Origin of the sequence: Angustibacter sp. McL0619 (assembly GCF_049994355.1) — a bacterium.
Classification (GTDB): Bacteria; Actinomycetota; Actinomycetes; order Actinomycetales; family Angustibacteraceae; genus Angustibacter.
In genome coordinates, this window is the sequence record NZ_CP188257.1 from 57,672 (window position 1) to 278,632 (window position 220,961).

The window sequence follows — 220,961 nt, forward strand, 5'->3', positions numbered from 1 at the left end:
CGTCGTCGGTGACCGTGAGCCGCACGAAGTCCGGCTCCCCCGCCACCCGTACGACGATGCCGGACGGGTGCTGGGCGTGCCGGACCGCGTTGGTCAGCGACTCCTGCGCGATCCGGTAGATGGCCGCCCCGACCGAGGGGCCGAGCTCGTCCAGGTCGCCGGTGAGCTGGACGTCGACCGGGGGCCCGTCGCCGCGCACGAGCTGTGCGATGTCGGCCACCCCGCGGGCCGGTGCCAGCTCTGCCTCGTCGCGCTCGCGGAGCGCACGAACCATGACGCGCATCTCGGCCAGCGTGCGCGAGCCCTCGGCCTCGATGACCTCGAGTGCCTCGAGCGCGGCGTCCGGGCTGCTCGCGCCGACCACCTGGCCCGCCTGCGCGCGCACCACCATCGCCGAGACGTGGTGCGCCACCGTGTCGTGCAGCTCTCGGGCCAACTGCTCGCGCTCGCGCAGCCGGACCTGGTCCAGCTCGCGCTCCCTCGCGGACCTCACCAGCCGTATCGAGCTGCCCAGCACGGCCGGGAAGGTCACGACCACCGATGCACCGACGAGGTCGCCCAGCCCCGTGTAGTCCCGGCTGATCCCGACGACGCAGGCGACGAGCACGATGGCGGACCCGAGGACGATCTGCCGCCCCGAGCCCCAGCGGTAGAGCGCATAGATGAGCACCAGCACGAACGCCGTGGTGCCGAGCCCCACCGAGCCGCTCAGCCCGGCGACGATCGAGGCGAGATCCAGCGCGATGGCCACGCCGAACGCGATCGCGACCATGGCCAGCGGCTGGGTTCGCCTCCACGGCAAGGTGAACGCCAACCCGATCGTCGCCGCAGTCGCCAGCGGACGCCACGGCAGCTCGGTCCGAATGAGCCCCTCGAGAACCGCGGCAACCACGACGAACCCGACGAGCACCCAGTCCCGCCAGACCCGGGCCGGTACCTGCGGCACGCAGGGCTCCGCCCACAGCCGCCGGATCGCATCTGCACGCACGGCCTCAGCGTAGGGACAACGCCCGCATCGCGGGTCGGCCGAAAGGACGAGAGGCCGGCCGTCCGATTGGTGGGTGCTCTGCGGGCTGCACGGCCGATGTGAGGCGGTGCTCGCGCTCGCCACGCTGGGTCGGACGTCGGTGCCGGGCCGACGCAGCCCATCAGGAGGACCGATGCTCTCGCATGCCTTGTACCGACTCGGCCGGGCCACTGCGCGCCGACCGTTGCTGGTCATCGGGTCCTGGCTGCTGCTGGCGGTCGTCGTGGTCGGCGGAGCGAGCACCTTCGGCCAGAAGCTCGAGGACTCCTTCCGGGTGCCCGGTCTGGACTCGCAGCAGGCCAACGACCTGCTGGCGGCCACCGGGTCCGGCCAGGCCGGGCTGACCGCGCAGGTCGTGGCGACGCCACGCACGGCCGACGCGACGTTCACCGGCTCGGCCACGGCGCGGACGGCGCTCGCCGACCTGCAGTCGGCGGCCGCGGCGTTGCCGCACGTGCTGAGTACGAGCCAGGAGGTCTCGCCCGACGGACGGGTCGCCCTGCTGCGGCTGCAGTACCCGCTGCTCGACCAGCTCAGCGTGCAGGACCTGGACAACCTGAAAGCCATGGGCGCCAACGTCTCCGCTGACTCTGCGCTGCGAGTCGAGATGGGCGGCGACCTCTTCTTCGCCTTCGAGTCGGCGACCCCGGGGATCGCCAAGCTGGTCGGGATCGTGCTCGCCTTCGTGATCCTGTTCCTGGCGTTCGGCTCATTCGTGGCGGCCGCGCTCCCGATCGGCACGGCAGTCCTCGGCCTGGCGGTCGGCACCGGCGCGATCCCGTTGCTGGCCAACGCCTTCGACGTGCCGAGCTACGCCCCGGTGCTCGGCGCGATGGTCGGCCTGGGGGTGGGGATCGACTATGCGTTGTTCGTGGTGACCAGGCATCGCGAGTACCTGTCCAACGGTGCGGACGTCGATGAGTCCGTCGGGCGGGCACTGGCCAGAGCCGGTCAGCCGGTGGTCTTCGCCGGTGGCATCGTGGTCGTCTCGATGCTGGGCCTCGCAGTGGCCCGAGTGCCCTTCATGACCGCCGGCGGGATCGCCATCTCGTTGGTCGTGCTGGTGATGGTGGCGGCCTCCGTCACCTTGCTGCCGGCCTTCCTGGGTCTGGCCGGGCACCGCGTGCACGCCCTCGGCGAGCGCCGCACCGGGCGGATCACGGCTCCGACCGGCCCTGGCTGGGAGCGCTGGGTCCGGCACGTCTGCCGCCACCCGTGGATCTACCTGGTCGGGGTCAGCACCCTGCTGATGGCGTTGGCCGCGCCGGTGCTGGCGCTGCGAGTGGGCATCCCGGACGACGGTGCGCTGCCGCCCACCTACACCCAGCGCCAGGCGTTCGACCTGGTTGCCTCCGGCTTCGGGCCCGGACGCAACGGTCCGGTCGTGGTGGCTGTCGACCTGCACGGGGACGACGCGGTCGTCGGGCGGCTGGCGGCGGCCATCGAGGCCGACCCGGGCATCGCCGGGGTCGGTGCGCCGTCCGTCAACGACGTCAAGGGGATCGCCACCGTGGTCGCCTTTCCGACGTCCGGGCCCCAGCAGCGGGCGACGTACGACACCGTGGAACGTCTGCGCAGCGTGGTGTTTCCCGCGGTACTGGCGGGCAGCCCGGCACGCGCTCACATCGGTGGGCAGACGGCGAACTTCGCCGACGTCGGCGCTCGGGTCAACAGCCGGCTCCCGGTGCTGATCGCGGCGGTGCTCGGCATGTCGTTCCTGCTGCTGATGCTCGTCTTCCGATCGGTGCTGGTGCCGCTGAAGGCGGTGCTGCTGAACCTGCTGAGCATCGGGGCGTCGTACGGCGTGATGGTGATGGTGTTCCAGTGGGGCTGGGCCGGCGGCCTGATCGGGCTGGAGTCCACGGTGCCGATCGTGTCCTTCATCCCGATGTTCATGTTCGCGATCCTGTTCGGGCTCTCGATGGACTACGAGGTGTTCCTGCTGTCCCGGGTGCGCGAGGAGTACGTAGCGTCCGGCGACAACGAGGAGTCCGTCGTCCGGGGCATCGCCGGAACCGGTCGGGTGATCACCTCGGCTGCGCTGATCATGGTCTGCGTGTTCATGGCGTTCGTGCTCGGCAAGGACTCCGCCACCAAGATGTTCGGTCTGGGCCTGGCCACCGCGATCGCGGTGGACGCCACCCTGGTGCGGATGGTGCTGGTGCCTGCGGCGATGAAGCTCCTGGGTGACGCCAACTGGTGGTTCCCGCAGCGGTTCCGCCCCGCCGCCCGCGAGGTCGCCGCGGCTTCGGCGGACCCGGGGTTCCGGGACCTCTTGACTGGACCCGTTGGGAATGCTTGAGTTCGCCGGGCGCACCGCGTGGTGAAGCTCCCCACGCGGTCCGCCGGAAGGACACCATGCACATCAAGCAGCACGCGCGCCTCACCAAGGCCGTTGCCCCCGCCCTCGAGCCGGGCGAGCTGGCACAGCTGACCGGGCGGGCCCGGGTCACGACGGTCCCAACCGGCACGCTGGGCAAGGCGGCGGCGGTCGCGCGGGAGAACTCCCGGTCCGCCAACCGCGCGGAGGCCTTCCTGGTGCTGACGGACCGCAGGCTGCTGGTGCTGGAGACGAGCATGATGTCGCGCCCGACGTCGAAGGTGCGACGGGCCATCCCGCGGGATGCACTGAGCCTGCTGCGGTTCAAGCGCGGCGTCGTGTCGACGATCGACCTCGCACTCGAGAACGACGAGGACGGTGTACGGCTGCGGTTCCCACGGCCGGACCGCCAGGTCGCGGACGAGCTCGCTGCGTTGTTCGACGTCGAGCCCGTCTAGCGCGCCCACCCGGCGCTGGACCTGCAAGCGGCGTGACCGTGTCGTCGTGCCAGCATGTGCACGTGGCACAGGAGCGCGAGTGAACGGGACGCTGACCCTCGTCCTCGCGTTCGGCTGTCTGCTGTATGCCATGTGGGTCGCACTCCTGATGATGCGCGACCGCTCGGTCGGCCGCGTGACGCTTGCCCTGGCGGTCGCGCTCGAGCTCGGGTTCGTCGTCCAGGCGGTGCTCGGCATCGTGCTGCTGGCGACCACGGACCGCGACGTCCCCGGCGTGCTGTTCGTCGCCTACCTGCTCGGTACGGTGCTCGTCCTGCCGGCCGCGATCTGGTGGGCCCGCGACGAGAAGAGCAAGTGGGGCACCGGCGTCCTGGTTGTCGCCGCACTGGTGGACGCCGTTCTGCTGGCCCGGCTGACCGACATCTGGAACGGGCACGGATGAGCGACGAGCGACCGGCGACCCGCCGTGGCGCGGGTCGGGTGCTGATCGCGGTCTACGCGCTGTTCGCGGTGGCCGCCACGTCACGTGCGCTCTACCAGCTGGCGACCCGGTTCCACGAGGCGCCGCTGGCCTACCTGCTCTCGGCGTTCGCGGCGGTGGTCTACATCGTGGCGACCGTCGCGCTGGCCCGAGGCGGTCCGACGTGGACCAAGGTCGCGATGGTGTCCTGCACCATCGAGCTGGTCGGCGTGCTGGTCGTCGGGACGCTCAGTGTCGTCCGGCCGGACGACTTCCCGGACGCGACGGTCTGGTCTGACTTCGGTGCCGGCTACGGGTTCGTGCCGGTCGTGCTGCCGGTCCTCGGCCTGTGGTTCCTGCGCTCGACCCGCCGCGCTCAGCGCGGGGTCAGGTAGAGGCACCCGTTGGCCCTGCCCAGGTAGCGCAGCCCGGTCCGGTCACCGGCACCGTAGACGGCCCGCTTACGGGTCATCGTCGGGTACATGATCTGGCTGCGGTCGCTGGTGTGGTCCAGACCGACGGCGTGCCCGAGCTCATGCATGATCAGCTGGCCACGCGTGCCCTGCCAGCCATAGCGCGGGCCGGCGCCGAAGCCGTGGGCGAAGTGGTAGGTGCCGTTCAGCACGACGTAGCCGCGCACGAAGCGCCCCCACTTGCGGTCCTTCGCGTCGTAGCCCGTTGACCACGACCCGCCGCCGTAGCCGGCGACGGCGTACTGGCCCTGGCGCGCCCTGGGCAGGTAGCGGGTCACGCCCGGCTTCGACCAGGCGATGACGATCTGGGTGTCGTTGGGGTAGGCCGCCGTGCCCTTGCCGGGCACCACCCTGGTGGTGCCCCGGTAGACCAGCGGAAGCCCGGTCGAGGCGCGCAGCCGCGCTGCCGCGACCTTCACCTCGGCCGTCGCGCCGGAGCCGCCGCCGGTCGGGTTGACCCGGTAGCCGATCGAGGTGCACGGGTTCCACCGCGCGACCGGAGCCCTCGAGTTGCCCTGCCGGGACAGGAACCCGTAGTGCCGTGACGCGGACGACGTCGAGCTGGCCGCGCCGGCCTCGCCCACGATGTCGTCGCCGATGTCGTCGTCGTCCACCAGGTCCGCGAGCGTGTCTGCGATGCCTGTCTCCTGCAGCACCTCACCGGTCAGCGGCAGCTGCGTCAGGTCGCTCGCGACCGCCTGAGGGGCGGGTCGGGCAGCCTGGGTCAGCGAGCTGGCGCCGAGCGGCTGGCACACCGCTGCGAGCATCGCTCCCGTGACGACAAGTGCTGCGACAGAGGGCTTCACAGACACCTCATCGACCGCCGAAGGCAACGGCTGTCGAGCGTCTGAGCCAGTCCACCCCCTTGGCGCAACGCTTTCAGCAGCATGATGCAGCGATGCCCGCGCAACTCACCCGTTCGGCTGCGGCCGACCGGGTGAGGCGTCGGGCAGGCTCGGCCGCGACCCTGCGGCTCGAGCCCGGTGGTCATCCAGCGAGTCGTTCGTCGCCCGCCAACATTAGGCTGCCGACCATGGCTAGCACCCCGGACACGACGTACCGCCCGCTCGGCCGCTCCGGCCTCATGGTCAGCACGGTGGGGGTGGGTTGCAACGCCTTCGGCGCGCGGATCGACGAGGAGCAGACCCAGGCGGTGGTGGACGCCGCGATCGAGGTCGGCATCACGCTGTTCGACACCGCGGACATCTACGGCCGCGGAGCCAGCGAGGAGCTGCTCGGACGAGCGCTCGGCTCGCGCCGCGACGAGGTCGTGGTGGCCACCAAGTTCGGCATGGACATGCAGGGCGCCAACGGTCCCGACTGGGGTGCGCGTGGATCGCGTCGCTATATCCGGACGGCGGTCGAGGCCAGCCTGCGCCGGCTCGGCACCGACTGGATCGACCTCTATCAGATCCACGAGCCGGACCCGGTGACGCCGATCGACGAGACGCTCTCGGCGCTGGACGAGCTTGTGGCCGAGGGCAAGGTGCGCAACATCGGCTGCTCGAACTTCACCGCCTGGCAGGTGGTGGACGCCGAGTGGACCGCCCGTACCAGCCACCGCGAGCGATTCGTCAGCGCCCAGAACAAGTACTCGCTGCTGGACCGCGATGTCGAGGACGAGCTGGTGCCGGCGTGCGAACGGTTCGGTCTCGGAATCCTGCCGTTCTTCCCGCTGGAGTACGGCCTGCTCACCGGCAAGTACCGCCGCGGCGAGGCAGCGCCCGAGGGCAGCCGGCTGCAGCAGCAGTCGGCCCGGCTGGACGGTGCCGACTGGAACGCCATCGAGGCGGTCGAGGGCTTCGCCGCCGAGCGTGGGCTGAGCATGCTGCAGGTCGCCATCGGTGGCCTCGCCGCGCAGCCCGCAGTGGCCAGTGTGATCGCCGGGGCCACTCGCCCCGAGCAGGTGTACGCCAACGCAGCGGCCGGCGGTTGGGAGCCGACCATCGCCGACCTGGCCGCGCTGGACCAGATCACTGCCCGCTGACCGGCGCCCGCAGGCCGGTGCCGCCGGCAGATGTCACCATAGGTGCGGCGGGGGCGCCCTGGCTCCCACGCGATACGGAGGCCTCGGTGACGGACACGGTGCCGCGCGACGTCGCGACCACCGCGCCGTCCGCGCTGCCGGAGTCGGCTGCACCGCCGGCATTGCCCCCCGAGCCACCGCGCCGTCCGGCTCCTGACCTTCCGACCTGGGCTCGCGAACTGGCCGCGACCGGTTGGCGACGCGTCCTCGGTTGGCCGGGCTGGGTCCAGGTGCTCGTCGCCTACGGCGCGTCCCGGGTGCTGTGCGGGGTGGTCATCGAGCTGGCCGCGCGCTGGGGCCAGAACCCCGCAGGCGTGGGCGTGCTCAACCCGCACTACCTCGACATGGTGCAGATCTGGGACGGCGAGTGGTTCAAGAAGATCGCACTTCACGGCTACCCGTCCACGTTGCCGCACGGTGCGATCGGCACCGTCGACTACAACAGCTGGGCATTCTTCCCCGGCTTCCCGATGCTGGTCCGACTGGTGATGGTCACCGGCCTGTCGTTCTCGGTGGCCGCCTCGGTGGTGAACCTGCTGACCGGTGCCGGTGCTGCCCTGGTGATCTGGCGACTGTTCTCGGTGCGGCCGGGGCACGAGCGGCTTGCGGTGCTCGCGGTGGCGTTCTGGTGCCTGCTGCCGTCGGCGCCGGTGCTCCAGGTCGCGTACGCCGAGGCGCTCGCGGCGCTGCTGCTGGCCGGCACCTTGTTGCTGCTGATCCGCCGGCACTACCTGTGGGCCGCCCCGGTGGTGCTCGCGCTCGGCCTGACCCGGGGTATCGCTGCGCCGCTGGTCGTGGTGGTGCTCTGGCACGGCTGGTTGCGTTGGCGGGCGCGGCTGGACGACCCCTGGCCGGGGCGGCAGCAGGCGTCCTGGGCGGTGCTCCTGCTGGCCACCGGCGTGTCGGTGCTGCTCTGGCCGGCCGTCGTCGGAATCGTGACCGGCGTGCCGGACGCGTTCCTGCAGACCCAGGCAGCTTGGGGCCAGAAGCCGGCCGACGGGCCGTTCCTGCCCTGGCTGACCTGGGCCTGGGCCGGCCTCGGCCTGGTCGGGGTCGTGCTGCTGCTCGGGGTGGTCTTCGCGGGGGCCCGGCTGCTGACCAGCCGGCACACGGCGTGGCTGGCCAGCGAGCTGCGGGTGTTCGGAGTGGCCTACCCGGTGTACCTGCTGGCGGTCGTGCGCCCGATCACCAGCATGTGGCGGTTCCTGCTGCTGGACCTGCCGATCGCGGCCGCACTGGCGAGCGTCGCCGCGCGCGGGGCCCGCGAGCACGTGAGCCGCGACTGGTACTGGCGGGTGGCGGCCGCCGCGGCGGTGGCGCTGACCGCGATGTGCTGGTGGACCGCCGTCTACCTGACCCGCATCCCCTGGGGCGACTCGCCGCCCTGACCGGGCTCAGCCCGCGGCGCCGGGCTCAACCAGGGTGCGCACCAGCCACGACCACGCGTCCGCCAGCGATCCGAGTGCTGACCCGACGTCCAGTGCGGGCCAGCCCAGCGTGAGGAACCCGAACCCGAAGCCCGGACTGGCGCTCGCGCCGCGCGCACCGGTGGCGAGCTGCCGCACCGCAGTGCTGGGCGCCGGCTTGGCGGCCGGCTTGGGCTTGGCCACGGGCTTCTTCACGGGCTTCGCCGGGGTGCTGGCGTGGCTCGGCCTGGCGGCGGACGACGCGTGGCTGGGTGTAATGGCCGGCCTGGGCTTAGGCCTGGTGGTCGGTTTGGTGGTCGGTTTGGTGGTCGGCTTGGTGGTCGGCCTGGGAGTGGGCTTGGTGGTCGGCTTGGTGGTCGGTTTGGTGGTCGGCTTCGGGGTGGACGCGCCGAACGGCGTCGAGAACACCTCGACCACCCACAGTCGGCCGCCGCCGGTGGCGACCCCGACGCCGACCTGCGTGTAGTGGCTGCTCAGGATGTTGGCCCGGTGCGGCGCCGAGTTCATGAACGCCCGGTGCAGCGAGGGCACGTCGGCACCCACACCGACGTTCTCCCCGATGTACTTCCAGTCGCTGACCTGCGAGGTCAGCCGCGGGTTGTGCGCGAGGTTGCCGGACGACGCCATCGTCCGCGCCCAGGAGGCCGCCACCGAGGCCAGCGTCGAGCTGGTGCTGAGCGCCGGCAGGCCGGCGCTGCGGCGCGCCGCGTTGATGCTGGAGACGAAGCTCCCGGCGTCTGAGGCCTGTGCCGTGGGCGCGATGGCCAGCGAGCCGGCCCCGCTGACCAGGAGCGCCAGGAGGAGCGTGAGCAGAGCCGAACGGGGGATGCGGGCCAGCATGGTCGTCCTCCAGATGGGTGGAAGGTCGTCACTACCTGTTGTCCTCGGCCCGACTCCCGCCCCGTCGAATAGGCCGATCGGGTGAATCTGCGCGGGCGCGCGGGGTGTCGTCCTGATGGCAGACTTCGCATGTGCCAGAGCTGCCGGAGGTCGAGGGACTCGCGGCGTTCCTGCGCGATCACGCCGTGGGGCGCGTGGTCGCGCGGATCGACGTCGCCGCCTTCAACGTGCTGAAGACGTTCGACCCGCCGACGACGGCACTGCACGGACTCGAGGTGACCGGCGCCGACCGGCACGGCAAGTGGCTCGACCTGGACGTCGACGGGCTGCACCTGGTCTTCCACCTGTCCAAGGCGGGCTGGCTGCGCTGGTCGGACCGGCTGAACCCGACTCCGCTGCGGCCGGGCAAGGGGCCGATCGCCCTGCGGGTCGTGCTGGACGACGGCTCCGGCTTCGACCTGACCGAGGCCGGCACGCGAAAGCGGCTGGCCGTGCACGTGGTGCGGGACCCGACGTCCGTCCCGCAGATCGCCTCGCTCGGACCGGACCCGCTGGACGACGGGTTCGACCGCGCCGCCTTCGGCGCGCTCCTCGCGGGCAAGCGCACCCAGATCAAGGGGCTGCTGCGCGACCAGTCGGTGCTGGCCGGGGTGGGCAACGCCTACTCCGACGAGGTGCTGCACGCGGCGAAGCTCTCGCCGTACGCGTTGGCCGGGTCGTTGAGCGAGCAGCAGGTGGACGAGCTGTACTCGGCGCTCGAGGCGATCCTGCGGGACGCGGTGGCCCAGGCGGCCGGTCGTCCCGCGGCCGAGCTGAAGGACGCCAAGCGGTCCGGCATGCGGGTGCACGGGCGCGCCGGCCAACTCTGCCCGGTCTGCGGTGACACGGTGCGCGAGGTCAGCTTCGCGGACTCGGCACTGCAGTACTGCCCCACCTGCCAGACCGGCGGCAAGCCGCTGGCCGACCGCCGGATGTCCCGGCTGCTCAAGTAGTGGTCGTGCCGGGCGTGGCCGCGCGCGGCCGTGGCAGGATCGACCACATGAATGGCGTCCCCGAGATCTCCGTCCTGGACCTGCCCGCCGATGCCGTCCTGATCGACGTCCGCGAGGACGACGAGTGGGCGGCCGGCCACATCGAGGGCGCTCTGCACCTGCCGATGAGCGAGGTCCCAGCCCGGCTGGCCGACCTGCCCGAGGCGGACCCGCTGTACATCGTCTGCCGCTCCGGCAACCGGTCGGGCCGCGCCGCGGCCTGGCTGAACGGCCAGGGGATCGACTCGGTGAACGTGGCCGGCGGCATGCAGGCCTGGGCAGCGGCCGGCAAGCCGATGGCCGCGGACTCGGGCAGCCCCACCGTCATCTGAACCGTCATCTGAACCGTCATCTGACACGCCGATCGCACTGTCTGCGGATGTATCGGGTGGGCGCTAGAGAAGCCGATAGTGTCCGATCGTGGACCCGATCCGGAACCCGTACGCTCCGGGCGCAGGGCAGCGCCCACCTGAGCTGGCCGGCCGCGACGGCGAGCTGACCGCCTTCGACGTCGTGCTCGAGCGGGTCGCTCGTGGCCGGCCGGAGCGTTCCCTGGTGCTCACGGGGTTGCGTGGCGTGGGCAAGACCGTGCTGCTGGGTGCGCTGCGGTCATCGGCCGTTCGGGCCGGCTGGGGCACCGGCAAGCTCGAGGCCCGGCCGGACACCTCGCTGCGCCGCCAGCTCGCCGCCGCGATCCACCTGGCGATCCGTGAGCTCGGCCCGGCCGACGACGCCCACGAGGGCACTCGACAGGTCCTGGGCGTGCTGAAGAGCTTCGCGCTGCGCGAGGCCGGGCCGTCCAGCAAGCTGCGCGACCGTTGGCAGCCTGGCATCGACGTCCCGGCCGTGCCCGGTCGCGCCGACTCCGGCGACGTCGAGATCGACCTCGTGGAGCTGCTCGGCGACGTGGCCGGACTGGCTGCCGACCGCGGTCGCGGGGTCGCCGTCTTCATCGACGAGATGCAGGACGTCGGACCGGAGGACGTCTCCGCGCTGTGCGCGGCCTGTCCGAATCTCTCAGCAGGGCATGCCGTTGATCGTGGTCGGCGCCGGCCTGCCGCACCTGCCCGCGGTGCTGAGCGCCAGCAAGTCCTACAGCGAGAGGCTGTTCCGGTACGTGCGGATCGACCGGCTGGACCCGTCGGCCGCCCGGCTCGCGCTGCGCTCGCCCGCCCGCGAGGAGGGCGCGGACTGGACGGACGACGCCCTCGACGCGATGTACGAGACGACGGCGGGCTACCCGTACTTCGTGCAGGCCTACGGCAAGGCGGTCTGGGACGTCGCGCCGCGCTCCCCCATCACGGCGGAGGACGTCCGGGTCGGCGCTCCCGAGGCCGAGGCCGAGCTGACCGTTGGCTTCTTCGGCTCGCGCTACGAGCGGGCGACGCCGGGCGAGCGCGAGTACCTGCGCGCGATGGCCGACATCGAGGCCCCGGACGTTGAGCCTGGCCACAGCGGGGTGGCGACCTCGTCGGTGGCCGAGCACCTGTCCCGCAAGCCGCAGTCCCTGTCGCCGGCCCGGGACGCGCTGCTGAAGAAGGGGCTCGTCTACAGCGCGGAGCGCGGGCGGATCGCGTTCACCGTGCCGCACTTTGGTCGCTACCTGCGCTCGCACGGGTAGCCGGGCAATGACATGTGAAAACGATCGGACTCAGGGCCTCGTGATCGTGTAGAGAAAGTAGTAGCGGCCGAGATTCGACTCGAGCTCGAAGGGTTTCTCTTCCAACGACCAGCCGGGCAGGCACTCCGCCGCGATCCGCCTGTAGTCCCACGAGTAGGAATACGGCGTCGTGTTGATCATCTTGCCGGTCTTGCGGCTCAGATTCTTCGTGACCTTGCCCTCCTGGCCTAGCCACGGCTCCAGCAGCAGGATCGCCCGCTTGCTGACGCGGGCGAGTTGACGCACGATCGCCTCTGGCGTTGCGACGTGGTCGATCACCGACACGGTGTAGGCGACGTCGAAGGCCTGATCCGGCATGATCGGGAGGCTGTGCTCGTCGCCGGCCGCCAGGTTGAGCCCGTTCTCACGACCGAAGGCCGTCGCAGCGGCGTTGACGTCGATCCCGGCGGTGAAGGTCGCGGGCGCACGCTCTTTGAGGACGAGGAGGTTCTTGCCCACATTGCACCCGAATTCGAGCACTGATTTCGGCTCGAACTTCATGACTTCGTCGACGATGAAGTCCGACCAGGGCTGCTTGACCTTGTAGGACTCGAAGGTCAAGGAACCCCAATAGACCTTCGCGTCCTCCTGCTCCTTGGCCTGAGCGGCGACGTTCTCGATCTCGAATGCCATCGATGCCTCTCGGCTGCGTGGAAGGGCGGGCTGTGTCCTTCGACCGCTTCGTCGTAAGTGCCGAAGAGATCGGGCCTGGATTTAGGACAGCATAGCCGTCCGTTTTATGGCATTCGAGATCGGTTCTGCCGCGATGGCGCTGCACGCTCGCTGCGTTGGTCGACGCCATACAGTTCCGCGACATAGTTCGGCAGCAGTCGCCGCCGGAAGTCGTCGCGATCCCAGTCGGTCGGCTCGACCAGGCCGGGCTCGAGCCAGACGTACGAGTCCACCGAAACGCCGTCCAGCCGGCCGACCTGGGTGCGCTCGTACTGGGGGCCTTCGTACTCGTCCAGGACCTGCCACTCGTCAGCGGTCAGGTCGGTGAGCACCGCGCCAGCCGCCCGCCTGGCCAGTTCGGCGACCAGGCCCGGGTATGGCCGGTCGCACAGGGACGCCACCCGCCAACCGTCGAGCGACCACGGAGTCTGCGCCGGCACCCGGCCGAGCAGCTGGGTGAGCACCTCGTCGAAGCAGAGGCTGCCGTAGACGAAGAGACCACGGGCCGCGGTCACCGGCGCACCTCGTAGTCCAAGACAGTGACGGTGGAGTAGACGGTGGACATATGGGCAGCCTGGCAGCGGGGACCGACATCGCGTGCCAAGATCGAACGCGTGAACGGCAGCCCCGAGGTGGTGGCGCACCGCGGATCGAGCGCGGAGAAACCCGAGCACACGCTGTCCGCCTATCTTCGGGCGATCGAACAGGGTGCTGACGCACTGGAGTGCGACGTACGCCTGACCGCGGATCACCACCTGGTCTGCGTGCACGACCGCAAGGTCGACCGGACGTCGAACGGTCGCGGAGCCGTCTCGACCCTGGAGCTCGCGCACCTGGAGGACCTCGACTGGGGCTCCTGGATGCACGACTGGGACGACCAGGGCTCGGTCGAGACCCCGGACCGCGACGCCGGGCGGCTACTGACCCTGCGCAAGCTGCTGGACGCCGTCCGGGACTGCGGTCGGCCGGTGCAGGTCGCGATCGAGACCAAGCACCCGACCCGGTACGCCGGTCTCGTCGAGCGCACCCTGGCCCGGGTGCTCGCGGAGTACGGCTGGGACGGGCAGCATCCGGAGTTCCCCTCGCCGGTCCGGGTCATGTCGTTCTCGTACCTGGCGCTGCAGCGGACGCGTCAGCTGGTGCCCGGGGTCCCGCGCGTGCTGCTGGTGGAGGACCGGATCCCGGTGCGGATGCGCGACGGCACCCTGCCCAGAGGGATCGGCACCGTCGGCATCGACGTCCGGCTGCTGCGTCGGTACCCCGGCTACGCCGCGAAGGTCCAGCGGCAGGGCGGTGCCGTGCACGTCTGGACCGTGGACCACACCGTCGACGTCGAGCTGTGCCTCGAGCTCGGCGTGGACGCGGTGATCACCAACCGCCCGCGGCACGTCCTGCAGCTTCTGCAGCGGACTCCGCCGTCGCCAGTAGCCGACTGAACCCAAGAAGGTGTGCACCACGGCGCCGCGCAGGTTACTGTAATCGTGGTAGCAACGCGTAACGCGCCGTGACTCACGGCGATCCAATACCGGACTTGTCCTGATTTGGGCGGCACCCGGGGACCAGCAGAGGAGGTTTCGTGACACAGGTCGCGACACGCATCCCGACTCGCACTCGCACCCTCCGCGTGCCGCACGCCTACTCATCGGTGCCACGAACCCGCCGGACCATCGGCGAGGACCTGCGTGGCCGTGACGTCCCCGCCACCGTCGTCGACGAGGCCGAGCTGGTGGTCTCCGAGCTGCTCGGCAACGCCGTACGGCACGCCAGCGCCCTGCCCGACGGCACCGTTCGGGTGCACTGGCAGGTCAAGGGCGGCGTCGTCGAGCTCGACGTCACCGACGGGGGCGGTCGCACCGTCCCCATGCCGGCCCAACCCACCCTCTACGCCACCCGCGGTCGCGGCCTGCGCATCGTGCGCTCGCTGGCCCACGAGTGGGGAGTGCTCGACGAGGACCGCGGACGCACCGTCTGGGTCTGCCTGGGTGGGCCGTCCCGCCGCCGCCGTCCCTGACCTAGAGTCTTCGGCCATGGGCAAGTCATCTCGCCGACCGGCCGCCTCCCGTCCGAGCACCGCTGACGCCGAGGTCCCTGTCGTGGGCCAGCGCGAGCCGTGCCCGTGTGGCTCGGGCAAGAAGTACAAGGCCTGCCACGGGCGGGCTCGGGCCAGCGTCGAGACCCCGGTCGGGCGTGCGTTCGAGGGACTGCACGGCGAGCCGGACTGGGTCGCGCTTCGCGAGATCGTGCCCGCGGCCACCGCGACCCTCGAGCTGGCACCTGCGTTGCGGCGCAAGGCGTCCGGCGACCAACCGGCGGTGGACCAGCTGACCGTGGCCACGGTCCTGCCGCTGGCCTGGCCGGCCATGCGACGCTCCGACGGCCAGGTGCTGGTCGGGCTGCAGACGGGTGGCGGGTCCGGGGACCCCAGCCGCGACGTCGGGACGGCGGCCGCAGCTGCCGTCGCCGCCGAGCCGGGCACCCCGATCACGCTCACCGACCTGCCGGCCCAGGGGCCGCGCCTGCAGGACGTCCTCGCGCCCGACGCGACGCTGACCGTCACTGTGCACGACGGCTTCGAGTTCTGGGTCGAGGGTGCGCAGGACCTGGACCCGCAGGTGCGCGAGAGCCTCGAGCGAGCCAACTCCGCCGTGATCCCCACCGTGCGGCTGACCGGGGTCGAGGCTGCCTACTGGTGCCAGATCGGCGACCGCACGCACCTGCGCTGGGTGCTGCCGCAGGACGAGGACTCGCTGCTCGATGCGCTCGCCCGGCTGCACGCGGGCGGCCGCAGCGGGCTCGGCGAGGGAACCCGGTACGTCGGGGCGTTCCGCGCGCACGGCCTGCTGGTGCCGGTCTGGGACCTGCCCGAGGGCTCGTCGGCCGAGGACGTCGAGGAGCCGGCTGCCGAGTTCGCCCAGCGGCTCGACGAGGCGCTCGCGGTGACCGAGCCGCTGACCTACGACGAGCGTCGGGCCCGGGCCGGCGTGGTCAGCCGCCAGCTCACCCTGCGCTGAGCCCCAGGTCGCGCACCAGCGCGACGGAGCGGGCCAGCAGGCCTTGCGGTGAGACCAGGTCACGGGTGATGTCGAGGCACTCCTGCCGCTCGGCGGCCGGAAGCTGGACGTCGAGCGCGCGGCGGGCCCAGTCGGTCATGTCCTCAAGGGCTCGGGTGCAGGCGTAGAACGCGACCAGCTCGCGGTGAATCGGGGTGGGGCCGTAGCCGTCGAGGAACGCCTCGCGCTGCTCGTCCTCGACCGGCCCGAAGAACGGCACGCCTACCAGCGCGAACATCAGGTCGCGCTCGGGCGGTGCCAGGGCCACGTCGTCCCAGTCGATCAGCCACATCCGGTCCGGGCCGTCGACGAGCAGGTTGCCCAGGTGCGGGTCGGTGTGCGAGATGTGCGGGAGAAGGGACGACGGGTCGGGCTCCAGCGACGCGACGGCGTCAACCACGGCCGACAGCGCCGTTGTTGCGGCGCGCCAGACCTCGGTGGTGTGCTCGGCGATCTCGTCCGGTGCGGGTTCGCAGCAGCGCACGTCCAGGGCGAGCTTGGCGGCGACCAGCGCACTGGTCAGCGATGTGGCCGCTGGCAGGACGTCGGCCACGGCGGGTGGCACGGGTGCGTCGTGCACCTGGCGCAGCAGCCGGCCCAGCGACCGCCAGTGCGCCGGCTCGAGCTCGACCTCCGCCGCCCGCGGGCCCTCGACCCAGGCGGCGACCGACAGCCGTCGTCGGTCCCGCTCGCTCCAGATCCGTCCGTCGAGCGCCACGACCAGCGCAGGGATGCCCTGGATTCCCTGCGCCACCAGGGCGTGCGGCACCAACAGCCCGGCCGCCGACCCTGCGCCGGTCAGCTTCACGGCGAACCACCGCCCGTCGCTGGCGCCGGCCCGCCACACCTGCGCCGACTGGTCGGCGCCGTGCGGCACCACGGACAGGTCGCGTAGCACGAGGTCGAAGTCCTCGCGCACCCAGCGCGCGACGTCCTCGCTGGCCACCGGCACGCTGCCACTCTCGCACCTCGGCGTGTCGCGGGCGACGGAAGCGGAGTCGGCTGCGATGTGCTGATCTGGCACATCTGTGCCGATCCGGCACGGGCGGCTCCGGTCGTGCGACTTTCCTGAGGTCACCTAGAGTGATGATCGGGCCCACTCGTGAGGAGGCTTCATGGAGTACCGACGACTCGGCCGGCTCGGCCACCAGAGCTCGGTGATCATCTACGGTGCAGCCGCACTGGCGGACGTCGACCAGGAGGTCGCCGACCGATCTGTGCAGCAGGCGCTGGACGCAGGTGTGAACCACCTCGACGTCGCCGCCGGCTACGGCGACGCGGAGCTGCGACTCGGGCCGTGGATCCCGCAGATCCGCGACCGGGTGTTCCTAGCGACCAAGACCCAGCTGCGGGACCGCGAACCGGCCTGGCAGCAGATCAACGACTCGCTCGAGCGGCTGCAGACCGATCGCGTCGACCTGCTGCAGCTGCACGCTGTCGGCGACCTCGACGAGCTCGACCGGTGCACTGCCGCGGACGGCTCGCTGCAGGCCGCGCTGCGCGCTCGCGACGAGGGCATGGTCGCCGCCATCGGCATCACAGGGCACGGACCGCAGGCACCGGCCACTCACCTGGAGGCGTTGCGGCGATTCGACTTTGCGACCGTGCTGACGCCGCTGAACCACCGGCTGGCCGGCGACCTGGCGTACCGCTCCGACTACGAGGCGCTGGTCGAGGAGGTCCGCCGGCAGGACGTCGGCCTGATGATCATCAAGGCGATCGCGCGGCGCAACTGGCCCGGGGTGGCAGCCGGCCAGGACCGAGGTGAGCAGCGGTACGCGACCTGGTACGAGCCGCTGGACGAGGCGGACAAGATCCGCGCGGCCGTGTCGTGGGTGCTGGCGCGCAACGAGATCACTGGACTGGCCAGCGCCGGCGACGTGCGGTTGCTTGCCGACACCCTGGCCGCCGAGGCGGACCGGATGCCGGTCCAGGACGCGGAGGTCCTGCTGCAGGGCCTGGACGACTACAGCTCGCCGTTCGAGCGGATGCCCGCCTGAGGGGTCTGCTAGCGCGGACGGAGACTGCTAGCGCGGACGGAGACCTGCTAGCGCGGACGGAGACCTGCTAGCGCGGACGGGGCGGCCGGATCCCGGCCGCAAGGCGCTCCCACTCGGCTGCATGTGCCTGACGAGACTCGCTGGTGAACTCCAGCACGTCGAGGATCACGTCGGTCCGGTGGGCCAGCCACGGCTCCTGGTTCAGGGTGGCGGTTCCTGACGGCGCGGACCAGCCACAGCCGCAGCCTGCCGTGCGTGAGTCGAACCCATGACCGCTCAGCACCTGCGCCAGCCACTCGCGCAGGGCCTTGTCCTCGTCGTCTGCCCCGCCAGCCATCTCGTCACCTCCGATCGGCCACCATTCCCGAGGATGATCGTACGGCCAGGACTCACCCCGTCGGGTCGCGGTCGATCGGGCAGGACATGCAGCGCGGCCCGCCGCGTCCGCTGCCCAGCTCGCTGCCGGCGATCGCGACCACCTCGATCCCGGCGTCCCGCAACCGGGCGTTCGTCTCGGTGTTTCGCTCGTAGGCCACGGCCACCCGCGGCGAGAGTGCGAGCGTGTTGTTGCCGTCGTCCCACTGCTCGCGCTCGGCGGTGACCGGGTCCAGCCCGGTGTCGATGACGTGCAGCCGCTCGATGCCCATCGCGTCGGCTGCCGCGTCCAGGAACGGCCGGGCCGGGTCGACCCGCAGCACGTCGTCACCGTTCAGCGTGATGGCCAGGGCAGTCAGTGTGTGCGCGACGTTGGGGTACATCACGATCGAGTCGACGTCGACCATGGTGCAGACCGTGTCCAGGTGCATGGTCGCGCGCTCCTGGGCGATCGGCACGGCCAGCACGGTGTGCGCCAGCCCGCTGCGCAGCAGCCGTCCGGCCAGCCGCTCCACCCCGGCCGGCGTTGTCCGCTCGCCGGTGCCGACCGCGACCACTCCGGCGGACAGCAGCAGGATGTCGCCGCCCTCCACGTGCTCCAGGTTCGGTTCGTAGGCCAGCGCCGTGCCGGCGAAGCGCGGATGGTGCCGGTAGATCGCCTGGGTCAGCGACGTCTCCCGGCGTCGAGCCGGCATCGCCAGGCTGGTCACCGCGACCTGCGGGCCCACCCAGGCGCTGGAGTCGCGGGTGAACAGGAGGTTGGGCAACGGGTCGATCACGAAGTCCTCGGGCGAGGCCAACGACGAGACGACCCCGGGTCGCTGCATGGGACGTCGCGCGGACAGCTCGTCGTGCCGCAACCCGGCGATCAGCACCTCGGCGAGCTCGGCCTCGGTCAGGTCACCCAGCAGCAGCCGCGCGCGGCTGGCCAGCCGGTCGCCGACGTGCGGCTGGGCCAGCGCGGACTCGACCGTCTCGTGCCGAGCCTGCGGCACGTTCAGCGACTCCCGCAGCAGGTCGGCCAGGTAGAGCACCTCGACGCCCCGGTCGGTCAGCGCGGCCGCGAACGCGTCGTGCTCGTCCTGGGCGCGGTCCACCCACGGGATGCCGTCGAACAGCAGACGGTCGTTGTTGCGTGGGGTCAGCCGGCGCAGCTCAGCGCCTGGGCGGTGCAGCATGACGGTGCGCAGCCGTCCTACTTCGGTGTCCGCTCCGGGCATGCGCCAGACCCTACCTTTCCGCACTAGGCTCCGTCGGGTGACTTCGCAGCCCCCGCCCGTCGCCGTCGTCATCCCGGCCAAGGACGAGGCGCAGCGCATCGACGCGACGATCCGCGCGGCGTCCGCGATCGCGAACGTCGACCTGGTCGTCGTGGTGGACGACGGCAGCAGTGACGAGACCTCGCTGGTGGCCCGCGACGCGGGCGCCGACGTCGTCCGGCACGACCGCAACCAGGGCAAGGGCAAGGCCATGCAGACCGGCGCTGCCTACGTGGCCCGGCACGAGCAGGCCACCCACGCTCTGCTGTTCATCGACGCCGACCTCGAGGAGTCGGCGACCCAGACCGGCGCGCTGGTCGAGCCGGTGGTCAGTGGTCGCGCTGACATGACCATCGCGGTGCTGCCCACCCAGAAGAGCGCCGGCGGCGGTCGGGGCTTCGTGGTCGGGCTGGCCCGACGCGGCATCGAGCGGCTCACCGGGTGGACGCCGACCCAGCCGCTGTCCGGCATGCGCTGCCTGACCCGCGACGCCTTCGAGGCCGCGCAGCCGCTGGCGCACGGTTGGGGCGTCGAGGTCGGGCTCACGGTGGACGTGCTGCGCCGTGGCCTGACCATCGAGGAGGTGCCCTGCGAGCTGCACCACCGGGTCACCGGCACCGGGTTCGGCGACCAGCTGCACCGGCTGCACCAGTACCGCGACGTGTGGCGTGCGCTGGCCGTGCGGCGGACCCGCGTGGCACTGCGCCGACGATGACGGCCGACGCCCGGGCGGCTGGCCGGACGCTGACCCCGTGGGCCTTGGGGGCCGTCGCCGTCTCCAGCCTGACGATGGTCCTCACGGCCGCGTTCGGACCGTCCGCCGCATCGCCGGACCTCGGCTCCGCGACCGGTTGGCAGGCCGCGCTGCCCCCGTGGTCCATCGGGTTCCACGCGTCGTCCGCACTCGTCACCGGGCTCGTCGACGGCGCCTACCTGCTCGGTGCGATCGGTGTGGCACTAGGACTGTGGGCCGCCTACCGCGGTGAGCGACTGCCACCCGCCGCGCTCGTCGCTGCCGGCGGGGTCGCCGTGCTCGCGGTGCTGGTGGCCCCGCTCGGGTCGGCAGACCACGTCAGCTACGCCGCGTACGGCCGGATCGCCGCTGGCGGCGGTGATCCTTACGCGGTACCCCCGCAGACCTGGCACGGCGGCCACGACCCGGTGACCGGTGCCGTCGAGCCCCCCTGGACGACGACCCCGAGCATCTACGGGCCGGTGGCCACTGCGGTGCAGGCGCTGTGCAGCCTGGTCGGCGGGGACAGCCTCCGGCTGACCGTCTGGTGCTGGCAGCTGGTCTGCCTGGCCGCGTGGCTCGCCGCGGGCTGGTTGGTCCTGTTGCTGTGCCGCAACGCTTTCGGTGGGCCCGACGGGCCGCAGGTGCAGCGCGCCGCGTGGGTGTGGCTGCTGAACCCGGTGCTGTTCGGGGTGCTGCTGGTCGGGGCGCACGTCGACCTGCTCGGCGCGGCGCTGGCCATCGGCGCCCTCGCGGTGGCCGGCCGACGCCGAGTGCTGGGCGGGCCCGGGTGGACCGGTCCGCTGCTGGCCGGGGTGCTGCTCGGGGCGTCGGTCGGGGTGAAGGTGACCTTCGCACTGTTCGGGCCCGCGCTGCTGTTCGCGTTGTGGCGCAGGGACCGGGGACAGTTCTGGCGACCCTCGCTGGCCGGCGTCCTGGGCGCGGCGTTGGTGCTGGTGCCCGCCCAGCTGTGGGCCGGCGCGCACACCTTCGACCAGCTCAGCCGGGCGCGGCGCTTCGTGTCGCTGGCCACCCCGTGGCGCCCGTTCGTCGAGTGGGTCACCGGTCCGGTGTCGAACGCCGTGGTCCGCGACGCCGTGGTCTGGCTGACCCCGCTCGTCGTGCTCGGGCTCGCCGTGCTGCTCTGGCTGCTGGTCCGGCCCGGTGAGCGCGTGGTCGCCGAGCCGGCGCAGGTCAGCGTCGACGCAGCCGGGGTCGCCGTAGTGCTCGGTGCCGCGTACGTCCTCGGTGCGCCGTACTCGTTGCCCTGGTACGACGCCGTCGTGTGGGCGCCGCTCGCGCTGGTCGCCGTGCCGGCGCTGGATGCGTTGCTGCTGGCCCGGTTGGTGGCCTATGCCGTCGCGTACGTGCCGGGTCGGGTGATCGGGTCGAGCCAGCGCGTGCAGGACCTCACGCTGGGCTATCGCCGAGGGTGGGCTCCGTGGATCGGGCTGGCGCTGTGGCTGGCGCTAGCTCTGCTGGCGCTGCGCGTTCCTCGTCCTCGAGGGCCCGCACGCTCGCCGCGATGATCAGCGGGATGGCCAGGGTGAAGCCTACGGCCGGGATCGCCGTCCCGGAGTCGTTCACCGCGAAGCCGATGCCCAGCAGCAGCAGCAGGCAGTAGAGCCCCTGGCGCAGCGTGGGGCTGCGGTCGTAGGCCCGTTGCAGCGCACCCGCTCCGACCGACGAGGGCCGCATCAGCACCAGTACCACGAACAGAGCCGCGACCGGCACCAGGATCGACAGCACGCTGCCGAACAGGATCGACAGGTTCTGCTCACCCTTGCGCGAGATCACCTGCCACGCCCCGCCGTCGATCACGGTCTGCACGAACCGGCCGAGGTGGGTCTGCTGGTCCGCCGGGCGCAGCCAGTCCACCACCGAGACCGCAGCGAGCAGCAGGACGGTGCCCGCAGCGATCAGCGCGATCTTGCGCCAGGACAACCGAACGCCCAGCACCAGCAGCGTCAGGATGGCGAAGGACGGCACCAATCCCATCGGACCACCGAAGTCGCTGCCCCAGGACGGGCTCACGTCCAGAGCGGTCGCCACCATCCCGACCACGGCCACGCAGACAGCAGCCGTCCGCCGCCGCTCCTGCTGGACGAAGTGGTCGGCCACCGCGATAGCGAACAGCATCGCCCCGGTGGCGAACAGCGCGAACGCCACGTTCGAGAACCCGTAGAACCGCCCTGCCACAACGGGTTGCAGTCCCATCAGGCTCGAGGTCTGCAACCGCGAACCGGTCACGATGTCGGCCGCCAGCACCACCGAGGTCAGCCCGGCGACTGCCCCGAACGGCCCGAGCAGCCGGTGCCGCCACGGTCCGAGCTGGGCGACCAGTGACAGGGCGAGCACGTAGCAGGCCACCGCCAGCACCACCATCAGGAGCGCGTGTTGGTACCGCCACCACGGCACGGTGTTGGCCAGGTACGTCGAGACCGGCACGCAGGCGAAGACCAACGCGGTACGGCGCACCAGCGACAACAGCCGCCGGCGTCGCGAGCCAGCTGTCCAGCTGTGCCGCAGCACGATCGCCACGCCGCCGTAGAGCAGAAGCTGGGCGAGCACGAGCCCGTCGAAGAACGGCGCGACCAGCTTCTGCACCCGTTGGGCGGCGTTCTCGAGGTCTTCGACCTTCTGCAGCCGGGCATCGGCGCTGGCGGGCGCCTGGCCGGCGGCCACCGAGCGGTTGGTGATCGGCGAACCGACCAGGGTGTTCGGCTCGGGCACGCCCAGCAGGCTCAGCAGGGTCGGCGTGACGTCGGTGGCCTGCACCAGCGCGACCTGTCGGGTGGACGACGTCCACAGCCAGCCCGGCCCGTAGCCCGGGCCGGTGGCCGCACCGAGCTGCAGGTGCGGGGTCGCACCCGAGTCGGCCAGCGAGAGGACGAAGACGCGCGCGCCGTCCGGCACCGCGTCCAGCGCGCGGCCGACCGCCTCGTCGACCGCTCGGACCTGGGCCGCTCGGTCGCCGGAGGTGATGGCCACGCCCGTCTCCGGCGGGCCGGGCAGCGGGTTGGCCGGGTCACGCACGGCACCGACGTCCAGCACGGTGAGCGGGCAGTCGGACGACGACAGCACCTGGCCGAGGTCCGCCGGGTTCGACGAGTCGTTGGGCGTGTAGCGGCCGACGGTGCCGTCGTGGCGGGCCAGCGCGACGGCGCCGCCGGAGCCGACCGCGTTCGCGCAGACTCCGGCCTTGGCGAGCGCGTCGCCGAGCAGGCCCGGCGTCGCGTCGAACTTCTCCGCCTTGGCGGCGGCGAGGTAGCGCGGCCAGGTGGTCACCGTCGCGGAGCCGCCGGGGGCGATCCCGGCATTCACCTCAGGCGCGCGGCAGACTTGCGCGGCGGGGTCCTTGGCCTTCGGGTCGCGAACGTCGCCGGCGCGACGTCCGGCCGAGACCGCGAGCCAGCCGTCCACCGGGCACGCCGCGGGTTTGACGCTGCGCACCGTGACGTCGCCGATCGCGCCGACCTGGACGAGGCGAGCCAGGTTCGGCGTCGCCTCGGGCGAGACGTCGCTCCACTGCACGCCGCCAGTACCGATCAGGACGACGGGGGCCGGCGTGGGTGCGGCGCTGGCCGCAGCGACCGGGAGCAGCAGCAGCCCCGCGAGCAGCGGCAGGGCGGTCAGCAGCGGCAGCCAGCGGGTCGCGTGGGGTCGGGTCGGCACCTGCACAGGGTAGGGGCCTGGTTCGTGCGGGGGTCAGACAGACTGTCCCGGTGACCCGACTGCAGCGCCCTGCGATCCAGCTGCTCCTGGTGGTCGCCGTCCTGGTCCTGGCCGAGCTGCCGATCGCCTGGCACTACCTGGTCAGCTGGCCCGGCGACCAGTGGCAGGTCGACATCGAGGTCTACCGCGAGGCGGCCCGGTCGCTGGTCTACGGTCGCCCGATCTACGAGCAGCTCACCGAGTCGCCGCAGCTGCTGCCGTTCACCTACCCGCCGTTCGCTGCCATCGTCGCGCTGCCGATGGCGCTGCTGCCGTTCGGCGCGCTCGGCTGGGTCTGGACGGCGCTGCAGGTCGCCGCGACGTACGCGACGGTGCTGATCGCGTTCCGCCGCCTGCTCGACCGGGTCGCGCCGTGGGGCTGGCTCGCCGCTGCGCTGTTGACCGTCCCGATGCTCTACCTGCTGCCGGTCTCGGACGGCGTGCGCTTCGGACAGGTCAACGCGTTCCTGGTGCTGGCCTGCCTGGCCGACCTGGCGCTGCCGACCGGGCGCTGGCACCGCTGGTGCGGGGCCTGGATCGGCCTGGCCACGGCGATCAAGCTCACCCCGGGTGTGTTCTTCGTGCACTTCGCCGTGTGCCGCCGCTGGCGCGAGCTCGCCGCGGGCCTGGCGGCCGCGGCCGCGGCCACGATCGCGGCAGCGCTGGTGCTGCCGGAGGCGTCCGTCGCGTTCTGGGGCGGCGCGCTCAGCGACCCGAACCGGTTGGGCCCCAACCGCGGGACGTCGAACCAGTCACTGCGCGGGGCGATCCTGCGGCTCGGCCCGGACGGCACCGCCGGCACCGCACTCTGGCTGTTCGCCGCGCTGGTGGTGGCGGTGATCGGCTTCGCGCTGGCGCGTCGCGCCTACCGGGCCGGGGACCCGGTCGCGGAGGTCGCCGCCGTCGGCCTGATGGCCGTGCTGTTGTCGCCGGTGGCCTGGGTGCACCACTTCGCGTGGATGGTGGTGGTCATCGCGGCCCTGCTCGGCGACGGTCGCGAGCGCCGCCGCGTGGTGTTCGCCGGGGTGGTGACCGTGTGGTTCCTGTGCCGGCTGCCGTGGTGGGGCATCAGCTGGGTCGCGAACGACTGGCCGGTGCTGTGGTTCGGCAAGCTGCTGCAGAACTCTTTCACCCTGGGTGCGCTGGTCGCGCTCGCGCTGCTGTGGAAGGTGGTTCAGCCGCCGAAGTCCTGCGTCCAGTAGGTGCCGTAGGAGCCGCCGGACGCGACGCCGACGCCGATCTGCTTGAACGCGCAGTTCAGGATGTTGGCGCGGTGCCCGGAGCTGCCCATCCAGGACGCCATCACGGCGCTGGCGGTGCGTTGACCGGCCGCGATGTTCTCGCCGAGCGTGTGGCCGGAGTACCCGGCCGCGCGGATCCGGACATCGAAGGTGCGGCCGTCCTGGGACACGTGCGAGAAGTAGTCGTGGGTGGCCATGTCCTTGCTGTGGCCGTATGCCGCGGCGTCGAGCTGCGAGCTCTCGCGAAGCGCACCGCAACCGGCCCTGCCCCGCTCGGAATTCACCAGCGCGATGACCTGGGACACCATGGACCCGGACGGCTTGCTGACCGGCTTGCTGGTGGTCGGCGCGGTCGTCTTCTTCGGCTGTGCCTTGGGCGGAGCCGCGGTGGTGATCCTCGGAGCCGTCGTTCGGGCCTGGGCTTTCGAGCTGGCTTTCGGGCTGAGCTGCGGGCTGGCCTTCGGGCGGGGCTTCGGGCTGGGCTTGGACGAGGGCGCGACGCTCCGGCTGCTGCGGCTCGCCTTGTCGGCGTCGGCGCTGCGCGCGGCGGTGGTCAGGTCCAGACCGGACATCGCGGCCGCATCCTCGGCGGCCGCTGACGCCGAATCCTGGGTGGAGGCCCGGGTGGACTCATGGCCGGCCGGTCCGATGCCCAGAAGGGTGGCCGCGCCGAGGACCGTCAGCGCGGCAGCTGTGGCGGCCAGCAGCCGCCCCCGTGCCGAGGTGGGGAGGGCTCGTCTGCGGTCGCCGGGTTCGGGATGTCGGACCATTTTGGACGATCTTGCACGACTCGGGTGCATCCAGCAACCTAACGCAGTGCTCCGGTGACCCTGTGCAACCGATCCGAGTCAGCCCTGCGCCCGGGCGAGGGCCTGCTGCTCCTCGCGATCGGCGGCCTCGTTCCAGGTCGACTTCGACGACTGCCAGCCGTCCTCGTTGAGGCCGAGCCGCCAGTAGCCGGAGATCGACTGCCGCCCGCGCGGCAGCTCCCGCTCGACGCGCAGGTGCGTGCGAAGCTCCTTCACAAAGGTGGCCTCGCCGTGCACGAACACCTGAGGGTGGCCGGGCCGGAACGCGGCCGCGCGCACCTGGTCCACGAGCAGCTCGCCGACCCGTCGGTCCTCGCGGTGCAGCCACACCACGTCCACCCCGGCAGGTGCGGTCAGCGGTAGGACGTCGGCCTGGTCCGGCACCTCGATGAACGCAGTGCCGACAGCGCGGTCGTCCAGCTCCTCCAAGGCGGCCGCGATGGCGGGCAGCGCGCTCTCGTCACCGGCCAGCAGGTGCCAGTCGGCGTCCGGGTCGGGCGTGTAGCCGCCACCCGGACCGCTGAACCACAGGCGGTCCCCGCGCTGTGCGTTGGCCGCCCACGGTCCGGCCAGACCCTCGTCGCCGTGCACCACGAAGTCGAGGGTGAGCTCCAGGCTCGCCCTGTCCCAGGCCCGCACGGTGTAGGTGCGGGTGACCGGCCAGTGCTCGCGCGGCAGCCGCTCGCGCAGCGCTGCGACATCGGACAGGTCGACGTCCGGTGCGCTCGGGTTGGCGAACAGCAGCTTCACGTAGTGGTCGGTGTAGCCGCCGGTGTCGAAGGCGACAAGGCCGGAGCCACCGAGGACGACGCGCACCAGGTGCGGGCTGAGCCGCTCGGTGCGCAGCACGTCGCCGTGGTGGGTCGTGCGCGGACGCCGGGGGGTCTCGGTCATGAGGACAAGCCTTTCATGCTCGGCGGCCCGCTCGGGCCGGCCGCTCAGATGGGCAGGTCGACGCCGGCGGCCTGGAGCGCGCAGACCAACGCAAGCAGCAGGCAGACGCCGCCGCCGATGCGCTGCACCGTGGCGAGCCGGACCCGCTTTAGCAGCGCCCGACCAGCGACGGCGCCGAGCGCCGAGACCAGCAGCAGGCCGACCCAGGCGCCGACGAACACCGACAGCGGGTCCTTGGTGCGTACGACAAGCCCGGCGGTGAGCAGCTGGGACAGGTCGCCCCACTCGGCCACGAACAGCACGGTAAAGCTCGCCAGCACGGCCCGCCAGCCGGTGGCCGGCCCGGTGACCTTGGCGCCGAACTCGGCCTCGGTCTCGGCCTCCTCCTCGTCCGCCTTCTTCGCACCGCGCAGCAGGACGATGCCGCCGATCAGGAACATCACGGCGGCGAAGGCGACGACCGGACCGTGCGGCAGCCGCGAGATCAGCCCGCCGGCCGTGACCGCCACCAGGGTCTGCACGAAGAACGCGAGCCCGACGCCGATCCAGACCAGCAGCGGCCGGTAGCGGGTCGCCAGCACGAGGGTGGCGACGAAGGTCTTATCGGGCAGTTCCACCGGGACGATGAGCACGAGCGCGGTCAGCGCGACGGTCCAGTCCACGACGTCAGCCTGTCACGAGTCGCACGGTCGCCCCAGCTGGGCCGAGGCCGCAGCGGCGGCGCGGGCCAGCACCGACTTCAGCGGCGCAGCGGTCAGCCGGGCCACGGCGAGGACGTCGTCGTGCTCGGGCTGCGCGTTGACCACCCGGCCGTCCAGCGCGGCCAGCTTGACCCTGACCGGATGCCCGTCGACGTCCACCGTCGTCTCGCTGCGCGAGAGCGCCGTCTTGGCTACTGGAACGGTCCGGAGGCCGATGGCGCTGGTCTCGGTGAACACCACCCTGGCCAGCCGCTCGCGCGCGGCCGGGTCGTCGGGGCACAGCACGTGCAGGGTGTGGGCCGGGCGGCCCTTCTTCATCAGGATCGGGGTGAGCCAGGCATCAGACGCGCCCTCGTCGAGCAGCCGGGTCAGCACGTTCGGCCAGACCCGCGGGTCGAGGTCGTCGACGTTGGTCTCCAGCACCACGGCCGTGGTCGATGGGGTGTCGCTGGCTGTGCCACGGACCAGCCGCAAGGCGCCGAGGCGGCCGGGCAGCACCCGGGACCCGGCGCCGGCCCCGACCTGGTCGACGGTCATCGCCGGCATCGCGCCGTACGAGTCGGCCAGCGTCGTGAGCAGGGCGGCGCCAGTCGGGGTGCACAGCTCCATCTCCACCGGGCCGCCGTGGGCCGGCGCCCCCGCGGCGGTCAGCAGGTGCAGCACGGCCGGCACCGGCACCGGGATTTCACCGTGCGCGCTGCGGGCAGTCCCGGACCCGAGGGCGATCGGCCCGACGCAGACCTGGTCGCCGAGCCAGGCGAACCCGGCGCACACACCGACCACGTCACCGATCGCGTCGTGCGCCCCGACCTCGTGGAAGTGCACGTCGTCCGCGCTGGTGCCGTGCACCCGGCCCTCGGCCTCGGCGAGCCGGGCGAACGCCTGGTGCGCCATGTCGCGCACCGGCTCGGGCAGCTCGGCGATGTCGAGCAGCTCGCGGACGTCCGCCCAGGTGCGGTGCGGGATGTCGGTCTCGAGGCCGCGTACGTGCGCCCGGCCGACGGCGAAACCGTGCCGCACCTCGCGCTCGAAAGTGACCTCGACCGGTGCCACCGCGGCGGCGGCGCCAGCCATCACCTCGGCCGGCACGCCCAGGTCGTGCAGGGCGGCCAGCAGCATGTCGCCGCTCGCTCCGCTGGAGGCGTCGACCCAGATCACGCGTCGACCCAGATCACGCGTCGTCCCGGGGTCGCGCGCGGCGGGCGATCCGGGCGGCGTGCACGCCGGCGCCGTAGCCGTTGTCCACGTTCACCACCGCGATGCCGGGCGCGCAGGAGTTCAGCATCGCCAGCAGCGCCGCCAGCCCGCCGGCGCCGGTGCCGTAGCCGATGGAGGTGGGCACGGCGACCAGCGGTACGCCGGTCAGGCCACCGACCACGCTGGGCAGTGCGCCCTCCATGCCCGCCACCACGACCAGTGCGTCGGCCTGGTCGAGGCGGTCGCGGACGGCGAGCAGCCGGTGCAGTCCGGCGACGCCGACGTCGTCCACCCGCTCGGCATGCGCGCCGTGCACCCGCGCGGTGATCATCGCCTCGGCGGCGACCGGGGCGTCCGAGGTGCCGGCCGCGACGACCAGGACGGTGCCCCGGGCGACGGGCAGCGGGCCGAGCACCGCGGTGCGCGAGACGTCGTCCACGTCGGCCGCGGGCAGCGACTCGCGGACGGCGGCGCGGGCCTCGGCGTCCAGCCGGGTGGCCAAGATCGCCCGGTCGTGGTGCGTGGCAGCCAGCCGGCTCAGCGTGGTGACCACCTGCTCCGGGGTCTTGCCCTGACCGAACACGACCTCGGGGTCGCCGGTGCGCCGGGCGCGGTCGACGTCCAGGCGGGCGAAGCCGACGTCCAGGTAGCCGGGGTCGGGCTGTCCGCTCTCGGTGGGGGGCTCGTGCTCGGGCACAGCCAGAGGGTACGTGGCCCGAGCCTGACGCGTAGGCTCCGGGGCGTGCACGCCCTGCCCGTTGCCGCTGCGCAACCGCTTCTCGAGCCCGCCCCCACCGCCATCGTCGCCGTGGTCGGCGCGTGCATCGCGGTGCTCGCACTGGTCATCGCGGTGGGCGCTCAGCTGCGGATGCGCCGGATCCGGCGGGGCCTGCGGGTCCTGCGCGGCCACTCCGGCGAAGGTGACGTGCTCGAGGTCGCCACCCGGCACGCCGCGGAGGTGAGCCTGTTGCGCGAGCAGGTGGAGAGGCAGCAGGCCCAGCTGGACCGCGTGAGCTCGGACGTCGCAGCCAGCCTGCGGCACGTGGCGGTCGTCCGGTTCGACGCGTTCGGCGACATGGGTGGGAGGCTGTCGTTCTCCGCAGCGGTCCTGGACGACGCGGGTGACGGCCTGGTGCTGACCTCGATCCACGGGCGCGGCGAGACGCGCTCGTACGCCAAGGGTCTGCTCGCGGGCAAGGCCGAGCACGCGCTGAGCCCGGAGGAGGCCGAGGCCGTGTCCGCTGCCACCGCCGAGCTGGGAGCGAAGCGGTGAGCGAAGCGTTGGGCGAGTACGGCTACCTCGGTCCATCCGGCACGTTCACCGAGGCGGCACTGCGGCAGGTCCTCCCGGCCGGCGCGGTGGCCCGGCCGATGGCCAGCGTGGACGCTGCGCTGGCGGCGGTGCGCTCGGGTGTGCTGGCCGCGGCCGTCGTGCCGATCGAGAACTCGGTCGAGGGTGGGGTCAGCGCCACGTTGGACGCACTGGCCAACGGCTCGGCGCTGCGGGTGACCCGCGAGATGCTCGTGCCGATCACGTTCGTGCTGGCCGCCCGCCCGGGGACGGCGCTGGCCGACATCCGACGGGTTGCGTCCCACCCGCACGGCTGGGCCCAGTGCCGCGGTTGGGTCGGTGCGCACCTGCCCGGGGCGGTGTACGTGCCGGCGCTGTCGACTGCGGGAGCGGCGGAGGGGCTCGACCCGGCGGCGGCCGAGGCGCCGCCGTACGACGCCGCGCTGTGCGCTCCGCTTGCGGCGCAGCGGTTCGGGCTCGAGGTGTTGGCAACGGACGTGGGTGACAACGCCGCTGCAGTGACGAGGTTCGTCCTGGTGCAGCGGCCCGGACCGGTCGCGCCGCCGACGGGTGCGGACAAGACGTCGCTCGTCGTGTTCCAGGCCGACGACCATCCCGGCGGACTGCTGGAGATGCTGGAGCAGTTCGCCACCCGCGGGATCAACCTGTCGCGGATCGAGTCCCGCCCGACCGGGGAGTCGTTGGGGCAGTACTGCTTCTCGATCGACTGTGAGGGCCACATCGGAGAGGCCCGGGTGGGCGAGGCGCTGATGGGGCTGCACCGGACCTGCCGTGAGGTGCGCTGGTTGGGCTCGTACCCGCGCGCCGACGCGCAGTCCGTCAGCGTGACCGCGTCGACAACGGACCAAGCTTTCGGCGATGCCGGCGACTGGCTGGGCGCGCTGCGTTCCGGCGATGCCTGAGCCGGGCTCAGTCGCGTTTGAAGCCTCCGCCCACGGTGTGCCCCGAGCTTCGATCGAGGACCGTGATCAACGCACGGTAGAGAGTGCCCAGGCGCACCGAAGCAGCCCTGCGGGCACCACCAGGTTTCGTCGAAAGGGTTGCGGGTCAGCGTCTCAGCGGCGTCTGTGGTTGGGCGCGAGGGGTCGTTCAGCGCCTGAGTCGGGTGAGGTAACGGCGAATGAGGTGGTCGAGGGCGCGTTGAGCTCGGGTGAGGTTGGCGGCGCTGGGGTGGTGTTGACCGACGTGTTGGCCGTTGGCGGGTGATGCGGTGTCCCAGTGGACGTGGCCTTGTTCGAGCCGGCCGATCGTGCCGGCGGCGTGCACGTGTCGGTGGTGGCGCCCGCAGAGCAGGGTTCCGTTGGATACCGCGGTTCGTCCGCCTTGGGAGAACGGGGTCAGGTGGTGGATGTCGCAGTGCGTGGGTGGGGCGGTGCAGCCGGGGTAGGTGCAGTGCTGGTCGCGGAGGGCTATGGCGGTGCGCTGTTTGGTCGGGAAGGCGTACTGGGTGTCTCCGACGTCTAGGGGGTTGCCGACGTCGTCGACCAGCACGGGTACCAGGTCGGCGTCGCAGCCGATGACCTGCAAGGCGGTGGATGACAGTTGCGTGCCGTCGGGCAGGGTGGCTGGCGCCAGCCCGGTCAGCCCGGTGGGTTCTGCGTTGGTCAGGGCGGCGGCGAAGGTGGTGTGCGGGACGGTGAGCAGGATCCGGTAGGGGCTGCCGTGGCTGGAGGGGAGCAGGTCCGGGGTGGCGATCGCGGTCTGGGCGAGGCGGTGCAGGCCGTCGTGGCGGCGTTGGGTGGGGCTGCGGGGGTCGGGGGTGCCGTCGCTGGCGGGTTGGGGGGCGGACCAGGCGTCGATCGCGGTGGTCAGGGCGGCCCCGCAGGCCGGGGTCAGGGTGCCTTGCAGGTGCACCATGCCGGACTCGGTGGCGGCCAGGGTCAGGGTGCGGGCCCGGTCGCGGGCGGCTTCGTCGCGGGCCAGCCGGGTGTCGGTGTCGGGGTCCAGGCGGTCACGCAGGTAGCCGGCCAGGCGGCGCAGCTTGCCGGCCTCGAACACGCCGGCCTGCTCGAGCAGGAAGGCTTGCGCCTCGTCCACGGTGTCGGCGTCGATCATCTGGGCCGGCACGGTGGGGGGCTGCAGCGCGGTGATCGTGGCGGTGATGATGTCGGCCTGGTCCAACCCGACCGCACCGGCCAGCACCGCGGCCCGGGTCGGGCCCAGGTCGACCGCGGCCGCGCCGGTGAACAGCTCCCCAGCGCGCCGTCCCAGCGCGGCGGCCTGGCGCCCGCTCATCGTCGGCACCACCTGGGCGACCCAGCCCGCGGCCCGGGCGTGCCCGCCCTGGCCGGGCAGCCCGCGGGCCTCGGCCTCGGCGACCACCCGGACCGCCTGAGCCCCGACCCGGCGGGCCAGCCGGTCCAACCCGGCCAGCGCCTCACCCAGCTCGGCCTCGGCCAGCCGCCACCCCTCGACAGCAGCGAACCGATCCAACGCCGCCAACGCGTCCGCCAACGCCGCAGAGGCGGCGCCGGACTCGTCGGTGGGGGCTGAAGTCATGCCTCGACCGTACGGACCCCCCGGCCGGATCGAGTGTCCCGCACCACATCTGTGCACAGTGGGACTGACCAGCACACCTGTGGACGCAGCCGCCTGTGGACGGCCGAGATCAGGCGCGCTGCAGTGCCCGGCGAGCGATCAGCATGCAGATCAACCCGTTGAGCATCCCGAACACCACATCTGAGGGATGGTGCATCCCGCGGTAGAGCCGCGCCGTCGCCACCGCGAACGGGATCAGCGCGAACCCCACCCCCAGGAGCACCCGCAGCCACCGGCGCTCGAAGAAGGTCGCGCAGATGATCGCCAGCCCGAAGTACAGGGCGGCCGACGCCCCCGTGTGCCCGGACGGGAACGACGACGTCGGCGGCGACGTGTCCAGCTTCGGGACGTCCGGCCGCTGGCGGTCGATCAGCAACGTGGTCAGCAGGAAAACCAGCGCCTGGCTGGCCACCCCGACGATCAGCGCGACCGGCTCGCGCAGTCGATGGCTCAGCCGCCAGATGATGAACGCGGACACCAGCATGCCGATGATGATCGTGCTGGTGTTCCCGAGGTGCGAGACCACCAACGTGATGTCGTTCCAGGTCGGCGTGCGGTGCGCGGCGAACCACCGGTTGACGCCGTCCTCCCCGGACACCGCGTCCTTGAGCTGGTGACCGAGCAGGTATCCGACGCCGCACAGCACCACGAACCAGGCGGCGACCGGGAGCAGCACCTGCCCCGCCAACACCTTGGCCAGTCGTCCTGCGGGGGGCAGCGACCCGTCGGGTGGTTTCAGCCGTGGGTTCACCCCGGCCTTCGTCGATCCGGGGTCGACCAGTCCGGTCACGGGTTCCTCCGCCTCGTCGGTTCGTCGGCTGGCTCGTCGGCCTGCTCGTCGACGGCGCGTTCGGCGCCGCGCAGTGCACGCTGCCGCAGAACTGGCCCGAACGCGACCCAGGACGCTGCGACGACCAGCCCACCGACCAGCCAGCCGGCGACCACGTCGCTCGGGAAGTGCACGCCCAGCACGAGTCGGTCGAGTCCGGTGAGTAGGGTCAGCACCACCGCGACCGCGACCAGCACCACCCGGTGCCGACGTCGACCCGCCGGCCGCCACAGCAGAACCACCAGCAGTGAACAGCCCAGTGCCGCGTTCAGCGCGTGCCCCGACGGGAACGAGAACCCGCTGGCAAACGAGACCGGCTGGTCCAGCACCGGACGTGCGCGCGAGACCGCGGCCTTGAGCGCCACCCCGAGCAGCGTCCCCACCAGCATGGTGCTGGCCACCCACAGGGCTGCGGTCCGAGCACCGTTGCGCCACAGCAGGATCGCTGCGACCAGCACCGCGAACCGGAACACGAAGGGATGCAGGACGTAGCCGCCGACCTCGGCGATATCGGCCAGCACCTCATGCCGGATCGCCCAGCCGGTCGTCGACTGCACGACCCGTTGGTCGAAGCGCACCACAGCACCGGACTGGTCGCGGATCAGCAGAGCCAGGACGGCGACCGGCACCGCGCAGACCACGGCTGCGACGGCCCCAGCGACCAGACGAGGCCGGGCCTGTTGGGCGGTGGTCGGGCTCATCAGCCGCGGCCTCGGTTGGCGGGCAACCGGATCAGCAGCGCACCCGGATCGACCCGCGCTCGCAGTGCGCGCACCTGGCCCACCACGTCGCCGTCCAGCTGGGCCTCGGTGGGCCGGTCGACCCGCACCTCCAGGGTGCGGCAGCGAATCCGCTCCACCCGGTGGTGACCGCGCCGGGTCAGCACCCGGGCGGCGACGCTAGCCCAGCTCACGACCCCCTTGGGGGACAACGTGACCACGTCGAGCCAGCCGTCGTCCACCTCGGCGTCCGGGATCAACCGGATGCCGCCGGTCAGCGTCCCGCAGTTGCCGACCAGCACCGTGCGTACCCGGCGGGTGAACTCGGACTGGTCGTCCGCGACGATGCGCGCCTTGGCCCGGGGGCCGGTGATGTGGCGGGCGCCGGAGACCGCGTAGGCGAGCCAGCCGAACCGGGCCTTGAGCTTCTCCGGTGTGCCGGCCATCATCTGCGCGTCGAAACCCAGGCCGGCCATCACCAGGAAGACCCTGCTGTCCGGGCCCTCGTCCTCGCCCGAGGAGTCGAACTCCACGATGCCCACGTCGATGGCCTGGTCGACCCCGCGAAGCGCGACCGTCAGCGCGTCGTCCACGCTGTCCAGCGGCAGTTCGAGGTTGCGAGCCAGCAGGTTCCCGGTGCCGCCGGGCAGCAGCCCGAGCGGCACACCGGTGTGCACCATCGCCGAGGCGACCTCGCGCACCGTGCCGTCGCCGCCGAGCGGGCAGACCAGGTCGACGCCCTCGTCCAAAGCCTGCTTCGCCTGGCCAGCGCCGTGGTCGTCCTCGGTGGTCTCCAGGAACAGCGGCTCCGCCCAGCCCTGGGCCCGGCACACCTTGGTCACCTGTTCGCGCACGGCGTCCAGGTCGTCGAACTTGGTGGGGTTGATGATGACGGCCGCCCGCCGGGTCCGGTCGTCCTGCACCGGCTCCGGGTCGAGCTCGGCCAACCGGCGGCGGTACCGGACCACCAGCACCCCGAGGACCGCGAACGCTGCCACGACCACGACGGCCGCGATCAGCAGCGAGATCGGTTGCACGGTCATGGTCGCCCAACCTATCTGCCACGGGCCAAACCGGCTGGACGACGGAGGATAGGCTCGATGTCGTGATCGATCTGAAGATCCTGCGGGACGACCCGGACGCCGCACGCGCCAGTCAGCGGGCGCGCGGGGAGGACGCCGACCTGGTCGACGCGGCGCTGGCCGCCGACGAGGGGCGGCGCAGCTCGCTGGCCGAGTTCGAGCGCGCCCGGGCCGAGCAGAAGACCTACGGCAAGACGGTCTCGGCCGCCGCCAAGGAGGACAAGCCGGCGCTGATCGCGCACGCCAAGACGCTCAGCGAGCGGGTCAAGGACCTCGAGCAGCAGGCGGGCGTGGCCGACGAGCACCTGCAGGTGCTGGTCCGCCGGATCGGCAACCTGATCCAGCCGGGTGTCCCTTCCGGCGGCGAGGACGACTTCACCCTGCTGCACGAGGTGGGCACGCCGCGGGACTTCGCGGCCGAGGGCTTCGAGCCGCGTGACCACGTCGAGCTCGGCGAGCTGCTGGGCGCCATCGACATCCCCCGCGGCGCCAAGGTCGGCGGCTCACGCTTCTACTTCCTGACCGGGCAGGGCGCCCGCCTCGAGCTCGGCCTGCTGAACCTCGCGATGAGCCGGGCCATCGAGGCCGGGTTCAGCCCGATGGTCGTACCCACGCTGGTCAAGCCGGACGTGATGGCCGGCGCCGGGTTCCTGGACGCGCACTCCAGCGAGGTCTACCGCCTGGCGGACGACGACCTGTACCTGACCGGGACGTCGGAGGTCGCGCTGGCCGGCTACCACGCCGACGAGATCCTCGACCTGGCGAACGGTCCGATCCGGTACGCCGGCTGGTCGACCTGCTTCCGCCGCGAGGCCGGCTCGCACGGCAAGGACACCCGCGGCATCATCCGGGTGCACCAGTTCCAGAAGATCGAGCTGTTCAGCTACTGCCCCGTCGAGGAAGCGGTCGCCGAGCACCAGCGGCTGCTGGACTTCGAGCGCGGCCTGCTGGACGCCGTCGAGCTGCCCTACCGGGTGATCGACGTGGCGGCCGGTGACCTCGGCGGCCCGGCGTCGCGCAAGTACGACTGCGAGGCGTGGGTGCCGACCCAGGGCCGATACCGCGAGCTCACCTCGACGTCCAACTGCACGACGTACCAGGCCCGCCGGCTGGGCATCCGCGAGCGCGACCCGGCCAAGGACGGCGCCACCCGGTACGTCGCGACGCTGAACGGCACCGCGGCCACCACCCGCTGGCTGGTCGCGATCCTGGAGAACCACCAGCAGGCCGACGGGTCGGTCGTGGTCCCGCAGGCGTTGCGGCCGTTCGTCGGGCTGGACGTGCTCGAGCCGGTTGGGCGCTCGTGAGCGATCCGGCCCGGCCGGCGGCGCAGCCCTGGCCGATCGTCGCGCTCGACGTCGACGGCACCATCCTGGACCACGACGGCGGGCTCACCGACCGAGTCCGCGACGCGGTGCGCGCGGTCGCCGACTCCGGCCGCGAGGTGGTGCTGTCCACCGGGCGCTCGTTGATCGCCACCACGCCGGTGCTGGATCGGCTCGACCTGACCCACGGCTACGCGGTCACCAGCAACGGTGCGGTCACGTTGCGGCTGGACCCGAGCATCGACGCTGGCTACGAGATCGCGGACCTGGTGACCTTCGACCCGCGCGCGGCCCTGACCCTGCTGCGCGAGCACCTGCCGCAGGCCGTCTACGCGGTCGAGGAGCTGGGCACCGGCTTCCGGCTCACTGCCCCGTTCCCGAAGGACGAGCTGATCGGCAAGATGACCATCGTGCCGTTCGAGGAGCTGTTCGAGCAGCCGGCCACGCGCGTCGTCGTCCGCAGCCCCGAGCACACGCCCGAGGACTTCCTGCAGCTGGTGGAGCGCCTCGGCCTGCACGGCGGCAGCTACACGGTCGGCTGGACCGCGTGGCTGGACATCGCACCCGAAGGGGTCAGCAAGGCGCACGGCCTGGCCTTCGTCGCCGACTCCCTCGGGGTGCCCGCGAGCGACGTGCTCGCGGTCGGTGACGGGCGCAACGACCTGGAGATGTTCGCCTGGGCCGGGCGCTCGGTCGCCATGGGCCAGGCCCCGCCGGAGGTCCGCGAGGCAGCCGACCAGACCTGCGCCGACGTGTACGCGGACGGGCTGGCCGACGTCCTGGAAAACCTTGTCGGAGAAGGGAACCGACCCGGATGAGCGACCCTGGAGACCTGGAGACCTGGGCGCAGCGCGCCTGGGCCTCGCTGGAGCTGCTGCACGTACCCGGCTACTTCTCCGTCGAGTGCCGCGAGCAGTACAAGGCGCTGGGGCTGCATCCCGGGCTCGCCTACTTCCCGGTCCGGTCTGCGGCCCTGGGTGCCGTGCCGGCCGAGGTGGTCGAGGCGATGTTCTTCGTCTTCGCGCCGCGCCGGGTACGCAAGGTGCTGCCGGACTGCTGGTCGGTGGCATCACCCGAGCGGGTCCTGGCCGCTCGGCACGAGGGGGTGCGCCAGACGCTGCACCGGATCCTGGACGACACCCTCGCGCAAGGCCCGGACGGCGCACTGGACGAGGCCGTGCAGCTGGCTCGCCAGGCCTGTGAGGGGCTGACCGCCCCCGGCCGCGCGCTGTACGCCGGCCACGCGGCGCTGCCCTGGCCGGACGAGCCACTCATGCAGCTGTGGCACGCCGCGACCCTGGTCCGCGAGCACCGCGGGGACGGCCACGTCGCCGCCCTGCTCACCGCCGGGCTCAGCCCGGTCGAGGCGATGTGGACCTACGGGCTGGTGGACGCTCCCGGCGTCAAGCTCGGCTTCCTGCAGTCCAGCCGTGGCTGGACCGAGGCGGAGTGGCAGGAGGCCGCGGACCGGTTGATGGAGCAAGACCTGGTGGAGGCCGCCGACGACGGTGGCGTGCACGGCAGCGGGCTGCGCCTGACCGACTCTGGCCGCACCCTGCGTGAGGAGCTGGAGGAGACCACCAAGCTGTCCGCGCTGGATGGCTGGGCGCATCTCGGGCTGGACGGCACCCGGCGGCTGGCCGAGTTGCTGAACCCGTTGCGGCGCAGCGTGATCGCGTCCGGCATCATGGCGCCGACCCAGGTCTGACCAGCCGGCCGCTACCGCGCGGTCAGTCGGACGGCGTCCGCGACGACGTCGCGCAGGTTGCCCGACCGCCGGTGTATCGCACGCTGCCGCAGGGCGCCTGGACCGCGGTCCAGCAGGTCCTCCAGCCCCTTCTCGACGAAGGCCAGGTCACCCGCGTCGTCGAGGGCTTCGCGCACGTGGTCCAGCAAGGCCGCGACCACCGCGCTGGCCCGTTCCGGGCGGCCCGAGCACGGGTCGAGCAGGACGTCGTCCAAGCCCGAGCGGGACGCGCGCCAGTGGGCCAGCCGCAGCAGGGACGTCGGGACGAGGGCGGCCGGCAGGCCGGCACGCCAGTGGCGGACGGCGGTGTCCACCAGGGCACGCGCGAGCGCCGCGACCAGCACGGTGTCGCGCGCCAGCAGGCACACGTCGGCGACCCGGATCTCGACCGTCGGGTACTGGGCGGACAGCCGGGCGTCGAAGTAGAGCATCCCGGCGTCCATCGGCACCTCGCTGGCCAGCAGCACGCGGACCCGTTCGCGGTACGCCTCGCCCGACCCGAGCACCGGCAACGGTCCCGCCGAAGGCCACCGGCTCCACACCTGGGAACGGTAGCTGCCGTAGCCGCTGTCCACGCCCTGCCAGAACGGCGAGTTGGCGCTGATCGCCAGCAGTACGGGCAGCCAGACCCGGATGCGGTCCAGCGCCGCGACGCCCTCTTCGTCCCCGTCGACCGACACGTGCACGTGCAGGCCACAGGTGAGCTGCTCGCTCTCGGTAAGGCCGAACCGCTCGGCCATGGCCAGGTAGCGGGCGGCGGGGGTGGTGCGTGGCGCGACCGGCAGCGGCGAGGTGGCCAACGCGGCGACGTGGGCGCCAACTCCTGCAGCGGCTCTGGCGGCGCGGGCACGGGCGTCCGCCACGGCCTCGGCGAGCGCCCGCAGGTCGCTCTGCGGCTGGGTGTCGACCTCGATCTGCTGAAGCTGCAGCTCGCGCTCGACCGTCCCGCCGGGGCGGGTCTGGTCAACGGGCTCGGGGTCGGCGCCGGCCAACCGGACGACCTGCGTCGCCAGCGAGAGCGGCTCGCCAGACTCGGGCTCGACGAGAAGCAGCTCCTCCTCCACCCCGACCGTCCGCATGGCGCAGTGTCGCGCAGTTGTCGGTGCCGCACGACTTCAACGACGAGCGGCTACCGGCGCGGCAGCACTTCGAACCAGACGATCTTGCCGGCGATGTCGTCCTTGACGCCCCAGCTGGAGGAGGCCAGGTCCAGGATGTCCAGGCCTCGCCCGTCCAACGCGTCGTCCTGGCGCTCGGCCCGCTGCGGATGCCGCGAGTTGTCGTCGCCGACCTCGACCCGCACCCGGTCCGGGCGCATGACCAGCCGCAGCCGGGCCTCGCTGCGGCCGTGGATGAACGCGTTCGTCACCGTCTCGCTGGTCAGCAGCACGACGGTCTCGACGACGGCCTCGGGGTAGCCGGCCTGCCGGCAGTGTTGCTCCACGAACGACCGCGCCCGGCGCACGGCGCCGTGGTCCGGTGGCAGCACCAGCGACACATCCTGCCGCCTCGCCGGCGCCGTCCGTTCGTCGCCGTCCGGGTCGACGGAGAAGGTCCGCTCGATCCGGGTCTTGGCGATCTCCTCGCCGGAGTCGTCCAGCGTCAGGCACCGGATCGCGAGCAGCGCGACGTCGTCCTCGGCGTCGGTGGGCAGCTCGCCGAGCAGCGAGTCGCACAGCGAGCTCAGCGGGAGCCCGGACAGCGCCTCGACCCGGTGCCGCAGCCACTCCAGGCCGTGGGTCAGCGTCTCGCCGCGCCGCTCGACCAGGCCGTCGGTGTACAGCAGCAGCGTCATCCCGGGCTCGAGCAGCAGCTCGTGGTCGGTCCGCGCGGTGGCTGGCATCAGGCCGAGCAGCAGCTCCGGCTCGCTGTCCAGCAGCTCGCCCGAACCGTCCGGGCGCAGCACGATCGGCGGCGGGTGCCCGGCGTTGGACCAGCGCAGCAGCCGGATGGACGACGTCTGGTCGCCGCGCACCGTGAGCTGCGCGTCCCGCTCGACTCGGGCCAGCACGGCAGTGGCCAGCGCGTCGACGTCCAGGTCGCGCAGCGCGTGGTCCAGGCCGGTGAGCACCTGCGCCGGCGAGCCGTCCAGGCTGTGCGCGACGCCGCGCAGCACGCCGCGGATCTGGGCCATCGACGCGGTGGCCATCCGGTCGTGGCCGGCGACGTCGCCGATCACCAGCATCGTGTCGCCGTCGGAGAGCTCGAACGAGTCGTACCAGTCCCCTCCCACGTAGGCCTCGCGGGTGGCCGGCAGGTAGCGGGCCACCAGCTGCAGGTGCTCGGGCTGGGCGGGGTCGGTGAGCAGGCTGCGCTGCAGGGACTCCGACAACAGCCGGGACGAGATGGTCGCCTCACGCTCCGCCTCGCGGGCCTGGATGCGTTGCAGTGCCTGGGCGCACTGCGCGGCGAACGCCGACAGCAGCTCCTTCTCGCCGTCCGTGAACACCCTCGGCTCGACCCAGCTCACGGTCAGCGAGCCGAGCTGGCGACCCTCGGCCAGCAGTGGCAGCGAGGCCCAGGCGTCGCAGCCGGAGGTGGCGTAGACCAGGTGCATCTCGTCGCCCCAGGCGTAGCCCTCGTCCCGGTTCCCCAGGTAGATCGGCTCCGGCACGATCGCGGACACCACAGAGGGCAGGTGCGCCGTCATCGGCATCTCCTGACGCAGCCGCTGGCCCTCCCGACGAGTGTCGGTGATGGTCAGCCGGACGACGCCGTCGTCGTCGTCCCGCACCGCGACCCCACCGCCGTCGCAGCCCATCGCGGCCACGCCGCGGACCACCACCAGATCGGTCAGCTCCTCCACCGTGTCGGCGGCGGCCAGCTCGAGCGCCACGAAAGCCAGACCCTGCAGCCGACGTCCGACCTGCTCCTCGGCGGCGCTGAGCTCGGCCACCTGGCGTCGACGCTCGTCGAGGTCCGACTCGAGCCGCTGGGTGTGCTCGATCAGCTGCTCCTCGCGGCGCTCGGACTCACGGCGAGCAAGCTCGCCGTGCACCGCCTCGCTGATGTCGGAGACGGTGCTCAGGACGAGGGCATGGCCGACGGCATCGAACATCGGCGAGTTCGTCAGGGCCCACCACCGCTCGACGTAGATGCCCGAACCGACCGGGTACTCGATGTCGTGCCGCATCCGTGGGATGACGTCAGTGCGGCCGCTGGCCAGGGCGCGGGCCACCGAGTCGGTCAGCGGGCCGCCCTCGGTAGGTGCGTTCGGCTGCGCGGGGTTGGTCGGGAAGCTCAACGAGACCGGGCGGTCGACCAGCTCGGCCCGGGAGCGCCCGGTCAGCCGCAGCAGGGCGTCGCTGACCGCCACCACCACCAGGTTGGCGTCGAGCAGCCAGCAGGGGAGCGGCATGGCCGCGAGCACGGCGCGGAAGTCGAGAACGGTGCGCTGGTCCGACACGGCCCTCCCGTCCGCAATCGTGGCAGTGCACCCGTCGTGCCCGCCCCCGCAGTGTCCCCCAGGATGCGCCCTGATAGCGACGCATAGCGACAGTCGTCCCGATTTCCACCCCATTGGACGCGGGGTCACCTGCCGGCCGGAGCGCTCCGAGTGGCAGGGTCGGACGGCGAGCACTAGGTATGGACCCGACCTCACCGCCCGGTGCGGTCGGTTGGTGGCGGACACCCGCCGCGCGAGCACCTGGAGGCAACCCATGAGCGAAAGCACTGTGGACCCGAACACGGAGGGCCCGGCCGACGGCGGAGCCGGCGGAGTTCCCGGTCAGCACGACGGCGGCGCCGACGGCGGAGCGGACGGCGGCGCCGACGGCGGAGCGGACGGCGGCGCGGACGGTGGCGCGGACGGTGGCGCGGACGGTGGCGCCGATGGTGGAGCGGACGGTGGCGCGGACGGTGGCGCGGATGGTGGTGCGGACAGCGGCGCCTGAGTGATTCCGGTCCGGACGGCGACGGAGCCCGCCATCACGGGCGGGCTCCGAGCGCTGCCCCGACTCGTCTCCACCGACATCGAGACCTTCTCCCACGAGGTCTGGGGACGCCTGGCCTGGTTCAGCCCGGCGGGCGACCTGCCCGGCGACGTGCACGACCTGTTCAGCGCGGCGGTCGTCGACGAGCTGGTGTCCACCCGCGGCCTGCGCACGCCGTTCCTGCGGGTCGCCAAGAACGGCTCGACGCTGCCCGACCGCGCCTTCACCGCAGGCGGTGGTCTGGGCGCAGCCATCGGCGACCAGGTCAGCGACGACAAGCTGCTCGCGCTGTTCGCGGACGGAGCGACGCTGGTGCTGCAGGGCCTGCACCGCACCTGGCCGCCGCTGGTCGCGTTCTGCCAGCAGCTGGCCGAAGAGCTCGGCCACCCGGTGCAGGCCAACGCCTACGTCACCCCACCGCAGTCGCGGGGCTTCGACGACCACTACGACGTGCACGACGTCTTCGTGGTCCAGGTCGCGGGTGAGAAGCGCTGGCGGATCCACCCGCCGGTGCACGAGTCGCCGCTGCCCGACCAGCCCTGGACCGACCGCCGTGCGGCCGTCGCCGCCGCAGCCGAGACCGAGCCGCTGCTGGACGTGGTGCTCCGTCCCGGCGACTGCCTCTACCTGCCCCGCGGGTACCTGCACGCGGCGACCGCACTGGGTGCGGTCAGCACCCACCTGACCCTCGGCGTGCACGCCTGGACCCGGTACGCGCTCGCCGAAGACGTGCTGGCCGCTGCGCTGCAGAACCTGAGCGAGGACTCGGAGCTTCGCCGCTCGCTGCCGATCGGCTCGGCCTCGGCCGGCTCGGCGTTGGCCGGCTCGGCGTCGGTCCCAGCGTCGTTGGTGGGCGACCTCGAGCTCGTCCGGGCGCGCCTGCTGGACGTCGTCCGGGACCTGCCGCTCGCGCCGGTGGCCGAGCGACAAGCGTTGCGGCGCAAGCGTTCCCAGCGCGCCGCGCCCGTCGGTCCGATCGCCCAGGTCGAGGCTGCCGCGGGCCTCGCGGACGGCGTCCTGTGGCCGGAGCTGGCCTTGCGCGCGCACCTGCTCGGCGATGTCGTCTCGGACGGCGACGGGCTGGTACTGCGCAGCCGGGCCGGCGAGGTCGGGCTCGACCCCGAGGACGTGGCGGACGTCCGCACGCTGCTGACGACCGGCCGCCTCGACCACCTGGCGGCGGACCTGACCCGGCGACTGGTCCTGGCCGGCGTCCTGGTACCGGTCGCTGCACCGGGATGAACGGCCCGTTCCGCTGCGCCGATACGGCCCGCGAGCGCGATGATCCGCTGGTCGGGACGGCGGCGCCGGCCCGCAGATGGCTGTTGATCGAGCATCCGGGGCCTTGGGCCACGGACGCCCTCGCGTCGTCCGGCATCGACCTTGGCGTTCAGTCCACCCTGCGCGCCTCCGCCGGCGCGGCCGGTGCCCGCATCCTGCTGGTGCGCCGTCCAGGTCGGGCCGGTCAGGCGGCTCCGGACCGGGCGGACGAACCCAGGGCCTGGGCCGTGATCGACCACGCCTCCGGCGCGCCGTCGGTCTGGGGAACGTGGCGCGCGGACGGCGACCTGCTGGCTGCGGCCATGGCGCTGGACCCCGAGCGGGCGCCGTCCGGGGTGACCCACCCGGCGACCGAGCCGGTGCTGCTGGTCTGCACCCACGGCCGACACGACACCTGCTGCGCGCTACGTGGGCGACCGGTGGCCGCGGCGCTGGCGGAGCACTGGCCGGACTGGACGTGGGAATGCTCGCACGTCGGTGGTGACCGGTTCGCCGCCAACGTGGTGCTGCTGCCGGACGGCGCCTACTACGGCTATCTCGACCCGCCGTCCGCGGTGCGGACCGTGCAGGGTCACCTGCGCGGCCAGGTCGAGGTCGAGTTCCTGCGCGGGCTGTCCACCGAGCCGCCGATCGTGCAGGCCGCGGTGGTGGCGGCCATGCAGCGCTGGGGGCCATGCGGTGCCCGCGCCTTCCGGTCCGAGCAGCTCGGGCCGGTGCTGAGCGACCCGAACGGTGGGGCGTGGTCGGTCGAGCTGGCCGGACGGCCGCAAGACGGGGTGCCCGCGCGGGTCAGCGCCACGGTGCGGCGGACGACCCGGGCGGCCGAGCTACTCACCTGCCAGGCGCGCTCGGCGGTGGCGGCGACGGCCTACGAGGTCACCGACCTGCGCGAGGTGGCCGACGTCGAGCATGGGGCAGGATGAGCGCATGCGGATGGTGGCGACCGACCTGGACGGCACCATCGTCCGGGCGGACGGCACGGTCAGCGAGCGCACGGTCGCAGCGCTGCAGGCCTGCCTGGACGCCGGACTGCTGGTCGTCTACGTGACCGGTCGGCCGATGCGGTGGATGGCCGAGGTCGTCGACCAGACCGGCCACCGCGGAGTTGCCTTGTGCGGCAACGGAGCCGTCGTCTACGACCTGGCGGCCGAACAAGTGCTCGCGGCGCGCACACTGTCGCCCGAGGTGGCTGTCCGGGTGGCGGCTCTGCTGCGCGAGGCCATGCCGGACGCCCAGTTCGCTGTCGAGACGCTGGCCGGGTTCCGGCTCGAGCCCGGCTTCCAGCCGCACTGGGACGACGCCGTCCGGTTCCGGCCGTTCCCCGAGGGCGATCTGGGTCAGCTGCTCGCCGACGACCCCGGGCTGCTCAAGCTGTTGTGCCGCAGCGAGTCCCGGCTGGCTGACGACATGCTGGCGCGGGCGATCCCGGCACTGGACGGGATCGCCGCGCCGACCCACTCGAACCCGCGGGACTGCCTGCTGGAGATCTCCGCGCTGGGCGTCGGCAAGGCGTCGGCGCTGGCGGACCTGGCAGCCGAGCACGGCATCGACCCGGCGGACGTCGTGGCGTTCGGGGACATGCCGAACGACCTGGACATGCTGGCGTGGGCGGGCCGTGGGTACGCGATGCGTGGTGGGCACGCCGACGTCCTCGCGGTCGCCGAGCTCGTCGCGCCGCCCGTCACCGAGGACGGCGTGGCGCAGGTGCTGGAGGCTCTGCTCGCGCACTGAGCGACACGGGGTCAGCGTTGCGGGAGGACGGCCGACCCCGCGTCTGCACTGCCTAACGAGTGGGTGCTCCTGGAGTTACGGCGACCCGCAGCCAACGGCCGACCCCGGTTAGAGGTACTGCCCGGTGCCCTGCTGCGGGGACGTCGGCGGGTGCGGTGGCTGGGGCGCCCCCGGGTGCGGCATCCCCGGCAGGCCCTCGGGCGGCAGCGAGCCCGGCGGCAGCGCGCGGCGCATCTCCTCCAGCTGCGCCCGGGCGGCCATCTGCTGGGCCATCAGCGCAGTCTGGATGCCGTGGAACAGGCCCTCCAGCCAGCCGACCAGCTGGGCCTGCGCGATCCGCAGCTCTGCGTCCGACGGCGTCTGGTTGTTGTCGAAAGGCAACGTGATCCGGCGCAGCTCCTCGACCAGCTCCGGGGCCAGCCCCTGCTCCAGCTCGTGCAGCGAACGCTCATGGATCGCGGCCAGTCGGCCGCGGCCGGCCTCGTCCAGCGGCGCGCTGCGGACCTCCTCCAGCAGCTGCTTGATCATGCTGCCGATCCGCATCACCTTGGCCGGCTGCTCGACCAGCTCGGCCGGGTTCCGCTCGCCGTCCTCGTCGTCGTCCTGGTCGCCGTTGGTGGGTGCGACGCCCATACCGTCCTGGGTCACCACGACGATGCGGTCCGGGTCTTCCTCGCTCATCCCCCCATCCTGCCCTGACTACTGCCCCAGCCGCCGGGTGAGTGGCAACCGGGACCGCACGCCGAGGCCGGCCGCCGCCGCGGCCAGCAGCGGCACCCCGATCCCGATCAGCGCCAGCATCAACCACGGGATGCGGATGATCGGGCTCCCCCAGACACTCATCCCGTCCGGGCCGTTGTGCTGCGCTGTCAGCGGCCAGGCGACCGCGATCCCGGGAACCAGCCCCACCGCGATCCCAGCCAGGCTTCCCAGCAGCCCGATGACCACCGCCTGGGCCGACGCCATGGTGCGTCGGGTGCGCGGCCGGGCTCCGATCGCAGCCAGCGTGGCGGCATCCGGTCGTCCGTCCACCAGGGCCAGGCCGGTCGCGGTCAGCGTGCCGACCAGGACCGCGAGCGCGGCGATGATGACCAGCCCGACCAGCGGCAGCGCGAAGCTCTCGTCGAAGCCGCGTTCGGTGTACACGTCGGCGTACTGGGCGGACCCGAGCAGGGTCTCCTGCAGCTTGTCCTGCGCGTCCCGGCTCAGCGCGATGGCGGACGGCGAGAGCACCGCCCCGTTCTGCGCCCACGGCAGCTTCAGCGTCTCGGCGGCCTTCGGGGTGAGGATGGCGCCGGTCAGGTTGGGCATCCCGCCGGAGGTGAGCAACGGGTCGATCGGCGCGGCCAGCACCCGACGTGTCTGCAGCTCGGCCACCTTCGGCTTGCTGCCCGAGTAGTCACTGACGAACGTGACCAGCCGCGCGTGGCCGGAGTCGTCCACCAGCGCGGCGGACGGCACCAGCACGCCACCGCGGGCCAGCACCGCGCGCTGCTCGTCGTCGAGCTGGTAGCCGAGCGCCTCCAGTCCCGTCTGGTTGGCGACCAGGCTGGACTGCGCGCTGTAGCCGGCTGTCGGGCGCTTCAGCCCCGCAGTCATCCAGCTGACGCACTTCTCGTCGGCCGTCTCGGACACCGGCGGTGTCGTGGGGCATCCCGGAGGCGCGACGTACACGTCGGGTGTCGACATCGGGTCGCTGGTCGACCCACCCAGGGTGCCGGTCGCGAGCAGCGCGCGTCCGGGCGCCAGGGCCTGGGTGGTGGCGTCGGCGGCGTCCCACCAAGCGGCGTCCATGTCGCTGGCCTGGACAGTCGTCACGCCCGCCGGCAGCCGGGGCTGGTAGTCGCGCCGGCTCTGCGCGAAGTCGCTGCTGGCGCCGATCGCGAGGGCGGTCACCCCGGCGACCGCAGCCATCACCGCCGCCACCGCGGGGGCGGTCCGGCTGCGTTGGCGGGCGCTGTCCCGGGTGGCCAGCCGCAGCGGCAGCGGCAGGCGCCGGCCCAGGCGGCCGACGCCGCCCACGAGGGCGGGCATCAGCGCGATGGCCCCCAGCACCATCGTGAGCGTGCCCGCCGCGACCCAGAGCTCGCCACCCTGCCGGGTGCCGCGCACCAGCGCGACGGCGGCACCGACGCCCAGCAGCACGCCGCCCAGCACGGGCAGTCCGGGTCGGGAACCGACCTGCCCTCGCCGCCCGGCCAGCACGGCGACGACGTTCTGGCGAGCGGCCGCCCGGGCCGGGAAGTAGGCGGCGGTCAGTGCGGCGACCGCCCCGAGCGCTGTCGCAACCAACAGCGCGACCCAGGCCACGTCGAACGGGCCGAGCACCGTCTCCGGCAGGAAGTGCGGGATCAGCGCGACGATCAATGCGGCGAGCGGAATGCCCAGTGCCGCACCGAGAACGGCCGCCAGGGCGCCGGTGGTCAGGGCCTGGGCGAGCACCACGCGGCGGACGTCTCGGGCGGTGCCGCCGGTAGCTGCGACGAGGGCCAGCTGGCGTCTCGAGCGGCGCACCCCGACGGCGAACGCCGGGCCGGCGAGCAGGATGACCTCGAGCACGATGGAGAAGACCACCAGGAACAGCACGGCGCGGGTGGCCGCGTCCGAGCCGTTGAAGCTGGCGAACGCGCCGGGATCGCTGAGGGTGTCCTCCCAGTTGGCCGGCGGGTTCTGGATGACCGAGCGGGACGTGATGGCCAGGCCGAGCTGGTTCAGCTCGCGAACCCGTTGCCAGGTCACGGGTTTCGGCCCCGGCACGAGGTAGGTGTGCTGGGTCTGCTCACCCGCGGCGAGCGCGGCGACCGGTGACGAGGGCCGGGCCACGACCAGGGCGTTGTCGAACACCGACGGCATCACGGCCACACCCACGACCCGCCCGGTGCTGGACGCCGCCCCAGAACCCTGGACGCCCTGGGTGACTTCGAGGTTGTGACCGATCGGGAAGCCGTGGCCGGCCAACCATGGCGAGACGAGCACCTCGGAGTCGTTGCGCGGCAACCGCCCTGAGCGCAGGTCGACGAGCCCGGTCAGCGCCTTGTCGGCGCCGTCGACGCCGACGATGCGCACATGGGTGCGTCCGCGCGCGGTCACCGCCGAGCTGGAGCCCGAGGTGATGTCGATCAGGTCGGCACCGACGGCGCCCCGCACCTGCTGCGGCGTCCAGTCGGTGTCCTCGGCCGCCTTGTCGGCGACGGCCGCCGTCTCGTCCTTGCTGTCGGGTGAGCCCGAGGTCGATCCGCGCGCAGGCTGCCAGTTGCCGTCCGGCTCCTGGTCGATCGGCTCGCGCTGGGCGGGGTTCACCAGCGCCTGGGTCTGCCCGAGCTGCTGGTCGAGACCCTCGACCGGGCTGATCGCGTTGGTCTCGTAGACGGTGGCGAACGTGGACACGGCGAGCACCGGGAGGCCGACCATCACGGCCACCAGGGCGTTGCGTCCCTTGTTGCGCACCAGATTCTCGTCGGGCCATTCGCAGCGCTGGGCGCCAGGCGGTCAGGCTCACGCGGGGCCCTCCCGCAGCAGGACCTCGGCCTCGGGGGCGTCGCCGGTGGAGTCCACCACGACCCCGTCGCGCAGGAACACCACGCGGTCCGCCCAGGCGGCATGCCGGGCCTCGTGGGTGACCAGCAGACCGGCCGCACCCGCGTCCACCCGGCCGCGCAGCACCCGCAGCACGGCCTCGCCGGTCTCGGAGTCCAGCGCGCCGGTCGGCTCGTCCGCCAGCACGAGCCGGCGGTCGCCGACCAGGGCTCGCGCGATCGCGGTGCGCTGCTGTTGCCCGCCGGACATCTCGTCGGGGAACCGGTCGGCGAGGTCGCCGACGCCGACCTCGTCCAGCGCCGCCTGGGCCTGCCGACGCGCCTGCCCCGACCGGACGCCGTCCAGCTCGAGCGGCAGCATCACGTTCTCGACGGCGGTCAGCGCGGGGATCAGGTTGAGGTCCTGGAAGACGTAGCCGAGGCTGCGTCGGCGCAGCGCTGCGATCTCGCCGCGCTTGAGCTGGGACAGCGGCTGGCGCTCGACGTAGACCTCCCCGGACGTCGGGGTGTCCAGCCCACCGGCCAGGCTCAGCAGCGTCGACTTGCCGGATCCGCTCGGGCCCATCACTGCGACGAGCTCGCCCGGCCGGACGGTGAGGCTGACCTCGCGCAGGGCGTGCACCGCGGTGTCGCCGGCGCCGTGCACCCGCGACACATCGCGCAGCTCCAGCACCGCGGCGTCCGTGGTTCCTGCTGGGCGGCTGATGCCCTGGGTGGCGGTCATCGCCGGGCCTCCTTCTCGTGCTCCCGTGCGGCGGGGGTCGCGGCGGGGGTGCGGGCGTGATTCGCGGTGCGGGCGTGGTTCGCGGTGGGGGCGGGATCGTTGGCGCGGCGGAGCAGCCGGGCCTCGACGTGGTCCAGCCAGCGCACCTCGGCCTCCGCGCTGAAGACCAGGTTGTCCAGCACCAGCAGCCAGGCGAGGTCGTCCCGCTCGGTGGCCTGCTGCTTGAGCCGGGTCAGGTCGCGCAGCGAGCGCATCGTCTGGGTCCGCTGGGACTGCACGACGGCCGGGACGTCGACGCCGGGCACGGTGACAGCGAGCGCGAGCTTGATGGCCAGCTCGTCGCGTGGGTGCTCCTCGCGGTCGACCGGGGTGAGCCACCAGCGGCGGACCGTCTCGCTGCCCTCAGGGGTCAGTCGGTACGTGATCCGGCCCTCGTCGTCCGGCCGTCCTGCGGCTTCGACGAGTCCGTCACGCTCGAGCCGGCTGAGAGTGGTGTAGACCTGCCCGACGTTCAGCGGCCAGGTGCCACCGGTGCGGCCCTCGAACTCCGAGCGCAGCTGTGCGCCGTACATCGGCTGCTGCGCGAGTAGTGCCAGCAGCCCTTGCCGGATCGACATGATGCCCCTTGTGTATACCGAGTATTACTCTGCTGAACAGCAGGTATACCGGGTATGCAGGGCTGGGTCAACTCCTAAAGGGTCATGGGGTCGGCCGGGACCACGTCAAACGAGCTCAGACGGTGAGCAGCACCTTCCCGATGTGCTGCGAGCCGTCCAACACCTGGTGTGCCCGGGCCGCGTCCGCCAGCGGCAGCACGGTGTCGATGACCGGCCGGACCCGACCGGCTTCGATCAGCGGCCACACGTGCTCGCGCACGGCCGCCACGATCGCGGCCTTCTCGGCGACCGGCCGGGCCCGCAGGGACGTGGCGATGATCGCGGCCCGCTTGCGCATCAACAGCCCGAGGTCGAGCTCGGCCTTGGTGCCGCCCTGCATGCCGATACTCACCTGCCGGCCGTTCACCGCCAGCACCTCGAGGTTGCGGGCCAGGTACTTGGCGCCCATGTTGTCCAGGATCACGTCGGCGCCGCGGCCCTCGGTCGCTGCCCGCACCACCTCGACGAAGTCCTGCTCGCGGTAGTTGACCAGCACGTCCGCACCCAGCTCGCGGCACCGCTCCAGCTTGTCCGCGGACCCGGCGGTGACCGCGATCCGGGCACCGACCTCGCGGGCCAGCTGAATGGCCATCGTGCCGATCCCGCTGGACCCGCCGTGCACGAGCAGCAGCTCATCGGGTTGCAAGGACGCCGTCATGAAGACGTTGCTCCACACTGTGCACGTCACCTCGGGCAGCGCCGCCGCGTCCACCAGCGGAATCCCGGACGGCGCGGGCAGCAGCTGCCCGATAGGCACCGCTACCTGCTCGGCGTACCCGCCACCGGCCAGCACGGCACAGACCGGCGCGCCGACCTCCCAGCCGCTCACCCCGGGACCGAGGGCGGCGATCGTGCCGCTGCACTCCAGTCCCAGGTACTCCGAGGCGCCCGGCGGTGGTGGGTAGTGACCCTGCCGCTGCATGAGGTCGGCCCGGTTCACCCCCGCTGCCGCCACCCGGACCAGCACCTCACCCTGACCGGCGACGGCGTCCGGCACCTCGCCGATCCTCAGCACCTCGGGACCGCCTGGGCCGCTCATCGTGATCGCGCGCATGCCCCGACCCTAGGACTGCCCGACCCATCTCAGCGCGGCGGCCAGATCGTCAGGGGTGTCGACGTCCAGCGTGCACGGCGCGGGCACGTCCACCTCGGCGAGGGTCAGCCCGGACAGCAGGGACCGCATCGAGCGTCCGCGCGCGCCAGCCCCGTCGGCGGTGAGCGCCTCCTGCAGCGCGCCCACCCGGTAGAGCCCGAGCAACGGCTGGCGCACCCCGGCGGCATCCACTGCGACCACGCCGACCACCTCGGGGGTCAGCCGCGACAGCAGCAGTGGCACCGCGGAGGCGGCGAACGGCTGGTCACCGGCCAGCACCGCGACCAGCGCGGACTCGGACAGGTCGTCCAGCGCACAGGCCAGGGCAGCGACCGGACCGCCACCGGCCGGCCGCTCACGGACCCAGTGCACTGGCACGGACGTCGGCCGGGTGGGGCCGACCGCGACGACCGGGACGTCGGGGGCCAACCGGGCCAGGCCCTCGAGTAGGCGGTCCAGCAGCCGGACGCCGGCCAGCTCCACCGACAGCTTGTCGCTGCCCATCCGGCGCGCGCCGCCGCCCGCCAGAACCACCACTCGATCAAGCACCAGCGCAGTATGCCAAGCCCGCGCGGTTACCGATCCACGCTCGCCGGGCCCACCGGACACGCCGTCCTTAGGCCGAACGGGTGACTGCCGGTGCGGCTGAGGTCAATGTCGCCTCGCTCGGCGCCGAAGGGTCATGGACCGGCGACAGAGGGAAGGGCACCATGCTGCGTAACCGAGGTATCAGGACCAAGCTCCTTGCGGTCCTGGCACTACCTATCGTGGTTCTGATCATCGGCGCCACCGTGATCTCTGCCCAGGGTTTCACCCGCGCTGCCCAGGCGGCGAAGGTCGAGAAGCTCGCCAATGGCGGAAGCGCACTCGGCAGCCTGATCCTGCGCCTGCACCAGGAGCGCACGCTCGCCGTGCAGGTCTCCGCCGGCACTGCGACGCCTGAGCAGATCAAGCAGCTGAAGGGTGCCCAGGCCGGCACCGACAAGGCCGTCATGGAGACCCGCGCCTTCGTACAGAGCCTGAGCCTCAGCTCGCTCTCGCAGGAGGCCATCCAGGCCGTCGCCGCATCCGAGGGCGGGCACATGCAGCTGCCGTCCGTGCGCGCCGACGTCGTCAGCGGCCACGGTCAGCCGGACCAGATCGCCGCCAAGTACGACGGCATGATCGCGCTCGACGCCGCGCTGCCCGCTCGCATCGGTGACTCGCTGAGCGACCGCCGGATCGGTCGCAGCCTCGCCGCCTACACCAACCTCGCCAACCTCGCCGAGTACGCCAGCCAGGAGGCCGAGCTCGGCGCGGTCGCCGTGGCCGCCAAGGGCATCGACACCCAGAGCGCCGTGCAGCTGTCGATCCTGCAGTCCGCGCAGAGCGACCAGATCTCCCAGTTCCGACTGAACGCGAACTCGAAGCTGGCGTCCGCGATGGATGCCGCGCTGTACCAGCCGATCGACGCCCGGGCCGCCTTCAACACCGAGCGCAACGACATCATGAGCAGCCTCGGCGGCACCCCGACCGTGACCACCCAGCACGACTGGATCAAGAACGCCGGCGAGCGGGTCACCTCGATCCAGTCGCTCCTACAGCCGCTTGCCGCACAGACCGCGCAGGACGCACGCTCGTCAGCCGCGGACGCTCGCCGCACCGCCGTGGTGCTGCTCAGCATCAGCTTCATCGTCGTCGCCTTCGTCGTCGTCCTGGGTCTGTACCTGGCCCGCGCGATGACCCGGCCGCTGCGTCGCCTGACCGTCACCGCCGGTGAGCTCGCCGAAGAGCTGCCGAAGATGGTCGAGCGGATGGCGACCCCGGGTGAGGGCCCCGGCGTCCAGCTGCCCGAGATCGACGTGCAGAGCAACGACGAGGTGGGCCGCCTGGCCCTGGCCTTCCGGAACGTCAACGAGACGACCGTTCGGGTGGCCGAGGAGCAGGCAGCACTGCGCGCCTCGATCGCCGAGATGTTCGTCAACGTCGCGCGCCGCAACCACGTCCTGCTCTCGCGCCAGCTGTCCTTCATCGACCAGCTGGAGCGCACCGAGGAGAACCCGGACACGCTGGACAACCTGTTCCGCCTCGACCACCTCGCGACCCGGATGCGTCGGAACGCCGAGTCCCTGATCGTGCTCGCGGGTCTGGACAGCGGTCGTCGCCTGCGTCGCTCGATGCCGCTGTCCGACGTGATCCGAACCGCCGTGTCGGAGATCGAGCGGTACGACCGCGTCGACCTCGCGCTGCAGGCGGACCCGGCGCTGGTCGGCCACGTCGCGCTGACCACCGCCCACATGATCGCCGAGCTGCTGGAGAACGCCACCCAGTTCTCCAACCCGGACACCCGGGTGATCACCGCGACCGCGTTCAGCAGCGCCGGCGTCCGCATCACGATCACCGACCTCGGCCTGGGCATGACCTGGGACGAGATCACCGACGCCAACCAGCGCATCGCCAACCCGCCCGTGACCGACGTCGTCGGCTCGCAGCGCCTCGGCTTCTACGTGGTCGGCCGCCTGGCCCGCCGCCTGGACGCCACCGTCGCACTGCGCCCGGGTCGGACCCAGGGCACGGTCGTCACCATCGACCTGCCGCCGGCGCTGTTCGTGCCGGGGTCGTTCTCCGACCTCGCCGTCGCCGACAACGACTACGTCGAGCTGCCGGCCATCGAGGCCGCTTCCTCGAACGCCTCGGACAGCTCGCTCGCCTCGGCGCCGTCGCTGCCCGCCCCGTCCCTGCCGTCGCTGCCGAGCGTCCCGGTCGCCGAGGCCACTGGCCTCGACGTCCCGGTCGTGCCGTCCCCGGACTCCACCGGTGACCTGCCGCGCCGTGGTCAGGCCGAGGCCGTCCCGGCCGCAGCCGCCGACCAGGCACGGGTCGAGCCGCGGGTGCCCGCCCAGTCCGCGCCGGAGGCTCTGGTCGAGCCGGCCGGGGACGGTGGGCTGCTGCCCAAGCGTCACGCCCGCGAGACTTCGGACGACCTGGACACCCCGGCTGAGCTGCCTGCCGCAGCGCCTGCCCCGCGTCCGGGCATGTTCAACAGCTTCCGCTCGCGTCGTGCGGTGGACGACTCCGTCGAGGCCACCGCCGCGCCGACCGGGTTCCCCACGCTGGACACCCCGCTGGACGACGGCAGCTCGCCCGCCTTCGTCCCGGTGATCGAGGAGGCCACGCCGGCCCTGCCGACCCGTGAGGCTCCGGTCGCCGAGGTCGAGGCGCTGGTCGCCGAGGTCGAGGCTCCGGCTCCCGTGGCCGAGTCGGTCGAGGTGCCTGCCCTGCCGGGCCCTCTGGACGCCGGTTGGGTGCCCGAGTCGCACTCCGACTGGGTCCCGGACCACGTGTCCGCCGAGGACGAGGTCGAGTCAGTCGAGGACGAGTCGGTCGAGGTCGAGTCGGTCGAGGTCGAGTCGGTCGAGGTCGTCGAGGACGCCCCGGTCGAGTCGGTCGAGGCCTTCGAGCCGGTCGCCGAGGTGGCCGAGCTCGTCGAGGAGCCCGTCGCCCAGCTCGAGCCCGAGGTGGCCCAGCTGCAGGTCGTGCCGCAGCTCGAGCCCGACTTCGAGCCCGACTTCGCGCCCGAGTTCGAGGCTGAGTTCGAGGCCGACTCAGAGGTGGAGCCGGTCGCCGAGCAGGCCTTCGAGCCGGTGGCCGTCGAGTCCGTGCCGGACGCCCGTTCGACACTGTCCGAGCTGGCCCGCGAGGCCCGCCAGGCCGGTGACGACGCGGTGCACGATGCTGCCGAGGCGCCCACCGAGCAGGTCCCGGTCGTCCCCGCGCTGCCGCCGATCGGCGTCCCCGCGATGGACATCCTGCCCGCTCGTGGCGGACGGGCCCGGCTGGGTCGCCGTGCGGCAAAGCCGGCTGCGGCGCCTCGCCCGGTCCCGGCACAGCCGCCCGTCGCCCAGTCATGGCCCGCGCCGTCGCCGATCCCGGCGGCCCGCCAGCCGATGCCCGCCGAGCCGGTCGTCCCGGTCGCTGCGGTCCCGACCACTGCGGTGGCCGAGCCCGTGGAGCCGGTGGCCGCACCGAGCTCGCTGTTCGCCCCGGCACCGGTGCAGCAGGAGGAGCCGGCCCTCGCGCCGTCCTCGCTGTTCGCCCCGGAGCCGGCCGAGCCGCAGGTCCCGGTCGAGCCCGCGTTCGCACCTGGCGTGCCCGCTCTGGCGGCCGCAGCCAACCTGCGCGAGCGCTCGGCGATGGCGTCCGAGGCCCTGTCCGAGCTGTCTGCGCTGTCCACGTACAGCCCCCAGGCAGTTGAGGCCAGTGCCCCGGCGGCCCTGACCCGGCGTACCCCGCTGGCCACGGAGGCGGGCCAGATGGCCTCCAAGCCGGCGATTGAGGAGCCGCTCGGCGCCCGCCGAGGAGGTCGCAACGCGGCTGACGTCCGCACCATGCTCAGCGGCTTCCGAGCCGGTGTCGAGCGTGGCCGTACGTCTCCGGCGACCAACGGCCAGACCACGACCGCGACCGAAGACGCAGACGCCTGATTCTGGGTTCCTGCTAGCGGGTGCACTTGCCCGTGAAGCGCTCAAGACCAGCACCACCCTGTCCGATCAACCAGCAAGCAACACCAGCGCAATGCAGACGGAGGACCACCACCGTGACGACGATGAGCACCGAGGCAGCCAACTTCAGCTGGCTTCTCGACAACTTCGTGAAGAGCGTGCCCGGCGTGCGGCACACGCTCGTCGTGTCCGCCGACGGGCTTCTGATGGCCATGTCAGACGATCTCGACCGCACCAGCGGTGACCAGCTGGCAGCGATCGTGTCGGGCATGTCCAGCCTCACCCGCGGGGCGGCTCGCCAGCTGCGCTGCGGTGAGGTTCGGCAGTCCATTGTCGAGATGGACACGCTGTTCCTATTCACCATGAGCATCAGTGACGGCTCCGTGCTGTCGGTGATGGCAGACGCCACCTGCGACGTCGGCCTCATCGGCTACGAGATGGCGCTGCTGGTCAGTCGCACCGAGGCCACGCTCACCCCGCAGCTCGTGTCGGAGATGCGCTCGCGCCTCCCCGTCGCCGGCGCGCTGCGGGCCGTGGCAGGGGGGTGATCCCGGTGGACCCCCTCGACTACCCGTCTGACGTGACGGAGGACGAGGCGGACGAGGAGACCTACGCCGTCCGCCCGTACGCCGTCACCGGCGGCCGCACGCGGACGACGACGAACGAGCACCTGCCCGTCGAGGCTCTCGTCCAGTCCCTTCGTGGCCACGAGGACGTCGGTCTGACGCCCGAGCGTCGCAAAATCCTCGAACTGACCCGCGACCAGTACCTGTCCGTGGCCGAGCTCTCGGCCCACGTCAAACTGCCAGTCGGCATCATGCGCGTTCTCGTGAGCGACCTGGCAGCCTCCGGCAACATCCGAATCCACGGAACCGGCGCCTTCACCGCATCCTCAGCCCCGGCAACCAGCCTCAGCGTCCTGGAGAGTGTTCTCAATGGCATTTCCTCGCTCTGACGTCGCCCCTCAGGGCACGCCCGCGGGAGCCCCGGGCGCAGCCTCTGCGGCGGGTACCCCCGACGCTCCCCCCACCGTCGTCAAGATCGTCGTCGCGGGCGGGTTCTCCGTCGGCAAGACGACCTTCATCGGTTCCCTGTCGGACATCGAGCCGCTTCGCACCGAAGCCGCGATGACCGAGCACTCGATCGGCGTCGACGACGCCGGCCTGGTGTCGGACCGCAAGACCTCGACCACCGTCGCCATGGACTTCGGCCGCATCTCGCTGCCGGGCAACCTGTGGCTCTACCTGTTCGGCACGCCCGGCCAGGATCGCTTCCTCTTCATGTGGGACGACCTGGTGAAGGGCGCCATCGGCGCCGTCGTGCTCGTCGACACCGACCGGCTCGACCAGTGCTTCCCGGCCGTGGACTACTTCGAGGCCCGGCAAATCCCGTTCGTCGTCGCAGTCAACTGCTTCGACGGCGTGGCCCGCCACCAGCTCGACGACGTCCGCGAGGCGCTCGCCGTGCCGGCGCACGTGCCGATGCTGTACACCGACGCCCGCACCCGGGCGGCGACCAAGCAGGCACTGATCTCCGTCGTCCAGCTGGCGATGCAGCGCCTGACCGGGGCCTGAGCCGAGCGCTCGTCCCCCACAGACCCGGCCGGTGTCGGTGCCCTCGAGGCACCGGCACCAGTTGCGGCATTCCGGGCGGCTCAGCCGACGGTGGCCTTGGTGACCTTCGCGTCGTCGATCGTGAGGTTGATGCGGTCGGGCTGCAGGTCCATGGTCACCGGGAACTCCTCGCCGTCCCGGGCGACGACCCTCGAGGTGAGCCCGGCGTCACTGATCGCCTTCAGCGCGTCGTCCTCGGACATGCCCACCACGGACGCGGCCATCTGTTCGACACCGGTGCTGCTCATCGACGGGTCCTCCGTGCTGCTGGACGTCGGGGTGCTGCCCGCCGACGGCTTCGTGCCGGTGTTGTCGCTGCCGCAGGCGGCGAGCAGGGCGACGGCGGCCAGCATCCCGCCTGCCGCGGCGAGCCTGGTGCGGCCCTTGATCATGATCGCCTCCCGGATCGAAGCGTAGCCGCTGCGTCGTCCGCCCGGACCAGAGAAGTGGGGCACCCGGATCGACCTGGGTGCCCCACTTCTCTGGTTTCGCCGCGACGGTCAGGCCGGCCGGGTCCCCTTCACCGCGAGCACCGGGCAGGTCGCCTCGAGCAGCACCGCCTGCGCGGTGCTGCCCAGCAGCAGCTTGCCGACCTGCGTGCGGTACCGGATACCGATCACGATGAGCGTCGCATGCTGCTCGGCGGCGACCCGCAGGATCTCCTCCGCCGCGTCCCGTCCGGCGGTCGGCTGCTGGACGTCGTGCTCGATCCCCGCGCTGGTGAGCTCGGTGTCGATGGCGTCCAGGTCCTCGGCCGTGGCGAATGCCGCATCCGAGTAGTTGCCGTGGTGCCCGGTGTTGACGACCACCAGCGGAGCGCTGCGCAGGAGCGACTCGCGTTTGGCCCGCTCGAAGGCCGCGATCCCCTGGGGGCTCGGGATGTAGCCGACGACGATGCGTTCGGCCGTCGCGCTCCCTGCGGTCACGGGGCGTCCTCCAGCTTCTTGGCGCCGGTCATGATCGCCACGCCCTCACCCATGTCGTGCGTCTGCGGGGTGACGACTCCGGCGCGGCCGCCCAGCCGCTGGATGTGGATGCGGTCCGCGACCTCCCACACGTGCGGCATGTTGTGCGAGATGAAGATGATCGACAGTCCCTTCTCGCGCAGCTGCTTGATCATGTCCAGGACGGCGGCCGACTCCTTGACACCGAGCGCGGCGGTCGGCTCGTCGAGGACGACGACCTTGCTGCCGAACGCCGCCGCGCGGGCGACGGCGACCGCCTGGCGCTGGCCGCCGGACAACGTCTCGACGGCCTGGGTCATGTTCTGGATCGTCTCGATCCCCAGACCCTGGACGGCCTCGCCGGCACGTCGCTCCATCCCCTTCTTGTCGAGCATCCGCAGTACCGAGCCCAACGGGCCGGGCCGGCGCACCTCGCGGGCCAGGTAGAGGTTGCTGGCGATGTCCAGCGCGGGGATGACGGCGAGCTGCTGGTAGACCGTCTCGATGCCGGCCTCGCGAGCGTCCTGAGGCTTGCGGAAGTTGACAACCTGGCCGTTCATCGTGATCACGCCGGAGTCCGGGATGTAGGCCCCGGTCAGGCACTTGATCAGCGTCGACTTCCCGGCGCCGTTGTCACCGATGACCGCGAGGATCTCGCCGGGGTACAGGTCCATGTCGACCCCGTCGAGGCCGACGACGCGACCGAAGGTGATGACGAGCTTGCGGGACGAGAGCACGGGCTGCTGGCTGTAGATGCTCTCCTTGCCGGCGGGCACCCCGCCGTAGGCGACGTCCAGCTCCGAGGTGCTCATGCCTTGACCTTTCTGATCCACTGGTCGACGGCGACGGCGACAATGACCAGGACGCCGGTCGCGAGGACGCGCCACTGCTGGTCGACGCCCATCTGGGACAGCCCGAACTGCAGCGTCTGGACGATGAGCGCGCCGATGGCCGTGCCGATCAGCCGACCGCGACCGCCGAACAGGCTCGTGCCGCCGATGACCACAGCGGTGATGCTCTGCAGGTTGGCGTCCGGGACGGCGTTCGGCGTCGCTGCGCCGGCCCGCCCGATGAGCACCCAGGCCGCGATGCCGTAGATCAGGCCGGCGACCGTGTACACGCCGAGCAGGATGCGCTTGCTCGGCACACCGGACAGGCGAGCCGACTCGGGGTCGTCACCCACGGCGTACACGTAGCGGCCCCAGGCGGTCTGGGCCAGCACGAAGCCCATCACGATGTACACGATCACCACGACGACGATGCCCCAGGTCAGCCGGAAGTCACCGATCGAGAACCCCTCGCCGAGGATGTTCAGGATCCGCGGCAGGTGCTCGGCCTGGATGCTCGAGCCGCCGGAGTACAGCAGCGCGATCGCCGTGAAGATGCTGAGCGTGCCCAGCGTGACGATGAACGGCGGCAGGTTGACCCGGGTGACCAGGAAGCCGTTGAGGGCCCCGGCCGCCGTGGCGAACGCGATGCCGATCACCAGCGCGATCACGCCAGGCATGCCGCCGTCCTTGGCCAGGGTGGCCATGACCATCATCGACAGCACCATGATGGCGCCGACCGACAGGTCGATGCCTGCGGTGAGGATGATGATGGTCTGCCCCACCGCGAGGCAGGCCACGACCGCGGTCTGCTGCAGCAGGATGCCCATCGAGGTGGCGGTCAGGAACGTCGGTGTCGCGATGAAGAAGGCGATGAACGCCACGAGCAGCAGGAACAACGGACTCAGCCAGGGTCTGGAGTGCAGCTGGTGCTGCACCTTCTGGAGTGGGGAGTGCTGCCGCCGAGCGAACTCGGCGGCAGCAGACTCAACTGTCTGACTCATGATCAGTTGCCCCAGCAAATGTTCAGGCCCTCGTCCGAGGTGATGCTCTTCACGCCCTCGGCGGGCTTGTCGGTGATCAGCGCGACGCCGGTGTTGTAGAAGTCGAGGCCGGACGTCGTGCTCGGCTTCTCACCGCCGCGGGCGATCTTGGCGACGGCCTCCATGCCCAGCGTGGCCATCTTCAGCGGGTACTGCTGGGCCGTCGCACCGATGACCCCGCTCTTGACGCTCGCGACGCCGGCGCAGCCGCCGTCGACCGAGACGATGGTGGCGGTCTTGCCGGCTGCCTTCAGCGCGCCGTTGGCGCCCACGGCCGTCGGCTCGTTGATCGTGTAGACCAGGTTGATGTTGGGGTTCTTGGCGAGGCACTTCTCCATGGCGGTGCGCCCGCCGTCCTCGGCGCCCTGACCCGCCTCGTTGCAGACGATCGTGTAGTCGCCGCCCTGACCGCCGGTGTACTTGCCGGTCTTGGCCTCGTCCCCGTTCTTCTTGGGGTCGTTGACCGGGATGCCCATGCCCTCGAGGAAGCCCTGGTCGCGGTTGTAGTCCACCGAGACGATCTTGTCGTCGAACAGGTCCAGCAGGGCGATCGTGGCGGGCTTGCCGGCGAGGGTCACCGCTGCCCACTGCCCGTCGAGCTTGCCCGCTTCGCGGTTGTCGGTGGCGAACGTGATGTCCACCGTGTCTGCCGGGTCGGGCGGGGTGTCCAGCGCGATCACGTACAGGCCGGCGTCGCGGGCCTTCTTGATCGCGCCGTTGACGCCCGTGCTCATCGGCGTGATCAGGATGCCCTTGTCGCCGCGCGCGATGGCGTCCTCGATCGCGGTGATCTGGCCGGCGTCGTCACCCTCCTGCTTGCCGGAGGCGACGGTCAGCTTGACGTTGTTCTTCGCGGCGTCCTCCTTCGCGCCCTTCTGCATGGCGACGAAGAACGGGTTGGTGGAGTCCTTCGTGATGAGGCTGACGCCGACGGCCTTCTCGCCGCCGGAGCTCGAGCTCGAGCCCGAGTCGTCGCCGCGGCCGCAGGCCGCGAGGCCCGCCACCGTGACGCAGGCCGCGGTGATGGCGATGGCCCGGCGTACGGACGGGCTACTGAGATTCATGCGAGTCATGGTCAGGGTGTCCCTCTCTTGGCGGAACTACTGCTTGACAACGATGTCAAACATAGTGTGTAGTCCGAGTAGCCGAGAAAGTCAATGGTTCGCCGTGAAAGCAGGTGTGATCGTGACACCGTTGTCATCAGGGGCGCCAAGACCCCGGGCGACCATGCGCGAAGTCGCCGCGCTGGCGGGCGTGAGCCTCAAGACGGTGTCTCGGGTGGTCAACCGCGAGGCGAGCGTCTCGCCTGAGGTGACCGCGCGCGTGGAGAAGGCCGTGCGCCAGCTCGGGTACCGGCACAACCTGGCGGCGAGCAACCTGCGGCGCACGAACGCCCGCAGCGCCATGGTCGGCGCCCTGCTGCAGGACGTCAGCAACAGCTTCAGCGCCTCGCTGCTGCGCAGCCTGGAGGACGCCGCGCACAGCCGGGACATGCTCCTGTTCGCCTCGAGCCTCGACGAGGAGCCCGAGCGTGAGCGCGGCCTGGTCGAGAGCCTGGTCCGCCGCCGGGTCGACGGCCTGCTTCTGATGCCGGCCACCCAGCGCCAGGACTACCTCGTGGACGACGTGCGCAGTGGTCTTCCGGTCGTCTTCGTGGACCGGCGTCCGCACGGGCTGGACGCCGACTCGGTGACGGTGGACAACATCCTCGGGTCCAGGATGGCGGTGGACCACCTGCTGGCCCACGGCCACGAGCGCATCGCGCTGCTCGGCGACCTCCCCAGGATCCAGACGGCCGCCGACCGGCTCACCGGGTACCACCAGGCGATGCGGGCCGCCGACCTGCAGCCGTCACGCGAGCATGTCGTGATGGCCCTGCGGTCGGACGTCGCGGCCATCGAGGCGACCCTGCAGCTGGTCGACTCGGACCTACCGCCGACGGCGATCTTCGCAGCGCGCAACGCCTTGGCCATCGGTGCGATCCGGGCTCTGCGCCAGCGTGGCCTGGCGGGAAGCATCGCGCTGGTCGGCTTCGACGACTTCCCGCTGGCCGACATCGTCGACCCACCGCTGACGGTGATCCGGCAGAACGTCGCCCAGATTGGCATCGAGGTGACCCGACTGCTCTTCGCCCGCATCGACGGCGACCACTCTGCGTCCCAGCACATCGTGCTCAGCCCGGAGCTCGTCCCGCGCGGGTCCGGGGAGATCCGGCCGTAGCCGCACCTCGCGCGCCCGCACCGCCGGCGAGATCGGCCGTCTCGGAATGTGGACAGGTGGCGTCCAAGGGATGACGCGAGCCGCTGAGCGGTGTTCCCTGTTGACGGGACGTCACCCCCGGCGTCCCTTCGCGCCCAGAACCTGAGGTGAGCTGCACCGTGAGCCGCATCTACGACGACGTCACCACACTGATCGGCAACACGCCGCTGGTACGTCTGAACCGCATCACGGACGGCGCGGGGGCGACCGTCCTGGCCAAGCTCGAGTTCTACAACCCGGCGAACAGCGTCAAGGACCGGATCGGCGTCTCGATCATCGACGCCGCCGAGGAGTCCGGCGAGCTCAAGCCCGGCGGCACCATCGTCGAGGCGACCAGCGGCAACACCGGCATCGCGCTCGCGATGGTCGGTGCCGCCCGCGGCTACGAGGTCGTGCTGACCATGCCCGAGACGATGAGCAAGGAGCGCCGCGCGCTGCTGCGCGCGTTCGGGGCTGAGCTGGTGCTTACCCCGGGGTCAGAGGGCATGAAAGGCGCCGTCAACAAGGCCGACGAGATCGCCAAGGACCGCGGCGCCGTCCTGGCCCGCCAGTTCGCCAACGAGGCCAACCCGGCCATCCACCGCAAGACGACCGCGGTGGAGATTGGGACGACACCGACGGCGCCGTCGACATCGTCGTGGCCGGGATCGGCACCGGTGGCACCATCACCGGCGTCGGACAGGTGCTCAAGGAGAGGAAGCCCGGCGTGCAGATGATCGCCGTCGAGCCGGAGGAGTCCGCGATCCTGAACGGCGGACCCCCTGGGCCGCACAGATCCAGGGCATCGGCGCGAACTTCGTTCCGGAGATCCTGGACACCGGCATCTACGACGAGGTCATCGACGTCAACGCCGAGACCGCGGTCATCTGGGCCCGCCGCGCGGCTGCGGAGGAGGGCCTGCTGGTCGGCCTGTCGTCCGGCGCCGCGCTCAAGGCCGCGGTGGACGTCGCGCAACGTCCGGAGAACGCCGGCAAGACGATCGTGGTCATCATCCCGAGCTTCGGCGAGCGCTACCTCTCGACGATCCTCTACAGCGACCTGCTCGACTGATCGGCTGCTGATGCACGTGCGCCGCACCCCGACGTCCTTCCCGAACCCTTCGCTGGCAACGGGTCTGGCCGCCGTCCGCGAGCGCCTGGTCGAAGACCTCGACACGGCCGCGCGACGCGATCCCGCGTCGCGCGGCCGGCTCGAGCTGCTGCTCTGCTACCCCGGGCTGCACGCCGTCTGGATTCACCGCCTGGCCCATCGCATGTGGCAGCGCCCTGGGCTGAAGCTGTCCGCCCGGGTGCTGTCCCAGCTGAACCGGTCGATCACCGGCGTCGAGATCGATCCCGGCGCCACCATCGGCCGACGGTTCTTCATCGACCACGCGATGGGCGTGGTGATCGGCGAGACCGCCGAGGTCGGCGACGACGTGATGCTCTACCACGGCGTCACGCTGGGCGGCCGGTCGATGGAGCGGGTCAAGCGGCACCCCACGGTCGAGGACGGCGTGACCATCGGGGCCGGCGCGCGCGTGCTTGGCCCAGTGGTGATCGGGGCGGGGGCGCAGATCGGCGCCAACGCGGTGGTGGTCAAGGACGTCCCGCCCGGTGCGGTCGTGGTCGGCGTCCCCGGGCAGGTGCGGCAGCCGTCGTCCGACGTCCCGCACACCGACCCCTACGACGTCTGGGCCGACCCGGCCATCTTCATCTAGAGGCCGGGCGCCCTGGTTGTTGATCACGTTATGTGGGCGTAGGCCTGCTTCTCGAGGCGTAGACCCCTGGTTAAGCAGGTCTAGGCACACTTAACGTGATCAAACCTGGGCGGCGGACGGCGGACGGCGGGCTAGAGGCCGGGGTAGGTCAGGCCGATCTGGGCCCGGACCTCGTCCATCGTCGCCATGATCGCGACTGTCTCGTCCAGCGGCAGGACCGGGCTCTCGGTCAGTCCCTCGCGCAGGCAGCGGGCGACCTCCGCCGCCTCGTAGCGCAGGCCTTTGTGCTCGCGCGGCTGCTTCTCGCCGGCGTACCGCTCCGGCTCACCCTGGCGCGGGTGGAAGGTGAACGACGTCGGTGCGTACCAGGTGGTGTCGATCTCGATGCGGCCCTCGGTGCCGACGATGACGGCACGGGTCGGGCTGGCCGCCCGCATCGTCGTGGTGAGCACGGCGTGTGCGCCGCTGTCGTACTCGAACACCATCGAGGTCTGTGCGTCGACGCCGGTCGGTCCCATCACGGCCTTCGCGCTGACCCGAGCCGGCGTGCCGAGCACCATCGACGCGAACGAGATCGGGTAGACGCCCAGGTCCAGCAGCGCCCCGCCGCCGAGCTCCGGGGCGAACAGCCGATGCTGCGGGTCGAACGCGAACCACTGCCCGTGGTCGGCGGTCACCGTGACGATCTCGCCGAGCGCTCCGCTGGCCAGGATCTCGCGGACCCGGACCATGTGCGGCAGGAACCGCGGCCACATGGCCTCCATCACGAACGTCCCGCGCGCCCGTGCCGCGTCGACCACGGTCCGGGCCTGCGCGGCGTCCATGGTGAAGGGCTTCTCCACCAGCAGCGCCTTGCCCGCCTCGACGGCCAGCAGGGCTGCCTCCTGGTGCCCGGGGTGCGGAGTGGCGACGTAGACGACGTCCACCTCCGGGTCCGCCATGAGGTCGGCGTAGCTGCCGTGCGCCCGAGGAACGCCGTGCTCCCGCGCGAAGCGTGCGGCGGACTCCTCGGTGCGCGAACCCACCGCGACCACCTCGACGTCCGGCAGCAGGGTGATGTCCGTGGTCATCACCGAGGCGATGCCGCCGGTGCCGATCACGCCGAACCGAGTGGTGCTCGAGCTCACGGTGTCTCCATCGGAAGGATGTGTGCCACGACGTACGCCGGGTCGCCGTCCTCGTCCGCCAGGGTGGTCGCCCAGACCCGGGCGGCCACCAGGTGCCCGTCGGCATGGACGTAGCGCTTGTCGACCTGCTGCGTCGCGTGCTGTTCGTCGAGCAGGTGTGTCAGGTTCACCGCGTCAGCGGCCAGGTCCGGCGGGTAGGTCAGCTCGGACACCTTGCGGCCGGCGACCTCCTCCGCCCGGTAACCGAGCATGCCGGCGAAGGCCTGGTTGCAGCGCACGATCACGCCGTCGAAGTCGGACAGCGACTGCCCGATCGGCGACTGGTCGAAGGCCCAGCGCAGCGTCGCCGCCGTGGAGGCCAGCTGGAGCTCGGCGTCCACCTGCGGCGTCACGTCCCGGCTGGTCGAGACCACCTGGTGCGGACGACCGTGCTGGTCGCGGAGCAGCTGGGTGCGCGTGTTGAGCCACCGGTAGGTCCCGTTGCGGTGCCGCGCCCGGTGCACCCGCACGGACGCCCGCTCGCTGACCTCGGCGTCCTTGGTGGCCAGGATCTCCTGCGCCTCCTCGGGGTGCAGGTGGTCGCCGGCCGAGCTGTTGATCAGCTCGGACGGCGTGTAGCCGAGTACGGCCAGCGAGCCCGGCGAGGCGTACAGGATCGTGGCCTCGGGGTCCGCGATGGTGACCAGCTCGTCCGAACCGATCTGGATCGGTGCCGGCACGCTGATGTCCAGACGGCGCTCCAGCTCACCGGGCGGTGGGTGCAGCTCGTCGTCCAGGCTGGCGGACGGCGGCTCCGGCCGGCCGAAGTACCAGCCCTGGGCGGTGTCGCAGCCCAGCGCCATCAGCTGGCGCGCCTGCTCCCGGGTCTCCACCCCCTCGCCGCACACGGACAGCCCCAGGGTGTGCGCGGTGTCGATCAGCAGCCGCGCGATCACCGCGTCCCGCGCGTTCTCGTGCACCCTGGAGACGAACGACCGATCGATCTTCAGCACGTCCAGCGGCAGCTGGCGCAGCATGTTCAGCGGCGAGTGACCGACGCCGAAGTCGTCCAGCGCCACCCGGACGCCGAGCGAGCGCAGGGCGTGCAGCCGGGCGGCGCTCTCAGCCATGTCCTCCAGCGCCGCGGACTCGGTGATCTCCAGCACCAGACGGTTCGGCTCCAGGCCGGACTCCTCCAGGGCCGCGGCGACCTGCCAGACGAAGGTGTCGTTGGACAGCTGCAGTGGCGAGACGTTGACCGAGACGCGTAGCGGGACCTCGACGTGGTTCGGCCAGGCCGCCGTGGTGCGGCAGGCCTGACCCAGGACGTCGTTGCCCAGGGTGTGGATCATCCCGGTGGCCTCGGCGACCGGGATGAACGAGTCCGGTGGGACCTCGCCGAGGGACGGGTCGGTCCAGCGGGCGAGGGCCTCGACGGCGACCGGGCGCGCCGACGGCAGCGTCACGATCGGCTGGTAGTGCAGCCGCACGACGTGCTCGGCCAAGGCCTGGCGCAGTCGCGCCTCGACCTCGGACGTCGCAGTAGCGCCCACGGCCTACCCCAACCTTCCCCTGGCGCCCCCGGAAGCGCCGCGTGCATGCCAACCTTGCCACGATCCCCTGCTGTTTGGGAGACAAGCCGGCTGTTTGGGAGACAAGCCGGACACTGCGGCACATGCGCGACACCGGCCGGTGTTCTGCGAGAATTGGACCTGCAATCGGGAGGGTTCGCATAGTGGCCGAGTGCAGGCGCCTTGAAAGCGCCCGAGGGAAACCTCCGAGGGTTCGAATCCCTCACCCTCCGCTGAAGCAGGGCACCTCCCGCCCCTAAGAGACCCGCGGTACCCCTCGGCGCACCGCCGCTGGTGGGCCGTTTCGCTGAACACGCACTGGAGTAGACACGTGAAGGACTCGTTCGACCGCAGGACCGTGCTGCTGAGCCTGCTCGCAGGCGCCGGGACGGCCGCCGTGGCGGCCTGCCAGCACGCCGGGAAGCCCCTCGCGCAGCCCACGCCGTCTGCCACGCCGACGACGCCGCCCACGCCGTCCGCGACCCCGGTGGACACTCGTCCGCGTTGGCCGCTGACCGGCAGGCTGGTCAAAGACCCGGCCGAGCTCAAGCACGCGGCCGTGGCGGTCAAGGTCCCGGACAACAAGAACGAGCACCCCCAGGTCGGCCTGGACAAGGCGGACATCGTGTTCGTCGAGCTCGACGGCTACCGCGACTCCTCCGGCTACAGCAGCACCCGGCTCGTCCCGGTCTTCCACTCCCGGATGCCGGACGACGTGGCCCCGGTCCGGTCGGTCCGCCCGGTCGACGTCCCGCTGTTCAGCCCGATCGGCGTGATCATCGGCAACACCGGGGCCACCGGCTGGGTGGGCCTGTACGCCAAGCACTACGGCCGGTTCCTCGAGAGCACGCTGTCGTACATGGCGACCCGGGGCACCGGCTCCTACTCGATCGACCCGAACCGGGTGCGCACCTACCAGGGCGTCACGTACTACGACCGTGCCGTCGTCTGCCACCCGAAGGTGCTGGCCAAGCAGACCCGCAAGTTCCGCGGCGGACCGGCCCGCAGCTACTTCCCGTGGGCCCTGACGGACGCCGAGGTGAGCACCGCCAAGGGCAAGGCCGCTCGCGCGATCCACGTGCCCTGGAAGAGCGGCCACAGCTACGACATGGGTTATGCCTACGACGCGAAGTCGGGGCGGTACCTGCGCAGCATGCCGTGGGGCAAGCACGTGCTGGCCAACGGCACCCAGGTGTCGACCGACAACGTGCTGGTCATTCGGGCCGGGCAGCGCTACACCAAGATCTTCCGCGGCCGCGGCGGGCCCGAGCCGGTGCACGACATCGTCAACGGCAAGGGCACGTTCTACTACTTCAACGGTGGCAAGTACGTGACCGGCACCTGGACCAAGGGCGCGGTGAACGCGCCGTTCACCTTCACCGTCAGCGACGGAACCCCGCTCAAGATGGCACCCGGCCAGACCTACGTCGAGCTGCCGAACACCAAGGCGGCGGTTCGCATCTCGGCCTGACCGACCTCGAGCCGGTCAGGTGCGGGCGATGCGGCCCACCTTGATCAGCGCCCAACCGACCAGGATCAGCGTGATGCCGAGGCCGAAGACCAGGAAGGCCACCCCGAACGCGACGACCGAGGTGAACAGGCTGGCCCGCAGGAACGAGGCCGTCATCACGGTGCTTCGCTTCGGGTCGTCCTGGTCCAGCTCGGCGTAGGTCTTGCCCCCGCCGGCCTCCAGCGCGTGCTTCTCGATCGTGTTCGCCTGGGCGTAGGCCGTCCAAGGGCTGTCGACGTCGTCCCCGGCGAAGTGGTCGGCGTCCTCCGAGACGGTGATGTGCTCGTCGGCCAGGGTGTTCGCCACGGTGATGTAGGTGCCCACGCCGGCGACCACGAAGATGAGTCCGATGATCACCACCAGCACGCCGAGCACGCGGACGCCCCCCGAACCGCGGCGCGTGGTTTCGGTAGCCGGTACGGCCGTCGTCTCGGCGGGGGTCGTCGCGCGCGTCGTCGCGCGCGTTGTCTCGGGCGTCGTCTCGGCGGGCTCGTTGGTGGGCGTGAGGTCCGACATCTGGGGCTCCTTCTGCGAAAAAGGACGGATCAGCACCCCAACCATGACAGGTTCGACGTCGATCTTGGACCGCGAACCGCCGCCGTCTCAGCCCCCGCTCGACGGGGCGGTCGGCGTCGGGACCGCGATCAGCTCCCGGTAGTCCGAGCGCTGCAGCGGGGCCGACGTCAGCGCGCCCCCGGGTAGCGGCACCTCGACCGGCTGGCCGTCCTGGACCAGCTGCACGGAGCCCACGCCGGGCACGGACGTCGAGGTCAGCACGATCTGCCCGATGCCCAGCGGGAGCCGGTCCGCCGCCGGCTCCTTGGTCGTCGTGTGCACCTCCAGGGTGGCCGTGCGGCCTTGCAGGGCGACCAGGTCGATCACGATGCCGGGCGTGAGCGCCGTGCTCAGCCCCTCGGCCCGCTCGCGCTCGCTGGGGCCGGCCGCGAGCACCTTGAGCAGCACGAGGAGCTGCTCCTGCGCGGTGGCGGCCACTCCGGGGTCGACCGGGGTAGGCACCGCGACGAGCTGCTGGACGGGGTCGAGCAGGTAGGTGCGCGGCTCGGTCTGCAGCAGCCGCAGGCTGCCGGACGACGTCGGTGAGGCGCTCGGCGCCGGACTGGTCAGCCCGTACGGGATGTCCTGCGGCTGGATGTCCCGCGAGGCGCCGTCCGCGGGCAGCCCGCAGGCGGCTAGGACCGCCAGGCAGCAGGCCGCGAGCAGTGCGATCGGCGCCCGGCGCAGCCCGCGCAGCCCGCGGTTCACGGCGCACCCACCCGTTGTTCGGCGTTCTGGTCGACCAGCGGCAGCCGCAGCACGAACCGGGCCCCGCCACCCGGCCGGTCGGTGCAGCCGACGCTGCCGCCGAGCGCGTGCGCGGTCTCGGCGACCAGGCTGAGCCCGAGCCCGGTGCCCTGGCGCGACCCGCGTGACCCGGCCCGGGCGAAGCGCTCGAAGATCCGGATCCGCTCGCCCGCCGGCACCCCCGGCCCCTCGTCGTCCACCGAGACCAGCGCAAACTCCTGGGAGCGTTGTACCTGGACCGCCCGCAGCCCGCCGCCGTGCAGGTCGGCGTTGTCGAACAGGTTGAACAGCGCCCGGCTCAGCTGTTGCTTGTCCACCCGGACGACGAGCGGCTCGTCCGGCAGGTGCGTCGCGACGGTGCGGTGGCTGGCGTCCAGTGCGTGCGTGACCAGGTCGGCCAGGTCGACGTCGCTGAGCGACTGCACGCCCACCCCGGCGTCCAGCCGGCCCAGCTCGAGCAGGTCCTCCAGCGACCGGTGGAAGCGGTCCAGCTCGGTGGCCATCAGGTCCAGCGCCTGCTGGGAGCGCTCCGGCAGCTCGTCGCGGCGCCGCTGGAGCACCGAGACGCTGGTGATCAGGGTGGTCAGCGGGGAGCGCAGCTCGTGCCCGATGTCCGCGGCGAACCGGGCGTCGCGCCGGATCCGCTCGTCCAGCGCCTCCACCATGGTGTTGAACGAGCCGACGATGGTGGCCAGGTCGGGGTCGTCGGTGCTGGGCAGCCGGGTGCTCAGCTCGCCGACGGAGATCCGGGCGGCCGCCGCGGCCACCGCGTCCAAGGGTGCGACAACCCGCCGGGCCGCGTAGCGGCCGAGCAGCGCGCCACCGATGGCCGTCAGCACGGCGAACGCCGCCAGTACGAGCTGCAGGGTGGAGAGCGTGCGGCGCAGCTCAGTCGGGTTGCTGACCTCGTAGAACTCGGTGTCGACCGCGGGCAGCGGGACACCGACGACCAGGGCCGCGCCGTGCGGTCCGTCGGTCCACTCCAAGGTCGCACGGCCCTCGGCCACGCTGCGCTGCGCGCGGGCCGGGATCGAACTCTGGTCGGCCCGCAGCGACGTGGAGAACCAGCGTCCCAGCCGGTGCACGACGATGTCGGAGTCGGCCGCGGGCGAGACGTCGCCGAGCACCTTGCTGACCTGGGTCCCGGAGGTCAGCAGGCCGTCCCGGACGAAGGAGGCGTCGGCGAACGCCTGCCGGGTCGCGGTGCCCTCGCGCTGCTCGACCAGGTAGTGCCGGGCCACGAAATAGGTGCCGACCGCCAGCACGACGGACAGCAGCATCGCGCCGGTCGCGAACGAGACCATGATGCTGCGTCGCAGTCCCCAGGTCGGACGCCGCGGCTTCATCTCGGGCTCGTCGCGCTCATCGCGCTCATCGGACGTCGAGCCGGTAGCCCAGCCCGCGCACGGTCACCACGAGCGTGGGGTTGCCGGCGTCCTGCTCGACCTTGGTGCGCAGCCGGCGGATGTGCACGTCCACGATGCGCTCGTCGCCGAAGAACCCACGGTTCCAGACCCGTTCCAGCAGGGTGCGGCGGCTGAGCACGCGCCCCGGCGGGGATGCGAGCTCGCAGAGCAGCCGGAACTCGGTGACCGTCAGGTGCACCTCGACGTCTGACCGGCGGACGGCGCCGCCGTCCAGGTCCAGCACCAGTTCCTGGGCGGCGTCCAGCACGGTCACCGGCTGCCTCGAGGTGGCGGTCACGGCCGCAGTGCCTGCCGCCGCCGCGGCGTCGGGGTCGGCGGTCGCCGGACGACGCAGCAGCGCACGCAGCCGTGCGCTGACCTCCTGGACGACGAACGGCTTGGTCACGTAGTCGTCCGCGCCGACCTCGAGCGCTCCGACGATGTCGTTGGTCTCGTTCCGGGCGCTGAGCACGATGATCGGGGCCTGGCTGAGGGGGCGAGCGCGACGGATGAACGTGAAGCCGTCCATGCCGCCGAGCATCAGGTCGACCAGCATCAGGTCGACCCGCTCGTCGGCGACCGTGCTCAGCGCGTGCTCGGCGTCGGCGTGCTGGAGGACCTCGTAGCCCTCGTCCTCGAGCGCGAGCGCGAGCGCGCTGCGAATCCCGTCGTCGTCCTCGAGCACGAGCAGGCGGGTGGTCACCGCCCCATGCTGCCAGGCGAACCTGGGCTTGAGGTGCGCGATGCCGAGCGTTCGTTCGGTCGTCAACAAACCGCAAAGAAGAGGAGGGACTGATCGCAACATTGGCTGGGCAGAGTTGGCCTCGTGCGAAACAGCCAGGCGAGCAGGACCGACGTGACGAACCACGTCGCGCCCTCGCCTGACGTGGTGGTGGTGCTGGACGACTCCACGGCCGGCCAGGGGCTGGTCGAGCTGCGCTCGCGGCTCGGCGAGGTGCTCAGCCGGGGCGACTCCCGGCTGGTCGTGGATGTCTCCGGGTTGGGTCACCTGTCGTCGGTGGTGGTGGCGGCGCTGCTGTGGAGCAAGCGCACCTGCCGGTCCCGCGGCGTCAGCGTCTCGGTGCGAGGCGCCGACGGGCGGAACCTGGCGCTGCTGCGTCGCGCAGGGCTGAGCGAGGCGCTGGACGACGCGTTGCCCGGGCGGTGGTGACGGTGACCCTCGGGTTCTGGACCGGTCAGCCGACGTCTCCCTCGCGCGTGCTGCGCGACCGGGTGTGGACGGTCACCTGCCAGTCGACCGCCGACGGCGTCGTCCAGGTGGACCGCACCCGAGACGGGATGCGGATCGCGGTGGGCGACCGGCGCAGCGAGCCGGAGCAGTCCACGGTGCTACGGCTGGCTCGGGACGGCAGCCTCACGGTCAGCGCCGCCGCCACCCCTCCTGCGCTGCTGGTGTCGCCTGACGGCGCCCGCACTGTGCCAGCCGTGCCCGGTCTCACGGAGCAGACTCGACTCGACGTGGGCGAGCGGTTGCTCGTACTGTCGGCGGACGCGCTCGACGCCATGCCGGCGTCGCTGGCCGCGGTGTTCCAGGCGTTGTCGGCTCAGGTGACCGGGAGGGACCCGGTCGAGCTGCTCGATGAGCTGTTCGCAGCGTTGCCGCGGGGCAGCGCGGTGATCGTGACCAGGCGGCCGGCCAGCGCGCCGCCGGAAGGAATCAAGGACCCCGCAACCGGGTTGGCAGTGATCAGTCAGGGTAGGCACCAGGAGGAGGCGACATGGGGATCAGCGCAGCATTCCTGAACGAGCTGGATGAGCAGCGGGCGACCGCCGTTCACGACCTGTCGCTCGCCCAGGCCATCGGCGACGACATAGCAGCGTCCGATGCCCAGGCGCGGTTGGACGACCTCGACGAGCTGTTCTCGCGCAACAGCTCGGCGGACATCACGATCGACCTTGACGAGAGCCTGACCCGCGCCTGCTGAGTCATTTCGCGGTGCCATCACCTGTGCCCGTGTCGTCGCACGGTCGCTGGCGGTTGGCGGTCGCCTATGGGGGGGCAACTCAGTCGGAGAACCTTACACCTAATTCAGCTTGAAATACGTGTAAGGTTCGACACCAAATATGTGTAAGGTTGAACGCCCTGGAGGGGTTCATGCGGCAGCCCTCACGCTCGGCGACAGAGGAGCGCAGCACCGATGGACCTGACCGAGCTCGAGGCCTTGCTGCGTGAGCTTCGGCACGTCCGCACGGACCACCAGTCAGTCGGGGCGAAGCGGGCATATGAGGCGCTCCCCGACTCGACTCACGAGACGCTGAGCGCGTTCGCGAACAGTGACGGCGGTCTGCTCCTTCTCGGTGTTCACGAGGCGGACGGCACTTTCGACGTGACCGGTGTGCGGGACGTGAAGCAGGTCCAGTCCGACTTGCAAGCGATCTGCGCGCTCATGGAGCCTCCCCTGCGCGCCACCCTGGACCTGATCACGCATCCCGATGGTGACGTGATCGCCGCCGTCATCCCCTCCGTCCCGCGAAACCAGCGCCCCTGTCACCGGGCTAAGGACCCAGCGGAGACATCGTCCTTCATCCGGGTCGGTGACGGTGACCGTAGGCTGACCGAAGCCGAGGTCGCGCAGATGCTGGCGAACCGGTCCGGGCACGACCACTCCGCGGCTCGGGCACCTGCCGGCTGCTCGCTCGAACCAGCCCAGGTCGAGTCGTTCGTCGGCCAACTGCGCTCGACGGGCACGCGGTACGCAGTACTGCCCACCGAGCAGCTGCTGCGAACGTGGGGGGCCACCACCGATGACGGTCACCCGACGTACGCGGGTCTCCTCACCATGGGCGACGTCCCACAACTGCATTGCGCTGCGGCCCGGGTGACCTACCGCAGATTGCCCCGACGCGCCGATCCGCCACAGACCCGCTACGCCGGTAAACATCTCGAGGGAACAGTCGGCGAGCTGCTCGAAGACACTCTCGACGCGCTGACATCTGACCTAGACGTGTCGCAGGTGGTTCGCGGCGGAAGCGTCTTCGACGAGCTCGACGTTCCCCGCGAGGCGCTACGCGAGGTAATGTCGAACGCGCTCATCCACCGCAGCGTGGCCGATGGCCAGCGCGACACCAGCGTCCTGGTCGAGGTGAGCGACGAAGCCGTTGTCATAGCTAGTCCAGGCAGCCTGCACGTCTCGGCCGACCCTGCAACGTTGGGACTGGCACCCATGGCTGGGGTTCGGAACCTGGCGATGGTGCGCCTGGGCGAGCAGCTGCGCACCCCGCGGGGTGGTCGCATCGTCGAGCACCAGACGTCTGGAATCGCGGCGGCTGACCGCGCTTGCCATGTCGCGCGCACCATGCCGGCGCTGTTCGTGGACCACCCGGCGAGATTTCAGGCCGTACTACTGCGTGGAACTCTCGACGTGCCGGCCGCCGCGGAGCTGCTGCAAGCAGCCCGTCTGCCGGCCAGCATGGACCAGGCGCGACTGCTGGCGGTCTTGCGTCGCCTGGACGCGGTCCGCGAGGACGTCGCCGTTTCCGGTCTGGGCCATGTCGTGTTCGATGCACGGCTGGCCGCTCGGGCGCTGGGCCCCTGCACTCCTGAGGATGCGGCAGCCGAGCTTCGGTTCCTCGAAGGAGCGGGGCTGCTGCTGCGCACGCGAACCCGGCAGACCCCGTCTTGGGTCCTCGCCGAGTCTCCTGATGTGGCGGGGTCCGTCAGCAGGAGGTCCGCACCGGAGCGGCACGACGACCGCGGTCGACCTGGCCAGGCCGCCAGCCCGACCGTCCCGACCGTCCCGACCGTCCCGACCGTCCCGACCGTCCCGACCGTGAAGTCTGCGCAGAAGCCGATCGAGCGTGGCCGTGGTCGCCCGCTTGGCGATCGCGTTCCCGAGGTGCTCTCCGCGATCGCGGCCGCCCCTGACGGGGTGCTGAGCGCGAGGGGCATTGGTACAGCGATGCACCTCCTGTCACCCAATTCCCGCAACAGGTGGATTCGCAGGGCCGAAGGGGCCGGCCTCATCGAGTCCACCGTCGAGAACCCCTTCGACCCCACCGGGGGCTACCGCCTGACGCGTCGCGGGCGCAACGCGCTCCCGGGTGAGCCGACTCAGTCGTCCAGCCAGTAGGTGTCGTGCTTGGCCATGAACGCGTCCCGTTCGGCGCCGACCAGCGGGTCTCGTCGACCCTGCCCGATGTCGGCGAGCACCTCGAAGTACTCCTCGCGCGGCGCGCCGGGGGTGAACAGGATGAGCATCGACGCGGGTTCGCCGGAGACGTTCTTGAACCCGTGCACGCCGCCTTGGGGCACGAACAGGAAGTCACCGGGTGAGGTGTCCACCCAGCGGGTTCCGTCGTACACCTGCACGGCGCCGCTCAGGATGTAGAACGACTCGGTGATCGCACGGTGGAAGTGCGGGTCCGGGCCGCTGCGCTTGGGCCCGAACTCCCAGCGGTAGAGCCCGAGCTGTCCGCCGGTGGACTCCCCGGTGGCCAGGTAGTGCACGTCGTTGCCGGGCTGGTTGCTGATCTCAGGTGGGGTGGCGACCGGACGGTAGGCGGCGCTGGCCTCGCCGTCGTCGCCCCGGTACAGCGGTGGTGGGTAGGACATGAACGCGACGCTACGGCGCGCTCAGCCGACGTGCACGTGCGGACGCCGGTCGGGGTCGGCGACGGCTTGGCGCAGGATCTCGCGGGTCACCGGCGCGACCTCGCCCTGGCCGAGCACCAGGTAGCGCAGGAAGTGCCGGACCGGGTTGCCCTCGGTCCACTCGAAGTACAGGTGCGGGCGCTGTCCGGTGCGGTCGCGGACGTCGAGCGCCAGCGCGGCCAGCGCCGGCGGTACGGCCGAGGACTGCATGGTCAGCACCCGGTACTGGCCGGCTCGCACCTCGCCGCACACCTGCAGCTTGGTCTCGAACTCCGACGGGTCGGTGACGGTGACCTCGACGAACAGCACGTCGCCGGGACTGGGCAGGTCGTGGTCGTGCATGGTCTGCCGCAGCTTCTCGCGGTACTCGTGGGCATCACGCCGGTCGGGCTCGTTGGCCACCAGGCGGACGTTGCTGCGCACGCTGTCCCGCACGAACATCTGCGCCTTGCGGTCGAGCTCCACGTCGGTGACGCGCAGGTCGAACGCCCGGCGCACCCGGGAGACGGCCGACACTCCGATGATGCCGGCGATGAAGCAGGCACCGATCTTCACGCCGTCCGGCCGCTCGATGACGTTCGCGATCGTCACGTAGACGAACACGGCGGCTATCGCTGCGAATCCCCACGTCTTGGAGGTCTGCCGAGCCCGCCGGGCGGACAGCGTCACGGCGACCGCGGCCGAGGTGATCAGCACCAGGACGCCGGTCGCGTACGCGCCGCCCTGGGCGTCGACGTCCGCGTCGAACAGGATGGTCACCAGGAAGGCGATGGCGGTGAGCACCAGGACCAGCGGGCGGACGGCACGTGCCCAGTCCGGTGCCATCCCGTATCGGGGCAGGTAGCGCGGCACCAGGTTGAGCAGGCCGGCCATCGCGGACGCGCCCGCGAACCACAGGATCGCGATGGTGGAGATGTCGTACACGGTGCCGAAACCGTTGCCCAGGTAGGTGTGCGCGAGGTGCGCGAGGGCCCGGCCGTTCGCGGCACCGCCCGGCTGGAACTCCCGCTCCGGGATCAGCAAGGTGGTGACGATGCTGCTGAAGATCAGGAAGATGCTCATGATGACGGCGGCGGTGGTGAGCAGCCGTCGCGCGCCCCGAATCCGGCCGGTGGGCTGCTGGTCGGTGTCGTCCGGGTCGCCCTCGATGTGCGGCATGACCGCGACACCGGTCTCGAAGCCGGACAGGCCCAGCGCCAGCTTCGGGAAGACCAGCAACGCGACCGCGATGACCATGAACGGGCTGCCGTGCGAGGCCGTGACCGCGTTCGTCCAGTGGGTGACGACCACCGGCTCGGTCACGATGTGCCACATGCTGTCCGCGATGACCACCACGTTCAGTGCCAGGTAGACCGCGACCAGGCCGACCGCGATGCCGACGGCCTCGGTGAAACCCTTGAGGAACACCGCGCCGAGCAGAGCCAGCAGCACCAGCGTGGTGATCACCTCGTGGCCGTGGAACGCGCTGGGCCAGAACGGGTTCTCGTCGATGTGCGCGGTGGCGTCGGCGGCGGACAGCGTCATGGTGATCAGGAAGTCCGTCGCCGCAAAACCCAGCAGGACCAGGACGAACAGCTTGCCCTTCCAGAACGACAGCAGCCGTTCCAGCATCGCGATAGAGCCCTCGCCGCGGGGGCTCTCCACGGCCACCCGGCGGTAGACCGGGAGCGCGCCGAACAGGGTGACCAGCACCAGGACGACTGTCGCCATCGGGGACAGCACGCCGGCGGCGAGCGCGGCGATGCCGGGCTGGTAGCCGAGGGTGGAGAAGTAGTCGACCCCGGTGAGGCACATGACTTTCCACCACGGGTCCCGGTGCTCCCCGCTGGTGCTCGGCTTGGCGTGTGGACCGGGATGTCGGGCGGCGGGTTCGCTCATGCCGCGCAGGAGCCAGCCACGCAGCTCCGTCCGCGTGGACGTCGCCACCGGGTCCTCCTTCACGTGCCCGGCGCGCGCCGCCGGTCCTCATCTCCATCGTCCGACCTGGGACCTGCCGGACCTGTTAGGAAGGCGTTAGGGTTCCGGCTCGAACCGGTAGCCGAGGCCGGGCTCGTTCAGCAGGTACCGCGGCCTGGCCGGGTCTGGTTCGAGCTTGCGCCGCAGCTGGGCCATGTAGACGCGCAGGTTGCCGTCGGCGTTCTCGTAGCCCGGCCCCCAGACCTCGGCCAGCAGCTGGCGCCGGGTCAGCAGCTTGCCGGGGTGCCGCAGCATCACCTCGAGCAGGTGCCACTCGGTGGGCGTGAGCCGGACGTCGTGGGTCTGGTCAGTGTCCTGCACGCTCACCCGGCGGGCCGGCAGGTCGACGGTCGTGCTCCCCAGCTGGACGACGGGCAGGGCCTCGCTCGGGGTCGCCCGCCTGGTCACCGCGCGCAACCTGGCCAGCAGCTCGTCCACTGAGAAGGGCTTGGTCACGTAGTCGTCCGCCCCGGCGTCGAGTGCCTCGACCTTGTCGGCGCTGTCGCTGCGGCCGGACAGGATGACGATCGGCGCACTGGTCCAGCCGCGTAGTCCGCGGACGACCTCGACGCCGTCCATGTCCGGCAGTCCGAGGTCCAGCACCACCAGGTCGGGGTTGTGCCGCCCGGCCAGCGCCAGCGCGTCGGCCCCGTCGGCAGCGGTCACCACGGTGTAGTGCCGAGCCCGCAGGTTGATGGCGAGCGCGCGCAGGATCTGCGGCTCGTCGTCCACGACCAGGATGGTGGTCACGAGACTCCCTGTGCCGGTGTCGGGTCGGTCGCCAGGTCGGTGCGCTCTCGACGTCCGGGCCCGGTCGGCTCCTGATCGTCGGCCCGGGCGGCGGGCAGCGCCACCACCATGGTCAGGCCTCCGCCGGGTGTCTCCTCTGGGGTCAGCGACCCACCCATCGCTTCGATCAGGCCACGGGACAGCGCGAGCCCGAGCCCCACCCCGGTGGTGTTGTCGGTGTCGCCGAGCCGTTGGAAGGGGACGAACACGCGCTCGAGCTGGTCAGGTGCGATGCCCGGGCCGCGGTCCACGACGCGTAGCTCGACCCGCTCGCTGATGCTGCTTCCGGTGATCCGCACCGGTTGGTCGGAGTCGTTGTAGCGCAACGCGTTCTGCGCCACGTTGGCGATGACTCGTTCCAGCAGCCCGGGGTCCGCCAGCGCCTCCGGCAGGTCGTCCGGGACGTCGACGAGGACCGCCGAACCCACTGCACCCAGGTCGTCCAGGGCCAGCGGCACGACTTCGTCCAGCGCCACGGGCCGCAGCTGTACGGTCATCGCGCCGGCCGTCAGCCGGCTCATGTCCAGCAGATTGTCGACCAACCTGGCCAGCCGGTCCAAGGACTCGTCGGCGGTCAGCAGCAGCTCCTCGCGGTCGTGCTCGGACCACGCGACGTCGGTGCTGCGCAGGCTGGTCACGGACGCCTTGGCGGACGCCAGCGGGGTGCGCAGGTCGTGCCCGACGGCAGCCAGCAGCGCCGTTCGCATCCGGTCGGTCGCCGCCAGCGGCTCGGCTGCCGCAGCCTGCTCGGCGAGTCGGGTGCGCTCCAGCAGCGCACCCGCCTGCGCGGCGAACGCACCGATGACACGCTGGTCCTCGGCCCGCAGCGGACGCCCGCGCACGGCGAGCACCAGTTGCTCGCCCGCCGGGAACTCGGCATCCGCCTGCTGCGGGCTGCTGCAGCCCGTCGCGTCGGTCGTGGCGACGACTGCCCAGGCGCCGTGGTCGGCCGGACCCGACCGCTCCAGCAGAGTCACGTCCGTGAGTCCGAAGGCCTCGCGGACCCGCTCCATCAGGCTGACCAGCCCGGTCTCCCCGCGGAGCACGCTGCCGGCCAGGGTGCTCAACGTCTGGGACTCCGCGGATGCCCGGGCGGCCTGTCTGGTCCGGCGCGCGGCGAGGTCCACGACCGAGCTGACGGACGCGGCGACCACCAGGAAGACCGTCAGCGCCAAGGCGTTGTTGGTCTCGCTGATGTTGAAGGTGTGCAGCGGCGGCGTGAAGTAGTAGTTCAGCAGCACGGACCCGCTGACCGCCGCGAGCAGGGCCGGCAGCAGGCCCCCGACGAGGGCGACGCAGACGACGACGAGCAGGAACAACAGCACGTCGCTGAGCAGGTTCAGGTCGTGCCGGGCCCGCACCAGCAGCAGCGTCAGCAGCGGAGGTAGCAGCAGGGCCATCACGACCCCGTACAGCCGCCGCTTGCGGGTCAGGCTGCCACCCAGGTCGGGCAGCGCGCGTCCTCGTCCGACCTGGGCGTGCGAGACCAGGTGCACGTCGATGTCGCCGGACTCGCGGGTGGTCGAGGCGCCGATGCCGGCGCCGCCGAACGTCGTCGCGATCCGGGAGCGGCGGCTCACCCCCAGCACCAGCTGGGTGGCGTTCTCGGCGCGGGCGAACTCGAGCAGCGCACGCGGGATGTCGTCCCCGATGATCTGGTGGTAGGACCCGCCGAGTGTCTCTACCAGCTGCCGCTGGGTGGCCAGGTCGGCCGGGCTCGCGCCGGTCAACCCGTCCGAGCGCGATACGTGCACCGCCAGCAGGTCGCCGCCCGCGGACCGGGCTGCGATCCGGGCCGCACGGCGGATCAGCGTCTCTCCCTCGGTTCCGCCGGTGAGTGCCACCACGACGCGTTCCCGGGTCTCCCAGGTGCCCTGGATCCCGTGCGCGGCACGGTATCCCTGCATCGCCTCGTCGACCTTGTCGGCGGTCCAGAGCAGGGCGAGCTCGCGCAGTGCGGTGAGGTTGCCGACCCGGAAGTAGTTGCCCAGCGCGGCGTCGACCTTGTCAGCGGTGTAGACGTTGCCGTGCGCCATCCGACGGCGCAGGGCCTCGGGTGCCATGTCGACGAGCTCAACCTGGTCGGCGGCCCGCACCACCGCGTCCGGCAACCGTTCCTGCTGGCGGACGCCGGTGATCTTCTCGACGACGTCGTTGACCGACTCCAGGTGCTGGATGTTGACCGTTGCGACGACGTCGACTCCCGCGGCCAGCAGCTCCTCGACGTCCTGCCACCGCTTGGCGTTGCGCGATCCCGGCACATTGGTGTGCGCGAGCTCGTCGACCAGCGCGACCCGAGGCCGTCGCGCCAGGACGGCGTCGACGTCCATCTCGGTGAATGCGGATCCGCGGTGGATGAGGCCACGCCGCGGCACCACCTCGAGCCCGTCGACCAGTTCGGCGGTGTGCTGGCGGCCGTGGGTCTCGACGAAGCCGACCACGACGTCCGTCCCTCGCTCGAGGCGTCGGTGCCCCTCGTCGAGCATGGCGAACGTCTTACCGACCCCGGGTGCGGCCCCGAGGTAGACGCGCAGCGTGCCGCGACCCACGCGACCACCTCCTCAGCTGCCAGTGTGCCGCGTCCGTCGGCCCGTGTGACCCCGTGCTCGTTAGGACGCCGCAAGCGTTCTGGCGGTGGTCGTTAGGGCGTCGTTAGGTGCGCCGGTCGCGGCCCACAGCGCCCCCACGCTGGTCCAGTGGCCGCAGACGGCCACCTTGATGACTGGAGTTCTGCGCATGTCGGACGTGGTGTTCGTGGTCCTGACCGTCGCCTTCTTCGCAGTGGCGGCGCTCGTCGTCAAGGGGGTAGAGCGGCTGTGAGCGTCTCCGACGGGATCGGACTGGTCGTGTCTGTCCTACTGGTCGGCTACCTGGCTGTGGCCCTGCTCTTCCCAGAGCGTTTCTGAGATGTCTGACACCACCGCTGGTCTGTTGCAGGCCGGCTTGCTGATCGCTGCGTTGGCCGCCTGCTACCGGCCCCTGGGCGCGTACATGGCGCGCGTCTACCAGAGCGAGCACGACTCGCGCGTCGAGCGCGTCATGTACCGGGTGATGGGGGTGGACCCGAAGGCCGACCAGCGCTGGCCGGTCTATGCCCGCTCGCTGCTCGCCTTCTCCGCGGTCAGCGTGCTGTTCCTGTACGGGCTCCAGCGCTTTCAGCCACATCTGCCGCTGAGCCTGGGCTTCGTGGGTGTCGCCCCGGACCAGGCCTGGAACACCGCCACCTCGTTCGTGACGAACACGAACTGGCAGTCGTACTCGGGTGAGTCGACGATGGGCCACCTGGTGCAGATGGCCGGACTCGCAGTCCAGAACTTCGCCTCTGCTGCAGTGGGAATGGCGGTCGCCGTCGCGCTCATCCGTGGGTTCATGAGGTCACGGACCGACCGTCTCGGGAACTTCTGGGTGGACCTGGTCCGCGGCTGCCTGCGGATCCTGCTGCCGCTGGCCGTGGTGGGCACGGTCCTACTGCTCGCTATGGGTGCGGTGCAGAACTTCACCAGCGGCACGGACGTCACCACGCTCGCGGGCCTGCACCAGACCATCACCGGCGGTCCAGTGGCCTCGCAGGAGGCGATCAAGGAGCTCGGTACCAACGGTGGGGGGTTCTACAACGCCAACTCCGCGCACCCGTTCGAGAACCCGAACGCGCTGAGCAACATCCTGGAGATCTTCCTGCTGCTGCTGATCCCGGTGTCGTTGACCCGCACGTTCGGGTTGATGGTGAAGGACAAGCGACAGGGCTATGCGCTCCTCGCGGCGATGGGCGTGCTGTGGGCCACGATCCTGGTCGGGATGACCGTCGCCGAGGCGAACCATCCCGGGACCGCCCTGAACCTCGCCGGCTCCTCGATGGAAGGAAAGGAGACCAGGTTCGGGGTGGCCGCATCGACGTTGTTCGCGACGTCGACGACCGGGACGTCCACGGGCGCGGTCAACTCGTTCCACGACTCCTACACGGCGCTCGGTGGTGGCCTGGCCATCTTCAACATGGGTCTGGGCGAGATCGCGCCAGGGGGTGTCGGCACCGGGCTCTACGGGATCCTCGTGCTGGCCATCGTCGCGGTGTTCGTGGCAGGCCTGATGGTCGGACGAACTCCGGAGTACCTGCTCAAGAAGATCACGGTGCGGGAGATCAAGCTCGTCTCGCTGTACATCCTGACGATGCCGGTGATCGTGCTCGTCGGTACAGGCCTTGCGATGGCGCTGCCGACCCCCAAGGAGTCGATCCTGAACCCGGGACCGCACGGGCTCTCCGAGGTCCTCTACGCGTTCATGTCCGCCACGAACAACAACGGCTCGGCGTTCGCGGGCATCGCGGTGAACACCAGCTTCTACAACACCGCCCTCGGCGTGGCCATGCTCGCCGGGCGGTTCATCCCGATCGTCCTGGCGATCGCGTTGGCCGGGTCACTGGCTCGCCAGCAACCGGTTCCCGCCACCGCGGGCACGTTGCCCACCCACCGTCCGCTCTTCGTGGGCATGCTCGTCGGGGTCATGATCATCGTCGCCGGTCTGACCTTCTTCCCGGCGCTGGCCCTAGGCCCGCTCGCTGAGGGGCTCTGATGTCGCTCACCCAAACCGAAGGACACTCCTCGATGTCTGTTCTGACGCCCCCAGCTACCGCACGGGTGCAGGGTGGTCTGCTCGACCCGACGATGCTGCTCACTTCGCTGCCCGACGCGGCCCGCAAGCTCGACCCGCGAGTCATGCTGCACAACCCGGTGATGTTCGTCGTCGAGGTCGGTGCCGTGCTGTCGACTGCACTCGCCATCACCGATCCCAGCCTGTTCGCCTGGTCCGTGGTCGTCTGGCTGTGGCTCACCGTCGTCTTCGCCAACCTCGCCGAGGCCGTTGCGGAGGGCCGCGGCAAGGCACAGGCTGCTTCACTGCGGCGGGCCAAGACCGAGACCGTTGCTCGCCGCCTTCTGGACGACGGGGCCGAGGAGAGCGTCCCCGGGCCACAGCTGCGTCTGGGCGACCGCGTGGTGGTCGAGGCCGGCCAGGTCATCCCGGGCGACGGCGACGTCGTCGAAGGCGTCGCGAGCGTCGACGAGTCCGCCATCACCGGAGAATCCGCTCCGGTCATCCGGGAGTCCGGTGGCGACCGCAGCTCGGTGACCGGTGGCACGCGGGTGCTCTCGGACCGGATCGTCGTCCAGATCACCGCAAAGCCGGGCGAGAGCTTCATCGACCGGATGATCGCCCTGGTCGAAGGAGCGTCGCGTCAGAAGACGCCGAACGAGATCGCGCTCAACATCCTGCTGGCCAGCCTGACGATCGTGTTCCTGATGGCGACGGTGACGCTGCAGCCGTTCGCGATCTACTCCGGCGCCCAGCAGTCGTTGGTCGTCCTGGTTGCGCTGCTGGTCTGCCTGATCCCCACCACGATCGGTGCGCTGCTGTCGGCGATCGGTATCGCCGGCATGGACCGCCTGGTGCAGCACAACGTGCTGGCCATGTCCGGGCGCGCGGTCGAGGCAGCCGGCGACGTGAACACCCTGCTGCTGGACAAGACCGGCACCATCACCCTGGGGAACCGGCAGGCCGCCGAGTTCCTGCCCGTGGACGGGGTCGAGCCCACCGAGCTCGCGGACGCGGCCCAGCTCGCCAGCCTGGCGGACGAGACACCCGAAGGCCGCTCGATCGTCGTCCTGGCCAAGATGGCGTACGGGCTGCGCGAGCGAGCGCAGGGTGAGCTGAGGACCGCGCACTTCGTGGTGTTCACGGCGCAGACCCGGATGAGCGGGGTCGACCTCGAGGGTGGTCGCCAGGTCCGCAAGGGTGCGGCCGCCGCCGTCATGCACTGGGTTCGGGAGAACGGCGGCACGCCAACCCCGGAGGTCGGCGCCGTCGTCGACGCCATCTCGACGGCCGGTGGCACGCCGCTCGTCGTCGCCGAGTGCGTCAGCGGTGCGCCGGCGCGGACGCTGGGCGTCATCAACCTCAAGGACGTGGTCAAGGAGGGGATGCGCGAGCGGTTCGACGAGATGCGCCGGATGGGGATCCGCACGGTGATGATCACCGGGGACAACCCGTTGACCGCACGCGCGATCGCCGAGGAGGCAGGCGTCGACGACTTCCTCGCCGAGGCCACCCCCGAGGACAAGATGGCTCTGATCAAGCGGGAGCAGGAGGGCGGCCGGCTGGTCGCGATGACCGGCGACGGGACGAACGACGCGCCCGCGCTCGCGCAGGCCGACGTCGGCGTCGCGATGAACACCGGGACGTCCGCCGCCAAGGAGGCGGGCAACATGGTCGACCTCGACTCCAACCCCACCAAGCTCATCGAGATCGTCGAGATCGGCAAGCAGCTGCTCATCACCCGCGGCTCGCTGACCACGTTCTCCATCGCCAACGACATCGCGAAGTACTTCGCGATCATCCCGGCCATGTTCGCCGGGGTCTTCTCCGGCCTCGGCACGTTGAACATCATGGGTCTGGCCACCCCGGAGTCGGCCATCCTGTCCGCCGTCATCTTCAACGCACTGATCATCGTCGGCCTGATTCCGCTGGCGCTGCGCGGAGTGCGGTACACGCCGTCCTCGGCAGCGTCCATGTTGCGCCGCAACCTCGGGATCTACGGCCTCGGCGGCATCCTCGCCCCCTTCATCGGCATCAAGCTGATCGACCTGCTCGTGTCCCAGATCCCCGGCATCGGCTGAGAAAGGAACGTCCACCATGTCACCCCGAACCTCCCCCGAAGTGCGGCAGTACCTGGCCGCGCTGCGGACCCTTCTCGTGCTGACCGTCATCCTCGGCCTCGCGTACCCGCTGGTCATGATGGGCGTCGCGCAGGCTGGCTTCCATGACAACGCCAACGGGTCGCTCGTCACCCGAGACGGCAGGACCGTGGGCTCGAGCCTGATCGGACAGGCGTTCACCCAGCCGGTGCTGGAGAACGGCAAGCCGAAGCTCGACGCCGACGGAAACCCGGTCGTCGAGCCCGACCCGGCGTACTTCCAGAGCAGGCCGTCTGCCGCCGGACTGGGTTACGACCCGCTGTCGACCTCAGCGTCCAACCTCGGACCGAACAACGAGGATCTCGTCACAGCGGTCAAGGAGCGCCGCGGCGCCGCGGCAGCACTTGACGGTGTCGCCCCGTCCCAGGTGCCGCCCGACGCGTTGCTGGCCAGCGGCTCCGGGCTCGACCCGCACATCAGCCCGGCGTACGCGCGCCTGCAGGTCGCACGCATCGCACGCGAACGCGAACTGAGCGTGCAGCAGGTCAGTGCGCTGGTCGACCACCATGTCCAGGGCCGGCCCCTGGGTTTCCTCGGCGAGCCACGGGTCAACGTGCTGGAGCTCAATCTGGCCCTGGACGCACTCGTCAGGCGTTAGTTCCGCGTCAGGATCGGGGGCGTCGGTGTCAGGAAACCGCAAGGACCGGGGTCGGACCGGCAGGTCCGGGCGCACGATGCAGGCATGACCGGGATCGAGAAGCTCCGTAGCTGGGACGGCGTGGCGCCGGCTGTGGCGCTGGCCGTCGGACTGCTGGTCGCGTCGTTGCTCAGCGGCGACCGTGTCGCAGTCGCCGTCGCAGTGGTCGGGGCGCTGACCCTGGCCTGCTGCATCGGAGTGCGACTTCGGACGGCTGCGCTCGTCGCCGTCCTGGGTTGGCTGCTGGTCACCGGCTTCGACGTGCACCGCTGGGGTCAGCTCACTCCGCTGAGCGAGTCGGACGCCGTCCGGCTGCTCGTGCTCGCACTGGTCGCGGGGGCCGTCGCGCTGGTCTCACGGCCGCTGCTGGCCCACCGGACTCCACCTGAGACCAGAGAAGGTGGGGACGGAAACGCCCTGAAGTCCCCACCTTCTCTGGTGTCGACGCGGGTGCGCTGAGTTCAGAGGTTGTGGCCGGTCCGGGACGGCGGGCGCCAGCCGAGGATCGACTCGGTCATCCGAGCCGCTGACACGGCAGCCGCGACGTCGTGCACGCGCAGGATGCGTGCACCCTGCAGGATGCAGAACACGTGCGTGGCGGTGGTGGCGGCCAACAGCTTGTCCTTGGTCAGGTCGAGCGTCTCCTGGATGAAGTCCTTGTTGGACACCGCAGCCAGCAGTGGGTAGCCGAGGTCGGCGAGCCCGCCGAGCCGACGGGTCAGGTCCAGCGAGTGGTGGGTGTTCTTGTTCAGGTCATGGCCGGGGTCGACGATGATCCGGTCCGCCGCCAGGCCCTCGTCGCGGGCGACCTGGATACGGTCGAGGAGGAACTCGCGGACCTCGGCGACCACGTCGTGGTACTTCGGGCTGGCCAGCTTGGCGAGCGGTGCGGCCTTGCTGTGGCAGATGATCAGCGTGGCGTCCTCGGCCGCGGCCAGTCGCGCCATCGTGGGGTCGTGCAGGCCGGAGGTGTCGTTGATCGCGTCGGCCCCGGCGCGCAGCGCCTCGCGGGCCACCGCTGCCCGGAACGTGTCGACCGAGATCACCGCGTCGGTGGCCCTGCGAGCCGCCTGCACCAGCGGGACGACGCGGTCGATCTCCTCCTGCTCGCTGACCGGACCGGCGATCGGCGAGAAGGGGACACCGCCGATGTCCACCCAGTCCGCGCCCAGCGCCACGGCCTGCCGGACGGCGGTCAGCGCCGGGTCGAAGTCGAACGTGGAGCCGCTGTCGTAGAACGAGTCCCGGGTGCGGTTGACGATCGCCATCACCGCGACCTGGCGGCTGAAGTCGAACGTGCGCGAACCGATTCGACGCACCGGCCCGTGCGGGCCGAGGTCCGGGACGACGGGCATGCCGGGAGCTGGGGTGGTCACCGGGGCATTGTGGCTCAGGCGTCGAAGTCCACGACGAGCCGGTCGGATGTCGGGACGGACTGGCAGGCCAGGGCGAAGCCCTCGGCGATCTCGGAGGGCTCCAGCGCGAAGTTGCGGCTCATCTCCACGTCGCCCTCGACGACCTTGATCCGGCAGGTCCCGCAGACCCCGCCCTTGCAGGCGAACGGAGCGTCGGCCCGCACGGCCAGCGTGGCGTCCAGCACGGACCCCTCGTCCGGCATCGAGAACGACGTGCTGCGGCCGTCCAGCCGCACGGTGACCTGGCACCCGGCGTCCGTGCCTTCGGTGCGAAGGCGGGCGAGCCGGGGCGCCTCGCCGTCCACGTGGAACAGCTCGAGGTGGATCGCCTCGTTCGCCACGCCCCGGTCGACCAGTGCCGCGCGGACCTGCTGGACCAGCTCGAACGGACCGCAGAGCAGCCACTCGTCGATCGTCTCCGGCGGCAGCAGCGAGGTCAGCAGCACGTCCAGCTTGGTGTCGTCGATGCGGCCGGTCAGCAGGTCGGCGTCCTGCGGCTCGCGGGAGAGCACGTGCACGAACTGCAGCCGGTCCGGATAGCGGTCCTTGAGGTCGGCGAGCTCCTCGACGAACATCACCGACCCGCTGTCCCGGTTGCCGTAGACGAGCGTGAAGGTGCTCTGCGGCTCGGTCGCCAGCACCGCCGGCAGGATGGACATGACCGGGGTGATGCCGCTGCCGGCCACGATGGCGGCGTAGGACTTGTGCTGGGTCGGGTCGAGCGGGACGCCGAACCGTCCGGCCGGGGTCATCACGTCGAGCTCGTCGCCGACCGACAGGCCGGTGCGCGCGTGGCTGGAGAACGCGCCGCCCTCCAGCGTCTTGACCGCTACCTGAAGCAGCCCGGAGGACGGCGGCGCGCAGATCGAGTAGCTGCGCCGCACCTCCTCGCCGTCGATGCTGGTCCGCAGTGTCAGGTGCTGGCCCGGGGTGAACCGGTAGGCCTCACGCAGCGCGGCCGGGACGTCGAAGGTCAGGGTCACCGAGGAGTTCGTCAGGTGGCCGATGCCGGCCAGCCGCAGCGGGTTGAACGACGCGTGCGTGCGGGCCGACACCTGCGGCGCCGTGCTCGTGGTGCCCACGCCGGGGGCCGACTCGGTGGTCATCAGATCGCCTTGAAGTGGTCGAACGGTTCGTGGCAGGACTCGCACTGCCACAACGCCTTGCAGGCGGTCGAGCCGAACCGGGACAGCTCGCGGGTCCGGGTCGAGCCGCACTGCGGGCAGGCGACCAGCTCAGGCCGACGGCCCAGGGTCAGCTGGACCGGTCCGTTCCGGCGGTCGCCTGTGGTCGGGCTGGGCGGGCTGGGCGGCGCGATCCCGTACTCGCTGAGCTTGCGTCGTCCGTCCTCGCTCATCCAGTCCGTCGACCACGCGGGAGCGAGCACGGTGGCGACCCGGACGGGCCCGAAGCCGGCCTCGGCGAGCGCGGTGGCGACGTCGTCCGCGATCGTCTGCATGGCCGGGCAACCGGAGTAGGTCGGGGTGATCGTGACGTCGACCGAGCCGTCTTCGGCCACCTGGACGGCGCGCAGCACGCCTAGATCCTCGATGGTCAGCACCGGCACCTCGGGGTCCAGCACCGCGGCGGCTGCGGTGTACGCGCTGGCCCGGTCCAGGGTGCTGGTCACCACGTCGCCCCCGGGTGCTCGCGGTGCAGGCCCTGCATCTCGTGCAGCAGCTCGGTGAGCGCCGGCGAGTGCTCGCCGCGCCGACCGCGGGCGGGGTCCGGCGCCTGCACCGGCTCGGTCAGCGTGGCGCGGGTCAGCACGTCCAGAACCGTTGTGTGCCAGGACTCGTAGAGCGTGGACGGATCGACGGCCACCCCGCTGGCCAGCAGGTCGGCGTCCATCTCGGACGCATCGAAGAGCTCGGGCACGTACGGCCAGACCAGCTCGAGCCCGGACTGCATGCGGCGATGGCTCTCGTCGGTGCCGTCGCCGAGCCGCAGCACCCACTCGGCAGCGTGGTCGACGTGGTACGTGACCTCTTTGACCGCCTTCGCGGCGACTCCGGAGATCAGCTCGTCGCTGCTCTCGCTCAGCGCGGTGTAGAGCCCGAGCTGGTAGGTCGAGAAAGCAAGAAGGCGTGCCATCGACACCGCGAAGTCGCCGTTGTCCAACTCGACCAGGCGAACGTTGCGGAAGTCCTCGGCGTCGCGCAGGTACGCCAGCTCGTCCTCACCGCGGCCGTCCCCCTCGACCTGGCCCGCGTAGTCGAGCAGCGCCCGACCCTGGCCGAGCAGGTCGAGCCCGATGTTGGCCAGTGCGACGTCCTCCTCCAGCTGCGGGGCGCGGGTGATCCACTGACCGCAGCGCTGGGCGAGGACCAGCGCGTCGTCCCCCAGTGCGAGGGCGTAGTCGCGCAGCGAGGTGGTTGTCGTCGCGCTCACAGGTGCTGCACCTCGTCGGGGATCTCGTAGAACGTGGGGTGGCGGTAGATCTTGTCGGCGGCCGGGTCGAAGAAGGAGTCCTTCTCGTCCGGGCTGCTCGCGGTGATCGTGGAGCTGGGCACGACCCAGATGCTCACGCCCTCACCGCGGCGGGTGTAGAGGTCGCGGGCGTTGCGCAGCGCCATCTCGGCGTCCGGTGCGTGCAGCGACCCGACGTGCCCGTGCGAGAGCCCTCGGCGGGCGCGCACGAACACCTCCCACAGCGGCCAGTCGCGTCGGTCGCTCATGCCACCGCTCCCCTGGTGCGGGCCGACTGCTTGTCCGCGTAGGCCATCGCGGCCTCGCGCACCCAGGCGCCCTCGTCGTGCGCGCCGAGCCGGCGCTCGATGCGCTCGACGTTGCACGGGCCGTTGCCCTTGATGACCTCCATGAACTCGGTCCAGTCGATCTCGCCGAACCGGTAGTGCCCGCTCTGCTCGTCGAGCTCGAGCTCGGGGTCGGGCAGCGTCAGGCCGAGCACCTGCGCCTGCGGCACGGTCATGTCCACGAACCGCTGGCGCAGCTCGTCGTTGCTGTGCTTCTTGATGCCCCAGGCCATGGACTGCGCGGAGTTCGGCGAGGCGTCGTCCGGCGGGCCGAACATCATCAGGCTCGGCCACCACCAGCGGTTCACCGACTCCTGAGCCATCTCGTGCTGCTCGGGGGTGCCGTGGCTGAGGTGGTGCAGGATCTCGAAGCCCTGCCGCTGGTGGAACGACTCCTCCTTGCAGATCCGCACCATCGCCCGGGCGTACGGACCGTAGGAGCAGCGGCAGATAGGTACCTGGTTGACGATCGCGGCCCCGTCCACCAGCCAGCCGATCGAGCCCATGTCGGCCCAGGACAGGGTGGGGTAGTTGAAGATCGAGGAGTACTTCTGCCGCCCGCTGTGCAGCATGTCGAGCAGCTCGGCGCGGTCGATGCCGAGCGTCTCGGCCGCGGAGTAAAGGTAGAGGCCGTGGCCCGCCTCGTCCTGCACCTTGGCCATCAGGATCGCCTTGCGCCGCAGGCTCGGGGCCTGGCTGATCCAGTTGCCCTCGGGTTGCATGCCGATGATCTCGGAGTGCCCGTGCTGGGCGATCTGCCGGATCAGCGTCTTGCGGTAGCCCTCGGGCATCCAGTCGCGCGGCTCGATGCGCTGGTCGTCGGCGATGAGCGCGTCGAAGCGCTCCTGCTGCTGGACGTCGTCCATCGTTGGCTGCTCTCCCTCAAACCGACCGATCGGTCGGTTAAGTATGCCCGTCGCCCGGCGGCCCTGCAACTGGCGGCGATGAGTTCTGGGCGGATCGGCTGTCTACCGGGGCATGACCGACAACGGAGCACCCTGCTGGATGGACCTGCGATCCGGCGACCCGGCCCGCAGCCGTGAGTTCTACGGCTCGCTCTTCGGCTGGGAGGCGCACGAGACGGCACCCGAGTTCAACGACTACGTCAACTTCTCGCTGGACGGCGTGATGGCGGCCGGCATGGTGGCCAACGACCCCGCCATCGGCCAGCCCGACGGCTGGACGACCTACTTCGCCGCGACCAACGCCGTTGCCATCGCCCGGACGATCGTCGCCGAGGGCGGCCAGGTGCCGTTCGGCCCGCACCCGGTGGCCGACATCGGGCTGATGGCCTATGCCATCGACCTGGCTGGAGCTCCGTTCGGGCTCTGGCAGGACCTCACCGGTGGCCGCGAGTTCGCGCAGGCCCGCCCGGGGGCGGCGAGCTACCACGAGCTGCACACCAACAGGTACGCGGACGTGGTCGCGTTCTACGCCAAGGTCTTCGGCCGTCCGGTCAAGGCGGTCGGCGATACCGACGAGTTCCGGTACAGCCAGCTGATGGCGGACGACGCGACCCCGGTCGCCGGGATCATGGACTTCTCGACCTTCGCGCCGGACGTGAGCGAGTGGTTCTGCTACTTCGGCAGCGCGGACGTCGACGCCACCATCGAGCAGGTGGAACGGCTCGGCGGCGCAGTGCTCGAGCCGGCCATGGACACGCCGTACGGCCGGCTGGCCACGGTCAGCGACCCGACCGGTGCGGTGTTCAAGCTGACCTCGCTACCCGGCTGAGCGCGCTGGCGGGCTCACCGCACGGCCCGCAGGCCGTCGAAGGCCTGTCGCACAAGGGTTTCGGCCAGCAGAGCACCGTCCAGGGCGGCCGGCGCGGCCGGGTCGTACCACTCGACCAGCGAGTTGATCATGCCGAACAGCAGGCGGGAGACCAGGCCGGCGTCGACGTCGGCGCGGACGTCTCCGTCCGCCGCGGCCTGCGCGACCAGATCGGCGACCACGTGGTCGAACTCGCGCCGCCGGGCCAGAGCCCAGCGTTCGGTCTCAGAGTTGCCGCGCACCCGCAGCAGCAGCGTCACGTAAGGCAACCGGTCGACCAGCACCTCGACCTCGCGGCGAACGACGTGCTCGAGGCGGTCGATGGCCCGCCCGTCCCGCGAGCGCGGCTCGTCGAGCACCCCGAACAGCGGCTCGACGGCGCGGTCCAGCGCCAGCCGGAGCAGCTGCTCCTTGGACTCGACGTGGTGGTACAGCGACGACTTCGAGAGCCCGGCGGCTGCCGCGAGGTCGCCCATGCTGGTGCCATCGAAGCCGCGCTCGGTGTACACCAGCACCGCCACGTCGAGCAGTGACTCCAGATCGTGCCGTCGGCGGGCCACGGATCAGGCCGGGTAGAGGCCGCGGGCCCGGGCCGCCACCCGGGTCAGACCGAGCAGCGCGTCGGTGAACGGGGTCGGCACGTCGACGGCTCGACCCAGCTCGTGGACCGCACCGACCAGCGCGTCCAGCTCGATGGACCGGCCGGCGTCCGCGTCCTGCAGCATCGAGGTGCGCATCGGGCCCATCGACCGGGTGATCTCCAGCCGCTCGTCGACGTCCTGCTCGACCGGGGTGCCGATCCGCTCGCCGATCTCGCGGGCCTCGATCATGATCTCGCGGATGAACCCCACCACCAGGTCGTCGCCGACGATCTGGTCCATCGTGGTGCCGGTCAGCACCGAGATCGGGTTCATGGTCATGTTGCCCCACAGCTTGAACCAGACGTCGGTCTGCACCCTGGCCGAGCGGGTGATGTCGAACCCCGCTGCGGTGAGCAGATCGCCCACCTCGTGCAGCCGCGTGGAGTCCGCGCCGTCCGGCTCGCCAAGGATGAGCTCCTGCTTGGTGCCGTGCACGCTCACCCCGGGCGCGGATGTGCTGGCGCTGAGGTGAACGACGCAGCCCACCACCTGGCTGGCCGGCAGCGCTGCGGCGATCGCGCCGTCCGGGTCGACGCTTCCCAGCCGCATCCCGTCCACCGGGCCGCCGAGCCCCTCGCAGAACCACCACGGCACGCCGTTCATCGCCGGTACCAGCACGGTGTCCGGACCGACCATGGGTTCGATTCGCGCGGCCAGCGCAGCCAGCGCCTGGGCCTTGACCGCCAGCACGATCACCGGCGGCTGACCGAGCTCGGCGGGGTCGTCACTGACGACGACCGGGCCGCCGCGCAGCCGACCTTGCTCGTGCAGCTGCCAGCCGTTGTCCCGCAATGCCTCCAGCGTCGCGCCGCGGGCGAGGGCGGAGGTCGCCGTGCCCGCCTCGGCGAGCCGGGCGCCGATCATGCCGCCCACCGCACCGGCGCCGACAATGCACACCTGGGCAGGGGCTTTGGCGTGCGTGTTCACGGAGGCAGGCTATCCGCCGGCGAAGCGTGCCACCTGGCCACCTCGCCTTTCGGTCCGTCGGACAGGAGCGGTTGACGGGTCTTGGCCGTGCCGAGCACAGGCGGGCGCCTTTGCCGTCATCCGATCCTGTCGACAGGACCGTGCTGAGCAGCGCCCGCGGGGATCAGCCGGTGGTGACGACGTCGGAGAGCAGGCTGCTCACCGACTCGCCGCGGTGGATCCGGCTGATCGCGTCCGCGAACAACGGCGCGATGGAGCGCACCTCGAGGTTCGGCAGCCCGTAGTGGTCGCCCTGCGGCACGGTGTTCGTGGTGACCACCTCGGCGATGTCCGGGCGGGCGGACAGCCGCTCGATCGCCTTCCCGGTGAACAGGCCGTGCGTGCAGGCCAGCGAGACCCTGCGTACGCCGTGCCGCTTGAGCGCGTCCAGCAGCTCGACGACGGACCCGCCGGTCGCGATCTCGTCGTCCAGCACGATGACGTCCTTGCCCTCGACGTCACCGACGATCGCGTCGATCACCACCTTGTCGTCGGCCAGCCGCTGCTTGCTGCCGGCCGCGACCGGGACGCCGAGGATCCTGGCGAACCGGGTGGCGGTCTTGGCGTTGCCCAGGTCGGGCGAGACGACGACCGTGTTGGACAGGTCGGTGTGCTTGTAGTGCATGGCGATCTCGTCGATGGCCGACAGGTGATCCACCGGGACGGAGAAGAAGCCGTGCACCTGGGGGGCGTGCAGGGCCATGGTCAGCACCCGGTCGGCGCCCGCCGTGGCGATCAGGTCCGCGACCAGCCGGCCACCGATCGAGATCCGCGGCGCGTCCTTCTTGTCGGAGCGGGCATAGGCGTAGTGCGGGATCACCGCCGTGATCTGCGCGGCGGAGGCGCCGCGGGCGGCGTCCAGCATGAGCAGCAGCTCGACCAGGTTGTCCTGCACCGGGGACACCAGCGGCTGCACGATGTACACATCGCGTTGGCGGCAGTTCTGGCGCAGCTGGACCTGGATACAGTCGTTGCTGAACCGGGTGATGTTGGTCGGCGCGAGCTCGACTCCGAGGTCGGAGCAGATCTCCTCGGCCAGCTCGTGGTGGGCGCTGCCGGTGAAGACGACGATGTCGCCCATACCGCTCCTTGCTGTCGTTGCTGCGGGTGGTGGCCGGTCCTAGCCTAGATCGGACCGGCTGGTAGACACCTACCCCGTGACTGACACGCGGATCGACCCTCCTCTGACCGGCGGCGAGCGAGAGGGCCTGCGGGTCTGGCTCGACTGGCACCGCGCCACCCTCGAGCACAAGTGCGCGGGCCTGTCCGACGAGCAGCTGCGACTCAAGGCGGCCGGACCCTCGCAGCTGTCCCTGCTCGGCCTGGTCCGGCACATGGCCGAGGTCGAGCGGACCTGGTTCCGTCGGGTCTTCGCCCGGCAGGACATCGCGCTGGTGTGGTCCGCGGACGGCGACTTCCAGGTTGCGTACGACGCCACCGATGCGGACGCCGAGCAGGCCTGGGCAGCCTGGCGGGCCGAGGTCGAGCAGGCCCGGGCGATCGAGGCCGACGCCGGCTCCCTGGACGAGCGCGGTTACCAAGCCAAGTGGGGCGAGGAGGTCTCGCTGCGCTGGATCCTGGTGCACATGATCGAGGAGTACGCCCGGCACAACGGGCACGCCGACCTGATCCGTGAGGCCATCGACGGCGTCACCGGCGAGTAGTGCGGGCGGCCCGGCCGCGCGCTCAGCCGAAAGCGAGCGTGACGGCGTCGCCGACCCGGCGGTAGCCGATTCGCTGGTAGATCCTGTTGGACGTCGGGTTGGCCAGATCGGTGTAGAGCATGCACACGCGACCGGGGTGGGCCTGCTCCTGCTGGGTCAGTGCGGCGACCACGGCGCTCGCGTAACCGTTGCCGCGCAACGGCTGCGGGGTGAAGACCAGCTGCACTCGGGTGACGCCGCCCTCGGCCGCCGTGTGCGCGACCATCGACACCGGATCGCCGTCGACGTCCCACAAGTACAGCCGGCCGGCCTCGATCCGCGGACCGACGATGTCCTGGTCGTCGTGCACGCCGCCGGCCTCACGGTAGAAGCCGTCGACCCACTGCCGCAGCAAGGGGGCCTCGACCGGCTGCGCCAGACGCAACCGCCCGGGTACCCCGTCCGGCTGCTGCACCGGGTCCGCGACGTACAGGCCCTGCGCCATCGCGGTGCTGGCGGGTGGGCCACCGAGCTCGCGCCAGGTCGCCGCGAACGTCTCGGCCGCGGGGCGGACGCCGGACACCGAGGGCAGCTGCGGGCGCTCGTCGTACAGCTCGGCGGCGATCAGCCGCACCGCCTCGTCAGGTGCCGGGGAGACGCCGACACCGTGCGGGGGCGTCAGGATCGCCGCCGCGAGCACCTGGTCGCCGTCCTCGACCCAGAGCCAGCAGTTCGCGTCGGCGGCTTCACTGCGCACGCCGACCCACTGCGCGGGCACGCTGAGCAGGATGCTGTGCTCCACCGGTCGGCCGCGTAGGAAGCCACCCGTGCGCTCCAGGAACTCCGCGGCGTCCGACGTCCACCGCAGGCGCAGGGTGCTCACGGGGTCAGGAGCGCCTTGATCACGGTGCGTTCGTCCATCCCGCGGTAGGCGTCGGCCACGTCGGCGAGCGGGAAGGTCCGGTCGAACACGATCCCGGGGTCGATCCGGCCGGCCCACACGTCGGCGAGCAGCTCGGGGATGTACGCGCGCACCGGCGCCACCCCGCCGCCGACGGTGATGTTCGAGGAGAACAGCGTCCCGATGGGCAGCTCCGGCCCGCCGGCGGGGACGCCGACGTACCCGACGCGGCCGCCAGGCCGTGCGGACGCGATGGCCTGCGCCATCGACTCCTTGGTGCCGACGCACTCCAGCACCGCGTCGGCGCCGACACCATCGGTCAGCTCCTCGATCCGGGCCGCTCCGTCGTCGCCGCGCTCCTCGACGATGACATCGGCGCCGAACCGCCGAGCCACCGCCTGCCGATCCGCGTGCCGGGACATCGCGATCACCCGCTCCGCACCGAGCCGGCGGGCGGCCAGCACCGCGCACAGCCCGACCGCGCCGTCCCCGACGACGACCACGGTCTGGCCCGGTCCGACGCCGGCCGCGTGGGCTGCGTGGTGCCCGGTGCCCATCACGTCGGACAGCGTGAGCAGCGACGCGACCATCGCGTCGTCCGGCAGCTCGGGAGTCGCGACCAGCGTGCCGTCGGCCATCGCCACCCGCACGTACTCGCCCTGCCCGCCGTCGATCATCCGGCCCTCGTCGTCCTCGCTGCCCCACCACTGGCCGTGCTCGCACGAGGTATGGATTCCGTTGCGGCAGTGCGGGCAGGTGCCGTCGCTGAGCGCGAACGGCGCGATCACGAAGTCGCCGGTCCGGACGGTGCGGACGTCGCCCCCGACCGCCTCGACCACGCCGACGAACTCGTGGCCGATCCGGGTCGGCTTCTTCACCGGGCGCACGCCACGGTACGGCCAGAGGTCCGAGCCGCACACGCAGCTGGCGACGACGCGCACCACCGCGTCGGAGGGCAGCTCGAGTTTGGGGTCGGGGACGTCTTCGAGTCGGATGTCACGGGTGCCGTGGATCAGGGTCGCTCGCATGCTGATCACCCTGTCACGACCGGCCGGCAGTGGCACCCGCCGGACCTACCGCGGCGCTCCAGCGTGCACCGTGAGCAGGCCGGCCGGGACCGCCCACCACTGGTCGGGGCGGTCGACCACCGGCGCCTCCAGGCCGTCGCGCAGCACCCGGCTCAACCGCAGCAGGAACGCGGCGATCCCGGCAGCGCCCTGCATCCACGACGTCCCCGGCGGCAGCAGGGGCGGCTCCTGCCGGTACTCCACGAAGCGCCAGCGGGCGCCGTCGTCGTCCCGGATCGCCCGCTCCACCAACGCCTCGCCCATCAGCTCGGCGGCACTGAGCAGCTGTGCCGACCGCGCCGGGTCCGAGGTGTCCTGGGCGGCGTCCAGCAGCACCTCGCCGACCCCGGCGGTGCCGCAGCAACGCCCGTCGTTGTCCCAGAAGCCGGGGCGTAACCGTTGCGGCACACCGGAAGCCAGCACCGAGTGCAGGCACCGCTCGCGCAGCTCGGCGACGTCCCAGCCGGCCACCGTCTGCACCCCCGCGTGCCCGAGCGCCGCGAACAGGTACGACGTGCCGGCCGGCCCGTGGCACCACGTGTAGGTGACCGGCTCGACCTCGCGGGTGGACGGCGGGATGGTGTGCGGGACGACGAACCCGCCGTCCTCGAGCGAGCCGACGTCGAGCAGGTGCTGGGCACCTTCGACCGCGGCGTCCACGAAGTCCTGCCGTCCCTGTGCCGCACCGGTGACGGCCAGCGCCGTGGCGATGCCGGCGGTGCCGTGCGAGTAGTTCGGGCCGCGTGCGGGATGGCCCGGCCACATGCCCCAGTCCAGCCCGGCTGGGGTCCGGTCCGCGGCGGCCAGCAGCGCCTCGCAGCCGGTCGTCGCGATCGTCGCGGACTGCTCGCCGTCGGCCCAGATGGCCGCCAGCACGATGCCCGCGGTGCCCATCACGATGTCGGTCAGCGGAGCGTGCGAGTCCGGCCTGATGGTGATCGTGGTGGGCCAGCCGTCCGGCGTGGCCAGCGCGGCGAGCCGGTCCAGGGCAACCTTCTCCGCGCCCGGCGCCAGCAACCGCAGCGCAGTGGCGTCCCCGGCCAGGCCGTCGTACAGCGAGGGCTCGACCCGCACCGCCGCCTGCTCCGTGAGCCGGGCCACGACGCGGTCCCGCAACTCCTGCTCGGTGTCGGTCAGTTCGCGAGAGCGGGCGATCTCGGCGAGAGCCGGTGCCAGGCCGGCAATGCCGGCGTACAGCGAGTCGCGGTCGTCAGCCGGCTGCGCCGGGTCGGGATCGTCGTCCGGCACGGAGTCCGGCAGCCAGGGCCCGTCGTCCTCGCGGACCTGCCCGAGAACCCAACTCCATGCTGACTCCGCGAGGTCTCGGTAGGTCGCGGCGCCGTCCACCGGATCAGCCTACGGGCCTCGCCATGCGGGTGGGTTGTCCCGGTTCAGACAGAAATGCCCGAGTCATCGAAATACCCGCACGCAGACAAATTCCGTTGCAGCGGGCATGGGATCTTGGCGAGGGTCGTTGCAGGTCTTGAGTCAGTTTGGACCGGCCGACCTGCCCCACGGAGGTTTCAGTGAGCACTCCTGCGAGCCCAGCCGACGAAACGACGCCGGTCTCCGCCCTCGGGCAGTCCGGCCCGGACGCGGTCGAAGCGCCGGATCCACGCCGGTGGTGGGCGCTGGCGGTACTGGCCGCGGCCCAGCTGATGATCGTGCTGGATGCCTCGATCGTGAACATCGCGTTGCCGAGCGCGCAGGAGGACCTCGGCATCAGCAACGCCGACCGGCAGTGGGTGGTGACGGCGTACACGCTGGCTTTCGGTGGCCTGCTGCTGCTCGGTGGTCGGATCGCCGACTACACCGGACGAAAGCGCACCTTCATCATCGGTCTGTTGGGCTTCGCGGGCGCCTCGGCGCTCGGCGGTATCGCCTCGACCCAGGGGCTGCTGTTCGCGGCCCGCGCACTGCAGGGTGGGTTCGCGGCGCTGATGGCGCCGGCCGCGCTGTCGATCGTCACGGTCATGTTCACCGACCCCAAGGAGCGGGCGAAGGCGTTCGGCGTATTCGGTGCGCTGGCCGGCGGTGGCGCAGCGATCGGCCTGATCATCGGCGGGGTGCTGACCGAGTACGCCTCCTGGCGCTGGTGCTTGCTGGTCAACACGCCGGTGGCGATCATCGTCGCGCTGGCGGCCGTCCCGCTGGTGCACGAGAGCAGGGCTCCTGGAGACACCCGCTACGACATCCCGGGCGTGCTGATGTCCAGCCTCGGTCTGGTGTCGCTGGTGTACGGCTTCACCGAGGCGGCGCGGGCGAAGAACCCGGGCGACCGCAGCGACACCTCGGTGCAGGGGTGGACGCACTCGACGACCATCACCTTCCTGGTCATCGCGGCGATCCTGCTCACCGCGTTCGTGATCTGGGAGACCAGGGCGAAGAACCCGTTGCTTCCGTTGCGCATCGTGCTGGACCGCAACCGCGGTGGCGCCTACCTGGCATTCCTCTTCGTCGGTGCCGGGCTGTACGCGATGTTCCTGTTCCTGACGTACTACTTCCAGGTCAATCTCGGGTACAGCCCGCTCAAGGCCGGCTTCGCCTTCCTGCCGTTCAGCCTCGGCATCATCGCGATGGCCGGCGTCGTGGCCCAGCTGCTACCCCGGGTCGGGCCGAGGGCGCTGATGGTTCCGGGCCTGGTGATGGCGGCGCTCGGCATGCTCTGGCTGACCCAGATCTCGGCGACCACGTCGTACTGGACGCATGTCTTCCCCTCGCAGCTGATCATGAGCATCGGGCTCGCCTGCGTGTTCATCCCGGCGGCGAGCACCGCCCTGATCGGCGTCGGTCACCATGACGCCGGTGTGGCCAGTGCGGTGCTGAACACCTCGCAGCAGATCGGCGGCTCTCTGGGCACCGCTCTGCTCAACACGTTGTTCGCCGGGGCGGTGACGGCCTACCTGGCCGCGCACGTGCGCAGCGCGCAGGAAGCCCAGCAGCTCGGCCCGGACGCGCTCATCCACGGCTACCACGTGGCGTTCTTCTGGGGTGCGGTGCTGTTCGGCTGCGCCCTGCTGACGTCGGCGCTGCTGATCAACGCCAAGAAGACAGACGTCCCGGCCGAGGGTGCGGTCGCAGCCTGAGCCGCGTATCTCACGGACTCCCCGTCGACGTCCGCGCTCGGGCGGCCTGACGGACCAGGTGGTCGCGCTCGGCGACGTTCGTGGCCAGCCGGGCAGCCTCGGCGTACGCCGTAGCGGCGGCGGGCAGGTCGCCGTCCAGCTCGTGCAGGTAGCCGCGGACTGCGTGCCAGCGGTGCCGGTCGCCGATCACCTCACGCACCCGATCGGTCTCGCGCAGCCCGGCGGCGGGGCCGAGGACATGACCCACCGCGACCGCGCGCCCGAGCACCGCGGCGGGGTCCTGCTGCACCGGGTCGTCGGTGAGCGCGACGAGGTCGTCGTACCAGGCGAGGATCTGCGGCCAGTCCGTCTCAGCTGCGCTCGCCGCGTCGTCGTGCAACGCGGAGATGGCGGCCTCGACCTGGTAGCGGCCGAAGCGCTGGACGGCGAGCGCCGACTGCAGCACGCGCACGCCCTCGGCGATCTCGCGGGTGTCCCACCGGGACCGGTCCTGTCGGTCGAGCGTGACGATCCGACCCTCGCCGTCCAGCCGCGCCGGCAGCCGGGCGTGGTTGAGCAGCATCAGCGCGAGCAGCCCGCGCGCCTCCGGCTCCTCGGTGGCCAGGGTGAGCTGGCGGGCAAGCCGGATCGCCTCGACGGCCAGGTCGACCCGGCCCGCATGGCCGGTCGTGTAGACGAGGTACAGCACGCGCAGCACGACGGCGAGGTCGCCGGGCTGGTCCAGTGCCCGCCCCTGCAAGGCCCGCTTGGCTCGGCTGATCCGCTGCGCCATCGTCGCCTCCGGGACGTAGAACGCGTCGGCGATCTCGCGGGTGGTCAGACCACCGACGGCGCGCAGGGTCAGCGCCACCTGGGAGGCGGGGGTGAGGTCGCGATGGCAGCAGCAGAACAACAGGAAGAGGGTGTCGTCGCCCGCCTCGGTGGCGGCGGCCCGAGGCTCGGCGTACGTCGCGTCCTCCCGGCGGTGCCGGGCGGACTCGCTGCGGCGGACGTCGACGAGCCGGCGGGTGGCGACCGTGGTCAGCCACGCCCGCGGGTCGCGCGGCGGGTGCTCTGGCCACACCCGCAGAGCCTCCAGCAGTGCCTCCTGCAGCGCGTCCTCGGCGGTGTCGAAGTCCTCGCCGCGCCTCACCAGGCCCGCGAGCACCCGCGGGACGAGGGCGCGCAGCGCGCCCTCGTCCAGTGCCGGTGTCGGGTCGTCGGTCACGCCTGATCAGCCGAGCAGGCCTAGGACATGACTTCGCGGACGTCGATCCACTCGTAGAGCGGCGTCCCGCCCGGCCCGGGCTCGGAGGAGACGTACGCCGCGAGCTCGACCGCCCGCTCGTACGACTCGACGTCGATCATGTACCAGCCGGCGGCGAGGTCGCTGGTCTCGGGCAGGGCGCCGTCGGTGGTCACGGGCGCGGCGTCCGGGCCGCCGTAGCGCACCCAGGTCTGGGTGGGGGTGAGCGCCTGGGCGTCGACGAACTCGCCGTTCTGCTCGAGCAGCTCGCTGACGTGCCGGAGGAAGGCCATGTGCGCCTCGACGTCCTCGGGCTCCCACTGGTCCATCGGGGGCACCGGACGGTGCGGCGCCGGGCCGCCGCGGTAGTGCTTGAGGAGCAGGTACTTCGCCATGGTGGTCTCCTGATTCCTGGGCCGCGCCTGTCGTGGCCCTTCAGCTGATGAGCGGAGCCGGTCGGAGCTTCTCGACATGCAGCCGGACCCCAGCCTCAGGGCACGGGGATCCGGAAGGTCGAGGTCACGTACGGGACGTCCAGGACGTCCCGGCCCCGGGTGTCGGGATGGCTGGCCAACAAGTCCTGGGCAGCCGCGTACACCTCGTCCGCGTCGGGTCGCAGGCGAACGTACGAGATGGTCGACAGCAGCCCGATGACGTCGTCCGCCGCCATCGGCACGGTGTGGGTGAACTCGGCGCGCTCGGCGGTCGGCAGGATCTCGGTGATCTCGCCGATCGAGGTCGGCCGCTCGTCGCTCTCGAGGAGCTTCGACAGGTCGGCCATCCACGGCACGTGGTCGTCGCGGATGTTCCACACCAGGGCGATCACCCCGCCTGGGCGCAGCACCCGACGGAACTCGGCGGCCGCGGCGGCCCGGTCGAACCAGTGCCACGCCTGCGCAACGGTCACCGCGTCGAAGGTGTGGTCGGCGACCGGCAGCGCCTCGGCCCGCGCCTGCTGCCGGGCCGCCTGCGGTACGCGCAGCGCCAGCTCGGCGAGCATGCCGGCGTCCGGCTCGAACGCGGTCACCCGCGGTGCTACCTCGACCAGGCTCCGGGTCAGCTTCCCGGTGCCGGCGCCGACGTCCGCGACGTCCTCGACCGGCCTGGTCGCGCCGTCCAGGACCCAGCGCACCGCGTCCGCCGGGAAGGGCGGGCGGAACCGCTCGTAGCGTGCCGCGGCAGCGCCGAACGAGAGTCGTCGGTCGTCGAAGGATGGCCGGGTCATGGTGGCCTCAGCCCGCCGTGACCGGTGCTCCGGTGGCCTCCTGCACCTGGGCCAGACTGACGCCGTCCGCGAGCTCGACGAGCTGGAAGTGGTCGCCCGCGACGTCCAGCACGGCCAGGTCGGTGATGATCCGGTCGACCACGCCCTTGCCGGTCAGCGGCAGGTCGCACTCGGCGAGCAGCTTGGGGCTGCCGTCCTTGGCCACGTGCTCCATCAGGACGACGACCTTCTTGGCGCCGTGCACCAGGTCCATCGCGCCGCCCATCCCCTTGACCATCTTGCCGGGGATCATCCAGTTGGCGATGTCGCCGGACGTCGAGACCTGCATCGCACCGAGCACGGCCGCGTCGATCTTGCCGCCGCGGATCATCCCGAAGCTCAGCGCCGAGTCGAAGTACGACGACCCCGCCTGCACGGTGACCGTCTCCTTGCCGGCGTTGATCAGGTCCGGGTCGACGGCGTCCTCGGTCGGGTAGGCGCCGACGCCGAGGATGCCGTTCTCGGACTGCAGGACGACGTGCACGCCGTCCGGCAGGTGGTTCGGGATGAGCGTCGGCAGGCCGATGCCCAAGTTCACGTAGGAGCCGTCGGACAGCTCGCGGGCCGCGCGGGCGGCCATCTGCTCGCGGGTCAGCGCCATCTCAGGCCTCCTGGTTCGGGATCGGTGCGGACGACGCGCGGACGGTGCGCTTCTCGATCCGCTTGTCCGCCGCCTGCTCGGGGGTCAGCTCGACCACGCGGCTCACGTAGACGCCGGGGAGCTGGACATCGTCCGGGTCGATCTCGCCCGGCTCGACCAGCCGCTCGACCTCGGCGATGGTGATCCGTCCGGCCATCGCGACGACCGGGTTGAAGTTGCGTGCGGACTCGTGGAAGACCAGGTTGCCGTGCCGGTCACCGAGCGCGGCCCGGACCAGCGCGAAGTCCGTGACGATCGACTCCTCCAGCACGAACTCGCGGGAGTCGGCGCCGCCGAGCGCGAACTCGCGCACCTCCTTGGCCGGGGAGGACTTCGCGATCGCGCCGTCCGCGTCGTATCGCCACGGCAGGCCGCCCTCGGCGATCTGGGTGCCGACCCCGGTCGGGGTGAAGAACGCGGCGATGCCCGCACCGCCGGCCCGCAGCTTCTCGGCCAGCGTCCCCTGCGGGGTCAGCTCGACCTCGAGCTCACCCGCCAGGTACTGCCGCGCGAACTCCTTGTTCTCACCGACGTACGACGCGGTGACCCGGTGGATCCGACCGGCGCCGAGCAGCACCCCAAGGCCCACGCCGTCCACGCCGCAGTTGTTGGAGACGACCGAGAGGTCCTTCGCTCCCTGGGCGAGCACCGCTTCGATCAGCACCGACGGGATGCCGCAGAGGCCGAACCCGCCGACGGCGAGGCTGGCGCCGTCCCTGATGTCGGCCACGGCCTGTTCGGCGCTGGCTACGACCTTGTCCACGTCCGCTCCTCGTCGTTGAGAGTCACCGGTGGCGCCACCATATCCGCCGGGACGAGACCGGCCCGGACCCCCTGGTAGGGGCCCGGGCCGGCTCGCTGGGCTTCGGTCAGCCGAGGATCTTGCGGTCGACGAATGCCTTGCGCACCTTGGCGGCCGCGGTGTCGCCGTACATGACCCGGGCGGTCTGCACGGTGTGCCGGGCGGCGGCAGCGAAGGTGGTGGTCGGCGAGATGCCGAAGTGCGACTCGATGATCACCTTGTCGGCGGACGTGCGGCCGAGTACGAGGTGGATGTCCCACAGGGCCCGCGACCAGATCTCGCCATCGTCGTGCACCTCACCGTCGATGTCGTCGGTGGTCTTCACGCCGTCCGTGCGCCGCAGGCAGTGCGACGGTCCGGCGGTGTACGACGTGGAGTCCCAGTCCATCACGCAGGGCAGGTCGAAGCCGTTGCTGACCGGCTCGGACATGGTCACGGCCCAGTAGTCGCCGAAGCCCTCACCGATCGCGCCACCCTGCTCGCTCTCGCCGAAGCCGGGCACCTGGTCGTCCTGGATGGCGTGACCGAGCTCGTGCCAGACGACCTCCTGGTCCTCCGCGTCATCCACGCCGCCGCGGCCGAACGTGATCGAGTCGTCGGAGGAGTCGTAGAACGAGTTGTCGTCCGGGATCGTGTTGGTCCGGACCTTCTGCGGCTCGGCGTTGACGTCGGTAAAGCCCAGGCTGCGCAGGTACAGCTGAGCCTGGGTGATGTCGTAGTACGCCTGCACCTGCTCGAAGAGGTCGTTGTGCCGCTTGTAGTTGAAGGTGTTTGTGGCAGACGTCGCCTGGTGGGCGTTCACGATCCGGGCGTAGGCACCCTGCAGCTTGCCGTTGCCCGACAGGTTGGTCAGGACGACGCTCTTGTAGGCGGGGTTCAGCACCGCCTGGTCGGCGTCGTGCTTGTCGGTGAGGTTCTCGTTGTGCAGCGCGACCACCGGGTTCGGCGAGAACACCTGGCCCTGACCCCTCTCGCGCTTGACCAGGCTGCGCTGCGAGATGACCTTGCCGGAGCGGGCGTCCACCAAGGACTCGCTGCTGCCGTCCGCACCGGTGGCGGTGACCTGCCACACCAGCCGAGCGTTCGACCCGCCCAGCACGGCCAGTCGCGCGTGCTGCGACGAGCCGGTCGTCACGGACGCGGGGCTGTCCTTGCCCGCCCGGGTCGAGCGGGCCGCGGACCTCGAGGCGGCCGCCGCGGCCGTGCTCAGCGAGGTGCGGGCGACACTCTCGGCGGTGGCGCCGGAGACCGCGGGCTCGGTGCTCAGCGAAACCGGCACCGCCAGCCGTCCGTCGTCCACGGTGACCTGACCGGAACGGTCGACGTGCTTGGCGTAGAAGGCGTCCAGCACAGGCAGCCCGTGGAACGTCTGCGCGTACCAGGTGTGCGTGCCCAGCAGGGAGTGCCGGGTCTGCACGAGGACGAGGTCGCCGGTGGACGCGGCGCTCGCGATGGGCGCGGTGAGCACTGCCGCGGCCACGGCCGCTGCTGCCGAGCCGGCGACGACGATGCGGTTCACATGCATGGACACCATCCCCTGATCCCGCCGGAGCCGTTCCGGCACGTTGGCGACCGTAGCGCGCTGAGAACGCCGTGGGGAGGGTCGTTTTGGTTAAGTTCTTGCGGTCGGCGGTCAGGCTCGCAGCACGACCGCGATGCCTTGCCCGACACCGATGCAGAGCGCTGCCAGGCCCCAGCCGCCCCCTCGGGCGTGCAGCGAGTGCGCCAGGTGGCCGAGCACCCGGCCGCCCGACGCGCCGAGCGGATGCCCGATGGCGATCGCGCCGCCGTGCGGGTTGACGATCGCCGGGTCCAGGTCCGGCCAGCCCGCCAGACAGGCCAGGGACTGCGCCGCGAAGGCCTCGTTCAGCTCGACCTGGGCGAGGTCGCCCCAACCGATGCCGGCCCGTTTCAGCGCGGTGTTCGCGGCCTCTACCGGTCCGATGCCGAACACGTCCGGGTCGACCCCGCTGACCCCGGACGACACCACCCGGGCCAACGGTTGGCGACCGGCCCGCTCGGCACCGGCCGCCGAGCCGAGCAGCACCGCGCTGGCGCCGTCGTTCAGCGGTGAGGAGTTGCCGGCCGTCACGCTGCCGTCGGTGCGGAACACCGGCTTGAGCCCGGCCATCTTCGCCGCGGTCGAACCGGGCCGGACCGACTCGTCGCGCTCCAGGTCGGTGCCCGGGACGGACACCACCTCGGTGTCGTAGGCGCCCGCCGTCCAGGCCGCGTCGGCCAGCTGGTGGCTGCGCGCGGCGAACTCGTCCTGCGCCTCGCGGCCGATGCCCTGCAGGTCGGCCAGGTGCTCGGTGCTCTCGCCCAGCGAGATCGTCCAGGCGGAGGGCATCTCAGGGTTGACCATCCGCCAGCCGAGCGTCGTGGAGTGCAGCGTCTCGTGGCCGCGCGGGAACGGCGTGGACGGCTTGGGCAGGACCCAGGGCGCGCGGCTCATCGACTCGACGCCACCGGCCACCATCAGCTCGGCATCGCCCACCGCGATCGCTCGCCGCGCGCCGATGGCGGCCTCCAAACCGCTGCCGCACAACCGGTTCACGGTCGCGCCGGGTACCGACGTCGGCCAGCCGGCCAGCAGCACCGCCATCCGCGCAACGTTCCGGTTGTCCTCGCCGGCACCGTTCGCGGTGCCCAGCAGGACGTCGTCCACGTCGGCCGGGTCGAGGTCCGGGCTGCGCTCGCCGATCGAGCGCACGACGTGCGCTGCCAGGTCGTCCGGCCGGACGCCGGACAGCGCACCCGCGTAGCGGCCGAACGGGGTGCGGACGGCGTCCAGGACGAACACGTCGTTCAGGGGCTGGTTCACCTGCTCAACGCTACCCGCGGTGGGTCGAACACAGACCTGCGACGTCGACCTGGAGGTGTCGGCCGCCGACGAGCCGGCCCAGTTCAGCTGCTGCTGGCCATGTTCTGCAGCCGCACCTGACCGCGGGCGATCAGTCGGTCCCCCTCGTCGCGGGTCTCGACGATCCACACCTGCTGCGAGCGGCCGCGGTGCAGCGGCGTGCCGACCGTCGTCATCGTCCCCTCGCGGACGGCGCGGAAGAAGTCGGTCTGGTTGGAGACCCCGACCACGTACCCCTTGTCGCCGAACCAGACCGTGCCGGCGACGCTGGCCACCGTCTCGTGGATCCAGGCGTGGATGCCGCCGTGCAGGATGCCGTGCGGCTGGTGCACAGCGGGCACGACCTTCCAGTGCGCCCGCATCACGTCGCCGGTGAGCTCGTCCACGGAGAAGCCGATGGTGTCCCCGACTATCCCGAACGCGCCGTCCGGGAACTGGTCGGCGACCGAGGCTGCGATGGACATGGGACCTCCCGGCGACGACGTCTGGGCCATCGCGAGCATGCCACCCGCGGGTCAGCCTGTCGTGGGCAGCCCTGCTGCCCGCCAGGCCTGGAAGCCGCCCACGACGTCCGTGGCGCGACGCAGTCCCAGCTCGACGAGAGCCGCCGCCGCCAGGCTCGAGGTGTACCCCTCGGAGCAGAGCACCAGCACCCGGACGTCGTGGTCGACCGCCTGCGGCAGACGGGCTTCGCTGGTCGGGTCCAGCCGCCACTCGAGCACGTTGCGCTCGACGACCAGCGCGCCCGGCACCTCGCCCTCGATGGTGCGCTGGGCCGCAGGTCGGATGTCGACCAGCAGGGCGCCGTCCACCTGTTCGCGGTGCGCCTGGCCCGGGCTGACTCGATGCAGCTGCCCGCGCGCCCGGGCCAGCACCTCGTCGATGGTCAGCGGTCGGCTGACGACTGCGGTGCTCATGCCGACAGCTCGGGGTCGCGTGACCAGACGGTGCGGGACTCGACGAGGGCGCCCTGGTCGTCCACGTCGTAGTAGCGCATGCGCTCCAGCCGCGGGCCGTAGGCGTGGATGCTCACGGCCGGCTTGACCAGGTCGTTGCGCACGTCGTGGATGATGCCCGGCTCGACCACCCGGACCGCCGGAGCGTGCAGCGTGGTGGACCAGATGCCGAGGACGTCGTCCGCGCGCACCTCGGTCAGCGCGCCCTGGACCACGGCGAACGCGGCCGCGGAGTCGCCGTGGTCGTGCAGGTCGGTGGCCTGGGAGGGCAGCCAGGTGAGCAGCCAGACGTCGACGTCGTCCGGTCCGGGCAGGCGGGTCCAGAACCGCTCGGCGGTGAACCGGACCTTGGGGCGCCACAGCTGCGGCTGGCTGGCGACCCGGCGGACGACGAGGGCCAGTTCGTGCGTCGTCCACTCGGAGGTGCGGGTGGGTCGGGGTGAGGCGGTGAGAGTCATGTCGTGGCTTTCGAGGCGGCCGCGGCGCATCCTGCGGGCGGCGGGGGCTGGGGGTCGTCAGGCCTGAGCGGGACGACACGCAGCGCTGCACAGTCGCATGAGGTCGACGTGCCGACGCACGACGAGCTCACGGAGCTGCACCTCAGCCATGTTGCAACGCTGACGGCGGCGCCCGTCCGATGTCAAGGCGCGACACCGACGTCCCACCATCCGGACCGGTCAGTTCCCCCCGCCACCCGCCAGCCCCCCGGATGTTGATCACGTTAAGTGGGTGGAGTGCAACTTCTCGAGGCGTAGAGCCCTGCATATGTAGGGGTACGACTTCCTAACGTGATCAACGGCAGTCCGCGCCAGCGCTCGGGGTCAAGCGGCTAGGAGGGCAGGGCGATGGGGGCGGCGAGCCAGGCATCGGGGATCCCGAAACCGTCGACGAGCTCGAGCGCGTGCGGGCGGATCCGCGCGCAGGACGCGTTGACCAGCGCCACGACCTGCTTGCTTCGCGCCGCGGTGAGCCGGCCGTGCTCGAGGTACCAGGCACGGTCGCGCTCCACGCCGGACAGCACGTGCAGCGTGCAGAGCTCGTCCAGCAGCTCGCGGGCGGCGGGGTCCGCGCAACGCTCGACCGCGTCCGCGAACGACTGCGCGACGACCCGCTCGACGTGCGCCCTCGCTGCCAGCAGCACGTGGTCCTGTGCGTCGTTGAACACGGCGAACGCGTCGGCGCCGGGCCGGCCGGCGACCCGCATCCGTTGCGCCAGACCGGACAGCACGTGCTCCTCGCGGTCGGCCAGCAACCGCAGCTGGACGGCCCGGTCCAGCAGGTCGCCGTCCTCGCGGCCACGGGTACGGGCGTCGGACAGCCGCATGCCGAAGGTGCGCGCCGACGTCCGCTCGGCCACCGTCGAGGCCACCTGCCGCGCGACGAAACGCAACGTGCCCAACGTGTCCAGGTCGCCGAAGGCGTCGCGGTAGCTGGTCAGCAGGCCCTTCGCGACGAGCTGGAGCAACACGACGTTGTCACCCTCGAAGGTGGTGAACACGTCGGTGTCGGCCTTCAGCGCGGGCAAGCGGTTCTCGGCGAGGTAGCCGGCGCCGCCGCACGCCTCGCGGCACTCCTGGATAGTGCGGGTCGCGTGCCAGGTGGCCATCACCTTCACCCCGGCCGCCAGCGACTCCAGCTCGCGCTGGGACGTCTCGTCCGGCGGGGCGTCGGACTGCAGCGCCGTCTGCACGTCGTGCATCAGCGCCACCAGGTCGTTCTGCGCGTAGGCGAGCGCGTACGAGGTGGCCAGCGCCGGCAGCAGCCGTCGCTGGTGGGTGCGGTAGTCGAGCAGCCGCACCTCCTCGTCCGAACCGGGCGCGGTGAACTGGGTGCGCACCGCGGCGTACCGGATCGCGATGCTCAGCGCCGTCCGGGTCGCGGCGCCGGCGCCACCGGCGACGCTGATCCGCCCGCGTACCAACGTGCCGAGCATGGTGAAGAAGCGTCGGGTCGGGTTCTCGATCGGGCTGTGGTAACTGCCCTCGGCGTCGATGTCGCCATACCGGTTCAGCAGGTTCGTCCGGGGCACCCGCACCTGGTCGAAGACGAGCCGTCCGTTGTCGACGCCGTTCAGGCCCATCTTCGGGCCGCAGTCCTCGATGTGGACGCCGGGCAGCAGCTGACCGAAGTCGTCGCGCAGCGGTACCAGGACGCCGTGTACCCCGTGCCGTTGCGGCGCTTCGCTCGGGCCGGTGATCAGCTGCGCGAACACCACGGCCATCCGAGCATCCTGCGCCGCCCCGCCGATGTAGTCCTTGCGGGCGGCCGGCGTGGGCGTGTGCACCACCAGCTCGTCGGTCGCCGGGTCGTACGTCGCGGTGGTGCCGAGTGACATCACGTCGCTGCCGTGGCCGGTCTCGGTCATGGCGAAGCAGCCGGGCAGCTCCAGGCTGATGATCTGCGGCAGCACGGTCGAGTGGTGGCGCTCGGTGCCCAGGTTGGTGACCGCGCCGCCGAACAGCCCCCACTGCACGCCGGCCTTGACCAGCAAGGAGAGGTCGGTGTGGCCGAGCATCTCGAACGCCGTCACCGAGGCGCCGACGTCGCCGCGCCCGCCTGCGCTGACCGGGAAACCGTTGGCGGCGTGACCGGTGCCGGCCAGCAGCCGCATCTGCTCGCGGACCCGCTCGCGCTGCTGCGCGACGTCCAGGGTCGGGTCGGGCAGCAGGACGTCGGCGCGGAACTCCTCGCGCGCGGCGGCGCGCACGTGCGCCCAGCGCCCGCCGAGGCTCTCGACGAGGGCGCCGACGAGCTCGCGTCGGACGTCCGTGCTGGCGTCCGTGGTGTCGATGTCGGCGGGGTGAGTGGTGGTCATGAGTCCTCCGGGAGGGCGAGGACGGCGGTCAGGCCGCCGCGGATGAGGGCGCTCAGGTGGCCGGTCAGCTCGTTGCGGGACAGGGGCTCTGGGGTGGCCAGCCACTGGTCGGCGGCGGCGCGCACCAGCCCGACCACGCCGTGCGCGAGCGCGCCGGCCGCGGCGACGTCGCGGCCGCTGCCGGTCAGGGCGGCGGCGATCAGGGCAGCCAGCTCGTTGCCGATCCGGACGGTCAGGCCGGTGACCGGGTCGTCGCCGACCGGCCGGTCGAGCAGTGGGTGGGCCACCACGAAGCGGTAGACCTCCGGGTCGCGCTCGACCAGCGCCAGGTAGGAGTCGACCGCCGCCCCGATCATCGCCTCGGAGCCGGCCAGCTCGCTGGCTGAGCCGGCGCCGGACAGCGCGTGGTGCAGGTCGCCGGTGACCAGCCGGTCGACCGACTCGACGACGGCCAGGTAGAGCCCGGCCTTGTCACCGAAGTGCCGGTAGAGCACCGTCTTGCTGGTGCCTGCTTCTGCGGCGATCTCGTCCATGCCGACCCCCGAGCCGTGCCGGCGGACGGCGCGCAGCGTCGCCTCGACCAGCTCGGCCCGCCGGGCCAGCCGGTGCTCGGCCCAGCGGGTGTCACGCCCGTCGGGACGCTGCTCGCTCGAAGTGGTCACCTCTGGAAAGTATCAGGTACTTATAGTTCCTGCTACTGTCGATAACGGAATAATCTGAACCGCCAGCTTGAGGAGCCCTCATGGCCACCGCACGCCGCGCCGCAGTCCTCGGCGGCAACCGCATCCCGTTCGCCCGCACCGGCGGCCCGTACGCGCGGGTCAGCAACCAGGACATGCTCACCGCGGCGCTGGACGGGCTGGTCGCTCGCTTCGGCCTCGCTGACGAGCGGGTGGGCGAGGTCGCCGCCGGCGCGGTGCTCAAGCTCAGCCGCGACTACAACCTGACCCGCGAGTGCGTGCTCGGCTCGCGCCTGTCGCCGTGGACTCCGGCGTACGACGTGCAGCAGGCCTGCGGCACCGGGCTCGAGGCGACCATCCTGGTGGCCAACAAGATCGCGCTCGGCCAGATCGAGTCCGGCATCGCTGGTGGGGTGGACAGCGCCAGCGACGCACCCATCGCGGTGAACGAGGGGCTGCGCCAGACGCTGCTCGAGCTCAACCGGGCCCGCACCATCGGCCAGCGGCTCAGGGCGGTCTCGCGCCTACGTCCCGGCTTCGTCGTCCCAGAGGTCCCGCGCAACACCGAGCCGCGCACCGGGCTGTCGATGGGCGACCACATGGCTATCACCGCGTCGGAGTGGAACATCTCCCGCGAGGCGCAGGACGAGCTGGCCGCCGCCAGCCACCAGAACCTGGCAGCCGCCTACGACCGCGGATTCATGGACGACCTGGTCACCGCCTACCTCGGCCAGACCCGCGACCAGAACCTGCGCCCGGACTCCACGGTCGAGAAGCTGGCCAAGCTGTCGCCGGTCTTCGGGGACGGCCCGGACGCGACCATGACGGCCGGCAACTCCACCCCGCTCTCAGACGGCGCGAGCGCGGTCCTACTGGCCAGCGACGGGTGGGCCGCGCAGCACCGGCTGCCGGTGCTCGCGCACGTGGTGGACGCCGAGACCGCCGCGGTCGACTACGTGCACGGCGGTGAAGGTCTGCTGATGGCGCCCGCCTACGCGGTGGCGCGCCTGCTGGACCGGCAGGGCATGAAGCTGCAGGACTTCGACTACTACGAGATCCACGAGGCCTTCGCCTCCACGGTGCTGACCACGCTGGCGGCCTGGCAGAGCGAGGCGTTCTGTCGCGACCGACTTGGCCTGGACGCGCCGCTCGGCACGATCGACCGGGACCGGCTCAACGTGAACGGCTCCTCGTTGGCGGCCGGTCACCCGTTCGCCGCGACCGGCGGCCGGATCGTCGCCGCCCTGGCAAAACAGCTGCACGAGAGGGGATCCGGGCGCGGGTTGATCTCGATCTGTGCTGCCGGCGGCCAAGGCGTCGTCGCGATCTTGGAGGCGGCGTGACCAGCCACGGCACGACCGACCGTTACACCGGCTTCGTCAGCGGCGGCTTCGGGCGGACGCTCAGCCGCCGGCTCGGTCTGCCGCAGCCCGTTGCGCTGCGGCGGTACGAGCCGGGTCAGCCGCTGCTCGACGGCCCGATCGCTGTCTGGGCGGTCGACGAGCCGCTGGCTGCCGTCGCCGAACTCGTTCGTGCCGAGGGGCTCGAGGTGCACTCGGACGGCGAGACCCAGCTGTCCGCCGTCGTGGTCGACGCCCGCGGCGCAACTGTGCCGGCGTCCCTGGACGTGTTCCCGACCCAGGTCGGCCCCGCGCTGAAGCGCCTTCGCCGCTGCGGCCGGGTGGTCGTCCTCGGTCGCCCCGCCGATGCGATCGCCGACCCGGCCCACGCCGCCGCGCAGCGCGCGCTGGAAGGCATCGTGCGCTCGGTCGGCAAGGAGCTGCGGTCGGGTGCGACGGCGAACCTGGTACTGGTCGCGGACGGCGCCGTGGCCTGCGTCGAGTCGACCCTGCGCTTCCTGCTGTCGTCCCGCTCGGCGTACGTCGACGGGCAGGTCGTGCACGTCGGGCCCGCATCCGAGCTGCCCGCGACGGACTGGCGCAAACCATTGCAGGGCAAGGTGGCGGTGGTCTCCGGGGCTGCGCGAGGCATCGGCGCAGCGATCGCCGAGGTCCTCGCCCGCGACGGCGCCACCGTGGTGGCCGTGGACGTGCCGGCGGCGGGTGAGGCCCTGGCCAACGTGGCGAACCAGGTCGCCGGCACGGCGCTGCAGCTGGACGTCACCGCCCCGGACGCCGGACGTCGCATCGCCGAGCACGCGCACGCCCGGCACGGCGGGCTGGACGTCATGGTGCACAACGCCGGCATCACCCGGGACCGGCTGCTGGTCAACATGGACGCCGACCGGTGGGACGGAGTGCTGGCGGTGAACCTGGAGTCCCAGCTGCGGATCGACGACGTGCTGCTCGGCGAGGGCGGCCTCGCGGACGGGGGTCGGGTGGTGTGCCTGTCGTCCACCAGCGGCGTCGCCGGCAACCGGGGCCAGGTGAACTACGCGGCCACCAAGGCCGGCGTGATCGGGATGGTGCGGGCCCGGGCGGCGCAGGTCGCCGAACGCGGGATCACCTACAACGCGGTGGCTCCGGGCTTCATCGAGACGGCGCTCACCGCGCGCATCCCGCTGGCCACCCGCGAGGTCGGCCGCCGGATCAACAGCCTGAGCCAGGGCGGCCAACCGGTGGACGTCGCCGAGACGGTCGCGTGGCTCGCGCAGCCCGGCACGGCCGGCGTCAACGGCCAGGTGCTGCGGGTCTGCGGGCAGAGCCTGCTCGGTGCCTGAGGGTGCGCACCATCGCGCTGGACGCCGACCCGAACCTGCTCGCGCTCACGGCCCGCGCCGCGCTGAACCGGGGCCGCGCCGACGAGCTGCCGCCCGTCGAGGTGGTCCGCACCGGCGTCACGGCCCCCGTCGACCGGCTCGTCAGGTACTCCCGGGTCTGTGGTTTCGACGTCACCGGGTACCTGCCGTCCCCGTTCGTGCACGTGCTGGCCTTCCCGCTGCAGACCGCGCTGCTGGGCCGGCCGGACTTCCCGCTGCCGCTGCCCGGACTCGTGCACGTCGCCAACCGGCTGGAGCTGCGCCGTCCGGTCCGGGTGGGTGAGCCGCTCGACCTGTCGGTGCGGGCCGCTGACCTGCGTCCGCACCCGCGCGGGCGCCAGGTCGACGTACTCAGTGAGGCGTCCATCGACGGTGAGGTCGTCTGGCGCGGCCGCAGCACCTACCTCGCACGCCAGGCGGCAGCCCGGCCGGGGGAGCCGGCGGCGCACCCGACGGCAGCGGTGGACGCCGGCCTGCCGCCGCACGCCCGCTGGCGGCTGCCGGCCGACCTCGGACGTCGCTACGCCGCGGTCAGCGGCGACCACAACCCGATTCACCTGAACCCGTTGGCCGCCAAGGCGTTCGGCTTCCCGAGGACCATCATGCACGGCATGTGGAGCCTGGCGCGCTGCGTGTCATCGATCGGCGCCCGGGCGCCCGCGGCCGCCGTGGTGGACGTCGAGTTCCGTCGTCCGGTCCTGCTGCCCTCGACGGTCCAGCTGCGCATGCAGCCGTCGGACGGCGGCTGGGACCTGCTGCTCACCGGCTCGACCCGGTCGGATCGCGAGCCGACGGTGCACCTGCGGGGGAGCCTGCGACCGCTGTCTAGGCTGCGGTGATGACCGACTCGCCTTTGCCGCCTCCCCCCTCGCCGGCGTCCACTGAAGCCGAGTCGCTGATCTCAGTTCTTGAGCGCAACCGGCGGACCTTCGCCTGGAAGACGTCGGGGCTTGATGAGAACGGACTTCGCGCGACCACGGCCGCCAGCTCCATGACGCTTGGCGGGCTCGTGAAGCATGTCGCGCTGGTGGAGGCGGACTGGTTGGCTGTCAAGCTCTCCGGACAGGCGTATGGACCTCCGTGGGAGGCGGTGGACTTCGACGCCGACCCGGACTGGGAATGGCGTACTGGGGCGCTGGACTCTCCGGACGACCTGCACGCCGTGTGGCGAGATGCCGTCGTGCGGTCGCGGGGTCTGGTGGCTGAGGTGATCCAGGACCGTGGTCTCGACGGCCCGGCGTCCTTCACCTTTGCGAACGGCCGCACCCCAACCGTCCGCGACATGCTCCTTGACATGGTCGAGGAGTACGCCCGGCACACTGGCCACGCGGACATCCTCCGCGAGGCGGTGGATGGCCGCGTCGGCGAAGGGGCGCCTGAGGACTTCACCTTCTGAACGTCCGCAACCGGCCTTCTCGGCGGCCCCAGCCATCACCCTGTGCGGGTGAGGGCGGGCATCACGCGCGCGAGTAGCGTTCGCAGCAACAACGGACCGAGGAGCGGGTACCCATGCCGATGTCGACGATGAGCGCGAACTTCGGAAACGGCAGCGTCCTGCTGTGGATGCTGGAGTTCTTCCTGTTCGTCATCTGGTTCTGGCTGCTGATCACCGTCTTCAGTGATCTGTTCCGCGACCAGGAGACGTCCGGCGTAGCCAAGGCCATCTGGGCCATCTTCGTGGTGGTCCTGCCCTACCTCGGTGTGCTGATCTACCTGATCGCCCGCGGGGGCGGGATGGCAGAGCGCAACGCCAAGCAGGCCCAGCAGATGCAGGCTCAGATGGACTCGCGGATCCGCGCGGCAGCCGGCTCGGCGTCCGGCGCGAGCTCGGCGGAGCAGATCACCCAAGCCAAGTCGCTGCTGGACAGCGGCGCCATCAGCCAGGCCGAGTTCGAGGCCCTCAAGAGCAAGGCGCTGGCCAGCTGAGCGCACGTCAGCGCAGGCGCGAGGGCACTGTCAGCTGGGCTGCCACAGCTCGATCCGGTTGCCCTCAGGATCGGTGACCCAGCCGAACCGCCCCACGCCCTCCATGTCCTGGGTCTCCTCGGCCACGTCGGCTCCCTTGAGGCGCAGCTGGGCGAGCATCGCCTCCAGGTCGCGGACCCGGAAGTTGAGCATGGTCTGCTGGGCGCGTGAGCCGAAGTAGTCGGTCTCGGACTCGAAGGTCGCAAACACCGTCACCCCGGCATCCGGACGCCAGAGGCCGTTCTCGTCGGCGTCCAGGCCGAGGCAGTCGCGGTACCAGGCGCCCAGGGCAACCGGATCCGTGGCCCGAATGAAGTACCCGCCAACTCCCAGCACTCGTTCCATGTCGCCATCTTGCCCGACCACGGCCACCCGGGTGGAGCCTCGGCGGCCGGTCGAGGCGCGCTCGAGCCTGGCTAGGGTTGGGCGATGGCGGCCGCGGACGAGATGAAGCTCCCGCGTTGGAGCATCTGGCTGCCTCCGGTGGTCCTGGTGGCGCTGGCACTGACCTGGGGACGGCACCTCGAGGGCGCGCTGCTGGTGTTCGAGTGCGTCGCGCTGATCGCCGCGATCACCGTTGCCGTGCACCACGCCGAGGTCGTCGCACACCGGGTCGGCGAGCCGTACGGCACGCTGATCCTGGCCGTCGGGGTGACCGTCATCGAGGTCGGCCTGATCGTCACGCTGATGGTCTCCAGCCCCGACAAGACCGCCACGCTCGCGCGGGACACCGTCTTCTCCGCGTTCATGATCGCCGGCAACGGGGTGGTCGGAATCTGCCTGCTGCTCGGCGCGCTGAAGCACCAGGTGCTGACGTTCCGGCCCGAGGGCGTGGCCGGCGCGGTCGCCACGCTCGCCGCGGTCGCGACGCTGAGCCTGGTGCTGCCGACGTTCACCACCTCCTCGCCCGGCCCGACGTTCTCCGGCGCGCAGCTCGTCTTCGCCGGGCTCGCCTCGCTGTTCCTCTACGGCACCTTCGTACTGGTACAGACCGTCCGGCACCGCGAGTACTTCCTGCCGATCGACGACGCGGGCACCCCGGACGACCCGGACGACGACCACCTCGTGCTGCCGAGCAACCGGACCACCTGGCTCAGCCTGGGACTGATGCTCGCCTCGCTCGCCGCGGTGGTGGGCCTGGCCAAGGCCGTCTCACCGGCGATCGAGGACGGCGTCCGCACCATCGGCGCACCGCAGGCCGCGGTCGGCGTCGTCATCGCCCTGCTGGTGCTGGCGCCGGAGACCGTCGCGGCCGTGCGGGCCGCGCTGCACAACCGGATCCAGACCAGTCTGAACCTGGCGCTCGGCTCGGCGCTGGCCAGCATCGGGCTGACCATCCCGGCGATCGGGCTGGCCTCGATCTGGCTGTCCGGACCGCTCGAGCTCGGCCTCGGCCCGAAGGACATGGTGCTGCTTACGCTCACCGTCGTGCTCAGCACGCTGACCACGGTGATGGGTCGGGCAACCGTCCTGCAGGGTGCGGTGCACCTGTCTGTGTTCGGCGCGTTCATCTTCCTCGCCGTCACGCCCTGAGCACCCCACCTTTGTCACCTCAGCCAGCCGTGATATAGTTGAAGCCTCAACAAAGGAGTTTCGATGCCGGTCACCCGCCTGAACCACGCCGTCCTGTTCGTCCGCGACGTCAGTCGCAGCGTCGAGTTCTACTCCGACGCCCTCGGCTTCCGTCCTGTGAACCAGCTGCCGGGTGCGGCGTTCCTGCAGGCGGCCGCGAGCAACAACGACCACGACCTCGGCCTCTTCGAGATCGGGTCGCAGGCCGCCGCGTCCGGCGCGGGCCGCACCACGGTCGGGCTGTACCACCTGGCGTGGGAGGTCGACACGCTCGACGAGCTCGAGCGGATCGCGGGCAAGCTGAGCGAGCTGGGCTCGCTGGCCGGCGCCTCCGACCACGGCACCACCAAGGCCCTGTACGCCAAGGACCCGGACGGCATCGAGTTCGAGGTGTCCTGGCTGGTGCCCGCCGACCTGATCACCGACGACCTCGAGATGACCACCGCCCCGCTGGACCTGGCTGCGGCCAAGGAACGGTACGGCGCGACGACCCGCGGCGGCGTCGGCATCTCCTTCCCCGCCCGCGTCTGAGCCCGCTCGGCGGCGTCGCCTGACAGACTGGCGGCGTGTCGAGCATCGACCTCAACTGCGACCTCGGCGAGGGCTTCGGTCGCTGGGCGCTCGGTGACGACGAGGGTCTGCTCGATGTCGTGACGAGCGCCAACGTCGCCTGCGGCTTCCACGCCGGCGACCCGGCCGGGCTGGCCCGGGTCTGCGCCGGCGCGGTGCAGCGCGGGGTGGTGATCGGCGCGCAGGTCGGTTACCGCGACCTCGCCGGCTTCGGCCGCCGCTTCATCGACATCGGGTACGACGACCTGCGGGCCGACGTGACCTACCAGATAGGTGCGCTGCAGGCGCTCGCGCGCGCGGCCGGCGGCGTCGTCCGGTACGTCAAGCCGCACGGTGCCCTCTACCACGCGACCAACAGCCACGACCGCCAGGCCGCCGCTGTGGTGGACGCCGTCCGCGCCCTCGACCCCGGGCTCGCGCTGCTGGGCTTCCCGGGCTCACTCCTGCTCGAAGCCGGCGATGAGGCCGGACTGCGCTGCGTCACAGAGGGTTTCGCCGACCGACGGTACGGCGACGAGGGGCTGCTGGTCCCGCGCCAGCAGCCGGGTGCGGTGCTCACCGACCAGGGTCAGGTCACCACCCAGGCAGTCGGCCTGGTCGGGTCGGTGGAGTCCATCTGCCTGCACGGTGACACTGACGGCGCGGTCGCCCTGGCCAGGGCGGTCCGGACCGCGCTCGAGCAGGGGTCCCGGGTGGAGCCCTTCTGCGGCAACGGTTCCTGACGGTGGATGGGCTCGTCGTCCACGCAATGGGCGACCGCGCGCTGGTCGTCGACCTGCCCGACGCAGAGGCGGTCCGTCGGCTCGCGGCCACCCTGCGCGCCGATCTGCCGACCGGTGTGTTGGACGTCGTCCCGGGTGCCCGTTCCCTGTTGCTGCGCACCGCTCACGCCACCGACCTCGCGCCGCTGGCCCGAGTGGTGCGCGCAGCGACCGAAGCACCGAACGACTCGAAGGCCCTGGCGCGCAACGACTCCGGGTCGTCCGCCGAGGTGGTGGTCGACGTCCGGTACGACGGCGCGGATCTCGCGGAGGTGGCCCGGCGGACGGGTCTGAGCGTGCACGAGGTCGTCGCCGCGCACACCGCGGCCGACTGGCGGGTGGCCTTCATGGGCTTCGCCCCCGGTTTCGGCTACCTGGTCGGTGACGACCCGCGGCTGGTCGCGCCGCGCCGCGAGCACCCGCGGCGCGAGGTGCCGGCCGGCTCGGTGGCACTGGCCGGTGAGTACAGCGGTGTCTACCCGCGCGAGACCCCCGGGGGATGGCAGCTGATCGGCAGCACGGACGCGCCGCTGTGGGATCTGGGGAACGACCCACCGGCGTTGCTGCGTCCTGGCTTGCGCGTCCGGTTTCGGGACATGCGATGAGTAGCCTGCTCGTACTGGACGGCGGTCGGCTGGCGACCGTGCAGGACGGCGGCCGCCCCGGTCTGGCGCACCTGGGCGTTGGGCCGTCCGGAGCCGCGGACCGGGCCAGCCTGGGCCAGGTGAACCGGCTGCTCGGCAACGCCGAGGACGCTGCCGCAGTGGAGGCCACGCTCGGTGGGCTGGTGGTGCGCGCGCAGGGTGCCGCGGACGTCGCGATCGGTGGCGCCCCCGCCGAGGCGGTCGTGCGACCGGCCAGCGGCGCGACCTGGACGGCTGGCCCGGGCACCCCGGTGCAGCTGCGCGACGGTGACGAGCTGGCGCTCGGCCTGCCGGTGCGCGGCCTGCGCAGCTACCTCGGGGTCCGCGGCGGCATCGCCGTCCAGCCGGTGCTGGGCAGCCGGTCCCGCGACGAGCTGGCCGGCATCGGGCCCGCGCCGCTGACCGCTGGGGACCGGCTGCCGGTGGGCACGTCGACCGGTGCTTGGCCGGGCGTCGACACCGTGCCGTGGCTGACCGACCCGCTGCCCCGTCGTCCGCTGAGGGCGGTGCTCGGCCCGCGCGGCGACTGGTTCACACCCGACACGGCGAAGGTACTGACCGACGGGACGTGGCGGGTCTCGGGCGACGCCAACCGGACCGCAGTCGTCCTGGACGGCCCCACGCTCACCCGCTCCCGGGACGGCGAGCTGCCGCCGGAAGGCATGGTGCGCGGCGCGATCCAGGTGCCGCCGAGCGGGCGGCCGACGATCCTGCTGGCCGACCACCCGGTAACCGGCGGCTACCCCGTGGTCGCCGTGCTGCTCGACCGGGACGTCGACCGGCTCGCTCAGCTGCGCCCTGGCGACCCGTTGGCGCTGCACCTGCTCGCGCCGGCGCCGCTGTGAGCGCGGCGGCGAGCGCGCCGAGCGTGCACCCGTTGCGACCCATCGGGCGGCACGACTCGTCGCGGCTGCTGGCGTTCGTCGGCGCGCACGCCGTACCGGGGGTCGAGGCCTGGGACGGCACCACCTGGACGTCGTCCGCCCGGTTCGCCGGGGGACCGGCCGTACTGCAGGTCTCGGTGAGTGCGCGGCCGGGTTTCGACGTCCGGCTGTGGCTGACCGAGCCGGACGACGAGCCCGCCGCGCTGAAGGCCCTGGCGGCGTTGCTCGACCTGGACCGGGACGTCGCGCCGGCCGAGCTGAGGCTCGCGGCCGACCCGGTGCTCGGACCGCTGATCGCGCGGCGGCCGGGTCTGCGGGTGCCCGGCGAGCTGGACCCCTTCGAGACGTTGGTGCGCACGATCATCGGCCAGCAGATCTCGTTGGCCGGTGCCCGCACAGTGACGGCGCGGCTCGTGCAGGCCGTAGGCCCGCCGCTGCCGACCGCCTTGGTGGTCGATCCTGCGGTGACGCACCGGTTCCCGTCTGCGGCAACGCTGGCCGCACTCGATCCGGACGACGCAGCCCTGGCGGTGCCCCGATCGCGGGCTCGGGCGGTGGTCGCAGCGGCGACGGCCTTCGCCGACCTGGCGCCCGGCGACGCGGTGCCGACCCGGGCCGAGCTGCTGGTCCTTCCCGGCATCGGCCCGTGGACCGCCGACTACCTCGACCTGCGTGCTCGTCGCGACCCGGACGTGCTGATGGCCGGCGACCTGGCGGTGCGCAAGGTGCTCGGCCGCCCGGGTGCGCCTGCGTCGGTGGCCGACGTGGTGGCGGCCGGGCTTTCCTGGAGGCCGTTTCGCTCAACGGCCCTCATGCACCTGTGGGCTGAGTATCTTCAGCTGTAGACCCCGGCTGGCGTTACATAGGCTGCCTATGTAAACTTGCGTCATGACCACCTCGGGAAACGCGGATCGTGGCACCCGGGCGAACCTGCCCGACGAGCGCGAGCTGGCCTTCCAGCTCGTCACCAGCAGCGCCCGCCTGGTCAGGTTCGCCGCCCGGCAGAGCAGTTCACCGGTCCCGCGCGCCCTGGCCCGCGCGCTGAGCGTGATCAACGAGCTCGGCGAGCCGCGGATCAGCGACATCGCCGCTGCCGACCGGATCTCCCAGCCCACCGCCACGACCCTCGTGCAGAAGCTCGAGGAGCGCGGCTGGGTGGCGCGCACCACCGACCCGCGCGACGCCCGCGCCGTCCGGATCCACATCACCCAGGCCGGTCGGGACGCGATCACCGAGTTCCGCAAGTCCGCCGCCGACGCGCTGGTGCCCGCACTGGGCGCGCTCGACGAAGCGGACCTGGCGGCGCTCACCCGCGGCGTCCAGGCCCTGAACACCATGCTCGAGCACCAGAACCCCCAGGAGGACACTGCATGAGCCACGGCACCACCACCAAACCCGGCATCCTGCACCAGCCGCGAGCGGTCTGGGCGGTCGCGTTCGCCTGCGTCATCGCGTTCATGGGGATCGGTCTCGTCGACCCGATCCTCAAGCCGATCGCGGAGCAGCTGGACGCGTCGCCCTCCCAGGTGTCGTTGCTGTTCACCAGCTACATGGCGGTGACCGGCGTGGCCATGCTGGTCACCGGCTGGCTCACCAGCCGCCTCGGCGCCAAGCGCGTGCTGCTCGCCGGCCTGGCGATCATCGTGGTGTTCGCCGCCCTCGCCGGCTCGAGCGACACCATCGGCCAGATCGTCGGCTTCCGGGCCGGCTGGGGTCTGGGCAACGCGCTCTTCATCGCGACTGCCCTGGCCACCATCGTCGGTGCCGCCAGCGGTGGCGTGGCGAGCGCGATCATCCTGTACGAGGCCGCCCTCGGGATCGGCATCGCCGCCGGCCCGCTGCTCGGCGGCTTCCTCGGGGACATCTCCTGGCGCGGCCCGTTCTACGGCGTCTCGGTGCTGATGGCCATCGCGTTCTTCGCGATCGCGATCTTCCTGCCGAAGCTGCCCCGGGCCGAGCGCACCACCAGCCTGCTCGACCCGTTCCGAGCTCTGCGGCACCGCAGCCTGCTCACCATGGCGATCACTGCGCTGCTGTACAACTTCGGCTTCTTCACGCTGCTGGCCTTCACGCCGTTCCCGTTGGCCATGAGCGCGCACCAGATCGGCTTCATCTTCTTCGGCTGGGGCGTCTGCCTGGCGGTGGCCTCGGTGTTCGTGGCGCCGCGGCTGCAGCGCCGGTTCGGCACCCTGCCGGTCGTCGCCGCAGCGCTGACGGCGTTCGCGGTCGACCTCGCCGTGATGGCGCTGTACACCGACAACAAGACCGTGCTCGTCGTCTGCGTCGTCGTCGCCGGAGTGTTCCTCGGCATCAACAACACCCTGGTCACCGAGGCGGTGATGCTGGCCGCTCCGGTCGAACGCAGCACTGCCAGCGCGGCGTACAGCTTCGTGCGCTTCGGCGGCGGCGCGATCGCGCCGTACCTGGCCGGCAAGCTCGGCGAGAACGTCAGCATGCACGCGCCTTTCTGGGTCGGTGCCGGGGCGACCGCGCTCGCGGTGGTCGTGCTGCTGTCCGGACGTCGCGTGCTGGCCCATGTGGACGCGCACGAGCCCGAGGTGCAGAGCGTCGAGGAGGCGCGCGTGCTGGTCGCCGCCGACGCCTGAGCCGGCCGGTTCGTCAGCTCGCTCGCGGGTGACCGAGGCAGGGTCTCGCCATCGCCGAAGTGCCGTGGCAGAGTCCAGCCATGAAGAGCACGATGCAGGCCGTCCCCCTGCTCATCTCCCAGATCCTGCGCTTCGGCACGACGGCGCACGCGACGTCCGAGGTGATCACCTGGACCGGCGCCGAACCGCGCCGTTCGACGTATGCCGACGTCGGGCGGGACTGCGCCCGGCTGGCGAACGCGCTGCGCTCCCTCGGCGTGGACGCCGACCAGCGGGTCGCGACCTTCATGTGGAACAACGAGGAGCACCTCGAGCTCTACCTGACGGCGCCGAGCATCGGCGCCGTGCTGCACGCCCTGAACATCCGGCTCTTTCCCGAGCAGCTGGTCTACGTCGCCAACCACGCGCAGGACTACGTCGTGGTCGTCGACAACTCGCTGGCCGCGCCGTTCAGCCGGCTGCTGCCGCACCTGAAGACCATCCAGCACGTCGTGGTGAACGGGCCGGTGCCGGACGAGGTGCGCGAGGCACTCGGCACCGAAGGCCGGACGGTGCACGACTACCGCGAGCTGCTGGACGCCCAGCCTGACACCTTCGATTGGCCCGAGCTGGACGAGGACCTCGGCGCCGCCATGTGCTACACCTCCGGCACGACCGGCAACCCCAAGGGCGTCGTCTACAGCCACCGCTCCAACTACCTGCACGCGATGCAGGTCTGCATGGGCAGCGCGATGGCGATGGCCGAGGGGCAGCGGCTGCTGGCGATCGTGCCGCTGTTCCACGCCAACGCCTGGGGCATCCCGTACGGCGCGATGATGTCCGGCGCGAGCCTGGTCATGCCGGACCGCTTCCTGCAGGCCGAGCCGCTGGCGGCCATGATCGCGTCTCTGCAGGTGACGCACAGCGCGGCGGTGCCGACCATCTGGAGCGACCTGCTGGCCTACCTCGACGCGCATCCGGACGCGGACGTGTCCTCGCTGAAGTCCTGCATCGTCGGCGGCTCCGCGTGCCCACCGGCCCTGATGAAGGCCTATGAGGAGCGCTACGGCGTGAACGTCGTGCACGCCTGGGGCATGACCGAGATGTCACCGCTGGGCTCGGTCGCCGTGCCGCCGGTCGACTCGGAGGGCGAGGAGCGCTGGGCGTACCGGCAGTCCCAGGGGCGGCTGTCGCCGCTGGTGCAGGGCCGGCTGGTCGGCCCGGACGGCTCGCAGATGCCCTGGGACGGCGAGCAGGTCGGCGAGCTCGAGGTCCGCGGACCGTGGATCACCGGTCACTACTACCTGGACGACGACCCGGCCAAGTTCGACGACGGCTGGCTGCGCACCGGTGACGTCGGGTCGCTGACCCACGACGGCTTCCTGCGGCTGACCGACCGGGCCAAGGACGTGATCAAGTCCGGCGGCGAGTGGATCTCGTCGGTGGACCTGGAGAACGCGCTGATGGCCCACCCGAAGGTCCGCGAGGCGAGCGTGGTCGGCGTGCCGGACGAGCGCTGGGGCGAGCGTCCGCTGGCCACCGTGGTGGTCGTGGAGGGCGAGACCGTGGACGTCGAGGAGCTGCGCGAGCACCTCCTGGGGCACGTCGCGAAGTGGCAGCTGCCGGAGCGCTGGGCGTTCATCGACGAGGTGCCCAAGACCAGCGTGGGCAAGTTCGACAAGAAGGTGCTGCGCAAGTCCTACGCCGACGGCGAGCTGGACGTGCAGACGATCTGAGCGGTCAGCAGACCGACGAGACGTCCTGCGCCGACGTGCTGTCGGTCGAACCCAGCTCGGTGCTGGTCGGGTTCGGCGTCTTGGTCGCGGTGCCCGATGCGGTCGCCGTGGAGGTCGGCTTCGACGTCTTCGACGGCTTGGCCGGATCCACCGACTGAGCGACGTAGCTGCGGATCTGCTCGAAGTCGGGGTGCACAGTGTTGATGACCTTGCTGGTCAGCGGCAGGCTGGTGATCTTGCCCTTCTGGATCCGTTCCACGAGCGTGACCCAGGCCTTCAGCTGGTCCTGCTTGATGTCGGTGGAGAAGTTGTCCTTCAGCACCTGGGCCAGCGCGGTGTACTGGCCGAGCAGCCTCACTGGGTTGGTCTGGTCCACCAGCGCGCTCACCATGCAGCGCTGACGGCGCATGCGGTCGTAGTCGTCCGAGTCCAGTCGGGACCGGGAGAACCACAGCGCGTGGTAGCCGTTGAGGCGGTGCCGTCCGGCCTTGACGTAGCCGGCGATCGGGACGTTGTTGCCGGCGCTGTCGTGGCCGCCGATCGGGATGTCGCGGGGCACGTTCACCACGACGCCGCCCATCGCGTCGACCAGGCCCTGGAAGCCGGCCATGTTGACGATCGTGTAGCCGTCGATCCGCAGCCCGAGCACCTCGCCGATCACGGCGCGGGTGGTGGTCAGGCCCGGGTTCGGGTCACCGTGGAACAGGTCCGGGTGGACGGCCGCAGCCTGCTGCCACACGGCGTTGAGCAGGCACTCGTTGCCGCAGTTGAACCCGTTCGGCCACACGGCGTGCAGCGGGTTGGACTCCGGGAACGGCACGTTCTGCAGGTTGCGGGGCAGGCCGATCAGGACCGTGTCGCCGGTCTTGGTGTTGATGCTCGCGACCATCATCGAGTCGCTGCGCACGCCGGTCCGGTCGGCTCCGGCGTCGGAACCGATCAGCAGCATGTTGACCCGCGGGACGTCCTGCCAGGGGTCCTTGGCCTTCGCTTTGGGCTTGGCGGCGTCCGCGGGTTGCGACGCCCCCTGGTCGGCGAAGACGGAGGTGACCAGGTCGCGCTGCACCATGGCGAGCTGCGCGCCCTTGGCGCTGGGTGCCGCCACCAGCGCGCACAGCGCGAAGACCAGGACCAGGCCGACGACGCCCTGGAACGGCGAGGGCCGCTCGGGCCGGGCGCGCCAGGCGGTGGCCAGGATGGTCAGGCACCACACTGCGCCGACCAGCATGGCGACCACCGCGACGGCCAGCAGGCTGTCCGGGCTGACCGCGACGGTCAGCGCCTTCTCGACCACTCCACCGGACAGCGCGACCACGGTCAGCGCGGCCAGCGCCAGGCCGGCCAGCAGGAGCAGGAGGAACCCGAAGCGACGTCGCCCGGTGGCGATCAGCCCGGCGCCAGGCAGCAGGGCCAGGGTCGTGATGCCCGCGAACCGACCGAAACCGTCGCCGTAGCTGCTGGCGTGCCGGCCGCGCTGGCGAGCGCTCCCGGAGCGCGCGGGTGCCCCGCGGTGCTTCGGGCTCGATGTCCGTGGCATGCCTGGTCTGCTCCTGCGGGTCGACGACGGTTGCCTGCCGGGCCGCCCGGCGGGACGGCGCAGCTGTGCCCGTCTATTTCACCACCCCGCGGCGGATGGTCCAGTGCCCCCGGTCATCAGTGTGCCGAGGTCTCGTGGAGAACCTGTGAAGGTCGGGATCTACGGCCCGTTGGGCGCTGGTGGGGGGCATTTTGGAGGAGCGGCCCGCGCCCCGCTACGCTGGGACGGCTCTGGGCCCGGTTCGACCGGTTCCGGACCGCTGGAGGTGTCGCATAGTGGCCTAGTGCGCCCGCCTGCTAAGCGGGTTGAGGATAAAACCTCTCGCGGGTTCAAATCCCGCCACCTCCGCCACCGCGAGGCCCCGGTCCGTCCGTCGGACCGGGGCCTTCTGTGTGCTCAGCCGTTGGCCAGCGTGGTGAGGAACTTGGCCGCTACCGGGCCGGCCACCGTGCCGCCGCTCTTGCCCTCCTCCACCAGGACCGCGAAGGCGATGTTGCCTTGCCAGCCGGTGATCCAGGCGCGGGTCTTGGGCTCGGCGCCGCTCCCGAACTCGGCGGTGCCGGTCTTGGCATAGACCGGACCGCCGGGCACGGACTTCAGGGCGGTGCCAGTGCCGCTGGTCACCACCGACCGCATCAGCGAGCGCAGCGTGCTGACCGAGCCGGCATCCAGCGGGGTGGCCTTGGCGGTGGCCGCGCCGTCCGCCAGCACGAGGGTCGGCGCCAGGTAGCTGCCACGGGCCACCGACGCGGTGGCCACCGCGACGCTCAGCGGCGAGACCTCGGTGCGGCCCTGGCCGAACGCGGCGGCGGCCTTGTCGACGTCGGAGTTGTTGGTCGGCACGTTGCCGCTGAACGCCGAGGTGCCGAGGTCCCACTGCTGACCGATGCCGAGGGCCTTGCCGGCGGCGGCCAGGTCAGCGTTGCCCAGCCGGCTGGACAGGCCGACGAACGCCGTGTTGCAGGACTTCGCGAAGTCGGTGCGGAACGGGACGCTGCCGAACTTCTCGTCCTCGTAGTTCTTGAACGAGCGGCCGTCCACGGTGACGTTCGGCGGGCAGTTCACCGCGTCGGTCGGCGTGAGCCCCTTGCCCAGCAACGAGTACGTGGTCACCACCTTGAACGTCGACCCGGGGGAATACCGGCCGACCAGGGCGCGATCCAGCCCGGACGCCGGGCTGTTCGCGACCGCGAGGACCCGACCGGTCCGCACGTCGACGGCGACCAGTGCGCTGGGTTGCGTCTGACCGACCAGGGCCGCGTCGGCGGCCTTCTGCACGCTCGGATCGAGGGTCAGCTTGAGTGGAGTGCCGGGCTCGGCGGCCTGCTTGAGCAGCGGGCGGGTCGTGCCGTCCGCCGCCACCGCCTCGACCGTGGTGCCGGCCGTTCCGCCCAACTGCTCGTCGTACTGGCGCTGCAGCCCGAACACCCCGGCGACGTCGCCCGCCGCGTAGCGGCCCTTGCCCTGCTCGACGATCTCGGCGGTCACCGGGCCGACGGTGCCGAGCAGCGCGCGGGCGAACTCCTTGGTCGGTGCGAGCGGCTGCTGGCGCTCGTGGAGCACCACCCCGGGCAGGGGGCGCAGCGAGCTGCGCACCGCGTCGTAGTCGCTGCGGCGCAACGTGATGACGTCGACGAAGGCGTCCTTGTCGGCGGCGGAGACCCGCTTGGCCAGCTCGCCGCCGTCCACACCCACGATGTCGGCGACCTTCGCGGTCAGTGCCGGCACCGAGCCAGTGACCCGGCCGGGTTGGATGCCGACGTCGACGACGTCGCCCATGGACACGATCTTCGCCCCGCTGGCGGTCTCGATGTCGGCCCGGTCCGGCTGGGTGCGGGACAGCTTGAGCTTCTCGCCGGCCGCCACGTCCGGGTGCACCAGGCGAGCGTCGGCCGGGACCTGCCAGGTGCTCGTCTTGGTCAGCTGCACGGGCAGGTCGTAGTGCCACGCCACCCCGCCGGGCAGCGTGCGGGTCACGGCGAGCGTGACGGAGGCGGAGTCACCGGTGCGCTGCTCCGACTTCACCGTGGCGCTGGTGGTCGCCTTGCCGAGCCCCTTGAGGGTCGCCGCATCAGCCTGCTGGAGGGCCGCGGCTCCGCCGCCGGCGACCGGCAGGGTCGAGACATCACCGGCCGAGACCGCCTTGGCCACCTGTTGCGCCAGCGCGGCCGCCGCGTCGTCGTCCAGCTGCGCCTGGTGCTGCCGGAAGGCGTACCCCCCGCCCCCGAGTAGGACCAACAGCACCACGACGGCACCGGCGACCCAGGGCCAGCGACGGCGCCGAGAGCGTGCGGTACCCAGGTCGGAAGACGGTTGCGACATGGCCGACATTCAACAGCATCGCGCTGAATGAAGGGCCCAGCCGGGTTACTGGACGCCGAGCCGCGTCTTGAGCCCGTCCAGCTCGGTCCACAGGGTGGTCGGCAGGTTGTCGCCGAACTTGTCGAACCACTCCTGGATCTGCGGGAGCTCGGCTCGCCACTCCTCGACGTCGACCTGCAGGCAGCCGGCGAGCTCCTCGGCGGTCAGGTCGAGGCCGTCGGTGTCCAGGGACTCCGGTGTCGGGACGTGGCCGATCGGGGTCTCGACGGCGGCCGCGCTGCCCTCGATGCGCTCGATCGCCCACTTCAGCACGCGCGAGTTCTCACCGAAGCCCGGCCAGACGAAGTTGCCCTCGGCGTCGCGGCGGAACCAGTTGACGTAGAAGATCTTCGGCAGCTTGGTCGCGTCCGCGTCCTTGCCGATGTTGATCCAGTGCTGGAAGTAGTCGCCGGCGTTGTAGCCGATGAACGGCAGCATGGCCATCGGGTCGCGCCGCACGACGCCGACCTGGCCGGTCGCGGCTGCCGTGGTCTCGGACGAGAGCGTGGCGCCCATGAACGTGCCGTGCATCCAGTCGCGGGCCTCGGTGACCAGCGGGACCGTGGTCTTGCGGCGACCGCCGAAGAAGATCGCCGAGATCGGCACGCCCTTCGGGTCGTCGTACTCCGGCGCCAGGATCGGGCACTGGGTGATCGGGGTGCAGTACCGGCTGTTCGGGTGGCTGGACAGCTCGTCGGAGTCCGGCGTCCAGTCCTCGCCCTTCCAGGACCGGGCGTGAGCCGGCTCGTTCTCCATGCCCTCCCACCAGATGTCCCCCTCGTCGGTGAGCGCGACGTTGGTGAAGATGGAGTTGCCGCGCTCGAGGGTGCGCATGGCGTTCGGGTTGGTCTTCTCGTTGGTGCCGGGGGCGACGCCGAAGAAGCCGAACTCGGGGTTGACCGCGTACAGCCGGCCGTCCTCCCCGAAGCGCATCCAGGCGATGTCGTCGCCGAGGGTCTCGACCTTCCAGCCCGGGATGGTCGGCTCGAGCATCGCCAGGTTGGTCTTGCCGCAGGCGCTCGGGAAGGCCGCCGCGATGTAGTAGGTGTGCTGCTCGGGGTTGGTGAGCTTCAGGATGAGCATGTGCTCGGCGAGCCAGCCCTCGTCGCGGGCCATCACGCTGGCGATGCGCAGGCTGTAGCACTTCTTGCCGAGCAGGGCGTTGCCGCCGTAGCCGGAGCCGTAGCTCCAGATCGCCCGCTCCTCAGGGAACTGGACGATGTACTTGGTGTCGCTGCAGGGCCAGGCGACGTCCTGCTGACCGGGTTCGAGCGGGGCGCCGACGCTGTGCAGGGCGGGGACGAAGTCGGCGTCGAGCTCCTCGATCCGGCGCAGCACGTTGGTGCCCATCCGGGCCATCACACGCATCGAGGCGACGACGTACGCCGAGTCGGTGATCTCCACGCCGAACATCGGGTGCTCGGACTCCAGGTGACCCATCACGAATGGGATCACGTACATGGTGCGACCACGCATCGACCCGCGGTACAGGTCGGTCATGATCGCCTTCATCTCGGCCGGCGCCATCCAGTTGTTGGTGGGGCCGCTGTCCTTCTCGTCGATGCTGCAGATGTACGTGCGGTCCTCGACCCGGGCGACGTCGGTGGGGTCGGAGGCGGCGTAGAAGGAGTTGGGCTTCTTGCTCGCGTCCAGGCGGGTGAACGTGCCGCTGGCCACGAGCTCGTCGGTGACCTGGGTCCACTCCTCGTCGGACCCGGTGCACCAGTGCACCCGGTGGGGGGTGGTCAACGCTGCGACCTCGTCCACCCAGGCGAGCAGACGCGGATGGGTTGTCGGGGCGTCGTGCGGATCGACGCGCACATCGCTCGTCCTGGACGACGTGTCGGCACTCATGGGGGTGGTGTCCCTTCGCGCGGTCTTCGTTGACCTGCTCAGCACGGCTGACGGAATCTCCGACAACCTCCGACCGGCGGTGTGCTCCGGTGGGCCTCGGTCGACGGAACCCTCCGGTTCGCGCCGATAACGGGGCCTGGTCGTCACGGTAGACCCTCGTCTCACGTGTTGGTACGCCGAACAGGGCATCCAGTTCGTGAAATCCCTCACAAGCCGGGGTAATTGTTGCGGGCTTCTTGCCATGCGGTGCGGGATTCTTGCGAGGTTGGTAGTCGCGATCGCGAATGTGCTTCTGTGAGAGCGCTTTCCCCCTTCGAGGCCGTGGGACGGAGCGGCAGAGGTATTTGTTGTGCCAAACTCCAAACGGCCGTGCTCAATGCGGCTCGCCTTCGCCGGAACGTGGCAACTGCGTGCGCTCTGACGCATGCCGTTGCCACGTTGAGCCCGAACCCCTCGGCAGGCGTGGATCTACCGATTTCAGATCGGCCGGGACGCTCCGGTACTATCGTTCGCGGCCACTAGGCCGGGCGCCCGTAGCTCAACGGATAGAGCATCTGACTACGGATCAGAAGGTTGGGGGTTCGAATCCCTTCGGGCGCGCACCGTCTTGAGACAGCGGTAAGCATCACGGATCAAGGCCCCTGACCAGCGGAAACGCGGTCGGGGGCCTTCTTCATGCAGCCTCCCTGCCGGGCCGCGTTCAGGCGTCCTACGGCCCGTTGGCGTCAGTCGTTGGACAGGAACCGTGCCCGGACGTCCGGCTCGTCGGACTGGACACCGGTGTTTTCCAGCAGGACCACCGCTAGGTCGTCGGTGGCGTGCTGCCCGCGGGTGTACTCATGCACGGTGTGCAAGAGCTGCTCGACAGCTCGTTCCACATCGTCGGCGGCCAGGCTGTGCGCCAGCGGTGTGATCGGCAGGAAGTCCCCGTCCTGGTCGCGCGCCTCGCTGAGCCCGTCGGTGTAGAGCAGCAGGCGGCTACCGGGCTCCCACGTGAGCGCGCTCTCCTCGTAGCGGTCACTCAGCCCCAGCGGCAGGCCGGGCGGCGCCTCCAGCAGGACACCCCCCAACGCTGGCGTGATGAGCAGGGGCGGTGGGTGTCCGCAGCTGACGATCGTCAGCTCGTCATGAGTGACCTCGACCAGAACGGCGGTGGCGAACTCCTCGTCACCCAGGAACGGCGCCAGGTACCTGCTCATCTCGCTGGCGACCGACGCCAGCCCGCCACTCGCACCTGCCGCCTGGCGAAAGGCCCGGATGACTCTCGCAGCTTGCTCGACTGCCCCGACGCCCTTGCCCCGTACGTCGCCGACGATGAAGTAGGTGCGGTCCCGGGAGTGGAAGAAGTCGAACAGATCGCCCCCAACCAGTGCATCCTGCCCCGCCGCGACGTACTTGGCCGCCACTCTCACGGGTCCGATGCGTGACGGCACGATCGGAAGGATCGTCCGCTGGGCGATCTCGGCGATCCGGGCGACCCGAGCAAACCGTTGCTCGCGTCGCACCCGCACCGTTGCGATGACCACCGCCACGACGCCGATCAGAGCGACGTTGAACAGCCGGACGGCGTGCTGTGAGGTCCCGATGGTGCCGGTCCAGATGCCTGAGAGCGAAGACAGGGCGACGGCAGCCAGCGCCACCAGGCCTGTGCCGACTGTTGGGACGGCGACGCATGCGATCAGCGGAGCCATCCCGTACAGCGAGGACAGGACCAGAGTCGGCGCTCGCCCCGTCGCGAGCTCAGCCGCCGCTATCAGCGCCAGCCAGCAGACGGCCGCAAGCAGCGCGACCCGGGTGCGCCTCTGCTCGCTCACGCTGTCAGGGTGGCACAGCGGCACGCTCGGTAGTAGGGGGACCACGGTCCGTTGCCCCGGATGCGATCATGCTCGGCACGCTGCACGCTCGGCCCATGACGAATGCCGCAGAGTCCCGTCCGGATCGGCAGCCGACTGACCACCCGGAGCTCGACGAACACCCGGACGCCGGGCTGGAGGAGTTCGAGCGAACCGGTCGCGAGGACGCCGACCTGGCGGACGTCGACGAGGATGAGAACCCGCTTCCGCACGAACCCGCCTCTGACGCGGCCGCCCCGCTCACCAGCCCGCCGGAGGACTCGCGGTAGTCCTGTCACCCGATCGGGTGTCTTCCCCGCTATTGACTCACCAGTCAGTAGCGCTCTGGCTAGCGTACGTTCGCTGCGTCGGCGCTCCGACCATCCCTGCAACGGGCGCCGGCGCAGTCTGCCGTCGTGGTCAGCCGCAGACAGATGATCCAATCGCTTCCGATTGCGGGCCGCCCCAGTCCGCGCAAGGGTGGAGTCTCTCGGCTGTAGCAGTTCGGTCGCCGCCCGCCCGCAGCACCGCGTGGCGTGTCCGCGAAGGAAGGCCGAATGAGCAGCTACGAAGACCCGCAGCCACCTGGTGCGGGCGGACGCCGGCCAGTCGGGCCGTACTACTCGGCAGCAAGCCGCAACGGTGCTGCCGCCGCTCGCGCGGACACCCGCCGGGCCGGCGGCACTACCCGCTCGTTCGAGTCTGATGATGTTGCCGCCGAGCAGTCGTTCACCGAGCAGGGCGCAGCTGACCCATTTCCCGCAGTCGACCGCCAGGTGGTAGTCGCCCGGGAGAAGGAAGCCTACGGCGGGATCAAGTTCGGGTCAGCCTTCTTCGGATGGCTCACCGCCACCGGTACGGCAGTTCTCCTGACCGCCGTCTTGACCGGGGCCGGCACCGCCATCGGCGTCGCCGCGAACACCAGTGTCGGCGAGGCGACCACCGCGGCCCAGCAGGACGTCAAGACCGTCGGAGTGGCCGGAGGCATCGCGTTGTTGGTCATTCTGTTCATCGCCTACTACTGCGGCGGATACGTGGCCGGGCGGATGGCCCGCTTCAACGGAGTCAAGCAAGGCGTCGCGGTCTGGGTCTGGGGCGTGGTCATCGCCATCGTGGTCGCACTGGTGGCCGCGGCTGCCGGTAGCAAGTACAACATCCTGGGCAGGCTGAACAGCTTCCCGCGAATCCCGGTCGACGAAGGAAACCTGACCACCGGCGGGGTCGTCGCACTGCTCATCGTCGTGGCGGCAGCACTCGCTGGGGCTGTGCTCGGTGGCCTGGCTGGTATGCGGTTCCACCGCAACGTCGACAAGGCCGGCCTCGGCGGATAGGTCCATGCCCGGTGGCCGCCTACTGGCCATGGGCGTTGAGGAGCAGTTGCGTGAGCTGCACGACGCCTACGTGGGACCTCGTCGCCACGGGCACCGAGGTTGGACGTGGGGGCGTCACGCTTGAGCGCCTCACCGCTACTGACCGACCCTGCCGTCGATCCGTTCCCGCAGTAGGTCTGCATGCCCACAGTGCCGGGCGTACTCCTCGATCAGGTGGATCAGCACGTCGTGCAGCGGCGCCCCCGTCGAGCCGCGTGCGTCCAGGTCAGCGGTGCCGGCGACGATCTGCTCGGCGAAGGCGACCTCGCTCCGCCACGCCGTCCACGCGTCGTGCACGACCGCGGCGTCCGCGACCGCGCCGTTCCAGTCGCCGTCGCGGTCCAGCTCGGAGCAGAACAGCTCTGCCGCGTCCTGGTCGGCCACCACGCGGCGGAACCAGTACCGCTCGACCTCCGCCAAGTGCCTGACCAGCCCGAGCAGCGACATCGTGGACGGCGGCACAGATCGACGAGCCAGCTGTTCGGCGTCCAGGTCCGCGCACTTCAGCTCGAGCGTGAGCCGGTATCGACGTAGGTAGTCGAGCAGGCTGGCGCGGACGTCGACCGCCTCGACCCCGCTCTCCCGGGGGTCGTCGTCAGGATCGACCCACATGTCCGCGTAGACGGTCGACCGGGTCCATCGGGTCACCGCGGGTTCCGGCACCTTCTCGGGTGGGGTCACCTCAGCATGGTCGACCGGGCAGTGAGGTTCGACAAGCGATATTCGCGCTCACGCACGCCGAACGTCGGCCTAGTTGAATGGAGGGCACCCCGTGCACGAGGCTGGCGGCATGACGGTCGACGCGCCTGGTCCACCGCCGTCCGCCGGGATGGTCTGGATCCCCGGTGGAGAGTTCGCCATGGGTTCGGAGAAGTTCTACCCCGAGGAACGGCCGGTGCGGCGTGTCGCGGTGGACGGCTTCTGGCTGGACGAGCACCCGGTGACCGTCGAGGAGTTCGCGGGGTTCGTGAACGACACCGGATACCTCACGCTGGCCGAGCGGCCGCTGGACGCGGCGGACTACCCGGACGCCGACCCCGAGCTGCTCGTGCCGGGCTCGCTGGTGTTCCGCAAGAGCGCCGGACCGGTCGACCTGAACGACAACCGGATGTGGTGGCAGTACGAACCGGGTGCCTGCTGGCTGCGCCCCTCGGGCAAGGGCAGCTCCTCGGCCGGCCGGCCGACGCATCCGGTGGTGCACGTCGCCTGGGAGGACGTCAGCGCGTACTGCCTCTGGGCGGGCAAGGACCTGCCGACCGAGGCCGAGTGGGAGTTCGCCGCGCGCGGCGGGCTGGACGCCGCCGTCTTCGCCTGGGGGGACGAGCACTTCCCGGGCGGCCGCGCGATGGCGAACACCTGGCAGGGCGAGTTCCCCTGGCAGAACCTGCTGGTCGACGGCCACGAGGGGACCTCGCCCGTCGGCAGCTTCCCGCCCAACGGGTACGGCCTGCTGGACGTCACCGGCAACGTGTGGGAATGGACCAGCGACTACTACACCACCCCGACCCAGACCCAGCACTCGTGCTGCGTCCCCTCCAACCCGCGGGTGACCAGCCCGGACGAGTCCTTCGCGGCGGCCGGTGAGCCCGGCTCGAACCTGCCGCGCAAGGTGATCAAGGGCGGTTCGCACCTGTGCGCTCCGAACTACTGCCTGCGCTACCGGCCCTCGGCCAGGCAGGCGCAGATGGTCGACACCGGGACGGCGCACGTCGGGTTCCGGTGCATCGTCCGGCCGTGAGCGTGGTCGGCCACTGATCGGTTCGGAATGAGGTGAACAAGAGCGCCGGCCGCACCGTGTACCCGGATGAAACGTGCACCACCCGACTTTCGTCCGAAAGGGATGTGCGATGCGCCGACTCGGCTTCCTCCTCAGCATGGCGATTCTCGGGGCGCTGTTCATCGCGTTCCCGACCTCGGCGATGGCCTCGGGCAGTATCGGGGCGTTGTCGATCAACCCGGACTCCGTGCGAGACGGCCAGTCGACCACGGGCACCGTGGACCTGGGCTTCGCGGACCCGGCGCCGACCGTCGTCCGGTTGTTCTCCGGTGACCCTTCGGCGGCCCAGGTGCCGGTGTCGATCACCATCCCGGCCGGGCAGACCACCGGTAGCTTCACGATCACCTCGAATGCCGCGGCCGCGCCGGAGATCGTGCAGATCCTGGGCGCGACCCCGGACAACATCTCGCGCGCGCACCTCCTGTCGGTGAACCCCGCGACGCCGGCCGGCCCGTCGCTCTCGTCGGTCTCCTTCGTGCCCACGTCGGTCGTCGGCGGCCAGAACGCGACCGGGACCGTGCGCTTCACTGCGGCGATGACCCAGGGCGCCGTCGTCCAGCTCTCGAGCAGCCAGCCGGCCATCGCGCGGGTGCCGCAGGAGACCGTGGTCGGCGCGAACACCTCGACGAGCACCTTCAACCTCGCGACCTCGGCGGTCAGCACGGCGACGAGCGTCACGATCACGGCGAGCTGGTTCGGCGTCACGAGGACGACGACCATCACGCTGACGCCTGGGGCGCCGCCGGCCGCGGACGTCGTGCGGATCACGAAGGCCACCTGGAAGCGGGGGCTGCTCACGATCGAGGCCACGAGCACGAACCCGAACGCGATCCTCAGCGTCTTCTCGGCCAGCGGAAGCTTCTTGTTCGACCTCACCAACAAGGGCGGCGGCCGCTTCGCGGACCAGCGCGGCTTCGTCACCAACCCCGTGCAGATCAGCGTCCGCAGCAACTTCGGCGGCTCGGCCTCCGCGGTGCTGAAGTCCTAGCTGCCAGGCCGGACGATCAGGACGCGACGACGCGGTCGCGGCCCAGCCGCTTGGCCTTGTACAACCGGCTGTCCGCCCGGGCGAGCAGGGCGAGCCGGTCCAACCCGTCGCGTCCCGACGTGGCGACCCCGGCGCTCACTGTGACCCGCAGACCCTCGGCGACCCGCGACCAGTCCTGCGCGGCGACCTGCTGACGGAGCCTGTCCACGTGCTCCCTGGCGCAGTCCGGCTCGAGTCCGGGAAGCACGACGAGGAACTCCTCGCCGCCCATCCGGGCGGCGAAGGCACCCTCGGTCCCGACGGTGCTGCGGTCGAGCACGGCCGCCAGCCGGCGCAGCACGGTGTCGCCGACCTCGTGGGTGTAGGTGTCGTTGACCGCCTTGAAGTGGTCCAGGTCGATGAACGCCACGCTCACCGAGTGGCCGTCGCCGGTCGCACGGTCCAGCAGTGGCGTCAGGTGCTCGTCGACGTACCGGCGGTTGTACAGCCGGGTCAGGCCGTCCCGGTAGGACAGCTCACGGAAGTGTGCGCTCTCCCGGCGAGCCTCGTCGGTCTCGAAGAGTGCGTGCATCATCTTGGCCCGGGCCTCACGCTGCTCGACGTGCAGCTCGAGCTGGCGCGAGTGGAACTCCTTGTGCCAGGTGAAGGCCGCCTCGAAGTCGCCACGGGCGGCGTGCAGCTCGGCCCGCTCCTGCAGGGTGCGGACCCGGAGGCTGAACAGGTCGTGCGCCTGTGACACGGCCGAGCAGCGGTCGAGCTCGGCCTCCGAGCCCACCAGGTCACCTCGTTCGCGCAGAGCGCGGGCGCGGGTGAGAGCCAGCTCGCCGACGTCCTCGCCCGGCGCATCGGCCGGGACGTGATCGGGCGCGAGCAGGGCGAGCGCCTCGTCGTCGCGTCCCACCGACAGGTAGACGTTGGCGATCGTGTCCACCACGTGCAGGCTCGGGGTGAGCCCGTGCGCCTCGTTGACGGCCAGGATCCGTTCGCAGGTCGCCACCGCCTGATCGGTGAGGTCGGCTTCGAAGAGCGTGTACGCGTAGTTGTTGAGCACGAGCAGTTGGAGGTCGACGTTGTCGCTGGTCTCCACGACCTCGACCGCCTCGCGGTACCTGGCCAGCGACTCGGTCATCGCGCCGCTGATCGCCAGCGCGTCGGCCAAGGCGCTGAGGTGGTCGGCCAGGATCGCGGCCGGGGCGTCGTTCGGGAGCAGCCGGACGCACGCGACGGCGGCCTCCAGGCTGCCGGACGACTCACCGGCCCGACGCAGCAGGTTCGCGAGCCAGCGCTCGGCCCTGGACTGCAGGTAGGTCTCACCGTGCTCGGCGGCCCAGTCCCGGATGGATCGCATCGTGACCGCGCTCGCCGCGACGTCGCCGTAGCGGCTGTCGGCATTGGCCTTGACCAGCTGGATGCGCCTGCGCAGCACGGGGTCCAGCTCGTCGCCGGAGTCGGCCAGCCACTGCCCGGCCGCACTGCTGGCCGCGGCAAAGCGGTACCCGAAGCTGAGCTCGAGCGCGTTGACTCGCTCGAGGTTGCGGCCCTGAGACAGCGGAACTCCCCGGAGCAGATGAGACGACTGGACGCCGGATTATCGTCGAAATCGAGCCAGAACTTGAGTGTGGCGCACGGATTTCGCACGTGAGCGGCGTCACGCCGACGATATCGGCGGTCCTGGGCTGCGGCGTTCGCGGCGTGCTCCCTTGCCCGCCCGACCCGGCGGGTGCGAGGTTGCCCGCGTGACCAAACTCGGACTCATCTTCACCCCGTCCTTCCGCCCCGACCTGCTGGCCGGCGTCGCCCGCGCCGCGGACCAGAGCGGGCTGGACGAGCTCTGGCTGTTCGAGGACTGCTTCAAGGCGGGCGGCGTCGCGACGGTGACCGCGGCGCTGGCGTGGACCGAGCGGGTGCACGTGGCGATCGGGCTGCTACCCCTGCCGCTGCGCAACGTCGCGGCGACCACCATGGAGGCGGTCACCCTGGAGCGGATGTTCCCCGGCCGGCTTAAGCTCGGCGTCGGGCACGGCGTCCAGGACTGGATGGCTCAGGTCGGCGCTCGCGTCGGCTCGCCGCTCACGTTGATGCGCGAGCAGGTCGACGCGATGCGGCGGCTGCTGGCCGGCGAGCGGGTGACGACGTCCGGCCGGTACGTCCAGCTGGACGACGTCGTCATGGAGTGGCCGCCGCAGTCGCAGCTGAACCTGCACATCGGCGCCGAAGGCCCGCGCACGCTGGAGCTCAGCGGGCAGATCGGCGACGGCACGATCATCACCAGCGGGACGTCGCCGGACGCCGTCCGCGCCGCGCTGCAGCACGTGCACGCCGGTCGTGCGTCCGCCGGTCGCACCGGCCCGCACGAGGTGAGCGCCTTTGTGTTCGTCGCCACCGGAGCAGACGGGGAGGAACGGTTGCAGCGCGAGTACGCGCGGTGGGGCGGGCTGGACCCGTCGTCCGACATCGGGGTGGCCGGGGACGCTGCGGACGTCGCGGCAGCGGCCCGCCGGTGGGTGGACGCCGGGGTGACCAGCGTCGCCTTCCAACCCACCGCCGACGAGCCGGACCTCGAGGGCCTGGCCCGGTTCCTCGGCACCGAGGTGCGGCCGCTGGTCGAGGGTTAGGGCGACTGGGCGCGAGCCGCGCGGCCCGCGAAATCGAGTCGCCCCAAGACCCGCTCGTGGTCGACGATGGCGCGATGCCGACGCGCCTGCACGCCGACGAGGTCGACATCGACGACCCGCTGGCCCGCGAACTGGTCGACGGCCAGCTCCCGCAGTACTCCGCGCTGCCGCTGCGCCGGGTCGTCTCCGGCGGCACGGACAACGCGGTCTTCCGCCTCGGCGACGAGCTCGCGCTGCGGCTGCCCGTGCACCCGGGCGCCGTCGGTGGCCTCCTGAAGGAGGTGCGCTGGCTGCCGATGCTCGCACCGCAGGTCTCGCTGAGCGTCCCCGAGGTCGTGGAGGTCGGCGAGCCGACGCAGCACTATCCCTTCCCCTGGGCGGTCGTGCGCTGGCTGCCCGGCGAGGACGCCCTGACCGCGAGCTTCGAGTCGCAGAGCTCGCTGGCCCTCAGCCTCGGCCGCTTCGTCGCCGAGCTGCAGGCCATCGATCCGGCGCAGGTGCCGGCGCCCGGCTCGCCCGGGTTCGTCCGCGGGCTGCCGCTGGCCGGGCGGGACGAGACGTTCCGCGAGTACCTCGCACAGTGCGACGGGCTGATCGACGTGCCGCGCACCGTGCGGGTCTGGGACGAGGCGCTCGCGGCCCCGCCGTGGTCCGGGCCGCCGGTCTGGCTGCACGCGGACCTGCTGCCCGGCAACCTGCTGGTCCGGCAGGGTCGGTTGGCCGGGGTGCTGGACTTCGGCGCGATGGCCACCGGCGACCCGGCGTACGACGTGACCCCGGCCTGGCAGCTGCTCGACGCGGCCAGCCGTCCGGCGTTCCTCGAGGTCGTCGGCGCGGACGAGGCGACGTGCCGCCGGGCTCGCGGGCTGATCGTGTCCGGCGCGGTCATCGCGCTGCCGTACTACCAGCACACCAATCCGTCGATGGTCGCGACCGCCCGGCGTGGCCTGGAGTCTGTGCTCGCCGACGTCGGCTGACCCCTGGCTCAGCGGGCCAGGTAGACGGTGCTGGACGACGTCCCGCCGGTGTAGAAGTTGGCGAACTCGACGACGTCGGCGCGGGCGTCCTCGAAGACCTGACCCAGCACGGCCAGGAAGTCCCCGTCCGGCCGGCCGTCGGCCCACAGGCCGAAGACGCCTCCGTCGTGCAGCAGCGCGGCCAGCTCGTGCAGTCCCTCCGCTGTGTAGAAGCGGGCGTGTGCGGGGTGCAGCAGGTGCCGGGGGGAGTGGTCGACGTCCAGCAGCACGGCGTGGAACCGGACGCCGGGCTGCCACGGACGCTCGCCCTCGCCCGCCGCAACGACGGCGAAGAAGTCGTCGGCGACCAGCCGCGTGCGCGGGTCCTGCACCAGGGTCGCGCCGCCCGGCACCAGGTCGCGCCGGTGCCAGTCGATCACCTCGGGCAGGACCTCGACCACGCTCATCGAGCGCACGCGTGCGTCATCCAGCACGGCCCGCGCGGTGTACCCCAGCCCGAGACCTCCGACGACGACGTCCAGATCGGTGCCCGCGAGCAGGGCGAGGCCGCGCCGGGCCAGCTCGACCTCGGCCACGGTGAACAGGCTGGACATCAGGAACTCGTCGTCCAGCTTGACCTCGTAGACCTCGACGCCGAGGCGCGGTTCGGTCCGGCGGCGCAGGCAGATCGCGCCCAGCGGGGTCTGCTGCCAGTCCAGCTCGGCGAAGCGCGCGCTCATCGGGCCATCCTTGCGGGTCGGCCGCCGAGCTGTCAGTGCACTTGCAGTGCGACGAGGTCGTCCGTGCCGTCCACGCTGGACTCGGTCGGGACGAGCAGCGTGTGGGCGGCGATCGCGATCGGTGCCCCGAGGTAGAACTGCTGGTCGCCGACCGAGGTGAACGACAGCGGGAGGCAGATCCGGGCCCCGCAACCGCTCGCGGGGTAGGACAGCACCGCCTCGTCGACCGGGAACCCGGACGCCGGCCCCTTCGCTACGAAGACCACGCCGCCGGCCACGACGGGCGGGGACTCGAAGCCGGAGGCGAAGTTGACGGCGGTCCACAGCGGGCCGCAGACCGAGGCGCCGCAACCGGCGGCAGCGAAGGCCGTGAACACCCCGACGGTGTTGGGGTCCGGCGTGCTCTGCGAGCCGGCGTACAGCAGGCCGCCGGACAGGGCCAGGCCGCCGGTCAGGTCGCTGTCGCCGGTCTCGTAGGAGCGAAGCGGCTGGCAGACCTGCTTGCCGCACCCACCGGCGGCAAAGGCGAACAGGTGCCGGGTGCCGTTGGGGAAGTCGCTGAACCTCGTCCCCGACCCCATGAAGACCGTCGAGCCGGACACCAGCGGCGACAACGTCCCGTCTGACTGGCCGAGCAGGTCCGCGCTCCACTGCGGTCGGCAGACCGGATCGCCGCAGCCGCCGACCCGGAAGGCGAACAGCCGACCGCTGGCGTCGTCCGGGGTGTTCAGCAGTGCGCCGATGTAGACGTGGCCGTGCCCGACCGCGGGGATGGTGTTGAACTCGAGGTTCGGACCGGCCCGTCCGGTCCAGATCGGCGCACAGACCTGGGCGCCACAACCGTTCACCGAGAACGCGTAGATCCGCCCGCCGAAGTCGCCCAGGTAGGCGACACCATCCGCGACCGCCACCGAGGCGAGCGCCGCGTCGTGCAACCGTCCCCGCCAGATCGGCTTGCAGACGGCCTTGCCGCACCCACGCGCGGGGAAGGCGTAGAGGAAGTGGTCGGCCGATCCGACCAGTACGAGCCGGCCGGTGACGGCGGGAGTGCCGTAGATCCCGTTTCCGGTGATGCCGCGCCACCGCCTGACGCAGCTCCCCGCCGCACAGCCGGGCAACGAGAAGACGGACAGCACACCGTCCGAGCCGCCGATGTAGACCCTCCCGCCGGCGACGGCGGCCCCGCCCTGGCCGGAGGCGAACTGCCCGAACCTGGCCTTCCACGACACCGCGAGGCCGCTCACATTGGCCGGCGTGAACGCCGTCTCGGCCGGTGCCGTGTTGGGGTGGATCGCCGTCCGGGCGAACTGGGCCCACGTCCCCGGATCGGGAGGGGCGGCCGCGGCCGCAGGGCCTGACGCCAGTGCCGTGACAAGTGCTAGCGCGAGTACGGACGACGCGTTGCGAAGGGTGTGCGACATGGTGAACCTGGCCTCTCTGCACCCAGGCGCGACGCCCTGCGCGACTCGGCTGGCCGTGAGGGCCGCGAGCGCCATCGCTCAGCGTGTCACCGAGTCCCGTTCCCGTACAGAGACAGCCGGCCGCTCGCGCGGACCGGACGAGCGCGCGACGATGGTGCGGTGAGCAGCCTCGGCGACTCCCCGGACGTCCTGTTCCTACGCGACGAACGGCACGGCGGCCCGCCGGGCCAGGAGGCCACGGTGGCCGGTGCCTTCGCCGACTTCGTCGACGCGGCGTCCACCTCGCTCGACGTCGCCATCTACGACTTCCGGCTGGACGACGCCAACGCCGTCAGCACTGTCGTGGGCGCGCTGACCGGCGCCACCGACCGCGGTGTTGTCGTCCGGATCGGTTACGACGCAGGCAAACCGGCGGACGCGACCGCGCAGGACTTCGCCGAGCTGGCCGCCGACCCCGCGCCGATCGGGACCGGCGTGTGGGTGCAGGAGCACTTCGCCGGCACCGGGGTGCAGAGCACGGCGATCCGTGGTGGCAGCCAGCTCATGCACTCCAAGTACCTGGTGCGGGACGCGCCCGGCGACGAGGTGGCGTCCCCGCCCACGGCCGCGGTCTGGACCGGTTCGACCAACTTCACCGACGACGCCTGGACCCGCCAGGAGAACAACATCGTCACGCTGTCCAGCGGCACCCTCGCCCTCGCCTACCGCACCGACTTCGAGCAGATGTGGAGCACCGGCTCGATCAGCGGTACCGGCAAGGGCGACAGCGGCCACACCACTGTCGGTGGCACCGACGTCGGCTGGGACTTCTGCCCCGGCGACGGCGTGGCGGTCAACGCAGCGGTCGCCGCCCGGGTCGCCGCCGCCACCGATCGGGTCGTGGTCGGCGCGATGGTGCTCACCTCGCACGACGTGCTGGCCGCGCTCGCGGACGCGCTCGGGCGGGGGGTGCCGGTCAGCGGCATCTACGACGGCGGCCAGATGGACCCGATCGTCCGGCAGTGGCGGGCCAGCGGGAGCACCCAGGTGCTGGCCAGCTGGGACGCCGTGTCGCCGCACCTGCATGTGAAGCACTCGATCCCGTACAGCCCGACGTCGACCCATGACTTCATGCACCTCAAGGTGCTGGTCACCGACGACCTGGTGACCACCGGGAGCTACAACTTCTCGGCCAACGCCGAGCGGAACGCGGAGAACCAGATCACCATGGCGGATGGCGGGGTCGCCGCCGCGTACGTCGACTACCTGGACGCGCTGGTCCGCGAGTACCCGGCGAGCCTGACCTAGTTGTAGTTCCTACACAGGTTGTGAGCGTGAAGGCGTAGACGGATAGCGAGGACCTCCCAGTACGGAGGGGGTTACCACACCAACCCTCAACTGGAGGTCCTCGTGACTCACGCTAATGCCCCGCTCACCCCTGAGGGACGCCGCAGGCTTGCGGTTGTGATCGTCGAGGGCGGCTGGACCTGCCGTCGCGCGGCAGAGCGCTTCCAGGTCTCGCCGGCCACGGCCGCCAAGTGGGCCGGTCGGTATCGGCAGGGCCTGCCGATGACCGACCGCTCCTCCAGGCCAGCCAGCTCCCCGCGGCAATGTCCTGAGCGGCTCGAGCGACGCATCGTGAAGCTGCGCTACTGCCGCCGCTGGGGCCCTCACCGGATCGGCTATCACCTCGGGGTTCCGCGTTCGACGGTTGGTCGCGTCCTGGCGCGTTATCGGATGCCGCTGCTGGTCCACCTCGACCAGGCCACCGGCCTGCCGGTCCGCAAGCCATCGCCGATCCGCTACGAGGCGGCGGCCCCGGGCGACCTGGTCCATGTGGACATCAAGAAGCTGGGCCGGATCCCGGACGGTGGTGGCTGGCGGGCCTTTGGTCGCGACTCCGAACAGCACCGACGCGCCCATGCCAGGACCGAGCGGGCCGGTCATGGTGGCGCGCCGACGTCGCGTGGCTACGTCTTCTTGCACCACGCGGTGGACGATCATTCCCGGCTGGCCTACTCCGAGCCGCTGCCTGACGAGCGCAAGGAGACCGCCGCGGCCTTCTGGGGCCGCGCCAACGCGTTCTTCGCCCAAGCCGGGATCGCCGTCCGGGCAGTCATGACCGACAACGGCTCCTGCTACCGCTCACGCGACTTCGCCAACGCCCTCGGGCCCGCCATCAAACACCGCCGGACCCGCCCCTACCGACCCCAGACCAACGGGAAGGTCGAGCGGTTCAACCGGACCCTGATCGTCGAATGGGCCTACGCCCAGGTCTACCTCTCCGACGACGCCCGCGCAGCGACCTACCCCGACTGGCTCCACTCCTACAATCACCACCGACCCCACACCGGCATCGGAGGCCTCGTCCCCGCAGCCCGCGTCCACAACGTCACGGGGAACTACACCTAGTCGCTCGGCCGGCCGTCGCTGTTGTCCAGCAGGATGAACACGTCGTCCGGCAGGTGCGGTTTGCCCGGCACCGGACGGGTCTCCTCGCGCCAGGCGTCGCCGAACTCCTCGGCGACCAGCCGGCGCCAGAAGCGGGCGGCGCCGGGGTTCTCCTCCTGGAAGCCGATCTGCCAGCGGCCGGGCAGCTCGGCGAGCAGTCGCAGTGCCGCCTCGCGTCCGACGCCGGTACGACGGGCCGCCCTGGTGACGAAGAACGCGTAGAACGAGCGGCTGCCGTCAGGCAGCCCGTCGGCCATCGCGAAGCCGGCCGGCTTGCCGTCGACGAAGACCAGGAAGGCGTGCAGGTCCTGTGCCGCGCTCGTCCGCTCGTCGAAGAAGTCCGGGAGGATGTGCCAGGTGAACAGGCCCTGCGCGTCCGGGTAGGAGTCGCGGAACTCCGACAGGTCGTGGCGGTAGTACTGCCAGAGCCGTTCCACCAGCGGCCGGTCGTCGGCGGTCGCGCGCCTCATCGTCATCTCGGGAGTCACGGGGCCATTCTGGCTCGAACGGACTATCGAACAGGTGTTCGATCATCTGGCATCCTGGCAGGGTGTCCAGTCCGCCGATGCCCCGTCGCGGACCATCGCTGTCCGAGCGCTCCCGGGCCAGCGGTATCGGTCAGGCGGGTATCGGTCAGGCGGGCATCGGTCAGGCGGGTAGCTGGTCGCCGCGGCACTGCTGGGTGGAGGGACACGGCGCCTGGCCGGGGCGGTGGCCGGGCGTGATCCTGGAGTGGCGCCAGCGCCAGGACGGCGGGTGGCAGGGCCGGGTGTCGTTCGTCATCGTGCTCGGCCGGGAGGTCTGCCTGGTGGAGTCCTGGCTGGACGCCGCGCTGCTGAGCTCGACCTAGTCACCTGGCGCACGGATGGTTGCACGGATGGTTGCAGCGAACTGGTTGTGATCACCCCCACCTCGCTGCGACCACGGCTGCACCCACGAAGGTGACTCGGGGGCGTGACCCGTTCAGCGGCTCTCGGCGGAGACGGTCCCCGCCACCACCAACGCAGGCCGGTATCCGCGATCAGCCGCAGCGCCGAGACCAGCAGCAGACCGAAGATCGCAGCGACGACGAGGCCACCGACGGCGTCGTCCCGGTTCTGGCCCTGGATCAGTGGCAGGCAGGCCAGCAGCCCCCACAGGCTGAAGGCCGCGATGAGCACCGACGCGAGCAGCACCAGCAGCAACCCGCTGGTGCGCCAAGTGTCCAGGGTGCGCCGGATGCCGAACTTGCCGCGCGCCGCGCCGTATGCGCCACCCACGAGCCCACCGGCCGGGCCAGACATCCACGACATGTCGGCAGTGTGCGGCCCCGAGGGGCTGTGCGGGCCCTTCCCCCGGCGCAACGCTTCCTTCGGGCTAGGGTCGGTCACTCACCCATCTCCGTCGACGAGGAGTACAGCATGGACTGGACGCTGGAAGTCGTCGTCCTGCCAGTCAGCGACATCAACCGCTCGGTTGCCTTCTACCGCGACCAGGTGGGTTTCCACCTGGACCACGACACGACGAACGAGCACATGCACGTCGTGCAGCTGACCCCTGCGGGCTCTGGCTGCTCGATCGTGATCGGTGACCTGCCTAGCCAGGACGAGATGGCGCCGGGTTCGATGCGCGGGCTGCAGCTCGTCGTGGCGGACGCCGCTGCAGCGCGCCAGGAACTGCTGGACCGCGGTGTCGAGGCGAGCGAGGTCACGTCCTTCGGTGACATGGACGGCGCGAAGTTCTTCGGTTTCGCCGACCCTGACGGCAACACCTGGGCGGTGCAGGAGCTCAAGGTCCGCGCCGACAAGCCGCTGATCCCCGTGGAGGCTCGCGGCCGCTTCGGTGAGTAGTGCCGGCCAAGGGAGAATGGTGGCGTGACTGCTGAACGGCAAGGCCCGCTGGCCGGCGTCCGCGTGGTCGAGCTCGGCGGGATCGGGCCAGGACCGTTCTGCGCCATGCTGCTGGCCGACCTCGGCGCCGACGTCGTGCGGATCGAGCGACCCGCGGACGCCGGGCGGCCCAGCGAGCACCCGGTGCTGCACCGCGGTCGCCGATCGGTGGCACTGGACCTGAAGTCAGCGGCGGGCGCCGACGCAGTCCTGCGGCTGGTGGACACCACCGACACCGTCGTCGAAGGCTTCAGACCCGGTGTGGCAGAACGACTTGGCCTCGGGCCGCAGATATGTCTGGAGCGCAACCCTCGACTCGTCTACGGCCGGATGACCGGTTGGGGTCAGGACGGCCCGCTCGCCCAGACGCCCGGCCACGACATCAACTACCTCGCCCTGTCCGGCGTCCTCGGTGCGCTCGGGCAGCCCGACCGTGAGCCGCAGCCGCCGCTGAACCTGGTGGGGGACATGGGTGGTGGAGGTCTGCTGCTCGCCTTCGGCATCGTCTCGGCGGTGCTTAGCTCGCGGACGACGGGTCGTGGCCAGGTGGTCGACGCGGCGATGACGGACGGCGCGGCTATCCAGCTCTCGCTGGTGCACGGCCTGCTGGCGCGCGGGATGTGGGCCGACCGGCGCGGCGGCAACATCTTCGACGGCTCCGCGCCGTTCTACCGCACCTACCGCTGCCTCGACGCTGAGTACGTCGCGGTCGGTGCCATCGAGCCGCAGTTCTACCAGGCTCTGCTCGTGGGGCTCGGCCTCGCCACAGAACCGTTGTACGCCAACCAGTTCGACGTGGCCGGCTGGCCCGCGATGTCGGCGCGACTGGCCGAAGTCTTCGCCAGCCGCAGCCGTCAGGACTGGGTCGCCCACTTCGAGGGCACCGAGGCCTGCGTGACCCCTGTGCTGTCGTTCGCCGAGGCGGCGCAGCATCCGCACAACCGCGCCCGCGGAACCTTCACCGAGGCGAACGGCCTGCTGGAACCCCATGCCGCCCCGCGCTTCGACGGGACGCCGACAACGCCCGCACCCGCTGCACGCTTGGTGGGTGCGGACACCAGGCAGGTGCTGCTCGAGGCCGGCCTCGACGTCGCGACTGTTGACGCACTCTGCCTACGGTGACTCGGTGAATCGCCGACCTGCGCTCATTCTCGCCTGCGCCACGGCCGCCGTGCTCGGGGTCGTGGCCTGCTCGGGACAGCCCGCGGCCCGGCCGGCCCCGACGACGCGACCGACGCCGAGCACGTCGTCCACGCCCGCAACAGCGGCGCCGTCCGTGGCGCCGCTCACCGGGCTGCGGGTCAGCGCGGTGCTCAAGCGGCCGGCCCTGACCGTGAAGATCGAGAACAGCCCAGCCGCCCGCCCGCAGAGCGGCCTCGGCCGGGCGGACATCGTGGTCGAGGAGCTCGTAGAGGGTGGCATCACCCGCTACGCCGCACTGTTCCAGTCGCGCGACCCCGGCACGCTTGGGCCGGTGCGCTCACTGCGCAACGTTGACGCGTCGATCGCGGCACCGACCCGAGGGCTGCTCGCCTTCTCCGGCGCGGCGGGCGTCGTCCACAGGATCGTGCAGCGCGCACCGGTGCAGCTGCTCTCGCCCACCGAGGCGGCTGACGCCTTCCGGCGCACCTCGTCGCGCAAGGCGCCGCACAACCTCTACGCGGGGGCCGGCACGCTGTGGGCGCACGCCGACTCCCGGCACCAGGCGCCGCCCATGCCGTACCTGCCGTTCGCCGCAGACGCCGCCGCGGCCGGTACCGCAGCCGGCAACCCGGCCAGCAAGCCCGCTCAGTCAGTTGCCCTCACGTTCTCGCCGTCCGAGCGACCGAGCTGGACGTTCCAGCCGTCGTCCGGCACCTGGCTGCGCAGCGAGGGCAGCAAGCCGGCCACCGCCGCCGACGGTTCGCGGCTGGCCGCCGACAACGTGCTCGTGCTGACCGTGCGTACCCGCGACGCCGGGTACAAGGACCCGGTCGGCAACCCGGTGCCGGAGACCGTGCTGACTGGCTCCGGCAGGCTGACCGTGCTCACCGGCGGGCGGCAGGTCAGCGGCACCTGGCACAAGGCGAGCCGGGACAGCCGCCTCACGTTCACCGGCGCGGACGACCGGCCGCTGCCGATCGCGCCTGGTCGGAGCTGGCTCGAGCTGGTGCCGACGTCCGGCAGCATCCAGATCGGCTGAAGGGCTGGCGCCTGGGTGGCCGGTCCAGTTGAGTGGCCCTACCAGAGTGCAGCCAGTCCACCGCGGAGCCGCCATGTCGATCATCACGCCGGGCTTCTTCGGGCGCCCTCGCCGCGAGTCCGCCGACCTTCCGCCGGGGCAGTACCTCACCGAGGACTTCCCCGTGCTGAGTGCCGGGCCGACCCCGCACGTCACCACCGACGAGTGGGAGTTCTCGATCACCACCGAGACCGGTGAGCGGCGCACCTGGGACTGGCAGCAGCTGCTGGACCTGCCGGTCGAGGACGTCACGGTGGACATCCACTGCGTCACCCGCTGGTCCAAGCTGCGGACCCGTTGGCGCGGAGTGTCCCTGGACGCCTTGATGGCCGACCTCGAGACCGACGCCGACTTCGCGCTGGTCGGCAGCTACGGCGGGTACACCACCAACCTGCCCCTGGACGACCTGCTCGACGGCAAGGCCTGGATCGCCTTCGAGTACGACGACGACGATCTCGAACCGGAGCACGGCGGGCCGGCCCGACTGCTCGTGCCGCACCTTTACTTCTGGAAGAGCGCGAAGTGGGTCAACAGCATCACGCTCTCGGACGTCGAGGAGCTGGGCTTCTGGGAGAACGCCGGCTACCACGCATACGGCGACCCGTGGCGCGAGCAGCGGTACTGGGAGTGAGCACCTGGCGGTTGGGGACGGTTCAGGCCGTGCACCCCGAGACGCCGTCCGCGCGGACCCTGCGGCTGAGCGTTCCGGGCTGGCCGGGCCACCTGCCCGGCCAGCACGTCGACGTCCGGCTCACCGCACCGGACGGCTACACGGCGACCCGGTCCTACTCCATCGCCTCGGCTTCGCAGGGTGAGCTGGTCGAGATCGCGGTGGAGCAGGTGCCCGGGGGCGAGGTGTCTCCGTACCTGGTGCAGGTGGCGGCCGTGGGTGACCCACTCGAGCTACGGGGACCTCTCGGCGGCTGGTTCGTCTGGCGCTCGCAGCAGGACGAACCCTTGCAGCTCATCGCCGGCGGCTCGGGTGTCGTCCCGCTGATCTCGATGGTGCGCACCCACGACGCGACCGGGTCGAGCGCGCCGGTGCGGCTGTTGTACTCGGTGCGCGAGCCTGCGTCCGTCTACTTCCGCGGGGAGCTCGAGCGTCGCGCTGCGACGCAGACGGGTCTGAGCGTCCAGTACGCCTTCACTCGGTCCGCGCCGCCGGGTTGGGACGGTGTGCCCGGCAGGGTGAACGCCGACCGGCTGGCTGAGTGGGCACGACCGCCGGACGACGGGGCCACCACCTACGTCTGCGGGCCGACGGGGTTCGTCGAAGCGGTCTCGGACCTGCTCGTGCGAGCCGGGAACGACCCGCGCCGCATCCGCACCGAGCGCTTCGGGCCGAGCTAGCCGGCCGCAGCCTCCGGCGCCCGGATCGTCAGCCGGGCCAGGCCGCTGAGGTCCAGCCATCGGGCGTGCGGCGCGGTGACCAGCTTCAGCAAGGCCCCGCCGCAGCCACGACAGCGCACGACCGTGCCCGGCGCCCGGGTGTAGACCCGGGTCTCGGCCATCGGCGCCTGGCGGCCGCAGTGGGCGCACTCACCGACTGCGATCGTCACGTCGACGGCGAAGAGCTCCTGCAGCTCGCCGGCTAGCGCGTTGCCGTCCACGTAGTCGTCGTCCGCGTAGTCGTCATCCACGGGCATGGTCGCCTCCGAGCTGCTGGGGTATCGGCCGGGACCAGCCTGCCCTGAGAACGGCGAGCGTGCCAGGATCCGCGACCGTTCTGACGTCGCGCTGACGGGTCGCGCACAGCCTGGGGTTGGGCGCTGCAGCCGCGGTGCCCTCAACCGGCGGTCTGTGTGACCGTCCCGCATAAGGAGATCACCATGAACCGAATACGAGTGATAGCCCTACCCGTGGGCATCGCCGCCCTGGCGCTCACGCCGATCGTCCTCGCCGCCCCGGCCGAGGCGTCGACCACGGCCGGCGGTTGTACGCTCACCCCCGGCCGGCCGGTTGCCTCCGGTCTGTTCACACCGGCCGGCGACCCGCTGATCAGCTACCCGATCACGGCCGTCTGCCCGATAGGTGTGACCGTCGAGGCGAACCAGCGGCGGATGGACCAGGACACGTGGGCCCGCGAGATGAACAGGCCGGACGACCTGATGGGCCAGACGACGGTGTTCTTCGACTTCACCGCTGCCGGCGGGACCAAGGTCGCCACCGTCCTAGCGGTCACCGTGCCCACCGGCCCAGCCCTGGAGCTGAACGACGAGGAGGCCTACAACGACTTGAGCTTCCGGGTCACCAGCGGCGCAGTCGTCACACCGTGGACGGCTCGCGAGATGAGCGCGATCACCGTGGTGCCCGACTAGGTGCGCCTACAGGTCGGACCGAGCGGTGACCCGTCCAGTGGCGACGGCGTCCCCGAGCGCGGCGTGGTCACGCTCGTTCTGATCGGCGTAGGCGTGCGCGTGGTCGGCGATCGCCTCGTCGAAGCGCGTCTTCGAACCCAGGTACGCGGCGATCGCCACCCGGTCACCGGAGCGGGCGTGGGCGCGCGCGAGCGTCCGGGCGCAGACCTCGCCGTAGAACTTCATGGTCGTCGGGGTGAGGTTCTCCACGATGACCGACCCCTTGCCGTCCCGAAGCTGACGCAGGTAGTAGTCGCGGTCCACGCCGTCGATGCCCGGGACCCGCTGCCAGCCGAGGAAGATGTCGCTCGACGCCTGCATCAGGTGCTGACCGGTGACGACACGTCGGCCGTGATGATCGTCGGCCGACCCTCCGGTGTACGGGGCCAGCACCGACTCCTGCGCCTGCTTCGCCTGCAGGAACAGCGGATCCTGACCGTCGATGCCCTGCATCAGCAGGACGAAGGCGCGGGTGCCGACGCTGCCGACCCCGACGACCTTGCGAGCGATCTGCACCAGCTCGAACTGCGCCAGCAGGTGCCGGCGGTCGCTCTGCAGGGTCGTGCCGTAGGACTCCAGGACCCTGCCCAGCTCGCGGTAGACGTCCTCCGCGACGTCCGCACCCCAGAGCTCCTCCACGGGGACGAGCAGCGGTGGGTCGCTGCGGATCCGTGCCTTCCCGTCGACCATCGTGGTGAGCTTGCCCAGCGCCTGCAGGCTGTTGCGGCGGCGTGCCTTGTCGATAGCGGCCCGGGCCCGTGCCGAGTCTTCGGCACCGAACTGCTTCTGGATCTGCAGGGCCGCGTCGTCCATGTCGAGGTGGGTGTACCAGACTTCTAGGTTCCGTTGTCCGGCAAGCTCTTTCATCGCCGTTCGATAGGCCGCACCGGCGGCCAGCAGAACCTTGCGGCGTTGCTTGCCTGAGAACCCGTTGCTCCGGGAGGCGACGGCCAGGCTCGCCACCAGGCGCTTGACGTCCCACTCGAACGGCCCCGGGTGCGTCTCGTCGAAGTCGTTGATGTCGAAGAAGAGTCGGCGCTCCGGGGTGGCGTAGATGCCGAAGTTGCTCAGGTGCGCGTCACCGCACAGCTGCACGGTCAGTCCGGACCGGGGGGTGCGCGACAGGTCAGAAGCCATGATCAGCGCGCCGCCGCGGTAGAACGCGAACGGCGAGGCCAGCATGCGTCCGTAGCGAATCGGGACGAGCTCGGTGACGCGGCTGGTGGCCTGACTCTCCAGCAGATCCACCGGATCTGGGCGGCCGTCGGTCAGGTGTTCGGCGTGAGACTCCAGTGGAGCGGCCGCGCGCGCCGACTTGCCGAGAGCGGCCCGCTCTTCACGGGTGAGCTGGCTCGGCCTGACAGGAGCAGTGGTCATGGGACCCCCTTCGCCGTGGCGTGATCGTAGACCCCGCGGGCGCCTGTTCGTCAGGGGAGGCGCAGATGATGTCCCGGCAGCGCACGGTCAGCGAGCATCCCGGCTGGCGGATGTGCGTGTCGGCAGCGAAACGGAGACGGTCGGGTGGCCCGTGCCAGATCGGCACCGATGTGCCAGATCGGCACACCCGGCCCAGTCCTTCCCGCGCTGCGCCCCGCGCTGACGCGGGCCGGGGGGGTTGTCCACAGGGTCAAGATCATGAGTGGTGGCTGAGCCGCTAGGGTTCTCGCCATGCCTAGGGGAGCCCGAATTGTCGTGATGGTGCTGGTTGGCGGGGTGGTCGGAGCGATGGCCGTGACCAGCTGCTCGAGCGCGAACGGGGACGCCGCCTCGACACCCACGATCAGCACGCCCACGACCGTGCCCAGCACCGCCACGCCGACCCAGACCCGCCCGACCGGCACGGACGACGCCGCCGCTGTCGCCACCGCACAGGCCTACTTCGCCGCCTTCAACGAAGCCCTGAAGACCAAGAACAGCACGAAGTTCCGCGCCCTGAGCACCGGAGCCTGCATCTCATGCAACAAGGACGCCGCCACCATCGACTCCCTCGCCAAGAACCACCGCACCGTCGACGGCGGCGACTACGTCTACCGCCTCGCGAAGGTCGACCAGGTAAAGCACGTCAGCATTCTCACTTTCGTCGGCGTAGTGGTGTTCAGCAACGAAGCCACGGTCCATGACCAATCGGGCAAGGCAATCGACCACTTCGACAAAGGTGCGCCCAAGACCGTCTACGTGCGCCTCCATCCACGAGAGGGCCGATGGCTCGTAGAAGGGATCGACAAGTGAGGGCGCGCGTCGCAACGACCGTGCTGCTCGTGGTCCTCCCTTCGGTAATCGGCTCAACGCCAGCCTGGGCCAACCCTTGCCAGCGTGAGTTCGGCGACGCTGGAGCCAGCACGTGCAAAAAGGACTTGGCCTGGCACTACGACCCATCCAGGCAGTCCTTTGTCCACGACGGGGCTTCGGCCATCGACAAGTCGGCTGCTATGCCACGCGTGAAGTACGACTGGGAACGCCAAGAACGATGTGGCGAGGCGAGCTGCCCAGCGGCAGCCTCGACCTGCACGAGCGGCCGCGAACGCGGCTACCGCTACCTCGTGCTCGGCTACGAACTCAAGGGCGACGGAGCGCGGATCCACGCCTATGCCGACGTGGTGACCACGGAGTGCGTGTACCCGCAGACGGTGGTCCCGGCGTCCGCGGTGCAGGCCGTGGCCGCCCAGCACCTGCGCCGCCACCTGACCCGCCCCACCATCACCGTGGCCCCACCCGGGGGACGCACCCTGGTCAACATCCCCACCCTGTACTCCGCCGCCGACCTGGACCCCATCACCTTGCCGATCACCACCCCGGTCCCCGGCCAGATCACCGCCACCCCCACCTACACCTGGCACTTCCCCGACGCCAGCACCGCCCACGGCCCCGGCACCCCCTACGACCCCGCGATCAGCCCCACCCAGCACCCCGAGCACTACCTGCACACCATCTACCGCACCGCCGGCACCAAACAGACCACCCTGACCCTGACCTGGCAGGTCACCTTCACCCTGCAGAACATCCTGGACGTCCCCCTACAACCCATCACCACCACCGCGACCAACACCACCACCGCCCTGACCGCCCACAACGTCCTGATCGACCACACCGGCTAGCGTCAGCGAGCGCCCCGAAGGGATCCGAAGACGTCCCGTCGTATCACGGGGAGGGGTCGGAGGTTCTAGTTCCCTGTGACCCTGACGCAGAGCCAGCCCCCGGCCCGCAAGGTGATCGTGGCGGCAGCGGGGTACGGGAAGTCGACAGCACTGGACGTCGATCTGCCACGCGACGGCAAGCTCGTGCGCGCGGCCGACCTGGTCGAGGCCGCACCGCCCGATGTCGCCTGGATCGGCGTAGACGACCTGCACGAGCTGTCCCCCCAGGACCAGCAGACCGTCGTCCGAGCCCTAGGTGCCCTCCCGTCGCGGACCGGCTACACCGTCACGTCCCGCGAGCCGCTCGCGCAAGACCTCATGGCTGCGCTGCGCGGCCAGGTGTACGAGCGCGGCCCGCAGGACCTGTCGCTCTCGGTGCACGCCGTCGCGGTCCTGCTCGCCCAGGAGCACGGCGTCCTCGACCCGACGGCGGCCACCGCGGTCTTCGCCCTGACCGCCGGCTGGCCGGCGCTCGTCCAGTTCGCCGCCGACGCGCTGGCCCACCGGTCCGGCCCGGCGTTGCTGGAAGCACTCACTCGGCCCGGCGCAGCCGCCGCCGGTTGGATCCGCGCGAACGTGCTCAGCGACCTCTCGCCTGACCTCCAGCAGCTGCTCACCCTCGCGGCCCATCTCGGACCCGTCACCCAGGAGCTGTTCGACGACCTTGCCCGGCTCGACGACCTCGACCCGGTCGACGGCGCCGTGGACCGACTGCGCCGACTCGGCCTGCTCGTCCCGCGTCCGCGCCCGGGCGGCGATGAGCTGCTCTGGGTGGTGCCAGTGGTGGCCGGTGTGCTGACCTCGTCGGCCGACGCCCCACAGCCCGACGAGCGGGCGCTCCAGGCCGCCGCAGGGCGGTACGAGTCCGCGGGCCTGGCGTTCCCGGCCGCCCGCGCGTGGGACCGGGCCGGACGACTCGACCAGGTCGCTCGACTGGTACTCGAGCACGGAGACGAGATGCTCGGCCACGGGTACGGCGTCGAGCTCGTCGACCTGCTGCGCGGCACCCCGGTCCTGGACACCAGCGCCGCCGTCCGCCGAACCTATGCCGACGCCCTGCGTATGGCCGGCGACAACGCGGCGGCGCTGCGCGAGCTCGCGCCGCTAGTCGAGGCCGCCGAGCGCGACGGGTGGGACGACAAGCTGGCCGGCAGCGTGGCCGCCGTGCACTACGCGCGAGGCGAGCAGCACAGCGCCCTCGAGGTGCTCGACCGGGTACCTGCGGACGACGTCGGGGTCGACCACGCCGGCATCAGCTGGCGCGCCTGCCGCGCCCAGGTGCTCGCAGCATTGGGTCGCAACGAGCAGGCACACGAGCTCGCCACGCACACCGTCGCCCTGGCCGACGCGGACGGCAACCCACGGTCCGTCGCCGAGGCGCACGCAGCGATGGCCAGGACGTGCCTCGGCTCGCAGAAGGAGGCCCACCACGAGCTCGCGCTCAAGGCCGCAGCCCTCGCCGGAGACGCCCTGATCGCCATCCGGGTACTGGTCAACCAGGCCTGCCTGCTGCTCGCGGCGGCCCGCTACGAGCAGGCCTGCGAGGTGGCCCGCGACGCGGTACGCCTCGCCGAGCTCGGCAGCCCGCCCGGGCGCTACGCCGTCGCACTGCACAACCTCGGCGAGGCCCTGATGCGGGTCGGCCAGTACGACGAGGCCATGTGGCAGCTGCAGCGATCCGTCGCGGTGTTCCGCGCGCTGGGGCCGGGACGGTGGGCGATGGGACTGGTCGGCATCGCCGAGATCCACCGCGAGCTGGGCCACGAAGAGCAGAGCCGGGCGGCGTACCAGGAGGCCGTCGACCTTGCCCGCAGCACCGGCGAGGTGCAGTTGCAGGTCCTGGCGCTGTCCGGGCTCGCCCAGCTGCTGGCCGGCACCGCCCCGGACGACGCCCTCGAGCACGCCCAGGAGGCCGCTCGACTCGCCACCCCGGCCCTGATGCCGTTCGCGCTCACCTCCCTGGGCTGGGTCGCGCTGGCCCGAGGGGACCGCGAGGCGGCCGCGACCTGGGCTGAGGAGGCGGTGGCCGCGTCGCGTGCGGTCCAGGCACTCGACGTCCTCGCCGAGGCGCTGGAGCTCAGCGCTGCTGCGGACGACGATCCCGACGCCGCCCACCAGGCTTTGGCTGAGGCGCTCGCCATCTGGCAGGGCGGCGGCGCCCAGCCGGCGTCCCTGCGGGTGCAGGTGCTGCTCGGTCGGCTGCCCGTCGCCGACGGCGCCGACCGGTCCCGAGCCCGCGAGGCCGGGCGTCGACTGCAGCGGCTGGGCATCCTGCGCGTGCAGGGTCGGCCGGTCACCGAGGAGGCCGGCGCCCAACGGGTCACCGTGCGGGTGCTCGGCGGGTTCGAGGTCGTCGTCGACCTCGAGCCGGTGCCGGTGCCCGCCTGGCGCTCGCGGCAGGCCCGGACGTTGCTGAAGGTGCTGGCCGCCCGACGCGGGCGGCCGCTGACTCGCGCCTTCCTGTGCGAGCTGCTGTGGCCCGACGACGACCCGGCCAAGACCGGGCACCGCCTGTCCGTGCTGCTCGCCACGATCCGCGCCGTCCTCGACCCGGACAAGAACTGGCCGCCGGACCACTACGTCGGCGCCGACCTGCGCGGGCTCTGGCTCGACCTGCGACACGTCGCACTCGACGCGGACGGCCTGCTGCGCGACGCCGACCTGGCTGCCGAGCTGATGGACGCCGGTGACCTGGACCGCGCTCGCGAGATCCTCACCGACATCGACCGCCGCTACCGCGGGAGTGCCCTCGAGGACGAGCCGGGCGAGGAGTGGGCGGACGGGTTCCGAGAGGAAGTGCGGGCGGCCTGGCTGCGCTCGCTGCGCCGGCTTGCCTGGCTGCACAGCCGGGCCGGTCGTCCGGGGGACGCTCAGGTGCTGCTCGTGCGACTGCTGGACGCCGACCCGTACGACGCGCAGGTGCACGGCCTCCTGGTCCGCACCCTGGTGCGCGTGGGGCGGCACGGCGAGGCCCGTCGCGCCTTCGTCCGCTGGGGCGACGCGATGGACGCCGTCGACGCCCCGCGGCCCGACGAGGCGCTGCTCGCATGAGCCGTTGTGACGCCACGCTGATGCCGCACTGACAGCCTCATCTCACCGCAGAAAGCGGCATGGGGGGACCCGCCCGGGTCGCTCACCAACCCAGGAGGAAATGCCATGTCTCACAAGTTCATCCGTATCGCCACCGTCGTCACCGCCGTCGCAGCGGCCGGCCTGCTCGGCTGCGTGTCACCGGGGGCCGCGACCGCAGCGCCCTCGCCGTCCGGCTCGGTGACCCAGACGAGCGGCGACGGCTGCGGCGTCGGTGGCGTCACCATCTATGGATCGCCGTTCGCCGACACGATCGTCGGCGGCGCCGGGAACGACACCATCTACGGGCTCGGCGGCGACGACCACATCAACGGCGGCGGCGGCAACGACAAGATCGACGGCGGCGCCGGCGACGATGTCATCACCGGCGGCGACGACAACGACTGCGTCCGCGGCGGTGACGGCTACGACCGGCTCACCGGCGGGAACGGCGACGACAAGGTGGCGGGCGACAACGACGACGACACCGTGAGCAGCAGCCCCGGCAAGGACCAGCTGGACGGCGGCAACGGGACGCTCGACATCTGGACGAACAAGGACGGCGACGACTCGGCCGCGCGCTTCGAGTACTGAGCCGACTCGGCCGCTCCTCGAGCGGTCACAGATGGGGCACCGGACGTCGTCCAGGTGCCCCATCTTCGTCGTCTCAGGCGTCCAGCAACTCCTCCAACAGGCGCGCGATCGGCCAGGCGCCCTTGGGGTTGTTGGAGATGACGGTGCGGGTGACCGCGGACGACGGGTCGTGCACGCTGCGGAACGACACCCCGGCGTCGAAGCCCTCGAGCGCCGCGACGTCGCGCGACTCGTGCAGCCAGAAGCCCAGCCCGTAGCGCTGCCCCTCCTCTGGGACGTCGCTACGAGCCCGATGCAGCTCCGCTCGCCATCGCTCAGGCACGATGCGGCCGGCGAACAGCGCCGTCCACATCGCGTGCACGTCCGCGACCGTGGTGTAGATGCCGCCGTCCCCACTGCCCCGGACCGGCAGGTGCAAGACGTTGCTGCGCAACCCGTCGGCGCGCAGGTAGCCCCGGGCGACGCCGGCGGGCAGCTCGTCCGAGCGCAGGAACGCGGTGTGCGTCATGCCCGCCGGCGCGCAGACCCGGTCCTGCACGAGCTCGTGGAACGGTGACCCGGCGACGCGCTCAGCGATCAGGGCGAGGACGACGAAACCGCTGTTGCAGTAGGCGTAGCGCTCACCGGGTGGAAACTTCTGCGGGTGTCCGCCGAGGACGGTCAGGTACTGCGTGGTGGTCGCCAGTGTGTGAACCGGCACCGGCAGGACGTAGTCCTCGACGTCGAACCCGCCCTCCTCGTCCACGTAGTCACCGATGCCCGATCGGTGCGAGAGCAGCTGCTCGACGGTGACCGCGTCGTCGATCAGCGGCAGGTCGTCGCCGAGGATCGCGCGGGCCGGCGTCGTGAGCTCCAGGTGTCCCTGGTCGATCAGGCTCACCACCACCATCGCGGTCATACCCTTGACGCCACTGGCGATCGCGAACCGGGTGTCCACGGTGTTGTCGAGCTGCAGTGCGCGATCAGCAAACCCGTACGCGTCTGCCAGCTCGACGTCGCCCCCGCGGTCGACGCGAACGACCCCGGAGAACCCTTCCCTCGCCGAGAGATCACGGACCGCCTGCTGGAGGTTGGTCATTCTTCGACCGTAGCGAGCGCGGCAAGGGGATTGCGGACGCTACTCGCTCGGGTCGATGCGGCTGGCGCGGGTCTTGTCGAAGGTGGCCGATTCACGTACCTCATCGCTGCAACGAGGTCGGTGCGACGCCACGACACGAGCGTGATGATCGCCGTATCGGTCAGAAGCGAGTGGTTGGTGCCCTATTCTCGCGGCGCCACGTCCGCTGGAGCCCCCTGCGGGCCTTTCGCTCCGAGGAGCAGCATGAGCACGTCAGACCCCATTCTGCCTGAGACCTCCGACGAGCAGAGCCCAGTTGTCGACCAGACCCCAACTGCGGCTGCAGCCCCAGCCGCGTACCCGCAGCTCGAGCTGGTCTCGCGCGGTATCGCCTTCTCCGTCGGCGCGATTCCGGTTGGCATGCTCGCGGCCGTGCTGATCTGGAAGCTCGGTTACGTCGGCTCTATCTCGAGCCTGGTCATCGCGGCGGGGGCGGCCTTCCTGTACACGAAGGGTGCGGGTGCGCCGCCGCGCAAGGGGTTGGTGCCGCTGATCCTGGTGGTGCTGGTCGGAGTGGCGGCGTCGTTCTTCGCCATCGTCGCCTCGGACCTGATCGAGTACTACGGCACGCCCAACGGTCAGTCGCTCGGCTACCTGTCCGAGTACGACTTCGTGAAGGCCAACATCTTCAACCCGGACGTGCTGAGCACCTACGGCACCGACCTGGCGATGTTCGTGCTGTTCGCGGCGCTCGGGATCTTCGGAACGCTGCGGCGGATGGCGACCGCCGGCCGTTCCTGACCTGTGACGAGGGCCTCCACTACCTGCGCCAACGGGAGGATCACTCGGCGTGGCCGGGAACCGGCCGGATCTTCTTGCCTGGCACTTGCCGCCGTCCGCTCCGCCGCCGCTCGGCTAAGTGCGGGCGGTCCGTTCGCGCGAGAGGGTCGCCGGCCGGCTCCTTCGACATCCGGGTCGTTCCGGATGTCCCCGTGGAGGCTCACCAGCGCGCGAACCAGCTGCTGCACTCCCGCTGACCACACGCACAAAGGTCGCGGACGGGTTAGACCTTCAAGGTCCCGTCGCTGATGCTCTGCGCAAACTCCCGCAGACCCTCGCCGTTCGGCGCGATTCCGGCGGCTGCCAGGTCTTCAAGGACTCTTTCATCCCGGACTCCTTCGGTCGACCGAGAATATCGTTCGCCAACGGGACATCACGGGCGAAGAGCATAAAACCGCAAAAACATCGCAAAGGCCATTGCGCCGCACGCGCGGTCGGTGGGACGCTTTTGCTTGGGGAAAATGGCGGGGATCGATCACCCGGCACTCCTTGGAAGAGACACAGAGCACGAACCCATTCGTCGCGCGCACTGACTTCTCTCTGGGGCCGTTTGGAACGCCAACATTAAGACGCGAGCGATACCCCTCTGTGCTGAATCGAGATGGCCGCGCGCGTTTGGATCCTGCTCCCTTCTCGCCTATCTCAGAACCATGCTGCAATTCATTTGCGGGTTCAACAAAGCAGATTCCCAAAACCTAGGAGTTTCGCATGTCCATGGACGCAGCCGCATTCGTCGCCGAAACAGCCATTCCGGACCGGTCTGCCCTTGCGGAGCAGCTCCGCAACATCGAGGCGGCCATCGAGGTCGCAACACCGGAAGAGGTCGGCAATGCCACCGCCGACAACACCGAGAGCGCTCAGGTCAACGCCGGCAGCCTGACCTCCTTCACCCAGAACCTCTCGGGCCAGAGCAAGGCGGACGTCAAGAACTCGACGCTCTTCGCCCAGCTGGCTTCCGACTACGCGTTCGACCGATACACCGCACCGATGGACTGGTACAAGAACTACGTCGGCGTCCTGGGGCAGATCGGCTGGAACCAGCCCGCCTTCGCCTTCGACACCTACACCTCAGGCGGGTCCACGGTGAAGATGGACGAGGCGGTGCTCAACATCCTCGCGGCGATCGCCACGGGCGACGAGATCGCTATGGTCGCCGCGACCATGGAGGGTTTGAAGGGCCTCTCGGACGACTCCAAGCAGATGACGATCTGGAATGCCAACGCCTCGAGCGGCAACAACGGCACGTACCAGATCATGCCGGTCGACAAGTTGCCCAACGACGACGTCGTCATGGTCATGACGGGCATGCAGTTCAGAGCCTCGACGAGTCACGGGCGGTTCCTCTGGTGGTCCTGGAGCAGCACGTCGATCGAGATCAAGCGGGCCGCCAACCGCTTCGTCCTCAACGAGGACGTCTACGCGGCCGTGCGGCAGGCGATCATCGACAAGCTCGGTGACCTCGCCCAGAAGCTCGTCGCAGACATCCCCATTCGCCGGCCTGTGTGACAGCTGGCGGAGGGCAAGCCCCATGGATGCAAGCGAACGACACGAGCTGATCGATGCCGTGGTGTTGCCGGAAGCCTCCATGCTTCGGGGGAGCTGGGTCCCCGCCAGCGACGAGGCCACCGCGGGTGCCTCCGGCGACAAGGCCCAGATCTGCGCCGGCGCGCTCCTCGCGTACGACCGGAGCTTGTCGCGCGAGGACGGTGCCGACATCAGCAACAGCACGCTCTTCGCCCAGCTGGCGGCCGACGCCCAAGCCGACCGCTTCGCCCAGGCCGCGCAGTGGTCGACGTCCTACACGAATGTCCTCGGCGTGATCGGGTGGGTCATCGGGCAGGCCCAGCATGGGTCGCCCGGCCGACTGGACGCCCCGGTCGACTGGCCCGAAGTGGTTGCCAAGGCCTTTGCGGGCCACGCCGGGGCCGCGCTAGCAGCCAAGACAATGAAGGCAGCCACCCGTCTCCCCCTTGGCGGCGCAGCGCTCGAGATCTGGGAGGCCAACGCCGCTCAGGTCGGACAGGGCAACTTCATCGTGCAGGCCTGCCAGTCGTCGAACGGGGATGTGCTTGGCGACGCCGTGCAGGTGACCTACACACTCATCCGCGAGCCCGACGGCTTCCTCAGCTGGGTCACGTACTACGAGGTCGCAACGACGACGACGCAATCGGTACTGAACGAGGACGTCTACAAGGTCGTACGCCAGCAGATTATCGACAAGCTGGGGGACCTGCCGGACTACTACAACGCACCCGTGCCGCTCTGAAATCATGAGGAATCGACGACATGAACGATAGATCCTCCACCATGTTCGCAGAAGAGGGCCACGCCCTGTCCGTTCCCGAGCCTCAATCGGGCCAATCGGCCGATGGCGCCACCTTCACGGTCGGCAGTCCGGACGGCGCGCCGCAGATCGTCTTTCCGCCCGACGACCGTAAGAAGGTCACTGACACGACGACTTATCCATGGAATACCATAGGGGAACTCCGGATGGCCTTTCCCAACGGTGAGACCTATACCGGGACGGGAACGCTGATCGACAAACAACACGTCTTGACCGCCGCGCACAATGTATTCGGGAATGACATCGGCGGCTGGGCCAAGACCGTCTATTTCCAGCCCGCGCGCAACGGCGAGCACTATCCGTACGGCAATGTCGGCGCCACAAAGGTATTCATCACCGAGGGCTACTACACCCTCTCACCAGCGGACCCCAACGCGACGAGCGACGGCAACGTGGAGGACTACACGCTCTACACGGAGGACTACGCCGTCGTCCGTCTGCAACGACCTCTGGACCTGCCCTTCATGGGTACCTTCGCGGCGAGCGACACTCAGCTCGACGGTGCACAGGCGCGGATTACCGGGTACCCCGGGGACAAGCCGGAAGGCACGATGTGGACGGCGGCGGGTCCGTTGGCGAAGCCCGACCAGCACTTCCTCTTCTACAAGGTCGATACGTGGAAGGGGCAAAGTGGCTCTGGCCTATTCGTCGACCTCGATCTGCCCTATGGCAAGTCGGTCGTCGGCGTCCACGTCGCCGGTGTTCGCCGGCTCGAGACCAACTTCGCGGTCCGGCTGACGAACGCCGAGATCAAGCAGATCATCGCCTGGATGCGAACCGCCTGAGCCTCTGGACTAAGCTCCGTCACGAGGGCCCTCTGCTCGAGGTGGCGCGACGGCGCAGGCGCCGAGAACGGCTCTGAGCTGCGGTGGAGGAACTGGAGCGGGTGACGGGAATCGAACCCGCACTGTCAGCTTGGGAAGCTGATGTTCTGCCATTGAACTACACCCGCGAAACGCCCTCAGGGGAGCGCGCAGACGAGCATATCTGATCCACGCGCAGCTTCGGGAACGGCTCGCGAGAGGTCACAGATGGGGCACCCGCAGGGCTCGAGATGCCCCATCTGTGACCACTCACCGCCCGGGCGGGCCGAAGGGGGGTCAGCCCGCCGAGGTCGTGACCGGCGTCCGCTCGTACGTCGCGTCGTCGGCGATGTCCAGGCGTGAACGGTCCGGCAGCAGCACCACCGCGATGATCGTGATCACCGCGGACAGCCCGATGTACGCCGCGACCGCGTAGCCGGTGCCGAAGGTGTGGATCAGCCAGGTGGCGATCAGCGCGGCCGGGCCGCCGGCGACCACCGACGAGAGCTGGTAGCCGATGCCGGCTCCGCCGTAGCGCAGGTTGGTCGGGAAGCTCTCGGCGATCAGCGAGGCCTGCGGACCGTACTGGATCGCGTGCGGCACCAGGCCGAGGCAGACCGCCACGAACACCAGCCAGCCGATCCCGGAGTCGAGCATCGCGAAGTACGCGAAGCCCCACACGCCCATGATCGCGGCGCCCGTGAGGTACACCTTCTTGCGCCCGACCCCGTCGGACAGGTGGCCGAAGTACGGCACCAGCACAAGCTCGAAGCAGGCCGCGATCATCGTGCCGATCAGCACGAAGTTACGGGTGAACCCATGCGAGTCGTCGGTCAAGTACGACAGCACGAACGCGGTGACCACGTAGAACGGCATCTGCTCCGACATCCGGGCGAGCGCCGACAGCACGATCTCCTTCGGGTACCTCTTGACCACCTCGATGACCGGCTGGCGGGCGATCGACTGCTCCTGCACGCGCTTGGCGAACATCGGCGTCTCGAGGATGGACAGCCGGATGTACAGCCCGATCGCGACCAGCACCAGGCTGAGCAGGAACGGGATCCGCCAACCCCAGCTGAGGAACTGCTCCTCCGTCGTGAGGTTGTTGAACAGCGTCAGCATCCCGGTGGCCAGGATCAGCCCGATCGCCACGCCCAGCTGCGGCCACGAGCCCATCAGGCCGCGCCGCTTCTGGTTGCCCCACTCCATCGACAGCAGCACCGAACCGCTCCACTCGCCGCCGACCGCGACGCCCTGCAGCACGCGCAGCGCGATCAGCAGGATCGGCGCGAGCGAACCCCAGGCCGCAGCCCCGGGCAGGGCGCCGATCAACGTGGTGGCGATGCCCATCATCAGCAGGGTGACGATCAGCGTGACCTTCCGGCCGATCCGGTCGCCCCAGTGGCCGAAGATCGCGGCGCCCACCGGGCGGGCCGCGAAGCCGACGAAGTACGTCGCGAAGGACTCCAGCAACCCGACGTAGTGCGAGGACTCCGGGAAGAAGACCTTCGGGAAGACGAGCGCCGCCGCCGTGCCGTAGAGGAAGTAGTCGTACCACTCGATCGTCGTCCCGACCGTGCTCGCGATCGCCGCCTTGCGGATCTGTCTCGCCTGCTCCGGTGTGCCTTGGGCCTCGGTCGCTGCCACGGCCTGTTCGCGGTCCAGCGTCATCGTCAACTGCCTCTCGTCGCGACCGGAACAGCGTCTGGACGAGCCACTCCGGGCATGGGCGAAATTGCCTGAACAATCACCATTGCACCGATTCAGCCATCCCGCAGGTCGAGACCGCGCTCGCCGCTGGGGCGGCGAAAGTGCGAGTCGAGGCGTGGACGCAGCTCAACGCACACCCGGGGCGGTTACCCTCTGTTCCGTGCTCCTCAGCGACCGTGACATCCGTGCCGAGATCGACTCCGGGCGGGTCCAGCTCGACCCGTACGACGAGGCGATGCTCCAGCCGTCCAGCGTCGACGTCCGGTTGGACCGGTACTTCCGCCTGTTCGACAACCACAAGTACCCGGTCATCGACCCGTCCCAGGACCAGCCCGACCTGACCCGCCTGGTCGAGGTCTCGGCGGATGACCCGTTCGTGCTGCACCCGGGCGAGTTCGTGCTGGGCTCGGTCTACGAGGCCGTGACCCTGCCGGACGACATCGCCGCGCGAGTGGAGGGCAAGTCGAGCCTCGGGCGGCTGGGCCTGCTGACCCACGCGACCGCCGGCTTCATCGACCCCGGCTTCAGCGGGCACGTCACCCTCGAGCTGAGCAACGTGGCGACCTTGCCGATCCTGCTCTGGCCGGGCATGAAGATCGGGCAGCTGTGCTTCTTCCGGCTGACCAGCGCAGCCGAGCACCCCTACGGCAGCGAGCGCTACGGATCGCGCTACCAGGGGCAGCGCGGCCCGACGGCGAGCCGGTCGTTCCAGAGCTTCCACCGCACCCAGGTCTGACCCGGCGGGGCGCGATGGCTTGGTTCGGACGACGGGCAGGTACTGACGAGCCCACGCTGAAGCAGCTGCGGGGCTGGCATCTCGTGCTGCTGCCCGCGACCGTGGACGTCGCGCAGGTCGACCGGCTGGTGCGCTCGCGCTACCCCGACTCGCGACTGGCCGACACCCGCAAGGCCCGGCTCGGACGGCACGCCGCGCTCAGCGGACCGCACGAGATCGAGCCGGACGAGCTGCGCGACGTCCAGGTCCCCGAGGGCTGGAGCGTCGCCTACGCGCTCGAGGTCGAGTCCACGCCCGACCCGCAGGCGTTCGAGGACATCGGCGACCCCGAGCTGCGCGCCTGGTGGATGCGTGCCTTTCCGCTGGGCAAGCCGTTCCGGGACGAGGGCGACGCCGTCGACCTCGGGCTCGCGCTGGCCCGTCGGCTGGGCGGCGCGCTGCGCGCGGCCGGCAGTGGCGTGCTCCTCGAGCCGGACCACGACCGGGTGCTCGACCTGACGATCTGGTCCGGCTTCTGGCTGGACCCGGACCGGCTGCTGGAGTTGCTCGAACCGGTGCTGCCCGGCGCGCACGTCGACCTGACCGTGCCCGGCCGACACGCGGCGCCGCACCACGACACCCCGTGGTCGGTGCATCCGCTCGACCCGCTCGGCGCCGACCTGGCGCACGCGCTCGGCGATCCCGACCGCGAGCTCATCGAGGCAGTCGCCGCCCAACATGACGCCCACGCCCTCGAAGGCGGGGTGGTGCTGGACGGCTACGCGCTCACCGCTCTGGGCAGCCTGGTCGTCGAGGTGATCCAGGAGGACGCCGTCCCATCCTGGGTGCGCGAGCGGGTGTCCCGCCAGCTGCTCGCGGCGACCAACCCCGTGGTGACGTACTCGGTGCGCTGGGTGACGCACGACCCGCACCTCCTGGAGTCCGAGGACCCGCCGTACGCGGTGCGGCTGGAGCGCGAGCGGGTCAAGCCGCGGATGCGGGCCGCCGCGCTCACCCTGGCCGAGGCGACCGCCGGCGTGGTCACCGACAGCGACGGCTTCGAGGTGGACCGCTACTCGCTCTAGGCGACGGATATGCCGTGAGGTACTCCAGGTGGGGGTGATCACCCCCGTTTCGCGTACTTCATCGCTGCAACCACGCCTGGCGTGCCGTCGTCCAGCATCGTCGCCGGCCTTGGTGCCCTTGCTGCCCAGGCCCCCGCGCGAGTACACCTTGGACGTCGGGAGGAGCGCACCGTGGGCGGTGGCGGCTGGGCGTGGCGGGCCCCGCGGGACCTGCTCGTCGTCCTGCCTGTCGTCGTCCTGGCCGGCTGGGTGGGGCTCGCGATCTGGGCCTCGGCCCGCGGCTGGGACCGGCTCACCTGGACGCTCGCGGTCACCAGCTGCGCGTCCGTCGTCCTCGCTGCGTGCGTGCTGGCCGTTGCGGTGCAGTCGTTCGTGGGCAACGACCGGGGACTGCCGGCCGGTCAGTTGGAGGCTTTGGCCCGGCTGGCTGGCAGCTCGGACTCCGACCGCGGCACCGACGCGGTCAAGACCGTCTACGGCTGGCGCGAGGACCAGTGGCGCCAGCTCGCCCGGGGTGCCGCCGGGGTCGTGGTGGCCCTGCTGGTGGCGATCGTCCCGCTGCTGCTGAACGCGCCGACAACCCAGGACGTCTACGGGCTCCCCGCGGACGGGGGTTCGGTACCGGACACCGGGCAGACCTGGAACGGGTTGCCGTTGCTGCAGTCGACCGTCACCGGTGCGACCAGCGCGTTCCCGCCCGCGCTGTGGGTGGCGCTGGCCGACCTGTTGCTGCTCGCGGTGCTGGCCACGATGTTCGCCCGCGGCGCCCACCGCTCCTACCTGCGCGATGTCGCCGAGCTCGCCGAGCGGATGCCGTGATGGCCGGCTACTCCTCGACCCTGACCGCTGTGGTGGCGATCGTCGTGGCGGGTGCCGCGGTTGCGGGGCTGGTCGCCGCGACCGGTCTGCTGGCGGTCAGTGCTCGACGGCGCCGGCGGCTGGCGACCTTGGTGCAGGAGGCGGACGCCGTGTGGCCGGTGCTCGAGAGGCTCGGACCCGATGCTCCCCGGCTGCAGCAGGATGACGTGCGGCGATCCGTGCAGGCGCAGCGGCACCCGCTCGAGTGGGACGCGCTGGCCATGCTGCGCGCCTCCACGCCGCACGGCAGGGGACCGGTCGACGTGCCGGCTCGACTGGCTGCTGCGGGCTACCCGAGGCCAGACGAGCTGTTACGCCCGCTGGACGAGCTGGAGTCGCTGCCGTCGGAGCTGATCGGCTGGGCGACGGTGGGTGCTCCGGACGCGCTCCGGCCGACAGTGCGCTCGGCGCGCGAGCTGCTGGAGCTGGACCGCGATGTCCGGCGGGTGATCGCCGGCGGCCGCGACGTCAGCGGATGAGGTGCGCGCGGCGCCACAGCCGCGCGGTGGGGCCGCCGATCAGGCCGAGCTCGTCCAGGAACCCGGTGAGCTGCTCGGCGCTGGACCGAAGCTGCTCGGCGTAGTGTTCGTTCCTGGCGGCGGACTCCTTGGCGCGCAACGGGTCCAGGCCGGCTGCGACATAGACGTCGGCGTGCACGAGGTTGCTGATGATCACGTCGGCCACGATCGCGATGACGGCTCGATGGCGGCGTCTTTGGGCCGCGGTCAACTGCGGGGCGCGGCGGGCGAGCTCTTCGCGAGCGAACCGCATGTGTCTGGCCTCCTCGATGACGTGGATCCGGCTGACCTCGCGGGACAGTGGCTGCACCCGCTCGTCGTGGACCAGGTCGCGCTGCAGGATGTCCAGCACCTCCTCGGCCACCAGGATCGCGGCGTAGGCGGCCGGACCGTGGCCGATCGTCTTGAACAGCCGGCCGAGCCGGCGTCCGCCTTTCGACGGTCCGTAGGCGGGGCAGCCGTAGGCAGTGGCCAGCCGCGCGAACATCACCGAGTGTCGGCATTCGTCGCCGATCTCGGTGAGCGCGAACTGTACGTGCGGCAGCGAGGGGTCGTCGTCGTAGACGTCGCGGAGCACCAGCTGCATGAGGATCATCTCGAACCAGATGCCGACGCCGCTGATCGACGCGAACTCGTGCCGGGTCAGGTCGGTCTGCCGGTCGGGTCCGAGCTCGTCCCACAGCGGGGTGCCGTAGAGCGAGGACCACTGCGGGCTCATGCCGTGCAGGGTCGGGTCGATCGGGGCGTTCCAGTCCAGGATGACATTGGGGTCGAACGAGGCCTTGGCCGACGACCGAAGCAGCCGGGTGGGGACGACCTCGCGGTCATGGCTGGTGCGGGTGGGCACGGGTTCCTCCGCAGGGGACGGGAAAGTAACTGTGAATCATGTTTACTGCTAATCTCGGTCACATGCAAGAGGCGAAGCGAGGATCGGCGCCGGACGGACGGCGCGAGCGCTGGGTCGAGCACCGGCGCGAACGTCGTGAGGAGTTCGTCGCCGGCGCGCTGGAGGCGGTCCGCAAGCACGGCGTCGAGACCGGGCTGGACGAGGTCGCAGCCTCGGTCGGCGTCTCCAAGTCCGTCGTGTACCGGCATTTCGCCGACCGCGACGACCTGTTCGGCGCCGTCCTCGACTCCATCGCCGACGTCGTCCTGATGCCGCGCATCCTGGGCGAGCTCGCCCAGACCGCCAGTGCGCCGCCGGACCAGCGGGTCACCGACCCCGCCACGATCCGGCGCATCGTGCGTGCCTTCATCGCGGTGGTGGACGAGGAGCCGCAGCTCTACCGTTTCGCGCTGGCGCACACCTCAGCCGGCACCGGCGGCGACTTCGTTGCCACCACCGAGCGGCAGGTCGCCCAGGCGCTGGCCGCCGTCATCGGCGACCGCATGCGTGAGCTGGGCCTGGACTCCGGGGGCGCCGAGGTGTGGGCATTCGGCGTCGTCGGCATGGTGCAGCTCGCCACGCAGCGCTGGTTCGACCACCGCACGATGACTGCCGACGCGCTCGCGGACTACCTCACCGCGCTGGTCACCGGCGGCCTGACCGGCGTCCTGGCCGCGCCTGGACGTTGATCACGTTAAGTGTGTCTAAGGCCCGCTCCCCCAGGGTTCTACGCCTTCCGAAGCGGACCTTCACGCACTTAACGTGGTCAACATCAACGGCGCCTCGTGGACGTCGGGGGCGGGTCAGGGGGCGACCGGTAGCCACACGCGCATCGTGGAAGGACCGCGGTTCGCCCAGTCGTGGTAGGCGACCAGCGGGACGTCGAACGTCGCGGGCGGGACGTCGGACGCCGGGTCCGCGCGTTCGGCGTAGGGCCACCGCTCGCCTCCCTCCGGCGACGTCACGCGCAGCCGGACGACGACGGCGCCGTCGCTCTCGCGCGGCGGGCTGCCGGCGTCCAGCGAGACCATCCCGACGTCGTCCGCATCCGCACCGACCGAGGCCGCGGCGGCCGCCAGGTCGACCGACTCCAGGCACAGAACCTCAGGGCCGCGCTCCACCGCAAGGCATCCGCGGACGGCGTCCACCCGCGAGTCGGCGACCGTGTACCGCGGCGCCATAGGCAGGTGCAGCTCGACCACGTCACCGTCGCAGAAGGCCCTGGTCAGCGACGCGACGCCGGGCCGCACCGTGCGCGATGTCGGCTCGCCCTCCTTCGGGATGTCGACCAGCCGGGCCCCGGCTGCCCAGGTCGGCACCCGCAGGCTGAGCGTCCACGGGGCTGCGGCGTCGGTCAGCACCTGCACGCGCACGGCGCCGTCCGCGGGGTACCCGGTCTGCACCTCCAGCTCGATCGGGCGTCCGTCGGGCAGCGCGGTCCGGATGCCCGCCGGCGCGTACTGGTGCAGCTGCAGCCCCTCGTCGTCGGTGGTCGCGACGTAGCCGGCGAGGCTGGCCAACGTACGCGCCACATTGGGCGGGCAGCAGGACACCGCGAACCACGGAGCCCGCAGGGACGTGGAGGCCCGCGGGGACGCCTCGGTCTGCGGCGCCACCACGCCAGGTCGCCTCTGGTGCAACGTGTTCGTGTAGTAGAAGGCGGTCCCCTCGTGTGACGGCGAAGTGGCCACCACGTTGAACAGGGTGCGCTCGATCAGGTCCGCATACTGCGGATCGCCCAGCGCGAGCAACAGCCGCCAGGAGAACATCACCGACGCGACGCTCGCGCAGGTCTCCGAGTACGCGCGGTCCGGCGGCAGTGCCCAGTCGTCGCCGAACCCCTCGTCCTGGTGCCGCGAGCCCTGGCCGCCTGTGAGGTAGGTGCGGCGAGCGACGGTGTTGCGCCACTGCACCGCCAGCGCGTCCAGCAGCTCGTCGTCGCCCTCCTCGACCGCGACGTCCACCGCGCCGGCTGACAGGTAGCCGGCCCGGACGGCATGCCCGCGCAGGACCGTGGCCTGCCGGACCGGGACGTCGTCCTGGTAGTAGGCGCGGCCGAACTCGATGTCCCGCAACGTGCCGCGGCCTCGCCGTTCGACGAACAGCCGAGCCTGCTCGAGGTAGCGGCGGTCGTCGGTCGCCCGGCCCAGCTCGACCAGCGCCGGCTCGATCTCGGCATGGCCGCACACCGACTCGATGCCGCCCTCGCCGAACGTCCGGCAGACCAGGTCGGCAGCGCGCCGGGCCACCTCGACCAACCCGTCGTCGGCGTCCGGTCGGGTTCGGTGCCGAGCCACCGCGGCCTGGAACAGGTGGCCGAAGCAGTAGAGCTCGTGGCCCCACTCCAAGTCGCTCCACCGCTCGCGCTGCCCGGGGCGGCCGAACTCGGTGTTGAGGTAGCCGTCCGGCTGCTGTGCGGCGGCAACCCGTGCCACCAGCGCACGCAGCCGACGGTCGAGGTCCTCGTCGTCGTCGCGGCCGACCTCCCAGGACATCGCCTCGAGCAGCTTGTAGACCTCGGAGTCGCTGAACTCGCGTCCGCGCCGTCCTTGCGGCAGCCGTCCAGCCGCGGCCAGGTCGAAGTTCGCGACCCAGCCCTCCCGCTCCAGCCAGTGTTCGATGTGCCCGAGCGATGCGGTGGCGTTGACCCGTTGGCGATGCCCCCAGAACCCGCCCAGGATGCGCACCTCGCCCAGGCCCAATGGGCGCAGCCGCCCGCGGCTGGGAACCACCGGGGTCACGGGTGCGCGCGTCGCGTCCATCGTCATCCCTTGAGCGCGCCCGACATGAAGCCGCGCACGTAGTGTCGTTGCAGGAGTAGGAAGAGCACGATGCACGGCAGGGCCAGGACGACGACGCCGGCCTCGGTCGCGCCGTAGTCGACGACCCCCTGCACCTGCCCGCGCAGGTTGGAGACCGCGAGCGGCAGCGTCATTCGGTTGGTGTCGTTGATCAGGATCAGAGGCGCCAGGAAGTCGTTCCAGGCGGCCAGGAAGGCGAAGAGGCCGACCGTGATGAGCCCAGGTTTCACCGCCGGCACCAGCACCCGCCAGAGCACCGAGAACGAGGAGCAGCCATCCACCTGCGCCGCTTCGTCGAGCTCGCGCGGCACCGACTCGAACGAGATGCGCATCATGAACGTCGAGAACGGCAGCTGGAACACGGTCAGCACCAGGGCGACACCGACCAGCGAGTTGGACAGGCCGAGCTTGTTCAGCAGGACGTAGAGCGGGATCAGCAGCGTCGCGTACGGCACCATCAGGATCGCGATCGTGAGCAGGAACAGAGCATTGCGGCCCGGGAACCGAAAGCGGGCGAAGGCGTAGCCGCCGAGCAGCGAGATGCTCAGCGTCAGCAGCACGCACAGCCCGGAGACGAACGCCGAGTTGGCGATGTAGCGCCAGATCCCGGCCTGGTAGTGCTCGAGCGTGCGGTAGTTGCCGAGCCCCCACCCGTCGACCTGGCTGGTGCCCGCGTGCGGCGACACCGAGGACACCGCGGTCCAGATCAGTGGGAACAGGAAGATCAGCGCCAGGCAGCCGGTGAAAACCCAGTAGGGCGTACGAAGCGCGAGTCCGCCAAGCGTCGTGGTGGGCGCGCCGCGCTGCGGTCGACGGGCGGTCGATGGCCGGGTCGCGTTGCCCGACTGCGGCGTCCGGGTCGTCACGGTCGCCACCTCAGCTCTCGTCCGGACGTCGGAAGGCCCGCAGCTGCACGGCATTCACCACGATCAGGGCGAGCAGCACCAGCACCGACAGGGCAGCCGCGACACCGAGGTCGTTCTGGCCCTGGAAGGCGACGCTGTAGATCAGCTGGACCACGGTGATCGTGCTGTTGTCCGGCCCGCCCTTGGTCAGGATGTAGAACTGCTCGAACGCCAGCAGCGACCCGGTTACGCACAGCACCGTGGTGAGCGCGAGCGTGGGTCGCAGCAGCGGGATCGTCACGTGCCGGAACGTCTGCCGGCGTGACGCGCCGTCGGTGCGGGCGGCCTCGAACACCTCGGTCGGGATCGCTTGCAGGCCAACGAGCATCAGCAGCATGTAGAAGCCGGCGTACCGCCACACGATCAGGAACAGCGTCGACCACAGCGCGGCGCTGGGACTGCCCAGGAACGTCCAGCCGAGCCTGTTCATCAGCGGTGCGGCCGGTCCGGCCAGCGGCGAGTAGAGCACGTAGAACAGCAGGGACGCCGAGGCCAGTCCCAGCGCGCTCGGCACCAGGAAAGACGTGCGCAGCAGGCCTTTCCAGCGGGTCGACTCCTGCACCAGCAGGGCCAGCCCGAGCCCCAGCCCGACCAGCAGCACCGTCGCCAGGATCGTGTACTTCAGGGTGAAGACCACCGAGTCGACGAAGAACCGGTTCGAGACGGCCTTCTGGTAGTTGTCCGGGAAGTTCAAGCCCTGGTTCCCACCCAGCAGCGGCCAGTCCGACCCAGACATCCGAAGCACCAGGACCAACGGCCACACGAACAGCAGCAGCACGATCACCAGGGTCGGAAGCGCGTACAGCCAACCGCTGGTGGCCTGCCTGCGCGCGATGGTCCGGCGAGGTCGGGAGCGGCTTGCTGCGATCTGGCTCATTCGTCACTCTCCAGGTCGGTGCGGACGCGGCCGGCGTATGCGGTCGGGGGTCGCGGGGTGGCTCGCGCGCCCGGGCTCGAGGCGGTGAGCCCGGGCGCGCGAGACGTTACTGTCCCAGCACCGCCGTGATCTGGTCGTTGTCCTTGTCCACCGTCGCGCCGTCACCCAGGACGGCGTGGCGCACCATGGTCAGCCAAGGGCTGTTGGGTGCGTTGAACGCCTGCTGGAAGTTGATCGCGACCGGGGTCTCGCCCTTGCCGGCCACCTCGTTGATGGTGACCAGGCGCGGGTCGGCCGTGGCGTACTTGTTGTTCGCCAGGTCGGACCTGGAGACGACGTCCTTGTCCTTGGCCAGCACCTCGACCTGGGCATCCTCGGACATCATCCAGGACAGGAAGTTCCAGGCCTGCGAGGCGTTCTTGGAGTCCTTCGAGACGCCGATTCCGTCGCCGCCGACGAAGGTCGACGCGCCGCCGCTGACGCCGGGGATGCCGGAGACGCCGACGTCGAAGCCGGTCGTGGAGGACAGCAGCGTGGCCGGGTAGTACATCAGGCCGACCTTGCCGGCGGTGAAGCCGGCGGTCCAGGTCGGGCCGGCCTCGTCCTTGGACGAGGGCAGCACGGCGCCGGACTTCCACAGGTCGCGCCAGCTGTCGTAGACCTTCTTCGCGTTGGCGCTGTTCAACAGCGACTGGGTGCCTTCAGGGTTCATCACCTGGTCGCCGGAGGCCCAGATGCCGGGGAACCAGGTGAAGACCAGGCAGCCGCCGCAGTTCAGGCCGGTCGCCGTGCCGTACACCCCGGGCTTCTTCAGCGCCTGGACCTTCTTCGCGTCGGCGACGTACTCGTCGATCGACGCCGGTGCCTTGTCGGGGTCGATCCCGGCTTCCTTGAACAGGTCCTTGTTCCAGAACAGCATGGACAGGTCGAGCACGAACGGGAGCACGTACTCCTTGCCGTCCTTGGTGCCCGCGGTCAGGTGGCCCTTGTTGATCGCGTCCTTGTACGACAGGCCGTTGATCTGACCGGTGAGGTCCTTGAACAGACCTGACTTCACCCAGTTCGGCACGTAGACGATGTCGGCCGCGAACAGGTCGGGCAACCCGTTCGCGCCGGCGGCGGCACCGACTTTGGCCACGTAGTCGTCGTTCGGCACCACGGTCAGCGCGACCTGGTTCTTGTGGCTGGAGTTGTAGGCCGCGACGAGCAGCTTGGCCTGCTTCTCCAGCGGGGCGCGGGTCCACAACGTGAGCTTGGCGCCGTCGTCCGTGCCGTTGGGCCCGACACTGACCTTCGCCGTCGAGCTCGCGTCACTGTCACTGCCGCCGCAGGCGGGCAGGGCCAGCAGCAGGCCTGCGACGGCGACGCCGGCGAGTGCACGCTGGCGAGCCGACCGGCCCCGGATGTTCCTCATGCTGTCTCCTCGTGGTGTTCCGTCGATCGGGAGCCGACGCGGCGCCCCGGGCGGTGGTCGTCCGAATACGTTGTCATCGCGGTTTCCGTGGGAACGGTCTGGCGGGCAGTGCGAGCAGGCTCTAGAAACCGAAACTCTCCGAAATGCTTTTCGGAGATTAGCGCCGAGCAGGGTGCGCGTCTAGACCTCTGGGCGGTTACTCTTCGAGGGCATCGCCATGGGGTGGCCGGGAGAGGGGGACGCAGTGGCTCGTTCTGAAGCAGCGCGCAACCAGCGCCCGACCACTCTCACCGACGTCGCCCGGCTGGCCGGCGTCTCGGTGGCCACGGCCTCCAAGGCTCTCAACGGGCGTGACCACGTCGCCCAGGTGACCCGTGAGCGCGTGCTCGAGGCGGCGGACCGGCTGGCGTTCAGCCCCAACCCGCTGGCCCGTGGTCTGCTCGCCGGGCGAACCGGCACCGTCGGCCTGCTGACCAGCGACCTCGAGGGCCGTTTCGTCATCCCGATCCTGATGGGCGCCGAGGACGCGTTCGGCGCCGGCCAGGTCAACGTCTTCCTCTGCGACGCGCGCGGTGACGCGATCCGTGAGCAGCACCAACTGCGGGCGCTGCTCAGCCGCCGGGTCGACGGGCTGATCATCGTGGGCCGGCAGACCGATCCGCGGCCCTCGCTCGGCCACGACATCCCAGTGCCGGTGGTCTACGCCTACGCACCTTCCGACGACCCCGACGACCTGTCGCTGACTCCGGACAACGTCGGCGCCGGGCGCACCGCCGTCGAGCACCTGGTGGCCTCCGGCCGCACTCGGATCGCGCACATCAGCGGCGACCCGGCGTACGCCGCCGCGCAGGACCGGGTGGTCGGCGCGCGCGAGGCGCTGGCCGCCGCCGGCCTCGAGCTGGTCGGCGAGGTCATGTTCAGCGAGTGGTCCGAGCGCTGGGGCCGGGACGCGTCGGCGCTGCTGCTGGCGCAGCACCCGGACGTCGACGCGATCCTGTGCGGCTCGGACCAGATCGCCCGCGGCGCACTGGACACCGCCCGCGACCTCGGCCGCGACGTGCCTGACGACATCGCGGTGATGGGCTTCGACAACTGGCAGGTGCTCACCACCAACTCGCGCCCTGAGCTGACCAGCATCGACGCCAACCTGCAGCAGCTCGGCCGTACCTCGGCGCAGCGGGTGTTCGCGGCCATCGACGGAGTGGACGTCGGCAACGGCACGCACTACCTGCCCGGACGGCTGGTCATCCGCGGCTCGACCGTGGCCCACCGCTGAGTCGCAGGGGGTGGCTAGGGTTGTCTGCCATGACGGTCGCCGACCCCCGAGATCCGCTGCAGCGCAAGCAGGACGTGCTGTACCGCCTGCAGCACGACGTCGACCTGTGGGTGGCCACCGCCTCGGCCGAGGGAACTCCGGCGATGGTGCCGCTGTCGTTCTGGTGGGACGGCCGGGCCCTGTGGCTGGCGACCCTCCAGGGCGGTGTGACCGGGCGAAACCTGGCACGCGGCAACGCCAGGGTCGCGCTGGGGCACACCCGGGACGTCGTGTTGCTCGACGTGCAGGTCGACGTCACCAAGCCCGACGTCGCCGCGTACGACGCGTTCGCCGCGCATACCGGCTTCGACGTCCGTGACGCCGACGACTACACGTACTTCCGTGCGGTGCCCACCCGGGTCCAGGCCTGGCGGGAGGAGAACGAGCTGGCCGGGCGTTGGCTGATGCGCGACGGCGCCTGGCTGGTCTGACGCCTCAGCTCAGGCGGGCGCGGGCGCCGGCTCGACCAGGGGCTGCGGGTCCTGACCGCGGCGGATGGCGGCGAGCAGCATCTGCGCGACGTCCACCACCTCGACCTCCTCGCGGGCCGAGCCGTCGGCTTGCTGCGCGGCGAGCCCGTCAGTCATCATCACCCGGCAGAACGGGCAGCCGATCGCGATCTTCTCCGCGCCGGTGGCAACGGCCTCGGCGGTGCGGTTGGTGTTAATCCGGGTGCCGAGCGTCTCCTCCATCCACATCCGCGCACCGCCTGCGCCGCAGCAGAACGAGCGCTCCTTGCTGCGCTCCATCTCGCGGTACTCCACGCCGGGCAGCGCGCCGAGCAGCTCGCGCGGTGCCTCGTAGACGTTGTTGTGCCGGCCGAGGTAGCAGGGGTCGTGGTACGTGATCGGGGTGCCTGCCGCGGTCACGCCGTCCTTGGCCGCCGTGGCGTCGGCGGACGGCGCGATAGGCACCAGCCGCTTGTCACGGACCAGTCGGTTCAGCAGCTGGGTGTGATGCACGATCTCGTAGTTGCCGCCGAGCTGCGGGTACTCGTTGGACAACGTGTTGAAGCAGTGCGCGCAGGTGACGACGATCTTCTGCGCCCCCAGCTCGTTGAGCACCTCGACGTTGGGCTGCGCCAGCATCTGGAACAGGAACTCGTTGCCGGCCCGGCGGGCCGGGTCGCCGGTGCAGGACTCGCCGTCACCGAGCACCGCGAAGTCGACGCCGGCGGTGTGCAGCAGCTCGGCCACGGCTCGCGTCGTCTTCTTGGCGCGGTCCTCGAACGCCCCCGCGCAACCCACCCAGAACAGGTACTCGACGTCGGCCAGGCTCTCGACGTCCTGCCCGACCTGCTTGACCTCGAAGGGCAGGTCCTTTGCCCAGTCGAGGCGTGCGCGAGGGTTCATCCCCCACGGGTTCTGGTTGTTCTCCAGGTTCTTGAACAGTCCGCCGAGCTCGCTGGGGAACGCCGACTCGATGAGCACCTGGTAGCGGCGCATGTCGACGATGTGGTCGACGTGCTCGATGTCCACCGGGCACTGCTCGACGCAGGCGCCGCAGGTCGTGCAGCTCCACAGCACGTCCGGGTCGATCACCCCGAGCCCGGCCGAGCCGTGACCGTCGGGGTTGTAGGCGCCCAGCATGTCCGGCGCGTCACCGGAGTCATAGCCCGTCGCGCCGATCAGCGGTCGCTCGTGAGCGGCGCGGACCTTGGCGTCGAACTCCGACAGCTCGGGGGTGACGCCCTCGAGCGGCTGGCCGTTCTTCGCAGCCAGGAAGGTCGGCTTGGCCAGGGCCTGCAGGTAGGGCGCCTTCGCGTGGGCGTGGTCGCGCAGGGCCATCATGAGCAGCTTCGGTGACAGCGGCTTGTCGGTGTTCCAGGCCGGGCACTGGCTCTGGCAGCGACCGCACTCGGTGCACGTGGTGAAGTCGAGCAGGCCCTTCCAGGTGAAGTCCTCGACCTTGCCCACGCCGAGCGGCGCGTCCTCGTCGAGCTCGTCGATGTTCTCGAAGTCGACCGGCTGGCCGTTGACCGCGATGGGCTGCAGCGCGCCCAGGCTGGTGCGGCCGCCCGCGTGACGCTTGAACCAGATGTTGAAGAACGCCAGGAACCGGTGCCAGGCCACGCCCATCGTCGGCTGGAGGGCCACCGTGATGAACCAGGCCATCGAGATCAGGATCTTGACGGTGGCGACCACGATGATCGCGTTCTCCAGGCCGTCCTGGGTGAGGGCGTCCCCGGTGCCAAGGAAGGACGTCGTGGGGAAGTGCAGCCGGGTCGCGGTGTCGACCCCTTCGGTCTGGCCCAGCCAGTACTCCAGGAAGCGCAGGGTCAGCACACACAGGACGACCCCCAGGATGGTCGCCTCGACGTAGTAGGCCTGCCACCAGGTGGACCCGAAGAACCGCGAGCGGCGACCGCCGGCCTTGGCGAACCGCGGGTGGTTGCGCTGCCGGATCGCGATCAGCACCAGGATGCCCACGAGGCTCAGCCAGGCGATCGCCTCGACCGCCCACTCGTACACGACGAAGTGGCCGATCAGCGGCAGCGCGAAGTGCGGGTCGAACACCTGCCCATAGGCGGTCACCAGCGAGAAGAACAGCACCCCGAACGAGACCATCACGAACCAGTGCGCGGCCGCGACGACCGGTAGCCGCGCCATCCGGGTGTGCCCGAGGAACTCGCGGAACAGGGTCACGGTGCGCGTCGCGGGGGCGTTCGCGCGGCTCGGGTCCGGCTGGCCGACCCGGACGCGGCCGGCGATCGTCGCGACCGTGCGCGCGAACAGCGCGACACCGATGACGGTGGCGACGATGACCAGGACGGCGGCGACGACCTGCATGGGTCCTCCGGTTCGGCGGTGAACGGGTGTCGAACGGTGTCGAACGGCGTCGATCGGCGTCGACGTGCGCGGTGCCGAGGCTAGTGCGCTGCGCCCGACGACGGCGGTGCAGGCAGTCTACTGGCGAGTAACTTCGGCGGCCCCGCGATGTGACGAGTCCCACCGACAGGACCGGATGGGCTCCGGACAAGCAACTGAGCACAGGGGGAGCGGCGCGAGTGCATCCGCTCCTGTTCGTAGAACGGGGCTCAGCTGCTGGGGCGGCCGCCGATCCGGCGGCTCAGCGTGTCGGACACTTCCCGCAGCCGAGCCGCGAGCGCCGAAGGGTCCGCCTCGGGGTCGTCCGCGGCGTAGGTGATGGCCAGCCCCGCCGCCGGGTGCCCCGCGTGGTCCAGCACCGCGGTCGCGACGCTGGCGAACCCAGGGGTGATCTCGCCGTCCTCCAGCGCGTACCCGCGGGCCCGGACGTCCGAGAGCAGCCCGCGCAGCGCCGACAGCGACGCCGGACCGATCCCGTGCCGGTGCACGAACGCGCTCCGGTCCGGGAACAGCGCCCGCACCTGCGCGGCGGGCAGCGCGGCGAGCATCGCCCGGCCCGAGGCCGCCAGGTGCGCCGGCAACCGGACCCCGACGTCGGTGACCAGCGGCGGTCGTCCCTGGCCGCGTTCCTCGACGACGTAGAGCACCTCGCGCCCGTGCAGCACGGCCAGGTGCGCGCTCTGCCCGACGGTGTCGACGAGCCGGGCGAGCAGCGGGCGGGCGAGCCGGGCCAGCGCGTCCTGGTGGGTGTACGCCGAGCCGACCTCGAAGGCAGTGACACCCAGCCCGAACCGCCGCTCCTCCGGCAGGTGGACGACGAAACCGGCCTCGGTCAGCACGGCCAGCAGGTGGTAGGTGGTGGACCGGGGCAGGCCGAGGTCCGCGGCGATCCGGCCCGCGGGGAGCGGGCCCGCGTGCCTAGCCAGGTGGGTGAGGATGGCTAGGGTCTGCTCGGCGGCAGGCACCCGGGTCGCGCCGCTCACGGGAGGACCCGATGTACGGAGCTCTGTCCACCGAGCAGTACCTGGACGCCACCGCAGCCGGTGCGGGCGCGATGACCGACGCGCTGGCCAACCACCCGCTGGACACCCCGGTGCCGTCCTGCCCCGGCTGGGATCTCGGCGACCTCGGCGGACACCTGGGCGTCGTGCACCGCTGGGCGCTGGACTCGCTGACCTCGAGCTCCCCGCCGGACGAGGGACCGCCCGGCCCCCGCGAGGAGCTGGCGTCCTGGTACGCCGACAGCGCCGACGCCCTGCTGGCCGCGCTGCGCGGCACCGACCCGGACACCGCCTGCTGGGGATTCGGCCCACGGCCGCGCACGGTCCGGTTCTGGCTGCGCCGGCAGGCGCACGAGACGTCGATGCACAGCTGGGACGCGCTCGTCGCAATCGGCCGCGAGCCGAGGATCGACGCCGACGTCGCAGCTGACGGCGTCGACGAGGTGGTCTCGGTGTTCTACCCGCGGCAGGTACGGCTGGGGCGCCGTCCGCCGCTGGGGGTCGCGCTGGCGTTCAGCCCGACGGACGCCGGTGGCCCCGCCGTACTCGGTGAGGGCGAGGCGGTCGCCTCGCTCAGCGGTCCGGCCGAGCTGCTGCTGCTCGGGCTGTGGCGGCGGCGCGACTGGGGTCGTCTGCTGGACGACGGTCTGGTGCGGCTCGACGGCGACGCCCCAGCGGCCCGGGCCGTGCTCGCCCAGGCGCACACGCCGTAGCCGTCGCATGCCCGGAGCCTAGACCGAATCTGGGATCCCAGACAGAACTCACTGCCGCGGCATGGTTCGCGGCCCGCGTTACGAGTCCAATGGACTGCATGACCGAGACGCTGAGCCGCCCCACCGCCGACACCACCCAGATCACCGTCGGGATCGGCCCGATCGCGCCGTCCGACGTGGTGGCGGTTGCCCGGCACGGGGCCGGGGTGCGCCTCGGCGACGACGCGCTCACCGAGATCGCCCGCACCCGCGCCGTGATCGAGGCGCTCGCGGACGACGTCGAGCCGCACTACGGCGTGTCCACCGGCTTCGGCGCGCTGGCGACCAAGCACATCCCCACCGAGCGTCGCGCGCAGCTGCAGCGCAGCCTGGTCCGCTCGCACGCCGCCGGCTCCGGCGCCGAGGTCGAGCGGGAGGTGGTGCGCGCGCTGATGCTGCTGCGGCTGTCCACGCTCGCGACCGGGCGGACCGGCGTCCGACCCGTCGTGGCCACCACCTACGCGGCGATCCTGGACGCCGGGATCACCCCGGTGGTGTACGAGTACGGCTCACTGGGCTGCTCCGGCGACCTGGCACCGCTCGCGCACTGCGCCCTGGCACTGATGGGCGACGGTGCGGTGCGCACGGCCGACGGCGAGCTCAAGGACGCCGCGGATGCGCTGCGCGAGAACGGGATCGAGCCGGTCGAGCTGGCCGAGAAGGAGGGGCTGGCACTGATCAACGGCACCGACGGCATGCTCGGCATGCTGGTGCTGGCGCTGGCCGACCTGCGCGAGCTGCTCGTCGTCGCCGACATCGCGGCGGCGCTCAGCGTCGAGTCGCTGCTGGGCACCGACGCGGTCTTCGCCGACGACCTGCAGGCGCTGCGGCCGCACCCGGGGCAGGCGGCCGCCGCAGCCAACCTGCGGGCCGTGCTGACCGGCAGCGCGATCATGGCCAGCCACCGCGGCCCGGAGTGCACCCGGGTGCAGGACGCCTACTCGCTGCGCTGCGCACCGCAGGTGCATGGTGCGGCTCGCGACACCCTCGAGCACGCCGCCACCGTCGCCGGCCGCGAGCTCGCCGCTGCGGTGGACAACCCGGTGGTCACCCTGGACGGCCGGGTTGAGAGCAACGGCAACTTCCACGGCGCCCCCGTTGCCTACGTGCTGGACTTCCTGGCGATCGCGGTGGCGGACGTCGCCTCGATGAGCGAGCGTCGCACCGACCGGTTCCTGGACGCCTCACGCAACCACGGGCTCACGCCGTTCCTGGCCGACGATCCCGGCGTGGACAGCGGTCACATGATCGCCCAGTACACCGCCGCCGGCATCGTCAGCGAGCTCAAGCGGCTCGCCGTGCCGGCCAGCGTGGACTCGATCCCGAGCAGCGCGATGCAGGAGGACCACGTCTCGATGGGCTGGGCCGGCGCCCGCAAGCTGCGTCGGGCGATCGACGGGCTGGGTCGGGTCATCGCGATCGAGGTGCTGACGGCCTGCCGCGCGATGGACCTGCGCGCCCCGCTCGAGCCGGCGCCGGCCACCGGGGCGGTGCGCGACGCCCTGCGTGCGGCCGGGGTGGCCGGGCCGGGCGGCGACCGCTACCTGGCCCCTGAGATCGAGGGCGCCGTCCAGGCCGTCGTCGGCGGCGTCGTCCGGCGCGCTGCCGAGTCCGCCACCGGGCCGCTGGCCTGACCACCCGCAGTCACGAGCGAGAAGGAGACCAGACGACATGGCGATGGACGGAGCACGACCGGTCCGGGCGAACCGCGGCACCACGCTGACGGCGCGCAGCTGGCAGACCGAGGCGCCGCTGCGGATGCTGCAGAACAACCTCGATCCCGAGGTGGCCGAGCGCCCGGACGACCTGGTCGTCTACGGCGGCACCGGCCGCGCGGCGCGCGACTGGCGCAGCTACGACGCCATCGTCCGCACGCTGACCACGCTGGGGGACGACGAGACGCTGCTCGTGCAGTCCGGTCGTCCGGTCGGCGTGATGCGTACCCACGAGTGGGCGCCGCGGGTGCTGATCGCCAACTCCAACCTGGTCGGTGACTGGGCGACCTGGCCGAAGTTCCGCGAGCTGGAGCGCCAGGGCCTGACCATGTACGGCCAGATGACTGCGGGTTCGTGGATCTACATCGGCACCCAGGGCATCCTGCAGGGCACCTACGAGACGTTCGCGGCGGTCGCAGCCAAGCGCTTCCACGGGACGCTGGCCGGCACGCTGACCGTCACCGGCGGCTGCGGCGGCATGGGTGGCGCGCAGCCGCTGGCCGTCACGCTCAACGGCGGTGTCTGCCTGGTGGTGGACGTCGACGAGTCCCGGCTGCGTCGCCGGGTCGAGCACCGCTACCTGGACGAGGTCGCGAACGACCTGGACGACGCGATCGCCCGCTGCGAGAAGGCGAAGCGCGATCGGACCGCATTGAGCGTTGGACTCGTCGGCAACTGCGCGACGGTGCTCCCCGAGCTGCTGCGCCGTGGCATCGACGTCGACATCGTCACCGACCAGACCAGCGCCCACGACCCGCTCAGCTACCTGCCCGAGGGGGTCGACCTGGCGGACTGGCACGACTACGCCGACGCCAAGCCCGAGGAGTTCACCGACCGGTCGCGGGCCGCGATGGCCAAGCACGTGGAGGCGATGGTCGGGTTCATGGACGCGGGCGCGGAGGTCTTCGACTACGGCAACTCGATCCGGGACGAGGCGCGGCAGGGCGGCTACGACCGCGCGTTCGCCTTCCCCGGCTTCGTTCCGGCCTACATCCGGCCACTGTTCTGCGAGGGCAAGGGCCCGTTCCGCTGGGCGGCGCTGTCCGGTGACCCGAAGGACATCGCGGCCACCGACAAGGCAGTGCTGGACCTGTTCCCGGACAACGACCACCTGCACCGGTGGATCCGCGCGGCCCAGGAGCGGGTGGCGTTCCAGGGCCTGCCGGCCCGGATCTGCTGGCTCGGCTACGGCGAGCGTGACAAGGCCGGTCTGAAGTTCAACGAGATGGTGGCCAGCGGCGAGCTCAGCGCGCCGATCGTGATCGGCCGCGACCACCTCGACTGTGGCAGCGTGGCCTCGCCGTATCGCGAGACCGAGGCGATGGCCGACGGCAGCGACGCGATCGCCGACTGGCCGCTGCTGAACGCGTTGGTGAACACGGCGTCCGGGGCGAGCTGGGTCTCCATCCACCACGGCGGCGGGGTCGGCATCGGTCGGTCCCTCCACGCCGGTCAGGTCAGCGTGGCGGACGGCACCGAACTGGCCGCGGCCAAGCTCGAGCGGGTGCTCACCAACGACCCGGGCATGGGCGTGATCCGGCACGTGGACGCCGGCTACGACCTGGCCGACCAGGTGGCCGGCGAGCTCGGCGTCCGGGTGCCGATGCGCGAAGGCATCGGCAGCGAGGGGTTCTAGTCCGTGACGGGTTCCGTGACGTCCGCGACCTGGGCGTCCAGCGCTCGGATCGCGTCGTCCGCCTGCACGACGACCCCGACGCCGTGCGCGCCGGCGCCGAGCGAGATCTCCTGCCCGACGACGGACTCGTCCACGATCACCGGCCACGGCCGGGTCGAGCCGAACGGGGTGATGGTGCCCCGCTCGTACCCGGTCGCGGCGAGCGCGGTCTCGGCGTCCGGCATGGAGATCCGGTTCACCCCGAGCAGGCTGCGCAGCTTGGGCCAGGAGATCTCGCGGTCACCAGGCACCAGGACGAACAAGAAGTCGTCGTCCGCGCGACGGACCACGATGCTCTTCAGCAGCGCCCGGGGTTCGATGCCGCGGGCTGCGGCCGCCTCCTCGAGTGAGCGCACCCGGCCGTGCCGGACGACTCGGTACTCGATGTCGGCGGCGTCCAGGGCGGCCAGTGCCCGTTCCTCGCTCATACCTGCGCACCCTACGGTGGGCGGGTGAGCAGCTTCGAGCGGTGGTGGTCCGAGATCGAACCGGTCGGTCGTTCGGCGGCCGGCGGGTACCGCCGGTTCGCCTGGACGGCTCAGGATGCTGCGCTGCGCGAGTGGTTCACCGGTGCCGCCGGCTCGCTCGGTCTGGACGTCGTCACCGACCGCACCGGGAACGTCTGGGCCTGGTGGGGTGACCCGGACGCCGACGGCCCCGGCGTGGTGATCGGCAGCCACCTGGACTCGGTGCCGGAGGGTGGCGCCTTCGACGGTCCGCTCGGCGTCGTCTCGTCTCTCGCTGCGGTGGAGGCGTTGCAACGCAAAGGGTTCCAGCCCCGCCACCCGATCGCGGTCGCCTGCTTCGGCGACGAGGAGGGCGCGCGCTTCGGGATCGCCTGTGCCGGCTCGCGGATGCTCACCGGGGCGTTGGACGCCGACAAGGCCCGTGCGCTGCGCGATGGCGAGGGAACCACGATGGCCGAGGCGATGACGGCGGCCGGGCACGACCCGGTGCACGTCGGCCGCGACGACGAGGCGCTGCGCCGGATCGGCATGTTCGTCGAGCTGCACGTCGAGCAGGGCCGCGGGCTGGTGGACGTCGACTCCGCGGTCGGGGTGGGCAGCGCGATCTGGCCGCACGGCAGGTGGCGCTTCGACCTGGCGGGCCGGGCCGACCACGCCGGCACGACCCGGCTGGCCGACCGGACCGACCCGATGCTGGACCTGGCGACCCTGATCCAGGCTGCCCGCGCTGCGGCCGAGCGGTACGACGCGGTGGCGACGGTGGGCAAGGTGAGCGTGAATCCCAACGGGGTCAACGCGATCCCGTCGTCCGTCACCGCCTGGCTGGACGCCCGCGGGCCGGACGAGGTGGACGTGCGCTGCCTGGTTGCGGACCTGGCCGACGCGCACGGCCGCCCACAGGAGGAGTCCTGGACGCCGCGCACCCCCTTCGACTCCACGCTGACCGCCAACGTCGTGCACGCCCTGGAGGAGCGCGGCGAGCCGGTGCCGGTGCTGGAGACCGGCGCCGGTCACGACGCCGGAGTGCTGAGCCTGGCCGGTATCGCGACGTCCATGCTCTATGTGCGCAACCCGACCGGCGTCTCGCACTCCCCGCTCGAGCACGCCGAGACCGACGACTGCCTGGCCGGGGTCGAGGCCCTCACCCACGTCGTGCAGAGGTTGGCGCAGTGACGACCTGGTGGTGCGAGCATGCCTGGCTGGATGACGCACCGGTCGCCGGTGTGCGGGTGGGCCAGGAGTCCGGCGTCATCACCTCGGTCGAGACCGGCGTCGCCGCCGAGCCAGATGACGAGCGACTGACCGGACTGGTGCTGGCCGGGTTCGCCAACGCGCACTCGCACGCGTTCCATCGCGCCATGCGCGGGCGGACCCACGACGAGGGCGGCACGTTCTGGACGTGGCGCGAGCGGATGTACCAGGTCGCCGGCCGGCTCGACCCGGACAGCTACCTCGCGCTGGCCCGAGCCACCTACGCGGAGATGGCCCTGGCGGGCGTCACCTGCGTGGGCGAGTTCCACTACCTGCACCACGGCCCGGGCGGCACGCCGTACGACGACCCGAACGCGATGTCCCAGGCGCTGCGCCAGGCCGCGGCTGAGGCCGGCATCCGGATCACCGTGTTGGACGCCTGCTACCTGGCGGGGGGCCTGACGCCGGAGGGGCACACTCGGCCGGATGCTGTGCAGCAACGGTTCTCGGACGGCTCGGTGAGCCGCTGGGCGGCTCGGGTGGGCGACCTGCGTCCGGACGACGGGCTGCGGGTGGGTGCGGCGATCCACTCGGTACGGGCCGTGCCGAAGATCGAGCTCGGCGAGGTGGCCTCGGCGTTCCCCAACGCGCCACTGCATGCGCACCTGTCGGAGCAGTCCGACGAGAACCTGTCGGCGTTCGCGTTCTACGGGCTGTCGCCGTCCGAGCTGATGGCCGGCGCGGACGCCCTCGGCTCGCGCAGCACCATGGTGCACGCGACGGTCGCACCGCACATGGAGCTGCTCGGCAGCACCGGCACGAACGTCTGCATCTGTCCGACCACCGAGCGTGACCTGGCCGACGGCATCGGGCCGGCGCGGCTGATGGCCGACCATGGCAGCCCGCTGTGCCTGGGTAGCGACCAGAATGCGGTCATCGACCTGCTCGAGGAGGCTCGGGCGATGGAGATGCACGAGCGACTGTTCACCTTGGAACGCGGGGTGTTCGCGCCGTCGGAGCTGGTGTCGGCACTGACCCACCAGGGGCACGCGGCGCTCGGCTGGCCCGAGGCGGGACGGATCCAGGTCGGCGCCGTGGCGGACCTGGTGGCGGTCCGGCTCGACTCGCCGCGCACTGCTGGAGTGGCTGCGGCGCAGGCGGTGTACGCCGCAACAGCCTCCGACGTGGTCACCGTGGTGCAGGCCGGCCGGGTCGTCGTCCGGGACGGCGAGCACGTGCTGGGTGATGTCGGGCGGCTGCTCACCGAGGCGATCGAACCGTTGTGGGAGAACGCATGAGCACCGTGCTGGTGACCGGGATCGCCGAGCTGGTGACCAACGACGCCAACCTCGGCGACGGCAGCCCGCTCGGCATCGTCGCGGACGCGGCGCTGGTGCTCGAGGCCGGTCGGGTCGCCTGGGTCGGTCCGGCGACGCAGGCCCCGGACGCCGACATCCGGCACGACCTCGCCGGGCGCGCGGTCATCCCCGGCTTCGTGGACTCGCACAGCCACCTGGTCTTCGCCGGCGACCGGGCCCGCGAGTTCGAGGCGCGGATGACCGGCACCCCGTACGACGGCGGCGGTATCGCCACCACGGTGGCCGCCACCCGAGCCGCCTCCGACGAGCTGCTGCTGGCCCGGACCCGCGCGCTGGTCGCCGAGATGCGCGCCCAGGGCACGACCACGATCGAGGTGAAGAGCGGCTACGGGCTGACAGTGGCTGACGAGGCGCGCAGCCTGCGGGTGGCCGGCGAGGTCACCGGCGAGACCACGTTCCTGGGGGCCCACGTCGTCCCAGCCGGCGCCGACCGGGCCGACTACCTCGCGCTGGTCACCGGCCCGATGCTCGCCGCCTGCGCGCCGCACGCCCGCTGGGTCGACGTCTTCTGCGAGCCCGCCAGCAAGCACGCGTTCGACGGGGACGAGGCACGGCGGGTGCTCACCGCCGGCATCGCCGCGGGCCTGCTGCCGCGAGTGCACGGCAACCAGCTGTCGGCCGGGCCCGGGGTCCGGCTCGCGGTCGAGCTGAGCGCGGCCAGCGTGGACCACTGCACGTACCTCACCGAGTCGGACGTCGAGGCGCTGGTCGGCGCTGCGCCGCAACCGGATCGGTCGGGCACGGTGGCGACTCTGCTGCCCGGCGTCGAGTTCTCCACCCGCTCGCCCTACCCGGACGCCCGCGCCTTGCTGGACGCCGGGGTGGTCCTCGCGCTGGCCACCGACTGCAACCCGGGCACCTGCTTCACGTCGTCCATGCCACTGGTCGTCGCCCTCGCTGTCCGGGAGATGGGGATGTCGCCGGCCGAGGCGGTCTGGGCGGCGACCGCCGGCGGTGCGCTGGCGCTGCGGCGCAACGACGTCGGGCACCTCGGCGTGGGTGCCAGGGCCGACCTCGCGGTGCTGGAGGCGCCGACATACCGCCATCTGGCGTACCGTCCGGGCATGCCGATCGCCAGAGCTCTCGATCTCTGAGTCCGGACGGCGGCCCATGTCGGCAGCTACGCGTCGCCGGTGACGCGTTGCTGCCGGGTTAACGCCAGGACCAGCAACGGTGTGTACTGGCTGCGCAAGGACTTCTCGCCCGGCTCGTGAGTGGAGCGCGACATGCGACTGGACCACCTGTGCGACGCCGACTGGACCTATGACCTGATCCATTCGGTGGAGCCCTCCGAGCAGGGCGACGGCGCGCTGTACGGGCAGGGAACGGGCTCCCTCACCGGTCGGCTGGCCGGGCAGGCGCAGTGGTCCAACGCGCCACGGCTGCGCGGCGACCACGCCCACCCGGATGCCCGCGGCGTGATCGTCGTCCCCAGCGGACGCAGCGTGCTGTTCCGGTTGACCGGGTTGTCGTCGCTGACCGACGGCCGCGGGGTGCACGTCCTGATGTTCCAGACGGACGACCCGGAGCACGAGTGGCTAAACACCGTGATCGCGGTCGGCGAGGGCAGCATCGACCCGGGCCGCGGGCTCCTTGCGATGCGGTACTACGAGTGCGTCGTCGACCACCTGCCCGACCTGCCCAGCTGAGACGGCGGCCACTATCCTGCGACCAGGCCAGCGAAAGGGTCCGCATGAGCGAGCAGCCGCACTACCGCCGTCCAGGGTGGTTCACCCGCAACGTGTTCAACAGGCTGGTCGCCGGGCTGACCAGCCTCGGCGTCAGCGTGCTGGGCAGCAGGGTGCTCGAGGTGCGCGGTCGCAAGAGCGGGCTGCCACGCCAGGTGCCGGTCAACCTGCTCAGCCTGGACGGCTCGCAGTACCTGGTCTCTGCCCGGGGTAACGGCGAGTGGGTGCGAAACGTGCGGGCGGCGGACGGCGAGCTGGTGCTGCTGCTCGGCAAGCGCCGTGAGCCGAGAGTCGCGACCGAGGTGTCCGACGCCGACAAGGTGCCGATCCTGCGGGCCTACCTGAAGCGGTGGAAGGCGGAGGTCGGCGCGTTCTTCGACGGCGTCGGCCCGGACTCCACGGACGAGCAGATCGCCGCGATCGCCGCCAAGCACCCGGTGTTCCGGCTCGCCGCCAACAGCTAGCTGACCTCTTCCATCTTCGGCGGCAGGTGACCGGTGGAGTGCCGGTAGTAGCTGGCCGCCTTGCGCGCGGCAAGCATCCGGACGACGCCGACCAGGGCGCCGCTGACCACCGCCCACGAGACCGCCTCCGACCAGCTGGTGTCGGGGTTCTCGGGGTTGGCCGGCGGCTCGTTGCCGGTGGCGACCTTCCACCCGTTGGTCAGGATCATCTTCGCGGCGATCCCGGAGAGCACGGCAGCGCCGCCTCCGATGACCTTCCAGCCCACTGCACCCATGTCCGACAGCCTCTCTCAGAGCAGTCCGGCGAGCCACTGCAGGGACGCGACGACCGGTGGCCCGACGACCGGGGCCGTGATGGCGACCAGACCGAGCACGACGAGCAAGGACAGCACGCGGGCGAGCACCGAGGGCCTTCCGGTGCGTGGTCCGCGCATCATCCGCAGCATCATCCGCCGAGTGTGCCACCCCGGGCCCGCGGGTGTAGGTTGAGACGACACGACAGGGGAGCGCCGTGAGGCGCTGAGAGTGCGGGAAACCGCAGACCCTCGAACCTGCTCCGGTTAGCACCGGCGAAGGGAGTCGAGCTTCTCGCCGGTCGTCGGGACGCTGCGGCGTGCCGACGCCCGGTCCCCCTCCATACAAGGAGGGACTTCTCGAATGACTGCACCATCGAAGATCGTCGAACTGCCGACCGGCAAGCGGACGCCGAGCGCACCACCGCGGGTGGCCTTGGCCGTCACGGGCGTCGGGCTGGCGTTCGGCCTCGCGATCTACCTGGTCGGGCTACCGGCCGACGTCATCCTGTTCGGCACCCCGTTGTCCGACCTGTCGCTGCCGACTGGGCTGATCGTGGCCCTGCTCGCCGGCTGGCTCGGCTTCTCGCTGGCCAGCGCGCGGGCGCCTTGGCGTGTGGTCGACCTGGTCGTGGCCGGAGTCCTCGGCGTCGCCGGCGGCCTCCTGTTCGCCGTCTGGAACGCCAACTACGCCGCCATCTCCGGCCCGCTCGGCGCCACGCCCGCCATCGCCCTGCTGGGCGGTGCCTGGCTGCTGCCTGGTGTGCTGGGCGGGATGGTCGTGCGCCGCCCGGGTGCGGCGATCCTGGTCGAGGTCATCGCCGCCGTGGTCGAGGGCCTGATCGGCAGCCAGTGGGGCTTCACGGTCGTCTGGTACGGCCTGCTGGAGGGGCTCGGCGCCGAGATCGTGTTCGCGCTGTTCCTGTACAAGCGCTTCGGGCTGCCCACCGCGATGCTGTCCGGCGCCGTCGCCGGCCTGATCATCGCGCCGGTCGACCTCGTGCTCTCCTACGCGACCCAGAGCGCGGGCTGGAAGCTCGGCTACGTGGTCTGCCTGGTGGTCTCTGGCGCGGTGCTGGCCGGGATCGGCTCGTGGGCGATCACCCGGGGGCTGGCCCGCACCGGTGCCCTGGCGCCACTCGCCTCCGGGCGCTCGGCCAGGCGTGTCTGAGCCGGTGACTGACCGGACCGCTCCGGCCGTGGGCCTGCGGGCCCACGGCTGGGGGTGGCGGCACGCCGGCCGGCTGGCCTGGGCGGTGCGCGACCTCGACCTGGACGTCGCTCCCGGCGAGAGGGTGCTGCTGCTCGGCGCGAGCGGGGCCGGCAAGTCCACCCTGCTCGCGGGCTGCGCGGGGCTGCTCGGCGAGCCCGGACCGCGCGGCCCGGACGGCGTGGCCGAACACGACAACGGCGGCGAGTCGACCGGCCAGCTCACCCTGGACGGCGTCCCCGCGGCGGCTGCGCGGCTGTCCGGCTCGGCGCGGGCCGGGCTGCTCCTGCAGGACCCGGACGCCCAGACCGTGCTGGCGCGCTGTGGCGACGACGTCGCCTTCGGGCTGGAGAACCTCGGCGTTGCGCGCGAGCGGATCTGGCCGCGGGTGGACGAGGCTCTGCGCTCGGTGGGCTTCCGCTACGGTCGCCAGCACCCGACGTCCGACCTGTCCGGCGGCGAGCGGCAACGGCTCGCGCTCGCCGGGGTGCTGGCCATGCGTCCGGGCCTGCTCCTGCTGGACGAACCCACCGCGATGCTCGACCCCCAGGGTGCGCAGCTGCTGAGGGAGACCGTGCGCGACGTGCTGGCCCGCACCGGCGCCACCTGCGTGATCGTCGAGCACCGCGTCGAGCAGTGGCTGGACGTCGTGGACCGGGTCGTGGTGCTCGCTCCCGGCGGCGGGCTGGCCGCCGACGGTACACCGCAGGACGTGCTGGGCCGGCACGGTGCATCGCTTGCCGCACAGGGGGTCTGGGTGCCCGAGCGATACCTGCCGGGTACCGGCGCCGGGCGTCGTCCCCGCCGACCGCGGGACCCGCGGCTGGACGGGACGACGCTGCTGTCCGGCCGCGGACTGGCCGCCGCGCCTGCGGGGGCGGACGTCGTCGTCCGGGACGTCGACCTGGACCTGCGCGCCGGGCGGGCCACCGCGCTGGTCGGCCCCAACGGAGCGGGCAAGACCACCCTCGCGCACGTGATGGCCGGTCTCGCCCGGCCCAGCGCCGGTGCGCTCACCGCGACGGCGGCCCTGGCGCGTGGGCTGTCCGGACCGCCGCACCGCTGGCGCGCCCGGGACCTGGTCACCCGGATCGGCACGGTCTTCCAGGAGCCCCAGCACCAGTTCGTCGCCGCCACCGTGCGCGAGGAGCTGGCCGTCGGTCCCCGCCGGGCTCGCCGGTCCGCCGCGCAGGTCGAGGGCCGGGTGGACGAGCTGCTCACCCGACTGCACCTCGCGCACCTGGCGCAGGCCAACCCCTTCACGCTCAGCGGCGGCGAGCAGCGCCGGCTGTCGGTGGCCACGGCCCTGGCCACCGGCCCGTCGATGCTCGTGCTCGACGAGCCGACGTTCGGTCAGGACTCGCGGACCTGGGCTGAGCTCGTGGACCTGCTGCGCGAGCTGCTGGACGACGGCACCGGGGTGCTCGCGGTGACCCACGACGAGGCGCTGGTGCGCGCCTTGGCGGACGAGGTGCACGAGCTGCCCGGGCCGCTGGCCCCGTCTCAGGCGGTGTCCGCGTGACCGCTATCTCGTTGCAGCGCAGCCACTTCGACGCCACCGCCCCTCTGGCCCGCGCCAACCCGGTGGCCAAGCTGGCGGCGTCCACGGTGATCGCGTTCGGCCTGCTGCTCAGTGTGGACGTCGTCACCGCCGGCACCGCGCTGGCGTTGGAGCTGCTGGTCCTGCCGTTGGCCGGGCTGACGTTCGCGGCGTTGGTGCGCCGTTCTGCGATCGTTCTGCTGGGCGCCGTCCCGGCGGGGCTCGCCGCGGTGCTGTTCGGGGTGGACTCCGGGGCGACCCTGGTCGATCTCGGCCCGATCAGCATCACGCAGGGGTCGCTGGCCTCAGGCGTGGCGATCAGCCTGCGGATCCTGGCGATCGGGCTGCCCGGGATCATCCTGCTGTCGACGACCGACCCGACCGACCTGGCAGACGGTCTGGCCCAGGTGCTGCGGCTGCCTTCGCGGGTGACGCTGGCGGCGCTCGCGGCAACCCGGCTGTTCGGTGTGATGGCGGCGGACTGGCGCTCGATGTCGTTGGCCCGCAGGGCCCGTGGCCTCGGTGGGGACGGCCCGGTCAGCGCGGCGCGGTCCGCGTTCGGCAAGGTCTTCGCGCTGCTGGTGCTGGCGATCCGGCGAGCGACCGTGCTGGCCACCACGATGGAGTCGCGTGGGTTCGGCACCGGGCAGCCGCGCACCTGGGCCCGGGAGAGCCGACTGGGCTGGCTCGACGCCGTGGTGGTGGCCGGTGCGCTGCTGCTGGTCAGCGTGGCGATCGCGGCCGGCGTCGCGGCGGGCACCTGGCAGCTGCTGCTGTCTTGACCTGGACTTGAGGCTCGCTGGGGGCGCGCATAGCGCAGCCCACGCGAATGTGTGCTCGTCCAGGTCCAACGAGCAAGGAGTTCCTCATGATCCGTCCCCGCCTCGGCGCCGTCGTCGCCGCTTCCGCCACTCTGGCGGTCAGCGGTCTGGCCTACGGCATCGCCTCTTCCTCCGCCGCAACGCCCACCAGCTCGGCGTCCTCGTCCACCGCGAGCCCGTCGGCCTCGCCGTCCGACTCGCCCACCGGATCACCCACCGCCACGGCGTCACCGACGCACACCGGTGCCACCGAGGCCGTGCACCACCACCGCCGGGGACAGGGTCGCGGCGCCGACGGCGCGGACGACCCGGCCGGTCACGACGCCGGTGACGACCACGGTGACGACGCCGGCGGTCACGGTGCGGACGACCCGGCCGGTCACGACGCCGGTGACGACCACGGTGACGACCGCGGCGGCGACCGCGGTGGCGACGACAGCAGCGGCCGCAGCGGTAGCGGCCACAGCGGCAGCGGCCACGACGGCAGCGGCCACGACGCTGGCGACGACCACGGCGGCGACAGCGGCGGCCACGGCAGCGACGACTGAACGTGCGGCCTGAGTCAGCCCGCCGGCGGGGCGAACGTCACCACGACGTTCGCTCCGCCGCCGCGTGCCGGTTGCAGTACCAGCGATCCACCTGCCGACTCGGCGACCCGCCGGGCGATGTCCAGGCCCAGCCCGCTCGATCCGGCACCGCTCGCCCCGCGTTGCACGACCGAGTCGTCCGGCACGCCCGGGCCCTGGTCGCGCACCTGCAGCCGGACGAGCCCATCGGCCCGATCGAGCCGGACGTCGAAGCCGGCCCCTTCGGGGGTGTGCGCGAACACGTTGTCGACGAGCACGTCCACGACGTCCGCGAGCTCGCCGGCGTCGACCGCGGCCGGCATCGGCCGCAGCGCGACGTCCAGCTTCACCGAGCGACCCTGCTCTTCGGCCAGCGCGGACCAGAACGCGATCCGCTCGCTGACCACGGTGGCCGCGTCGCAGCGCGAGTCGATCGTGCCGAGCACCGGACGCCGAGCATCGCGGACGATGGCGTCCACAGTGCGCTGCAGCTGGTCGACGTGGTCGCGCAGCCGGGCCGCCGAGGCCTCGTCCGGCACCCCGTCCACGTCCAGTCGCAGCGCGGTGACCGGGGTGCGCAGCCGGTGCGACAGGTCTGCCACCGCCTCGCGCTCCAGCACCAGCAGCTCGCCGATCCGGTCCGCCAACCGGTTCAGGGCGTGTCCGAGCTCGGCGACCTCCGGCGGTCCCGAGACGGCCGCGCGGGTGTCCAGCGCGCCGTCCCGCAGTCGGTGCGCGACCTCGGCCAGGTCGGTGACCGGCGCGCTGACCCGCCGTCCGAGCCGTCGGGCGACCAGCAGCGAAGCGAGCAGCAGGACGGCACCGAGCCCGACCAGGCTCGCCCACGCGGCGGCCAGTCCGTGGTGCAGCTCGGCGCCGCTGACTGCGGTGCGCACCACGGCGGTGCCGTCGGCCGTCACCACCGGGACGAGCACCTGCGCGCCACCACCCGCGCGTGCTGTGAAGGCCTGGCCGTCGCGGGCTCGCGCGAGGTCGGCCGCGGGCTGCGTCGGCTCGGCGACGCCGACCACCGTGCCGTCCGGCTGCAGCACCGACGTGGTCAGCGGCGACCGCTGGTCGTTCAGCGCGACGAGCTGGGCGAGCTGGTCCGGGTCGTCGACGGTGGCGACCAGCGCCGCGACGGACTGCGCCTCCTGGTTGGCGCTCGCCAGCGCGCGGTCCTCGGACAGCGTGCGCACCAGCAACCCGAGGGGGATCAGGAATGCCAGCACGACCGCTGACGTGGTGGCCACGACCAGCCACGCGATCTGCCGTCGCATCAGAGGTCCTGCGGTGGCCGCAGCGCCACGCCCACCCCGCGCACGCTGTGCAGGTAGCGCGGCTCGGCGGCGCTCTCGCCCAGCTTGCGACGCAGCCACGACAAGTGGACGTCCACGGTGCGGTCGCCGCCACCGTAGGCCTGGCGCCACACCTCGGCCAGCAGTTCGCGCTTGCTGACCACCTCGCCGGACCGGCTGGCGAGCAGCGCCAGGACGTCGAACTCTTTGCGGGACAGCTCGATCGGCCTGCCGTCCAGGCTCACCTGTCGGGTGCGTGCGTCGATCGTCAGGCCGCCGACGACCAGCGCCTCGGTGACCGGTGCGGCGCCCGAGCGGCGCAGCACCGCGCGCAGCCGCGCCTCGACCTGGTCGACCCCGAACGGCTTGGCGACGTAGTCGTCCGCCCCGCCGTCCAGGGCCCGGATGACGTCCGCGTCGTCGTCGCGCGCGGTGATCACGATGACCGGCACGTCGCTGACCGCACGCAGCATGGCCAGCACCTGCAGCCCGTCCACGTCGGGCAGTCCCAGGTCGAGCAGCACGACGTCGGGTCGGTCGTCCACGGCCTGCTGCAGCCCGTCCATGCCGCGCGCGGCGCTCGCGACGGCGTGGCCGCGCTCGCCGAGGCTGCGCACCAGGGCGGACCGGATGCCCGCGTCGTCCTCGACCACCAGGATCGTCGCCACCTGCGCACGGTATCCGTTCGGGGCCGTCGCCACGGCTCGGCGCCGTCGGGTGCGAGGCTGGTGCCGTGAGCGGGCGTCGAGTGGCAGCGATGGTCGCGGCCTGGGTGGCCGTGGTCGCCCTCGCGTCGTCGCTGGCCTGGTTCGCCATCGAGCGGGCGGGGCGGGAGGTGCTCGCCGGGCCGTCGGTCGGCCTCTCGGTGGACGACGGTGGGTCGTCGACGGCGGCACCGGGCGTGACGACCACCAGCGAGCCGACGCCCGGCCCGACGTCCTCGAGCCGGCCCGCCAACGGGGCCGGCGGGCAGACCTCGAGCGGCTCGAAGACACCTGGCGGGACGCCCACCCGGCCCGCGCAGGTCTCGGTGGATCGCAGCGTGCAGGTCACCGGAGGCTCGGTGGGTGTGCGGTGCACCGGACCGACGGCGCGGCTGCGCTACGCCCAGCCCACCAGCGGCTACACCGTCAGCGTCAAGGACACCGGGCCGCAGCGCGTCGAGGTGGAGTTCACCAGCCCGGCTCGAGGCACCCGGGTTCGCGCCGAGTGCTCCGGTGGCACGCCCGAGTTCACCAGCGACCCGCGTTCCGGCAGCGGTGGTGGTGGCGGGGACGACGGCGGCGGCGGATCCGGGGGTTCGGGCGGCTCGGGCAAGGGCTGAGCGCCGCGACAGCCATCGACATCCATCGGTGACGACCGCGAAACCTCCTCGCAACGCGCGCAAGGCAGGTTGGGGTGCGACACTACGGGCCAGGGGGCGGTCCCGAACCGGACCTACCCGGAGGACGCAGATGACCGTCGCGCCGCAGCTGACCCGCTCCGACTCCCGAGCCGCCCTGTCGCTGGCCCGCCGACCATGGTCGGTGCCGACCTGCGCCGGCGCCGTCGTGGTCCGCGGCACGCTGCCGGGTGACCTGGCGGCGGTGGCGCTGCTGCACGGACGCTGCTCGGCGCCGACCCTGCTGCAGCGCTACCTCAAGGGCGGACGGGCGCCCTCGCTCACGACGCTGAGCAAGCTGCTGCACCGTCCGCTCGTGGTGGCCGCTTTCGCCCCGGACGGCGGTGCGGTCGCGCTCGCCTCGGCCACCCGGGCCGGTCTGGACGCCAAAGGCGAGTCCGAGCCGGCCACCACCTTGCAGCTCGGGCTGCTGGTCCGCGACGACTGGCAGCAACGCGGGGTCGGGCGTGCGCTGGCCGCCCACCTGGCCGCGTCCGCGCAGCTGCTGGGCTTCCGCGAGCTCGTCGCCGACGTGGCCTCGCAGGGCCTGCCGCTGCGCCGCATCCTGGACGGCATCGGCTCGACCCGCTCGCAGCGCAACCCGCTGGGTTCGCGGCTGCGCACCCGGCTGGACGACGCCGTGCTGGTCGGGCTGGGTCCGGTCAGGCTCGCCAGCTGACGCCCCAGCCGACGCCCCAGCCGACGCCCCACGCGAGCACCCGACGCCGACCATCATCGTCCGCCCGACAGGAGCGGATGCGTCTCGCGGACTCGCCTGAGCACGCGCCCGTCGCAACATCCTCGATCAGTCCTGTCGGTACGACGCGTCCGCGGCCGGCCCGTTTGACTTCACGTCGACTTGAAGTTGCACCATCGTCGCTATGAGCTCCTCCCTCGCGCCGGCCGCGGCCCCCGTCCCCGCCGACGAGCGGCTGCTCTCCCGGTCCCGACTTCCGCTGGTGGTCGGCGCGCTCGCGCTGGTCACCCTCGGCGCGCTGGAGAACCGCGCGGTCGCAACGGTTCTGCCCACCGTGCTGGGCGAGCTGCACGAGGTCCAGGCGTTCGGGCTGGTCAGCGCCGCCCCGCTGGCCACGTACCTTGTCGCGCTCGCCGCGGCGGGTTGGTGGTCCGATCGCAGCGGGCCTTCGCCGACGTTGCGTGCCGGGGTGCTGACATTCGCCGCGGCGCAGCTGCTCGTCGGCCTGGCGCCGACCCTGCCTGTCGTGGTCGCCGGCCGGCTGCTCAGCGGCTTCGCCGAAGGTCTGCTGGACGTCGGCGTGATCGTGCTGGTCGCACGCGCCCTCGACGAGAGGTTCCGCCCGCAGATGATGGCGCTGTTCGCCGGCGCCTGGATCCTGCCGTCGGTGCTCGGCCCGATGGTCGTCGGGCTGGTCACCGTCGCGTTCGGCTGGCGCTGGGTGTTCCTCGGCGCCGTCGTGGTGCTGCCGCCCGTCTGGTTGGTGCTGCGCCCAGCGCTGCGGCTGGCGAGCAGTCCCGCGGGACCCGCCTCCGCGGGCGCCACGGCCGGCGACGACGTCCCGTTGCGAGTCGTGCTGCCGTGGGCGCTGCTCGCCGCGGCGGCGCTGGTGGCGCTCAACGTGGCCGGGGAGCAGGCCTCGTCCGCTCCCCGGCTGGCGGTCGTCGCGGTGCTGGTGGCGACCGCGGCGCTGGCAGTCAGCGCCCGCCGACTGCTGCCGCGCGGGACGCTGCGTGCCGCCTGCGGCATCGGTGGCGTGGTGGCGCTGCGGTCCGCGGTCACGGCGGCGTTCATGGGGATCGGTGGCTTCCTGCCGCTGATGCTGGCGACGCTGCATCACCTCGGCCCGGCCGCCGCCGGGATCAGCCTCAGCATCACGGGCGTGATGTGGTCGTTGGGTTCCGCCCTGCAGAGCAGGCTGGCCGCTCGCCCCGGCCTGGTGCTGCACACCGGTTTCGCGGCGCTCGCAGGCGGACTCGCGGTCAGCGCGCTGCTGGTCTGGACCGACCTGCCCGTCGTCCTCGGACTGGCCGGCTGGGCGGTCGCCGGGCTGGGGATCGGCATGACGACGTCCACGCTGTCCGTGCTCACCCTGGCGGTCTCGGACGACGCGAGCCAGGGCCGCAACAACGCGGGCGCCCAGATGGCCTCAGGGATGTCCGGCGCCGTCTTCTTCGCGCTGGCGGGTGCGGTGCTGGCTGTAGCGGGTCCGGACCGCGCGGCCTTCCGGCTGATCACCGCCGCCGCAGTGGCGGTCGCCGTCCTCGGGCTGGTCGGCGCCCGGCGTGCGCTGTGCGCCGTCCCCTGTCCTGCCTGACCTGCGGGAATGCTCGTCTCAAACCACGGGTTGAGTCAAGTGTGCTCAAGTTTGGCCGCACGGATTTGACAGTCGAATCCAGACCGGCGCAGACTTGAGCCAAGCAGACTCAAGGTGGCCCGCGGCAGTCAGCCGCGCCCCAGATCCACGAGGAGAGCACTGATGGCACGAGCGGTCGGCATCGACCTGGGCACGACGAACTCCGTCGTGTCCGTCCTGGAGGGCGGCGAGCCCACCGTCATCGCGAACGCCGAGGGTGGCCGCACCACGCCGTCCGTCGTCGCGTTCGCCAAGAACGGTGAGGTGCTGGTCGGCGAGATCGCCAAGCGCCAGGCCGTCACCAACGTCGACCGCACGATCCGGTCCGTCAAGCGCCACATGGGCAAGGACTGGCACGTCGAGATCGACGGCAAGAACTACACCCCGCAGGAGATCAGCGCCCGCATCCTCGGCAAGCTGAAGCGGGACGCCGAGAGCTACCTCGGCGAGGACGTGACCGACGCGGTCATCACCGTCCCGGCGTACTTCAACGACTCCGAGCGCCAGGCCACCAAGGAGGCCGGGGAGATCGCCGGCTTGAACGTCCTGCGCATCATCAACGAGCCGACCGCCGCCGCCCTCGCCTACGGGCTGGAGAAGGGCAAGGAGGACGAGCTCATCCTCGTCTTCGACCTCGGCGGCGGCACGTTCGACGTCTCCCTGCTCGAGGTGGGCAAGGACGAGGACGACTTCTCCACCATCCAGGTGCGCTCCACCAGCGGCCACAACGACCTCGGTGGCGACGACTGGGACCAGCGCATCGTTGACCACCTGCTCCAGCAGGTGAAGATGGGCTACGGCATCGACCTGGGCAAGGACAAGATCGCCATGCAGCGCCTGCGTGAGGCGGCCGAGCAGGCGAAGAAGGAGCTGTCCAGCTCCACCGCCACCAACCTGTCGCTGCAGTACCTCTCGATGACCGAGAACGGCCCGATCCACCTGGACGAGCAGCTCACCCGCTCGCAGTTCGAGCAGATGACCTCCGACCTGCTCGAGCGCACCAAGGCGCCGTTCCACCAGGTGATCGCCGACGCCGGCATCGAGCTGAAGGAGATCGACCACATCGTGCTGGTCGGCGGCTCGACCCGGATGCCCGCGGTCAGCGCGCTGGTCAAGGAGCTGACCGGCGGCCAGGAGCCCAACAAGGGCGTCAACCCGGACGAGGTCGTCGCCGTCGGCGCCGCCCTGCAGGCCGGGGTCCTGAAGGGCGAGCGCAAGGACGTCCTGTTGATCGACGTCACCCCGCTGTCGCTGGGCATCGAGACCCAGGGCGGTCTGATGACCAAGCTCATCGAGCGCAACACGGCCATCCCGACCAAGCGCAGCGAGGTGTTCACCACGGCGGCCGACAACCAGCCGTCCGTGACCATCCAGGTCTTCCAAGGCGAGCGCGAGATGACCCGCGACAACAAGCCGCTGGGCACCTTCGACCTGACCGGGATCGCCCCGGCGCCGCGCGGCATGCCGCAGATCGAGGTCACCTTCGACATCGACGCCAACGGCATCGTGCACGTGTCCGCCAAGGACCGCGGCACCGGCAAGGAGCAGTCGATGACGATCTCCGGCGGGAGCGCGCTGCCGAAGGAAGAGATCGAGCGGATGATCAAGGACGCCGAGGCGCACGCCAGCGAGGACAAGCAGCGCCGCGAGGAGGCCGAGGCCCGCAACCAGGCCGAGCAGCTCGTCTGGTCGACCGAGAAGTTCGTCAAGGACAACGACGACAAGATCCCCGCTGAGCCGAAGGGGGACGTCGAGAAGGCCGTCACCGATCTCAAGGACGCCCTGGCGTCCAACGCGTCCACCGACGACATCAAGGCCAAGACCGAGGCGCTCGCCACGGCCAGCCAGGCGATCGGCCAGGCAATGTACGCGGCCGAGCAGGCTTCGGCCGCCGAGGCTCCGACCGGCGACGCCGGCCCCGCGGGCGAGCCCGCCGCGGACGACGACGTGGTCGACGCCGAGGTCGTGGACGACGAGGTCGTGGACGACGAGTCCGCGGACGGACAGGCCAAGGCATGACCGACGGCCCCCTGGGCGGTCGGCCGTTCGCGGACGACGGGAGCGAGCCTCCCGTCGTCCGCGACAAGCGGCGGATCGACCCGCAGACCGGTCGCGTCCGTGACACCGGTGGGTCGGATGCGGCAGCGTCGGAGCACCCCCAGCCGCAGGTCAGCGGCGAGATGGCCAACGAGACCGAGGTCGAGCTGGGCTTGGAGGACAAGGCCTCCGGACCGACCCTGGACGTCGACCCGGACGCCGACCCAGCCGGTCCGGCAGTCGACCTGGCCGTCGAGCGGCTGGCCGACCTGCAGCGGCTGCAGGCCGAGTACGTGAACTATCGCAGGCGCGTCGAGCGGGACCGGGACGTCGCGCGCGACCTGGCCGTCGCGTCGATCCTGGAGTCGCTGCTGCCGGTGATGGACGACCTGCACCTGGCTCGCCAGCACGGCGACCTGGAGAGCGGGCCGTTCGCGTCGGTGGCCGACAAGATCGAGGCCATCCTGTCCCGCGCGGGGCTGGAGCGGTTCGGCGAGGTCGGCGAGGCGTTCGACCCGGCGGTGCACGAGGCGCTGATGCACGTGCAGGCCGAGCTCGCGGCCGGCACCGAGGTCACCACCGTCGTCCAGGTCCTCCAGCCGGGGTACCGGGCCGGCGAGCGGGTGCTGCGGGCCGCACGAGTGGCCGTCGCCGATCCGCAGGATCCTTCGGCCGCAACCGAATAGGTTCGACGTACGACCCGACAGCGTCCAGCACGAGAGGAGGGCACCGTGGCAGGCGGTCAGGACTGGTTCGAGAAGGACTTCTACGCCACGCTCGGTGTCGCCAAGGACGCCGACGCCGCGGCGATCAAGAAGGCGTACCGCAAGCTGGCTCGCCAGTACCACCCGGACGCCAACGACGGTGACGACACCCGCTTCAAGGAGATTGGCGAGGCCTACTCGGTGCTCTCCGACCCCGAGCAGCGCCAGCAGTACGACGCCATCCGCACGATGTCGCACGGCGGCGCCCGGTTCGCACCGGGCGGCGCAGGCGGCCCGGGCTTCGAGGACCTGCTGGGCGGCCTGTTCGGCGGCGCCGGCCCGACCGGCCAGCGCGCGAGCTTCGACAGCAGTGGCATCGACCTCGAGGAGCTGCTTCGCGGCATGGGTGCCGGCCCGGGCATGGGCGGTGCCCCGGGGGGCCGCGGCGGGCGCAGCTTCAGCGGCTTCGGCACCCGCGGGCCCCGGCGGGGTGCGGACGTCAAGGCGACGACGACGCTGCCGTTCCGGGACGCGGTGATCGGTTCGACCGTCACCCTGGGCACGCCGCAGGGCCGCACGGTAACCGCGCGGATCCCGGCCGGCGTCAAGGACGGTCAGACGATCCGGTTGCGCGGCAAGGGTTCCGACGGTGACCCGGGCGCGCCGGCGGGCGACCTGCTGATCCAGGTGTCGGTCTCGGCCGACCCGGTCTTCGGCCGCCAGGGCGACGACCTGACGGTGACCGTGCCGGTGACCTTCGCCGAGGCCGCGCTGGGCGCCCAGATCGACGTGCCCACGATGGGCCAGGACGGCGCCGTCTCGACGGTTCGGGTCAAGGTGCCGGCCGGCACGCCGTCCGGTCGCACGCTGCGGGTCAAGGGCCGCGGGGTGCAGCGGTCGGGCACTCCGGGCGACCTGCGGGTGACCGTGCAGGTCGCGGTGCCGCAACGGCTCACCGACGACGCCCGGGCTGCGGTCGAGGCCTATGCCGGGGCGACCGCGGCAGAAGACCCGCGGGCCGACCTGATGGCCAAGGTGCGCGCCGGCGGGACCGGAGCCTGACGTGAGCGAGGGTGCGGGCCGGCAGGCGCGGGTCGAGCTCGACCTCGGCGACACCACCCCGGTGTTCGTGATCTCGGTGGCGGCCCAGATGGCGGGCATGCACCCGCAGACGCTGCGCCAGTACGACCGGCTCGGCCTGGTCTCGCCGGACCGCACGCGTGGCCGCGGCCGGCGCTACTCGGCCCGCGACGTCGCCACGCTGCGCCAGGTGCAGCGGCTGTCCCAGGACGACGGCGTCAGCCTGGCCGGGATCAAGGCGATCCTCGAGCTCGAGCACCAGGTCGCCGCGCTGCGCGCACGGGTCGCCGAGCTGACCGCGGAGCTCGACGCCGCGCACGACGCGGCCGGCCTGAGCCGGCGGGTGTTCGCCGCCGGGCCGACCGGTGACGTCGTCTCGGTGCGCCCCGGACGGCGTCCCGACCGGTCGGCGTTCGGCCTGACCTCTGCCCTCGTGGTCTGGCGCCCGCACCCGTAGGGCTGCTCGAATGCAGCATGACCAAGCTGTCGATGCACGAGAGCCTTCCCTTCGACGAGGTGACCAGCCCGCCGCTGGTGTCCACCGGTGAGCTCCCTCGGCCGGACGACGTCCAGGCCGTCGTGACGCAGGCCTACGAGCGCTACCGGACCAACACGGACGGGGTTGTCGCCGACTACATCCCGGCCTTGGCGCAGGCGTCGCCGGACCTGTTCGGAATCAGCGTCGTCGGGGCCCGTGGCGGGTCCTTCGAGATCGGCGACATCGACACGGTCTTCTCGATCCAGAGCGTGTCCAAGCCGTTCGTCTTCGCGCTCGTCTGCGCGCAGGTGGGCTACGAGTCCGCACGCCAGCGGCTCGGCGTCAACAGCACGGGCCTGCCCTTCGACTCGCTGATGGCGGTCGAGCTGAACGTCGACCGCACGATGAACCCGCTGGTCAACGCCGGGGCGATCGCGACGACCAGCCTCGTGCCCGGCGCCACGGCGGAGCAGAAGTTCGAGCGGGTCCGCGAGGGGCTCTCGCGCTTCGCCGGCCGGGAGCTGTCCCTGATCCAGGCCGTCTACGAGTCCGAGGCGGCGTCGAACATGCGCAACCAGGGCATCGCGCACCTGCTGGAGAGCTACGGCCGGCTCTACTTCGACGCGGACGACGCCACCGACGTGTACACCCGGCAGTGCTCGCTGGGGGTGACCGTGCACGACCTTGCGGTGATGGCGGCCACGCTGGCGGACGGCGGCGTGAACCCGCTCACCGGTGAGCGGGTGGTGGCGCAAGGGGTCTGCCGCCGGGTGCTCGCCGTGATGGCCACCGCCGGGCTGTATGAGCTGTCCGGCGACTGGCTGTACGAGATCGGCGTGCCCGGCAAGAGCGGGGTCAGCGGCGGCATCGTCACCGTCTCCCCCGGCAAGGGCGGGTTGGCCACGTTCTCACCGCCGCTGGACTCGGCGGGCAACAGCGTGCGGGGGCAGCTCGTCACGAAGTACCTCTCGGAACGCCTGGGGCTCAACCTGTTCGCGTCCGAACCCGTCGAAGGGGAACCGCAGCCGGCGGCGTGGTGACCGGCGGACCGGAAGGTCAGCGACCGACCTGGGCGTGCAGCACGTCTTCCAGACTTCGGGCGGGATGGCCGGTGAGCCGCTCGACGTCGTCGCTCACGGCCCCGATCTCACCGGTCGCGATGGCCAGGTACGAGGTCACCCAGCCGTCCACCTCGAACTGCGGCGCCCCGTAGTGCGCCCGGGACGCGTATGCCTGCTCGACCGTCTCGTTCTCGAAGCGGACGTCGCGCCCGGTCACTTCGCTGACCGTTGCCGCCACCTCGGTCAGCGTGAGCGCCTGCGGCCCGGTCACCGCGTAGGCGACTCCGTCGTGCGCTGCTGACTCGTCGGACAGCACGGCGACCGCGACGTCCGCGACGTCGTCCTGCGCCACCACACTGACCCGCCCGTCAGCAGCCGGGCCTCGGATCGCGTCGTCCGCGCCGACCATCGGCAGCATGAAGTCGGCGTACAGGCTGTCCCGCAGGAACGTGTGGCGCACCCCGGTGCCGATGATGTGCTGCTCGGTGTGCCAGTGGTCGCGACCGAAGGTGAACGTGCAGTCCGGGGCGGCACCGAGGAACGACAGGTAGACGATGCGCTGCACCCCACCGCGCACCGCGGCGTCCACGGCCGTGAGGTGCTCCGCCACCCGGTTGCGGGACTCGCGACCGGAGACCAGGAACAGCGTGTCGCAGCCGTGCAGCGCTGCGTTCATCGCCTCCGCGTCCGCGTACTCGGCGGGCGAGCCCGCCTCGGCGCCCGGCAGGTCCGGGAAGCGGCTCGGGTCGCGGCCGACCAGGCGCAGCGAAACGCCCTGCGCGGCAAGGGTCCGAGCGACGCGTCCACCGATGGTTCCGGTGCTGCCGGTGACGGCGGTGAGCATGCGGGCTCCTTCTCGGTTGGCGGTGTGGTCGGGTCAGCGCAGCGGCACGAAGCGGTAGTTGCCGTACCAGTGCACCTCGTTGCCGTCCGGGGCACAGCAGATCCGGGCCATCCGGCCCGCCACCGGGCAGACCATCACGCCGTCCGGGGTGAGCTGGTCGACGAGCTCGTCCGGGATCGCGTTCGCGGCGGCGGACACCAGCACCCGGTCGAACGGCGCGCCCACCGGCCAGCCCAGCCGACCCGGCTCGGCCCGCTGGATCCGCGTCCAGGGCAGCTGGTGGGCGGCGAGGTTGGACGCGCCCCACAGGGCGAGGTCCGGCTCGAGCTCGACCCCGACCACCTCGCCGACCGGCCCGACCAGGTAGCCGAGCAGCGCCGTCGTCCAGCCTGAGCCGGAACCGACGTCCAGCACCCGGTGGCCGGGCGCGACGTCCAGCAGCCGCAGCATGCGTCGCACGGTGGACGGTTGCGACGACGTCTGCCCGTAGCCGATCTCCAACGGCTGGTCCTCGTGGGCGTGCGGCTGCTGCGCCCTGGGCAAGAACCCGGTGCGCGGCGCGGATGCGAAGGCTCGGTCGACGGCCTCCGGCGCGGTGGCCCGATCGTGCACGCCCCCAGTGTGCTCCCCGTGGGAAGGTGTCGCCATGCCCCAGCCGACCCGACCCGAGGAGCTGCCCGCGCGTGCGGACTTCCCGGTCTGGCGTGCGATGCCGACAAGGTGGGCCGACAACGACCAGTACGGGCACGCCAACAACGTCGTCTACTACTCGTGGTTCGACACCGCGGTGAACGGCTGGCTGATGGAGCAGGTCGGCGCCGACGTGCGGGACCTGCCGGCCATCGGGATCGTGGCCGAGACGTCCTGCCGGTACCTGTCGCCGGTCGGCTTTCCGGACCCGCTCGCGGTCGGACTGCGGGTCGCACGGCTCGGGCACAGCAGCATCACCTACGCGCTCGCGGTGTTCCGGGACGGCGAGCCTTCGCCGTGCGCGGTCGGTCGCTTCGTGCACGTATACGTCGACCCCACCACCCGTCGTCCGGTGCCGGTCCCGGACGTCGTGCGGGCGGCTGCGGCCGCGATCACCAGTGGTGCATCGACCGGCTGATGATGCCTGCCAGGTCGTCCGGGCTGGGCTCTCGAGGGCTGATCGAGAGCAGCCGCGGCTGAGCCAGCGCGCCCTCGACCAGGTCGTCGACATCGGCGGACCCGAAGCCGAGCTCGGCCAGGCCGGACGGCAGGTCTACGTCGCGCATCAGCCGTGCGAGCACGTTCGGCAGGTGCGCCTCCGGTTCGTCGCCAGGTCGCTCGTCCGGGGCGAGCAGTTCGGCGGCCCGCAGATGCCGGTCCGGGGCGGACGCGAAGGTGAAGCGGAACGCCTCGGGCGCGGTCATCGCGACCGCCATGCCGTGCGGCACCAGCGGTCCCTCACCGGGGTAGCCGTCGGCGTGGAAGGCGTGCACCCGGCCGGCCACCGGGTAGGCGTTGGCGTGCGGGATGTGCACGCCGGCGTTGCCGAAGCCCAGCCCGGCGAACGTCGCCGCCAGCGCCATGTCGGTGCGCGCCGTCCGGTCCTCGCCGTCCTGCACGGCTCGGCGAAAGGCCCCGGCCAGCAACGACATCGCCCGCTCCGACCACATGTCGGCGATCGGGTTCGCGCCGCAGTACGGCACCCGCTGCTCGGGGCGCTTGCGCTCGAACTCGTCGAACGGTCGCGCGGTGTAGCTCTCCAGCGCATGGCACAGGATGTCCATGCCGGCGCTCGCAGTGACCTGGCTCGGTTGGCTGAACGTCAGCTCGGGGTCGATCACCGCCAAGGTGGGCCGCAGCCGGGCGTGGCTGATGCCCGTCTTCACCTTGCGGGACAGCACGTCCAGCACGCAGACCGTGGTGGACTCGGCGCCCGTCCCGGTGGTGGTCGGCACTGCGACCATCGGCAGCAGCTCGCCGGGCGGAGCCTGGCCACCGCCGATCGGGGCGTTCACGTAGTCCATCAGCTCGCCCGGGGAGCTGAGCATCAGATTGACCGCCTTGGCGGTGTCGATGCTGGACCCGCCGCCGACCGCCAGGATGCCGTCGAAGCGCCCGAGTGCGCGGGCGGCGTCGACGGCAGCGTTCATGCTCTGGTCGGTCGGCTCGACATGCGCCTGGTCGTAGACCTGCACCTCGAGCCCGGCGCGGCGGACCGAGGCGGCGATGCGTGCCGGGGCGCCGGTGGCGGCCACCCCCGGGTCGGTGACCAGCAGCACCCGGGTGACGCCGAGTTCCGCGAGGTCCGCGCCCACCTCGTCGCTGGCGCCCAGGCCGAACTTCAGCCTCGGCGCGGCGTACGTGAACACCGTCTCATTGCCCATGCTGGCGAGCCTGCCCGAGGCTCCCCGGCCCCGCCACCCCGGGCCCTTCCGTCACTTGTGACGAGCTTTCGGGCTCTCACCGGGTGTTGAGGCACCGAAAACGTGTCACGAGTCGAGGCAGGGAGCGGACCACCTAGAGTTTCGCGAGTGAGCGACCTGGTCGAGGCCCTGCGTGCCGCCGGGCTGGCGGACGTCGACGACAGCCTCCTGCGCCGCTCGCTGTACGCCTCGGACGCCTCGCTCTACCGCGTCGAGCCCCAGGCGGTGGTCGTCCCCCAGCACGTGGACGAGGTGCTGGCCACCGCCGAGGTCTGCCGCGCCCTCGGTGTGCCGCTGACCATGCGCGGCGCCGGGACGTCGATCGCCGGCAACGCGGTCGGCCCGGGCGTCGTCGTCGACGTATCGCGGCACCTGCGCCAGATCCGCGAGATCGACCCCGAGGCCGGCACCGCGTACGTCGAACCGGGCGTCGTGCAGGCCTCGCTGCAGGCCGCCGCGGCGCCGCACGGGCTGCGCTTCGGGCCCGACCCGTCGACGCACAACCGCGCGACGCTCGGCGGCATGATCGGCAACAACGCCTGCGGCTCACGAGCGCTGGGCTATGGCCGGACCAGCGACAACGTCCTCGGGCTGGATGTGCTGACCGGCAGGGGTTCGCAGCTTCGGCTGGGCGCCGGCGGCACCACCTCCGCGCCCGAGCTGGACGCCGTACGCGAGCTGATCGGGTCGAACCTGGCCCTGGTCCGCACCGAGCTCGGCCGGTTCGGCCGCCAGGTGTCCGGCTACTCGCTCGAGCACCTGCTGCCGGAGAACGGCTTCGACGTGGCCCGCGCACTCGTGGGCAGCGAGGGCACGCTCGCGCTCACCCTGGGGGCCACTGTTCGGCTGGTGCGCGACGAACCGGTGCGCCGGCTCGTCGTCCTGGGCTACCCGTCGATGGCCGAGGCCGCCGACGCGGTCACGGCGGTGCTGCCGCACGGCCCGGTCGCCTGCGAGGGCATGGACGCCCGGATCGTCGAGGTCGTGCGCGCGCGGCGCGGTCCGTCGGCCGTGCCCCGCCTGCCGCGCGGCGAGGGCTGGTTGCTGGTCGAGCTGGCCGGCAGCGAGGACGGCGAGGTGCTGGCTCGCGCGCAGGCGCTGGTCCGTGACGCCGGTGCGCTGGCGGCCGAGGTCGTCGTCGAGGCCGAGCACGCGGCTGCGCTCTGGCGGATCCGCGAGGACGGCGCGGGACTGTCCGGGCGCACCCCCGACGGCAACCCGGCGCACCCGGGCTGGGAGGACGCCGCCGTCCCGCCCGAGCGGCTGGGCCGTTACCTGCGCGAGTTCGACGAGCTGCTGGCCGGGCACGGGCTGACCGGCCTGCCCTACGGGCACTTCGGCGACGGCTGCCTGCACATCCGGATCGACTTCCCCTTTGACCGCCCGGACGGCACCGCGACCTTCCGCGAGTTCCTGCTGGACGCCGGGCGGCTGGCCGCCGCGCACGGGGGCTCCATGTCCGGAGAGCACGGGGACGGCCGGGCCCGCGGTGAGCTGCTGCCATTGATGTACTCGCCCGCGGCGATCGAGCTGTTCGCCGCGGTAAAGGCGGTGTTCGACCCCGACGAGCTGCTGAACCCAGGCGTGATCGTGCGGCCGGCGCCGTTTGACGCCGACGTCCGGGCGGCGGTGGCTCCCCCGTACCGCGACGCGCTCGCGCTGGCCTACCGGCACGATCGCGGCGACCTGTCGATGGCGGTGCACCGCTGCACGGGTGTCGGCAAGTGCCGTGCCGACACGACGGCGACCGGCGGGGTGATGTGCCCTTCGTTCCTGGCGACCCGGGACGAGAAGGACTCCACCCGCGGTCGGGCTCGGGTGCTGCAGGACGCCGTCTCCGGCCAGCTGGGCGCGAACCCTTGGCGCACACCGGCTGTGGTCGACGCCCTGGAGCTCTGCCTGTCTTGCAAGGGGTGCTCGTCGGACTGCCCGACCGGCATCGACATGGCTGCCTACAAGGCCGAGGCGACCCACCAGCGCTACCGCGGTCGGCTGCGACCTCGCGCGCACTACGCGCTGGGCTGGCTGCCGCGATGGGCGCGGCTCGTCACCCGGGTGCCGGGGCTGGCCAAGGTGGCCAACGCGAGTCTGCGCTGGCGGTGGCTGCACCCGTTGATCACCTGGCTCGCCGGGGTGGACCGCCGTCGTGGCCTGCCGCAGTTCGCCGGGCAGACCTTCCGTCGGTGGTTCGCCGGCCACCCGACGGGCGCGGCCGACCATCCCGAGGTGCTGCTGTTCGTCGACACGTTCACCGACGCCTTCTCGCCGGACGTCGGGCGCGCGGCCGTCGCGGTGCTGGAGGACGCCGGCTACCGGGTGACGGTGACCGCGGAGCCGGTCTGCTGCGGCCTGACCTGGATCTCGACCGGACAGCTGGATGCCGCCCGGCGCAAGGTGTCCGCGACGGTCGCCGCACTGCGCCCCCACGTCGAGGCGGGTGCGCTGGTGGTCGGGCTGGAACCATCCTGCACGGGCGTGTTGCGCTCTGACGCGCTCGAGCTCGTGGACGAGGCCGATCTACCTGCGGCACAACAGGTTGCTGCGGCGACCCGGACGCTGGCGGAGCTGCTGACCGGCGCTCCCGGCTGGACGCCGCCGGACCTGTCTGCCGAGCGTGGGATCGCCCAGCCGCACTGTCACCACCACGCCGTGATGGGTTGGAGCCCGGACGCCGAGCTGCTGCGTGCGGCCGGGGCGGACGTCCAGCGGCTCGGCGGGTGCTGCGGTCTGGCCGGCAACTTCGGGGTCGAGCGCGGGCACCACGAGGTGTCGGTCGCAGTCGCCGAGAACCAGCTGCTGCCCGCGGTGCGCGAGCTGCCGGGGGGCGCGCTGCTGCTGGCGGACGGCTTCTCCTGCCGCACGCAGCTCGAGGATCTCGCGCAGCGACCCGGCGAGCACCTCGCGCAGGTGCTGGCCCGCCACCTGCCGGACTAAACGCTGGTCGTGCCGACAGGAGCGGATGCGTGCGGACTGTCGCGCTCGTGCTCAGTCGAGTCCGGAAAGAGCAACCGCTCCTGTCGGGCGGACCGCCAGGGGTCGGCAGGTCCGTCAGTCGGGGCGGACGTCGAGGCCCAGCGCCTCGGCCAAGGTGACCGCTTGGTCGATGGTGATCTTCGCGCCGCGGAGCTCGACGGTCGACGGGTCCAGCGACGACAGGTCGCTGCCACGCAGGTCGCAGCCGGTCAGCACGGCCCGCGTCCACGCCGCGCCGGAGGCGTCGCAACCGGACAGCACCGCGTCGTCCAGCCGGACCCCGACCAGCTCGGCCTCACGCAGCCGGACGTCGGTGAACCGCGCCTGCCGCAGGTCCGCCCGGCTCAGGTCGACGAACGACCAGTCGCCGCGCTCCACCCGCACCGGACCGAAGTCGCAGCCGTCGAACACCGAACCGGTGAGCTTGCAGCCGGTCAGCGTCGCGTCGAAGAACGAGCAGCGCACGAAGGTGCAGTTGGTGAACGCGGCCTCGCGGTGCTGCGAGACGTTGAACCGCGCGCCGCGGAACGTGCACTCGTTGAAGATGCCGCCGTGGTTGACCACCTCGGTCAGGTCGGTGTCGAGGATCAGCACGTTCTCGAAGCGCTCGCCGTCCAGGTCGCGCCCGTACCAGTCCTCGTCGCGCACGGTCTCGGACGTCGGCGGCCGGCTCGCCAGGTCGGCCACGGCTCAGTCCTCGCCCAGCAGGTCGCGCTGCTTGCGGGCCCGATCGCGCGCCTTCTCGGCGCTGGTCACCGCACGCTCCGCGGAGACCCGGTCCGCGTGCACGGTCGCGACCTGCTGCTGGGCCGCCCGGACGGCGAACCTCGCCTTGGTCAGGGCCTCGCGAAGCTGCTCGACCTCCTGGAGGGCGCGTTCCTGCTCACGGTCCGCGTCCAGCTCGGCCTGCATCGATGCCTGCACCGCCTTTTGCGCCCGCCGGACGTCGTCCTCCGTCTCGCTCAGCCGGCGGTCCCCCTCGGCCCGGCGCGCCTCCATCCCCTGCTTTGCCGCGCGCCCCTTCGACGGAGCCGGCTTCTTGGTCGGCTCGAGGGAGTTCGGCCGCGCGGACAGCGGCGTGGCCGTCGCAGCGGTGACGTCGACCTCGCCGAGCCCGGCGTAGGACAGGGCGCGGGTGAGCGCGCCGGACACCACGGCCTGGCCGGCTGCAGGGTCGGCGACCGCGGCGAGCAGGGTGGCGTCGAGCTCGCCGCGGACGGCGGCGCTCACCGGTCCTTCGGACAGGGACTCCGCCCGCTGGACCAGGGCCGCGGCTGCCCGCTGCCGTTCCTGGCCGAGCCGACGCAGGTCGTCACCGGAGAGGTTGGACTGCGCCTCGCGCAGCTGCTCGCCCAGCTCGAGGTAGTCGGCGAGCGTTTCGGGGTGCTCGCGGGCCAGCTTGTTCATCACGGCTGCGGAGGCCGTCGGACGCCGCAGACCCCGCACCTGCTTGGCCAGGTCCCCGTCGCCCTCCTTCTTGAGCTGCGCCGCGATGGCGTCGCGCCGCCCGGTGAACGCGCCCGGCGACAGGCCGTAGAGCTCGTCCACCACCGCGTCGATGTCCATCCGCCCATCCTGCCGTGTGCGGTGCCACGAGGCTCGGCCGCCTCCACAGGGCGCCGGTCCCTTTCTCACCCTGTAGAAGGAGTCAGCCAGAGTTGAGCGGAACACACTCAACTCTGCCTACGTTGAGCCTGACAGACTGATCACCCCCTCATCAGGAGTTCACGCATGGACCTTGCGCTCACCACCCGCAGCCAGGAGGCGCTCGGCGAGGCCGTTCGCCGTGCGGCCGCCGCCGGACACCCGCACGTCGAGCCCGCGCACCTGGCCATCGCGCTGCTCGGCCAGGCCGAGGGCACGACGCGTCCGCTCGTTCAGGCGATGGGTGTGCCCCCGGCGACGCTGTCCGCCGAGGTCGAGCGAGTTCTCGCCGGCCTGCCGTCCGCGAGCGGCGCCACGGTGAGCGCGCCGTCCCTGTCCCGTGGTGCGCTGACTGTGCTGGAGGCCGCCAAGGAGGAAGCCGACAGCCTGGGTGACCAGTACATCTCCACCGAGCACCTGCTGCTCGGACTGACCCGGAACGCCGGTCCGCTCGGCACCGCGCTCAAGGCCGCCGGGGTCACCCGCGACGGCGTGTTGGACGCGCTGCCGCAGATCCGCGGCTCGGCCAAGGTCACCAGCCCCGACCCGGAGAGCACGTACGACGCACTCACCAAGTACGGCGTCGACCTGACCTCGATGGCCGCTGAGGGCAAGCTCGACCCGGTGATCGGCCGCGACGCCGAGATCCGTCGCGTCGTCCAGGTGCTCAGCCGCCGCACCAAGAACAACCCTGTCCTGATCGGTGAGCCCGGCGTGGGCAAGACCGCCGTGGTCGAGGGTCTGGCCCAGCGCATCGTCGACGGCGACGTCCCGGAGTCGTTGCGCGGCAAGCGGTTGATCTCGCTGGACCTCGGTGCGATGGTCGCTGGCGCGAAGTACCGCGGCGAGTTCGAGGAGCGCCTCAAGGCGGTGCTGGAGGAGATCAAGGGCTCGGACGGTCAGATCGTCACCTTCATCGACGAGCTGCACACCCTGGTCGGCGCCGGCGCGTCCGGTGAGGGCGCCATGGACGCGGGCAACATGCTCAAGCCGATGCTGGCCCGCGGCGAGCTGCGTCTGGTCGGCGCCACCACCCTGGACGAGTACCGGGAGCGGATCGAGAAGGACTCAGCCCTCGAACGCCGGTTCCAGCAGGTCTTCGTCGGCGAGCCCAGCGTCACCGACACCGTCGCCATCCTGCGCGGCCTCAAGGAGCGCTACGAGGCGCACCACAAGGTCGCCATCGCCGACTCCGCGCTCGTCGCGGCGGCGAGCCTGTCCGACCGCTACATCTCCGGCCGCCAGCTGCCGGACAAGGCCATCGACCTGGTCGACGAGGCGGCGTCGCGGCTTCGGATGGAGATCGACTCGTCCCCGGTCGAGATCGACGAGCTCCGCCGGGCCGTGGACCGGCTCAAGATGGAGGAGCTCGCGCTGGCCCGCGAGGACGACGCGGCATCCAAGGAGCGGCTCGAGCGGCTGCGCAAGGACCTCGCCGACCGCAGCGAGCAACTGGCCGCGCTCAACGCACGCTGGGAGCACGAGAAGGCCGGCCTCAACCGGGTCGGCGACCTGAAGAGCCAGCTGGACGACGTCCGCTCGCAGGCCGACCGGCTGCAGCGTGAGGGTGACCTGGGCGCAGCGTCTGCGCTGCTGTACGGGCGGATCCCGGAGATCGAGCGCGAGCTCGCCCAGGCCCAGGCAGCGGAGGCCGGCGACGCGGGTGTCGGGACCGAGCCGGCGTCCGACCCGATGGTCAAGGACCAGGTCGGGCCGGACGACGTCGCGGACGTCGTCGCAGCCTGGACCGGCATTCCGGCCGGCCGGCTGCTCGAGGGCGAGACCGAGAAGCTGCTGCGGATGGAAGAGGTGCTCGGCGGTCGGCTGATCGGGCAGCGGCGTGCCGTCGAGGCAGTCAGCGACGCCGTCCGCCGTTCTCGCGCAGGCATCTCCGACCCCGACCGACCCACCGGCTCGTTCCTGTTCCTCGGCCCGACCGGCGTCGGCAAGACCGAGCTGGCCAAGGCGCTGGCGGACTTCCTGTTCGACGACGAGCGGGCGATGGTCCGGGTCGACATGAGCGAGTACAGCGAGAAGCACTCGGTCTCGCGGCTGGTCGGCGCGCCGCCCGGCTACGTCGGCTACGACGAGGGCGGTCAGCTCACCGAGGCGGTGCGCCGTCGTCCGTACTCGGTGGTGCTGCTCGACGAGGTCGAGAAGGCGCACCCGGACGTCTTCGACATTCTGCTGCAGGTGCTGGACGACGGCCGCCTCACCGACGGGCAGGGCCGCACGGTGGACTTCCGCAACACGATCCTGGTGCTGACCTCGAACCTCGGCTCGGTCTACCTGGTCGACCCCTCGCTGGACGACGACGCCCGGCACGAGGCCGTGATGTCGGCGGTGCGCGCAGCGTTCAAGCCGGAGTTCCTGAACCGGCTGGACGACGTGGTGATCTTCGACGCCTTGTCGCTGGACGAGCTGTCCCGCATCGTGAACCTGCAGGTCGAGCGGCTCGCGCAGCGGCTGGCTGAGCGGCGACTCAGCCTGCAGGTCAGCGACGCGGCCCGCGAGTGGCTGGCGCTGACCGGCTACGACCCGTCGTACGGAGCGCGGCCGCTGCGGCGGCTGGTGGCCAAGGAGATCGGCGACCGGTTGGCCCGGGCCCTGCTGTCCGGCGAGGTTCGCGACGGCGACACGGTCCGGGTGGACCGGCCGGACGACCCGAGCGCGCCAGGGCTGCTGGTCGCCCGAGCCTGACCTTGCTCTCCCCCGCCCGCATTACTCAGCTCAACCCGCTGCAGGCGCCCGCAGGAGCGGTCTGAGCTGAGCAAGCCTCAGGGAGCAGTGCGACGGGCGCGGTAGGCGCGCACCTGCTGGTCGATCATCCGGTCCACCAAGGCAGGCGCCCAGCGCTGCGCCGCGACGACGCCCCACTGGGCGCGCGGGAACACGATCAGCGCCTTGTCCTTGGCCAGTCCGCGCAGCACGGCCTCGGCCAGCTCGTCGGGGCCGGGCAGCCCCCGAGGCTGCAGCAGCGCCGCGCTCTGCCGGACGCTACGGGTGGCGTCGTTGGCCGCCATGCCCGGGTTCAGGTTGTCCAGCAGCGGGGTCGCGATGAACCCCGGGCAGACCGCGGTGACCCGCACGCCGACCGGCTTGAGCTCGGCCCGCAACGCGCGGCTGAGCGCGACCACTGCGTGCTTGGTGGTGGTGTAGGGAAGCATCATCGGCACGGTCATCAGGCCGGCCATCGACGCGGTGTTCACGATGTGCCCGCTGCCCTGCGCCGTCATCACCGGCACCGCGGCCTGCACCCCGTGCACGACACCGTGCAGGTTCACTGCGAGACAACGGTCCCAGTGCTCGTCGCCGAGCTCGTCGACCAGTCCGCCGACGCCGATTCCGGCGTTGTTGAACAGCAGGTCCAGCGAGCCGTGCTCCCCGGACACCGAGCGGACGACGTCCGCGAACGCGGCCCGGTCGGTGACATCGAGCTCCACGGCCTGTGCGCCGAGGGTGTCGGCGGCGGCCTTGGCGGCGGGACCGTCGACGTCCGCGACGACCACGTCGTGGCCCCGTGCGGACAGTGCCGCGGCCAGCGCCCGGCCGATGCCGGACGCGCCGCCCGTGACCAGCGCGACCTGCCGCCTCACGCCGAGACCTCCTGCGGTGCAGCGGGTTCGGCCGACCCGAGATCGGGATCCAGGACGACGTGTCGCGGGTCGACCCGCCGGGTGCGGCGCCAGAAGTTGATGGTCGAGGCCGGCCACAGCGTCCGGTTGTTGCCGAACCTGTCCAGGTACCAGCTGTGGCAGCCGGTCGCCCAGACCGTGTGCTTGTTGCGCTCGGCGAGCTCGGCGTTGAACCGGTCCTGGACCTGTTGCGGCACACCGATGGAACGGGCGCCGGCGTTGTCCCGCAGCACGATGCACTGGGCCAGGTAGCGGGTCTGCGCCTCGATCATGAAGATCATCGAGTTGTGGCCGAGTCCGGAGTTCGGCCCGACGACCAAGAACAGGTTCGGGAAGCCGGCGACGGTGACACCCAGGTGCGCCTGCATTCCTTGCGACCAGGCCTCGCGCAGCGTGCGGCCGCCGGGCCCGGTCACCGTGAGGTGCTGGTACGGCTCGGTCACCGCGAAGCCGGTACTCATCACCAGCGTGTCGACCTCGTGCCGCCGTCCGTCTGCGGTCACCACGGCATCGGGCTCGATCCGCTCGATGGCGTCGGTGACCAGGGTGACGTCCGGGCGGTTGAACGTCGGCAGGTAGTCGTTGCTGATCAGGATGCGCTTGCAGCCCATCCGGTAGGCCGGCGTCAACGCGGCGCGCACCGCCGGGTCCTGCACCTGCTTGCGCAGGTGGTAGAGCCCGATGCGCTCCAGCAGCTTCATCACTCCGGGCTTGGACGTGAAGGCGAGCACGCGGGACTCGTTGCGCCAGTAGACGCCTGCCCGGACTAGCCAGTTGAGCGCGGGAAGCCGCTCCAGCCAGTCCCGCTCGCGACGGCCGATCTCCCGGTCGCCCTTGGGCAGGATCCAGGACGGCGTCCGCTGCAGCACGGTCAGGTGCGAGGCCCGCGGCGCGAGCTGCGGCACCGCCTGCACCGCACTGGCCCCGGTACCGACGACGGCGACCCGCAGTCCGTCGATGGCGGCCGTGTCGTCCTGCGGCCAGCTGGCGGTGTGGAACACCTGGCCGCGGAACGAGTCCAGGCCGGGCAGGTCGGGGATCGCCGGCTCGGACAGCGCGCCGGTGGCCAGCACGAGCGACCGCGTCTCGAGAGTGGTCCCGCGCGCGGTGCGCAGCCGCCAGGTGCCAGCCTCGTACGTCGCCTCGACCAGCTCCTCGCCGTACCGGATCCGCTCTGCCACACCGAAGTCGGCTGCCACCCGCCGCAGGTAGTCCCAGATCTCCGGTTGCTGGGCGAAGGCTCGCGACCACTGCGCGGACGGCGCGAACGAGAACGAGTACAGGTGCGAGGGGACGTCACACGCGCACCCGGGGTAGCGGTTGTCCCGCCAGGTGCCGCCCAGGTCGTCCGCCTTCTCCAGCAGGACGACGTCCTGGACGCCGGCCCGGCGCAGCTCGATCGCCGCGGCTAGCCCGCCGAAGCCGGAGCCGATCACGACGGCGTCGTGCACGCCGCCCATCACGGCGCCTCAACCAGCGAGCACAGGTGCTCGGTGACCACGTCAGTCGCCTCGAAGCCCAGCATGTGCCCCAGCCGCGGCAGCACGACGACCTCGGCGTCCGGCAGCAGCTCGCCGAGCCGGCGAGCGTGGGAGACCGGGGTGAGCCGGTCGCGCTCGCCGACCAGCACCCGGGTCGGGACGTCGGCCAGCTCGGCCAGCGCGTCGACCTCGTCGTGCCTGCCGAGCGCCTCGTAGTAGGCCCCGAGCGCGGACAGCTTCATGCCTCCCACCATGGACCTGGTGGCCTCGACGTCGCCAGGGTTGGCCTCGTCGCCGAACAACAACTCGCGCTGCCCCTTCGCCGTGATGGCTCGTCCGGCGCGCAGCAGCGGGACGTGGGCGAGCGTCCGCATCAGCCCCACCTCGCCGCGGCGGCCGAGGCCGCGCAGGTCACCGGCGGACGTGCTGACCAGCAGGGCGCCGCGTACTCGCTGCCGGACCACGTCCGGGTGCCCGCCCGCGAACGCCATCACGGTCATCCCGCCCATCGAGTGGCCGCCCAGCACCAGCGGGCCGTGCGGCGCCACCGCGCTGATCACGGCGTGCAGGTCGTCACCGAGCTCGTGCACGCTCGCGCGATGGTGCCGCTGGTGCGGACCGTGCCGGCCGGACTGGCCGTGCCCGCGCTGGTCGTAGCTGACCACCCGCACCGGCAGGCGCTGGACCAGCTGGTCCGTGACGCGGTCCCACGCGGTGTGGTTCAGCGTCCAGCCGTGCGCCAGGACGACGGTGGGCGCATCCGGCGGCAGCGGCGTGTTCGGCTGGCGCACCCACGCGGCAAGCCGGGCGCCGTCCGCGGCGAGCACCGTGGTGCGGCTGCTCACCGCGGCGGCTCCTACCTGCACGGCTGCGTGCTCGGAGGGCGTTCCTGCACCTGTGGCCACCGGTACTCCGTTCATCGTCCCCGGGCTTCTTACCCGAGGTAAGTTACCCGAGGTAGGCTGCGGCTGTGAAGGCCCCCACCAGGCGACGTGTGCCACGTGCCGAGCGCGAGCAGCAGATGCTCGAGGTCGCGGAGGCGGTGTTCGCCGCTCGGGGCTACCAGGCGACGTCGATGGACGAGATCGCCGGCCGGGTCGGGGTCACCAAGCCGATGCTCTACGAGTACTTCGGCAGCAAGGACGGCCTGCTCGGCGCCTGCCTGGCCCGCAGCCGGCAGCAGTTGCATGACAAGACCCTGGCCGCGGTCGCCGCCGGTGGCGAGCCGCGGGAGGTCATGCTGCGTGCCGTCCTGGCGTTCTTCGAGTTCGTCGACGAGCACGCGGCGGCCTGGGCGGTGCTGCAGTCTGAGGCGATGCTGCATGCCGGCCCGGGAGCGGGTGAGATCGAGGAGATCCGACGGCAGCAGAGCGACTACACGCAGGCCCTGCTCGGCTCGATGCCTGGCGGCAGCGACGTCGGACCGCTGGCCCTGCAGCTGCGCGCCGAGGTGGTCACCGGGGCGTGCGAGCGGGTCGCGGTGTGGCGTTCGGGCAAGGAGTCGCAGGTCAGCGCCCAGCTCGCGGCGGAGCTGGTGATGCAGGCCCTGTGGCCGGGGCTGCTGACCAGCTCACCGAGCTGACCGGGCTGACCGGGCTGGCGACCTTCGTCCCGGCGAGCTCAGTCGCGGAGCCGCTCAGTCGCGGAGCCGCTCAGTCGCGGAGACGCTCAGTCGATCTCGAGAACGACCGGCGCGTGGTCGCTGGCGCCCTTGCCCTTGCGCTCTTCGCGGACGATCTCGGCGCCGGTGACCCGCGCCGCCAGGGCGGGGGAGGCCAGCGCGAAGTCGATCCGCATCCCCTCCTTGCGGGGGAAGCGCAGCTGCGTGTAGTCCCAGTACGTGAACTGGCCCTCGGTGAACGACCGGGCGACGTCGGCGTACCCGGCGTCCACGACGGCCTGGAAAGCCGCCCGCTCCGGCGGCGAGACGTGCGTGCTGTGTTCGAACTTCGCCATGTCCCAGACGTCCTCGTCGCGCGGCGCGACGTTCCAGTCGCCGGCCAGCACGACCTGCGCGCCCGGGTCGTCGGTCAGCCACTGGGTGCCCGCTTCGCGCAGGTGGGCCAGCCAGTCCAGCTTGTAGTCCAGGTGCGGGTCGCCCAGCTCGCGCCCGTTCGGCACGTACAGGCTCCACACCCGCACGCCGTTGCAGGTCGCCGCGATGGCCCGGGCCTCGGCAGCAAGCGGCTCACCCCAGCCCGGCTGACCGGGGAAGCCGATCTCGACATCCGCCAGGCCGACCCGGGAGACGACGGCGACACCGTTCCACTGCGAGTGGCCGACGTGTGCCACCTCGTACCCGAGTGCCATGAAGGGCATCTCGGGAAACTGGTCGTCGCGGCACTTCGTCTCTTGCATGGCGAGCACGTCCACGTCGGCCCGCTCGAGCCAGCCGGCGACGCGGTCGACTCGGGCTCGGATGGAGTTCACGTTCCAGGTTGCGATACGCACGCAGCAGAACCTACCGGGCGGCTCCGACAGCTAGGGTCGTCGTCCATGGGCACCGCACTCGTCACCGGCGCGACGGCCGGGATCGGCCACTCGTTCGTGCGGCACCTCGCGGCCGACGGGTACGACCTGGTGCTCGTGGCGCGTGGCCAGGAGCGCCTCGACGAGGTCGCGGAAGAGGTGCGGACGGTCTTCGGACGCAAGGTCGAGACGATCTCGGCGGACCTGACCGACCGCTCCGACCTGCAGCGCGTCGCCGACCGCGTTGGCGATCCCGAGCGGCCGCTAGACCTGCTGGTCAACAACGCGGGGTTCGGCCTCGGGCACGGCTTCCTGCGCGGGGACGTCGCGGCGCAGGAGCGGCTGCTCGACATCCACTGCCGTGCCGTCCTGGTGCTCAGTCATGCGGCCGCCGAGGTGATGGCCGGGCGCGGTCAGGGGGCGATCCTGAACGTGTCGTCCGTGGCCGGCTTCGCGGTGATGGGCACCTACTCGGCGGTCAAGGCGTGGGAGACCACGTTCAGCGAGGCGCTCGCCGCGGAGCTCGGCCCCAGGGGCGTGCGGGTGATGGCGCTGTGCCCGGGCTTCGTGCGCACCGAGTTCCACGAGCGTGGCCGGATCAACATGTCCAAGCTGCCCGAGGCCGGCTGGCTGGACGTCGACGACGTGGTTTCCGCCGGGCTCGCCGACCTGGCCCGCGGCCGGGTGGTGAGCATCCCGAGCAAGCGGTTCAAGACCGTCTCGTTCCTGTCCCGGCACGCGCCGCGGTCGTTGGTGCGCAAGGCATCCAGCACGATCCAGGCCCGTCGCGCGAGCAGCTGACCTCGCCGGCCGAACGACGGCCCCGCTCACCTGACGCAGCCGGGGCGCCGGGCCGACGCCGCATGCCCCATCTTCGTCAGGAGAAGCCGGGCAGATAGCCTGCGGACCTGTGACGACACCTCGCGAAGCCCTCCTCCAGCACATCACCGACACCGCGGTCGTTCGCGGCAAGGTCATTCTTTCCAGCGGCAAGGAGGCCGACTACTACGTCGACCTGCGGCGGATCACCCTGGACGGCGCCGCCGCACCGCTGGTCGGCCAGGTCATGCTCGACCTCGTCGCCGACCTCGAGTTCGACGCGGTCGGCGGGCTGACCATGGGTGCTGACCCGGTCGCCACCGCCATGTTGCACGCGGCCGCGGCGCGCGGCCGCGAGCTGGACGCGTTCGTCGTGCGCAAGGAGGGCAAGGCGCACGGGCTGCAGCGGCAGATCGAAGGTCCGGACATCGCGGGACGTCGCGTGCTGGCCGTCGAGGACACCTCGACCACCGGCGGTTCCGCGCTCACCGCGGTCGAGGCACTGCGCGAGGCTGGTGCGGACGTCGTCGCCGTCGCCGTGATCGTGGACCGGGACACCGGTGCGGCCGAGAAGGTCCGCGAGGCCGGGCTGGACTACCTGTTCGCGTACGGCAAGGCCGAGCTCGGTCTGTAGATCGGGCCGCCTGGGAGAGCTCGCCGACGTCCAGGCGCTGTGTGGCGAACGGCCCCCGTCGGGCGCGGCGACGCGTCAGACTGAACCAGTCGCCCGGTACCGGCCGGGCCTGGGCGAGGTCAAGGGCAGATGAGCATCGGGATCCTGGTGGCCGCGCTGATTGGCGCGCTTCTGATCGGTGGCTTCGTCCTCGTGCTGGTGCTCGGCATCAAGCGAGAGAACGCCCGGCAGCGTTCGCTCAAGGCGTTCGCCCAGGCCGGTGGCTGGACGTCGCCGATGCGCGACGACCGTTGGCTGGCGGTCTTCGCCGGTTCGCCGTTCGGGCACGGCAGCGATCGGCATGCGGACGACGTCTGCGACCGACTGGTCGGCGAACAGCGGCAGGTGGCGTTCACCTACCGCTTCGCCACCTACGAGACGGTCACCACCACGGACGCGAACGGGAACACGAGCACGACGCAGCAGCGGCGGGACCATGCGTTCAAGGTGCTGGGTGCGCAGCTGCCCAGACCGCTCGGCCGGGTGGAGATCCGACGGCAGGGCATCGGCGACCGGA

General features: G+C 71.4%; 214 protein-coding genes, 4 tRNA genes, 2 pseudogenes and 1 riboswitch (2 of these 221 cut by a window edge). Of the genes and pseudogenes, 118 read left to right on the forward strand and 102 right to left on the reverse strand.

Going from position 1 to position 220,961, the window contains the following annotated elements; genetic code table 11:
- Window positions 1-988, reverse strand: the 5' portion of a protein-coding gene (locus ACPPVT_RS00290; protein ID WP_426564353.1) for a histidine kinase. The gene continues 155 nt to the left of window position 1, outside the view; the window shows 988 of its 1,143 coding nt (coding positions 1-988); the start codon lies at window positions 986-988; its stop codon lies beyond the left edge, outside the window.
- 172 nt (window positions 989-1,160) lie between these two features.
- Here ACPPVT_RS00290 and ACPPVT_RS00295 point away from each other — a divergent pair, with 172 nt between their 5' ends.
- From ACPPVT_RS00295 to ACPPVT_RS00310, 4 genes are all read left to right on the forward strand, one after another.
- Window positions 1,161-3,329, forward strand: coding sequence for an MMPL family transporter (locus ACPPVT_RS00295; protein WP_426564355.1), 2,169 nt, complete (start codon window positions 1,161-1,163; stop codon window positions 3,327-3,329).
- A gap of 56 nt (window positions 3,330-3,385) precedes the next feature.
- A complete protein-coding gene (locus tag ACPPVT_RS00300; protein ID WP_426564357.1) occupies window positions 3,386-3,805 on the forward strand; it encodes a hypothetical protein in 420 nt (139 codons plus the stop codon).
- Between the two features lie 79 nt (window positions 3,806-3,884).
- Window positions 3,885-4,247: a hypothetical protein gene (locus ACPPVT_RS00305; RefSeq protein WP_426564359.1), complete on the forward strand. Its 363-nt coding sequence runs from the start codon at window positions 3,885-3,887 to the stop codon at window positions 4,245-4,247.
- Entirely contained in the window at window positions 4,244-4,660 is a 417-nt protein-coding gene (locus ACPPVT_RS00310; protein WP_426564361.1) for a hypothetical protein, read from the forward strand. Before ACPPVT_RS00305 ends, ACPPVT_RS00310 begins: the two co-directional genes overlap by 4 nt.
- Here ACPPVT_RS00310 and ACPPVT_RS00315 read toward each other — a convergent pair.
- Window positions 4,642-5,544, reverse strand: coding sequence for a matrixin family metalloprotease (locus tag ACPPVT_RS00315; protein WP_426564363.1), 903 nt, complete (start codon window positions 5,542-5,544; stop codon window positions 4,642-4,644). The genes ACPPVT_RS00310 and ACPPVT_RS00315 overlap by 19 nt on opposite strands.
- A gap of 227 nt (window positions 5,545-5,771) precedes the next feature.
- On the opposite strand from ACPPVT_RS00315, the gene ACPPVT_RS00320 reads away from it, so the two are divergent.
- Both ACPPVT_RS00320 and ACPPVT_RS00325 read left to right on the forward strand, forming a co-directional pair.
- Window positions 5,772-6,725: an aldo/keto reductase gene (locus ACPPVT_RS00320; protein WP_426564365.1), complete on the forward strand. Its 954-nt coding sequence runs from the start codon at window positions 5,772-5,774 to the stop codon at window positions 6,723-6,725.
- Between the two features lie 86 nt (window positions 6,726-6,811).
- A complete protein-coding gene (locus ACPPVT_RS00325) occupies window positions 6,812-8,152 on the forward strand; it encodes a hypothetical protein (RefSeq protein ID WP_426564367.1) in 1,341 nt (446 codons plus the stop codon).
- A 6-nt stretch (window positions 8,153-8,158) separates the two neighbouring features.
- Here the strand turns inward: ACPPVT_RS00325 and ACPPVT_RS00330 are convergent, their stop codons facing one another.
- Window positions 8,159-9,031 carry a CAP domain-containing protein gene (locus ACPPVT_RS00330; protein WP_426564369.1) on the reverse strand — a complete coding sequence of 291 codons (873 nt, stop codon included), beginning with the start codon at window positions 9,029-9,031 and terminating at the stop codon, window positions 8,159-8,161.
- 131 nt (window positions 9,032-9,162) lie between these two features.
- Between ACPPVT_RS00330 and ACPPVT_RS00335 the strand changes: the two genes are divergently transcribed.
- From ACPPVT_RS00335 to ACPPVT_RS00345, 3 genes and pseudogenes are all read left to right on the forward strand, one after another.
- The gene (locus ACPPVT_RS00335) at window positions 9,163-10,023 is read left to right on the forward strand and encodes an Fpg/Nei family DNA glycosylase (RefSeq protein WP_426564371.1); all 861 of its coding nucleotides are present in this window, start codon (window positions 9,163-9,165) and stop codon (window positions 10,021-10,023) included.
- Window positions 10,024-10,070: 47 nt separating this feature from the next.
- Window positions 10,071-10,394 carry a rhodanese-like domain-containing protein gene (locus tag ACPPVT_RS00340; RefSeq protein ID WP_426564373.1) on the forward strand — a complete coding sequence of 108 codons (324 nt, stop codon included), beginning with the start codon at window positions 10,071-10,073 and terminating at the stop codon, window positions 10,392-10,394.
- Between the two features lie 88 nt (window positions 10,395-10,482).
- A pseudogene (locus ACPPVT_RS00345) lies at window positions 10,483-11,683 on the forward strand (ATP-binding protein).
- A gap of 30 nt (window positions 11,684-11,713) precedes the next feature.
- On the opposite strand, the gene ACPPVT_RS00350 reads toward ACPPVT_RS00345, so the two are convergent.
- The gene (locus ACPPVT_RS00350; RefSeq protein ID WP_426564375.1) at window positions 11,714-12,355 is read right to left on the reverse strand and encodes a class I SAM-dependent methyltransferase; all 642 of its coding nucleotides are present in this window, start codon (window positions 12,353-12,355) and stop codon (window positions 11,714-11,716) included.
- 104 nt (window positions 12,356-12,459) lie between these two features.
- Complete coding sequence (locus ACPPVT_RS00355; protein ID WP_426564377.1) at window positions 12,460-12,909, reverse strand: gamma-glutamylcyclotransferase family protein; 450 nt, start codon at window positions 12,907-12,909, stop codon at window positions 12,460-12,462.
- A gap of 99 nt (window positions 12,910-13,008) precedes the next feature.
- Between ACPPVT_RS00355 and ACPPVT_RS00360 the strand changes: the two genes are divergently transcribed.
- The 3 genes from ACPPVT_RS00360 (at window position 13,009) to ACPPVT_RS00370 (ending at window position 15,405) form a co-directional block, all read left to right on the forward strand.
- Window positions 13,009-13,830 carry a glycerophosphodiester phosphodiesterase gene (locus ACPPVT_RS00360; protein ID WP_426564379.1) on the forward strand — a complete coding sequence of 274 codons (822 nt, stop codon included), beginning with the start codon at window positions 13,009-13,011 and terminating at the stop codon, window positions 13,828-13,830.
- 140 nt (window positions 13,831-13,970) lie between these two features.
- Window positions 13,971-14,405, forward strand: a complete 435-nt coding sequence (locus ACPPVT_RS00365; RefSeq protein ID WP_426564381.1) for an ATP-binding protein — start codon at window positions 13,971-13,973, stop codon at window positions 14,403-14,405.
- A 16-nt stretch (window positions 14,406-14,421) separates the two neighbouring features.
- Complete coding sequence (locus ACPPVT_RS00370) at window positions 14,422-15,405, forward strand: DUF5926 family protein (RefSeq protein WP_426564383.1); 984 nt, start codon at window positions 14,422-14,424, stop codon at window positions 15,403-15,405.
- Here the strand turns inward: ACPPVT_RS00370 and ACPPVT_RS00375 are convergent.
- Window positions 15,392-16,396 carry a phosphotransferase enzyme family protein gene (locus ACPPVT_RS00375; RefSeq protein ID WP_426564385.1) on the reverse strand — a complete coding sequence of 335 codons (1,005 nt, stop codon included), beginning with the start codon at window positions 16,394-16,396 and terminating at the stop codon, window positions 15,392-15,394. The genes ACPPVT_RS00370 and ACPPVT_RS00375 overlap by 14 nt on opposite strands.
- Window positions 16,397-16,559: 163 nt before the next feature.
- On the opposite strand from ACPPVT_RS00375, the gene ACPPVT_RS00380 reads away from it, so the two are divergent.
- The gene (locus ACPPVT_RS00380; protein WP_426564387.1) at window positions 16,560-17,444 is read left to right on the forward strand and encodes an aldo/keto reductase; all 885 of its coding nucleotides are present in this window, start codon (window positions 16,560-16,562) and stop codon (window positions 17,442-17,444) included.
- A gap of 67 nt (window positions 17,445-17,511) precedes the next feature.
- Here ACPPVT_RS00380 and ACPPVT_RS00385 read toward each other — a convergent pair whose 3' ends face one another.
- Entirely contained in the window at window positions 17,512-17,781 is a 270-nt protein-coding gene (locus ACPPVT_RS00385) for a hypothetical protein (RefSeq protein WP_426564389.1), read from the reverse strand.
- Window positions 17,782-17,833: 52 nt separating this feature from the next.
- Entirely contained in the window at window positions 17,834-19,039 is a 1,206-nt protein-coding gene (locus ACPPVT_RS00390; protein ID WP_426564391.1) for an arginine deiminase, read from the reverse strand.
- Here ACPPVT_RS00390 and ACPPVT_RS00395 point away from each other — a divergent pair.
- Complete coding sequence (locus ACPPVT_RS00395; protein ID WP_426564393.1) at window positions 19,038-19,793, forward strand: glycosyltransferase family 2 protein; 756 nt, start codon at window positions 19,038-19,040, stop codon at window positions 19,791-19,793. The genes ACPPVT_RS00390 and ACPPVT_RS00395 overlap by 2 nt on opposite strands.
- The gene (gene mptB, locus ACPPVT_RS00400) at window positions 19,790-21,340 is read left to right on the forward strand and encodes a polyprenol phosphomannose-dependent alpha 1,6 mannosyltransferase MptB (RefSeq protein ID WP_426564395.1); all 1,551 of its coding nucleotides are present in this window, start codon (window positions 19,790-19,792) and stop codon (window positions 21,338-21,340) included. The genes ACPPVT_RS00395 and mptB overlap by 4 nt, the downstream gene beginning before the upstream one ends.
- Here mptB and ACPPVT_RS00405 read toward each other — a convergent pair.
- Window positions 21,222-23,486, reverse strand: a complete 2,265-nt coding sequence (locus ACPPVT_RS00405) for a hypothetical protein (protein WP_426564397.1) — start codon at window positions 23,484-23,486, stop codon at window positions 21,222-21,224. The two genes, mptB and ACPPVT_RS00405, sit on opposite strands and share 119 nt — an antisense overlap.
- A gap of 50 nt (window positions 23,487-23,536) precedes the next feature.
- On the opposite strand from ACPPVT_RS00405, the gene ACPPVT_RS00410 reads away from it, so the two are divergent.
- Window positions 23,537-24,727, forward strand: a complete 1,191-nt coding sequence (locus ACPPVT_RS00410; RefSeq protein ID WP_426564399.1) for a glycosyltransferase 87 family protein — start codon at window positions 23,537-23,539, stop codon at window positions 24,725-24,727.
- Here ACPPVT_RS00410 and ACPPVT_RS00415 read toward each other — a convergent pair.
- The 5 genes from ACPPVT_RS00415 to larB form a co-directional block, all read right to left on the reverse strand.
- Complete coding sequence (locus ACPPVT_RS00415; RefSeq protein ID WP_426564401.1) at window positions 24,700-25,536, reverse strand: CAP domain-containing protein; 837 nt, start codon at window positions 25,534-25,536, stop codon at window positions 24,700-24,702. The genes ACPPVT_RS00410 and ACPPVT_RS00415 overlap by 28 nt on opposite strands.
- Before the next feature lie 78 nt (window positions 25,537-25,614).
- A complete protein-coding gene (locus ACPPVT_RS00420) occupies window positions 25,615-26,469 on the reverse strand; it encodes a siderophore-interacting protein (protein WP_426564402.1) in 855 nt (284 codons plus the stop codon).
- A gap of 44 nt (window positions 26,470-26,513) precedes the next feature.
- Window positions 26,514-27,131, reverse strand: a complete 618-nt coding sequence (locus tag ACPPVT_RS00425) for a TMEM165/GDT1 family protein (RefSeq protein ID WP_426564404.1) — start codon at window positions 27,129-27,131, stop codon at window positions 26,514-26,516.
- Window positions 27,132-27,143: 12 nt separating this feature from the next.
- The gene (gene larC / locus ACPPVT_RS00430) at window positions 27,144-28,328 is read right to left on the reverse strand and encodes a nickel pincer cofactor biosynthesis protein LarC (RefSeq protein WP_426564406.1); all 1,185 of its coding nucleotides are present in this window, start codon (window positions 28,326-28,328) and stop codon (window positions 27,144-27,146) included.
- 13 nt (window positions 28,329-28,341) lie between these two features.
- The gene (gene larB, locus ACPPVT_RS00435; protein WP_426564408.1) at window positions 28,342-29,064 is read right to left on the reverse strand and encodes a nickel pincer cofactor biosynthesis protein LarB; all 723 of its coding nucleotides are present in this window, start codon (window positions 29,062-29,064) and stop codon (window positions 28,342-28,344) included.
- A gap of 45 nt (window positions 29,065-29,109) precedes the next feature.
- Between larB and ACPPVT_RS00440 the strand changes: the two genes are divergently transcribed.
- A complete protein-coding gene (locus ACPPVT_RS00440; protein ID WP_426564410.1) occupies window positions 29,110-29,640 on the forward strand; it encodes a DUF4446 family protein in 531 nt (176 codons plus the stop codon).
- Window positions 29,637-30,581, forward strand: coding sequence for a prephenate dehydratase (gene pheA, locus ACPPVT_RS00445; protein ID WP_426564412.1), 945 nt, complete (start codon window positions 29,637-29,639; stop codon window positions 30,579-30,581). The genes ACPPVT_RS00440 and pheA overlap by 4 nt, the downstream gene beginning before the upstream one ends.
- A gap of 187 nt (window positions 30,582-30,768) precedes the next feature.
- Here the strand turns inward: pheA and ACPPVT_RS00450 are convergent, their stop codons facing one another.
- The 4 genes from ACPPVT_RS00450 to ACPPVT_RS00465 all read right to left on the reverse strand — a co-directional run bounded on the left by ACPPVT_RS00450 (window position 30,769) and on the right by ACPPVT_RS00465 (window position 34,808).
- A complete protein-coding gene (locus tag ACPPVT_RS00450) occupies window positions 30,769-32,178 on the reverse strand; it encodes a DUF222 domain-containing protein (RefSeq protein ID WP_426564414.1) in 1,410 nt (469 codons plus the stop codon).
- Window positions 32,179-32,287: 109 nt separating this feature from the next.
- Window positions 32,288-33,007: a phosphatase PAP2 family protein gene (locus tag ACPPVT_RS00455; protein WP_426564416.1), complete on the reverse strand. Its 720-nt coding sequence runs from the start codon at window positions 33,005-33,007 to the stop codon at window positions 32,288-32,290.
- Complete coding sequence (locus ACPPVT_RS00460) at window positions 33,004-33,747, reverse strand: phosphatase PAP2 family protein (protein ID WP_426564418.1); 744 nt, start codon at window positions 33,745-33,747, stop codon at window positions 33,004-33,006. The genes ACPPVT_RS00455 and ACPPVT_RS00460 overlap by 4 nt, the downstream gene beginning before the upstream one ends.
- On the reverse strand, window positions 33,747-34,808 hold the full coding sequence (locus tag ACPPVT_RS00465) for a diacylglycerol/lipid kinase family protein (RefSeq protein WP_426564420.1): 1,062 nt from the start codon (window positions 34,806-34,808) through the stop codon (window positions 33,747-33,749). The genes ACPPVT_RS00460 and ACPPVT_RS00465 overlap by 1 nt, the downstream gene beginning before the upstream one ends.
- 62 nt (window positions 34,809-34,870) lie before the next feature.
- On the opposite strand from ACPPVT_RS00465, the gene serS reads away from it, so the two are divergent.
- Genes serS through ACPPVT_RS00480 form a run of 3 tightly spaced genes read left to right on the forward strand, consistent with a single transcriptional unit; the run spans window position 34,871 to window position 37,880 of the window.
- Window positions 34,871-36,154, forward strand: coding sequence for a serine--tRNA ligase (gene serS, locus ACPPVT_RS00470; protein WP_426564422.1), 1,284 nt, complete (start codon window positions 34,871-34,873; stop codon window positions 36,152-36,154).
- The gene (locus tag ACPPVT_RS00475) at window positions 36,151-36,990 is read left to right on the forward strand and encodes an HAD family hydrolase (RefSeq protein WP_426564424.1); all 840 of its coding nucleotides are present in this window, start codon (window positions 36,151-36,153) and stop codon (window positions 36,988-36,990) included. Before serS ends, ACPPVT_RS00475 begins: the two co-directional genes overlap by 4 nt.
- Entirely contained in the window at window positions 36,987-37,880 is an 894-nt protein-coding gene (locus tag ACPPVT_RS00480) for an SCO6745 family protein (RefSeq protein ID WP_426564426.1), read from the forward strand. Before ACPPVT_RS00475 ends, ACPPVT_RS00480 begins: the two co-directional genes overlap by 4 nt.
- Window positions 37,881-37,891: 11 nt before the next feature.
- Here ACPPVT_RS00480 and ACPPVT_RS00485 read toward each other — a convergent pair whose 3' ends face one another.
- Window positions 37,892-38,998 (reverse strand): glutamate--cysteine ligase, encoded by a 1,107-nt coding sequence (locus ACPPVT_RS00485; protein ID WP_426564428.1) that lies wholly within the window; start codon window positions 38,996-38,998, stop codon window positions 37,892-37,894.
- Between the two features lie 50 nt (window positions 38,999-39,048).
- Window positions 39,049-41,325, reverse strand: coding sequence for a SpoIIE family protein phosphatase (locus ACPPVT_RS00490; protein WP_426564430.1), 2,277 nt, complete (start codon window positions 41,323-41,325; stop codon window positions 39,049-39,051).
- 253 nt (window positions 41,326-41,578) lie between these two features.
- On the opposite strand from ACPPVT_RS00490, the gene ACPPVT_RS00495 reads away from it, so the two are divergent.
- From ACPPVT_RS00495 to ACPPVT_RS00510, 4 genes are read left to right on the forward strand one after another with little or no spacing between them, the layout of a single operon-like run.
- Complete coding sequence (locus ACPPVT_RS00495) at window positions 41,579-41,812, forward strand: hypothetical protein (protein WP_426564432.1); 234 nt, start codon at window positions 41,579-41,581, stop codon at window positions 41,810-41,812.
- Complete coding sequence (locus ACPPVT_RS00500; RefSeq protein ID WP_426564434.1) at window positions 41,813-43,093, forward strand: cupin domain-containing protein; 1,281 nt, start codon at window positions 41,813-41,815, stop codon at window positions 43,091-43,093. It begins immediately after the preceding gene.
- Window positions 43,090-44,055, forward strand: a complete 966-nt coding sequence (locus ACPPVT_RS00505) for a sucrase ferredoxin (protein WP_426564436.1) — start codon at window positions 43,090-43,092, stop codon at window positions 44,053-44,055. Before ACPPVT_RS00500 ends, ACPPVT_RS00505 begins: the two co-directional genes overlap by 4 nt.
- 4 nt (window positions 44,056-44,059) lie before the next feature.
- Window positions 44,060-44,863, forward strand: a complete 804-nt coding sequence (locus ACPPVT_RS00510) for an HAD family hydrolase (RefSeq protein ID WP_426564438.1) — start codon at window positions 44,060-44,062, stop codon at window positions 44,861-44,863.
- 108 nt (window positions 44,864-44,971) lie between these two features.
- On the opposite strand, the gene ACPPVT_RS00515 is transcribed toward ACPPVT_RS00510, so the two are convergent.
- The 6 genes from ACPPVT_RS00515 to mobA all read right to left on the reverse strand — a co-directional run bounded on the left by ACPPVT_RS00515 (window position 44,972) and on the right by mobA (window position 51,421).
- On the reverse strand, window positions 44,972-45,544 hold the full coding sequence (locus ACPPVT_RS00515) for a bacterial proteasome activator family protein (protein WP_426564440.1): 573 nt from the start codon (window positions 45,542-45,544) through the stop codon (window positions 44,972-44,974).
- 18 nt (window positions 45,545-45,562) lie between these two features.
- Window positions 45,563-48,310: an FtsX-like permease family protein gene (locus ACPPVT_RS00520; protein ID WP_426564442.1), complete on the reverse strand. Its 2,748-nt coding sequence runs from the start codon at window positions 48,308-48,310 to the stop codon at window positions 45,563-45,565.
- A gap of 48 nt (window positions 48,311-48,358) precedes the next feature.
- Entirely contained in the window at window positions 48,359-49,123 is a 765-nt protein-coding gene (locus ACPPVT_RS00525) for an ABC transporter ATP-binding protein (RefSeq protein WP_426564443.1), read from the reverse strand.
- A complete protein-coding gene (locus tag ACPPVT_RS00530) occupies window positions 49,120-49,740 on the reverse strand; it encodes a PadR family transcriptional regulator (protein WP_426564445.1) in 621 nt (206 codons plus the stop codon). The genes ACPPVT_RS00525 and ACPPVT_RS00530 overlap by 4 nt, the downstream gene beginning before the upstream one ends.
- Before the next feature lie 115 nt (window positions 49,741-49,855).
- Window positions 49,856-50,833 carry an NAD(P)H-quinone oxidoreductase gene (locus ACPPVT_RS00535; RefSeq protein WP_426564447.1) on the reverse strand — a complete coding sequence of 326 codons (978 nt, stop codon included), beginning with the start codon at window positions 50,831-50,833 and terminating at the stop codon, window positions 49,856-49,858.
- Window positions 50,834-50,842: 9 nt separating this feature from the next.
- Window positions 50,843-51,421 (reverse strand): molybdenum cofactor guanylyltransferase, encoded by a 579-nt coding sequence (mobA, locus tag ACPPVT_RS00540; RefSeq protein WP_426564449.1) that lies wholly within the window; start codon window positions 51,419-51,421, stop codon window positions 50,843-50,845.
- A gap of 218 nt (window positions 51,422-51,639) precedes the next feature.
- Between mobA and ACPPVT_RS00545 the strand changes: the two genes are divergently transcribed.
- From ACPPVT_RS00545 to ACPPVT_RS00560, 4 genes are all read left to right on the forward strand, one after another.
- Complete coding sequence (locus ACPPVT_RS00545) at window positions 51,640-55,335, forward strand: nitrate- and nitrite sensing domain-containing protein (protein ID WP_426564451.1); 3,696 nt, start codon at window positions 51,640-51,642, stop codon at window positions 55,333-55,335.
- 113 nt (window positions 55,336-55,448) lie between these two features.
- Window positions 55,449-55,901 (forward strand): roadblock/LC7 domain-containing protein, encoded by a 453-nt coding sequence (locus ACPPVT_RS00550; protein WP_426564453.1) that lies wholly within the window; start codon window positions 55,449-55,451, stop codon window positions 55,899-55,901.
- 32 nt (window positions 55,902-55,933) lie between these two features.
- Complete coding sequence (locus ACPPVT_RS00555; protein ID WP_426564455.1) at window positions 55,934-56,308, forward strand: DUF742 domain-containing protein; 375 nt, start codon at window positions 55,934-55,936, stop codon at window positions 56,306-56,308.
- Window positions 56,289-56,927 carry a GTP-binding protein gene (locus tag ACPPVT_RS00560; protein ID WP_426564457.1) on the forward strand — a complete coding sequence of 213 codons (639 nt, stop codon included), beginning with the start codon at window positions 56,289-56,291 and terminating at the stop codon, window positions 56,925-56,927. The genes ACPPVT_RS00555 and ACPPVT_RS00560 overlap by 20 nt, the downstream gene beginning before the upstream one ends.
- Window positions 56,928-57,007: 80 nt before the next feature.
- Here ACPPVT_RS00560 and ACPPVT_RS00565 read toward each other — a convergent pair whose 3' ends face one another.
- From ACPPVT_RS00565 to ACPPVT_RS00585, 5 genes are read right to left on the reverse strand one after another with little or no spacing between them, the layout of a single operon-like run.
- Window positions 57,008-57,421 (reverse strand): hypothetical protein, encoded by a 414-nt coding sequence (locus ACPPVT_RS00565; RefSeq protein ID WP_426564459.1) that lies wholly within the window; start codon window positions 57,419-57,421, stop codon window positions 57,008-57,010.
- Between the two features lie 45 nt (window positions 57,422-57,466).
- Window positions 57,467-57,892 (reverse strand): universal stress protein, encoded by a 426-nt coding sequence (locus ACPPVT_RS00570; RefSeq protein ID WP_426564461.1) that lies wholly within the window; start codon window positions 57,890-57,892, stop codon window positions 57,467-57,469.
- Window positions 57,889-58,722 carry an ATP-binding cassette domain-containing protein gene (locus ACPPVT_RS00575; protein ID WP_426564463.1) on the reverse strand — a complete coding sequence of 278 codons (834 nt, stop codon included), beginning with the start codon at window positions 58,720-58,722 and terminating at the stop codon, window positions 57,889-57,891. Before ACPPVT_RS00575 ends, ACPPVT_RS00570 begins: the two co-directional genes overlap by 4 nt.
- Complete coding sequence (locus tag ACPPVT_RS00580; protein ID WP_426564465.1) at window positions 58,719-59,741, reverse strand: ABC transporter permease; 1,023 nt, start codon at window positions 59,739-59,741, stop codon at window positions 58,719-58,721. Before ACPPVT_RS00580 ends, ACPPVT_RS00575 begins: the two co-directional genes overlap by 4 nt.
- 2 nt (window positions 59,742-59,743) lie before the next feature.
- Window positions 59,744-60,844, reverse strand: coding sequence for a substrate-binding domain-containing protein (locus tag ACPPVT_RS00585; RefSeq protein ID WP_426564467.1), 1,101 nt, complete (start codon window positions 60,842-60,844; stop codon window positions 59,744-59,746).
- A 190-nt stretch (window positions 60,845-61,034) separates the two neighbouring features.
- On the opposite strand from ACPPVT_RS00585, the gene ACPPVT_RS00590 reads away from it, so the two are divergent.
- The 3 genes and pseudogenes from ACPPVT_RS00590 to epsC all read left to right on the forward strand — a co-directional run bounded on the left by ACPPVT_RS00590 (window position 61,035) and on the right by epsC (window position 63,738).
- Window positions 61,035-62,000: a LacI family DNA-binding transcriptional regulator gene (locus ACPPVT_RS00590; RefSeq protein WP_426564469.1), complete on the forward strand. Its 966-nt coding sequence runs from the start codon at window positions 61,035-61,037 to the stop codon at window positions 61,998-62,000.
- A 158-nt stretch (window positions 62,001-62,158) separates the two neighbouring features.
- Window positions 62,159-62,975 (forward strand): annotated as a pseudogene (locus ACPPVT_RS00595) (PLP-dependent cysteine synthase family protein); the annotation flags it as partial.
- 124 nt (window positions 62,976-63,099) lie between these two features.
- Entirely contained in the window at window positions 63,100-63,738 is a 639-nt protein-coding gene (epsC, locus tag ACPPVT_RS00600) for a serine O-acetyltransferase EpsC (protein WP_426564471.1), read from the forward strand.
- A gap of 131 nt (window positions 63,739-63,869) precedes the next feature.
- Here epsC and ACPPVT_RS00605 read toward each other — a convergent pair whose 3' ends face one another.
- Both ACPPVT_RS00605 and ACPPVT_RS00610 read right to left on the reverse strand, forming a co-directional pair.
- On the reverse strand, window positions 63,870-64,865 hold the full coding sequence (locus ACPPVT_RS00605) for a Gfo/Idh/MocA family protein (RefSeq protein ID WP_426564473.1): 996 nt from the start codon (window positions 64,863-64,865) through the stop codon (window positions 63,870-63,872).
- On the reverse strand, window positions 64,862-66,397 hold the full coding sequence (locus ACPPVT_RS00610; protein ID WP_426564475.1) for an EAL domain-containing protein: 1,536 nt from the start codon (window positions 66,395-66,397) through the stop codon (window positions 64,862-64,864). The genes ACPPVT_RS00605 and ACPPVT_RS00610 overlap by 4 nt, the downstream gene beginning before the upstream one ends.
- Window positions 66,398-66,565: 168 nt before the next feature.
- Here ACPPVT_RS00610 and ACPPVT_RS00615 point away from each other — a divergent pair.
- Window positions 66,566-66,648 (forward strand) — tRNA-Ser (locus ACPPVT_RS00615).
- A gap of 98 nt (window positions 66,649-66,746) precedes the next feature.
- A complete protein-coding gene (locus ACPPVT_RS00620) occupies window positions 66,747-67,886 on the forward strand; it encodes a DUF3048 C-terminal domain-containing protein (RefSeq protein ID WP_426564477.1) in 1,140 nt (379 codons plus the stop codon).
- Window positions 67,887-67,901: 15 nt separating this feature from the next.
- Here the strand turns inward: ACPPVT_RS00620 and ACPPVT_RS00625 are convergent, their stop codons facing one another.
- The 4 genes from ACPPVT_RS00625 to ACPPVT_RS00640 form a co-directional block, all read right to left on the reverse strand.
- On the reverse strand, window positions 67,902-68,441 hold the full coding sequence (locus tag ACPPVT_RS00625; RefSeq protein ID WP_426564479.1) for an aromatic ring-opening dioxygenase LigA: 540 nt from the start codon (window positions 68,439-68,441) through the stop codon (window positions 67,902-67,904).
- 87 nt (window positions 68,442-68,528) lie between these two features.
- Entirely contained in the window at window positions 68,529-69,188 is a 660-nt protein-coding gene (locus tag ACPPVT_RS00630; RefSeq protein ID WP_426564481.1) for a GerMN domain-containing protein, read from the reverse strand.
- Window positions 69,185-70,573 (reverse strand): HAMP domain-containing sensor histidine kinase, encoded by a 1,389-nt coding sequence (locus ACPPVT_RS00635; RefSeq protein WP_426564483.1) that lies wholly within the window; start codon window positions 70,571-70,573, stop codon window positions 69,185-69,187. Before ACPPVT_RS00635 ends, ACPPVT_RS00630 begins: the two co-directional genes overlap by 4 nt.
- A 25-nt stretch (window positions 70,574-70,598) precedes the next feature.
- Complete coding sequence (locus tag ACPPVT_RS00640) at window positions 70,599-71,336, reverse strand: winged helix-turn-helix domain-containing protein (RefSeq protein ID WP_426564485.1); 738 nt, start codon at window positions 71,334-71,336, stop codon at window positions 70,599-70,601.
- A gap of 123 nt (window positions 71,337-71,459) precedes the next feature.
- Between ACPPVT_RS00640 and ACPPVT_RS00645 the strand changes: the two genes are divergently transcribed.
- The 4 genes from ACPPVT_RS00645 to ACPPVT_RS00660 all read left to right on the forward strand — a co-directional run bounded on the left by ACPPVT_RS00645 (window position 71,460) and on the right by ACPPVT_RS00660 (window position 74,724).
- Window positions 71,460-71,804 carry an STAS domain-containing protein gene (locus ACPPVT_RS00645; protein WP_426564487.1) on the forward strand — a complete coding sequence of 115 codons (345 nt, stop codon included), beginning with the start codon at window positions 71,460-71,462 and terminating at the stop codon, window positions 71,802-71,804.
- Window positions 71,805-71,806: 2 nt separating this feature from the next.
- Entirely contained in the window at window positions 71,807-72,397 is a 591-nt protein-coding gene (locus tag ACPPVT_RS00650) for a hypothetical protein (RefSeq protein WP_426564489.1), read from the forward strand.
- Window positions 72,373-72,579 (forward strand): hypothetical protein, encoded by a 207-nt coding sequence (locus tag ACPPVT_RS00655; protein WP_426564491.1) that lies wholly within the window; start codon window positions 72,373-72,375, stop codon window positions 72,577-72,579. The genes ACPPVT_RS00650 and ACPPVT_RS00655 overlap by 25 nt, the downstream gene beginning before the upstream one ends.
- Before the next feature lie 213 nt (window positions 72,580-72,792).
- Window positions 72,793-74,724 (forward strand): RNA-binding domain-containing protein, encoded by a 1,932-nt coding sequence (locus ACPPVT_RS00660; protein ID WP_426564493.1) that lies wholly within the window; start codon window positions 72,793-72,795, stop codon window positions 74,722-74,724.
- On the opposite strand, the gene ACPPVT_RS00665 is transcribed toward ACPPVT_RS00660, so the two are convergent.
- The 4 genes from ACPPVT_RS00665 to ACPPVT_RS00680 form a co-directional block, all read right to left on the reverse strand.
- Window positions 74,706-75,206 carry a cupin domain-containing protein gene (locus ACPPVT_RS00665; RefSeq protein WP_426564495.1) on the reverse strand — a complete coding sequence of 167 codons (501 nt, stop codon included), beginning with the start codon at window positions 75,204-75,206 and terminating at the stop codon, window positions 74,706-74,708. The two genes, ACPPVT_RS00660 and ACPPVT_RS00665, sit on opposite strands and share 19 nt — an antisense overlap.
- A gap of 21 nt (window positions 75,207-75,227) precedes the next feature.
- Window positions 75,228-77,123 carry an amino acid transporter gene (locus ACPPVT_RS00670; protein ID WP_426567242.1) on the reverse strand — a complete coding sequence of 632 codons (1,896 nt, stop codon included), beginning with the start codon at window positions 77,121-77,123 and terminating at the stop codon, window positions 75,228-75,230.
- A gap of 135 nt (window positions 77,124-77,258) precedes the next feature.
- Window positions 77,259-77,951: a response regulator gene (locus ACPPVT_RS00675; protein WP_426564497.1), complete on the reverse strand. Its 693-nt coding sequence runs from the start codon at window positions 77,949-77,951 to the stop codon at window positions 77,259-77,261.
- Complete coding sequence (locus tag ACPPVT_RS00680; protein WP_426564499.1) at window positions 77,948-80,539, reverse strand: DUF4118 domain-containing protein; 2,592 nt, start codon at window positions 80,537-80,539, stop codon at window positions 77,948-77,950. Before ACPPVT_RS00680 ends, ACPPVT_RS00675 begins: the two co-directional genes overlap by 4 nt.
- Before the next feature lie 267 nt (window positions 80,540-80,806).
- Here ACPPVT_RS00680 and kdpF point away from each other — a divergent pair, with 267 nt between their 5' ends.
- The 5 genes from kdpF to ACPPVT_RS00705 all read left to right on the forward strand — a co-directional run bounded on the left by kdpF (window position 80,807) and on the right by ACPPVT_RS00705 (window position 85,829).
- Complete coding sequence (gene kdpF, locus ACPPVT_RS00685) at window positions 80,807-80,896, forward strand: K(+)-transporting ATPase subunit F (RefSeq protein ID WP_426564501.1); 90 nt, start codon at window positions 80,807-80,809, stop codon at window positions 80,894-80,896.
- 1 nt (window position 80,897) lies between these two features.
- Window positions 80,898-82,556, forward strand: a complete 1,659-nt coding sequence (gene kdpA, locus ACPPVT_RS00690; protein ID WP_426564503.1) for a potassium-transporting ATPase subunit KdpA — start codon at window positions 80,898-80,900, stop codon at window positions 82,554-82,556.
- A 32-nt stretch (window positions 82,557-82,588) separates the two neighbouring features.
- The gene (gene kdpB / locus ACPPVT_RS00695; protein ID WP_426564505.1) at window positions 82,589-84,655 is read left to right on the forward strand and encodes a potassium-transporting ATPase subunit KdpB; all 2,067 of its coding nucleotides are present in this window, start codon (window positions 82,589-82,591) and stop codon (window positions 84,653-84,655) included.
- A gap of 16 nt (window positions 84,656-84,671) precedes the next feature.
- Complete coding sequence (locus ACPPVT_RS00700; protein ID WP_426564507.1) at window positions 84,672-85,331, forward strand: potassium-transporting ATPase subunit C; 660 nt, start codon at window positions 84,672-84,674, stop codon at window positions 85,329-85,331.
- Between the two features lie 84 nt (window positions 85,332-85,415).
- Window positions 85,416-85,829 carry a hypothetical protein gene (locus ACPPVT_RS00705; RefSeq protein WP_426564509.1) on the forward strand — a complete coding sequence of 138 codons (414 nt, stop codon included), beginning with the start codon at window positions 85,416-85,418 and terminating at the stop codon, window positions 85,827-85,829.
- A 2-nt stretch (window positions 85,830-85,831) separates the two neighbouring features.
- Here ACPPVT_RS00705 and folP read toward each other — a convergent pair whose 3' ends face one another.
- From folP to paaA, 6 genes are read right to left on the reverse strand one after another with little or no spacing between them, the layout of a single operon-like run.
- Window positions 85,832-86,725, reverse strand: coding sequence for a dihydropteroate synthase (gene folP, locus ACPPVT_RS00710; RefSeq protein ID WP_426567243.1), 894 nt, complete (start codon window positions 86,723-86,725; stop codon window positions 85,832-85,834).
- A 35-nt stretch (window positions 86,726-86,760) separates the two neighbouring features.
- Window positions 86,761-87,867 (reverse strand): 1,2-phenylacetyl-CoA epoxidase subunit PaaE, encoded by a 1,107-nt coding sequence (paaE, locus tag ACPPVT_RS00715; protein WP_426567244.1) that lies wholly within the window; start codon window positions 87,865-87,867, stop codon window positions 86,761-86,763.
- A gap of 23 nt (window positions 87,868-87,890) precedes the next feature.
- Window positions 87,891-88,418: a 1,2-phenylacetyl-CoA epoxidase subunit PaaD gene (gene paaD, locus ACPPVT_RS00720; RefSeq protein WP_426564511.1), complete on the reverse strand. Its 528-nt coding sequence runs from the start codon at window positions 88,416-88,418 to the stop codon at window positions 87,891-87,893.
- A complete protein-coding gene (gene paaC, locus ACPPVT_RS00725) occupies window positions 88,412-89,176 on the reverse strand; it encodes a 1,2-phenylacetyl-CoA epoxidase subunit PaaC (protein WP_426564513.1) in 765 nt (254 codons plus the stop codon). The genes paaD and paaC overlap by 7 nt, the downstream gene beginning before the upstream one ends.
- Window positions 89,173-89,463 carry a 1,2-phenylacetyl-CoA epoxidase subunit PaaB gene (gene paaB / locus ACPPVT_RS00730; protein ID WP_426564515.1) on the reverse strand — a complete coding sequence of 97 codons (291 nt, stop codon included), beginning with the start codon at window positions 89,461-89,463 and terminating at the stop codon, window positions 89,173-89,175. Before paaB ends, paaC begins: the two co-directional genes overlap by 4 nt.
- Complete coding sequence (gene paaA, locus ACPPVT_RS00735) at window positions 89,460-90,407, reverse strand: 1,2-phenylacetyl-CoA epoxidase subunit PaaA (protein WP_426564517.1); 948 nt, start codon at window positions 90,405-90,407, stop codon at window positions 89,460-89,462. Before paaA ends, paaB begins: the two co-directional genes overlap by 4 nt.
- A gap of 139 nt (window positions 90,408-90,546) precedes the next feature.
- Between paaA and ACPPVT_RS00740 the strand changes: the two genes are divergently transcribed.
- Window positions 90,547-91,275, forward strand: coding sequence for a VOC family protein (locus ACPPVT_RS00740; RefSeq protein ID WP_426564519.1), 729 nt, complete (start codon window positions 90,547-90,549; stop codon window positions 91,273-91,275).
- Between the two features lie 14 nt (window positions 91,276-91,289).
- On the opposite strand, the gene ACPPVT_RS00745 is transcribed toward ACPPVT_RS00740, so the two are convergent.
- The 3 genes from ACPPVT_RS00745 to ACPPVT_RS00755 all read right to left on the reverse strand — a co-directional run bounded on the left by ACPPVT_RS00745 (window position 91,290) and on the right by ACPPVT_RS00755 (window position 94,002).
- The gene (locus ACPPVT_RS00745; protein WP_426564521.1) at window positions 91,290-91,874 is read right to left on the reverse strand and encodes a TetR/AcrR family transcriptional regulator; all 585 of its coding nucleotides are present in this window, start codon (window positions 91,872-91,874) and stop codon (window positions 91,290-91,292) included.
- A gap of 3 nt (window positions 91,875-91,877) precedes the next feature.
- Complete coding sequence (locus tag ACPPVT_RS00750) at window positions 91,878-92,819, reverse strand: 2-dehydropantoate 2-reductase (RefSeq protein ID WP_426567245.1); 942 nt, start codon at window positions 92,817-92,819, stop codon at window positions 91,878-91,880.
- Between the two features lie 226 nt (window positions 92,820-93,045).
- The gene (locus ACPPVT_RS00755; protein WP_426564523.1) at window positions 93,046-94,002 is read right to left on the reverse strand and encodes a ribose-phosphate diphosphokinase; all 957 of its coding nucleotides are present in this window, start codon (window positions 94,000-94,002) and stop codon (window positions 93,046-93,048) included.
- 76 nt (window positions 94,003-94,078) lie between these two features.
- Between ACPPVT_RS00755 and ACPPVT_RS00760 the strand changes: the two genes are divergently transcribed.
- Entirely contained in the window at window positions 94,079-94,585 is a 507-nt protein-coding gene (locus ACPPVT_RS00760; RefSeq protein WP_426564525.1) for a DinB family protein, read from the forward strand.
- Window positions 94,586-94,607: 22 nt separating this feature from the next.
- On the opposite strand, the gene ACPPVT_RS00765 is transcribed toward ACPPVT_RS00760, so the two are convergent.
- Genes ACPPVT_RS00765 through ACPPVT_RS00775 form a run of 3 tightly spaced genes read right to left on the reverse strand, consistent with a single transcriptional unit; the run spans window position 94,608 to window position 97,879 of the window.
- Window positions 94,608-95,447 carry a GNAT family N-acetyltransferase gene (locus ACPPVT_RS00765; RefSeq protein ID WP_426564527.1) on the reverse strand — a complete coding sequence of 280 codons (840 nt, stop codon included), beginning with the start codon at window positions 95,445-95,447 and terminating at the stop codon, window positions 94,608-94,610.
- Window positions 95,444-96,493, reverse strand: coding sequence for a zinc-dependent alcohol dehydrogenase family protein (locus tag ACPPVT_RS00770; protein ID WP_426564528.1), 1,050 nt, complete (start codon window positions 96,491-96,493; stop codon window positions 95,444-95,446). Before ACPPVT_RS00770 ends, ACPPVT_RS00765 begins: the two co-directional genes overlap by 4 nt.
- A gap of 45 nt (window positions 96,494-96,538) precedes the next feature.
- Window positions 96,539-97,879, reverse strand: a complete 1,341-nt coding sequence (locus tag ACPPVT_RS00775; RefSeq protein WP_426564529.1) for a lanthionine synthetase LanC family protein — start codon at window positions 97,877-97,879, stop codon at window positions 96,539-96,541.
- 179 nt (window positions 97,880-98,058) lie between these two features.
- On the opposite strand from ACPPVT_RS00775, the gene ACPPVT_RS00780 reads away from it, so the two are divergent.
- Window positions 98,059-99,618 carry an MFS transporter gene (locus tag ACPPVT_RS00780; RefSeq protein ID WP_426564531.1) on the forward strand — a complete coding sequence of 520 codons (1,560 nt, stop codon included), beginning with the start codon at window positions 98,059-98,061 and terminating at the stop codon, window positions 99,616-99,618.
- Window positions 99,619-99,628: 10 nt separating this feature from the next.
- Here the strand turns inward: ACPPVT_RS00780 and ACPPVT_RS00785 are convergent, their stop codons facing one another.
- From ACPPVT_RS00785 to ACPPVT_RS00840, 12 genes are all read right to left on the reverse strand, one after another.
- Window positions 99,629-100,825, reverse strand: a complete 1,197-nt coding sequence (locus tag ACPPVT_RS00785) for an RNA polymerase sigma factor (RefSeq protein ID WP_426564533.1) — start codon at window positions 100,823-100,825, stop codon at window positions 99,629-99,631.
- Between the two features lie 20 nt (window positions 100,826-100,845).
- Window positions 100,846-101,238, reverse strand: a complete 393-nt coding sequence (locus ACPPVT_RS00790; RefSeq protein ID WP_426564535.1) for a YciI family protein — start codon at window positions 101,236-101,238, stop codon at window positions 100,846-100,848.
- A gap of 95 nt (window positions 101,239-101,333) precedes the next feature.
- Complete coding sequence (locus ACPPVT_RS00795; RefSeq protein WP_426564537.1) at window positions 101,334-102,068, reverse strand: class I SAM-dependent methyltransferase; 735 nt, start codon at window positions 102,066-102,068, stop codon at window positions 101,334-101,336.
- 7 nt (window positions 102,069-102,075) lie between these two features.
- On the reverse strand, window positions 102,076-102,708 hold the full coding sequence (locus ACPPVT_RS00800) for a 3-oxoacid CoA-transferase subunit B (RefSeq protein ID WP_426564539.1): 633 nt from the start codon (window positions 102,706-102,708) through the stop codon (window positions 102,076-102,078).
- 1 nt (window position 102,709) lies between these two features.
- Window positions 102,710-103,510, reverse strand: a complete 801-nt coding sequence (locus ACPPVT_RS00805) for a CoA transferase subunit A (protein ID WP_426564541.1) — start codon at window positions 103,508-103,510, stop codon at window positions 102,710-102,712.
- Between the two features lie 106 nt (window positions 103,511-103,616).
- On the reverse strand, window positions 103,617-105,113 hold the full coding sequence (locus ACPPVT_RS00810) for a bacillolysin (protein WP_426564543.1): 1,497 nt from the start codon (window positions 105,111-105,113) through the stop codon (window positions 103,617-103,619).
- A 69-nt stretch (window positions 105,114-105,182) separates the two neighbouring features.
- Complete coding sequence (locus ACPPVT_RS00815; RefSeq protein ID WP_426567246.1) at window positions 105,183-106,361, reverse strand: thiolase family protein; 1,179 nt, start codon at window positions 106,359-106,361, stop codon at window positions 105,183-105,185.
- A gap of 95 nt (window positions 106,362-106,456) precedes the next feature.
- Window positions 106,457-106,876, reverse strand: a complete 420-nt coding sequence (locus ACPPVT_RS00820) for a PaaI family thioesterase (protein ID WP_426564545.1) — start codon at window positions 106,874-106,876, stop codon at window positions 106,457-106,459.
- A gap of 51 nt (window positions 106,877-106,927) precedes the next feature.
- Window positions 106,928-107,329 (reverse strand): rhodanese-like domain-containing protein, encoded by a 402-nt coding sequence (locus ACPPVT_RS00825; protein WP_426564547.1) that lies wholly within the window; start codon window positions 107,327-107,329, stop codon window positions 106,928-106,930.
- On the reverse strand, window positions 107,326-107,826 hold the full coding sequence (locus tag ACPPVT_RS00830) for a cysteine dioxygenase (protein WP_426564549.1): 501 nt from the start codon (window positions 107,824-107,826) through the stop codon (window positions 107,326-107,328). Before ACPPVT_RS00830 ends, ACPPVT_RS00825 begins: the two co-directional genes overlap by 4 nt.
- A gap of 371 nt (window positions 107,827-108,197) precedes the next feature.
- Window positions 108,198-110,183: an acyl-CoA dehydrogenase gene (locus ACPPVT_RS00835; RefSeq protein WP_426564552.1), complete on the reverse strand. Its 1,986-nt coding sequence runs from the start codon at window positions 110,181-110,183 to the stop codon at window positions 108,198-108,200.
- Window positions 110,180-110,845: a TetR/AcrR family transcriptional regulator gene (locus tag ACPPVT_RS00840; protein ID WP_426564553.1), complete on the reverse strand. Its 666-nt coding sequence runs from the start codon at window positions 110,843-110,845 to the stop codon at window positions 110,180-110,182. Before ACPPVT_RS00840 ends, ACPPVT_RS00835 begins: the two co-directional genes overlap by 4 nt.
- 80 nt (window positions 110,846-110,925) lie before the next feature.
- Here ACPPVT_RS00840 and ACPPVT_RS00845 point away from each other — a divergent pair, with 80 nt between their 5' ends.
- The 5 genes from ACPPVT_RS00845 (at window position 110,926) to ACPPVT_RS00865 (ending at window position 115,508) form a co-directional block, all read left to right on the forward strand.
- Window positions 110,926-112,206, forward strand: a complete 1,281-nt coding sequence (locus ACPPVT_RS00845) for an acetyl-CoA C-acetyltransferase (protein ID WP_426564555.1) — start codon at window positions 110,926-110,928, stop codon at window positions 112,204-112,206.
- Complete coding sequence (locus tag ACPPVT_RS00850) at window positions 112,203-113,543, forward strand: 3-oxoacyl-ACP reductase (protein WP_426564557.1); 1,341 nt, start codon at window positions 112,203-112,205, stop codon at window positions 113,541-113,543. Before ACPPVT_RS00845 ends, ACPPVT_RS00850 begins: the two co-directional genes overlap by 4 nt.
- A 2-nt stretch (window positions 113,544-113,545) precedes the next feature.
- Complete coding sequence (locus ACPPVT_RS00855) at window positions 113,546-114,421, forward strand: MaoC/PaaZ C-terminal domain-containing protein (protein WP_426564559.1); 876 nt, start codon at window positions 113,546-113,548, stop codon at window positions 114,419-114,421.
- Complete coding sequence (locus tag ACPPVT_RS00860) at window positions 114,421-114,978, forward strand: DinB family protein (protein WP_426567247.1); 558 nt, start codon at window positions 114,421-114,423, stop codon at window positions 114,976-114,978. Before ACPPVT_RS00855 ends, ACPPVT_RS00860 begins: the two co-directional genes overlap by 1 nt.
- Before the next feature lie 113 nt (window positions 114,979-115,091).
- Window positions 115,092-115,508, forward strand: a complete 417-nt coding sequence (locus ACPPVT_RS00865; protein ID WP_426564561.1) for an SHOCT domain-containing protein — start codon at window positions 115,092-115,094, stop codon at window positions 115,506-115,508.
- A gap of 30 nt (window positions 115,509-115,538) precedes the next feature.
- On the opposite strand, the gene ACPPVT_RS00870 is transcribed toward ACPPVT_RS00865, so the two are convergent.
- Window positions 115,539-115,892 carry a VOC family protein gene (locus ACPPVT_RS00870; RefSeq protein WP_426564563.1) on the reverse strand — a complete coding sequence of 118 codons (354 nt, stop codon included), beginning with the start codon at window positions 115,890-115,892 and terminating at the stop codon, window positions 115,539-115,541.
- 84 nt (window positions 115,893-115,976) lie between these two features.
- On the opposite strand from ACPPVT_RS00870, the gene ACPPVT_RS00875 reads away from it, so the two are divergent.
- The 9 genes from ACPPVT_RS00875 (at window position 115,977) to ACPPVT_RS00915 (ending at window position 124,299) form a co-directional block, all read left to right on the forward strand.
- A complete protein-coding gene (locus ACPPVT_RS00875) occupies window positions 115,977-117,080 on the forward strand; it encodes a calcium:proton antiporter (protein WP_426564565.1) in 1,104 nt (367 codons plus the stop codon).
- 63 nt (window positions 117,081-117,143) lie between these two features.
- Window positions 117,144-117,650, forward strand: coding sequence for a VOC family protein (locus tag ACPPVT_RS00880; RefSeq protein WP_426564567.1), 507 nt, complete (start codon window positions 117,144-117,146; stop codon window positions 117,648-117,650).
- Between the two features lie 35 nt (window positions 117,651-117,685).
- The gene (locus ACPPVT_RS00885; RefSeq protein ID WP_426564569.1) at window positions 117,686-118,411 is read left to right on the forward strand and encodes a LamB/YcsF family protein; all 726 of its coding nucleotides are present in this window, start codon (window positions 117,686-117,688) and stop codon (window positions 118,409-118,411) included.
- Between the two features lie 26 nt (window positions 118,412-118,437).
- Window positions 118,438-119,055 carry a 5-oxoprolinase subunit B family protein gene (locus ACPPVT_RS00890; RefSeq protein WP_426567248.1) on the forward strand — a complete coding sequence of 206 codons (618 nt, stop codon included), beginning with the start codon at window positions 118,438-118,440 and terminating at the stop codon, window positions 119,053-119,055.
- Window positions 119,052-119,939, forward strand: coding sequence for a biotin-dependent carboxyltransferase family protein (locus tag ACPPVT_RS00895; protein ID WP_426564571.1), 888 nt, complete (start codon window positions 119,052-119,054; stop codon window positions 119,937-119,939). The genes ACPPVT_RS00890 and ACPPVT_RS00895 overlap by 4 nt, the downstream gene beginning before the upstream one ends.
- Window positions 119,936-120,823 carry a DNA-3-methyladenine glycosylase family protein gene (locus tag ACPPVT_RS00900; protein WP_426564573.1) on the forward strand — a complete coding sequence of 296 codons (888 nt, stop codon included), beginning with the start codon at window positions 119,936-119,938 and terminating at the stop codon, window positions 120,821-120,823. Before ACPPVT_RS00895 ends, ACPPVT_RS00900 begins: the two co-directional genes overlap by 4 nt.
- A gap of 43 nt (window positions 120,824-120,866) precedes the next feature.
- Entirely contained in the window at window positions 120,867-121,352 is a 486-nt protein-coding gene (locus tag ACPPVT_RS00905) for a MarR family winged helix-turn-helix transcriptional regulator (RefSeq protein ID WP_426564575.1), read from the forward strand.
- The gene (locus ACPPVT_RS00910) at window positions 121,349-122,584 is read left to right on the forward strand and encodes an MFS transporter (protein ID WP_426564577.1); all 1,236 of its coding nucleotides are present in this window, start codon (window positions 121,349-121,351) and stop codon (window positions 122,582-122,584) included. Before ACPPVT_RS00905 ends, ACPPVT_RS00910 begins: the two co-directional genes overlap by 4 nt.
- A gap of 80 nt (window positions 122,585-122,664) precedes the next feature.
- Window positions 122,665-124,299 (forward strand): long-chain fatty acid--CoA ligase, encoded by a 1,635-nt coding sequence (locus tag ACPPVT_RS00915; protein ID WP_426564579.1) that lies wholly within the window; start codon window positions 122,665-122,667, stop codon window positions 124,297-124,299.
- Window positions 124,300-124,303: 4 nt separating this feature from the next.
- On the opposite strand, the gene ACPPVT_RS00920 is transcribed toward ACPPVT_RS00915, so the two are convergent.
- Window positions 124,304-125,836 (reverse strand): LCP family protein, encoded by a 1,533-nt coding sequence (locus ACPPVT_RS00920; RefSeq protein ID WP_426564581.1) that lies wholly within the window; start codon window positions 125,834-125,836, stop codon window positions 124,304-124,306.
- A gap of 261 nt (window positions 125,837-126,097) precedes the next feature.
- Here ACPPVT_RS00920 and ACPPVT_RS00925 point away from each other — a divergent pair.
- Window positions 126,098-126,187, forward strand: a tRNA-Ser gene (locus tag ACPPVT_RS00925).
- Between the two features lie 45 nt (window positions 126,188-126,232).
- On the opposite strand, the gene ACPPVT_RS00930 is transcribed toward ACPPVT_RS00925, so the two are convergent.
- Window positions 126,233-128,158, reverse strand: coding sequence for a penicillin-binding transpeptidase domain-containing protein (locus ACPPVT_RS00930; protein ID WP_426564583.1), 1,926 nt, complete (start codon window positions 128,156-128,158; stop codon window positions 126,233-126,235).
- Window positions 128,159-128,203: 45 nt separating this feature from the next.
- A complete protein-coding gene (locus ACPPVT_RS00935; protein WP_426564585.1) occupies window positions 128,204-130,051 on the reverse strand; it encodes a phosphoenolpyruvate carboxykinase (GTP) in 1,848 nt (615 codons plus the stop codon).
- A 527-nt stretch (window positions 130,052-130,578) separates the two neighbouring features.
- Here ACPPVT_RS00935 and ACPPVT_RS00940 point away from each other — a divergent pair.
- Window positions 130,579-130,651, forward strand: a tRNA-Arg gene (locus ACPPVT_RS00940).
- A gap of 125 nt (window positions 130,652-130,776) precedes the next feature.
- Here the strand turns inward: ACPPVT_RS00940 and ACPPVT_RS00945 are convergent.
- Window positions 130,777-131,865: a PP2C family protein-serine/threonine phosphatase gene (locus tag ACPPVT_RS00945; RefSeq protein ID WP_426564587.1), complete on the reverse strand. Its 1,089-nt coding sequence runs from the start codon at window positions 131,863-131,865 to the stop codon at window positions 130,777-130,779.
- A 95-nt stretch (window positions 131,866-131,960) separates the two neighbouring features.
- On the opposite strand from ACPPVT_RS00945, the gene ACPPVT_RS00950 reads away from it, so the two are divergent.
- Entirely contained in the window at window positions 131,961-132,173 is a 213-nt protein-coding gene (locus ACPPVT_RS00950) for a hypothetical protein (RefSeq protein ID WP_426564589.1), read from the forward strand.
- 267 nt (window positions 132,174-132,440) lie between these two features.
- Complete coding sequence (locus tag ACPPVT_RS00955; protein ID WP_426564591.1) at window positions 132,441-133,214, forward strand: hypothetical protein; 774 nt, start codon at window positions 132,441-132,443, stop codon at window positions 133,212-133,214.
- A gap of 135 nt (window positions 133,215-133,349) precedes the next feature.
- Here ACPPVT_RS00955 and ACPPVT_RS00960 read toward each other — a convergent pair whose 3' ends face one another.
- Window positions 133,350-133,934, reverse strand: a complete 585-nt coding sequence (locus ACPPVT_RS00960; protein ID WP_426564593.1) for a DinB family protein — start codon at window positions 133,932-133,934, stop codon at window positions 133,350-133,352.
- 109 nt (window positions 133,935-134,043) lie between these two features.
- Between ACPPVT_RS00960 and ACPPVT_RS00965 the strand changes: the two genes are divergently transcribed.
- Both ACPPVT_RS00965 and ACPPVT_RS00970 read left to right on the forward strand, forming a co-directional pair.
- Window positions 134,044-134,991 (forward strand): formylglycine-generating enzyme family protein, encoded by a 948-nt coding sequence (locus tag ACPPVT_RS00965; protein WP_426564595.1) that lies wholly within the window; start codon window positions 134,044-134,046, stop codon window positions 134,989-134,991.
- A 109-nt stretch (window positions 134,992-135,100) separates the two neighbouring features.
- Window positions 135,101-136,018: a hypothetical protein gene (locus tag ACPPVT_RS00970; RefSeq protein ID WP_426564596.1), complete on the forward strand. Its 918-nt coding sequence runs from the start codon at window positions 135,101-135,103 to the stop codon at window positions 136,016-136,018.
- A 16-nt stretch (window positions 136,019-136,034) separates the two neighbouring features.
- On the opposite strand, the gene ACPPVT_RS00975 is transcribed toward ACPPVT_RS00970, so the two are convergent.
- Window positions 136,035-137,444, reverse strand: coding sequence for a diguanylate cyclase (locus tag ACPPVT_RS00975; protein ID WP_426564598.1), 1,410 nt, complete (start codon window positions 137,442-137,444; stop codon window positions 136,035-136,037).
- Window positions 137,445-137,754: 310 nt separating this feature from the next.
- Here ACPPVT_RS00975 and ACPPVT_RS00980 point away from each other — a divergent pair, with 310 nt between their 5' ends.
- Together ACPPVT_RS00980 and ACPPVT_RS00985 are read left to right on the forward strand one after the other, a co-directional pair.
- On the forward strand, window positions 137,755-138,633 hold the full coding sequence (locus ACPPVT_RS00980) for an LLM class flavin-dependent oxidoreductase (protein ID WP_426564600.1): 879 nt from the start codon (window positions 137,755-137,757) through the stop codon (window positions 138,631-138,633).
- A gap of 74 nt (window positions 138,634-138,707) precedes the next feature.
- Window positions 138,708-139,610 (forward strand): aminoglycoside phosphotransferase family protein, encoded by a 903-nt coding sequence (locus ACPPVT_RS00985; protein WP_426564602.1) that lies wholly within the window; start codon window positions 138,708-138,710, stop codon window positions 139,608-139,610.
- An 8-nt stretch (window positions 139,611-139,618) separates the two neighbouring features.
- Here the strand turns inward: ACPPVT_RS00985 and ACPPVT_RS00990 are convergent, their stop codons facing one another.
- Both ACPPVT_RS00990 and ACPPVT_RS00995 read right to left on the reverse strand, forming a co-directional pair.
- Window positions 139,619-140,329 (reverse strand): spermidine synthase, encoded by a 711-nt coding sequence (locus tag ACPPVT_RS00990; RefSeq protein WP_426564604.1) that lies wholly within the window; start codon window positions 140,327-140,329, stop codon window positions 139,619-139,621.
- Window positions 140,330-140,361: 32 nt separating this feature from the next.
- The gene (locus tag ACPPVT_RS00995; RefSeq protein ID WP_426564606.1) at window positions 140,362-141,750 is read right to left on the reverse strand and encodes a PQQ-binding-like beta-propeller repeat protein; all 1,389 of its coding nucleotides are present in this window, start codon (window positions 141,748-141,750) and stop codon (window positions 140,362-140,364) included.
- A 159-nt stretch (window positions 141,751-141,909) separates the two neighbouring features.
- Between ACPPVT_RS00995 and ACPPVT_RS01000 the strand changes: the two genes are divergently transcribed.
- Window positions 141,910-143,037, forward strand: a complete 1,128-nt coding sequence (locus ACPPVT_RS01000) for a phospholipase D-like domain-containing protein (RefSeq protein WP_426564608.1) — start codon at window positions 141,910-141,912, stop codon at window positions 143,035-143,037.
- 102 nt (window positions 143,038-143,139) lie between these two features.
- Window positions 143,140-144,141: an IS481 family transposase gene (locus ACPPVT_RS01005; protein WP_426564610.1), complete on the forward strand. Its 1,002-nt coding sequence runs from the start codon at window positions 143,140-143,142 to the stop codon at window positions 144,139-144,141.
- On the opposite strand, the gene ACPPVT_RS01010 is transcribed toward ACPPVT_RS01005, so the two are convergent.
- Window positions 144,138-144,668: a GNAT family N-acetyltransferase gene (locus ACPPVT_RS01010; RefSeq protein WP_426564612.1), complete on the reverse strand. Its 531-nt coding sequence runs from the start codon at window positions 144,666-144,668 to the stop codon at window positions 144,138-144,140. The two genes, ACPPVT_RS01005 and ACPPVT_RS01010, sit on opposite strands and share 4 nt — an antisense overlap.
- 62 nt (window positions 144,669-144,730) lie before the next feature.
- Between ACPPVT_RS01010 and ACPPVT_RS01015 the strand changes: the two genes are divergently transcribed.
- The 6 genes from ACPPVT_RS01015 to ACPPVT_RS01040 all read left to right on the forward strand — a co-directional run bounded on the left by ACPPVT_RS01015 (window position 144,731) and on the right by ACPPVT_RS01040 (window position 149,619).
- The gene (locus tag ACPPVT_RS01015) at window positions 144,731-145,030 is read left to right on the forward strand and encodes a hypothetical protein (protein ID WP_426564614.1); all 300 of its coding nucleotides are present in this window, start codon (window positions 144,731-144,733) and stop codon (window positions 145,028-145,030) included.
- A gap of 550 nt (window positions 145,031-145,580) precedes the next feature.
- Complete coding sequence (locus ACPPVT_RS01020; protein WP_426564616.1) at window positions 145,581-146,009, forward strand: VOC family protein; 429 nt, start codon at window positions 145,581-145,583, stop codon at window positions 146,007-146,009.
- Window positions 146,010-146,033: 24 nt separating this feature from the next.
- Complete coding sequence (locus ACPPVT_RS01025; RefSeq protein WP_426564618.1) at window positions 146,034-147,170, forward strand: CaiB/BaiF CoA transferase family protein; 1,137 nt, start codon at window positions 146,034-146,036, stop codon at window positions 147,168-147,170.
- Window positions 147,171-147,174: 4 nt separating this feature from the next.
- A complete protein-coding gene (locus ACPPVT_RS01030) occupies window positions 147,175-148,230 on the forward strand; it encodes a DUF3048 domain-containing protein (protein ID WP_426564620.1) in 1,056 nt (351 codons plus the stop codon).
- A 73-nt stretch (window positions 148,231-148,303) separates the two neighbouring features.
- Window positions 148,304-148,900, forward strand: a complete 597-nt coding sequence (locus tag ACPPVT_RS01035; protein ID WP_426564622.1) for a molybdopterin-dependent oxidoreductase — start codon at window positions 148,304-148,306, stop codon at window positions 148,898-148,900.
- Between the two features lie 29 nt (window positions 148,901-148,929).
- The gene (locus ACPPVT_RS01040) at window positions 148,930-149,619 is read left to right on the forward strand and encodes a ferredoxin reductase (protein WP_426564624.1); all 690 of its coding nucleotides are present in this window, start codon (window positions 148,930-148,932) and stop codon (window positions 149,617-149,619) included.
- On the opposite strand, the gene ACPPVT_RS01045 is transcribed toward ACPPVT_RS01040, so the two are convergent.
- A complete protein-coding gene (locus tag ACPPVT_RS01045; protein ID WP_426564626.1) occupies window positions 149,616-149,915 on the reverse strand; it encodes a DUF6510 family protein in 300 nt (99 codons plus the stop codon). The genes ACPPVT_RS01040 and ACPPVT_RS01045 overlap by 4 nt on opposite strands.
- A 183-nt stretch (window positions 149,916-150,098) precedes the next feature.
- Here ACPPVT_RS01045 and ACPPVT_RS01050 point away from each other — a divergent pair, with 183 nt between their 5' ends.
- Window positions 150,099-150,587 carry a hypothetical protein gene (locus tag ACPPVT_RS01050; RefSeq protein ID WP_426564628.1) on the forward strand — a complete coding sequence of 163 codons (489 nt, stop codon included), beginning with the start codon at window positions 150,099-150,101 and terminating at the stop codon, window positions 150,585-150,587.
- Window positions 150,588-150,593: 6 nt separating this feature from the next.
- Here ACPPVT_RS01050 and ACPPVT_RS01055 read toward each other — a convergent pair whose 3' ends face one another.
- Window positions 150,594-152,003 carry a DUF2252 domain-containing protein gene (locus tag ACPPVT_RS01055; RefSeq protein WP_426564630.1) on the reverse strand — a complete coding sequence of 470 codons (1,410 nt, stop codon included), beginning with the start codon at window positions 152,001-152,003 and terminating at the stop codon, window positions 150,594-150,596.
- 291 nt (window positions 152,004-152,294) lie between these two features.
- On the opposite strand from ACPPVT_RS01055, the gene ACPPVT_RS01060 reads away from it, so the two are divergent.
- The 4 genes from ACPPVT_RS01060 to ACPPVT_RS01075 all read left to right on the forward strand — a co-directional run bounded on the left by ACPPVT_RS01060 (window position 152,295) and on the right by ACPPVT_RS01075 (window position 157,423).
- Window positions 152,295-152,855 carry a hypothetical protein gene (locus tag ACPPVT_RS01060; protein ID WP_426564632.1) on the forward strand — a complete coding sequence of 187 codons (561 nt, stop codon included), beginning with the start codon at window positions 152,295-152,297 and terminating at the stop codon, window positions 152,853-152,855.
- A 209-nt stretch (window positions 152,856-153,064) separates the two neighbouring features.
- Window positions 153,065-153,721 carry a hypothetical protein gene (locus ACPPVT_RS01065; protein ID WP_426564634.1) on the forward strand — a complete coding sequence of 219 codons (657 nt, stop codon included), beginning with the start codon at window positions 153,065-153,067 and terminating at the stop codon, window positions 153,719-153,721.
- A 75-nt stretch (window positions 153,722-153,796) separates the two neighbouring features.
- Window positions 153,797-156,811, forward strand: coding sequence for a tetratricopeptide repeat protein (locus ACPPVT_RS01070; RefSeq protein ID WP_426564636.1), 3,015 nt, complete (start codon window positions 153,797-153,799; stop codon window positions 156,809-156,811).
- A 105-nt stretch (window positions 156,812-156,916) separates the two neighbouring features.
- A complete protein-coding gene (locus ACPPVT_RS01075) occupies window positions 156,917-157,423 on the forward strand; it encodes a calcium-binding protein (RefSeq protein WP_426564638.1) in 507 nt (168 codons plus the stop codon).
- A gap of 73 nt (window positions 157,424-157,496) precedes the next feature.
- Here ACPPVT_RS01075 and ACPPVT_RS01080 read toward each other — a convergent pair whose 3' ends face one another.
- Window positions 157,497-158,501, reverse strand: coding sequence for a serine hydrolase domain-containing protein (locus ACPPVT_RS01080; RefSeq protein ID WP_426564640.1), 1,005 nt, complete (start codon window positions 158,499-158,501; stop codon window positions 157,497-157,499).
- A gap of 243 nt (window positions 158,502-158,744) precedes the next feature.
- Here ACPPVT_RS01080 and ACPPVT_RS01085 point away from each other — a divergent pair, with 243 nt between their 5' ends.
- The 4 genes from ACPPVT_RS01085 to ACPPVT_RS01100 all read left to right on the forward strand — a co-directional run bounded on the left by ACPPVT_RS01085 (window position 158,745) and on the right by ACPPVT_RS01100 (window position 162,449).
- Entirely contained in the window at window positions 158,745-159,281 is a 537-nt protein-coding gene (locus tag ACPPVT_RS01085; RefSeq protein ID WP_426564641.1) for a hypothetical protein, read from the forward strand.
- Between the two features lie 747 nt (window positions 159,282-160,028).
- Window positions 160,029-160,826 (forward strand): hypothetical protein, encoded by a 798-nt coding sequence (locus tag ACPPVT_RS01090; RefSeq protein WP_426564643.1) that lies wholly within the window; start codon window positions 160,029-160,031, stop codon window positions 160,824-160,826.
- Window positions 160,827-160,848: 22 nt separating this feature from the next.
- Window positions 160,849-161,586 (forward strand): hypothetical protein, encoded by a 738-nt coding sequence (locus ACPPVT_RS01095; protein ID WP_426564645.1) that lies wholly within the window; start codon window positions 160,849-160,851, stop codon window positions 161,584-161,586.
- A gap of 41 nt (window positions 161,587-161,627) precedes the next feature.
- Window positions 161,628-162,449: a trypsin-like serine peptidase gene (locus ACPPVT_RS01100; RefSeq protein WP_426564647.1), complete on the forward strand. Its 822-nt coding sequence runs from the start codon at window positions 161,628-161,630 to the stop codon at window positions 162,447-162,449.
- A gap of 93 nt (window positions 162,450-162,542) precedes the next feature.
- On the opposite strand, the gene ACPPVT_RS01105 is transcribed toward ACPPVT_RS01100, so the two are convergent.
- Window positions 162,543-162,616, reverse strand: a tRNA-Gly gene (locus ACPPVT_RS01105).
- Window positions 162,617-162,764: 148 nt separating this feature from the next.
- Window positions 162,765-164,138, reverse strand: coding sequence for an MFS transporter (locus tag ACPPVT_RS01110; RefSeq protein ID WP_426564649.1), 1,374 nt, complete (start codon window positions 164,136-164,138; stop codon window positions 162,765-162,767).
- 199 nt (window positions 164,139-164,337) lie between these two features.
- Between ACPPVT_RS01110 and dcd the strand changes: the two genes are divergently transcribed.
- The 4 genes from dcd (at window position 164,338) to ACPPVT_RS01130 (ending at window position 167,314) form a co-directional block, all read left to right on the forward strand.
- Window positions 164,338-164,913 carry a dCTP deaminase gene (gene dcd / locus ACPPVT_RS01115; protein ID WP_426564651.1) on the forward strand — a complete coding sequence of 192 codons (576 nt, stop codon included), beginning with the start codon at window positions 164,338-164,340 and terminating at the stop codon, window positions 164,911-164,913.
- 14 nt (window positions 164,914-164,927) lie between these two features.
- Window positions 164,928-165,977 (forward strand): hypothetical protein, encoded by a 1,050-nt coding sequence (locus tag ACPPVT_RS01120; RefSeq protein WP_426564653.1) that lies wholly within the window; start codon window positions 164,928-164,930, stop codon window positions 165,975-165,977.
- 81 nt (window positions 165,978-166,058) lie between these two features.
- Entirely contained in the window at window positions 166,059-166,796 is a 738-nt protein-coding gene (locus tag ACPPVT_RS01125; protein ID WP_426564654.1) for a hypothetical protein, read from the forward strand.
- The gene (locus ACPPVT_RS01130; RefSeq protein ID WP_426564656.1) at window positions 166,796-167,314 is read left to right on the forward strand and encodes a hypothetical protein; all 519 of its coding nucleotides are present in this window, start codon (window positions 166,796-166,798) and stop codon (window positions 167,312-167,314) included. The genes ACPPVT_RS01125 and ACPPVT_RS01130 overlap by 1 nt, the downstream gene beginning before the upstream one ends.
- Here ACPPVT_RS01130 and ACPPVT_RS01135 read toward each other — a convergent pair.
- Window positions 167,304-168,200: an AurF N-oxygenase family protein gene (locus ACPPVT_RS01135; protein WP_426564658.1), complete on the reverse strand. Its 897-nt coding sequence runs from the start codon at window positions 168,198-168,200 to the stop codon at window positions 167,304-167,306. The two genes, ACPPVT_RS01130 and ACPPVT_RS01135, sit on opposite strands and share 11 nt — an antisense overlap.
- A 62-nt stretch (window positions 168,201-168,262) precedes the next feature.
- Here ACPPVT_RS01135 and ACPPVT_RS01140 point away from each other — a divergent pair, with 62 nt between their 5' ends.
- Window positions 168,263-168,928 carry a TetR/AcrR family transcriptional regulator gene (locus ACPPVT_RS01140; RefSeq protein WP_426564659.1) on the forward strand — a complete coding sequence of 222 codons (666 nt, stop codon included), beginning with the start codon at window positions 168,263-168,265 and terminating at the stop codon, window positions 168,926-168,928.
- Window positions 168,929-169,042: 114 nt separating this feature from the next.
- Here ACPPVT_RS01140 and ACPPVT_RS01145 read toward each other — a convergent pair whose 3' ends face one another.
- From ACPPVT_RS01145 to ACPPVT_RS01160, 4 genes are all read right to left on the reverse strand, one after another.
- Complete coding sequence (locus tag ACPPVT_RS01145; RefSeq protein ID WP_426564661.1) at window positions 169,043-171,007, reverse strand: glycoside hydrolase family 127 protein; 1,965 nt, start codon at window positions 171,005-171,007, stop codon at window positions 169,043-169,045.
- A complete protein-coding gene (locus ACPPVT_RS01150) occupies window positions 171,004-171,960 on the reverse strand; it encodes a carbohydrate ABC transporter permease (protein WP_426564663.1) in 957 nt (318 codons plus the stop codon). The genes ACPPVT_RS01145 and ACPPVT_RS01150 overlap by 4 nt, the downstream gene beginning before the upstream one ends.
- On the reverse strand, window positions 171,917-172,822 hold the full coding sequence (locus ACPPVT_RS01155) for a carbohydrate ABC transporter permease (RefSeq protein ID WP_426564665.1): 906 nt from the start codon (window positions 172,820-172,822) through the stop codon (window positions 171,917-171,919). Before ACPPVT_RS01155 ends, ACPPVT_RS01150 begins: the two co-directional genes overlap by 44 nt.
- A 106-nt stretch (window positions 172,823-172,928) precedes the next feature.
- A complete protein-coding gene (locus tag ACPPVT_RS01160) occupies window positions 172,929-174,236 on the reverse strand; it encodes an ABC transporter substrate-binding protein (protein ID WP_426564667.1) in 1,308 nt (435 codons plus the stop codon).
- Window positions 174,237-174,480: 244 nt separating this feature from the next.
- Here ACPPVT_RS01160 and ACPPVT_RS01165 point away from each other — a divergent pair, with 244 nt between their 5' ends.
- Window positions 174,481-175,512: a LacI family DNA-binding transcriptional regulator gene (locus ACPPVT_RS01165; RefSeq protein ID WP_426564669.1), complete on the forward strand. Its 1,032-nt coding sequence runs from the start codon at window positions 174,481-174,483 to the stop codon at window positions 175,510-175,512.
- A 29-nt stretch (window positions 175,513-175,541) separates the two neighbouring features.
- Complete coding sequence (locus ACPPVT_RS01170) at window positions 175,542-175,982, forward strand: pyridoxamine 5'-phosphate oxidase family protein (protein ID WP_426564671.1); 441 nt, start codon at window positions 175,542-175,544, stop codon at window positions 175,980-175,982.
- Window positions 175,983-175,991: 9 nt separating this feature from the next.
- On the opposite strand, the gene ACPPVT_RS01175 is transcribed toward ACPPVT_RS01170, so the two are convergent.
- Both ACPPVT_RS01175 and ACPPVT_RS01180 read right to left on the reverse strand, forming a co-directional pair.
- Window positions 175,992-178,340 (reverse strand): heterodisulfide reductase-related iron-sulfur binding cluster, encoded by a 2,349-nt coding sequence (locus ACPPVT_RS01175; protein ID WP_426564673.1) that lies wholly within the window; start codon window positions 178,338-178,340, stop codon window positions 175,992-175,994.
- 248 nt (window positions 178,341-178,588) lie between these two features.
- Window positions 178,589-179,362: an IclR family transcriptional regulator gene (locus ACPPVT_RS01180; RefSeq protein WP_426564675.1), complete on the reverse strand. Its 774-nt coding sequence runs from the start codon at window positions 179,360-179,362 to the stop codon at window positions 178,589-178,591.
- Between the two features lie 11 nt (window positions 179,363-179,373).
- Between ACPPVT_RS01180 and ACPPVT_RS01185 the strand changes: the two genes are divergently transcribed.
- From ACPPVT_RS01185 to hutU, 3 genes are all read left to right on the forward strand, one after another.
- Window positions 179,374-180,093 carry a maleylpyruvate isomerase family mycothiol-dependent enzyme gene (locus ACPPVT_RS01185; protein ID WP_426564677.1) on the forward strand — a complete coding sequence of 240 codons (720 nt, stop codon included), beginning with the start codon at window positions 179,374-179,376 and terminating at the stop codon, window positions 180,091-180,093.
- Between the two features lie 98 nt (window positions 180,094-180,191).
- Window positions 180,192-181,766 carry a histidine ammonia-lyase gene (hutH, locus tag ACPPVT_RS01190; RefSeq protein WP_426564679.1) on the forward strand — a complete coding sequence of 525 codons (1,575 nt, stop codon included), beginning with the start codon at window positions 180,192-180,194 and terminating at the stop codon, window positions 181,764-181,766.
- Between the two features lie 43 nt (window positions 181,767-181,809).
- Entirely contained in the window at window positions 181,810-183,483 is a 1,674-nt protein-coding gene (gene hutU / locus ACPPVT_RS01195; protein WP_426567249.1) for a urocanate hydratase, read from the forward strand.
- On the opposite strand, the gene ACPPVT_RS01200 is transcribed toward hutU, so the two are convergent.
- Complete coding sequence (locus ACPPVT_RS01200) at window positions 183,480-183,950, reverse strand: aminoacyl-tRNA deacylase (RefSeq protein WP_426564681.1); 471 nt, start codon at window positions 183,948-183,950, stop codon at window positions 183,480-183,482. The genes hutU and ACPPVT_RS01200 overlap by 4 nt on opposite strands.
- 24 nt (window positions 183,951-183,974) lie before the next feature.
- Here ACPPVT_RS01200 and ACPPVT_RS01205 point away from each other — a divergent pair, with 24 nt between their 5' ends.
- The 5 genes from ACPPVT_RS01205 (at window position 183,975) to ACPPVT_RS01225 (ending at window position 188,711) form a co-directional block, all read left to right on the forward strand.
- Window positions 183,975-185,162, forward strand: a complete 1,188-nt coding sequence (locus ACPPVT_RS01205) for an allantoate amidohydrolase (protein ID WP_426564683.1) — start codon at window positions 183,975-183,977, stop codon at window positions 185,160-185,162.
- Window positions 185,159-186,478, forward strand: a complete 1,320-nt coding sequence (locus ACPPVT_RS01210) for a formimidoylglutamate deiminase (protein ID WP_426564685.1) — start codon at window positions 185,159-185,161, stop codon at window positions 186,476-186,478. The genes ACPPVT_RS01205 and ACPPVT_RS01210 overlap by 4 nt, the downstream gene beginning before the upstream one ends.
- Window positions 186,475-187,653: an imidazolonepropionase gene (gene hutI / locus ACPPVT_RS01215; RefSeq protein WP_426564687.1), complete on the forward strand. Its 1,179-nt coding sequence runs from the start codon at window positions 186,475-186,477 to the stop codon at window positions 187,651-187,653. The genes ACPPVT_RS01210 and hutI overlap by 4 nt, the downstream gene beginning before the upstream one ends.
- A 132-nt stretch (window positions 187,654-187,785) precedes the next feature.
- The gene (locus ACPPVT_RS01220; RefSeq protein ID WP_426564689.1) at window positions 187,786-188,208 is read left to right on the forward strand and encodes a hypothetical protein; all 423 of its coding nucleotides are present in this window, start codon (window positions 187,786-187,788) and stop codon (window positions 188,206-188,208) included.
- A 44-nt stretch (window positions 188,209-188,252) separates the two neighbouring features.
- Complete coding sequence (locus ACPPVT_RS01225; protein WP_426564691.1) at window positions 188,253-188,711, forward strand: nitroreductase/quinone reductase family protein; 459 nt, start codon at window positions 188,253-188,255, stop codon at window positions 188,709-188,711.
- On the opposite strand, the gene ACPPVT_RS01230 is transcribed toward ACPPVT_RS01225, so the two are convergent.
- Both ACPPVT_RS01230 and ACPPVT_RS01235 read right to left on the reverse strand, forming a co-directional pair.
- Complete coding sequence (locus ACPPVT_RS01230) at window positions 188,708-188,986, reverse strand: DUF4235 domain-containing protein (RefSeq protein WP_426564693.1); 279 nt, start codon at window positions 188,984-188,986, stop codon at window positions 188,708-188,710. The two genes, ACPPVT_RS01225 and ACPPVT_RS01230, sit on opposite strands and share 4 nt — an antisense overlap.
- 15 nt (window positions 188,987-189,001) lie before the next feature.
- Window positions 189,002-189,160 carry a hypothetical protein gene (locus ACPPVT_RS01235; protein WP_426564695.1) on the reverse strand — a complete coding sequence of 53 codons (159 nt, stop codon included), beginning with the start codon at window positions 189,158-189,160 and terminating at the stop codon, window positions 189,002-189,004.
- A gap of 41 nt (window positions 189,161-189,201) precedes the next feature.
- A riboswitch (TPP riboswitch) is annotated at window positions 189,202-189,306 on the forward strand.
- A 62-nt stretch (window positions 189,307-189,368) separates the two neighbouring features.
- Between ACPPVT_RS01235 and ACPPVT_RS01240 the strand changes: the two genes are divergently transcribed.
- Genes ACPPVT_RS01240 through ACPPVT_RS01250 form a run of 3 tightly spaced genes read left to right on the forward strand, consistent with a single transcriptional unit; the run spans window position 189,369 to window position 192,536 of the window.
- Window positions 189,369-190,175, forward strand: coding sequence for an ECF transporter S component (locus ACPPVT_RS01240; RefSeq protein ID WP_426564697.1), 807 nt, complete (start codon window positions 189,369-189,371; stop codon window positions 190,173-190,175).
- 4 nt (window positions 190,176-190,179) lie between these two features.
- Complete coding sequence (locus tag ACPPVT_RS01245) at window positions 190,180-191,736, forward strand: ABC transporter ATP-binding protein (RefSeq protein ID WP_426564699.1); 1,557 nt, start codon at window positions 190,180-190,182, stop codon at window positions 191,734-191,736.
- Window positions 191,733-192,536, forward strand: coding sequence for an energy-coupling factor transporter transmembrane component T family protein (locus ACPPVT_RS01250; RefSeq protein WP_426564701.1), 804 nt, complete (start codon window positions 191,733-191,735; stop codon window positions 192,534-192,536). The genes ACPPVT_RS01245 and ACPPVT_RS01250 overlap by 4 nt, the downstream gene beginning before the upstream one ends.
- Before the next feature lie 266 nt (window positions 192,537-192,802).
- Here the strand turns inward: ACPPVT_RS01250 and ACPPVT_RS01255 are convergent, their stop codons facing one another.
- From ACPPVT_RS01255 to ACPPVT_RS01265, 3 genes are read right to left on the reverse strand one after another with little or no spacing between them, the layout of a single operon-like run.
- Window positions 192,803-193,108 carry a hypothetical protein gene (locus ACPPVT_RS01255; protein ID WP_426564703.1) on the reverse strand — a complete coding sequence of 102 codons (306 nt, stop codon included), beginning with the start codon at window positions 193,106-193,108 and terminating at the stop codon, window positions 192,803-192,805.
- Between the two features lie 29 nt (window positions 193,109-193,137).
- On the reverse strand, window positions 193,138-194,421 hold the full coding sequence (locus ACPPVT_RS01260; RefSeq protein ID WP_426564705.1) for an ATP-binding protein: 1,284 nt from the start codon (window positions 194,419-194,421) through the stop codon (window positions 193,138-193,140).
- On the reverse strand, window positions 194,421-195,107 hold the full coding sequence (locus tag ACPPVT_RS01265) for a response regulator transcription factor (protein WP_426564708.1): 687 nt from the start codon (window positions 195,105-195,107) through the stop codon (window positions 194,421-194,423). The genes ACPPVT_RS01260 and ACPPVT_RS01265 overlap by 1 nt, the downstream gene beginning before the upstream one ends.
- A gap of 65 nt (window positions 195,108-195,172) precedes the next feature.
- On the opposite strand from ACPPVT_RS01265, the gene ACPPVT_RS01270 reads away from it, so the two are divergent.
- The 8 genes from ACPPVT_RS01270 to glsA all read left to right on the forward strand — a co-directional run bounded on the left by ACPPVT_RS01270 (window position 195,173) and on the right by glsA (window position 203,492).
- Complete coding sequence (locus ACPPVT_RS01270) at window positions 195,173-195,763, forward strand: hypothetical protein (RefSeq protein WP_426564710.1); 591 nt, start codon at window positions 195,173-195,175, stop codon at window positions 195,761-195,763.
- Between the two features lie 130 nt (window positions 195,764-195,893).
- On the forward strand, window positions 195,894-196,499 hold the full coding sequence (locus ACPPVT_RS01275) for a hypothetical protein (protein ID WP_426564712.1): 606 nt from the start codon (window positions 195,894-195,896) through the stop codon (window positions 196,497-196,499).
- 202 nt (window positions 196,500-196,701) lie between these two features.
- The gene (locus ACPPVT_RS01280; protein ID WP_426564714.1) at window positions 196,702-198,114 is read left to right on the forward strand and encodes an MFS transporter; all 1,413 of its coding nucleotides are present in this window, start codon (window positions 196,702-196,704) and stop codon (window positions 198,112-198,114) included.
- Between the two features lie 162 nt (window positions 198,115-198,276).
- Entirely contained in the window at window positions 198,277-200,172 is a 1,896-nt protein-coding gene (dnaK, locus tag ACPPVT_RS01285) for a molecular chaperone DnaK (RefSeq protein ID WP_426564716.1), read from the forward strand.
- Entirely contained in the window at window positions 200,169-200,876 is a 708-nt protein-coding gene (gene grpE, locus ACPPVT_RS01290; RefSeq protein WP_426564718.1) for a nucleotide exchange factor GrpE, read from the forward strand. The genes dnaK and grpE overlap by 4 nt, the downstream gene beginning before the upstream one ends.
- Before the next feature lie 45 nt (window positions 200,877-200,921).
- Window positions 200,922-201,956, forward strand: coding sequence for a DnaJ C-terminal domain-containing protein (locus ACPPVT_RS01295; protein ID WP_426564720.1), 1,035 nt, complete (start codon window positions 200,922-200,924; stop codon window positions 201,954-201,956).
- Between the two features lie 88 nt (window positions 201,957-202,044).
- The gene (locus ACPPVT_RS01300) at window positions 202,045-202,431 is read left to right on the forward strand and encodes a heat shock protein transcriptional repressor HspR (protein WP_426567023.1); all 387 of its coding nucleotides are present in this window, start codon (window positions 202,045-202,047) and stop codon (window positions 202,429-202,431) included.
- A 17-nt stretch (window positions 202,432-202,448) separates the two neighbouring features.
- On the forward strand, window positions 202,449-203,492 hold the full coding sequence (glsA, locus tag ACPPVT_RS01305; RefSeq protein ID WP_426564722.1) for a glutaminase A: 1,044 nt from the start codon (window positions 202,449-202,451) through the stop codon (window positions 203,490-203,492).
- Window positions 203,493-203,508: 16 nt separating this feature from the next.
- Here glsA and ACPPVT_RS01310 read toward each other — a convergent pair whose 3' ends face one another.
- Both ACPPVT_RS01310 and ACPPVT_RS01315 read right to left on the reverse strand, forming a co-directional pair.
- The gene (locus tag ACPPVT_RS01310) at window positions 203,509-204,357 is read right to left on the reverse strand and encodes an NmrA family NAD(P)-binding protein (protein ID WP_426564724.1); all 849 of its coding nucleotides are present in this window, start codon (window positions 204,355-204,357) and stop codon (window positions 203,509-203,511) included.
- 33 nt (window positions 204,358-204,390) lie between these two features.
- Window positions 204,391-204,969 (reverse strand): protein-L-isoaspartate O-methyltransferase family protein, encoded by a 579-nt coding sequence (locus ACPPVT_RS01315; protein ID WP_426564726.1) that lies wholly within the window; start codon window positions 204,967-204,969, stop codon window positions 204,391-204,393.
- A 34-nt stretch (window positions 204,970-205,003) separates the two neighbouring features.
- On the opposite strand from ACPPVT_RS01315, the gene ACPPVT_RS01320 reads away from it, so the two are divergent.
- On the forward strand, window positions 205,004-205,465 hold the full coding sequence (locus ACPPVT_RS01320) for an acyl-CoA thioesterase (protein WP_426564728.1): 462 nt from the start codon (window positions 205,004-205,006) through the stop codon (window positions 205,463-205,465).
- Here ACPPVT_RS01320 and ACPPVT_RS01325 read toward each other — a convergent pair.
- Window positions 205,440-206,711 (reverse strand): hydroxyacid-oxoacid transhydrogenase, encoded by a 1,272-nt coding sequence (locus ACPPVT_RS01325; RefSeq protein WP_426564730.1) that lies wholly within the window; start codon window positions 206,709-206,711, stop codon window positions 205,440-205,442. The genes ACPPVT_RS01320 and ACPPVT_RS01325 overlap by 26 nt on opposite strands.
- A gap of 147 nt (window positions 206,712-206,858) precedes the next feature.
- Here ACPPVT_RS01325 and ACPPVT_RS01330 point away from each other — a divergent pair, with 147 nt between their 5' ends.
- A complete protein-coding gene (locus ACPPVT_RS01330; RefSeq protein WP_426564732.1) occupies window positions 206,859-209,684 on the forward strand; it encodes an FAD-binding and (Fe-S)-binding domain-containing protein in 2,826 nt (941 codons plus the stop codon).
- A 114-nt stretch (window positions 209,685-209,798) separates the two neighbouring features.
- On the opposite strand, the gene ACPPVT_RS01335 is transcribed toward ACPPVT_RS01330, so the two are convergent.
- Both ACPPVT_RS01335 and ACPPVT_RS01340 read right to left on the reverse strand, forming a co-directional pair.
- Window positions 209,799-210,410 carry a pentapeptide repeat-containing protein gene (locus tag ACPPVT_RS01335; RefSeq protein ID WP_426564734.1) on the reverse strand — a complete coding sequence of 204 codons (612 nt, stop codon included), beginning with the start codon at window positions 210,408-210,410 and terminating at the stop codon, window positions 209,799-209,801.
- A 3-nt stretch (window positions 210,411-210,413) separates the two neighbouring features.
- Window positions 210,414-211,289, reverse strand: coding sequence for a hypothetical protein (locus ACPPVT_RS01340; protein ID WP_426564736.1), 876 nt, complete (start codon window positions 211,287-211,289; stop codon window positions 210,414-210,416).
- A 165-nt stretch (window positions 211,290-211,454) separates the two neighbouring features.
- On the opposite strand from ACPPVT_RS01340, the gene clpB reads away from it, so the two are divergent.
- Window positions 211,455-214,067: an ATP-dependent chaperone ClpB gene (gene clpB, locus ACPPVT_RS01345; RefSeq protein ID WP_426564737.1), complete on the forward strand. Its 2,613-nt coding sequence runs from the start codon at window positions 211,455-211,457 to the stop codon at window positions 214,065-214,067.
- A gap of 77 nt (window positions 214,068-214,144) precedes the next feature.
- On the opposite strand, the gene ACPPVT_RS01350 is transcribed toward clpB, so the two are convergent.
- From ACPPVT_RS01350 to ACPPVT_RS01360, 3 genes are read right to left on the reverse strand one after another with little or no spacing between them, the layout of a single operon-like run.
- Window positions 214,145-214,963, reverse strand: a complete 819-nt coding sequence (locus ACPPVT_RS01350) for an SDR family NAD(P)-dependent oxidoreductase (protein ID WP_426564739.1) — start codon at window positions 214,961-214,963, stop codon at window positions 214,145-214,147.
- Window positions 214,960-216,462, reverse strand: coding sequence for a flavin-containing monooxygenase (locus ACPPVT_RS01355; protein ID WP_426564740.1), 1,503 nt, complete (start codon window positions 216,460-216,462; stop codon window positions 214,960-214,962). The genes ACPPVT_RS01350 and ACPPVT_RS01355 overlap by 4 nt, the downstream gene beginning before the upstream one ends.
- Entirely contained in the window at window positions 216,462-217,388 is a 927-nt protein-coding gene (locus tag ACPPVT_RS01360) for an alpha/beta fold hydrolase (protein WP_426564742.1), read from the reverse strand. Before ACPPVT_RS01360 ends, ACPPVT_RS01355 begins: the two co-directional genes overlap by 1 nt.
- A 65-nt stretch (window positions 217,389-217,453) precedes the next feature.
- Here ACPPVT_RS01360 and ACPPVT_RS01365 point away from each other — a divergent pair, with 65 nt between their 5' ends.
- Window positions 217,454-218,065 carry a TetR/AcrR family transcriptional regulator gene (locus ACPPVT_RS01365; protein ID WP_426564744.1) on the forward strand — a complete coding sequence of 204 codons (612 nt, stop codon included), beginning with the start codon at window positions 217,454-217,456 and terminating at the stop codon, window positions 218,063-218,065.
- Window positions 218,066-218,151: 86 nt separating this feature from the next.
- On the opposite strand, the gene ACPPVT_RS01370 is transcribed toward ACPPVT_RS01365, so the two are convergent.
- Window positions 218,152-218,934, reverse strand: coding sequence for an exodeoxyribonuclease III (locus ACPPVT_RS01370; RefSeq protein ID WP_426564746.1), 783 nt, complete (start codon window positions 218,932-218,934; stop codon window positions 218,152-218,154).
- Between the two features lie 45 nt (window positions 218,935-218,979).
- Here ACPPVT_RS01370 and ACPPVT_RS01375 point away from each other — a divergent pair, with 45 nt between their 5' ends.
- The 3 genes from ACPPVT_RS01375 to ACPPVT_RS01385 form a co-directional block, all read left to right on the forward strand.
- Window positions 218,980-219,753 carry an SDR family NAD(P)-dependent oxidoreductase gene (locus ACPPVT_RS01375; RefSeq protein WP_426564748.1) on the forward strand — a complete coding sequence of 258 codons (774 nt, stop codon included), beginning with the start codon at window positions 218,980-218,982 and terminating at the stop codon, window positions 219,751-219,753.
- Between the two features lie 109 nt (window positions 219,754-219,862).
- Complete coding sequence (pyrE, locus tag ACPPVT_RS01380; RefSeq protein ID WP_426564750.1) at window positions 219,863-220,405, forward strand: orotate phosphoribosyltransferase; 543 nt, start codon at window positions 219,863-219,865, stop codon at window positions 220,403-220,405.
- A 129-nt stretch (window positions 220,406-220,534) separates the two neighbouring features.
- On the forward strand, window positions 220,535-220,961 hold the 5' portion of the coding sequence (locus ACPPVT_RS01385; RefSeq protein WP_426564752.1) for a hypothetical protein. 302 nt of this gene lie beyond the right edge of the window; only the first 427 of its 729 coding nucleotides appear in the window; it begins with the start codon at window positions 220,535-220,537; its stop codon lies off the right edge, out of view.

What these genes read in the sequence shown, in the direction of transcription:
- ACPPVT_RS00295 (WP_426564355.1), top strand. Translation starts at nt 1,161, where the DNA reads ATGCTCTCGCATGCCTTGTACCGACTCGGCCGGGCCACTGCGCGCCGA.
- ACPPVT_RS00300 (WP_426564357.1), top strand. Translation starts at nt 3,386, where the DNA reads ATGCACATCAAGCAGCACGCGCGCCTCACCAAGGCCGTTGCCCCCGCC.
- ACPPVT_RS00310 (WP_426564361.1), top strand. Translation starts at nt 4,244, where the DNA reads ATGAGCGACGAGCGACCGGCGACCCGCCGTGGCGCGGGTCGGGTGCTG.
- ACPPVT_RS00320 (WP_426564365.1), top strand. Translation starts at nt 5,772, where the DNA reads ATGGCTAGCACCCCGGACACGACGTACCGCCCGCTCGGCCGCTCCGGC.
- ACPPVT_RS00330 (WP_426564369.1), bottom strand. Translation starts at nt 9,031, where the DNA reads ATGCTGGCCCGCATCCCCCGTTCGGCTCTGCTCACGCTCCTCCTGGCG.
- ACPPVT_RS00340 (WP_426564373.1), top strand. Translation starts at nt 10,071, where the DNA reads ATGAATGGCGTCCCCGAGATCTCCGTCCTGGACCTGCCCGCCGATGCC.
- ACPPVT_RS00350 (WP_426564375.1), bottom strand. Translation starts at nt 12,355, where the DNA reads ATGGCATTCGAGATCGAGAACGTCGCCGCTCAGGCCAAGGAGCAGGAG.
- ACPPVT_RS00370 (WP_426564383.1), top strand. Translation starts at nt 14,422, where the DNA reads ATGGGCAAGTCATCTCGCCGACCGGCCGCCTCCCGTCCGAGCACCGCT.
- ACPPVT_RS00380 (WP_426564387.1), top strand. Translation starts at nt 16,560, where the DNA reads ATGGAGTACCGACGACTCGGCCGGCTCGGCCACCAGAGCTCGGTGATC.
- ACPPVT_RS00385 (WP_426564389.1), bottom strand. Translation starts at nt 17,781, where the DNA reads ATGGCTGGCGGGGCAGACGACGAGGACAAGGCCCTGCGCGAGTGGCTG.
- ACPPVT_RS00395 (WP_426564393.1), top strand. Translation starts at nt 19,038, where the DNA reads ATGCGCCAGACCCTACCTTTCCGCACTAGGCTCCGTCGGGTGACTTCG.
- ACPPVT_RS00390 (WP_426564391.1), bottom strand. Translation starts at nt 19,039, where the DNA reads ATGCCCGGAGCGGACACCGAAGTAGGACGGCTGCGCACCGTCATGCTG.
- mptB (WP_426564395.1), top strand. Translation starts at nt 19,790, where the DNA reads ATGACGGCCGACGCCCGGGCGGCTGGCCGGACGCTGACCCCGTGGGCC.
- ACPPVT_RS00415 (WP_426564401.1), bottom strand. Translation starts at nt 25,536, where the DNA reads ATGGTCCGACATCCCGAACCCGGCGACCGCAGACGAGCCCTCCCCACC.
- ACPPVT_RS00420 (WP_426564402.1), bottom strand. Translation starts at nt 26,469, where the DNA reads ATGACCGAGACCCCCCGGCGTCCGCGCACGACCCACCACGGCGACGTG.
- ACPPVT_RS00450 (WP_426564414.1), bottom strand. Translation starts at nt 32,178, where the DNA reads ATGACTTCAGCCCCCACCGACGAGTCCGGCGCCGCCTCTGCGGCGTTG.
- ACPPVT_RS00460 (WP_426564418.1), bottom strand. Translation starts at nt 33,747, where the DNA reads ATGAGCCCGACCACCGCCCAACAGGCCCGGCCTCGTCTGGTCGCTGGG.
- ACPPVT_RS00465 (WP_426564420.1), bottom strand. Translation starts at nt 34,808, where the DNA reads ATGACCGTGCAACCGATCTCGCTGCTGATCGCGGCCGTCGTGGTCGTG.
- ACPPVT_RS00480 (WP_426564426.1), top strand. Translation starts at nt 36,987, where the DNA reads ATGAGCGACCCTGGAGACCTGGAGACCTGGGCGCAGCGCGCCTGGGCC.
- ACPPVT_RS00485 (WP_426564428.1), bottom strand. Translation starts at nt 38,998, where the DNA reads ATGCGGACGGTCGGGGTGGAGGAGGAGCTGCTTCTCGTCGAGCCCGAG.
- ACPPVT_RS00495 (WP_426564432.1), top strand. Translation starts at nt 41,579, where the DNA reads ATGAGCGAAAGCACTGTGGACCCGAACACGGAGGGCCCGGCCGACGGC.
- ACPPVT_RS00505 (WP_426564436.1), top strand. Translation starts at nt 43,090, where the DNA reads ATGAACGGCCCGTTCCGCTGCGCCGATACGGCCCGCGAGCGCGATGAT.
- ACPPVT_RS00510 (WP_426564438.1), top strand. Translation starts at nt 44,060, where the DNA reads ATGCGGATGGTGGCGACCGACCTGGACGGCACCATCGTCCGGGCGGAC.
- ACPPVT_RS00515 (WP_426564440.1), bottom strand. Translation starts at nt 45,544, where the DNA reads ATGAGCGAGGAAGACCCGGACCGCATCGTCGTGGTGACCCAGGACGGT.
- ACPPVT_RS00525 (WP_426564443.1), bottom strand. Translation starts at nt 49,123, where the DNA reads ATGACCGCCACCCAGGGCATCAGCCGCCCAGCAGGAACCACGGACGCC.
- ACPPVT_RS00530 (WP_426564445.1), bottom strand. Translation starts at nt 49,740, where the DNA reads ATGTCGATCCGGCAAGGGCTGCTGGCACTACTCGCGCAGCAGCCGATG.
- ACPPVT_RS00535 (WP_426564447.1), bottom strand. Translation starts at nt 50,833, where the DNA reads ATGCGCGCGATCACGATGAGCGGCCCAGGCGGTCCCGAGGTGCTGAGG.
- ACPPVT_RS00560 (WP_426564457.1), top strand. Translation starts at nt 56,289, where the DNA reads ATGGCATTTCCTCGCTCTGACGTCGCCCCTCAGGGCACGCCCGCGGGA.
- ACPPVT_RS00575 (WP_426564463.1), bottom strand. Translation starts at nt 58,722, where the DNA reads ATGAGCACCTCGGAGCTGGACGTCGCCTACGGCGGGGTGCCCGCCGGC.
- ACPPVT_RS00580 (WP_426564465.1), bottom strand. Translation starts at nt 59,741, where the DNA reads ATGAGTCAGACAGTTGAGTCTGCTGCCGCCGAGTTCGCTCGGCGGCAG.
- ACPPVT_RS00585 (WP_426564467.1), bottom strand. Translation starts at nt 60,844, where the DNA reads ATGAATCTCAGTAGCCCGTCCGTACGCCGGGCCATCGCCATCACCGCG.
- epsC (WP_426564471.1), top strand. Translation starts at nt 63,100, where the DNA reads ATGCACGTGCGCCGCACCCCGACGTCCTTCCCGAACCCTTCGCTGGCA.
- ACPPVT_RS00625 (WP_426564479.1), bottom strand. Translation starts at nt 68,441, where the DNA reads ATGTCGGACCTCACGCCCACCAACGAGCCCGCCGAGACGACGCCCGAG.
- ACPPVT_RS00635 (WP_426564483.1), bottom strand. Translation starts at nt 70,573, where the DNA reads ATGAAGCCGCGGCGTCCGACCTGGGGACTGCGACGCAGCATCATGGTC.
- ACPPVT_RS00655 (WP_426564491.1), top strand. Translation starts at nt 72,373, where the DNA reads ATGGGGATCAGCGCAGCATTCCTGAACGAGCTGGATGAGCAGCGGGCG.
- ACPPVT_RS00660 (WP_426564493.1), top strand. Translation starts at nt 72,793, where the DNA reads ATGGACCTGACCGAGCTCGAGGCCTTGCTGCGTGAGCTTCGGCACGTC.
- ACPPVT_RS00665 (WP_426564495.1), bottom strand. Translation starts at nt 75,206, where the DNA reads ATGTCCTACCCACCACCGCTGTACCGGGGCGACGACGGCGAGGCCAGC.
- ACPPVT_RS00670 (WP_426567242.1), bottom strand. Translation starts at nt 77,123, where the DNA reads ATGAGCGAACCCGCCGCCCGACATCCCGGTCCACACGCCAAGCCGAGC.
- kdpA (WP_426564503.1), top strand. Translation starts at nt 80,898, where the DNA reads ATGTCTGACACCACCGCTGGTCTGTTGCAGGCCGGCTTGCTGATCGCT.
- kdpB (WP_426564505.1), top strand. Translation starts at nt 82,589, where the DNA reads ATGTCTGTTCTGACGCCCCCAGCTACCGCACGGGTGCAGGGTGGTCTG.
- ACPPVT_RS00700 (WP_426564507.1), top strand. Translation starts at nt 84,672, where the DNA reads ATGTCACCCCGAACCTCCCCCGAAGTGCGGCAGTACCTGGCCGCGCTG.
- ACPPVT_RS00705 (WP_426564509.1), top strand. Translation starts at nt 85,416, where the DNA reads ATGACCGGGATCGAGAAGCTCCGTAGCTGGGACGGCGTGGCGCCGGCT.
- folP (WP_426567243.1), bottom strand. Translation starts at nt 86,725, where the DNA reads ATGCCCGTCGTCCCGGACCTCGGCCCGCACGGGCCGGTGCGTCGAATC.
- paaB (WP_426564515.1), bottom strand. Translation starts at nt 89,463, where the DNA reads ATGAGCGACCGACGCGACTGGCCGCTGTGGGAGGTGTTCGTGCGCGCC.
- paaA (WP_426564517.1), bottom strand. Translation starts at nt 90,407, where the DNA reads ATGGACGACGTCCAGCAGCAGGAGCGCTTCGACGCGCTCATCGCCGAC.
- ACPPVT_RS00740 (WP_426564519.1), top strand. Translation starts at nt 90,547, where the DNA reads ATGGACCTGCGATCCGGCGACCCGGCCCGCAGCCGTGAGTTCTACGGC.
- ACPPVT_RS00750 (WP_426567245.1), bottom strand. Translation starts at nt 92,819, where the DNA reads ATGATCGGCGCCCGGCTCGCCGAGGCGGGCACGGCGACCTCCGCCCTC.
- ACPPVT_RS00755 (WP_426564523.1), bottom strand. Translation starts at nt 94,002, where the DNA reads ATGGGCGACATCGTCGTCTTCACCGGCAGCGCCCACCACGAGCTGGCC.
- ACPPVT_RS00770 (WP_426564528.1), bottom strand. Translation starts at nt 96,493, where the DNA reads ATGCGAGCGACCCTGATCCACGGCACCCGTGACATCCGACTCGAAGAC.
- ACPPVT_RS00790 (WP_426564535.1), bottom strand. Translation starts at nt 101,238, where the DNA reads ATGGCGAAGTACCTGCTCCTCAAGCACTACCGCGGCGGCCCGGCGCCG.
- ACPPVT_RS00795 (WP_426564537.1), bottom strand. Translation starts at nt 102,068, where the DNA reads ATGACCCGGCCATCCTTCGACGACCGACGACTCTCGTTCGGCGCTGCC.
- ACPPVT_RS00800 (WP_426564539.1), bottom strand. Translation starts at nt 102,708, where the DNA reads ATGGCGCTGACCCGCGAGCAGATGGCCGCCCGCGCGGCCCGCGAGCTG.
- ACPPVT_RS00820 (WP_426564545.1), bottom strand. Translation starts at nt 106,876, where the DNA reads ATGTCCATCGCAGCCTCGGTCGCCGACCAGTTCCCGGACGGCGCGTTC.
- ACPPVT_RS00825 (WP_426564547.1), bottom strand. Translation starts at nt 107,329, where the DNA reads ATGAGCACCGCAGTCGTCAGCCGACCGCTGACCATCGACGAGGTGCTG.
- ACPPVT_RS00830 (WP_426564549.1), bottom strand. Translation starts at nt 107,826, where the DNA reads ATGACTCTCACCGCCTCACCCCGACCCACCCGCACCTCCGAGTGGACG.
- ACPPVT_RS00835 (WP_426564552.1), bottom strand. Translation starts at nt 110,183, where the DNA reads ATGACCACCACTCACCCCGCCGACATCGACACCACGGACGCCAGCACG.
- ACPPVT_RS00845 (WP_426564555.1), top strand. Translation starts at nt 110,926, where the DNA reads ATGGCCACCGCACGCCGCGCCGCAGTCCTCGGCGGCAACCGCATCCCG.
- ACPPVT_RS00860 (WP_426567247.1), top strand. Translation starts at nt 114,421, where the DNA reads ATGACCGACTCGCCTTTGCCGCCTCCCCCCTCGCCGGCGTCCACTGAA.
- ACPPVT_RS00865 (WP_426564561.1), top strand. Translation starts at nt 115,092, where the DNA reads ATGCCGATGTCGACGATGAGCGCGAACTTCGGAAACGGCAGCGTCCTG.
- ACPPVT_RS00870 (WP_426564563.1), bottom strand. Translation starts at nt 115,892, where the DNA reads ATGGAACGAGTGCTGGGAGTTGGCGGGTACTTCATTCGGGCCACGGAT.
- ACPPVT_RS00875 (WP_426564565.1), top strand. Translation starts at nt 115,977, where the DNA reads ATGGCGGCCGCGGACGAGATGAAGCTCCCGCGTTGGAGCATCTGGCTG.
- ACPPVT_RS00880 (WP_426564567.1), top strand. Translation starts at nt 117,144, where the DNA reads ATGCCGGTCACCCGCCTGAACCACGCCGTCCTGTTCGTCCGCGACGTC.
- ACPPVT_RS00890 (WP_426567248.1), top strand. Translation starts at nt 118,438, where the DNA reads ATGGGCGACCGCGCGCTGGTCGTCGACCTGCCCGACGCAGAGGCGGTC.
- ACPPVT_RS00895 (WP_426564571.1), top strand. Translation starts at nt 119,052, where the DNA reads ATGAGTAGCCTGCTCGTACTGGACGGCGGTCGGCTGGCGACCGTGCAG.
- ACPPVT_RS00905 (WP_426564575.1), top strand. Translation starts at nt 120,867, where the DNA reads ATGACCACCTCGGGAAACGCGGATCGTGGCACCCGGGCGAACCTGCCC.
- ACPPVT_RS00910 (WP_426564577.1), top strand. Translation starts at nt 121,349, where the DNA reads ATGAGCCACGGCACCACCACCAAACCCGGCATCCTGCACCAGCCGCGA.
- ACPPVT_RS00915 (WP_426564579.1), top strand. Translation starts at nt 122,665, where the DNA reads ATGAAGAGCACGATGCAGGCCGTCCCCCTGCTCATCTCCCAGATCCTG.
- ACPPVT_RS00920 (WP_426564581.1), bottom strand. Translation starts at nt 125,836, where the DNA reads ATGCCACGGACATCGAGCCCGAAGCACCGCGGGGCACCCGCGCGCTCC.
- ACPPVT_RS00930 (WP_426564583.1), bottom strand. Translation starts at nt 128,158, where the DNA reads ATGTCGCAACCGTCTTCCGACCTGGGTACCGCACGCTCTCGGCGCCGT.
- ACPPVT_RS00935 (WP_426564585.1), bottom strand. Translation starts at nt 130,051, where the DNA reads ATGAGTGCCGACACGTCGTCCAGGACGAGCGATGTGCGCGTCGATCCG.
- ACPPVT_RS00950 (WP_426564589.1), top strand. Translation starts at nt 131,961, where the DNA reads ATGACGAATGCCGCAGAGTCCCGTCCGGATCGGCAGCCGACTGACCAC.
- ACPPVT_RS00955 (WP_426564591.1), top strand. Translation starts at nt 132,441, where the DNA reads ATGAGCAGCTACGAAGACCCGCAGCCACCTGGTGCGGGCGGACGCCGG.
- ACPPVT_RS00965 (WP_426564595.1), top strand. Translation starts at nt 134,044, where the DNA reads ATGACGGTCGACGCGCCTGGTCCACCGCCGTCCGCCGGGATGGTCTGG.
- ACPPVT_RS00970 (WP_426564596.1), top strand. Translation starts at nt 135,101, where the DNA reads ATGCGCCGACTCGGCTTCCTCCTCAGCATGGCGATTCTCGGGGCGCTG.
- ACPPVT_RS00985 (WP_426564602.1), top strand. Translation starts at nt 138,708, where the DNA reads ATGCCGACGCGCCTGCACGCCGACGAGGTCGACATCGACGACCCGCTG.
- ACPPVT_RS00990 (WP_426564604.1), bottom strand. Translation starts at nt 140,329, where the DNA reads ATGAGCGCGCGCTTCGCCGAGCTGGACTGGCAGCAGACCCCGCTGGGC.
- ACPPVT_RS00995 (WP_426564606.1), bottom strand. Translation starts at nt 141,750, where the DNA reads ATGTCGCACACCCTTCGCAACGCGTCGTCCGTACTCGCGCTAGCACTT.
- ACPPVT_RS01020 (WP_426564616.1), top strand. Translation starts at nt 145,581, where the DNA reads ATGGACTGGACGCTGGAAGTCGTCGTCCTGCCAGTCAGCGACATCAAC.
- ACPPVT_RS01035 (WP_426564622.1), top strand. Translation starts at nt 148,304, where the DNA reads ATGTCGATCATCACGCCGGGCTTCTTCGGGCGCCCTCGCCGCGAGTCC.
- ACPPVT_RS01045 (WP_426564626.1), bottom strand. Translation starts at nt 149,915, where the DNA reads ATGCCCGTGGATGACGACTACGCGGACGACGACTACGTGGACGGCAAC.
- ACPPVT_RS01050 (WP_426564628.1), top strand. Translation starts at nt 150,099, where the DNA reads ATGAACCGAATACGAGTGATAGCCCTACCCGTGGGCATCGCCGCCCTG.
- ACPPVT_RS01055 (WP_426564630.1), bottom strand. Translation starts at nt 152,003, where the DNA reads ATGACCACTGCTCCTGTCAGGCCGAGCCAGCTCACCCGTGAAGAGCGG.
- ACPPVT_RS01060 (WP_426564632.1), top strand. Translation starts at nt 152,295, where the DNA reads ATGCCTAGGGGAGCCCGAATTGTCGTGATGGTGCTGGTTGGCGGGGTG.
- ACPPVT_RS01075 (WP_426564638.1), top strand. Translation starts at nt 156,917, where the DNA reads ATGTCTCACAAGTTCATCCGTATCGCCACCGTCGTCACCGCCGTCGCA.
- ACPPVT_RS01080 (WP_426564640.1), bottom strand. Translation starts at nt 158,501, where the DNA reads ATGACCAACCTCCAGCAGGCGGTCCGTGATCTCTCGGCGAGGGAAGGG.
- ACPPVT_RS01085 (WP_426564641.1), top strand. Translation starts at nt 158,745, where the DNA reads ATGAGCACGTCAGACCCCATTCTGCCTGAGACCTCCGACGAGCAGAGC.
- ACPPVT_RS01090 (WP_426564643.1), top strand. Translation starts at nt 160,029, where the DNA reads ATGTCCATGGACGCAGCCGCATTCGTCGCCGAAACAGCCATTCCGGAC.
- ACPPVT_RS01095 (WP_426564645.1), top strand. Translation starts at nt 160,849, where the DNA reads ATGGATGCAAGCGAACGACACGAGCTGATCGATGCCGTGGTGTTGCCG.
- ACPPVT_RS01100 (WP_426564647.1), top strand. Translation starts at nt 161,628, where the DNA reads ATGTTCGCAGAAGAGGGCCACGCCCTGTCCGTTCCCGAGCCTCAATCG.
- ACPPVT_RS01110 (WP_426564649.1), bottom strand. Translation starts at nt 164,138, where the DNA reads ATGACGCTGGACCGCGAACAGGCCGTGGCAGCGACCGAGGCCCAAGGC.
- ACPPVT_RS01120 (WP_426564653.1), top strand. Translation starts at nt 164,928, where the DNA reads ATGGCTTGGTTCGGACGACGGGCAGGTACTGACGAGCCCACGCTGAAG.
- ACPPVT_RS01130 (WP_426564656.1), top strand. Translation starts at nt 166,796, where the DNA reads ATGGCCGGCTACTCCTCGACCCTGACCGCTGTGGTGGCGATCGTCGTG.
- ACPPVT_RS01140 (WP_426564659.1), top strand. Translation starts at nt 168,263, where the DNA reads ATGCAAGAGGCGAAGCGAGGATCGGCGCCGGACGGACGGCGCGAGCGC.
- ACPPVT_RS01145 (WP_426564661.1), bottom strand. Translation starts at nt 171,007, where the DNA reads ATGACGATGGACGCGACGCGCGCACCCGTGACCCCGGTGGTTCCCAGC.
- ACPPVT_RS01150 (WP_426564663.1), bottom strand. Translation starts at nt 171,960, where the DNA reads ATGCCGTGCAGCTGCGGGCCTTCCGACGTCCGGACGAGAGCTGAGGTG.
- ACPPVT_RS01155 (WP_426564665.1), bottom strand. Translation starts at nt 172,822, where the DNA reads ATGAGCCAGATCGCAGCAAGCCGCTCCCGACCTCGCCGGACCATCGCG.
- ACPPVT_RS01160 (WP_426564667.1), bottom strand. Translation starts at nt 174,236, where the DNA reads ATGAGGAACATCCGGGGCCGGTCGGCTCGCCAGCGTGCACTCGCCGGC.
- ACPPVT_RS01170 (WP_426564671.1), top strand. Translation starts at nt 175,542, where the DNA reads ATGACGGTCGCCGACCCCCGAGATCCGCTGCAGCGCAAGCAGGACGTG.
- ACPPVT_RS01175 (WP_426564673.1), bottom strand. Translation starts at nt 178,340, where the DNA reads ATGCAGGTCGTCGCCGCCGTCCTGGTCATCGTCGCCACCGTCATCGGT.
- ACPPVT_RS01185 (WP_426564677.1), top strand. Translation starts at nt 179,374, where the DNA reads ATGTACGGAGCTCTGTCCACCGAGCAGTACCTGGACGCCACCGCAGCC.
- hutH (WP_426564679.1), top strand. Translation starts at nt 180,192, where the DNA reads ATGACCGAGACGCTGAGCCGCCCCACCGCCGACACCACCCAGATCACC.
- hutU (WP_426567249.1), top strand. Translation starts at nt 181,810, where the DNA reads ATGGACGGAGCACGACCGGTCCGGGCGAACCGCGGCACCACGCTGACG.
- ACPPVT_RS01200 (WP_426564681.1), bottom strand. Translation starts at nt 183,950, where the DNA reads ATGAGCGAGGAACGGGCACTGGCCGCCCTGGACGCCGCCGACATCGAG.
- hutI (WP_426564687.1), top strand. Translation starts at nt 186,475, where the DNA reads ATGAGCACCGTGCTGGTGACCGGGATCGCCGAGCTGGTGACCAACGAC.
- ACPPVT_RS01220 (WP_426564689.1), top strand. Translation starts at nt 187,786, where the DNA reads ATGCGACTGGACCACCTGTGCGACGCCGACTGGACCTATGACCTGATC.
- ACPPVT_RS01225 (WP_426564691.1), top strand. Translation starts at nt 188,253, where the DNA reads ATGAGCGAGCAGCCGCACTACCGCCGTCCAGGGTGGTTCACCCGCAAC.
- ACPPVT_RS01230 (WP_426564693.1), bottom strand. Translation starts at nt 188,986, where the DNA reads ATGGGTGCAGTGGGCTGGAAGGTCATCGGAGGCGGCGCTGCCGTGCTC.
- ACPPVT_RS01235 (WP_426564695.1), bottom strand. Translation starts at nt 189,160, where the DNA reads ATGATGCTGCGGATGATGCGCGGACCACGCACCGGAAGGCCCTCGGTG.
- ACPPVT_RS01240 (WP_426564697.1), top strand. Translation starts at nt 189,369, where the DNA reads ATGACTGCACCATCGAAGATCGTCGAACTGCCGACCGGCAAGCGGACG.
- ACPPVT_RS01260 (WP_426564705.1), bottom strand. Translation starts at nt 194,421, where the DNA reads ATGCGACGGCAGATCGCGTGGCTGGTCGTGGCCACCACGTCAGCGGTC.
- ACPPVT_RS01275 (WP_426564712.1), top strand. Translation starts at nt 195,894, where the DNA reads ATGACCGTCGCGCCGCAGCTGACCCGCTCCGACTCCCGAGCCGCCCTG.
- ACPPVT_RS01280 (WP_426564714.1), top strand. Translation starts at nt 196,702, where the DNA reads ATGAGCTCCTCCCTCGCGCCGGCCGCGGCCCCCGTCCCCGCCGACGAG.
- dnaK (WP_426564716.1), top strand. Translation starts at nt 198,277, where the DNA reads ATGGCACGAGCGGTCGGCATCGACCTGGGCACGACGAACTCCGTCGTG.
- grpE (WP_426564718.1), top strand. Translation starts at nt 200,169, where the DNA reads ATGACCGACGGCCCCCTGGGCGGTCGGCCGTTCGCGGACGACGGGAGC.
- ACPPVT_RS01300 (WP_426567023.1), top strand. Translation starts at nt 202,045, where the DNA reads ATGGCGGGCATGCACCCGCAGACGCTGCGCCAGTACGACCGGCTCGGC.
- glsA (WP_426564722.1), top strand. Translation starts at nt 202,449, where the DNA reads ATGACCAAGCTGTCGATGCACGAGAGCCTTCCCTTCGACGAGGTGACC.
- ACPPVT_RS01310 (WP_426564724.1), bottom strand. Translation starts at nt 204,357, where the DNA reads ATGCTCACCGCCGTCACCGGCAGCACCGGAACCATCGGTGGACGCGTC.
- ACPPVT_RS01320 (WP_426564728.1), top strand. Translation starts at nt 205,004, where the DNA reads ATGCCCCAGCCGACCCGACCCGAGGAGCTGCCCGCGCGTGCGGACTTC.
- ACPPVT_RS01325 (WP_426564730.1), bottom strand. Translation starts at nt 206,711, where the DNA reads ATGGGCAATGAGACGGTGTTCACGTACGCCGCGCCGAGGCTGAAGTTC.
- ACPPVT_RS01340 (WP_426564736.1), bottom strand. Translation starts at nt 211,289, where the DNA reads ATGGACATCGACGCGGTGGTGGACGAGCTCTACGGCCTGTCGCCGGGC.
- clpB (WP_426564737.1), top strand. Translation starts at nt 211,455, where the DNA reads ATGGACCTTGCGCTCACCACCCGCAGCCAGGAGGCGCTCGGCGAGGCC.
- ACPPVT_RS01355 (WP_426564740.1), bottom strand. Translation starts at nt 216,462, where the DNA reads ATGGGCGGCGTGCACGACGCCGTCGTGATCGGCTCCGGCTTCGGCGGG.
- ACPPVT_RS01375 (WP_426564748.1), top strand. Translation starts at nt 218,980, where the DNA reads ATGGGCACCGCACTCGTCACCGGCGCGACGGCCGGGATCGGCCACTCG.